The organism is Prochlorococcus sp. MIT 0701 (genome assembly GCF_000760295.1).
Lineage (GTDB): Bacteria > Cyanobacteriota > Cyanobacteriia > PCC-6307 > Cyanobiaceae > Prochlorococcus.
The window spans coordinates 1-197,637 of record NZ_JNBA01000036.1 but is presented as its reverse complement, the minus strand read 5'-3'; the positions used below and the strand labels follow the sequence as shown (position 1 = coordinate 197,637).

Sequence of the window (197,637 nt, the reverse complement as noted above, 5' to 3'; positions counted from 1 at the left end):
CGCCACCGCCATATCCACCGCCGCCACCGCCACCGCCGTCGCCATATCCACCGCCGCCGCGACGAGGTGCACTGCCACGCGGCTCTGCCTTATTAATCCTCAAAGGGCGACCCATCATTTCGGCACCTTGAAGAGCTTCGATCGCCGCAGGCTCAGCGGCCTCATCAGCCATCTCAACAAAAGCAAAGCCCCTTTTGCGTCCTGTGTCGCGTTCCAAGGGCAAGGCACAATTTGCAACCTCACCAAAAGGTGCAAACAATTCAATAACGTCTTCCTGCTCAGCGCGGAAGGGAAGATTGCCGACGAAAATACTCACTTTCCTTGTGGACCGTAAAAAAAAGAAGTGGACCAATTGGGCCAGGTTTAGCCATTAGTTCATGATTCGGAAATGAATCAATCCACCTTTGACGCTATCAGCGTAGACCCGCCGAGGCATTTCGATCATGACAGTCCGGAACCAAGGCGGCTACGCCAGTGACGCAGTTGCTCCTCAACTCGATCAAAACCAGTGCCGCCTTCACTAATCCGCACAGCCACAACCCGCTTTGGAGCCAATGCTTCATGCAAATCCTCAGCAATAGCGGAGTGAAATTCCTGCCATTGCTCGAGGCTTAGATCACACAGCAAAATCCCTTCCTCTAAACAACGCTTCACAACCGCACCCACCAGTTGGTAGGCCTCCCGAAAGGGCACTCCTTTAGCAACCAGGTAGTCAGCCACATCAGTGGCATTGGAAAAATCGGATTCAACGGCAGCTGCCAAGCGTTCCGAACAAAACTCCAGCCCTTGCTCCATCAAAATCGACATGGCTTCCACACAATCTTTAGTGGTGCGAACGGCGTCAAATAGAGCTTCCTTATCCTCCTGAAAGTCCTTGTTGTAAGCCAATGGCAATCCCTTAATCATGGTCAGGAGACCCTGAAGGTGACCAAACACACGACCACATTTGCCTCGTACCAATTCAGGCACATCAGGATTCTTCTTCTGAGGCATCAAGCTGCTGCCAGTGGCACAACGATCGCTGAGACGCACAAATGCAAATTCCTCAGACGCCCAGAAAATCACCTCCTCCGCCAGGCGACTGAGATGGACCATGACCAACGAAGCCGCCGCTGTGTACTCAACAGCAAAATCGCGATCACTTACCGCATCCAGACTATTCGCATAAATACACTCAAAACCAAGTGCTGCTGCTGTATTTTGGCGATCAATAGGCACTGATGTTCCTGCAAGGGCAGCCGAGCCAAGCGGCGAAATATTGACTCGTCCGCGAACATCTTTAAGCCGATCTCTATCCCTTTGGATCATCTCGACATAAGCCAAAAGGTGATGGGCCAAGCAAAGCGGCTGGGCACGCTGTAAGTGGGTGTAGCCGGGAATCAAAGTTTGACGATGGGATTCTGCCTGTGCCAAAAGAGCATGCTGAAACCGCTCCAGTTCACAATCCAAATCATCCAAGCGACGCCGTAACCACAAGCGCAGATCCGTGCCTACCTGATCATTGCGACTTCGGCCGGTATGAAGTTTCTTACCGACAGGGCCCAATAAAGCGATCAGGCGCCGTTCCACAGCGAAATGAATATCTTCATCAACAATTCCTGGCTGAAACTCTCCTGCCGCTGCCTCTGAGCGGATTTTCTCAAGACCGCCCTCAAGCTGAGTCGCCTCTTCAAGACTGATCACTCCACATTCGCCAAGCATGCGTGCATGAGCGATAGACCCATCCAAATCTTCTTGGAGCAGAGTGATGTCAAAGCTGATGGAAGCATTGAACCGCTCAATAACCGGATGCAATCCCTCTTCAAACCTATTGCTCCAGCCTTCTGCAGAACCACCGGTTACTCCACCTGCCATCCCTTCATGAGCAGCGAGTCAACAGCTTGTCAGGCCAGGGACACAGAAGGCAGCGTTACCTCCTCTGGCACTTTCAAAACCACCATTGAGGCATCATCTTCCAGTTGATGATCCACACCGACAAACCGATCCAAACGGGCAAATAACTGATCAAGAATCCCCTGTGCGCCTAAGCCACTTCGACAAGATCCCTCCATTGTGCGAATCAACCGAGCTTCATCAAAACGATCTCCGGTGATACCAGGAGCTTCGGTAACACCGTCTGTGTAGTAAATAATCACGTCACCAGGCTTGAGCAAAATTTCACCACAGCTGTAATCCGCCTCTGGCTGAAGTCCAATCAACAAACCAGGCACATCAAGCCGACTCACACTGCGTTGCTCAGCTCGCCAGATCAGCGGAGGATTATGAGCAGCATTGGCATAGCGAAGACGACGCGTGCGCGGATCGTAATCAGAATAAAAAAGAGTCACAAACCTATGGGACTGAGCCAAGTCCTCTTGAGCTAGCTGATTGAGATCATGGAGAATCCGATTAGGCGGCAGGCCACTCAACACCTCTGCACGCAACATGCCCCTGAGCATGGTCATTAATAAACCAGCAGGTACACCCTTACCCATCACATCGCCCATCACAAGACCCCAACGACCTCGTTCCCTACGTCGACCGATCAGTTCTGGACGGGTAGGGATGAAATCGTAATAATCGCCGCCGACCTGAAAGGCGGGACGACAACGAGCCGCAAGCTCGACACCTTCAATCACAGGACAACGATCCGGCAAGAGCTGAGCCTGAATCTCTGCCCCGATACTCAGTTGACGGTCCACCCGCTCGTGAAGACGGGCCTCCTGAAGCATCAAATCGTTCTCAATAGCGACCCCAGTAAGGTCAGCCACCAACTGCACATGGCGACGGTGAACATCACTCCAAATCAGAGCTGCTTGAGGATCAAAAACATAAAGCCTGCCTCGCTGCTGCCCGCGAGCAACTAATGAGGTGGCAAACATCCCGGCCCTAGCCAAATGGCGCTGAACCAACCGATCCATAGCAAGAACCTGTGCCTCATCAGTACCGAAACCCGTGGCAAAGCCTGCTTCAAATGAAGCCAACTGCCTCACTAATTCCTGACTCTGATCAAATGGAACTGCCTGAAGCTGCTCCCTCCACAAACGACCATCAGCCTGAAAAGGCACGAGCAATGCTCCTTGTACGCCCACCAGGCGGGAGGCCACCACAGGAACCAATTCGAGAAAACGATGCAGATTGGTGAAACTGCGCAGGGCAAAACCCAACGAAACCAACAAGTCCTGATTTCGGCGCTGCTCCCTCGACAAGCTATCAAGCAATTGCCGCAACGACGAAGAGGCTGACACCTGCTGAGAGGCGCTACGAAAAGAAGGAGTCGGATGTCGCCGTGGCGGCTTACTGCTCACGGCAACGGCACAGCAGGGTTAGAAAGTTAGCAAGATCAACTGCTGCAGGCCGCTGCCAGAACATCAATAGTTAGCCAAGAGTGCCTCAACAAATTCAAAACTATTGAACGGTCGTAAATCACGGATCCCCTCACCAGCGCCGATGAAACGAATCGGCAACCTCGCTTCTGAAGCCACCGCCAAGGCCACGCCACCACGAGATGTGCCATCCAACTTGGTAATCACTACCCCTGTAAGAGCTGCCGCCTGGGCAAAAGCCATGGCTTGTCGCAATCCGTTCTGACCTTGACTGGCATCAAGTATCAAAAGAGATTCAACCCTGGCTTCAGGTGCTAAACGATCAATAATTCGTCGAACCTTCTGTAGCTCCTCCATCAAATTGTGCTTTGTCTGCAAACGACCAGCTGTGTCAACAAGCACAAGGTCCGTTGATTTAGATCGGGCCGCACCAATAGCATCAAACACAACAGCAGCAGGATCAGCATTGGCAGTGGAATTGGCTATGACCGGTACACCACTGCGAGCACCCCACACCTTTACCTGTTCAACAGCAGCGGCCCGGAAGGTGTCAGCAGCAGCAATCAAAGCGGTATAACCACTGCGTACTGCCAAGTTTGCCAACTTGCCAAGAGTGGTGGTCTTGCCAACACCATTGACTCCCACGAATAACCAGATATTGAGACGACCCCGTTCTGGCGCCAGAAGATCAATGCCAGTGTCCTGAATCGGAGCCTCCAAAAGATTGCAAAGTTGTTGTTTAAGAAAGCGAAGTCCTTCAGCAGGATCCACAACTTCTTCGTTCATTCGACGACGAAGCGCATCGAGAACTTGATCCGTAGCTTCAACTCCCGCATCAGCTCTCAAAAGTAATGTTTCAAGGTCATCAAGCACCTCAGGGGTAAGGGGATCATCTCCCAGGTTTTCCAAAAGGCCTTTGACAAGACCTTGACGGGTCTTTTCAAGACCACGCCTGAGTCGACCCAACCAATCAATCTCTTCTAAAGAAATCTTTTCCGGCTTGCGCCCCTGTGCTGCAAGCACTTCTGCAGACCACGCAAAGGTTTCGTCAAACTCACCAAGCATGGGTTCAGGCGACGTTTCCGAAAACTGAGATTGCTGAGCTATTTGAGGCGACACCTCCTCAACCCTTGCTTCAAGCTCTTGTTGACGCACCTGCCTCTGGAGCGCAGCTTGCTCCAACAAAGAACCACCAACCTCAGGACCTGAAGACTGAGCACTAAATTCAGGTTGAACATTCGCAGCAACGACTGTTTCGCTAGCAGAGTCAATCTCAACTGAAGCCTGAGATGTTTTCTGCTGCGCCTGCTGTGCTTTTAAGCGGGCGTAAGCACTGCGAGCCCACTCCAAAGAGGATTCCTCCTGGTTCATTGGAGAAGATTCCTCTTGATTATTAGACGAATCTGAACTGACCTCCTCAGAGCCTTCTGCCTTCTCCTCTAAAACTTTCTCAGTAGAAACATCGTCACTGGCTTGACGATTAAACCAGTCGTAAACCATTAGGCCAACGTCACAGTGGAGGCATCATGCAACCGTCTCAAAACACCATTAATCATGCGACGACCTTGATCATCGCTGTAACGATGGGCCAATTCAACAGCTTCATTACAAGCCACAGCAGATGGAGTCTGAAGAGAAGTCAAGTCCACCACGGCCAACCTCAAGATATCCCGATCAATACGAGGCAAACGACTCAAGCGCCAGCCCTCCATAACAGCATCAATACTTGCATCAATGCTGTTGCGTTGTTCTATCACCAACCTCACACGCTCTAGAGCCCCAAGCCGAATCTGCTCCTGGTTTCCTAACGCCAGCAAACGGGGGATTTCTAAGCTTGTTGAAACACCATTAATGACCTGTTCTGCACCAATAAGACAAGCCTGTAAATGCTCACGAACCTTACTCGTAGAGCTCACATCACGATCTTGAAACTCACTATCGAGTAAATGCTGTTGAGCATTCTCAAGCTCAACAGCACAAGTATCAAGACCCTCTCTCCAATGCTGACTCAAGGTATCAAAAGCCTTCTGAAGAAGACCCTCCAAAGATATTGTTTTCAACCTAGAACTTTCACGTTCGGGAATCTGACCAAGCACCAAAAGAGCCAATTCTCGAGCAAGTGATCTGGACTGCATGATCGACACAAGAACGGGAGGAGACGAACTCAAACCTGGGTCGTAGTCGTAGAAGACGGGGCAGTATTAGAACGCAATTGAGTCATCAAGCTTGAGAAACTACGATTCATAGGAGGCTCTTGTTCATCAGGGTTCACAATTCCTGCTGAAATAATTGTGCGGAAAGCATCCTCCACAGAAATATTTAAATTGCGAACCGAGGACTCCGGCACCAAGGTATACCAACCTGTGGTGGGATTGGGGGCCGTGGGAATAAACACACTAAGCAATGGCTGATCAATCTCAGCTTGTAGTGAGGGACCTACCAAACCGGTCACAAACCCAACACTAAACAAGCCCTCACGGGGATATTCCACCAACACCACTCGACGAAAACGCTTCGAATTATCTCTTAGGAAAGTTTCCAAAAGCTGCTTAAGGGTCTTATAAACCGAACCAGCAAGAGGTATCCGAGAAAGAGTTCCCTCCCCAAACTCAAGCAGCCAACGTCCAACAATATTGCGAGCCATCAAGCCAATCAAAAGGATGCCAAGCAACGGCACCGTAAGGCCCAGGCTCAAATTAATCAGATCCTGAAGAAGTGGATTAAGGGTGATAAACGGATTGACCTGTTTGGGGATCGACGTAACAAATGCCAGTACAAATCTGCTGACAGTGGTAGCCAGCCAGATCGTTGTCGCCAAAGGTATGACTACCAACAACCCTGCAATGAGATCGTTCTTGAGATCCTGCTGAAGCCTTGAGGTCAGCGGAAGATCTGTTGTGGGATTGGACTGCACCAAGGAAAGTCTGAGGCCAAAAGCGGACTTGATTGAACCAACCTAACCAGATGTCTGACTTCTGCCGAGTTTTTAAAGCACGGCTGTGAGCGCCAGCAACACAAATGACACTGCAAGCACAACAGCACTAAGGGTGCCACCAAAACGACGCTGATTCACTGCAAGATTGCGCTGCCGCTCCATTTGCTGGATCTGCTGATCCATCTGAGTCAATTGACCAGCGACGAAGTCATTGGCTGCCTTTTGCTGATCTGCATCGGTTGCAGTAGCAGGCAACTGACCAGCTTGTGCAAGCTGGTCACCAAGGACCTTGAGAGCTTCAGGGTTCTGGGCCTGTCTACGGGCTTCCTCAAGCTGATCTCGCCTTTGCTTCAAAGTTTGATTTGCCTGTCCAGCGAGGGCCTGATTACCGGAGATCGCCATTGGAATCACTGCGATCATGGCAATAGCAAACAGACTAGAAAAAGCACAAATCAACCAGCGAATCGGCAGTTTTGCTTCGCCTGGATGATCCAGCCTGGAACTGATCAACATCAGCAACAGACCTATAAATCCCATCGGCGAAAGCGTAACCAAACGCTGAACCATCACTTGCTGAAACTCCGCCGAAGCCCAATCGCTTGCACCAAGCAAGACAACCATCTGCAACAGCAGCAAAATCACTAGGGTGAGTCCGAGCCAGCGCATCAAAGGAGTTAAACGACCGGCTGAACTTGATCCCAACTCAGAAGCAGGCAAGGCACGATGCCAAAAGGTAATCAAGTGTACGGTTGATGGTTGTGAAAATCAGCGCCAACCAAGATCAACTCAGCCATGAGCTCAAAGAGCAAGCAAAAAAACAAGGTTTTGATCCTGTAGGAATTGCCAGGTTCCCTGGTAGTGACCGTATCCAACTTCGCTCCGCTGCTCTACAACGCTGGCTAAAAGCAGGTCATCAGGCCGACATGGCATGGATGGCCTCATCGAAAAGGCAACAGGCGGACCAACTACTCGAAGGGATGACAAGCCTGCTGGCGGTAGGTCTTAACTACTTCGTAAATGTACAAAGACCTCCAGGCAAATTATTAGTTGCTCGCTATGCCTGGGGACGGGACTATCACCGAGTGATCAACCAAAGGCTCCGAAGAGTAGGTCGCTGGCTTGAAGAACAACGACCTAACTGCCGCTGGAAAATCTGCGTAGATACCGCTCCATTACTCGACAAAGCCTGGGCAGAAGAGGCCGGTCTCGGTTGGATCGGCAAGCACAGCAACCTGATCAATACCCAGCGAGGTTCATGGATGGTGCTGGGTCATCTTCTTTGCACCGAACCACTCACGCCGGACCAACCCGCCAAGTCCCTGTGCGGCAAATGCCAATCCTGTCTGGAGATATGTCCCACCGAAGCCATCACCGAACCCTTTGTGATCGATTCACGTCGATGCCTGGCCTACCACACAATCGAAAACCGCAACCCTGACTTACCAGAAAACATTGTGAGGTCCTTGGGGGATTGGGTCGCCGGATGTGACATCTGTCAAGACGTCTGCCCATGGAATCAACAATCTCTTCCCGATAGCAAGGATCCTGATGTACAGCCTCGTGATTGGTTGCTCAAGCTGACGCGCAATCAGGCCCTCTCATGGAGCGATACAACTTGGAGTGAACAGTTACGCGGATCTGCTCTGAAAAGAATCAAACCATGGATGTGGCGTCGAAATGCAGCCTCAACGCAAACCAACAAACCTCCTACGCTGCAAAAGAACTAAATCCATGGAATGAAACTGAACCAGCTGCGATATAAACCGCTTAACGGCTGGCTCACAGGAGCTGTTCTAGGTCTCATCACCACAATTGTGGCAACACCTTCTACTCATGCCCTCATTCCCTACGTCTACGAGCCAAGTCCTCTTGAATTAAAAGGAGCCAGCCTCGGCATTGGACGCACAGCCGCCCAATTGCTGCAACTGGGTCAACCCAAAGAAGCCGCTCTCTTGGCAGCACTTGCTGTCCGACTACAACCAGAAGATGAACGTCTCTGGTCAATTTTTGCAGAAGCCCAACTACGCAGCGACCAACTTGATGCTGCAAGCCATTCTCTAGCGCGAGCAAAACAACTCAACCCCAAGAAAGCAGGCCTTTGGTTCGCTGAAGCTTCCCTTGCCCTGCGAGATAACAGACCTGCAGACGCCGTGAGCCTCCTAATCCAAGGTCTAGAACTTGAACCAGACAATGCTGGTGCTTACTTTGATCTAGGCAACGCAAGAGTGATGCAAGCCAATCTTCAGATCGCTCTCGAGGCTTTTGAAAAGGCCTCCGGCTTGCAGCCAACATTCTGGGAAGCCGTTAACAACCAAGGAATCGTGTTGTTTGAAATGGGCAAAACCAAAGCTGCCATCAACCGCTGGCGGCGTGTACTACAAATCAAACGCAATGCTGAACCAATGCTTGCCCTTGCGGCTGCATTGAATCAAATCAACCCTGGCAGCACAGAAGCACTCGCACTTGCCAACAAAGCCCTTGCAGAAAATCCAAATTACGTCTTACCAAGACACCAGAAAGAGCAACTCTGGGGAGAACGCCTTCGCCAAGCGACCAGTCATTTACTGACAAACCCAAATCTACGCTCAGCCGTGGAACGAGCTGAAGCCAACGCTGATACAAACCAATAGGCACTGATCAACAGTGCTGGTATCCGCTAAGTAGATCTGTAGGCTGAGCGCTTTAAGCCCTCTAATCCCAAATCTGGATGGCCGAGGAGCGCCTTCAACCAATCGCGCTGCATCAAGAGATGCAACGCTCCTATCTCGAATACGCGATGAGCGTAATCGTAGGAAGAGCATTGCCCGATGCCCGGGATGGCCTCAAGCCAGTTCAGCGGCGCATCCTATTTGCAATGCACGAGCTAGGCCTGACGCCAGATCGTCCCTATAGAAAATGCGCCCGTGTTGTTGGAGATGTCCTGGGGAAATATCACCCTCATGGCGATCAAGCCGTTTACGACGCACTCGTTCGACTAGTTCAGAACTTTTCAAGCCGTTTCCCAGTGTTAGATGGACACGGCAACTTCGGCTCCGTTGATGACGATCCGCCTGCCGCCATGCGTTACACAGAAACGCGTCTGGCTTCAATCGCCCATATGGCGTTGTTGGATGAAATCGGCGAGGAAACAGTTGATTTTACTGCGAATTTTGATGGCTCCCAACAGGAACCCTCAGTACTGCCAGCCCAACTTCCCTTCCTACTACTGAATGGTTGTTCAGGCATCGCCGTGGGTATGGCTACCAGCATTCCACCCCACAACCTTGGCGAAGTGGTCGATGGATTGATTGCCCTGATACGCAAGCCCGATCTCAGTGACGACAAATTACTTGGTCTAATTCCTGGCCCAGACTTTCCAACTGGTGGAGAGATCCTGCTGGGCACTGGCATCCATGAGACCTACCTCAAAGGACGCGGCAGCATCCCAATGCGTGGCGTGGCCCATGTCGAAGAAATACAACCTGGAAAAGGTCGGCACCGCCGAAGTGCTGTTGTCGTCACTGAATTGCCCTATCAACTCAGCAAAGCTGGCTGGATCGAAAAACTGGCAGATCTCGTTAACAATGGAAAAATCGGCGGCATTGCCGATATTCGCGACGAAAGCGACCGAGAAGGAATGAGGATAGTGGTGGAACTGCGCCGCGATGCCAACCCAGAGAATGTTCTCGGCGATCTGCATCGGCGCACATCCCTACAAAGCAATTTCGGTGCAATTCTTCTGGCTCTTGTTAACGGCCAGCCCCAACAACTTTCACTGCGAAAATTGCTACAAACCTTTCTCGAGTACCGGGAACTCACAGTTATCCGACGAACCAATCATGCCCTAGGAAAAACAAAAGCTCGCCTGGAAGTGGTGGAAGGTTTAATCACAGCATTGAACGCACTACAAGCTGTCATTGCAATGATCCAAGAGGCTGCCGATGCTGCTGCTGCAAAAGCCCGTCTGATGGTCCAATTAGATCTAAATGAAAAGCAAGCCGACGCTGTTCTGGCAATGCCACTACGACGACTTACGAGTCTGGAACAAAGCAGTTTGAGGCAAGAAGCCAAAGAACTACAAGGCAAGCAAGAACAACTTCAATTCCTTCTCGAAAATCGAGAAAGCATGCTGGAAGTACTCATTCAAGAGCTTCGACAGCTCAAAAAACGCTTTAACAATCCCCGCCGAACTCGCCTTGTAGAGGGTGGCGATGATCTGGTCGCTGAACGAGCGGCAAACCAAAGACCGAATGCGGAAGTTCAACGACAACAAGCACTATCCGCCCTGCCAGGTGATGGACGAATACTCATCCAACAAGACAGCCAGGTCAAGGTAATGAGCCCACAAATACTCGGTCGACTTCACCTCAACGAAGCCTGCAAACTCGGCGATGGACCTTCGCCAGCCAGATTGATCTTGCCTATTGAACCAGCCCCACGTCTACTTGCGGTCACAAACAATGGTCGAGTAGCTCTAGTCCGCTGGGAATTTGCAGGGCAACAACCCGGGTCGCTGGAACGCTTCCTACCAGGAGGATTAGAAAAAGAAACATTGATCAACCTATTCCCCTTGCGCGTAGATCAAAACCTAAGTCTAGGCCTACTGAGCAGTGATGGACGCTTCAAGCGATTACCCTTAGAAGAAGTGATGGAACTTTCTGGAAGAGCAGCAAGCATTGTTAAATTAAAAGATGGTGTTGTATTAAAATCAGCATTCATTTGCAAAGCAAATGATGATGTCATTTTAGCAAGTAACATAGGAAGAGTAATCAGAATTAATGTCAATAACGACAGCATGCCATTGATGGGAAAATTAGCTCAGGGGCCTATGACAATGCGACTATTGCCAGAAGAAATAGTCGTTGGAGCAGTTTCTTGTCCACCGAACTGTGAAAGCACCGTATTACTTGCCACACGTCTAGGTAAATTCGCCAAACTATTGGTCTCATCGATAAGACTTTGCCAGAGAGGAGATTTAGGCGATATTGGGTTAACAATAAAAGATTCAAGCCGGGACATAGATCGAGTTATTGACATCTGTAATGGCAATAGTTTGGTCGGCATAGTAAGTAGCCAAGGTCGCCATGGCCGTATCGAAGCTGGACAAATGGAACTGACCATACCGATGAAACCGAGTCTAAACATCGTGGAATTAAAAGACAACGAAGAAATTCAAAAGCTCGTGCCACTAATCACGACTAATAACATTATAGATTAAATATTTAACATTTAAAGACTTGACAATCACCTTTATCAAGACGATTGCGTGCGTTCTATCCAATCGAGATATTCAGGAGTAACTGTCCCTGTAATATATTCTCCTGTAAAACAAGAAAGCTCAAGTTCAGAAACACCTGAACCTTCAACAATTGCTGCTTCTAGATCAGCAACCTCTTGATAGACCATGTGATCAGTTGAAAGTTCAGAAGAAATTTCAGGAATAGTGCGATTAAAAGCAATCAACTCATGCCGATTTGGCATATTTATGCCATAAACATGTGAATATCGCACTGGTGGTGCTGCAGAAGTAAACGTTACTTTATTCGCACCAGCAACACGAGCCATTTGTACTATTTCCTTCGAAGTCGTACCACGTACAATTGAATCATCAACAATTAAAACATTCTTACCTTTAAATTCTGTACCCATAGCATTTAACTTTTGTCTAACAGATTTCTTACGTTGGGCTTGTCCAGGCATGATAAAAGTACGGCCTACATAACGATTTTTAAAAAAGCCCTCACGATATTCAATCCCAAGCTGTCTAGCCACTTGCATAGCAGCAGGCCGTGAAGAGTCAGGAATTGGCATAACAACATCTATATCGCCAGATGGCGTGTACTTTGCAATAGTTTCTGCAAGTCGATCCCCCATCCTTAATCGAGCCTCGTAAACCGAGATTCCACTCATCACGGAATCAGGGCGAGCAAGATAAACATACTCAAATGAACATGGCACAAGACGCGGATTCTTCGCACACTGACGTGAATAAAGCTCGCCATTTTGAGTAATAAAAATCGCCTCTCCAGGATCAACATCCCTAACAATCTCATAATCACCATTCTCTAATACCAATGACTCACTAGCAACAATCCACTCATCAGCACCTTCTAAAGACTGACGTTTACCAAGTACCAATGGCCTAATCCCAAACGGATCACGAAATGCAAGAAGACCGTGCCCTGCAATCAAAGCAATGGATGTATAAGAACCTTCTACTCGTTGATGTACAGACGTTACAGCATCAAATACCTGATCTGGAGTAAGATCACTGCCATGAATTTTCAATTGCAATTCAGTAGCAAGAACATTAAGCAACATCTCAGTATCACTCTTTGAATTTGTATGGCGACGATCAATCTTGAACAAGTCGCGATCAAGTTCTCGAGTATTGGTAAGGTTACCGTTATGAATAAGAATGATTCCGTAAGGAGCATTGACATAAAAAGGTTGTGCTTCTTCTTCCCGCTCAGCTGCACCCTTTGTTGCATATCTAACATGACCAAGCCCAATATTACCGATTAAGGAACGCATATCACGTGTGCGATAGGCCTCCCGCACTTGCCCCCTTGCCTTATGCAAGTGAAAAACACTGCCATCCATGGTGGCTATGCCCGTAGAATCCTGACCCCGGTGCTGTAGAAGCAGCAAGCTGTCATAAATCTGCTGATTGACCAGCGCAGTAGAAACAATGCCAACAATGCCGCACATGTGAAGCTCAACTCCTCAAATGCATAAGCCAAGGAAGACATTTTGCACCAAAGCTCAACTCAGACGCTTGAAGAGAGATCCAAGCCCATACGGCGAGGGATTGCCTGCTCAAAGCACTCCCTCAGCTGATTCAAAGGAAGCTGAACCAAGCGATTGCCAGCCTGAGTGATCAGCAACTCCTCATCAGCCGTAACAACCCCAAGGTACTGAGCAAACACTGAGCCAGGGGATGCGGTGTTGGCCTGATTTAAAACCTTTTGCCAGGCAACAGCCTGCGTCGACGAAACACTCACCAAGATGCGTGAACCACCTTCAGCAAATAACAACCGATCCAGTCGAGCATCGCTGGATGGTAACTCAAGATGTGCACCAAAGTTTGCAGCGATACAGCACTCAGCAACTGCAACTGCAAGACCTCCATCACTTAGATCATGAGCAGAGCGAACAAATCCATTGGTAATAGAATTGCGTAGAAAAGATTGAACTAAGCACTCAAGTTTCAGATCAATCTCCGGAGGCCTACCAGTAACTACACCATGGATACATTCAAGATAACTACTACCCGCAAGGCTAACGCGAGGATCAACCGCAACTGTTGTATCAATAGGCACGCCTAAAAGCCAAATCAAATCACCAGGCTCAAGCCAAGCCTGACCACACACATTTGCAAGATCATGAACTAAACCAACCATTCCAACAACTGGTGTTGGGTGAATAGGTTGTATTTCTCCATCAGCTAACCGAGTCTCATTATATAGAGAAACATTTCCTCCAGTTACTGGTGTTGACAAGGTCTTGCAAGCCTTAGAAAGACCACGACAAGCTAAAGCCAATTGCCAATACCCAGTAGGCGTTTCCGGAGAAGGGAAATTGAGATTATCCGTGACAGCCAAAGGCTCCGCACCAACACAACTAAGATTTCGGGCCGCTTCTGCGACAGCGGCCATAGCACCACGTTCTGGATCAAGAAAAACCCATCGATTAGGACAATCAACAACTGCCGCAACTCCCCGGTTCACCTCATCTACAGAGCCTTTCCCTTGCTGTGGACGTAATCTCACGACAGCAGCATCAGAAACTCCAGGAGCTGAAACTGTATTGGCTTGAACCTGATGATCATATTGACGAAAAACCCAACGTTTTGAAGCAATCGTTGGATCATCAAGTAACTTTAAAAGAATTTCATCCCATGAAAGATTACTACCAAAATGAGAATGTGAATTTAAATTGATACCTTTTAAACCAACAACTGGTAATAGATCCTCCTGCCAATCCCATTTGGCCTGAATCTCTAGCGGAGGATCACTAACTAATTCATGTCGATCAATTGGAGTATCATCAGCCAAAGCATTAGCAGGCACCTCAGCAACAACTTCGCCTTTGTGCAAAACACGAACCACCTTCTCTTCAAGAACGCATCCAACAATTGCTGCTTGCAACCCCCAACGGATAAATCTCTCCATCAAAGATTGCTCTTGTCCAGGCTTAACCACAAAAAGCATTCTCTCTTGAGATTCCGAAAGTAAAAACTCATATGGAGTCATCCCAACCTCACGAGCAGGAACTCGATCAAGATCGAGTTCAATACCAAGACCACCCTTAGCAGCCATCTCCGAACAGCTGCAGGTAAGACCAGCGGCACCCATGTCCTGAGCAGCAACAACATCGCCACTCTTAAAAGCTTCAAGACAAGCTTCAATTAAACCTTTTTCCAAAAATGGATCACCAACCTGAACCGCAGGACGATCATCCAGAGAAGCTTTTGTAAGCTCTGCACTAGCAAAACTGGCACCACCCATACCATCACGACCAGTTGTACTACCGACATAAACCACCGGATAACCAACACCATGAGCCCCAGAACAGACAATTTCGTCTGTTTCCATCAACCCAAGAGCCATTGCATTAACTAACGGATTGCCGGAATAACTGGAATCAAACGCCACCTCACCACCAACGGTAGGAACTCCCACGCAATTGCCGTAATGAGCAATACCTTCAACGACCCCCTCCATAAGACCAACATTACGTTCATCTTCAAGAGGTCCAAAACGCAAAGCATTAAGGAGCGCAATAGGCCTTGCACCCATAGTAAAAATATCTCTCAAAATTCCACCAACACCTGTAGCAGCTCCTTGAAAAGGTTCCAATGCAGAAGGATGATTGTGGCTTTCGATTTTGAAAGCCAAGCTCTGCCCATCTCCTAAATCCACGACACCAGCATTTTCTCCAGGACCAACCAAAATCCGATGACCACTTGTAGGAAAGCTGCTGAGCAAAGGTCTTGAATTGCGATAACAACAGTGTTCAGACCACATCACACCAAACATGCCTAGCTCAACTCGGTTAGGTGCACGTTGGAGACGACGACAAATCTCGTCGTAATCATGTGGTTTGAGGCCTTCATGACGTAAAGCTGCCGCCACGTCATAGTCAACTCTCAAATCGGGGCCCTGACACACGAGATCTAACTCATCTCTTCCCAGTTTTGCTTATAAAGCTCAAACCCAAGGATCATCCTGACCATCGCCTCTACCGTCCGAACTGCGGCGGCTGCGGCGGAACTCTTCAGTTGATTGGGAAAAATTATCAGTCTGTTGATCATCCCAACCTTCTAAGGGATCGATTTCACCCATATCAGAAGACTTCCAAGAACGCTGAACTGGTTCTTCCCAGGGAGGATCCTCCAACCAGCCTTCCAAACGATCACTGGCCCGGTCACCCATCTTGTGAAGTTGATCGCGCCAATGACGGGAACGATTCATTAAACCCTGACGAACACTGGAATGAACCAAGGGAAGATCATCTAAACCACGCAACGCAGTAGAAACCATTCCTGGTTGCTGATCGACAATGCGATCAGTTGTTAATCGCCATCGACTGCTCCCTGGAAGCCGAGGATCACTGCGAGAGACCAAATAATGAAGAATTTTCCCTGTTGTGGGAATAAAAACAAAATCAGCCACCAAACCGAGGCGTTGCCCATCGCGATCCAACAAATCAGCCTCTAACAAAGTGGGAAGACGCTCAAGCGTGATCTGATCAGAAACAGCCGGTTGCCCTTTAACAAAAACCTCTTGCTCATTAATCCCACGAGACTGATCCAAACGCCAAACATCCCTCGACACTCGAAGTGCTGATGGACGACTAACCCAACCAAGTAAACGATGAGCAGGAGGATGCATCCAAGGCATTACACCAATCCCGTGATCTAACCCCTGATCACAACGTACACGATGATGCAATAGATCACTCAATAAAATCTGATCAGGAAGATTCAAAGTTCAAGAACGAATTTGTACTGGCATCACCAAATACGTAAAGCCAATATCATCATCCTTTGGCGAAATAATTGCGGGTGTGGTTGGAGCATTACAGCGCAGTACAATACGATCACTATCCATCACCTTCAAACCATCTAGTACATAACGAACATTAAAAGCAATCTGAACAGCTTCCCCAGTAAATTCAGCCGAAAGCGATTCAGAACCACTGCCTACATCCTGAGCATCAGCACTAATTTGTAGTAGTTCAGAAGTACTGTCACCACTAACCTTTACAACATTATTATGTTGATCAGCTAACACAGCTATCCGTTCCAAAGCTGAAATAAAAGCACGCCGATCAACATCGAAGCTACGAGCAAAGCCATCAGGAATTAACTGACGATAATTAGGATAGGTACCGTCTAATGTTCGACTAGTTACAACTTGATCAGCAGCTAAAAATACCACCTGACCTTTATCACAAAACAAACTCACTTGATCATCACCACGCCATCCAGCGATCAAGCGCTCTACTTCCCGCAGAGAGCGAGAAGGAAGCGTTACCGCAAAATTCTCACCTTCATCATCCATGTCAGATGAGAACGTAGTCTCAACAGATAAGGCATCTGCCAAGCTTAAAACTGCAAGGCGATGACCATCAGTTGCCGCTGCTTCCATCGCTTTACCATCAAAATGCAGATGAACTCCTGTTAGTAACTGTTTGGCTTCATCTGAACTGCTAGCAAAAAGAGTTCCTCGAAGAGCTTTCAAAAGAGCCTTCGCATTAACCTTGACAGCCTTACCACTTTCAACAAGAGGTAATTCAGGAAAATCATCAGCAGACATCCCACGCATCTGATAACTCCCGCTTAAACTTTTGAGCTCAACCTGTTCACCAGCCTCATCAGTGGCCAAAGTGATAGGCGAATCATTTGAAAGCCTTGAAACAATTTCCCCTAATAGGCGCGCAGGCAAAGTAATCGCGCCACTGGATTCCACCGAGGCAGTCAATGCCGTTTGAATACCAAGGCTCAGGTCAAAACCCGTGAGGCTGAGACGATCAGTGCCCGCATCAGCTGTGAGAAGCACGTTAGCTAGCACCGGATGAGTGGGTCGTGAGGCCACGGCTCTGCTAACGAGCTGTAGTGCTGTATTGAGTTCAGCCTGGGAACAAACCAGTTTCATTGAATCAATGTCACGACTAGAACGAGAACGCTGAAGAGGTCTCCCACAATTTCACAAGCCAGCAAGAAGTGCAATGACAGATCATTCTCATTCACAACCCCCCGGCTTTATTGATTAAATTATTAAAAGAAATTAAAAGAACCGTAGTAGTAGGGCTTGAGGAAATCGTGGAAAATTGTACAAATCCTTTACGGCGACTGGACTCTAATGGTTAGAGACTTGTGGAAAGGATAGTTGGGCATGTGGAGGAATGCCTTTCTTTCCACATTTTAATTAATTGGGGAAAATGCTCAGCTTTTCAAATGGTTGGGTTTTGGGGCCTTTTCCCCAATTTAAATAATGACTTGAGCATGATTTCCACAGTCAGATTATAGATGGTCCATTCGAGCTGCTAGTGGTCGTTTGATCCTTAAAAACCCATGACACGAGCCACAGTGGTTAGATCTGGATTTAGGTCTGCATGAAATGTTGCATCGTTGTTATTGATTGCACAATCTGGATCTTTTAAACCGTTGCCAGTAAGGACACATACAACAGTTGCCCCTGAAGGGACTTCAGAAGCACGTTTTAATAATCCTGCTACAGAAGCAGCACTTGCAGGTTCACAGAAAATGCCTTCCTCGCGACCAAGCAATTTGTAAGCTTCTAGAATTTTTTCATCTGAAACATCAAGAAAGCCTCCATTGCTGCTTGATTTTGCGGCAATGGCTTTTTCTTTGTTGACTGGGTTCCCTATTCTAATTGCCGTTGCAATTGTATTTGGATTGTTTACGGTCTTATTGAAAACTAATGGAGCAGAACCACTTGCTTGGAATCCCATCATTTGTGGTAGAAGTTGACATTTTCCGGCTTGTTTGTACTCTTGAAAACCCATCCAATAAGCAGTGATGTTGCCTGCATTACCCATTGGGATGCAAAGCCATTCCGGCGCTTCTCCGAGAGCATCAACAATTTCAAAGGCTGCAGTTTTTTGACCTTGAAGCCTGTAGGGGTTGACGGAATTCACCAGAGTTACTGGGTATTTCAAGGCCATTTCTTGAACGATGTCGAGAGCACGATCAAAATTGCCTCGAATTGCCAGCACCTCGGCGCCATAAACTAAAGCTTGAGCTAACTTTCCTTGCGCTACATAACCGTCTGGAATTAATACAAAAGCACGCATACCAGCGCGTCTTGCATATGCAGCAGCAGCAGCAGATGTGTTGCCTGTACTTGCACATATGACTCCTTCACAATTAGCTTCTTTGGCCTTGCTGATCGCCATAGTCATGCCTCGGTCCTTAAAGGACCCTGTGGGGTTGAGGCCGTCGTATTTCACGTAGACCTTGACTCCTCTGCCAATTTGTTCAGCTATGGAGTTGACAGGGATCAATGGCGTGGCTCCTTCTTTGAGCGTCACGACAGGTGTGGTATCGCTTACGGGTAACCAGGATCTATACGCTTCTATTAGCCCAGGCCAATCCTGCATCACAGGGGCTGTGGCGATAGCTTGAGGGAGGTTCTGGTTGAGGGACACCTACAGAGAGCAGTGGTGAGAAGGAATCTAAGCCTTAAGGCTTAGATTCCTTGAGGCCGTCTAGTGGGGAATCGGAAAAGAATTTCACCAGACCAGCGATTGACTCAGCTTTTTTCATGACTCCAAACAGAGCCGGTAGGTTTACTGTCATTGTTTGGCTGGGATAGGCTTTTAGAAAGTGGATGGCATTAAGGCCACCCTTCCCTAATTGCATGCCATTGATCACTCCAGCTCTGAATGCTGGAACGCTTACTGAAGGGCTTGGCACGTTTAGAGGGTAGATGATTTTCGATATGCGGTTGATGATTACGTTGCCAATGCGGGTGGTCATCAATCGACTGGTAAGCCCTATAGGAAGTTCTACCTTTTTATTTAGGAGCTTGGAAACAGTTTCAGGGTTTTGTCGGCTGAATTTCAGGGCATCTCTTAAAAGTCCTCTGGCTTTTCCTGTTTTTGCTAGATATTCCAAGTCTGATACTGAGATTGAGCGACGGAAGGCACCACTCACTAAGGCGACTTCTTTGGCTGCTTCTGCTTTCGGCATCGTTGAAAACAGACTTAATCCCAAACCTAGGCAGAGAGCTATCAGAGATCGGTAAGAATGTTTTTTGGATTGATTCATTAGTGAACCTTTTAGTCACAGAATTTAGGGTGAAACTCCTGCTGCTACCTTGACAAGACGGACAACACCACGTTCGGCGAGACCCTGCGCAACTTTTATACCCATTTTGTGGGTGTCAGGTTCGCGGATTAGTCTTGGTAAGCGGCTTAGGACTAGTTCAGGAGTGAAGCCGGGCAGGTTTTGCAAGATAGCGATTAGTTGCCGAATTGGTTTTAAATCAAGCAGTGCGTCATCGTCAGAATTTTCAGACTCCGAACCAATGGCTATTAGTTGAGGTTGCAAGGATTGCGGTAGGTTACGGCCCAGACGTTGAAATGCTTGCCAGCCAAAGGCGTCAAGGCGGTTGATTAGTGCTTCAACAAGTTGTTCTCTCAAGAGACCACCGTTGACTGAGAAGAGGAAGTCGATGACTTGATCGATTAAGCTTTCCAGGTCGAGCTGGGCTTGGCTTGCTGCACTTGCTACAAGGTTTTCTAGTCGAGTCCAGCGGAAGATTTCTCCGTCGAATAGCATTTCTTTGAGGCTTTGGCGTAATTGAGGGTCGGGATCTTCCATGAGTCGCCGAGCGAAGTAAGGATAGGCGGCACCAAGAATTTTGAATTCTGAATCTACACTTAATGCGATGCCTTCAAGGGTTATTAGTGAACGAATAATTAATGCGTAGTATGGAGGTACCTTGAAAGGGAACTTGTACATTACGCCAGAGAGGTCATCAGTTACGCTTTTGAAATCCAGGCGACTTACACCCATCTCCAGAGCTTGGCTGAAGACACTTTCAAAAGCAGGTACGATTGGTTGGAGATTAACATCTTCTGCTAGAAAACCGAGTTTTACAAAGTCACGTGAAAGGTTGTTGAAATTACGGTTTACCAGATGTACCACTGCTTCGATTAATCCTGTACGTGATTCTCGGCTCACCTCGCTCATCATTCCGAAATCGAGGTAGCAAAGCCGTCCATCGGCCATCGCTAGAAGGTTGCCTGGATGTGGATCAGCGTGGAAAAAACCGTGTTCCAGCAACTGTTGCAAGCTGCAGTTAACTCCGACTTCAACCATATTATTGGGATCGATTCCTAGTTCTCTTACTGCCTTTAGATTAGTGAGTTTTACTCCATCAATCCATTCCATTGTAAGTACTCGACGGCTAGTCGCTTGTCGATAGATCATTGGTACAGCTATGCGTTGATTGTGGCTGTGAAGCGTGCGGAAACGCTCTGCATTGGCAGCTTCATTGAGATAATCCATCTCTTCAAATACTCTTCGGCCTAGCTCATCAATCAGCGCCACAAGATCACTACGTATCAATCTCACATTGCTGTTTAGCCATGCGGCAATGTTCCGTACGATGTAGAGATCAAGGGTGATTTGTTCACGAAGTCCTGGTCGTTGTACCTTGACGGCCACCTGTTGACCTCCTTTGAGTACGCCTCGGTGGACCTGTCCTAGAGAGGCGGCAGAGATGGGCTCTTTGTCGAGTTGTTCGTAGATCTCTTCGATTGGTGCTTCAAGGTCTTCTTCTATGCAGGCCATAGCCATGACACTGTCGAAGCCTGGCAATTGGTCTTGGAGTTGTGAAAGTTCTTCCAGTAGAACTGGTGGTACCAGGTCTGGTCGACTGGAAAGAGCTTGTCCGGCCTTAATGAAAGCAGGGCCAAGTTCTACCAAGAGTTCCGCGAATTCTCGTGCTCGGCAACGAGCACGATTTGCATCGTTCAGTAAGCCAAAAACTTTGTCCCCTGCTAAGCCAATCAGAAACAGACCAATTGGTAGAAGTGTTTGCCATAGTCGACGCAAAAGGCGTTGTGGATGACCGGCATAAATTCTGGTAATTGCAGCAGGGTCGTATTCAAGTAGGCCTGCTGCCTCGATGAAATCCCCGAGTTCTGTCTCCATCCTGAGGGGGGTCTTGATCATCCCCCCCTTCTAAACGACTTTGATAGCCGCTAGCGTCGGTCGACACCCGGGGTCGACCGTGTTAATTGGTCTTCGACTTCAAAACATTGCTTTGATCGACAGCCTGGAGCTGAGCTTTGATCAAGGTTTTACGGTTCTTACGGGTGAAACAGGAGCGGGAAAATCGATCCTGTTTGAGGCATTGGATGCTCTTTTGGGAGGAGCGCAAGGAACTGCGGGAGTTCGCTTACTTAGTTTTGGTGAGGAGCGTGGTCAGATTGAGGCAAGTTTCGCGCTTAATCCAGCTGTAGAACATTGGCTTAAGGATCAGGAGTTTGATTCAGAAGATGCGGAACTGGTCCTTTCTAGGGAGTGGCGTCGTCAGGACAATCGAGTTAGCAGTCGTTTTCGACTCAATGGGGTGACGGTCAATCGGCAGCAGATACTCACTTTGCGTCCGTTGTTGATTGATCTCACTGTGCAGGGTCAGGCTCAGCAATTGGCGAGACCTGGTCAGCAGCGTCGTTGGTTGGATTGTTTTGGTGGTGTTGTTTTGGAACGTTCTCTTTTGCAAGTGAAGCAAAGCTGGTCTGATTGGCAACAGAACTCTTTAAGGCTTGAGCAGGCTCAAGCCAATTGGCAGCAGTTGCAACGGCAAAGACAGGAGGAGGAAATGCAGCTTGAGGAACTGGAGCTTGCTCAGTTAGACGATTGCTGCGAAGACAAGACTCTTCAGCGGGAGCAGGATCGACTTGTTCATGGCGTGAGGTTGCAGGAGGGCTTAGGTGTATTGATCGGTCGGTTGAAACTGGGCGCTGATCAAGTGCCGTCTGTTCTGGATCATTTGGCTGCCTGTGTTCATCAACTTCAGGCAATGTCTTTGCTGGACTCTTCTTTGGTTACTCAGCTGGATCAGTGTCTGGATTTTGAGGCCGGTTTGCAGGATTTGATTCATCAGCTTGAGCATTACGGTGCTGTTTTGGAGAGTGATCCGGAACGTCTTGATCAGTTGCAGGAACGGCTCGCGTTTTTGAAGCGTTTGGAGAGACGCTTTGGTTTGGATTTGCCTCAGATGCTGGTTCGTCGGGATGAATTGAGGAATCATTTGGCACTCGGTGGGGCAGAAGCTGCTTTAGAGCAGTTGAAGAAAGAGGAGGAAAATGCCCGGAATTGTAGGGATCGAGCCAATCAGTCTCTAACAGTTGTTAGGGAGAAAGCGGCGCGCCAATTAGAGCAGAAGTTGATGACATATTTGCGTCCGATGGGTCTGGCCAATGTGCGTTTTAAGGTTCAGCTCAACTCCGCTGTGCCTAGTGAACATGGTGCGGATGCTGTTCAATTTCTTTTTTCCGCTAATCCTGGCCAGCCTTTAGCTCCTCTTGCTGAAGTGGCGTCGGGTGGTGAGATGTCTCGTTTTTTGCTTGCCCTTAAAACAACCCTCTGTGCAGTGGATGGACTGAGCACCTTGCTGTTTGATGAGATTGATGCAGGAGTAAGTGGCCGGTTGAGTGGCGAGATTGCCAGTCTTCTTAAGGATCTAGCTCTTCATCGACAAGTCTTTTGTGTTACTCATCAACCATTGGTGGCGGCAGCTGCAGACCATCATTTCCGTGTTAGCAAGTTAGTTGAGCAGGGCTTGACACGATCGCGAGTGTCCCAACTGAGGGACACTCAGTCTCGAATGCAGGAATTGGCGGATTTGGCTGGCGGGGATTTGGCTGAGGCGCGGGCCTATGCGGCCAGCTTGCTGGACCAACAAGTGGCCTAATTGACAGCTGGTTTTCGTAGACTCTTTTGCTATTGATTTATGCCTCATGGGGCGAGATGCCGATGCCGTCAAGGTCAAGGATCATCGTTTGAGTAGGCAGGTGAATCTGAGTGGAGGCTCATTGGAGGATGTGATTCGCGTGCGAGGTGCGCGTCAGCACAACCTCAAGAACGTTGATATCACCCTTCCACGCAACAAGCTGGTGGTTTTAACCGGAGTAAGTGGAAGCGGAAAGAGCTCTTTAGCGTTCGACACGATTTTTGCTGAGGGTCAGCGTCGATACGTCGAGAGTCTTTCCGCTTATGCCCGTCAGTTTTTGGGTCAGGTTGATAAGCCTGATGTCGATGCTATTGAGGGGTTGTCACCGGCGATTTCCATTGACCAGAAGTCGACGAGTCACAATCCTCGTTCAACCGTTGGAACGGTCACGGAAATTCAGGATTATTTGCGCTTGCTATTCGGACGTGCTGGAGAACCTCACTGCCCGCAATGTGATCGGCTAATCCGGCCTCAGACCATCGATGAGATGGTGGATCAGATCCTAATTTTGCCTGAAGGAACGCGTTACCAATTGTTGGCACCGTTGGTTCGTGGAAAGAAGGGTACTCACGCCAAATTGTTGAGTGGTCTTGCTGCTGAGGGATTTGCGAGGGTTCGGATTGATGCAGAGGTTAGGGAGCTTGCCGACAACATTGAATTGGACAAGAACCATCTGCACAGTATTGAGGTGGTGGTTGATCGTCTGGTGGCTCGGGAAGGGATTCAGGAACGACTGACTGATTCATTGCGTACCGCTTTGATGCGCGGTGATGGCCTTGCTTTGGTGGAGGTTGTACCTAAAGCGGATCAAGCTCTTCCAGATGGTGTGGAGCGTGAGCGGCTCTATTCCGAGAATTTTGCATGTCCAGTACATGGGGCGGTGATTGAGGAACTTTCTCCCAGGCTATTTTCGTTTAATAGCCCTTATGGTGCTTGTTCTGATTGTCATGGCATCGGCCATCTTCGTAAGTTCACTTTAGAACGGGTTGTTCCTGATCCTTCCCTGCCTGTTTATGCCGCTGTCGCGCCTTGGAGTGATAAGGACAACAGCTATTACTTCTCATTGCTTTATTCAGTTGGTGAGGCCTTTGATTTTGAAATTAAAACGCCATGGAAGAACTTAACGGCAGATCAGCAACATGTTTTGCTTTATGGAAGTTCTGAGCCGATCCAGATTCAGGCTGATAGCCGCTATAGCAAGAGTACAGGTTATATGAGACCTTTTGAGGGCATTTTGCCCATCTTGGAAAGACAATTGTGTGATGCAAGTGGCGAGGCTGTTAGACAGAAACTTGAGAAGTTTCTTGAGTTGGTCCCTTGTGGAAGTTGTGGTGGGAAGAGATTGCGTGCAGAAGCGCTGGCGGTGAAGGTTGGTCCTTATCGGATTACTGAGCTCACTTCTATCAGCGTGGCGCTGACTCTTGAGCGCATCGAAAAGCTGATGGGCGTTGGAGCAGCCAATGGATCTGAGCCTTTGCTTAATTCACGTCAGATCCAGATCGGTGATTTGGTCTTGCGTGAGATTCGTATGCGTCTTCGCTTTCTTCTCGATGTTGGGCTCGAATATCTCAGTTTGGATCGACCCGCGATGACCTTATCTGGCGGTGAGGCTCAGAGGATTCGTTTGGCGACACAGATCGGCGCTGGTCTTACGGGCGTGCTTTATGTGCTTGATGAACCAAGCATTGGTTTGCATCAGCGGGACAATGATCGTTTGTTAGCCACGCTCAGACGTTTAAGGGATCTGGGTAACACTTTAATAGTGGTAGAACACGATGAGGACACAATTCGTGCCGCTGACCATCTTGTCGATATTGGTCCAGGGGCAGGGGTGCATGGGGGTCATATTGTTGTTGAGGGATCTTTGGATCATCTGTTGATGGCTGAAGAATCTTTGACAGGTGCATATCTCAGTGGCCGCCGCTCTATTCCTACGCCTAAAGAGAGGAGAGAAGGAAGCAGTCGCAGGCTTCGTTTAATTGATTGTGATCGCAATAATCTTAAAAACCTCACCGTAGATTTTCCTTTAGGGCGCCTCGTTGCGGTGACAGGAGTCAGTGGTAGTGGTAAGAGCACTTTGGTGAATGAGTTGCTTCATCCTGCCTTAGATCACAGTTTGGGTTTGAAGGTGCCTTTCCCTCAAGGCTTGGGCGAGTTGCGAGGTGTCAATGCGATCGACAAGGTGATCGTGATCGACCAGTCGCCAATCGGCCGTACTCCGCGTTCTAATCCAGCCACCTACACCGGTGCGTTTGATCCGATTCGTCAGGTATTTGCTGCTTCCATTGAGGCAAAGGCTCGTGGTTATCAGGTGGGTCAGTTTAGTTTCAATGTGAAAGGTGGTCGCTGTGAGGCTTGTCGTGGTCAAGGGGTGAATGTGATTGAAATGAACTTTTTGCCAGATGTTTATGTTCAGTGCGATGTCTGCAAAGGTGCTCGATTTAATCGGGAGACCTTACAGGTCACTTACAAGGGACACACCATTGCAGATGTTTTGCAAATGACGGTTGAGCAGGCTGCTGAGGTTTTTTCTGCTATTCCCCAGGCGGCTGATCGATTGCGTACGTTGGTTGATGTGGGACTTGGGTATGTGAAGTTAGGTCAGCCTGCGCCCACGCTTTCAGGTGGTGAAGCTCAACGTGTGAAGCTTGCTACCGAGCTCTCAAAGCGCGCTACTGGCAAAACCCTTTATTTGATTGATGAACCAACCACTGGCCTCAGTTTTTACGACGTGCATAAGTTGATGGACGTCATGCAGCGTCTTGTTGATAAAGGCAATTCAATTATCGTGATAGAACACAACTTGGATGTAATTCGTTGTTCTGATTGGATTATTGATCTTGGCCCTGAAGGAGGAGATTGTGGTGGCGATCTTCTGGTCACGGGGACTCCAGAAGAGGTTGCATCCCATCCCACTAGCCACACTGGGCATTATCTCAAGAAGGTGTTAGCGAAGCATCCTCCTGAGACTGTGTCCGTTGCAGCTTGATGATGTTTTTTCGTTCCCGTCTTTGGCTGGTTGCAATCAGTTTTGGAGCAGGGCTTGGACTTGTTCCAAGCCCTGCTGCTGCACTTGAACGCTTGGTGTTTGATCTGCCTGTGTTGGAAAGTCAGATTGATTTTGAGCTTGGCGCTGCTCAGAGCGCAGGCGATCTAATTGATGCCAATCCCGATTTTGTGGAGTTGGATCGGGCCACAGATGGTGCTTTTGTGCGACTTCTCAATCAGGTTTTTAACGCTCCTCTGCCGGCGCAGATCGAGAAGGTGGTTGAGAAGTCTGTCGGGCAGCCTCTTTTGGAGCAGGCTCTGATCGCCGTATCCAAGTTGGTTCAAGTTGAGGGGCTGCCCCAAGACACAAGTGGAAGGATGTTGCTTGAGGCGCTTTCGCGTGCTTCCAAGAGTGGACAGCCAACTGTGCTTGGTTTGTTGCGACAAATCCCTGGTCAAGCTGCATCCATCAACTTGTCGAAATTGGCCAACTATGTTTCACGGCTTCAACGTAATCAGCTAGAAGCAAATCTGCTTGTGGAGAAAGAGGCTTCTGTTCAGATTCAAGCTGGATTACGCATGCCGCTCACCGGGTTGTGGTTAAGTCAGCAAGTTGATTTTCAGGCTTCCCATCGCTCGAAACCGATACGGGTGGTGGTGATACAACCGAAGTCTCGCTCAAATGGTCGCTTGGTGGTCATTTCACATGGGCTTTGGGAGTCTCCGAGAGATCTTCAGGGTTGGGCTGAATATCTTTCTGCTAACGGTTATACGGTGTTGCTCCCGGAGCATCAGGGCAGTGATGCTGATCAGCAGAAGGCGATGTTGGCGGGGGATCAACCTCCGCCGGGACCTCAAGAGTTGCGTCTTCGTGCGATGGATGTGACTGCGATGCTTTCTGCTGTTGAGTCAGGTGGTTTGTTGTCAAGACTTTCCCTCAATACAGATGAGGTCGCTGTTGTTGGTCATTCATGGGGGGCGACTACGGCGATTCAATTGGCTGGGGCACGCTCAACGGATGTGAAGCTCTCTGCTCGTTGTCATAACCAGGATGACCCTGAGCGCAATATCAGCTGGATACTGCAGTGCAGTTGGCTTTCCAAAATCAATGAGTCTTCTGTTGAAGACTCACGGGTCAAGGCAGTTGTGGCGGTGAGTCCGCCGTTACGTCTTCTATTTGATCCAAGTAGAACTTCAGATTTGACGGCCAAGGTTTTGTTGGTTAGCGGCACTCGTGATTGGGTCGTGCCTCCCGTGCCTGAGGCTCTGATGCCCATGCGTGATAGTGGTGCTTTGGAGTTTGGCCATCGCTTGGTGCTTGCCCAAGATGGTGGTCACTTCAACTTGATGGCACCTGCAAATCAGCTTCGGCCGGCCACTTTGGCGCCCCTCATTCTTGCTTGGATTAATGAACAGCTTGCAAATCCTGGTGTTGTCACCTTCAGTGGCGGCGGTTGGGGTGATGCCATGCATCCTTTAGTTGATGTGACTGATGCGGCTCTGAATCTGTATCGATGAGGTTTTTTGGCCAGGCTTGTTGCGAGCAAGAGGCATCATTATTCAGTCTTTGAGGTTTGTACTTCTCAACGATTCGGCCTAGGATTTGTGGTGTTTAAAAGAGAAAACACATAGAGGGAATATATTGTTGTCGTTTCTAGTGGGCTTGGAGGCTTGGTTCTCATCCTTTCTTTAGGCTTATGAGGATGGAAGTTCATTGATTATTTCTTGATGGCCATCCGCATATGGATTGGTTCGTTGATCGCCTTGGAGGCATCAGATGGGTTTGCGATTGCTTCATCTGCATCTTCATGGACTGTTTCGATCTCACGACTTGGAATTGGGTCGCGATGCTGATACAGGAGGCCAGGCTCTTTATGTGCTCGAGCTTGTCAGGGGCCTGGCTGCGCGTTCGGAAATTGAGCAGGTGGAGGTGGTTACCCGCTTAATTCATGATCGTCGGGTTTCTACTGACTATGCCAATCCCATTGAGGATATTGCTCCTGGGGCGAAGATCATCAGGCTGCCTTTTGGACCAAGACGATATTTGCGCAAGGAGTTGTTTTGGCCCTATTTGGATGATTTAGCGGATCAGATCGTTCACCATCTTCAGCAGCAAGAACATCTTCCTGACTGGATTCATGCCCATTACGCCGATGCAGGCTATGTGGGAGCCCTTGTGAGTCGCAGGCTAGGTGTTCCTTTGGTGTTTACAGGTCATTCCTTGGGGAGGGAAAAGTTGCGGCGACTGTTGGGAGTTGGTGGAGACCATGAACAGATCGAGCAAACCTATGCCATTGGTCAACGCATTGATGCTGAAGAGTTGACTCTTGCTCATTGCAGTTTGGTGATTACGAGTACTCGCCAGGAAATTGATCATCAATACGCTCGCTATGGGCGTTTTGTTCCGGAGCAAGCGGAGGTGGTGCCTCCCGGCGTTGATTCCATTCGCTTCCATCCAGTTCAATCTTCTGGTGAAACGGATGTTGTTGATGGCTTGCTCGCGCCTTTTTTGAGGAAACCTTCTTTACCTCCTCTTTTGGCCATTTCCAGAGCTGTGCGACGTAAGAATATTCCTTTTTTGGTGGAGGCTTACGGCCGCTCTCCTGTGTTGCGTCAACGGCATAATCTTGTGCTTGTGCTCGGCTGTCGGGATGATCCTCGTCAGTTGGAGAAGCAACAGCGGGAGGTGTTCCAGCAGGTTTTTGATCTGGTGGATCGTTACGACCTATATGGCCGGGTGGCTTATCCCAAACAGCACCGTCGTGATCAGATCCCAGCGATTTACCGATGGGCAGCCTTGCATCGCGGTTTGTTTGTGAATCCAGCGCTGACTGAGCCTTTTGGGCTCACTTTGCTCGAGGCAGCGGCCTGTGGTTTGCCGATGGTGGCGACTGATGACGGTGGTCCACGCGACATCCTTGCTCGTTGTGAAAACGGCTTGTTGGTTGACGTTACTGATCTGGAGGCACTTCAGGATGTAATGGAGCAGGCTGGTTCAGACGCAGATCAGTGGCGTCTTTGGAGTGATAACGGGATTGAGGCGGTCAGTCGGCATTTCAGTTGGGATGCTCATGTTTGCCATTACTTGGCATTGATGAAGCAACGACTTGAATTGTCTAAGCCACGAATCTGGGCCATCGATAAAGAGTGTCTGGACAGTCCACTGGGGGAGAGTTTGTTGTTGCTTGATCTTGATAGTTCTCTCGAAGAACCCGATGCAGAGGGTTTAGCTTCGCTGCGGCAGGGATTGGAATCCATTGGCTCTGGCGATGCCCATGGTCTGGGAGTATTGACGGGTCGTTCTGTGCAGGCTGCAAAGAAGCGTTATGCAGAGCTGCATCTTCCTTCACCCCGGGTTTGGATTAGTCGCGCGGGGACTGAAATCCATTACGGATTGGAGGATCAGGCGGATCGCTTTTGGCAGGCCCATATCGACATTGATTGGCAGCGACAGGCAGTGGTGTCTGCTCTCGCTGATCTCAAGGACCATTTGACCCTTCAGGACGATCAGGAGCAGGGTCCTCACAAGGTGAGTTATCTATTGAAAGAGCATGGCGAGGCGATTTTGCCACTCGTACGTCAGCGTTTAAGGCAAAGGGGCCAGGCGGCACGTCCTCATTTGCGTTGTCATTGGTTTTTGGATGTGGTGCCTTTGCGGGCCTCCCGTAGCGAAGCCATTCGCTATCTCGCTCTTCGTTGGGGGCTGCCTCTTGAGCAGATTTTGGTTGTCGCTAGTCAACAAGGCGATGCTGAATTGGTGAGGGGATTGACTGCTTCAGTGGTCCTTGCAGAGCATGATCCTTGTCTGGAGGGTTTGCGACATCAGCAACGAGTATTTTTTGCTTCCAGCCCGCATTTGTTTGGACTTTTAGATGGCTTAAATCACTATCGGTTTTTCTTAAAGTCTTAACTGACATCCTCCTTTCCCTGTATTACCTGGATGGATGCGGCGGCTCGATCAGCTTTAGAGCGAACTGCCTCCAGAGACTTGCCTTTGGCTAAAGCAACCCCCATGCGACGTCTTGGTCGAGCATTGGGTTTGCCGAACAGCAAGATCTGGGTGTCAATTTCTGAGAGGGCTTTTCCCACGCCTTTGTAGGCAATGGATGAGAGATTGTCTTTTGCCAGGATCACTCTGCTTGCTGCTGCCTCTGCGTTTTGAATCGTAGGAATAGGTAAGTTCAGGATTGCGCGCAGGTGCAGTTCGAATTCACTAAGGTTTTGGCTGATTAGGGTGACAAGTCCGGTGTCATGAGGCCTTGGTGATAGTTCAGAGAAAATCACTTCATTGCCACATAGAAAGAACTCCACCCCGAACAATCCCACACCACCAAGATTTTCGGTAATAGTCAGAGCCATTGATTGGGCTTGCTTGAGTTGTTCAGTAGAGAGTTCTGCTGGTTGCCAGCTGCATTGATAATCTCCTCCGATTTGTTCATGCCCGATTGGTTCGCAGAAGAGGGTGGAGCCATCCTCTTGGCGAATTGTGAGCAAGGTAATTTCTAGATCAAAGTGAAGGAATTCTTCCACGATGACTCGCGGTGAGTTACCCCGGGACCCTTCCATAGCGGCTTGCCAGGCTTGCCGAAGTCCTTCAGGATTGCTAACCACACTTTGGCCTTTGCCGGAGGAGCTCATGACTGGTTTGACCACCACTGGCCAGCCGAGGGGTTCAGCTGCATGCTTGAGTTCTTCGGCACTGCCGGCATAAGCAAATCTTGGGGTACGTAGAGCTAATTCTTCGCTGGCGAGATCTCTGATTCGATCGCGATTCATTGTTACGGCTGTGGCTCGGGCCGTAGGGATCACTGTGATTCCTTCGTTTTCAAGCTCTGCCAGTGCATTGACTGCCAATGCTTCGATCTCTGGAATCACTACATCCGGTTGGTGATGCCTGATGACGGCTGTGAGGGCTTCTGAATTGTTCATGTCCAGAACCTCTGCTTGGTCTGCTACTTGCATGGCCGGGGCCCCGGCGTATCGATCACAGGCGATGACATGGCAGCCCAACCGTTGAGCGGCGATTGTTATTTCTTTGCCGAGTTCTCCGCTGCCAAGTAACAGCAAGGTTTTTGGTAAGACAGTCATCATGAAGGTGTTGATGATGAGTTGATCTTCGCGCTCGGCTGGTTAGGGGAATTGCCTTAAAAGCGGTATTTGAGATGCCTTTACACTTTGAGATCAGGGATCAGCGTGAGCTGTCGAAAGGCTGGTTCTTCGCTGATGAACCCCCAGGCTTCGAATACACCGGGATCAGGATGAGTGATGCGTTGTTTTTGCATGTTCTGTTCCAGCCGAAAGCCTTCTCGGGCCATGCGGCGCATCAAACTTGCAGCCTCTTCAAAACGGGAAGCCATGGCTTCAAGGCTTGCGCAGTCGCTTGTGAGACCAGCCTCTTTCCAGGTGAAGTAACTCATTTTCTTAATACACCAGATTGATGGTGATGACGACTGGGTGTTTGAAGCTTTGAGGTTCGGTAGACCACATTTGGTATTGGGTTGGTATGGATTTTTCTCGTTGGCAGTTTTGCTGTGTTAGCAGGGCAACCATTATCTGCGGAGAAACCGTACAGACTGAGAGAGGCTGTTCTCAATAAGTACGGCATAATTGAGAATCGCTGGCTTTTGGCCCCATTGGCTTTGTTTGCGCCAGCAAAACGCGCACTTTGCTTGATAAGACTTGGATTTTAGTGAGTTAAGGATGCTGCTCCGTGAGGTGCTGCCTTCGGGGGTGTGTGCTTGATAAGCCTCAAAGGAAGCAAGGCCAATGTGTAAACAAGGAAAGGGATGTAGAACTTTGGATCCTCACGCGTGTGTCCAACGTAGGTGAGCAGAAAGACGGTCCAAAGCCAGTGGCTGCCAATCAAATGAAGTCTCTTCCAATTTTTCATACCCATCCATTGCTGGGCTCGATCAGTGGAAGTCAAGGCCATCAGGAAAATAAACACATAACCAATGCCACCGAAAATCCACTTTCCCATCGGCTGATCTTCGAGAAAAGGCTCTGGGAAGTTTAAAGAGATCAACACAATCAGGATGAGGTGAATGAAGTGTGAGGCTGCAAAGCTCAGTCCGATGTAGCGTCTGTTGTGAAGAGTCCAGGTCGTTAAAGGTGTTTTCCAGAGGGAATAGACACTCGAAGCGGTAAAGGCAATGGAGAAGAGAAATAGAGAGCTTCTACCGGTGTAATCAATGCCTGCCGTGATCGTTTCGGCACTCCATCCGCTCAAAACGAAAAAGATGGCAAGCATCAGAAGGATAATGCCAGCGACCCAAGCAGTGATACTCCAGCCCTGTAGTTTCATGACCTTCATTTCGGTATTGATATTCTGGAACTGATACGAGTTGCTGGCAAGAAGTGAGTTTAAAAGTGCATCTTTATTTCTTATAGAAGTAACTCATGGCAGCACTTATGTAGTGGGGCGTAATAGCAGACCCAGCAGCACTAAGCCTCCAGTGATCAACCAAAATCTTCGTACCACCATTTGCTCGTCGGCACCTCCGATTTCATAGTGGTGGTGAAGCGGGGCCATGCGGAACACGCGTCGTCCAACTCCGTCAGGTCCTTTGGTGGCTTTGAACACCCATACCTGAATAATCACAGAAAGGGATTCAGCCAAGAACACACCACCCATGATCAATAGCGGCCAGAGGCTGTTGGAGAGGATTGCGACTCCACTCAAGGCGGCCCCCATTGCTAGTGAGCCTGTGTCGCCCATGAACACTTGGGCTGGGTTGCGGTTGTGCATCAGGAAACCGAGCCAGGCGCCTGCCATTGCCATGCAGAAGCCAGCCATTACAGGATTGCCATCATTGCCTCTGAGCATCAGTTGTACGGCTAGTCCAGTGAAGACAAGCGCCCCGCAGCCACTGGCTAGCCCATCGAGTCCGTCGGTGAGATTGGTGGCGTTGCTTTCCGCTAGGAACACAAACAGTGCTAGTGGCCAGATCATTAATCCCATCTCGATGGACATGCCAAGGGGCAGGGCGATGCTGGAGTCGATCCAGTGTTGCCAGCCCGCCCAAGCGAGAAAGATCAGACCGGCTGCGGCTTGAAGTAGAAGTTTTCCCCGAGGGGTAAGACCAGTGTTGGTTCCGCGCGTGAGACTGCGCCAGTCGTCGAAGCCACCGATCACCATGTAAGCCAGGGTGATGCCTGCCAGAGCTAGCAGCTGCTCACTGCTTTCGCCATTCACACTGACGAAACTCCCGATGATGAGCCCCACTGGCACGACTAGCAGCCCACCCATGGTTGGTGTGCCAGATTTGCGCTGATGAGTCTGTGGTCCGTCTTCTCGAATCACTTGCCCCATTTTTAGGGCCCTTAACTTTGGGATGCCCCAGCTTGCGATCAGCACTGAAATCAGTGTTGAAAGCATCAACGGCAAGCTGAGCAGACTGTTGGCTATTAAGCGGTCCGATGTGAAGCTTGCAGCAAAGATAACGATCCCCAGCAAGCTTGCGGACGTTGCCCCTTTAGTCCACCACCTTTGGGTATCCGTATCAGCCAAGGGCTTCGGAGAATTGCTCACGTCAGGGCTTGATTGGCGGTGCGTAATGAAGTGAGCAGGCTTCTTCGGTTTGAGAAAATGGCTATTCTTCCCAGTTTTCTTCTGTTTGCTCGTCGTCGGCTTTGTAATCTTCTTTTTCTCCCATCAAGGCCGAAAGCTCCTCTTCCTCTACTGTGCTGACCTCTGGTGAGGTGGATTCTTCATCGGCGACTAGCCTTCCACTTGCTTCGAGCCAACTCAACAGATCTGGCTCTTCGCGTAGTGGCAAAACTGGGGCAGGTTCTGTTCTTCTATAGCGCGTAAGAGCAGGATTGATGCCGTCGAGTGCGCTCAGGTCAATCTTATTGAGGGCGCTCATTTGTGAAGAGACAGACCAATCCGACAACATAGTTCATTGACTTCCTTTACTCAGGTGTTTTTTTCTTCCAAGCTGATTTTGATGGCTCTTGCCTGGGGCTTAGCGCTACTACTCAGCCTTGGCTTGCGGTTTTGGGGTCTGTTACATCCTGAGCCTTTTTTGATTCGGCCCCTCCTGGTGGCGTTTTTGCTCTTTGCTCCTGCGGTTGGCCTCGGTATTTGGGTCATGCGGGTGGGATTTCTTACGGCTGATTCCGGGTCTTTGGTCAACGGGAAGGGAGAATCTTTGAATTGTGATTCGGAGTCCAGTTGATGGGGCGTGCGAAGAAGGTGGTGCTTGCTTATTCCGGTGGTGTTGACACCAGCGTTTGCATCCCATACCTCAAGCATGAATGGGGGGTAGACGAGGTGATCACCTTCGCTGCCGATTTAGGTCAGGGCGATGAGCTTGACCCCATCCGCCTTAAGGCTCTTGATGCTGGTGCTAGTCAGTCTCTGGTGGGAGATTTGATTGAGCCTTTTGTTGAAGAGTTTGCTTTGCCGGCGATTCGTGCCAATGCTCTTTACGAAGGCCGTTATCCACTGTCTACGGCTTTGGCGCGCCCCCTGATTGCTCGTCGGTTGGTAGAGGTTGCCAGGGAGGTGGGGGCCGATGCGGTGGCTCATGGCTGTACCGGTAAAGGCAACGATCAGGTGCGTTTTGATTTGGCCATTGCAGCACTAGCACCTGATCTCAAGGTGCTAACTCCCGCTCGGGAATGGAGCATGAGCAGAGAGGAGGCGATCGCCTATGGCGAACGCTGTGGGATTCCTGCCCCCGTGAGTAAGAAATCGCCTTATTCGATTGATCTGAATCTGTTGGGTCGGAGTATTGAAGCGGGTCCTCTTGAAGATCCGATGGTGGCTCCGCCCGAGGAGGTCTTTGCCATGACCTCCTCGATTGACGCTGCACCCTCTCAGGCTCAGGACATGGAGATCAGTTTTGAAGCTGGTAATCCCGTGGCTATTGATGGGGTGCGACTTGATTCGGTGGGTTTGATCAAGGAGGCGAATCGTCTTGCTGGACGGCATGGTTTCGGTCGCCTTGACATCATTGAGAATCGGGTGGTTGGTATCAAGAGTCGGGAGATTTATGAAACTCCAGGGTTACTTTTATTGATTCGTGCTCATCAGGAATTGGAGAGTTTGACACTTGCTGCGGATGTGTTGCGCATGAAGCGTCAATTGGAGATGCAATGGGCTGATCTGGTCTATCAGGGTCTTTGGTTTTCGCCTTTGAAGGATGCTCTGGATGGATTCATGGATCGCACTCAGATTTATGTGAATGGCTTGGTGCGGATTCGTCTTCATAAAGGCAATGCCATGGTGATTGGCCGGAGCTCTGACACCAACAGCTTGTATATATCTGAGATGGCTACCTATGGCAGCGAGGACAACTTTGACCACAGGGCTGCTGAAGGATTTATCTACATCTGGGGACTTCCAAGTCGCCTTTGGGCAGCAGCTCGGCGAGGCTAAGTTGTGATCTTTTGATTAGTCTGCTTGTGGAGATTGTCCTCTGCCTCCAAGCCATCTTGTGCGAAGCAGGGAAGGCACTCTTAATGGGTGAGGCTCCTCCAGCATGATTGACTCAGTTTGAATAGCAGTGTTTTGAGTATGTGTTAGTAGGCGATAGCGCTCTAGTAGGGGGATTAGTCGTTGTTGAAATTTTCGTTCGAAAATATCAGGGAGTTCTTTTAGTAGTGCTTCGTATTCCTGGACTTGATCCTTAAGGTCTTGGATTTGACTTTTAAGTAGATCTTGTTGGTCATAAGGATTTTCTTTGCAGTTAGATCTGATCTCAGCCTTGGTTAGCAGCAACTTGGCTGTTGATTGCCTCCATTGTTGGATGGCATCACGTCTGGTTATTTTTTTATTTTCTTGTTGTGTTTCCTGTTTCTTCCAAATTGGAAGAGGGGTCTGATGGTCCTGATGGGCAGCGCGCATGGCAGAAAGCTAACGCCAAGCAGCTTTTTCAACAATGGTGTTGATCAGGCTTCTACGGCTGCGGCTTCCTGCTCTTGTACTGGCTCAGGCTCACTCCCGGGGACGATTCTGGGAGCGGGTAGAGGACCTTCCTGCTTCACAGTTAGGTAGCGAATCACGTCTTCACTGATGCGCATGGCTTTTTCCAGCACGGCCACTTGTTGTCCATTGCCGTTGTGGCTTAGCTGCACATAGATGCCTTCCTTGTGATTTGAGATTGGATAGGCCAGGCGTCGCTTGCCACGCATTTGATTGTCGAGGACCTCTGCCCCAGCTTCAGTCACCAACTCGCGGTACTTGGTGACATGGGTTTCTACTTCCTCTTCCGGGATGTCCGGCCGGAGGATGTACATGGTTTCGTAATAAGGTTGTTGACTCATGAGGTGTTCCGACAGGGACTTAAAGGCTCACGGCAGTGAGCGACGGAGCGACCAGCCTATCCCTTTGGGGTCAGTGTTTTAGTAGAGCTGCATGCGAACGGCTTGGCTGATACCTGGCAGGTCTGGTTCACGTCCTCTTAAGCATTCGATTAGCGCGAAAATCACGATGGCAAGCATTGCCACCAGCACAGTGCTGGTTAGCGTGCGCAGCATGAAAGCACCACTAAGAGGTTGTAGAAGGATTTGGAAGGCATAGCCCAGCAGCACGACAACAATGTCTACTAGTAGTGCTTGCAGTGTGTTGAAGCGAAGAAAATAGGGAACTTTAGGGTTCCTTACAACGGCAAGAAATAGCAAGAAAAATATGAGCAGGCTTCCGAACGGGATCCCTTGTTCCAGCATCATTAAGGGTAGGGCTGGAAGTGCAAGCAATTCAAGCAATGGAAATTGCATAAATAAACTTCGCCCAAATGGAATGGTGTCGCTCCAAGGGAGCATGTAAATCAGCACTCCCAGCAACCGTTGCCAGATAGGGATCAGCATGGGGGTCAGATCACTGCTATGACGCTAAACCGTGAGCCAGCCCAGAGCAGCTTTTCTCATCTCTTCGACAGGCACCTGATTGTTGCCGCTCCAGAGCCTTAGAGAGGCAGCGCCTTGTTGAATAAGCATTTCGAGGCCATCTATGCAATGGCAGCCATGTTCAGTTCCTAAGGTCAGCCAGGCGGTTGGTTTTGGTGTGTAAATCAGGTCATAGAGAGTTGTCTTTGGGCTTAGGTTTTGCCAAATTTTCTTTCCCAGCGGCATTGGCGCTCTAGGAGTTGATGTTTCCGAACGGTTTTGGGACATGCCTACTGGTGTGGTGTTGACCACCAGATCGGCTTTGGTTAGCTGTTCAACCAGAGCATGGTCATCTTGGAGAATTCCTTGCAAGAGCACTTGGTAATCAGATTCGGAGCTGGCTGGGTTGGGCTTGAGATCATCGAGAAATCTCTTCAGCGCATCAGATCGGCGGCCAACCACCATGATTTGAGCCAATTTTAAATCTTGCAGACCTGCAACGACTGCTCGGGCGCTACCACCGCAACCGAGCACGACTGCACGACGCCCATGCCACTCGCACTTGCTTTCTTGAAGGGGTGCAATGAAACCGGCCACGTCTGTGTTGGTGCCTGTCCAGCCGCCGTCGGCATGAGGGATCAGAGTGTTGACGGCTTTAAGTCGTTTTGCTAATGGGCTGAGCTCTCGACAGGCTTTGGCCACGTCTTGTTTGTGGGGGATGGTGATGTTCAGTCCAAGGCAGTTGATCGAACGCAGAGCGCAGAGCACATTGGCGAGATCGTTGGTTTCGCAGGGCATGGCCATGTAGCACCAGTCGAGATTCATTGCAGCGAGGGCTGCGTTTTGCATCACCGGTGAGAGGGAATGGTGCACTGGTTGGCCGAGCAGGCCTATTAGGGAGGTTGTGCCGCTAATCATTCCCATTGCTTGATCGGTTCTGTGCCCAGCCTGCCGGGCGAGCTGTTCGGGAACCACACCTCGCCTCTAAGTGGCCTCACTGCCGAGGATGCACCTGTTCAAGACAGAGATCTTTAGGAGGTCGGCACGAATGGGAAAGGTTGTTGGCATTGACCTTGGAACCACGAACAGTTGTGTCGCCGTAATGGAGGGTGGCAAGCCCGTCGTGATTGCTAACGCTGAAGGGTTTAGAACAACTCCCTCCGTGGTCGCATATACCAAAAATCAGGATCAGTTGGTTGGCCAGATCGCCAAGCGCCAAGCGGTGATGAACACTGATAACACCTTTTATTCAGCGAAGCGCTTCGTTGGTCGTCGCGTTGATGAGGTGAACGAAGAGTCGAAGGAAGTGAGCTATGAGGTTGAGAAGTCTGGCTCTAATGTGAGGTTGAAATGCCCCGTTCTCGATAAGCAGTTTTCCCCTGAGGAAGTGAGTGCTCAGGTGTTGCGCAAGTTAGCTGAGGACGCTGGTAAGTATCTCGGTGAGAACGTAACCCAGGCCGTGATCACGGTGCCTGCGTATTTCAATGACTCACAAAGACAGGCCACCAAGGATGCCGGCAAAATAGCTGGCTTGGAGGTGCTGCGCATCATTAACGAGCCAACCGCGGCTGCGTTGGCGTATGGCCTCGACAAGAAGAGCAATGAGCGCATTCTGGTGTTTGACCTGGGTGGTGGAACCTTTGATGTGTCTGTGCTTGAGGTAGGTGATGGTGTTTTTGAGGTTCTATCTACCTCTGGTGACACTCATCTAGGCGGAGATGATTTCGATAAAGTGATTGTTGATCATCTTGCTGCAACTTTTAAGGCTAATGAAGGTATTGATCTGCGTCAGGATAAGCAGGCTCTTCAGCGCCTAACTGAGGCGGCAGAGAAAGCCAAGATCGAGCTTTCCAGTGCTACGCAAAGTGAGATCAACCTGCCATTTATTACTGCTACTTCTGAGGGGCCTAAGCATCTCGATCTAACTCTGACACGTGCCAAATTTGAGGAATTGGCTTCAAAGCTGATTGATCGTTGTCGCGTACCTGTGGAGCAGGCTCTTAAGGACGCCAAACTCTCTTCTGGCGAACTTGACGAAATCGTGATGGTGGGCGGTTCCAGCCGCATGCCTGCAGTTCAGGAACTTGTGAAGAGGGTTACGGGTAAAGATCCCAATCAGACTGTCAATCCTGATGAGGTTGTTGCAGTAGGGGCTGCCATACAGGGCGGGGTATTGGCTGGTGAAGTTAAGGACATCTTGCTGCTTGACGTCACCCCTCTCTCCTTGGGTGTGGAGACTCTTGGTGGCGTGATGACCAAGATGATTACGCGTAATACGACTGTTCCTACGAAGAAGTCGGAAACGTATTCCACGGCGGTTGATGGTCAAACCAATGTGGAGATTCACGTTCTTCAGGGTGAACGTGAGATGGCTTCTGATAATAAGAGCTTGGGAACATTCCGTCTTGATGGAATTCCTCCTGCCCCTCGTGGTGTTCCTCAGATTGAGGTGACCTTTGATATTGATGCTAACGGCATTCTTAGTGTTAATGCCAAGGATAAGGGTAGCGGTAAGGAGCAAAGCATTTCGATTACTGGTGCTTCAACCCTCTCTGAAAATGAGGTGGAGAAGATGGTTAAGGATGCTGAGACCAATGCCTCAGCTGATAAAGAAAAGCGTGAGCGCATTGACATTAAGAACCAGGCTGAGACTCTTGTTTATCAGGCGGAAAAGCAGCTCGGAGAGTTGGCTGACAAGGTAGATGCTGATTCAAAGGCAAAGGTGGAAGATAAGCGCGTCAAGCTTAAGGCTGCCATTGAGAAAGATGACTTTGATACGATGAAGTCACTATTGGAGGAACTGCAGCAGGAGCTTTATACCTTAGGGGCTTCTGTTTATCAGCAGGCTGGTGCTGCTGCCGCAGAAGCCGGCGCTGATGCTGGCGCGGCTGGTGCTGATGCTGGTGATTCCAGTAGTGGTGATGATGTGATTGACGCAGAATTTACTGAGTCGAAGTGATGTGATAGTTGGCTTGTTGATGTCATAAAGCATGCAAATCATGCTTTATGACATCAACAAGTTTTGGTTAATATTGGCCTTGTTTTTGATATATGGTTAGCTTATATAGCATCAATGCTTTTATCCTTTCATTGGCTAAGAATGGATCAAGAAACGAAGGATTGTTTGGATTTTATTGATCAGCGATTAAACTTGATTAGGGTTGACTTGAATGAGTGTATGTCTTATTTAAAGACGCCTGCCCCTGTTTAAAATAGTGACATCTCTTTTAGGTTTATGCTTGACTAGCATTGGTAATTAGCGGCAGCTGCTACATCACCATGGGCTGGCATGACAAAATATTCTCTGGAAAGACTGAAGATCCAATATTTATAAAATAGGTCAAATGACTTCTCTCCTTGAGAAAGAATTATATTGATTAGATGATCAAGTTTGAGGGCTGATTTTTTCCATGCATGAGTTGACTTGAGAGGTAAGATTCTGGTGGAGGTTGGTGGTGTGCTGTCCAATGATCTTTTGTTTGATTGTTTTGGAGTAGTCAACTCAATCAATATTGAGCCACATTATTACAACAATTTAGCCGATGGACATGCCTATTCTGATCAATATGAATCTGATGATAGGAAGAGCCACCTTCTGCAATGCTGAATACATTGCTACTTCGCTATTAGTTAGCGATAGGATCGATCGAATCAATCTTTTTAATGCTTGCTTGGAGTATCTCAATGATTTGACGGTAGCACTTGAGCCTTGCTACTAGCGTTTGAAGAGTTGAGGAACTCTTTATTGATATTCTCCCCTAGCCACTTATATTTTTTGCAAAGTAACCCTTGTGTGATCCTGCTACATTCTAAATTTCTTGAAAAACTTCTAGGGTTTTACTCCTTGCTTAAAAGGATCAAAGCAGAACACTTATTAAAGGAGGAATTGTTGTTTCTAAGGAGATTCAGTAGTTTTTAGTAAATGTTAATTTTAATCGAATTCCTAATCATTTGATTTACGAAGACTACGAGCAGAATCTGCCCAAAATATCATTTCTAGCCTTGGAATTATACGGTTAATAGAGCTGCAATCTTTCAATGTATTATACCCATTAAGTTGCGGAAATACGAAGCCCAAATCCTTTGATTAGCAATCTTAAGATGAGTGGATTTAGGACTCATTGATTGAAACTATAAGTTTTTATGTGTGGGCATTCATCGGCCACGTTTAGGGTAAATCAAAGCCTTTATGCCCTTCCCTTTCAGTGATCTTGACGTTTCAATCTAAATTTATCGAAGCAAGGACTTGCTGGCAATGACTGCTGCATATGAATTTCTAATGAACTTTTCCGACTTGTTGATGCGGATTCCACTGTCTTCTGGCAGGGATCTGTGTTATATCTTGAATGATAGGAAATTCTATTTGCCCCAAATTTATGGAAACCCTTGGAACCATTTTCGCTTTTCTGCTGGCCGTAGTTCCAGTTGGTCTGTTATTACACTTTTATGCCAGGCACCGAGATAAAGAGATAACTCTGAATTGAAATTTCTTGCTTTAATTCTTCAGCATCATGTAGTTTCACCATCTATAAAGCGGGTGCCTCTGACGCATTGAGTAGGTTTAAAAAGCGTTTTAGGCACTTCGTCAATTTAGATGGACACTGGCTTCTCGAGGAATTCAGAGAATTAAAGTACGCGTCAACAGGCTCATAGAGAGCTGTTTTACGTAGCTAACTCGTGTTCTTTGGACCCCTTGTTCTTAGATGAATGAAAATTGATCAAGAGTCAAGTCAAGATCTTGTTTCATTAGTGAGTTGCTCTTTTACCCATGCAGCGCTGGCCGGGGCGAGCAAGACCCCATTTCTGTAATGGCCTGTAGCCACGATTAGTCCGGGCTCAAGTTTTTCTAAAAGAGGTGCTGGACGTTCGACTGGTCTAGCGCGCAATCCATGCCATTGGTCTTTCACAGTCGCGCTGTCTAACCAATCCGGGGCATCTCCCTCGAGATGTTTCATGGCCTTTAGGTAGCTCGATAGTGGTTGCACTCCTGGCTCGAGAGTGGCACCTATCCAGATCTGATTGGGTCCGTGAGGGATCAGGTTGATGCCATGGCTCACGAGTACGGCAGGCCAGCCTGTCCAATTGTGCTGATCTGAGATCAGCTCTAGATCTAGTACTTGTCCAAGCACAGGGGTCATGGGAAGACTGTGGCCTAGTGGTTCCAGCAGGGCTTCGCTGCTAAGTGCTGCACAGATCACGACAGCGTCTTGGTTCAAATTCGTTCCTCCTGCAAGTTGAAGGCGCCACTGTTTTTGTTCGACAGATGAACTTCGTTCCAGCGAGACGACGGGCTCTTGGATCTGTTGTACGCCTTCGTCTTGTAGGGCGGCCCGTAGGCATTTTTGTAGGGCGATTGGGTCTACATAACCGTCTTGATGAGAGATCAGGCCCCCATGTTGTGTGTTTGGCCATGATCGGCCCATGCAGGGATTCGAGTTTGGTGAGATCAGCTCAAGGCCGAGATGATGCCGTTGTTCTGTGAGTTGCTTCATCAGGGTGGCTTCTGTTTCGCTACTCGCAAGTTGAATCAGAGGTGTGTTTAGCTCGAGTGGATTCTCTTTACTGCTCAGTTCTGCAATCCACTCTGGCCAGAGGGCCATGCTGTGTTGTCGGAGTCGCCAGGCTCGTCCACTGCTACGCCTGAAAACATGCCCCATGAGTACCCCTAGCGAAGCAGTTGTTCCCGGGAGGGTCCCTGATCTGTTAATCGGTTGACCCAGTTTTGGATCAATCAGCATCACTTGGTGGCCATGCTTGGCTAAATACCAGGCGGTGCCAGCGCCAACAGCACCGGCGCCAATGATTGCAACGGTGTAAGCAGTCATTCTTGATATTGACGAGCGATGCATCTCACTTTGAGGTGTTCTTGGTGCTGACGTTCGTCAAGACAGAATGAGTTTTTGCAATCAGGTTGCGTGAGTTCCCCTATTGGTGCTGTATGGAATTCTTACGGTTGCAAGCTTCGTGTGATCCTGCAGCTCATCTGTCCAGATCGGCCTGCTTTGGTGAGTGAGTTGTCGGGATGGGTGGCTGTTAATGGAGGCAATATTCTTCATGCTGATCACCATACGGATGTTGGGGCTGGACTGTTTCTGAGCAGGATCGAATTTGGGATTGAGGGCTTCGGATTGCCTCGAGAGGCGATAGCACCGGCTATGAATGCCCTGGCAGGTCGCCTCGGGGGTCAGGCGCAAGTGCATTTTTCGGATGAGATTCCTCGGGTGGCGATCTTCGCCAGCAAGCAGAGTCACTGTCTGTTGGATCTGCTTTGGCGCACTCGCAGTGGTGAGTTGCCGATGCAGGTGCCGCTCGTGATTGCAAACCACTCTGAATTGGAGCCCTTATGCAGGGAGTTTGGTGTTTGTTTTGAGTGTGTTCCTATGACGCCTGTCAGCAAGCCTGAGGCGGAGCAAACCATGCTGGATTTGTTGACTGAGCATCGGATTGAGCTAGTTGTGTTGGCCAAGTACATGCAGGTCCTTAGTGGTGCTTTTCTAGAGCGTTTTCCCACCGTGATTAATATTCATCATTCCTTCCTGCCGGCTTTTAAGGGGGCACAGCCCTATCACAGGGCCTGGGATCGTGGGGTGAAGCTGATTGGGGCTACCGCCCATTACGTCACTGAGGATCTGGATGATGGACCGATTATTGAGCAGACCATCGAGCATGTAAATCATCGTGATGAGGTGGAGGATTTGATCCGTAAAGGACGTGATACAGAACGTCTCGCTTTGGCAAGGGCTTTGAGATTGCATCTTTGTCGCCAGGTGATGGTCTATCGCGGTAGGACCGCTGTTTTTGCATGACGGTGTTGGCTTGGATGGCTCGATGTCGCCCTGCTGCTGCGACCTCAATTGGTTGGTTTGTTTTCCAGTTGGGGCTTTTTTTGTTGCCTTCCAGTGCATTGTTGGCAGGCCTGTTGCTGCTTACGGCCCTGGTGCTTGGTAGTTGTCAGCGACAGCAACCGTTTTGGCGCGATCCCTGGAATTGGCCTTTGCTGATTGCCGCACTGTTGATGGTGGTTGGTTGCGTTCAGGCCTTTTCGGGTGGACGTGCTTGGGTTGGTCTGGGGAATTGGTTGCCTTTCTTTTGGGCTTTTTGGGGTTTTCAGCCTTATTTAGTTAGTGATGAAGCCCGACGACGTTGTGCCCTTTGGCTTGTCGCTGGCACTTTGCCTGTGGTGATTACTGGTCTCGGGCAGCTCTGGTGGGGATGGCAGGGACCATGGCAATTGTTCGGTGGCTTAATCGTCTGGTTCATGGCTCCAGGCGGGGAGCCTACTGGCCGATTATCTGGTCTGTTTGATTACGCAAATATTGCTGGAGCCTGGTTGGCGTTGGTTTGGCCATTTTGTTTGGCAGCTCTGCTTCAGCCTGCCCTCAGTCGTTTTCAACGCAGTGTGGCTTTGGGGGTAGCTATTGCTGTTGTGGCTGCATTGGTTCTCACCGATTCACGTAATGCTTGGGGAGGGTTGATGTTGGCGATTCCCTTCGTTTTTGGGCCCGCGAGATGGCCCTGGTTGTTGCCGTTGATGGTGTTAGCGCTGTTGCCAGTGACCCTTGCAGTATTACCAGGCAGTCCTTCAGGTTTGCAGCAGTGGGCACGCACGGTTGTGCCTGAGGGTATTTGGGCGCGTCTTAATGACATGCGCTATATCCAGGATCGTGAGTTGATGTCAACTCGCATGAGTCAGTGGCGCGTGGCGCTGCAGCTCATTGAGACTCGTCCCTGGCTGGGTTGGGGGGCGGCTGCTTTTTCAGTGCTCTATCCGTTGCGGACTGGTCAGTGGCATGGCCATGCCCATAACCTTCCTCTTGAACTTGCTGTGAGCCACGGGCTACCCGTGGCTCTGCTAGTGGTGGGAACTGTTTTAGCCCTCTTGATCACAGTCTTGCGTCGTGGTGTGTTGACTGGTGGAGTATTGATAAGCCGTGGTTTGAGTAGCACGGTTTTTGACCGTGCTTGGTGGACGGCAAGTTTGATCCTGGTGGTGATGCACGCTACTGATATGCCTTTCTTTGACAGTCGGCTCAACATTGCCGGCTGGATTCTTTTGGCTGGATTGCGTTGCATCATTCTTCCCCAGCAGGCACTCCAACATGCTCGTTCAGGGCTTGATGATGATGTTGGATGAGTTGCTTTTGGTTGAGGGGCCCTTCTAGATGGGTCCAGGGAAGTGTTCGTGATAGATCCCATGTTTCATGCACCACTTCTTCCCAGGCGGGTGGGCGGGGCAGGGGCATGGCTTGTTCAGTGGTTGCATTGAGATCCCCTTCCCGTGCTGCTCTGTAGGCCTTTCTCCAGCTGCCCAGTTTGTTGTGTGAGCCCCGGACAGATGCAATCACCGGGGCGAGGCGACGGTCACTGCGTGACAGAAGAGCCTGGATCGTGCTCCATCCGAAGCTTTCCGGTCGCACCTCAATGCCTTTTGGTTTCAGTTGTTTTGCTAGTTGTTTGAGTCGTTTTTCCGCTTTGCGGTTGATCCCGTGCCATTGAAAGGGAGTATGAGCTTTAGGGACAAAGGTGCTGACTCCCAGAGTGAGGCGTAAGCCTGGGGTTGTTTTTTTGAGGTTCAGTAACAGATTGCTCGTGTCGTCTATATCGGAGTCTTCTTCGGTAGGTAGTCCAACCATGCCGTAGAGCTTTAGGCCACTGAGGCCGCCTTCAAACGCATATTTGGCAGCCGCAAAAATTTCTTCTTGAGCAAGCTTTTTATTGATCATTGCGCGAATGCGCTCGCTGCCGCTTTCGATGGCAATTGTGAGTGATTTACTGCCGCGGCGGTTCAGGATCCTGGTCAATTCTGAGTTCACTGTGGCTGCCCGTACGGAGCTAACGCTGAGGCGGATGTCGTTGAAGCGATCTTTGTCTAACCATTGCAGTAGCTCACCAAATTGAGGGTGTTGGGTAACAGAGGCGCCGAGTAGTCCAAGTCTCTTAGTGGCGGTGAGTCCTTTCTCAATGGCAGGGATGAGTCCATCGTCTAAGGATGGACTGCGGAAGGGCAGTGTGAGATAGCTGGCAAGACAGAATCGGCAAAGTTCTGGGCAGCTGCGCACCACCTCAACCATATGGATGTTTGGCCAGGCAGCATCTGGCGTGATCACTTTGGAATGAGTGAGGGTGTTGCCGCGCCAGGTTTGCTTCGCGATTGAGGGGGGTAAGCCAGATTCGATCGGCTTTACTGTCAGCAGGGTGTCGTCAGCGTCGTAGATCGGTTCATAGAACCTTGGTACATAGACACCTGGAATCTTTGCCAGAGCTCGCAGGCGATCAGTTCGTGGCAACTGTTGCACTTGTTGGAGCGTATCGATGAAGGCTGGTAAAAGTTCTTCCCCGTCTCCCAACAACACCACATCGAAAAATGGCGCTAGGGGTTCGGGGTTAGCTGTGAGTACAGGTCCACCACCAAAAACAATCGGGTTGTTTTCTCCGCGTTGATGGCTCCATAGCGGTATGCGTTGTTGCTCAAGTAGATCCAGTAGTACCGGACCATCCAGTTCCCAGCTCAGGGAGAGTCCGAACAGGTCGCATGTGCGATGGGGGATGTCCCCTTGATCGGTGAATAAGCGCCTTACATCGATGTCCTCACGTTTAGCGAGGGCGGCCCAGATCACTTGATATCCCAGACTGGTAATTCCTACGCTGTAGCTGCTGGGGAAGGCCAGCACGGCTCGCAGCGCTCCGGGGTTGGGAATGGCTGGAGTGAATAGGAGGGTTTCCTTGTTCAGGACGGCAACCTTGGCAGCATATGTTCATCCTCAAGAGGCTATTGGCATCGGGTGCGAAATCCCTGATGCACTTCAATAAATCAATGATTCAGGAATCAGCTATTCATCATTGGGTTAACTGAGCTTGTTTGATTATATGTTTTGATCTGCCAGCTGTCTTTAGTAAATTCCTTGCCTCACTTTATATTGATGGAGTAACAATTTAGATAACTACCTGCCTCTGAGGCGTCTAGCCGATTGTGATATTTAAGGGCATTATGGATTGGCTTGCTGGCTTCAGTGGCAAATATTTATGAGCCTTATTATGCAGGGTTTTGCAGATTATGAGAATTTAAATAGCATGAGCCGCCTTTATTCTTGCCCTAAAATTTTCCCTAGTGGATGGATTTAGGCTGTCTGCAAATTATCCAGTTTATTTAGATATTGCAAGCAGTAGATTGCTTCTTTTGATTGGTTACTCTTTGTATTCCATTGTGATTTGTCTTTCATAGATTGAGTGTTCATTAAAGAGGCGAGCGACGAGAAAGCTTGATAGGCATGCCACTAGAATTGGTTTGAGGATTAGCAAATCTTTTGTTAGTGCGAAGGCTAAAAACATGGCTGTGATAGGTGTGCGTGAGCAGCTGGCTACGAACGCTCCCATGCCTGCAAAAATGAAGGTACTGGGTGCGTGGCCAGTGAGCATTTCTGCCCAGTCTCCACAGGCCAGGCCGATTGCTCCTCCTAGGGTCAGCATCGGCACAAATAAGCCTCCTGGTGCTCCTGAGGCAGCTGCTAGCCCGGTAGTGAAAAACAGCACGACGAACGTGCTGAGTGCCATGAGGGGACCAGCTTCTCCTCCACCGACGAGATCTTGGAGGTTATCCAAATTCCCAAAGCTCTCAGGAAGAGCTGCATAAACCCCTCCGAGTACACCACCACTTAGCACCATCTTTAAAACGAGTCGATTGCCGAACCAGGTTTTACCTTTGCGTTGCATCGCTAGGACGTAGCGACAGTAAAACTCCGCTAAGACTCCCGTAACCAAACCAAGGGCGATTAGGTAGCCCAGGTCGATTGGTAGAAAGTGCACTAGAGGTGTGTATTCACGTTCCAGTTGAAAGCCCACGCCTTTGCTAAGACTTCCAGCTGATGGACTTAGCCCTAGAAATCCGAACACATCTGCCCAAGTATCAGCCCAGAAGGTGGTGACAACCACCAGCAGCAAGACTGCAGGTTTTGCAGAATGAAGTAGCTCTTCAATGACGTAAACAAAGCCTCCAATTGGCGCACTGAAAATAGCGGCTAGACCTGCCCCCCCACCAGCAGCGACAATGACTCGGCGAAAGGCGATTGGTGCCTTTAACCATTGAGCAAATTTCCAAGCGACAGAGCCTCCCATTTGCACTGCTGGTCCTTCTGGACCAAGTGGAAAACCACTGCCGATGGCTATAACTCCTGCGACTAGCTTGACCAGCCCAACCCTCAATCCCATTGGTACGGATCGATGGCGTAAAAATGCAATGATGTGGCTTACCCCTGAACCGCTCGCAGAGGGGGCTAGACCGGAAACAAGCAACCCAGAAATCAAGCCTCCTGTGGCACCAAGGGCTGGTAGAACGATCCAGGATGGAAGAAGCTCAAGAAGTTGGAATCGCCACTTGGCCAGGCTATAGATACCAGCTTTGAAAAGTACTCCTGTGAGGGCAGCTCCAAGGCCCGTAAGCATCAGAGCCAGCACAACCACAAACCAGCGCTGTTCTAAGAGTTTGCGGATGCTGGGATTGGACTGCATCAGATTTTGTTGCTGGTTTAGATCATTCGGCATGGGCATTGGTGGCTGAAAACTCTGCAAGAACTTCTGCTTGTATGTCGTTACTTACCACGCGCCCTTGATCTGCAAAGCCATCAATTTGGTTGAAATTTAGATAGCGATAAAGCTCTGTTGAGAGGGGATTAATTTTTTCTGTAGCGATCGAAAGGTATTCTTTTGGTGTAGGGATTCTGCCTAGTAAGGCACATACTGCTGCTAACTCAGCGCTGCCTAAATAGACCTGGGCTCCTTTGCCTAGTCGATTATTGAAGTTTCGAGTGCTAGTCGAGAAAACGGTTGTGTTGTCTTCCACGCGTGCTTGATTGCCCATACATAATGAACAACCAGGCATTTCCATGCGGCTCCCTGCAGCTTCGAAGATGCTGTAATACCCCTCTTCTTGAAGCATGGCTTCATCCATTCTTGTTGGTGGGCAAACCCATAGGCGAGCTTTGCTTTTACCAGACCCTTCAAGAATTTTTGCGGCAGCTCTGTAGTGGCCGATGTTGGTCATACAGGAGCCTATAAAGACTTCCTGCACTGGATTGTTTGCAACCTCACTGAGCAGCTTGACGTTGTCGGGATCGTTGGGACAGGCCAGTACGGGTTCTTTGAGTTCGTCGAGGTTGATATTGATGATTTCGGCATACTCTGCGTTTTCATCAGCGCTAATTAATTCTGGCTTTGCCAGCCAAGCTTCCATGGCTTTGATGCGCCTTGCCAGGGTGCGAGCATCCTGATAACCGCGGGCAATCATGTTTTTTAGCAATGCAATATTGCTGCGAAGATATTCAGCAACCGTTGATTCAGAGAGTTTGATCGTGCAGCCAGCGCAGGAACGTTCAGCAGTGGCATCGGTTAGTTCAAAGGCTTGCTCCAGCTTCAGATCAGGTAATCCTTCGATTTCCATGATTTTGCCGTTAAAGACATTGAGTTTGTTGGCTTTTTCTACGCTGAGTAGACCTTCTTGAATCGCGACCAAGGGGATGGCATTGACGACGTCACGCAGTGTGATGCCGCTCTGCAGTGAGCCGCTGAAACGAACGAGTACAGATTCCGGCATGTCTAGGGGCATGGCACCGATGGCTGCAGCAAAAGCCACCACGCCAGAACCTCCGGGGAAAGAAATGCCTAAGGGGAAACGAGTGTGGCTATCGCCGCCTGTTCCCACTGTGTCTGGCAGAAGCATGCGGTTCAGCCAGCTGTGGATGATCCCATCGCCTGGATGAAGTGCTATCCCACCACGTTGGGAGAAGAAATCGGGAAGTTCTTTCTGGGTTTGTAGATCTACAGGCTTCGGGTAGGCAGCGGTGTGGCAGAAGCTTTGCATCACTAGATCTGCTGCAAATCCCAGGCAGGCGAGCTCCTTCATTTCGTCCCGGGTCATTGGTCCAGTTGTGTCTTGGCTGCCTACAGTTGTCATCAGCGGTTCGCAACTTGTCCCAGGTCGTATTCCTTCGAGACCACATGCAAGACCAACGATTTTTTGGGCCTGGGTATACCCCTTGCCCGTTTCAGGAGTATCTCCAGGGCGTACGAATAGATCGGATGTTGACAGTCCAAATTGAGAACGCACTTTGTCGGTCAGTGCTCTGCCGATCAGTAGGGAGATACGCCCACCCGCGCGCACTTCGTCGCTGATGGTGATGGGTTTGAGCTTGAAGTGAGCCACGATTTCGCCTGCTTTAGCTTCGCCGAAGGCCCGTTCGATGGTGCCGGCATGTGGACGGATGGTGATTACATCGCCGCTTTGGAGCTCGCTGACATCACATTCAATTGGCAGGGCGCCGGAGTCTTCCGCTGTGTTGAAGAAAATGGGAGCGATTTTGCCGCCAAGGATGACGCCGCCGGATCGCTTGTTAGGTACATAAGGGATATCGGCTCCTATGTGCCAAAGCACCGAATTGATTGCTGATTTGCGAGAACTGCCCGTACCCACCACATCGCCCACGTAGGCAATGGGATGGCCTTTTGCCTTCAGACTGACGATCTTGGCAAGGGCATTGGGATCCCGTGTTTCCAGCATGGCCAGAGCATGCAGGGGGATGTCTGGTCGTGTGGTGGCATGGGTGGCTGGAGATAGATCGTCGGTATTGGTTTCACCATCAACTTTGAAGACGGTGACTGTGATCTCTTTGGCTAAGACTGGTTTGGAGGTGAACCATTCAGCGGCGGCCCAGCTTTCTACAACTTGTTTGGCAAAGCGATTGGTTTCAGCTAGCTCGATGACGTCATGGACAGCGTCGTAGACGAGCAGGATGCGACTCAGGCCTGTAGCGGCGCATTCAGCTAGCTCGTGGTCATTGTGTTGAAGCAGCTCAATCAGAGCTGCAACGTTGTACCCCCCAATCATCGTGCTTAGCAGTTTTGTGGCTTCTAAGGGAGTAATGAGTGGGCTCTTGTTGTTTCCCTGGGCAATAGCACTCAGCCAGGTGGCTTTCACGTAGGCCGCTTCATCGACTCCTGGAGGGATGCGTTCACGCAGTAGGTACAGAAGTTCAGAGGATTCTCCTGCTGGGGGATTCTGCAAAAGCAAGGTGAGCGCTTGGGTTTGCTCGGCAGTGAGGGGCAGGGGAGGGATGCCCTGGGCTTCACGTTCGGCGGCGATCTGGCGATAAGCACTCAGCATGCGTGTGCTTCCTCTGTAGTGGTGATGTTCTTTCTATTGTTCTTTGCCGTCGAGCTCTCCTGGAAGGGGATCGATATTGAAATGCAATTACCTGATGCTGCCACCTTGTTGGTTTCCTAGCCTGGGTTGTCATGAATTCTGGCGAAATGACCACCACCTCCGACTTGCATGTGGTGGATACCCGGCCTTTGGTGTCGCCCCTCTTGCTTCATCAGGAGCTGCCCCTGGATGTAGAGGCTCTTAAAACCGTTGCAGCCACTAGAAGGCGCATTCAGGCAATCCTGCGTGGTGAGGATCACCGCTTGCTGGTGATTGTTGGTCCCTGCTCAGTTCATGACATTGCATCTGCAAGGGACTATGCCCGTCAGTTGGAGCCGTTGCGACAGCGATATGCCGCCCAGTTGGAGGTGGTCTTACGGGTCTATTTCGAAAAACCTCGCACCACCGTTGGTTGGAAAGGTCTCATCAATGATCCCCATCTCGATGGTTCCTATGACATCAACACTGGTTTGCGGCGTGCTCGGTCGTTGTTGCTGGACCTTGCTCGCGAGGGTATGCCGACAGCCACTGAATTGCTCGATCCGGTTGTTCCTCAATACATCGCTGATTTGATCAGTTGGACGGCAATTGGAGCCAGAACTACTGAGAGTCAGACCCATCGGGAGATGGCTTCTGGATTGTCAATGCCCGTCGGGTACAAAAACGGTACCGATGGCAGTGCCAAGATTGCTATCCATGCGATGCAGGCAGCGTCTATGCCGCATCATTTTCTAGGGATTAATCGGCAGGGTCAGGCTTCGATTGTTCATACCACTGGAAATCCTGATGGCCATCTCGTGTTACGGGGAGGGAATGGCTGTACCAATTACCATCTCGAAGCGGTGGAAGGGGTTGCAAAAGAATTAGTTAAGGCTGGCTTGGCTGATCGGTTGATGGTGGATTGCAGCCATGACAATTCGAATAAAGATTTTCGGCGACAGTCAGAGGTGCTTCAGGCTGTTGCTACTCAGGTACGCCAAGGATCAACCCACCTCATGGGAGTGATGTTGGAAAGTCATCTTGTCGAGGGCAATCAGAAGTTGCCTGAAGACCTTTCCACTCTTGTATATGGTCAAAGCATTACGGATGCTTGTATCGATATAGAGACAACGGCAACTCTGCTTGAGGATTTGGCCGCTGCAGTGGCTTCAGTGACGTTGGCACCAATAACTTGAAGAGTCTTTAGATCGCTGTCATCCATGACCAGGCGACTGCAACTCCCATTGGCACAGTGAGGTTGTCGATACCCCAGCGACTTAGTTGCTCGAGTCCAACGGCAAGGCCTGTGACGGCGAATATGCGTAGGGGATGGAAGTTAGCGTCAATGAGCAGGTTTAGAGTGAACAGAATGCTTAGGGTTATCACAGCCATGGTCAGAGTGCCGGCGACTGATTTGCGTTGACCCCATATCAACCAATTGGGTGAGCGTACTTTGCGACCGATGAGGCCAGCTAGCCCATCGCCGAACGCCATCACAAGCACTCCGGAGCAGACCGCTGCAGCATTTTCTGGCCAGAAGAAAATCAGCAATAGGGTGATTGTTAGAGCGTATGCCACTGTGCCGTAGCTGTGTCGATTGACGTCTTCAATGGCTGGCAGTAAGCGCCAGCGGTGGTTGATGAGGATCAGAATGGTAATGAGGATTGCCATTGGAATCGCCCAATCCGATGGGATCCCGAGCCACCAGGCCAAAGGGATGACTGGGCCAGTACCGATGTGAACGATCTTGCGACTTAGTTCTCGTTGGTTAGGCCAGCGGACCCTGCAAACCACTGCAGCTGAAAGCACAAAAGCTATCCAGCATGCAATGGCAACCAGAGAGTTGATATACCCCAAGACTTAACTCATGCTGCTTGTTGATGGTTGGTCATCATCCGTAGCTTGAGAATGGCTTTGGCCTCCAACTGTCGTACGCGTTCTCGTGAGACGCTGATTTGCCGTCCGATTTCAGCGAGGGTCAGTGGTTCTTCACCATCTAGACCGAAGCGCAATCGCAGGATTTTCTGTTCACGTTCATTGAGCTGAGATAGCCAGCCTCCTAGGTGTTCCTTTTGGATGCTGCGATCGAGGCCTTCCATTGGTTCGGCCCCATTGGGGTCGGGTATCAGTTCACCTAGGGTGCTGCGGTCTTCTTCTCCGCGGGCATGGGCATCGAGGGATGCGCAAGGAGCGCTTTGAGCGATGAGATCTTCAAGGTCTTGGGGTTGAATGCCCATGGCATGGGCTAACTCCAATCGATTGGGTTGACGGCCGAAACGATGGGAAAGCTCTCTTGAGATGCGTCGCATCTTGGAGAGTTTTTCGCTGATGTGAATGGGAAGACGTATGGTGCGGGCGCTGTTGTCGATGGCCCTGGTCATCCCTTGACGAATCCACCAATAGGCGTAGGTGGAGAACTTATAACCCATGGCTGGATCGAACTTGTCGACAGCACGTTCGAGACCAATGGCTCCTTCTTGCACTAGGTCAAGGAGTTCAAGGCCCTGATTCTGATACTTTTTGGCAACGCTAACTACGAGCCGGAGGTTGGCTGACATCATGCGGTCACGGGCTCGTTTGCCCATGCGAATTTTGTGGCGTTGTCGTGGAGTGTGGTCTTGCTCTGGTAACTCCAGCAATTCCTTCATCGCTTGCACATGGTGGGCTAGCTCAATTTCCTCAGCTGCGGTCAGCAAAGGGACGCGTCCGATGCTGCTCAGGTAGAACCCGATCGCATCAGTACCCAAACGACCACCTTGGCGATTTTGGTTACGGGATGCCTGCCCGTTACGGCCAGCTCGATTCGCTTTTTCTGAACGTTGGTTAGATGTAGACGGTAATACAACTTCTGACGAAGGCGTGAGTGAAGCACCCTTCGCAGATTCCAGAGGGATCCCCATCACCCTGGCCTCCTAAATTAGATTTGCGCGGAATTTAGCACTCACAGAGCTTGGAAACTTGGTTGAAGCAAAAAGTTTTTGTTAGTCAATGCGAATGATCAGGTGATTGGTCGCTTCTAAGTAAAAAAACTGCTTTGCATGCTGATTATTCCTTTTTAGGTAGCAAAGAGCACTTTCTCAAAGTTATGGTCTCGTGAGGCACAGAGTTTCACCCTGCAGGGATGCCTTGTTGCCAAAGGTTGATCAGCTGTTGCTGTGCACGATGTTCTTCACTATTGGGATTGGGTTGGCGCTGTAAAAAGCTGCCATCGCTCTGCATATCCCAGGCTTCGCGGTTGTCGTTTAGGTAGAGGTTCAGCAGTCGCTCTAGGTTTTCCTTTTGCTCTGGTTCTTCAATTGGAGTAACGGCTTCCACGCGTCTGTCTAAGTTTCGAGGCATCAAGTCTGCGCTGCCGATATAAACCTCTGGGTTGTTGTCATTGGCAAACCAGAAGATACGGGAGTGTTCCAGGAACCGGCCGATGATGCTGATCACGCTGATGTTTTCGCTGAACCCTTTTCGCCCTGGGTAGAGACAGCACATACCGCGGATGATCAGTTCAATGCGAACTCCAACTTGGGAAGCTTCGTAGAGCAGGTTAATGATGGCTGGATCCACCAGAGCATTCATCTTGGCGCGGATGTGTCCGCCTCGACCTTCGCGGGCGTGTTCGATTTCGCGGAGGATCAGTGATTCCATCCCCTTGCGTAGGGTGACAGGCGCCACCAGCAGTCGACGGAAGCTTTGTTGCTTTGAAAAGCCAGTGAGATAATTGAATAGCTCAACTAGATCTTGGCTGAGTTCCGGTCGTGCAGAGAGCAGACCAAGGTCGGTGTAGACACGTGATGTCTTCGAGTTGTAGTTACCTGTGCCGATGTGTACGTAGCTGCGTAGGCGCTCTTTTTCTTTGCGAACGACCAAGATGGTTTTTGTGTGGGTTTTCAGTCCTAAAACGCCATAGACAACGTGAACGCCCGATCGCTCTAGATGACGGGCCCATTGAATATTGTTGCCTTCATCGAAGCGTGCCTTGAGTTCAACCAGAGCCATGACCTGTTTACCATGTTCCGCTGCACGGATCAGGGCCGCAATGATTGGGGAATCCTTAGATGTTCGATAGAGCGTGATCTTGATTCCCATGACTAGGGGATCGTCTGCTGCTTGATTGATGAATTCCTCTACAGAGGTCGCGAACAGTTCGTATGGGTGGTGAAGGAGAATGTCTTTGCGGCGAATCACCGAGAAGATGCTTTTGAATTCTTCTTCTTTGATTGATTCGTCTTCAAGCATTCTGCGCTGGCTGCGGGAGAGAACTTTGGAGGTCAGGCCAATGTGGGGTTGGTCTTTGAGTTGTTCCAGGGGCAAACGCATGAGACCGAATAGATCATCGAGGCCTAGTAGTCCCTCGATGCGATAAAGGTCGTTTTCTTCAACAGCCATACCTTCAATCAGCATCTCAACGACTCTCTGGGGCATTTCGTTTGTTACTTCGAGTCTCACCACTTCTCCGCCCATCCGCCGCTTGTGAAGGCCCTGTTCCATGGCGCTCATGAGATCGTCGGCTTCTAGGTCCCTGAGTTCAAGGTCCGCATCGCGGGTGACTCGGAAGAAGTAGTGCTCTTCAATCTTCATCCCGGGGAAGAGCAATTTGAGGTTGAAGGCCACCACTTGCTCCAATGGAACTGCTGTGTGAACCGGTTTGGGATTGATGCCACTTAGATCAGGAGGTATCTCTACAAAACGAGGCATCGTTTTTTGTGGAACCTTGACCCGGGCGAATTGTTGTTGGCCTGTTTCCGGATCGAGGATCAGGGTCGCAATGTTGAGGCTGAGATTGCTAACGAAAGGGAAGGGATGGGCTGGATCCACGGCTAGTGGTGTCAGCACCGGAAAAATGGCTGTCTGGAAATAATTGTCAACCCAGAGGCGTTCTTGTTGATTGAGTTGCTCATAGTCGAGTAGGTGAACACCTTGCTCGACTAGCTCGTTTTTGAGGTGTTTACGGTAGTGATCTTGTTGTTGCTCGATGAGAGGAACAAGGTGATCTCGGATCGTGAGGAGCTGCTGAAGAGGGGTTAGACCGTCTGCGCTGGTTTTGGTAATGCCGGCTTCCACTTGCGCTTTGAGGGAGGCCACGCGAACCATGAAGAATTCGTCGAGGTTGTTGCTGAAGATGGCACTGAACTTGGCTTGTTCCAGCAGCGGGGTGCGTCTATCCAGTGCCTGAGCAAGGACCCTTTCGTTGAAGGCGATCCAGCTGAGCTCTCGGTTGATGTAGTGCTCCGAAGCTACCGCTGGATTACTCATTGAATGCCAGTTTGTTCATCTACTATCCAGGCAAAGTAGCAATCATGATTGTTTGATTGTTGTGTTACTGCTGCTTCCAGGCAGGCCTCCTGCAACAAGGGCTATCACTCCCGCTAGTACGAGGCTGGCCAGCCAGAAGGGACTGCGAGTGCCTATTTGGTCGTAGGCGAATCCTGCGGCCGCTGCCCCAAGGAAGGTACCTAGACTTTGTAGGCCTTGAAGGCTACCGAGCACTGCCCCTTGGCCAGAGTTGCCGAGGCGTCTGGAGACAAGCGCTCTCAAGCATGGCACGACTAGACCTGTGCCAAGGGCTAGTACCGATACGGCAGTGAATACAACAGAAATCGAATTCTGCTGAGTGGCCATGGGCAATAGCAGACAGCCTGCAATGACGAAGCCAATGCCAGCAATGGTGAGCCGCCATTCGCCGAAGGATTTGACCAGTGGACCGATTAGCAGCCCTTGAACCACCATTGCGATCACGCCTACAACTGCAAAGGTCAGGCCTGCCAAACCGACTGTCCATGAAAAGGCTTGCTTCAGGTAAAGCACCAGCACAGCTGTGAAACCGTTGAATGCCATGAAGAACAGGAAGAAGGCGAAACAAAGGCGGCTTACTAGTGGATTGGCAAAGATCTGTGCTAGCTGGGTGATCGGGTTGAGTTTTCTTTTGCTTGGTAGGGAATTGCGAGCTGCTGGCGGGTGTGTTTCGGGAAGGATATAGATCACAAGGAGCAGGTTCGCGACTGCGAAGGCTGTGGCGGCTATCCCGGGCAGAGCGATATTGATCTCTGCTAAGCGGCCACCGAGATAAGGGCCCAAGATGAACCCGAGGCCGAATGCAACGCCAATAAGGCCGAATGCCTTTGCTCGGCTCTCAGGTGTTGAGATGTCGGCAAGCACTGCTGTGGCGCTACTTGCTGTGCCACCGCTAACGCCATCGATGATTCTTGCTGAGAAGAGCAGGATCAGGGGAACAATGCCGATCCAAGCGGCTGGAAGTATGTTCCAATCAATCCATACTGTGATAGCGAATAAGCCAAGGCCTACTACTGAGCCAGCAACGCAAGCGGTTAAAATTGGTTTGCGGCCAAAGCGATCACTGAGAGCGCCAATTAGGGGAGCCACGACGAATTGAGCCAATGCATAAGTACCTCCAAGTAGCCCCAGGATTGTGCCGCTGTCTGTGAAGCGTCCTGGGAGGTATGGAAGTAATGGCAGTAAGAGGGTTTCACCTAGGCGATCGTTCAACAGAGTGACAAAGGCACAGAGAAAGATGGGAATCTGTGGTCGGCGCAATTGGGAATGAGTCAGGATGAATGTCACGATCCCATAGAGACTTGACGCCATTGATCTAAATGGCAGGCTCTTGTGACTTGTCGCCGCTTAAGACCCCTTACACAAACTGATCATTTTGTTGTCAGGGAGATTTATGCCGATGCGATTGAATCTCAAGGGGGAGGCTTGTATTCCCCTGTTCAGATCAGTGCTTGGGCAGCCTTGGCCTGGTTACCAGGAGTTTTGGATAGGCCATTGATCGAAGGACGAGGTTGGTTGAGTCTTGAGAACGACGAGGTTGAGGCTTTCGCTCTTCGTTATCCTTCTGATCGTTTGGCGTTGCTTTATTGCCGGGGCCGGTCTGCTCGTTGTGGCCATGCCACTGCGTTGCTTGAACAGGTGGAAGCTGAAGCCTTGCAGGAAGGACAGCCAATCTTGGTGACGGAAGCCAGTTTGTGTAGTCACCCTTTGCTGTTGAAGTGGGGCTGGATTGAAATGGCTAAGGAAGTGATTCAGATCGGAGGTGTGAGTTTCGATCGTTATCGCATGGCGAAAAACCTACAGGCTCGCTTCAAATGATGGTTTCTCTCCAAGCAATGAGCTGCTCAAGCGTGGTTTGGGCTAAGCCTGATTGCAGGCACTTTTCAGCATGAGCGATACCTTCATCGAGGTTGTCGGCCAGGCCCGCTAACCATAGGTAGGTACCAGCATTCCAGAGGAGGGGCTGGCTTAATGGTCCGCGATTGTGCAGAGCTTCCATTGCCTGCTCGCTCCACTCCGTAAGGTTGCTCCACTGAACGTCTTGGCTAAAGCAGCCATGGTTACGGGGGTGGAGGATGAGTCGTTCTGGCTTGCCGTTTTGAACTCGGGATGTGATGCAAGTTCGACTGATGGGAAGGTCTGTGCTTCCTTCGAGCCCTTTCACAGTCACGAGATTTGTTTCACCTGCTAGCTCAAGGGCTTTCCAGGCCCGGTCTTCGGTGGGTGGATGCACGAAGCCACTGACGAGCAAATGCTTTCCTTGATGTGCTGTCCAAAGCAGCTCCAAACTGGCCACAGGCGGTCGCTTGCCGATTTCGTCGCGATAACTGATCAAGCTTTCGGCCAGAGGGAAGTGATCTGGCTGGTAGATCAGTGCCAGACCATGTTGTTGAAAGCCAGCTTCTAGGTTTGCTATTGCTAGGCCTTGGAGTTGTAGCCCTAAGGCTTTGAATAATTCTTCTGTGGTGACGCCATATTTGATTGGCATACGCCGCCCCCCTTGCAAGACGACGGGTTGACCAGCGTTGAGTAGGACCAGTGCTGTGAGCGGATAAATCGGGGCTGTTCGCTTGCGGCCGTCGAATGGCATCCCAAAGCAAATGGGTCGTTTCTGGCCATTGGCTGATTTCAGTTTGGGCCCAAGGACTCTGTAGGTATCGAGCATGCCGGCGAGTTCCTGGGGCTCGGGTCGACGAATGCGATGGGCGATGAGGAAGGCGCCGATTTGAGCAGGGCTGGCTTGGGCTGTAAGGATGAGATGCAAAGCATCAGCCGATTCTTCACGGCTCATGCCACGACTGGTTTCTACACCACTTCCCACCTTGCCGAGGTGGGCTTTGAAGCGTTCACGGCCGGACAATTCGGGGCATGTGGTCACGATTGATTGCCGGAACTCATTGGATCTTTCTGTAGTCATGTAGCTGCGTGGAGTAACGATTAAGACATCCTTGTGACATGTCTGCTTGGCACAGGCCTAATTGGCTCAGTTGGGCTTTAGGAGTCACTTCAACGATAAAGCGAGGCTGTTTGCATTTCAGCGTAGTTATGTTTTTTAAGTGCAAGGTTCGAATCTCTAAAGTTTTTTGCGCTAGGTTATTGATCAACATTGAGACTAGTTTTATGCCATATTTTTATTTGATTGCGGGGTTTTGATTGCAAGGGTTCGGAATGCATCTTGCATAGAAGATTCATCTAAGAGTAAGAGTGCTTTTTGTGGCACCGTAGTTCTGCTTTTTAGTAGTTGATTGGTGTCAAGGAAGTGAATCATTGCATGCGATTGCTTTTGCTTGGATTGAAGTTTTCCTTTATTGCCATCATCCTCTTTTTGATTAAACAACCCATATTGGCGTATCCGTTGGCTATGGATTCAGGATCATGATCTGTATTGCTGAGCAAGTTGTTTTTTGGCTAGGTCTCGATGGAGATCAGTCGGCAGACTTTGGCTGAGCTTGAACAGGTTTGATTGACTGCTGGATGTGCCGATGCAGCCCAGGGCTAGTAATGCTGCTCGTGTTGTAGCTTCGGAACCTTTTCTTGCCACTTCGGCAATGCGGTTGCTGATGTCGACACCATCGCGTCGTTGCAGAATTCGAATGGTGCTTAACACCACCGGATCGCGGATGTCGTTGAGGATGTCGTCAAGGAGGTTCAGCAGCTCGTCATCGCTGAGTTGGTATGCCTTGAAGTTCAACAACTCCAGACCAGCCATGCGCATTGCTAGGGAAGGTTCTCTGAAAACCCTTTTTATAAGCAAAGTTGGCACTATTGCTCCCCAGCAGGCCATTGCTTGTAGCACCCCGAGCTCCAGTTCTTGTCCATTACCAAGTTGTTGGATGAGCCAGTCTCGAGCCTCAGGTTGATGGCAGAGGCCAGCTGCATGGATGAGTTCTGACTGCTTACCATGTTGCTTAAGCAGGGTTTTTAATATTCCCCAGCCATCATCACCAAGTAAGCCCAGTCTTTCGGCTAAGGCTTTACGTAGATCAGCAGAAAGGCTGGGACAGTAAACATTCCCCAGCCAGTCTGGTTCTAGAGGAGCCTTACCTACTTTATTGAGACGTTCCCAGAGAACGGCTTCATCGAAGCTCATGAATGTTCTAGATCAGCGTGCGCCTAGTTCGGCGGCGAGTTCACGTTCTAGCTTCTCATCGTGAACCGTAGGCAGTACGTTGCTCATTTGGGTGCGATGGGTGCTGTAGAAGAGCATGCCGATAAACACCATGCCGCCAATGATGTTGCCGAGGGTGACTGGAATGAAGTTCCAAACGATTACCTGACCAAAAGAAACGCCTGAACCAAGCATGGGTCCGGCGGTGTGCAGGAACATGTTCACCACGATGTGCTCCATTCCCATGGTTTGGAATGCTGTGATCGGTAGCCAGCAGGCCAGGATCTTGCCTGGAACGCTCTTGCTTACCAAGGCCATCGTGACCCCAAGACAAACCAGCCAGTTGGCAATCATGCCGCGTAGGAACGCGAGGAAGAAACCAGTGCTGCCTAGGTCTTGATATTTGGCCACGACATTGGCCTTATTGAGTGCCATGATCTTGGCGGCAATCACGGCCCAACCTTTGCCCCCATCGGCTGCCGCAAGTGGCTCAACGGTGCCTGCGCTGGTCAGGCTTGTGGCGAGTAATAGAGCCACCAATGCACAGCCGATGAAATTGCCAATCCAAACCCATATCCAGTTGCGGAAGGTTGCTTGCCATGTGCTTTTCCCAGCCCAGGTTGCCATTGGCAATAAGGCGAAGTTGCCTGTGACTAGCTCCATGCCGAAGAGCACGATGCTGGCAAATCCAAAGGGGAAGAGAACGGAGCCTAGAAATGGCATTCCAGACTGGACTCCTACGGTGATGGCTAAGCAGGTGGCTAGGCCAAGAATCGCTCCTGAATAGAAACCACGTACCAGCAGATTTTTAATACTGACACTGGATTTTTTTCCGCCGGCAGTAATCATGCCGTCGACGAGTTCATTGGGCAGGACGTAGTCCATTTGGGATGTGTTCACATCCATGGCATTTCTCGATGGGGTGGGGTGTTGAAGGAAGGAATTGAGGGTTTCAGCCGCTGATTCGGTTCATCAGGCGTGAGAAGACATCTCGGCCACCTTCTTTTTGATTGATTGCAGGCTTGTCGTGACCGCTGTTGCTTAACCAGTTGACAAAGCGAGAGAAAAGATCACGTGCTTGGGAAGTCGATTGCATGGTGGGGCTTGATAGATGATTGATCTAAGAACGGTGGTTTAGCGATCGCAGCTCAAGGGGATGGGCTGCTGTTTTCGCCTAAATTGCTGAACCAGTTCATGAAGTTGGAGAAAGGGTCGCTGTTTTGCTTCGGTTGGCTACGAGGTTGAGCACCGAAGCGTTCGATTAGCAGTTCCCGCAGCACGCTTTTCAATTCGCTGTTGGGAATGCCTTTACGGTGCAGTTCCCCTACTCGGGCATTGGGGCCTTGGTTACCGCCAAGGCTGAGGTCATAGGCCTCAACCATGCCTTTGCCTCCTTCGGGTGCACGGGCTTTGGTTCCTGTGAGGCCGATTGCACCCATGTAGGCCTGGCCACAGCTATTGGGGCATCCAGTCCAGTGGACTTTGAGTTCCTCTGGGAGCTCGAGTTCCTCGTCTAATTCACGAGCCATCTTGATGGCCTGATCTTTGGTGTTGGTGAGGGCGAAGCTGCAGTAGGTGTTGCCGGTGCAGGAGACAGTGCCGGCGGCAAAGGAACCGGGCTCGAGTGAAAAACGCTGTAGTAGTGGATCAGCCTGGAAGCTGTTTAGGTTGTCGCTGGCTAGACCCACCAGAATCACATTCTGGTCTTCGGTTAGACGAATCTCGCCATTGCCATAGTGAAGGCTGGCACTAGCCAGATCTTGGAGATCTTCGGCGGTTAGCCGGCCTACCGGGATATGTAGCCCGGCGTAGTAAAGCCCTTCTTGTTTCTGAGGGTTGATTCCATAATGGGAGCGTGGTTTGTCGTCGAACACCGAGCCTGGATCGGGGGTAAGAGGCCCAAAGTTTTCCTCGACCATGGTGCGGAAGGCTTTGAGGCCCACGCTGTCGAGATACATGCGGAACCGGCCCTTGGGGCGATTGTTGCGCTCACCGTTATCTCGCCATAGCGTTACAATAGTGCCGGTGAGCCGACAGATTTCATTGGGCTTGACCCAGGCATTAAGAGGCAGTGCATAGTCGTTCATCTGCGAGGAGAGGATTCCTCCGAGCCAGACCCCGAAACCCATCACCCCATCGCGTTTGACTGGGTGGAAGATAATGTCGTTGTGTAGAAGAAAGTTATCGCGGGCCCCTGCAACTGCCGTATTCCATTTGCGGGGCAGGTTGGAGAATTCATGGTTGCCTTCCCCGTTATTGGTGAGGAAATCTTGTAGTTCAGTTGTGTATGGGCGAGTATCAACAATTTCAAGAGGATCAATGCCAGCTAGTGGATTTCCTGTGACATTGCGAGGGTTATCAAAACCTGATTGGATTGTGTTGAGACCTGCCTCTTCAAGACGTCTGAGGATTTCGGGAAGATCGCTCAGTAGAACACCACGAAGCTGTAGGTTTTGGCGTGTTGTGATGTCGCAACTGCCGTCTTCTCCGTAGCGGCCCACGATTGAGGCGACCACTCTCATCTGGTGGCTGCTGAGGATGCCATTGGGCACCCTGAGCCGGAGCATGAACTTGCCAGGGGTTTTGGGGCGCCAGAACATCCCATACCATTTTAGGCGTAGCTCCAGATCAGTTTTATCCACCTGTTCCCAACCAATCTGAGCAAAGGTTTCTAGTTCAGAACCAACCTTTAATCCATCCTTGATAGCCTTATTTTGTTCAATTTTATTTAGTTTCTTGTTTTGAAGAAATGGCTTTATATGAGAAATTGTGGTCATGATTCTGTGTTGAAAATAAAATTGGGAAAATTGATCATGGTTTTAACTTGCATTGCCAAATTCGCTATTTTTGTCATTGAGATCATCTCGTTGTCGAGCAAAGGTCTGCTGCGAATAAACTTATTAAGCCTTGCCGAAGAGGGTATTGGCGGTATCGGATTGCACAAAATCGAGCATTTGTCTGAAATCAAAAATTTGGTGTCTTTGAATACATTCTGGGCTCAGCATCTTTTGGCTGAGTTAGGGCTGTTGAGGAGTCAGGCCACGCTGCGAATAAACTTATTAAGCATTAACGAAGAGGGTATTGGCGGTATCAGATTGAACAAAACTGAGCATTTGTGTGAAATTCAAAATTTGGTGTTTATGGATACATCTAGGTGCACAAGTTTCCTTCTTTATGGTTGCTGTGTATAAATTTAAGTGATTTCAGTATTGGCGGCCTATCTCTCCCAACCAGCGGATTGTGCCTTGTTGGAGCATTCTCCACACACGGTTCATGGCAGCTAAATCCCTTTCGAAGTCGCTGTTGAAGCGTCTCGTATGGCTCGAGCCATGCCTGGTCTGATGATCATTGGTGCTGGGCAGCGATCGTGACTGCGTTTGATAGCGACGGGATGCCATGGCTGCAGTCGACTTTGGAAGACTGATAGGACTACATCAGTTCGTGGTGCCCTAGATCCGTGGTCGTTGTTACGGAAGCGTGAGCAGGATGCCTTCAAGCTCGCCTTGTGTTTGCTTGTGCATGGTCATGTTGGTGGTGTGGTTTTCGTTTTCATCCTTTCCTTAGCCCTATTAGCTGCAGCAATGTCGCTTTACACCTTTCAGGTAGAGGCCTGACCGCTACTCATAGCTGTGCGCTGGGTTCAGATTCTCTTTGTTTGCTCCCTTTGTTGTTGTTGCTTGGATCTCATGTTTGCCAGGATGTCTCCTTGATGCGTCAGCGCTTTCAACAGCAGGGTGTCAGCACTAGGTTGGTGCCTTGCTTGGGCGTTGGGCCATCTTGCCTAGGTGCCAAACCGGATGACGAAGACGTTGCGCGAGGCTGGGGGGATGACATCTCTGCTTGAGACTGAGATGGTTCGATTGGGTTTGGTCAATCTATTGGCGTCATTGCCATGATCTCTGCGAAATCTGGCACTGTTTATTTGGTGGGTGCAGGCCCTGGTGATCCGGATCTGCTCACCCTGAAGGCTCATCGTCTGCTACTTCATTGTGGTGCTTTGGTTCACGATGCGTTGGTGCCCAATCAAGTACTCGAGTTGGTGCCCGAGTCTTGTGAACGTCACTTTGTCGGCAAACGTCGAGATCGTCATTGGGTAGCTCAGTCCACGACGAATGAGTTGCTTGTGGAATTAGCTCAGCGCCATGCCTGTGTGGTACGTCTCAAAGGAGGCGATCCTTTTCTGTTTGGACGCGGCGGTGAGGAAGCAGCTTATTTGCAGAGGCATGGGGTGTCGGTGGAGGTGGTCCCTGGGGTTACTGCTGGGATTGCTGCGCCGGCCTATGTGGGTATTCCTCTAACCCATCGTTGTGGTGGTAGTTCGGTTACCTTTGTGACAGGTCACGAGAAGATCGACAAACAACGTGCTGCTGTGAATTGGAAGGGTCTTGCTCGCGCAAGTGACAGCCTTGTGATTTATATGGGTTTGCATAACCTTTCTTATATCGTTGAAGAGTTGATTGCCGGTGGACTGGATCCAACTACGTCTGCAGCAATTATTCAACAGGGCACTGTTGTAGGTCAGCGCCACCTCAAAGCTCCATTGGAAGAGTTGGCTCAAAGGGTACAGAGCGAAGGGTTTGCAGCACCGTCGATCGTAGTTGTGGGTGCAGTAGTCGATGAACAGGTGCCAGAGTGTGCTCCTCAGCCGGCTGATGTTGTGATGCCGATCAAGTCTTGATCGATTGAATGGCAACCTAAAAGTAGATGTTGAATTCAGCGCTTAAAGTAGGAGATACCGCTGGGCCATTGGTAGTTCTTCTGCGGGGTCGCAGGTGAGCAATTCGCCGTCGGCGAACACCTCGTAAGTTTGTGGATCTACCTCTACTTTGGGTAGTGAATTGTTGTTGTGCATTTCTGCTTTGCCGATATTGCGTGTGTTCAGCACGGGAATGCAGGCACGTTGCAGCCCCAGCTTGTTTGGAAGATCTGTTTCGATAGCCGCTTGGCTGAGGAAGGTAAGGCAGCTGGGAGCGAGGGCTTTGCCGAATGCTGCAAACATTGGTCGGCCATGGACTGGACCAGGCGTTGGAATAGAGGCATTAGCATCGCCCATTTGCGCCCAGATGATTGACCCGCCCTTGATTACAAGTTCTGGTCGAATGCCGAAGAAGCCTGGCTTCCAGAGAACCAAGTCTGCCAGTTTACCTACCTCCACGGAGCCAACATGGTTGTCAATACCGTGGGCAATGGCGGGGTTGATGGTTACCTTGGCGATGTAGCGCTTAATTCGGTTGTTGTCGTTACGAGTGCCACGGGGATTGGCGGCATCTTCTGGCAGAGGGCCTCTCTGCACTTTCATCTTGTGAGCTGTCTGGAATGTTCTGGTAATGACCTCCCCGACTCGTCCCATCGCTTGGGAATCACTTGCAATGATGCTGAAGGCACCGAGGTCGTGGAGAATATCTTCGGCAGCAATCGTTTCGCGACGGATGCGTGATTCGGCAAAGGCCACATCTTCAGGAATCGCTGGATCTAGGTGGTGGCAAACCATCAGCATGTCGAGATGCTCTTCCAGGGTGTTGCGGGTGTAAGGCCGGGTTGGATTTGTGGAGCTGGGCAGCACGTTGCTTTCACCACAGATACGGATGATGTCCGGTGCGTGGCCGCCCCCAGCCCCTTCGGTATGGAAGGTATGGATGGTGCGTCCGCCGATGGCTCGGACTGTGTCTTCTACAAAACCTGCTTCGTTGAGCGTGTCTGTGTGGATACAGACCTGGACATCGAAGCGATCGGCTACCGAAAGACAGCAGTCAATAGCTGCTGGTGTGGTGCCCCAGTCTTCGTGGAGTTTGAGGCCGCAAGCTCCGGCTAGCACTTGCTCCTCCAGGGCTTCAGTCGTACTGGCATTGCCTTTGCCAAAGAAGCCAAGATTCACCGGTAACCCTTCGGCTGCTTGCAGCATGCGGCTGATGTGAAAGGAGCCAGGTGTGCAGGTGGTGGCGTTGGTGCCTGTTGCCGGACCTGTGCCACCACCGAGCATGGTGGTAACGCCGCTGGCCAGGGCAGTCTCGACTTGCTGTGGGCAGATGAAATGGATGTGGCTATCGATGGCGCCGGCGGTCAAGATGTGCCCTTCTCCAGCAATGGCTTCGGTGCCCGGGCCGATCACAATGTCAATCCCGTCAGTGATGTCGGGATTGCCAGCCTTGCCGATGGCCACGATCCGTCCGTCTCGCAGGCCGATATCTGCTTTGACGATCCCCCACCAGTCGAGGATCAGGGCATTGGTGATTACGGTGTCAACAGCACCATTGGCGCGTGATTGCTGGGATTGCCCCATGCCGTCGCGGATCACTTTGCCTCCACCGAATTTGACTTCTTCGCCGTAGGTGGTGAAATCGCGTTCCACCTCCAGGATCAACTCGGTATCTGCCAGGCGTATGCGGTCGCCTGTGGTGGGGCCGTAGGTTTCGGCGTAGGCCTGGCGATCCATCCGGTAGGCCATAGCAATGCAGCGAAAGGGAGGAGGTGTAGAAGCAGTTCAGTCGAGTGGTCCGTTGATCAGACCGTTGAAACCGAAAACCTTGCGGTGACCAGCAAGGGCAACCAGGCGGACGTCACGCTCGTCGCCTGGTTCGAAGCGGATTGCTGTTCCAGCAGGGATGTCCAATCGGTGCCCCCGGGCAGCATCACGATCGAAGTGCAGAGCTGTATTGGTCTCGAAAAAGTGAAAGTGGGAGCCAACTTGAATCGGTCGATCGCCACTATTGGCCACTCGCAGGGTGAGGGTTGGCCTGTTGCTGTTGAGTTCAAGCGTGCCCTGTTCAGGAATCAGTTCACCGGGGATTAACGGAGGCATGGGGATTTTTTAGCGGATGGGGTCGTGGAGGGTGACCAATTTGGTGCCGTCTGTAAAGACAGCTTCAATTTGCACCTCCGGGATCAGTTCGGGGACACCGTCCATCACCTGATCACGACGCAGCCAGGTGCTGCCTTCCGCCATCAGCTCCGCGACGGATTGACCGTCACGAGCGCCTTCGATGACAAGGAAGCTGAGCCAGGCCACGGCTTCGGGGTGGTTGAGCCGCAGGCCGCGCTTGAGGCGTCGTTCTGCAAGCAGGGCAGCGGTGACGATCAGGAGTTTGTCTTTTTCCTGGGGGCTGAGGTGCATGGAAGCCAGGATTTCATTTCAGTGTGGCGAGGCAACAGGCGGCTGATGGTTCTTTGTGAACCTTTCTTGTGAGAACGTTCCCTCCTCTTGCAGGGGCCATTCTCGTGGGGGTTGAGGAATGCTTAGCCGCCGCAGCTGGCGAGTGCGGGCCCAGAGGCGGGTAAACCATTGGCGTGCGGCTTGGCTTGATGGCCCTATATATCGGGCCACTAAGCCTTGATCGAGACCACCACAAGCCATCGAACCTTCTAGGTTTGCTCGGTCTGTTCGACAGTTCCTCAGAAGTGTCTCCATCACTTCGGCAGTCAGGGGATCCGGTGCGGCCCAAACAAAAGATCCGAACACGGGTTGTGTCCCCATGCCGTGCAAACTCTGCAGCACTTCACTGTTGAGCTCGAGTTGATCGACTAGTTCCCATTGACGACCAATCGGGGTTTGTCGGCAGATCTCCAGGCTGGACCTCCAGCAGCCTTCGTTAAGTGTTTCTCCTGCAGCTGTGCGACCTAGGCGCACCACTTCGGCGGAGAGAAAACTGGCTTTTGGCTGCAGTTCGACTTGCATCCGTTGCTTGTAGAGGCCTCCTTGAAAAACCACGAGCTCTTGGGGTAACCATTCCAGGTCAGCATTGGTGGCTAGTTCGAAGTGACACTCTTGACTTGCCCAGCGGCCTTTGGGGTGTTGTTTTGAGCGGCCTACGGAGCCATAGACCTTCTGGGCAGCCACACTCGTGACCAGGCCGCGGCTGTCTGCTCCAGCTTTGATATTCACACTGAGTTGATCTCCTCCGACCAGACCCCCTGCGGTGTGAAGTAAGGGCAGTTGGCAGCGGCCGTCATCATCAGGCTTGGCACGTTGCAGCTTTAATGGAGCCGTGCATTGGCTTTGATGCACGGTGAGCTGGGATTGAAGGTCGTCCGCCGCACTTTTGCTGATGAGTTGCAGGGAACATTTGCCGTGCCAGGGTCTGTCGCCAGTCATCGGAGCACGCTGTGATTGGAGCAGGGGTTAACTCTTTAGCAACTCTCACTCATGGAGCAGTTGCCGTTTAGCAGCCTTATGGTGATGAGCTTGGTCGATTTTCGTTCCCTCGACACTGTTCCGGTGCTCACCCGCAGGCTTGATGCTGTTGGGGTTGAGGCTTGCATGGAGTTGCCTCTCACCGCTGAAGAACGCACCCGTTTGCGGGGGCTGCGATGCACGGCTTGTGGTCAGTCCGTCTTATTGCAATTGCCGCGGCAGGGCCCATTGCAGCCTGGAGAAAGTTTGGCTGCGGCGGAAGGTCCTGTTTTGGTGAGGGTGGCCGCTGCTGCTGAAAAACTGTTGGTGGTTAGGGCTCCTTCAGAACTGGCTCTGCTTGAGGCGGCTTATCACTTGGGTAATCGTCACGTGGCACTAGAGCTACGTACTCAGCAGTTGCGCTTGCTAGATGATCCTGTCTTAGCCGATTTGCTACGGGTGCGTGGCTTGGCTCTGGAGTCTCTGATGGAGCCTTTTTATCCGGAGCCTGGGGCCTATCAAGGCGTCCATAGCGATGATCACAAGCCCATTCATGGGCACCAACAACGTCATCAGTGATGAGCAGTCTCGCTTTGCTTCAGCTTGTTAGCCCGGCTTTGCCGGTGGGTGCGTTCAGTTATTCGGAGGGTTTGGAACTGCTGGTGCAGCGTGAGCAGCTTCAGGATCGAGCAACTTTGGCAAGTTGGTTGGAGGCGGAGCTCAGTCGCGGGCAGGTCATGATCGAAGCTGCTGCTTTGCGTCCGCTGCGTCATTCCCTCAGCCAATGGAAGGTGAGTGCTGAGCAGGGCAAAGTTGACCATGGCACTGCTGTGCGGGATTGGGCTCAATGGTTGATTGCACTGCGAGATGCGGCTGAAGTAAGAGCGCAGCAGCAGCAGATGGGTCGATCTCTTTTGCAGTTATTAGCTGACCTGGGTCATCCTCTCCCTGATGGAGGAGTGGATTTTGGTTGGCCAGTGGCGTGGGCTTGGGCTGGTTTGTCTTGGGACATAACGCCTCTGGAGGTTGTGCAGGGTTACCTGTTTGGTTGGGTGGCTAATCAGCTCAGTGCGGCCGTGCGTCTTGTTCCGCTGGGGCCAACTGAGGCACAACGGTTGCAGCGTCAGCTTCAGCCGCTGATTGAAATGCAGGCCATTAGCTTGCTTGATGTGGATCCACAGCAGCTTTGGTGCGGAGGAGTGGGTTCTGCTATTGCACAGCTCTCCCATGCTGAGCTTTATTCCCGATTATTCCGGAGCTGATGAGTAGCAAACTGCGCTTAGGTGTGGCTGGCCCGGTGGGTTCGGGTAAGACAGCACTAGTGGAGGCAATTTGTCGCCGTCTACGAGATCAGTTGCAATTGGCAGTTGTCACCAATGACATCTATACCCAGGAAGATGCAGAGTTCTTGACGCGTGTTGGAGCTCTCGAGCCAGAGCGTATTCGCGGCGTGGAAACAGGCGGTTGTCCTCATACTGCTATTCGTGAGGATTGTTCGATTAATCGCGCGGCCGTAGAAGATCTGGAGCGGAATTTTCCAGATCTTGATGTTGTTCTTGTTGAGAGTGGTGGCGATAATCTTGCCGCCAGCTTCAGTCCAGAATTGGTGGACCTTTGCATCTATGTGATTGATGTGGCGGCTGGCGACAAGATCCCTCGTAAGGGTGGTCCGGGGATCACACGCTCGGATTTATTGGTGATCAACAAGATTGATCTCGCTGATCATGTCGGGGCCGATTTGGAAGTGATGAAGCGCGATGCGACGCGCATGCGGGGAGAGCGTCCTTGGTGTTTCACCAACTTGCACAGCGGCGACGGCCTTGAGAGTGTGCTGCAATTTTTGTTGCAACAGCTACCAAATCGCCCTGAGTAATGATCAGCGCAAAGGGCTTTGTATCATTGACTACAGAAGCATGCCTGGCTGATCTTTACGTTCCCCAAGCCGCCCGAATAGGCGTGCTCCATATTCTGCCTATCTACGGTTTCAATGAACGTTTCATTCTCAAAGCGCCTTGTGGCTGGCTTCGCCGCAACCGCCGTTGGTGTCAGCATTACGGCTTGCGGTGGTGGTAGTGATAAAACCGCTAATACCGATTTCGACGACACGGTCACGGTTGGTATCCTCCATTCCTTAAGTGGCACCATGGCCATCTCGGAGTCCACCCTTGTGGACACAGAGAAAATGGCGATTGAAGAGATCAACGCTGCCGGTGGTGTTGAAGTTGATGGCAAGAAATACAAGATCGACTACATCGTTGAAGATGGCGCTTCTGATTGGCCAACCTTCGCTGAGAAGTCCAAGAAGTTGATCGATCAGGATAGTGTTCCTGTTGTCTTTGGTGGTTGGACTTCCGCAAGCCGTAAGGCGATGCTGCCGGTTTACGAATCGAAGAATGCATTCCTGTATTACCCGATTCAGTACGAAGGCCAGGAGTGTTCCAATAACATCTTCTACACAGGTGCGACTCCGAATCAGCAGTCGGAGCCTGCAACCAAGTTCATGTTCGAGAAGTCGCCTGCTGCTGGCAAGCCCTTCTTCCTTGTAGGTTCTGATTACGTTTTCCCTCGCACCTCCAATACCATCACTAAGGAGCAGGTCAAAGCTCTGGGTGGGAAAGTTGTCGGAGAGGATTATTTGCCCCTCGGCAACACTGAAGTGGCGCCGATCATTGCCAAGATCAAGAAGGCATTACCTGACGGTGGTGTGATCATCAACACCCTCAATGGTGACCAGAACGTCGCTTTCTTTAAGCAGATTCAGGATGCCGGACTGACTCCTGAAAATGGCTACTACGTGATGAGCTATTCCATCGCGGAAGAAGAGATCAGCACGATCGGGCCTGAGTTCCTTGAGGGACACTATGGGGCTTGGAATTACATGATGTCGATTGATACACCTGCATCCAAGAAATTCGCTAAGGATTTCAAGGCTAAGTATGGCGATGATCGTCAGGTAGCTGACCCGCAGGAGTCGGCTTACAACATGGTGTATCTGTGGAAAGCTGCGGTCGAGAAGGCCAATAGCTTTGATGACGACAAGGTACGTGAAGCTTTGATCGGAATTGAGTTTGATGCGCCTCAGGGCCCTGTGAAAGTGATGCCAAACCATCACCTGTCCCAGACCGTACGTATCGGCAAGATCACCAAAGATGGTCAGTTCGAGATTCTCGAAGAGACAAATGGCCCTGTGGCTCCACAGGCTTGGAATCAGTTCGAGCCAAGTTCCAAGGGCTATGCTTGCGATTGGACTGATGCCAACAAAGGCGAGAAGTACAAGCTTTGATTACCTTGTCAAGGCGTTTTTCCGCTTTGGCATTGTTTGGGAGGAGTCCGGAAACGGGCTCCTCCTTTCGTCGTTTTTCCGGTCTCTGATCTTCGCCCGTGCAACTGCTTCTTGAAAGTCTTTTCAATGGTGTGGCCATCGGCTCGGTGCTGCTGGTTGCTGCCCTCGGACTGGCGATAGTCTTCGGCCTGATGGGGGTAATTAACCTCGCCCATGGCGAGTTGATCATGCTCGGGGCCTACACCACTTATGTGGTACAGCTGATCTTCAAGCTGCCTGCTTTGCAGCCTGTCTACAACGCTTACGTGTTGGTGGCGATTCCTCTGGCCTTCATCGTTAGTGGTGTGGTTGGTATCTTGCTAGAGCGCACCGTGATTCGTCGTCTCTACGGCAACCCGTTGGAGACATTGTTGGCGACATGGGGCGTCAGCCTGATTCTGCAGCAGTTTGTGCGCAGTGTTCCATTGGCTTATGCGGCTGGCTTGGTGCTGGCGTTAGTGCTTGGCTTTAGTCTGCCGATCATTCTTCCTGACAAGCTTTTGGAGGGGCCGCGGGCCCGCCTGGTGCGTGCTGGAAGCTGGCTTGTGTCGGCTCTGGCTGGGGTGTTACTGGCGGGTGGCTTGGCCTCTCAGATCAGTCGTATCGCTCGTGCGACCTCTCGCAATGTCGATGTCACGGCACCTAAGTGGATGCGTGGGGGGATTGAACTGTCGGGCATGACCTTCCCTGTTCCACGCTTGGTGATCATTGTGATCACGATCCTCGCTGTACTCGGTATCACCTGGTTCTTGAATCGCAGTGTGTGGGGGATGCGCATCAGGGCAGTGACTCAGAATCGTTCCATGAGTGATTGCCTTGGTATCTCAACCGATACCGTGGATGTGCTTACCTTTGGTATCGGCTCCGGTTTGGCTGGCATCGCGGGGGTAGCGGTGTCTCTGTTGGGATCCGTGGGACCCAACGTCGGCACTTCTTATATCGTTGGTTGCTTCATGGTGGTGGTGCTTGGCGGCGTGGGAAATCTGTTCGGCACCGTGTTGGCCTCCTTTGCTATTGGGGTGCTAACAGACCTGATCGGTGCTGGCCGTTTGCTCAGTATCTGGCCTTCGATGCCTGCGCCTTTGGCGAGCGTGGTTGATTTTTTTGCTACCACGAGCATGGCCCAGGTGATGGTGTTTGCGCTGATTGTGGTGTTCCTTCAGTTCCGTCCTGCTGGTCTGTTTCCCCAGAGGGGACGCATGGTGGAGGCTTAAATCAATGTTGAAAGCGTTTCAACAACGCCGTTGGCCCCTGGTGATTGTCTGGGTCTTGATCATTGCTGCGATTGTGGCGGCGCCTGCAGTTGTGTCGGGATTTGGGCTCAACCTGCTCGGTCGTTTTCTCTCTCTCTCGATCGTGGCCCTCGGCATCGATTTGATTTGGGGTTTTACAGGCTTATTGAGCCTGGGCCAGGGCATCTTCTTTGCGCTCGGTGGTTACGCAGCCGCAATGTACCTGCAGCTCAACAGTTCGAGCGATGAACCCAACGGGATTCCAGAGTTCTTCGGCCTTTATGGGGTCGATCAACTGCCTGGATTTTGGCAGCCGTTTCATTCGCCTTGGTTCACGCTGATTGCTATCTGGCTGATCCCTGCACTGCTTGCCGCGCTGTTAGGCAACTTGGTGTTCCGTAACCGGATCAAGGGAGTTTATTTTTCGATTCTTACCCAGGCTGCCTTGCTGGTTTTCTTTAATTTCTTCAACGGACAGCAGAAACTGATCAATGGCACCAACGGTCTTAAGACCGATGTCACAGAGCTCTTTGGCCAGCAGGTGGGCTCTGCATTGATGCAGCGAGGCTTCTTCTGGTTAACGGCCGTGATGGTGATCCTGGCCTGGTTGGCTGTGCGCTGGGTGGTGCGTGGCCGTTTTGGTGAAGTGTTGATCGCCATTCGCGATGATGAGCCGCGGTTGCGTTTTGCTGGTTACAACCCCACCTTGTTTAAAACCATCGTGTTTGCGATGGCTGGTGGCTTGGCCGGCATCGGCGGTGCTCTTTACACCGTGCAGTCCGGCATCGTCTCGCCGCAATACATGACTGTTCCCTTCTCAATCGACATGGTGATTTGGGTGGCAGTTGGCGGACGCGGAACTTTGATTGGTGCCATTCTTGGAGCCCTAGTCATTAATTTGGCGAGGAGCCAAATCAGCACGTTTTGGCCCGAAGGCTGGCTATTTATCCTGGGAGGCTTGTTTATTCTCGTCGTTACGGCACTACCAGAAGGTGTTGTGGGCTGGTGGCAGGCTGGTGGGCCACGAAACCTGCTTACACGCTTGGGTGTCGCGCGCAGGATCGGTACCTATCCACGATTGGAAATGGATGGCAAGGAGGAGGTGCAGTCATGACAACTGCTTTGCTTGAGCTGCGTCAAATCAGTGTCAGCTTTGATGGCTTTATGGCACTGCGTGATCTCAATCTCAGCCTGCAGCCAGGAGAATTGCGTGCCGTGATTGGTCCCAACGGTGCAGGCAAGACCACCTTCCTTGACGTGATCACTGGCAAGCTTCGACCAACGGCAGGTGATGTTTTGTTTAAGGGCCGATCTCTTTTAAACAAGCCGGAACACAGGATTGCGCGGCTTGGGATCGGCAGGAAGTTTCAGAGCCCGAGAGTCTTCGAAAACCTCACTGTTGAGGAAAACCTCGCCTTGGCGGTCAGTCATCCAAAGCGTCCTTGGCCACTCTTAAGCGCAGGTCTTAGTGCTGTTGAGCGCGATCGCATTGCCCATTTGATGGGTATCGTTTCTTTGCAGCAGCGTGCGCATCAAGTTGCTGGATCGTTGTCTCATGGGCAGAAGCAGTGGTTGGAGATCGCCATGCTTGTGGGTCAGTCTCCTGACCTGTTATTGGTTGATGAACCAGTTGCTGGTTTGACGGATGAGGAAACTGATCTGACCGCGGATCTGCTTAAGTCTCTCGTTGGTGATCACACTGTTTTGGTGATTGACCATGACATGGAGTTCATCCGGCGCCTGGAGAGTCAGGTTTCTGTTCTTCATCAGGGCCACGTTCTGTGCGAAGGCTCGATGGATCAGATTCAGTCTGATCCACGCGTTATTGAGGTTTATCTAGGTCGCAATGAGGAGGCTGCTTGATGCAGAGATTTCTACCTATGCAGTTCATGATTTTGTTAAGCTGATGACCTTACTCGAGATTCGCGGCTTAAACACCTACTATGGAGAGAGTCATATCCTTAGGGATGTCGACCTCACCGTGAAAGCTGGTGAGATGGTCTGCTTGATCGGCCGCAACGGTGTAGGTAAGACCACGTTGTTGAAATCGTTAATCGGTCTGTTGCGTCCTCGTAGTGGAGAGATTCTGTTTAACGGTGAAGGTTTGGATCGCCATCCTCCGCATCAGCGGGCTCGTGCGGGCATTGGTTATGTGCCTCAGGGGCGAGAAATTATTCCTCATCTGACGGTGGAGGAGAACCTGATGCTGGGGATGGAGGCATTGCCCGGCGGCTTGGCTCGTAACCACAGCATTGACAAGCTTGTCTATGAGTTGTTCCCGATTCTGCAGGAGTTTTTGCCGCGTAAGGGCGGAGATCTCAGCGGTGGGCAACAGCAGCAGCTTGCGATTGCTCGGGCTCTGCTTGGTAAGCCGAAATTGCTCCTGCTAGATGAACCGACGGAGGGTATTCAGCCCAATATCGTTCAAGACATTGAACGAGCTGTTCGACGCATTATTGCCGAGACAGGGATTGGCGTTCTTTTGGTAGAGCAGCATCTGCACTTTGTTCGTCAAGCTGATCGTTACTACGCCATGCAACGAGGTGGCATTGTGGCCAGTGGCCCGACCAGCGACCTTAGTCAGGCAGTGGTGGATCAATTCCTAAGTGTATGAGTGTGTATGGAGATGTTTAGGGGTGGGGCATTAATCAATTTGATTGGGAGAAGTGTCAGTGTTGTTGGCTTTTAAGAGGGAGTACCAAAGGCCTTCAGGATCCGACCATGCTTTGAGCAGATGATCATTGAGCTTCACGATGGGTTGGCAGCTGAGGCTATTAATCAGTAGCCATTGATCATCTTTTTCTGGTGTGGCTTCTAGTTGAGTTTCTTGCAGCCATCCATGTTCGAGGCCCTGTTGCCGCATTACACCTGGTAGACAGCCACTGGCAAGACGAGGTGTGAGCCAATGATTGTTTCGTCGCACGATGAGGTTGGCGGTACTGCCACAACAAAGTTCACCGCTTGTGCTTAGCAGTATGGCCTCATCGCGATTCGCTTTCTGTGCTTCATGGCGGGCCTGTATCGCTTGACCGTAGGCGAAGGTTTTGCAATGACTCAAGCGACTATTGGTGTTTCGACGCTCATGGCAACTGATGATCGTCGTAAGTGGAGTAAAGCAGGGCTGCACTGCATTCAGCTCTAGCCAGAAGCGATGGGTTGTTGATTTCGGGTTGTCCTGGGGCAGGCTGATGCCTCGGCTTGAACTATCGCCACGGCTCCAGTTGAGGCGCAGGGCCCCATTGCCATTGTCCAAGTTGCATTGTTTCAGGCCCTCTTTGATCAGAGGTGTCAACCATTGCGCTGTAGGCGGGGGGGCCATCCCTAGCAGGCATGCGCTGCTCTGCCAGCGGTTGAGATGAGCATTGAGGAGTTGTGGATGTCCATCAAGGATCAGAATTGTCTCAAAGATGCCATCGGCAAGCTGTAGGCCTCGATCTCTTAGAGGAAGAGCGAGCTCCGCAGTGCTACCCCAGCTGCCATCGATCCAGGCAATCTGGTTTTTCATTGCAGTGCCTCCAGTAGTGGCAGCAGTTTCCAGTTCAGCTCCTCAGCTTCGCAATAGGGGTCGGAACCGGCCACGATGCCACAACCGGCATGAGCGCGGAGTGTCGATCCCTTGAGCATCAGCGAGCGAATCAGAATGCTGCTATCGAGCCTGTTATCCCAGTCGAGTCGTAATAACGACCCGCAATAAGGACCTCTGGCCGTTGGTTCTAGTTCTGATAATCGTTGACATGCACGCAGTTTGGGTGCGCCACTGATCGAGCCACCTGGCCAGCAAGCTTGCAGAAGGTCGACCCATGTTTGCTCTGGGCGCAGCTGCCCCTGCACCACTGAGGTGAGGTGATGCACCTGTGGGTAACTCTCGAGACCCACCAGCTGGGGCACTGTGATGGATCCCGGTTGGCATACTCTGCCCAAATCGTTGCGCATCAGATCGACGATCATCACGTTTTCGGCTCGATCTTTGTTACTGCAAACCAGATCGGCGGCTAGATCTGCATCTTGCTCGGCTTGATGGTGCCGCGGCCGGGTTCCTTTGATCGGACGTGTCTCCACTTCTCCTGTAGGCAGCACATGTAGGAATCGTTCCGGAGAAGCTGAGATCACAGCTTCTCCAGCGGCTTTGCCTGAAGCAATGACAAGGCCAGCGAAGGGTGCTGGGCAATGGCGACGAAGTTTTTGGAAGATCTCTAGGGCAGCGTTGTTTTCAGTTAATTCTGTTGTGCAACAGGTGCTGAGATTGGCCTGGAAAAGATCGCCATGACCAATCCAATCCTGGATTTGTTCAACATTGTTGGCATAGTTTGTTTTGCTCGTGTGCCATTGCCAGGCATCGACGGAAATTCTGTGACGATTGGCCTTGATTGGCAATTGTGATTCGACGTCAGCAGGCTTTTCCTTGCTTGAGAAGGCTTCTAGCCAGCTCATCCATGCTTGGAGTCGATTTGAATCGCAGCCTTCAATCCACAATTGCTGATTTTGCAGATCAAATCGCAGCACTGGATCATGCTGTGCCATCCAGAGCGTGGCCATGGAATCTGCTTTCCACGGATTTTTTGGTTCTATCCAGGCGCCGGCTTCGTAACTCAACCAGCCGCTCCAGTGGCCTGGTTCAAGATGCCGCAGAGCTTCAAATGGGTTGGTTGCATCCGGACTGCCAGGCAGGCCATGGCAACAGACTTGATTGATGGGATCGGCAGCAAGGGTTACCCAGCGACCTAGTGCACTGCCGTCTCCATCCAGCCACACCAGCCCTGCTTCTCCCCAGGTTTTTGCCAGCTGTTCAGCGATGAATGTTGGCTCCTGCCAGCTGCATCGCTTTCGTTGCGGTTGGTTCACAGTTGCTGCTGACTGCAGAGATCGCTGCGTCCGGCTTTGCTTAATGCTGCATCGCGGATGCGGCAGCTGTCGCATATGCCGCAGGCATGATCGCCTCCGCTATAGCAACTCCAAGTTTGTTCGATTGGTACACCCAGCCGCAGGGCTTCTTGCACGATCTCTACTTTGTTCCAGTGCATGAGGGGAGCCCAGAGCTTGATACCATCTCCCTCCCGGCCAGCCTTACTCGCGAGATCGGCGAGTGTTTGGAAGGCTGCTAGATAGTCCGGCCGGCAATCGGGGTAACCCGAGTAGTCCATAGCGTTGACTCCCAATACCAAGCGATCGGCTTTTCGGGCTTCTCCAAGGCTCAGTCCGATAGCAATGAAAACTGTGTTGCGTCCAGGTACGTAGGTGCTGGGTATGACGTCTTTGATGACCCCGCCACTGGGCACTGTTTGCTTGAGATCGGTAAGCGATGAGCCTCCCCAACTTCCTAGGTTGACATTGATTACATTGTGTTCAGTGAGACCCATGTGGGCTGCTAGCGCTTCAGCGGCTTGCAGTTCTTTGCGATGTCGTTGCCCGTAATCGAAGGAAAGTCCGATCACTTTTTGCCCAGCCTCTATGGCCAGGGCTGCGGCAGTAGCCGAATCCAGACCTCCAGAGAGCAGGGCAATCGTTGTGGAGTCGCTCATGCTGGCCATTCTGTTGTGCACGTTGACGTGGTGGTATTCATTCAGGCCAGGCCTTTGTTTTGGCTTTTAGCCTTACTAGCGACGACAGGAGCAGCACCGGTAGGGGCCATCCCACGCCTTGATTTGACTGCTTATCCCTTGCCTGTGCAAGATCAGCAACGTTGGCTGATTCAGCTGCCTGGATTGCTGCCTCGCACTTCTGACCCTGCAGTGTCTTCAAATCCTGCCGATTGGCGAGTTCAATTGATTGTCGGTTAAAACGTTCAGCTCGATTGCAATCAGCAATTTTTAGTTGGTCATCGATTGAGGATGATGAGGCTCAATGGGATGACCAGGAAAGAACCGTTTTTAATTCCGCCGCATATTTCAGTTTGCCTGTAACAACAGATATCAGCGCGATTATGAGCTAAAGAATCTTTAGCCAAGCTTCTCTTAATGTCAGAAGAACAACTCAAAGCCTTTTGGGAAGCAGTCCAGGCTGATACTTCTCTGCAGGAAAAGCTAAGGGCTACAACAGACGCTGATTCAATCGCCAGTATTGCCAAAGAGGCAGGTTTTGAGATTACTGCTGATGAGGTAAAAGAAGCTCAGGGCGAGCTGTCAGAAGAACAGCTTAAGGGGGTTGCTGGGGGGTGGTGGACGACCCCAGACCCCTCGACGTGTGAAGCGTCGGCGGTGGGGTGCGGCGGGGTGCGAGGACGGAGCTCCATCTGCGGTATGGATGCGTCCGGGTTGCCGGGCGTGCCATCTGCTGCGGGCGTGCCATCTGTGAACCAGCCACCCGACATATTCCGGAGAAATAGCGATAAAAAAAACGACAGACGAATCGACAATTGAACAGAACGTTGTCGACCACTCCCCAAACCTACATACTCAAAGCCCCTGCAATCGCGGGGGCTTTTTATTTCTTCAACCACCTCACTATTGGCTTGAACCATCGATACCTGGCACGATTGTCTTTCGAAAAGTTGCCTTGATGCCTTGTTTGGCATGCACTAATCGGAAATAGTTTTTCGTATTCACAACAAATCTACCCTTAACTTAATCTGCTCTAAAGCTATTTATATTCCCTAACTTAATCACCATAGCTTGAGGCTTTGATCACCATCTCTAATTCCATTTGTTTTTCTAAATCTCACCGCAACCTGATGCCAACCCTCAGGGATTTGATTGAGACGAACATCCCAATCCCATGGCAATCGTTGTTGGCCTGGTGACACCCTCTTTTTCTTACTTCTAGTTCTTGCACTGCTCACCAGCCGTTTGAGCATGCGACTACCCCAATGGCACTTAGGAGCGCCTTTGCCCTTATGGCGATAGTGCTTACAGAAATGCTCATAGCGCTTGGCGCATCCATCGAGTGTTGTCGATAGCTTTAAAAAGGCTGGGTGCCATTCACTGATGCCATCTGCTTTCAACCTGCTGTAGTGGCCAAAGTTGCTATAGGGATCAAAGAATCCTTTCCTTACACCTGCTGCTTTGGGATTGGCATGGATAGTCCTCAAGGTATTCAGCATTCGCCGGTGATCTTTGGGGTGGATTGGCGTTGAGAAATACCTTGCCTCCCAGAAGTGCCCGCAACGTCCACTCAACCTGTTCAGTGCCATGGCTGAATACCAAGCAAACCAGTGCATCAGCCTGGGTAGCTCCTTGGCATCGGCTGGTTTAAGCAGCAAGTGAAGGTGGTTAGCCATTAGGCAGAGCCCATAAACCTTCACGGCAAACTTCTGCTGGGCCTTTTTAAGTACCGCCAACAACACATCACGCCTAAGGGCTTTGGCAATTAAGAACTGCCGGCTATTGCAGCGCAGCGTGATATGAAAGGCATGCCCCTGTGGCAAGCAGCGAGGTGTTCTCGACATCTGTTCTGTTCACTGTTGCTTGTAATGCACCATTTCAAAAGAAACTTCAGCGTCTGCGCTATTAACAGCTTTCTTGTTTGATTTCGGCTGGTCGGCCCAAGATGAATTCACCCACGGGAATGTGCGCGAAGCGATCGAGACCTGTCGCCTGGGCGAAGGTCTCTGAGTTGCCGCTACCAAGCCCGCAGGGGGCCAAGCCGAGAGCGGTGGCTATCAGATAGAGCTGTTGATAAATCACGCCAACATGCTTGAGGATTAGGGCATAGGGCATTCCTTCGTATTTCCATGAAACCCTGCCGTAACGCGCAGCCAGGGTGATCAGAACATCTGGTTCCTGCGTCAGAGCTGCCCCTTGACAGGCTTCGAGTAGAAGTTGCTTGCAAGCCTCACTTAATGCACTTAGGCGCAGCAGCTGATGATCCTGAGGGTCGTAGCGATATAGACCGGCCTCAAGGCCACTGCAGCGACGCACCGTGAGATACAGATCGATTTCATGTAGCCCACCACCACCCGCTACCGGACGTGAGCAGGCCTCATAGGCCTGCTCTGATTCGATATTGCTTGTCATACGTCGACGAACTCGTGCCGTATACCAAAGCATTCGACTTATTTGATCCACGTTCAGCGGAGTATCCGCATAACTGCGGATCGATTGTCGCTGTTCCACCACTTCAAAGAAGCTTGGATCCAACCCGTCTTTTCCCGGCCGTGACAGCACAACAGCCGGAAGGCTCCCAGCTGCCAGTAGCAGTGGCGGAGACATGCAGACACCCGCACCCCGGAAGCTGGCTCCTACGACCTGGCGATGCCAGCCGAGCCGAGAACGGTGATGCAAGGCCAAGTCCTCATAGCTCCAGCGGTGTCGCTCCGCTTCTTGATCCACATCCACTCCACCTTCCGCATCACAGACACCGACCAGCCCAGCGGTCCGCAGCAGCTTGAGCAGATCCTGCCACTGGTCGCGGAGATCGTCCGGCAGCTGTTCCCGCAGTTGCTCCGTCGAACATGGAACTGCCAAGGCAGGCAACAGAGACGATAGGCGCGCATCTACAAGCTGTACCCGTCCAGCTGCGAACGGAACCTCCAGCTGGAGAACTCCTTGTTCGGGGCGGATACAGATAAACCTTGAGAAACGAATCTTGAAGGGCTCCTTCAATGGAGTGCGGCGTTGCAGTTGACGACCCATCGGCTCCAGCACCAGCGCTGCTCCTTTAGCGCCCATCAGCACGAGCGTGAGCAATCCATGCTGCTCCAATTGCATCAACTGCAGAAAGAGAGTCAATTGCACTGGCGCGCCGCCACCCTGCGCAGCTGCCGTAAACAGATCCTTAGCGCTGCCTCCAGACGATGCAAGCCTGCCGAGCATCCGTTTGAGGGCTTCATCCGCATGCTTGCAACGCACTACCCGGCCATCGCAGCCAACGAGCAGCTGATCGCCGTTCTGCTCTTGCAGCGTCACGCCCGGCCGTAGCTTGTAGTGAATAGCCATGTCAGAAGAAGATCGGAATCGGGTTAAGTTCGTCTTCTTGTAGGGGCTGTTCAAGCCAGCCCATCTGCACAGGCACATCAAACAGACGACCGGCAGCGTGCCGCGCCCAGAAATGCCGTAAGCCAGGCACCACCACCTTCACCACTGGAATTCCAATCAGCGGTCGGGTCTGATTCAACACCAGCATCTCGAGTCCTTGGGCCTCAACACAGCCACGGCAATAATCGATGTCTTGCAGCAGATCACCGCTGTGCCGCTGGGGGAAATCCTCCAGGCGTCGCAATGGCCGCATTTCATCCGGTTTTAGATAGGGCTGGTTCTCAAGCGTGGCTGTCTTCAGCCACGTCAAGGTCTCTGTATCGTCAATGCCTTGATCATCTTTGCCCAAATCAGCATTGGCGATGCCGAGCATTTGATTCATCTCTGCTAGAGCACGTTGCACCGCAATGCGGGGATCAAGATGGCAGCCCAGGCCAAATACAATTCGTTCAGCTTCTCCATGCGTCAGCCTGGATAGAGCCACGATGCAGGGAATGCCGAGATCGGCGGTTATGTCTAGGGCCCATAGCTCGCGGCCGAGAACGGCGTAATCGTTGATCAGGCGGTTAATCCAGATGTCCTGGCAGGAGGCCAGGTCAACCCCGGGATGCCTCAGGAGGTTGTACCACCAAATCGCAGTGGAATCGCGTTCCACGAGCTCTAGAAAACCCTGCAATACGGCCTCCTCCAGCGTGTTGCCGGAAGCATTGCCGTTGGAGCAACCCATGGCGATGAATGCGGGCTTGCTGGGGGAGTCGAGCGCTTCCTCTCTGGGGCTCGGGCCCATGTAAAGCAGCTGTGTCGGCAGGTAACGACGACAGCAGTGCGACAACGACCAGATCGGCGTCCACTCGATTTCCAGCTCTGGATCGAGTGGCTCGCAGACGCGATTAAACCTGCTGCCGCTGGCATTTAACGCCTCACGCTCGTTGTATTGGTGTGCGCTGAATCTCATCACGGCATTCGGGTGGATGGCCGCATCGCCATGCCGCTCCTGCATAGTGCGCAGACTGCCGCGTTCCACCAGTTCCTCGCCATGACGCTCGCCGCTGAACCGCTCTAGGGCTTCACATAACGCGCTGGCACGGGCTTGCACATCCGAGGCACCTTTACCGGCGCTGCAGCTGCGCAGATTGCGGCGCAGATCATCCAAGCTCTCTATTCCCTGGGCACTGTTCTGTCCAGCGATGTAGACGTGAACACTGCTCAGTTCGTTTTCTACCTGCCGCACTTCGCTGACGACACCGGTGATGGGACTGATGAATCGCTCGAAGCGTTGCAGGGTTTCTTCAGGTGCAATGTGACGGTGACCGCCGTCTTGATCAAAAGCCACCGGACACGATTCCAGCGTCACAGGCCGAAAGATCGGTTCCGCTGGACTACCGCACACCGGACAGTGAGGATCCACGAGCAGTTCGTGACGGATGCTGCCGTAATCAGCGCAGTCGAAACTAATTAGATGGCCATCGCAGACCGGGGTTGCATTCGCCAGAACTCTTTTTACTTCAAGCGCCGCAAGCTGCGCCAGCATCCGAGTTGACGCTTCGCTGGCAGCTCTAGGGATGAGCGCTGATAGAGGGGCTTCCCGCTGTGATGCCACGAAGCGTTCCACAGGCCTTTGACGACGTAACCAGCGGGCAAGGCATGCATGACAACCAGGTTGATCACCACTGAATAAAGGTCCAAGCCACAACTGGCGACCGCGTGGTCGCAGTAGCAGCCAACGCCGGCCTTGTTGTCGAAAGCGTTGATTGAGTTCGACCACTTCCTCATTGAGGTAGTCATCACACATCACGAGCGCCAGCGAGCTCTCTTCTCCACCTTCAGCAAGTGCGATGCCGTTGGATCGCAGAGCTTCCAGCACGGGTGTGGAATCCACCGCCCCGACGGCAATCACCTCCACCCGAGCTGCCTCAACAAGACGGCAGGCCTGCTCAGGATCTACCTCAAGCTCAGCCCAGAACGAGGCCTCTGCAGGGCTGAGACGACTGACGGCTTCACATAGATAGCCACGCGCCTGCAGGGTGATCAAAGCGAAATAAACCTGGGCTTTTTTGTAGTCAGCCGAAAGCAGCTCAACGATCGCATCAGTTGAATGGCTGCCATCGAGCAGCGGAATCAACTGTTCATAGAGGTTGCCGTAGAGGGCATGGGCTCCGTTCTCTCGCAACAGCAGAACGCCTTCCCCTGACAGCAGGAGGGGGTCGAAATGCGGCTTTAATTGAGGCGCTCGTAGGGAGCTCAACTGATGTGATGCGTAGGCTTCAGTACAAGCTAGAGGTGCTTCTTATCAGCGTCATTGGGGTTTACATGCATGCGCAAAGTCGGGAGGCCCAGTGCATCAGATGAGTTCATGATCAACTATCAATTTGCTCTTTAGGTCATTCCTGATCCAGATATCAGTGCGCAAAGTTGGCTCAAATTCGCTAACTCCATCACACATTAACGGTAGCAAATAAGAATCATTTAACGTATTCAAAGTTGGCGATTCACTTCTTACTGCGAAGCATTGACTCTATTCCCTTCAATTAATCATAAAAGCTAAATTGAGAAAAAGTCTCCAAACATAAAAAGCAAAGCTTCGCTACAAGCTATTGCTATGGCATTCAGCTTTCTTCAATGATTTATTGCCAAGGCTGCTGGCGATTAAGTTTGGAACTTTGGCTAATCAGTAAGCGATTATTTTATCGAACCCCTAACCATTTGTGCGTCTGAACGCTTAGTCGCCACTGACAATGAGCCTTCACGAAGTTGATGGCTACTTGTTGCGCTTCAGGGTTGTTCCAGCTTGGTTGGAGCAGCAGCAGCAGCTCATCGCCTTGGTCATCAGCTGATATGTCTTCAGGGCTATTTGGCAGCTTCCGTGCTTTGAGAGCTGCTGCTGCCATCGCCTCGGCGAAGTGGATATCTTCTTGGTTATTGATCACCACTTTCAACTCGTGGCAGTGGGCCAGAAGTTCTGGATGAGGCGGTGCATGACGCTTTGGAGAGAGGGTGATCCAGTTCGGTTTGCCGCTGAGTGGATTCACACCGCTGGTTTCTAGATGGATCGCTAAGGCTTTGTTGTTTTCGCCTGCTGTGGCTTTTCGCAGCGCTGCACAGAGTGGATCGATGTTGTGATGTAGTGGCTCACCCCCGGTCAACACCACAAAGGCCGCGCCATTTTTTGCGGCTGTTGCTGTTTCCTCTGCTAGTTGTTCAAGCGCGATTTCCGGATGGTTCCTCGAGTTCCAAGAGTGCTTGGTGTCGCACCATGAACAGCCGACATCACAGCCGGCGAGCCTGATGAAGAAAGCACTGCGGCCAGCATGGGCACCTTCCCCTTGAATGGAATGGAAGCTTTCCACTACCGGGAGGGTGGAGTGCATTAATGGCGGTTGGTCAGCTCCTGGCCTATAGGCTGAGCCTTGCTACGTAGGGCTTCGTCAGGTGAGGCTGGTAGCCGTAGTTGAGCGGCCTCGATTAATCCCCGGAAGAGGGGATGGGGTTTTCCGGGTCGGGAGAGAAATTCTGGGTGGTATTGGCAGGCTGTGAAGAAGGGATGACCTTTCAGCTCGATCAGCTCCACGAGTCGACCATCAGGTGAGTTACCGCTGATGGTGTAGCCGGATTCAATAAATAGGTTGCGGTAGGAGTTGTTGAATTCATAGCGATGGCGGTGGCGTTCGTAGACGACCTCTTCGCCATAAAGCTTCTGCGCCAACGTGTCTGGTGCGATGCGGCATGGATAGACCCCAAGCCTCATTGTGCCGCCTAGATCGACTACGTCTTGTTGCTCTGGCAGGAGGTGGATAACAGGATGGCTGGTGTCGGGTTCCAGCTCGGCACTACTGGCTCCAGTGAGTCCTGCCTGGTTGCGTGCCCACTCGATCACAGCGCATTGCATGCCAAGACAAAGCCCTAGGAATGGCACTCGTTGTTCTCTCGCCCAGCGAATGGCTGCAATCTTGCCATCGACGCCACGGTTACCGAAGCCTCCAGGTACTACAACAGCATCCATACCTTTGAGCAGCTTGTCTGCCCCTTCTGCTTCGATTTGTTCCGAGCAGACCCAATGAAGATCGAGGGAGGCATCTTGGGTTAGGCAGGCATGGCGCAGGGCCTCCACTACTGAAAGGTAGGCGTCGTTGAGTTGCACATATTTGCCGACTAGGGCCACCTTCACAGCGGGGCCTGGGTTGCGCAGCTTATGAACCAGCTGAACCCAGCTTTTCATGTCACTGTCATGGTCAGTCAGGTTGAGTACATCCAGCATTTCTAGACAGAGGCCCTCTTCCTCTAGTGAGATGGGGACGGCATAAATGCTGTCGGCATCAAGGGCAGGGATGACAGCCCGGTTTGCTACCCCGCAGAAGCCCCCGATCTTGCTCTTTAGGTCTTCATTGATTGGGCGGTCGCTGCGGCAAACCAGCACATCTGGTTGTATGCCGATTGCGCGCAGTTCCTTAACGGAGTGCTGTGTGGGCTTGGTTTTGAGTTCACCGGATGTGCCGATGAACGGTAGTAGGGTTACATGGATGTAGGCGAGGTCGTTGCGCCCTACGTCACCACGGAATTCACGGATTGCTTCGAGGAAGGGTAGAGATTCGATGTCTCCGACAGTGCCGCCGATTTCTGTGATCACTACATCTGCGCCACTATTGGCTGCTACTCGGTGGATTCGTTCGCGAATCTCGCCAGTGATGTGGGGGATCACTTGCACAGTGCCGCCGTTGTAGTCGCCGCGGCGTTCCTTATTGATGACTGCTTGATAGATCGAGCCAGTGGTTACGCTATTTAGGCGTGACATGGCTGTATCGGTAAAGCGCTCGTAGTGCCCAAGATCCAAGTCGGTTTCGGCGCCGTCTTCGGTGACGAACACTTCGCCATGTTGAAATGGACTCATGGTGCCTGGGTCCACATTTAGGTAGGGATCCAGCTTCAGAATCGAGACGCTGTAGCCGCGTGACTTGAGTAGGCGACCAAGGCTAGCGGCCACAATTCCCTTGCCGATGCTTGATACGACTCCACCGGTAACAAAGACGAACTTGGCCATGAATTTCAGGGTGATCCTTTAAGTTAGCTCGGCTTTTTCATGCTTCCAGCAGGCTGCGCAGCATCCAGGCAGTTTTCTCGTGAATCTGAAGCCGCTGGGTTAATAGATCGGCGGTGGGCTGGTCATTGGCGGCTTCAGCCAGCTTGAATATTTCCCGAGCGGTGCGTGCTACCTCTTCATGACCATCCACTAGCTCGCGCACCATGTCGAGGGCGGCGGGATGTTGCTCGGCTTCCTTGATCGAAGCGAGCTGTCCGAGGGTATTGCCGCCGAAGGGTGCCAGAAAACCAAGGGCACGAATGCGTTCAGCGATCACATCGAGGGCATTCCAGAGCTCGGTGTATTGATCCATAAACATCAGGTGGAGTGTGTTGAACATCGGGCCGGTTACGTTCCAGTGGAATCCGTGGGTTTTGCCGTAGAGCACATAGGTATCGGCGAGAACCCGTCCAAGGCCGTCAGAGATTGCCTGTCGTTTGTCAGCTGGGATACCGATTTCAATGAAGGAGGCTGGAGGCATTGAATGTCAGTGGGTTGGTGAAGTGCTAATCAGGAATCGAGATTTTGAATGTAGTCACGTACCTTGCAGCGACGTTGCGGTTGACGCAATTTCAAGAGGGCATGGGTTTCAATCTGACGCACTCGTTCTCGCGATAGATGCATTGCCTCGCCAATTTGCGTCAGGGTTTGAGGAGTGTCGTCTTCCAGTCCAAAACGTCGTCTGATGACAGTCGCTTCGCGGTTGCTTAGTTCATCCAGCAAGATTTCAAGGTCGTTGTGCAATTGATCGCGGGTGAGGTTCTCCTCTGGGGTCGCGTTGCTGTCTTCCAGCAGATCGCCTAGTTGGCTGTCTTGTTCTTGGCCTACTCGAGTTTCGAGGGAGATCGAACGTGGGACCCTCATGAGGGTTAGGCGCACTGTTTCTTCACTAAGGCTTAGTGCCTTGGCGAGATCGGCAATCGAAGCTAATCGTCCTTGGTTGCTAGCAATCTCCTGTTGAACCCGTTTGATGCGGTTTAGTTTTTCGGTGATGTGCATCGGCAGTCGGATCGTCCGACTTTGAGTGGCAACGGCCCTGGTGATGCCCTGACGGATCCACCAGTAGGCGTAGGTGCTGAAGCGGAAACCTCTGGCGGGGTCGAACTTCTCCACTGCGCGTTCCAAACCGAGGGTGCCTTCTTGCACCAGATCCAGCAGCTCTATGCCCCGTTGTTGATATTTCTTGGCTACGGCCACCACAAGTCGAAGGTTGGCCTGGATCATCTGATTCTTGGCGCGTCGACCAGCTCGCAAAGTTCGCTTTATTTCCAAGTGGTCAAGACCAGTCAGGGTTCCCCAGGTCTTGTAACCAGTCTCGATTTTGTCTTGCAGCTCGGCCACGGTGAGCCCAGCAGCCACAGCCCATTCTTGTTTGGTGGGCCAGTGGCAGGAATGGTTTGCTTCTCGTTGCTGTAGCTCCTCCAGTCTGTGTAATTCTTTGATCGCTTCTTGGTTGGAGGCCAGCTTTCTTTCCTGTTTGAGCAGGGCTTCCCTGCGTTGTACAAGTCGCGCCAGGGTCACTTCCTCTTCATTGGTCAGTAGCTCTACGCGTCCAATGTCCTGCAAGTAGAGACGCACAGGATCTGTGCTGCCGCTTATACGGACTCGGGAAGTCTTGGTTTGTTGGGGGCTGCTCTTCAAGGGTTGCCCGCGAAGATATGCCTTCAGGGTTAATGAAGAAGCCCCGAGCTGTCTGGAATGCGCTGAATCTATTCGGGATCGACCCAGGTACTTTCTACATGTAGTTCCTCCAGTTGATGGTTGGAGACACCTGCGGGGGCTTGTGTCATAAGGCACCGTGCTTGTTGGGTTTTTGGGAAGGCAATCGTGTCGCGGATCGAGTCTTCCCCTGTTAGCAACATGACGATTCGGTCCATCCCGAATGCCAAGCCGCCATGAGGTGGGGCGCCCATCTCGAGGGCGTCGATGAGGAAACCGAATTGTTGATTTGCTTCTTCTAGGGGCAGACCAATGGTTTGCAGGACTTGTCGTTGTAGTTCGGCATTGTGGATACGCAGTGATCCGCCGCCAAGCTCCAGGCCATTCAAGACAAGGTCATAGGCCTGAGCACGGGCTTGAGGGAGGCGCTCCATCCATACGTCGGGATCGTCGCCTAGATCGTCTCTGTTTGGTGCACAGAAGGGGTGATGGAGAGCCTCAAGGCGGTTTTCTTCTGCGTTCAACTCGAACATCGGGAAGTCCACGACCCAGAGGAACTTCCATAGATTGTTGTCTTGGTCTTTGGGGATCAGGCCCAGCTCGCGGCCCAGGAATTGCCGCACCCGGTCAAGGGCTTTGTTAACGGTGGCTGTATCGCCAGCACCGAACAAGATCAGGTCACCCGCTTTGGCTCCAGTCTGTTTCAGCAGGGCTGTCTTTTGTTTGCTGTTGAGGTTGTCTTTGATCGCACCGATGCTGTCGATCTCATCTGAATCGCGTACACGGATGAAAGCCAGGCCACCGGCCCCAGCTTTTTGGGCTTCGTTGAAAATGTCTCCGCCGGGTTTGATGCGCACGTTGCTGATCAGGTCGTTCCCGTTTGGCACAGTGATGCACTTGACGGAGCCTCCAGCGGCTATGGCGCCGGAGAAGACTTTGAAGCCCATGTCTTTGAGGATGTCGCTGACATCATTGAGCTCCATTCCATAGCGGGTATCTGGTCGGTCGGTGCCGTATCGGTCCATGGCCTCATTCCAGGTCAATCTTGGGAAGGGAAGTGGTAGGTCGATGCCCTTCACTGCTTTCCAGATGGTGGCGATCAGTCGTTCATTGAGATCGAGTATTTGCTCTTGATCCATGAAGCTCACCTCCATGTCCAGTTGGGTGAATTCCGGCTGCCTGTCGGCGCGGAGGTCTTCGTCGCGGAAGCAGCGAGCTACTTGGTAATAGCGCTCTAACCCGCCCACCATGAGTAATTGTTTGAACAGCTGGGGGGATTGAGGCAGAGCAAACCACTCACCACCACACACCCTGGAAGGCACCAGGTAGTCGCGGGCTCCTTCGGGAGTGGAGCGTGTGAGAACAGGTGTTTCCACTTCGATGAATCCTTCGTCTTCCAAAAAACGACGAGCCGTTTTAATGGTTGTGTGGCGTAGCTGGAGATTGCGGCTCATTCGCTCCCGGCGCAGATCCAGGTGGCGATGACGCAGGCGGAGCTCTTCTTTGACGGGTTCTTCGTCGTGGATCGAGACCGTAAAGGGCAGGTTGCCTGTGACGGGGTTGAGTACCTCGAGACCATCGGCTAGTACCTCAATCTCGCCGGTGCTGAGTTTGCTGTTGATTGCATCGGCCGGCCTGGGTCTTACCAGACCAGTGATCTGCAAGACGGTTTCATTACGCAGGCTCTCAGCGCTTGCGAATAGCTCAGCACCTTGATCGGGATCCACGGTGATTTGTATGGTTCCACTGCGGTCTCGCAGATCGATGAAGATCACTCCGCCATGGTCACGACAGCGATCAACCCAGCCACACAGTTGAACGTTGGAGGCGATGTGCTTACTGCGCAGTTCGCCGCAACCGTTGCTGCGCATGGGGAAGGCTTCAGGATGAAAAGCGAGTTTCCCACAGGGGCTTGTTGCTGCTTATTAGAGCGACCGGTTTTGGCGATGGCCTTCAGCTAAGGGAAGGACGGCGATAAAAGGGGCGCTTCACCACTGTTGCCGGATGGTTCTTGCCGCGGATCTCTACTTCCACTTCGTTGCCGATGCGGGCTAGAGCTGTGGGTAGATAGCCCAGGGCTATCGCTTCTCCCAGGCTGGGCGACCAGGTGCCGCTTGTGATTTCGCCCACTTTGTTGTTGTTGTGAAGCAGTGGGTATCCATGACGGGCTATCGCTCGTCCAGACAGCTTTAGGCCGACCAAACGGCGAATGGGGCCTTGCTCTGCTTGTTGCTCAAGAGCAGTTCGACCCAGGAATGGAGCAGGCATTTCCAGGTGTACCAACCAGCCGAGACCAGCCTCGAAGGGTGTTGTATTGATGTCCATGTCCTGTCCATAGAGGTGCATTGCTGCCTCTAGACGCAGGGTGTCACGGGAACCGAGTCCGCATGGGATGACTCCTTCGGCGAGCAATTGGAGCCAGAGGGCGCGGCCGGCTTCTGCCTCCAGGAGCAGTTCAAAGCCGTCTTCGCCGGTGTAGCCAGTTCGTGCAACGAAGACTGAAGAGGGATCTTTCGCTCCCAGGTTGTAGAACTGGACTTGGCGATGGCCGAAGCGGGGAAGGTTCGCTAGTGATTCGCCACTTAAGCGTTCCAACACCTTGGTCGCTTGGGGTCCTTGTAGTGCCAGTAAGACGCCATTTTTCTTGGCATCCGAGAGTGCGATGCCTGCGGGCTGCAAATGTTGCTTTAACCAGATGGTGTCGGTTTCGCTGCAGGCAGCATTAATCACAATCAGCAGGCTTTGGCTGTCTTGCTTATTGGTGCCAAGGTCGTAAACGACTAGGTCATCGAGAATTCCGCCTGTTTCGTTGAGCAGCACCGTGTAGCAAGCCTCACCTGGCCCGATGCGATGGAGGTCGGTTGGTACTAGTGCCTGCAGGGTGTCTTTGGGGTTGGTTCCTTCGAGACGCAGCACTCCCATATGAGAGATATCGAACATTCCCACCTGCTGACGCACTGCCTGATGTTCTTGGAGTAGGCCAGAGAACTGCAGTGGCATCTCCCAGCCGGCAAAGGGCACCATCCGGCCACCGGCCTCTCGGCAGAGGTCATGGAGGGGTGTGTGTTGCAGATTCACGGGGTGGACGTTGCAGTGCCGAAATCCTATGGAGGGTGCTATCGGGTTTGCAGAAGCGGAAGGAAAGTCGCAGATTTGACGATTTCAGTCGTCCAATCAGTCAACAGTCCTTACCCTGAGCGTCATTCGGGGATTGAAAAATGTCCACGACAGCCAGCTGCAAAACCTGTGAACACTGTGGTACCAGTCAGTTGGCGGCTGCAGGCTGGTGTCGTCTTAGGCAAATCAGCGTGCATCCTGAGTTGGCTCACGTTGCGCTGTGTCATCACTGGACAGAACAAGCCCCATCGCTGCCATTGTTGAAGGAGAAAGCGACTGAAACTCAGATGGACAGGCAGCTTGAGCTTGGTCGTACTTTGGTTGGTTGTCTTAGCGAGGATTTTTAATCAGGGGATACAGGAGCTGTTTTCAGACTTGGATGCTTTGCGAGCTGCTTTGAGTGTTCGACGATCCTGTTCGAAATCTTGCTGAAGCAATGCAGTCATGCTGCTCACTTTTGCCCATTTGTTGCACACAGGCTGAGCAGCATGAGCAGGCTGCGGGTCACCTTGGCGCCAAGCACACTACTCATCCCTGAAGGATCAAGTTGGGGGGCGAGTTCCACCACGTCTGCGCCGACAAGCTGATGGTGTCGTAGTACATCCACGACGGCGGCAAAATCGCGCCATAGAAAGCCGCCTGGTTCAGGTGTACCCGTTCCCGGCAGTACGCATGGGTCGAACCAATCCAAATCCACGGTGAGATAGAGAGGTTTGCCTTGATGGGATGCAAGGGCATTAGCTAGCTCAGTCGCTGCTTGGCCAGTGTTGTGGTTCACCAGCCGTTGCTGATCGTGTAGTTCCTGAAATTCTGCGCGTGTGCCACTGCGGATTGCTAATTGCAAAAGTTGCCCGCTGGGGAGTACTTCTAGGCAACGGCGCATGGCACAGGCATGGCTGTGTCGTGCACCTAGATACTCTTGGCGGAGGTCTGCATGGGCATCCAGTTGCAACAGCACGAGATCTGAATGCAATTCAGTGATTGCAGCCACTGCGCCGGAGCTGATTGAGTGCTCGCCCCCTAGCATCAGGGGCCTGAGACCCATCTGCAGCACGTTTTGGGTGGCTTTTTTGACTGCTTCTACAACGGGCTTAGGGTCGCCGCAGGGAATGTCAAGGGCGCCAAGATCGGTGAAGGCAAGATCTTCTAGATCTATATCAAGCTGCGGGCAGTAGGTCTCTAGGCCGTTGCTGACGTCGCGGATGGCTGCCGGACCGAAGCGGCTGCCTGGACGGAATGAAGAGGTGCCGTCGTAAGGCACGCCAAAAAGTCCCACGTTGCAACCGCTAGGGTCGCGACGGGCAGCCATGAAGATGGCACCTTCGCTGTCGAATCTTGTTGCAGTGGTGGTTGTGTTTTGGGCCATCAAGTCAGCTCCCGTTCAATGAAAGCTGGTATCGCTTGAAAGGCACCCTGTTGCCAGCGTGGGCTCCAGATTTCACAGCCTGAGGAGATGGCGGCCGCTCTTGCTGGGAGTGGGTTGCGATAACGAGGACCATCGACGGCGGCGAAGGTCCAGCTCCACCAGCCGCTTGGATACATCGGCACCCAGCCGTAAAGGGGGTCGGCATGGCCGAAAATTTGACGGATCAGGCGAACAGTGTCGATGTGAACCTGACGGAACGCTTCTGGTGACTCGCTTTGAGTAGCAAAAACTCCTCCGGGTCGCAGGATGCGTCGACACTGCTTGAAAAAGGTCTTGTTGAAGAGGCCTTCAGCGGGCCCGGTCGGGTCTGATCCGTCCACAAGGATCACGTCGTACGAGGAGTCAGTTGCATTGGCGACCCAGGCAATGCCGTCTTCCAGGTTGAGCTGTAAGCGGGCATCGCTCCAAGCATGGCCTCCAATGCTGGGCAGATGCTTTTGGCTCAGTTCCACGACGCGGCCATCAATTTCCACCATGTCGAGGTGTTTGACGTCTTGGTAGCGCAGGCACTCCCTTGCTGTGCCGCCATCGCCGCCCCCAATTACCAATACCCGTTCAAGTTGGGCAGCGCTACACAGAGCTGGGTGGACCAAGGATTCGTGATAGTGGCGTTCCTGGTGTTCTGCGGTCATCCAGCAGCCGTCGAGCAACAGCCCTTTCCCGTAGCGGCTGCTGTCGATCACCGTGATGCGTTGGTAAGGGCTTTTTTCATCAACCAGTACACGGCCTTGAAGGCCATAGCGAACACCCTGGTGGTGTTCATCGATCCAGCCGCTTGCTGTTGTTGAAGGGCTGTCCATGGCAAGGAGGCCTAAAACTGTCTTCCAGCTAAGTCCCCCGTAGGGCTTTGATGCCAGCGTGGGTCCATGGTGCAAGACCTTCTGATTACGAATCGCTTGTTGATTCCCGCTGCTGAACTGCAGTGGCGGTTTTCAAGGGCTTCTGGGCCTGGAGGGCAGGGTGTGAATACAACTGATTCACGCGTGGAGTTGCTTTTTGACGTAGAGCAGTCGTTGGTGCTTGGAGAGTTTCGCCGTCAGAGATTGCAACAGCAGTTGGGAACTCGTTTGGTGGATGGTTGCTTACGAGTGGTGGTATCTGAGCAGCGATCTCAGTGGCAGAACCGGCAGCTCGCCATGATGCGACTGGCGGAGTTGTTGCGGCAAGGACTGAAACCCCCATCACCAACACGCCGAGCGACCCGACCTGGCCGGGGTGCAGTGAAGCGTCGGCTTGATGCAAAGAAATTGCGTGGACAGCAAAAAAGAAATCGACGAAAAATCTCTGCGAGCGAAGATTAACTATTGGTGGAGGAACGTTCCTTTTTGCAAGTGCAAAGGTATCATTTTTATGGCTATAGGCGGCTGGTGATCAGGGATTGTCAATCGTAGAAATTTGCTGGGTGGCTCACTTCTAGGCATCAATTCTATGTCACTATAAAAAGCTTTTTATAGTGGAAGCAAGGCGAGCTTAAATTCAGGAAATTGAACTTCTTTCGCTCACTGATAAGCGCATCAAATTTTTTCTTGACTATCACGTTAAAACGCTTATTGATCCTTCCTCGCCTGTCAAGCAATACTTGACAGATGATCTTGAATGGTTTCAAAAACGGGGCAGCCTTTTGTTCTTGACGTGCTGATCATTTGCCTAGAGCTTCGAGAGAAGGTTGCGAGATGCTTTGAAGCGATCCACTCTGGGCTACAGTATTTTATGATGATGCTGTCGTTATTGGTGTGAGGTCAGTTTTTCGAAAGAAAATAATTGGGCTTGCTAAACTGACCTCAATTGTTTTTGTAGCACACATATATGATCTGCTTCGAAGATGATTTAAGGATTAAGGCTTATGCAATGGGGACTATAGAAAGCTGAACTTTTTTGCGAGTCTTGGGGCAAAGTAGAGAAATCGGCCGTTAGAGATACTCTCGTGAAAAATCTAATTGTTTGAGGAAGATCCAAGGTCAGAGTGAAGACTTGTTGATGGCATTTCGTTTCATGTGCCTCCTTTTGCTATATATTTATAGAATGGATGTTGGCCTGGGAGGTTTCTCTATTTAAACACAATCTATAGTTAGTTTATCGGATCCATCGATCAACAGAGTTGCTTGCTGATGATCATTCAATGGTTGCTGAGCAGCGCTCGAAGTGGTAGAGCAAGTGTTGCAGTGCCAAACCCAGTATGTCACTTAAAAGTGCTGCTGTGGAAGCTAGTGAGCTGATCTTAATTAGCTCATTGACTTCTTAGTGCATATTTAGAACTGGAAAATTCTTCATCAATGGTTTTGACTCTCTATGGGCTGCCGGAGTTACCTTTCCATTCAGGGTTCTCTTTCACAGTAGAGCTTTAATGTGTTGATCTGCAATGATCGGATATTGGACTTTCTTGTGGTTGTGGGCTTTGAAGCCATGCAATGGCAAGTAGATTGAATGCCGCAATGGGATTCTTTTGCGTTCATATATTCGCTCTCTAGGATGATTTATATTGAGGAAGAGGTGTGACTTTTCAATTCCGATTACTAAAAGTGGATTATTGATCCTTCGCTTTGTCCTGGCTTTGATTGCGACGATTTCGGAATGCTCTTTCGCCTGTCCATAATGCGATGGCAATTAATACTGCTGTAATCGTTAGGGGAAAATCAGTAATAGATACAGCGAAAATAGGATGAATCATGGGTGGTTTTGGTTTAAGAAGATAGCTTGAGTTTTGAAGTTGTGCATTTAGAAGATTTAACTTATTGGGTTAAGGATTTCATGTGAGTTGATTCGATATCTTTTTGGCTTTAGACTCTTCACGAATGGCTGCTTTTGCAGTTTGCCAGAGTTGCTCAAGTTCAGCTAGTGATTGGCCGCTCAGTTTGCCTTCGAGAGCAGCTTCAACGCGAGAAAAGCGTTCAAGGAAGCGTTCGTTTGTACCTGCAAGGCCCTCTTCCGGGCTGAGGCCGCGCCAGCGAGCAACATTCACAAGAGTGAACAGCACATCGCCAAGTTCTGTTTGTGCATGGGCTTGGTCTTCATGTTCTACGGCCTCTTTGAGTTCCTCTAGCTCTTCGTCTACTTTTTCCCAGACTCCATTGATGGTGTTCCACTCGAAGCCAACGTTCGCGACCTTTTTTGAGATTGCCATCGCTCCAGCCAGAGCTGGCTGGCCTCTGATCTTGCTACGTAAACGATCACTGAGTGGACTGTTCGAGGCTGCGCTGGGCTGCTCGCTCGCTTTGATCGATTCCCAGCTCTGGCGCACTGCTTCGCTGTCGTTTGCTACTGCATTTGCGAAAACGTGTGGGTGTCGGCGAATCAGCTTTGCGCTGATGCCTCGGGCGATGTCTTCGAGATTGAAGCGTCCTTCTTCGTTAGCGATCTGAGCATGTAGCACGACCTGCAGCAGAAGATCCCCTAGTTCTTCGCTGAGGTGGTTGTCATCACTGTTGCGGATGGCGTCGGCCACTTCGTGGGCTTCCTCCAACATGCATGGAATCAAGGAGGCATGGGTCTGCTCCAGATCCCAGGGGCATCCTCCCTTGGGATCCCTGAGCTGGGCCACGATGTTGACCAGCTCCGCGATGGCTTCTGTTGGAGCCAGATGTTGTTCGGCGTCCATGCCTTTGATTTGTATTGGCCTACCTTCTCATCGATGACGCCAGCGATGCCATTCGGCGGGGAGGGGATCGCCATCGAGAATGAGGTGTAGCCAAACACTGGCTTCCAGCCCTAGCAGCAGTGACAGGATTGGTTGAGGATGAAGCCGCAGCTGCTCATTCAATGCTTTGGCAAGGCTCAGCGGTGCAGGACAACCCAGAGGCTGCAAGAGCATCAGTAGTAGGCCAGTCCAACTCATCAGGTAGGCCACTCTTAGACCGGTACCGATGAGTGGGCCGTGGGAGAAGAGGGAGCGATGGGGAATCAGTTTGCGGTAGGGCCACCAAAGCCCTTGCAAGAGCCCCCAGCGCTTCAATGGTTTTGAGTCAGTGTCGAGGTCTGGTGAAAGCCACAGTCCGCCGACCACAAAGGCGAGCCCACCAATCAGCCCACTGGGCAAGCCCATCACAAAGCTCAGGCCGATGCCAAATGGAAGGCTCCAGAAGTAGGTGGCTTTGTCGTGGTCCTCGCCAGAGGCCATGTCTCTTCTATTGTGATCCAGTCCACCTTGACCTCTTGAGGCACAATTGTCTCTAGGGGCGATTAGCTCAGCGGTAGAGCGCCTGCCTTACAAGCAGGATGTCGCTGGTTCGATCCCAGCATCGCCCATTCATTGGCTGTAAAGACGTTTTGGTTTGCCTAAAACTCAAAAAAAGCTGTTCACTCAATTTAATCAGCTTTAAATGCGATTGCTAACTGATTGGATTGCATTGCGTCAAGATATACGCCTAGGAAAATGTCTTGTTGCCTTTTTAATCATGCATGAAATTGAATCTGACTTTTGAGGCCAAGAGTTAAGCTTTTTTGAGTCAAAATCTGTTGACAAGTATACTTCCAACCGGTTAATCAGTTTGCGGCTTTTAGAAAGAATATTGCTTGGCCCTGAGTGGCATTTAGGACGATATAGCAATGGTACAATCTTTCCTAATCCAGTTCAAGAGGAGTTACTGGTAGGTCACCCATTGTTCAATTTAGTAGCAACGCAAATATTGCCCCAATCGAACCATTCTCTTAGATGAATCTGCTTCTATTGTTTAGAATGCTCTCTTTGCTCTGCCGATTTAGGTAGGGCTTCTTGATGATCGTCATCAATCCAGTATGTGGTGGGCTTCTCGTCTCAAGTCCCTTAAGGCTCATGAAGGCTGACACGCGTTATCAAGTCAGGCTTCCCAGTCCCAGTCCTGAAAGGGCCAACTGCAGAGCTTGATTTCTTGAGAATGAAGAATTTCGCTAGGGATGCAATAGTGATACATGGCTAACGCTTCGAGATGGAAAATGGTCCGCGCCTAGGCATTACCCCAACGGCCGCAGCTGAGCTGGGTCGACAGGCTGCTTTTGCCGGCACCCCTGGCTTGATGCACCTCGATTTGACTGAGGACACCTGCGGTGAGGGTTGGCTACACGTTCGTCTAAGGCCTGGTCCATGCAGCGGTGTGCCGGTTTCCCGGGCCGATGGCGTAACGCTCTATGCCCCTGTCGACCAGTTCGACTTGCTCTCTGGCCTCATCCTTAATTATTACGGAGATCTTAGTGGCGGAGGTTTCCTAATAAGTGCACCTCATGGAGCCGAAAGCTGTGCCTGTGGTGGAGGCTTTCGTCTTGTCGCAAAAGATGAGTAGTTGCCTTTTCTTTGGATATCCTATGCTTCATTTTGAAAGTTATATCAACCCAATACAGCAAAATAATGAGCTCATAGAACCCATCTACTGCGGGAGTATTTTTCAGAAATGAATTTTTTTAATGGCTTTGATGTGTGAAAGGTTGAGAACTTAGATCGTGAGATTGCCGGTTTGGTAGTGCTTTTGCAGAGGAAGTTTGAACTAGAGCGGATTGACAGCAGCCGACTCCCCTTTGCCAAGACATTTGCAGAATGATGATCGCTGTCATGCTCAGGGTGTTGATGTCGATTGCAGCAGCTGGCGACTACAGCTGATCCACGCTTAAGTGCTCAGCCGGCATCTTTTTTGGTAATCCCTGCATCTTGGACGGAATCAACTTGATCCTTGATACAGGCACTCATAGTGTTCTGTTTGGGCCCAATGGGGCTGATTCAGTCGACCTTGCTTCAGGATCAGCAAAGACTCCATTCTGCTTTTGTCTTGATGGCTGGTTTGCCTGTTCATTACTGTCGCGCGCAAGTGGCCTTGATGCCATAAAGAGGAACGATCGATAGGAGCTTCCCCATTCGCGTTGACAGCTTGTTGCTCTAGGTCAGTTGCCTGGTGAATGGCTTGGATGGTGTGAGCATGCGGATGCCTTGCAACGTATGGGTGTGGATGAAGTATCTGAATGTTGTCTTGAAAAGAGCTCTGCTGGGCAGCAGCAAAGTGCCATGTTTGTACGCGCAATAGTGTTCAGCAGGCGATAGTGTTTTTTCTGGCTGCAGCTCATGAGTTAATTGCTTGATGCTGGCTTAACTCTTCTCGTGAGCAGTGATAACTGTGATGAGGCTTTGAATGCTGATGACCTTGTGGTCGTGCTTGTCTGCGTTGTGCTTGCAGATGGGATTGCATTTAAGGCTGGGCAAACTCTCGGAACATGTTGAAGGCTGGGCAATCATTGTTGGAGTTAGGGGTCTGGAGTCTGCTGTTCAGGGCAGTTTTTGACCTTTTTGGCAGCTCTCACACAGACCAAAGAACTCCAGTGTGTGGAAGATCAGCTGAAAATCATGACTTTGTTCTTTAGGGATGTTGAGGTTGTGCAAAGGGCAATGCTCGATCGGCAGCGTTTGGCCGCAGTCCACGCATGTCAGGTGATGGAGGTCCCTTTCCACAGGCGCATAGAGGGCTTCACCGGTAGGTAGGTGTCGGCATCTCACCAGTCCTCGTTGTTGAAGCTGGCGCAAGTTTCTGTATACGGTCGCAAGTCCCATGGCATAGGGGCTGTCCTGTAAGGCGCGATGAAGCTGCTGACCGCTCATTTCATCGCAACAGCCACGCAGTTCTTTCAAAAGTTGCTTCTGCCGCAGTGTGGGTTGGCTCTGATCGACAGGCATGGACGCGCTCGTTCATTTGCTCTTTTAGCTCAGAGGAGATGGCAAGAGGATTGCTTTTGAGAAATTTTTTGCATGAATGATTGTAGAAAATCAACGAGTAAAACCATTGAGCCAAGGCAATTTCATCCAATAAAGCAGATTTTTACGCAGACCTCAAGAGAATCTAGAGTCTTAGATTGATAAATTATTTTTCTCATTTTGAAATGATATTTACCAGAACCTTGGTTTGCAATTAAGCATTGGCCAATGATTCACTGATGGGTGAATAATTACAATGATTCGTAATCAATGGCTGAGTTTGGCATTCTTTTACTGAACAATTAAGCCAATCCTGCAAAACACCGAAGGTTTTTGCTCCAAGCGGAAGAAAGTCTAGCGATCCTTATGTAGATCGATAATCAAGCCAGTAGCCTTCAAGGCCTTGAGGTGAAAGTAAACGCACGATTGTTCGAAACTCTAACTGATTAATGAGATCACATAATCCTTTTCAGATGAGGGAACTTCCTCTATTATTTGTATATCATTAGGGTCTGCAAGGGCCTTGATTGGAGTTCTGGTCATTGCTGCAGTAGCACTTCACACGAGAATCAAGCTGAAGAATATTCACCCAGCTCTTGTATTCAAAAGGGTAATTGCCCTACTCTGACATTCAACGCGAGTCAGTCACTGCCATATGGTTATAAGTGGTTTGCAAGGTCGCTTTGGGAACTCATGTCAATAAATGATTAGTAGCGATCAAGTGTCACAAGTTTTCAAGCTGATCAATTCAACGTCGTGAAAAACCCTGCAAAAGATTTCTATTGGTGCAGAATCAGCCACATGCACAGTTGAGCTAGATGGATAGGCTCGCTACAGCCTGGGCGATATTTCAGGGCCTTCTACTTGAAGCGATTCCCTTCCTGTTGCTGGGTGTCACTATTGCTGGTTTGGCCCGTTGGCTTGTACCCCAGGGGGCCTGGATCGGACGTCTCCCCAGGCATCCACTGCTAGCGCCGATCACGGGTGCCTTAATGGGCTTTGCCCTGCCTGCTTGTGAATGCGGCAATGTGCCTGTCGCCCGCCGATTACTGGCCAGCGGTGCTCCTTTGGGCACAGCCTTCGGCTTTCTTTTTGCAGCGCCAGTCCTGAATCCGATTGTTCTCGCCAGCACCTGGGCCGCTTTCCCTGATCAGTCTTGGTTGCTGATTGCTAGACCACTCGGAGCTTTTCTAATCGCTCTGTTACTCAGTGCTCTTTTGGTGCAGCTACCAGAAGCGCAACTGATTGAATCGTCCCTACTGGCAGAACGGCGTCTTAGCCAGCCCTTGAGCAGTATCGGCCTATTAGAAAGAGGCGGTGGGCTGATCGGAGGCGCGATACCCGATCCACAACCAAGGAGGATTGAGCGACCTCAACTCAGTGAGGTGCTGGAACAAAGCAGCAGGGAATTTCTTGACCTGCTTGCTCTGCTCGTGCTCGGTTGTGTGATCGCCGCCCTTGTGCAGACCTGGCTGCCACGCAGTTGGCTATTGGCGGTAGGCAGCGCGCCGACACTCTCGATTTTGGCGTTGATGCTGCTGGCGATCGTGGTCTCGGTGTGCTCAAGCGTGGATGCCTTTCTGGCCCTTGGCTTCGCTGCCCAGGTGACACCCGGAGCCCTGCTGGCGTTCCTATTACTGGGTCCAGTTGTGGATCTGAAACTTGCAGGTCTGTTCACGGTGTTGCTCAGGCCAAAAGCGATTGGCATTACCGCAATCGTGGCCTGTCTAGGCGTGCTGCTAATCGGTCAGTGGGTCAATTTATGGCAACTTTGAACAGGAGAAAACGATGATCCGTGCCCTCCTTCTGGTGCTGTGGGGATGGATGGTGGTCTGGAGTGTTCATTCTGGCCGCCTCGACCTCCTTCTCGCCGGTGGCTTCCACAAACTTGTGAGTGCTTCAGGAGTGGCGCTGCTGATTGCAGGGGTGATGGTGGGGATGAAAAGCCGCAAGCGGCAAGAATCAGTCTCATGGCCCTGGCTGGCCAGTGCTGGGATGGCAGTACTTGTGTTGCTAGTGCCCCCGCATCCTTCCTTCAGCGACCTGGCGGCCTCGCGCCCGCAAGGACTACCTGAACCGCCGGATTTGGCTTTCGTGCTGCCGCCTCAACAGCGCACGCTTACGGAATGGGTAAGGCTATTGCGCAGCCAGCCCGACCCTGATCTGGTGGATGGCAATCCTTTAAACATCAGTGGATTTGTGCTCAAGAGAGGCGATGAGCCAGCCCAGATCGCACGCCTTACGGTGCGCTGCTGTCTGGCGGATGCCACCCCTGCAGGTCTACCGGTGTCCTGGCCAGTGGACGCTAAGCCCAAGGTCAATCAGTGGCTCAAGATCGAAGGGCATATGAAGGTGGAAACACGTCAGGGCCAAAGAGTCGCCGTTGTGGTTCCCGAGACAATTACTCCGATTCAAAGGCCGGAACGACCTCTGGAACCATGAAGCAAAAGATGTGGGTGCTGCTAACAAGCTTCGCGGCTCTGGTGCTGGTGCAACAGCAACTGCTGCTGCGCCGTCCCCCTCGATTGGTGTCACGCACACCGCAGCCTCTCCAGTCAGGTAGTGCTGCCCTTGACCTTCGCTTCAGTCGGCCGATGCAACTGGGGAGCGTGGCGGCGGATAGTCAATTGCAACCGGACCTACCTCACCGTTGGCAGGGGGAGAACAATCTGCTTCGTCTGTTGATTGATGCCAAACAGAGCATCAAGACCTCAATTCAGCTGACGGTTGCTGGACAGGATCATCGAGCCCAGGCTCTACCCCCCCAGCACTGGTGGTGGGATCCGAGACCCTGGCTGTTAGTGAATCGCCATGTGGATGGCGGAGACCAACTGCAAGTCCAGAGACGCGATGGGCGTTGGATACCCCTTAGCCCCACGCTGAATCAGATCAAAAGCGTTGTTCCCCTTGGCAATGGCAAGGGAGCAGCCTTGATCGAAACGGATAAGGACTGGAAGCAGCGACTTTTTTTGCTGCCTTTGTTGCCACGCAATATCACGGCTCATCGCGATCAGCTCGCCTATCCAAAGGCAGGCAAATTGATGCCATTAGTGCCAGGGCAATATCTTTTTGCTGATCTCAGCAGCAATCTGAACGGTGATCTGCTTGCGCAAACAGGAGGATTCTCTCCAGGAAGTGGACGCACTGAACTCATCAAAGCGGATGGTGAGAGAAGAACCCTTGAGATCAATGCCTCCGGTCCGATCCAGCTGCTGCCGGCCGGTGGTGGAGCGGTTGTGCCCACCTTCAACGGGCTGACACTGCGTCCACTGATTGAAAACTACAAGACCCCCCAAATCCTCCCCGGGGCAAGGGATCTCGGAGATTTCTGCCAGGCTACGGGAAGGGCAGTGCTCATTCGCCATTGGCCTGACTATCGTCGTTCGATCGAGTTGGTGATTCCAGGATTGCCCCCTAAGCAGCTCTGGCTTGGCGAAGAGTCAGTGCTGGCCTTGAGCTGTGATAACAGGGGCGAACGTGTTTGGGCGGTTCTTGGTCGCAGGCAGGATCGCCGCATGCAACATGAGCTTGTTCTACTGGATGGCGGCGGCGTTGTACTAAGCCGCCGCCAACTAGCACCATGGCTTTTTAAGCCAGGTTCAATGCTGCAGTTTGACCCTGTTGGCGAACAGTTGTTGATGACAGTCACCAAGCCAGGATTGGATGCAGGCCGAGCGGCTCTGATTGATGCCACCACGCTTGAGTGGCTCGAGGTCTTTCCAATACGAATTAAGGAGGCACTTTGGTTGTCTGCAGGCTGATCTATCGCTGTTTGCTTAGAAGCTGAATGTGACGCCGGTGCCGACATGGTGCTGCCAGCCTTCACCCCAGCCTGAGCCTCCTTCTGAACTGTAGGTGGGCTGCCAGTGGGCGAACAGAACAGTGTTGTTGCCGACAGGGTATGCAACTGCCAGTTCGCCTGCGAAATCGGTGCGCTGTTCTAGTCCGGAGTAGCTGCCCGGTACGTAGAAGCGTGGTCCAGCGTTGAGGCTGATGTTCAACAGGTCGACATTGAAACCGACTCCAAGACGGGGATCGGTGTAGTTGCCCATCCATGTGCCATCTGATTCCCATCCCTGTCGATGGTCGATAGAGAGATAAACGCCATCGATCAGATCTTCGAGGCGATCGCCGAGAGCAAAATTGACATCTCCATCACCCAATGCCCAAACCACCTTCGCGCCTAGTTCATTCTTCAGACCCTTAATGTCTTCGCCTTGATCCTTGGTGACGTAGTAGGGATTCCAGGAGACCGACAGGCTCAGGTGATCGTTAGGGGCATAGCGCGCCTGTAGGAAACCGCGGACATCGCTGCGCTTGTAGTCGGTGTCATGGGAGCCATGGCTGGCATGGCCGTCATCGTCGTCATGTTCATCGTCGGCATGGTCGTCGTCGTCATGGCTATCCGTCTCCTCCTCATGGTCGTCATCATGCTCATCGGCATGGTCATTGTCGTCATGGTTATCCGTCTCCTCGTCATGGTCGTCATGCTCATCGCCATGATCGTCGTCGTCATGCTCGTCATGGTCGTCATGCTCATCGCCATGATCGTCGTCGTCATGCTCGTCATGCTCGTCGCCATGATCGTCGTCATGGCTATCCGTCCCCTCGGCATGCTCATCCACATGAACCTTGCCGTAAAAGTGTTCCGCTTCACCCCACACCAGGGCTGGACCAATGGCGGCCTCAATAGCGAAGCTACCGCCATTTCCAAGACCCCACTCCATCTCCAGGCCAAGCAAACCATCGATGGCGTAGTGCTCAGGGCTGCCATCGAGGTTGGTCATGAATCCTCCATGGCCTTCGATGCTGAGAACAGGGGATGCACGAAACTCTCCTGCCTCTAGCGCTTCTTCGCCACTGCCACCATGGTTATGGTTGCCACCAGCAACGCTGGGACGGCAGAGGGTGGCATCAAGCGTTACTGGAGCAAGCAGGAGCGCTAGAAACAAAAACTGGGGTCGATTGAAGAGACAACGAGGCATTTGATTGTGTAGGAATTAATTGAAAGGGCTTTAACAAAGGTGAAATTGATTGTTCAACGAATTGCGGACCAACGCCCAATGAGTTTATCGGCAGCGACCTGATCACACTGACCTCCTTGGCCTTTGACCACAGTGCAAATGTTCAGCGTTGCCGTGCCAACTGTGGAGCGATTTGGAGCGAGGCCATCTGCGAAAAGAGGTGAGCTATAAACGGGCAGTCCAGTGCTGCGGCTGATGCGACGCAGGGTCTTGCTGACAGGCAGAGATTCAGGAAATAGGGTTTGGGCGCCGGACCCTTGCACTTCAGTTGTGATCGTTCTAAGGCTAGAGGGGCGCAGAACGCCTCCGGTGGTGAAGGAATCGAGCATGGTGATTTGTCTCAGCCCATAGCGATTCGTGAGGTGGCTATAAGCCTTGTGTTCACTCACGAGAACGCGCTGATTCTCAGGAATCGTGGCGAACTGCTTGCCGCCCCAATCACCAACGGCATTGAGGACGGTAATAGCTTCTGCTGCCCGGGCAGCCAATGCAGACCGTTGCGATGCAGGTAGGACTGGAGCGAGACGATCAGCAACAACCACAACCATCGCGGCTGAGTTGGCGGGATCGTGCCAGACGTGGGGATCCGAGTCATTGTGGTTATGAGCGCCATGCTCCGCATGGTCGTCATCGTGGCTTGCGTGGCTCGCAGTGGGCATGGCCTCCTCCGCCACGGCAATCACCTTGGCTGAGCCGCTGATTTTGTTTGCACTCGGGGTGAGCTTGAAGCCGTTATGCAACACCAGACTCGCGTTGCTCAGAGCCTGTCGGTCGCTGGGTTTGAGCCTGTAGTTGTGGGGATCGCTACCAGGTTGAATCAGGCAAACCACCTTGACGTCTGTGGCTACAAGGGTGCGAGTGAGATCACAGAGCACACCATCAATGGCGACCACGGTTGGTTGACTGGCCTGTGCTGGAGTCTGAGTAGCAGAGACAGTGGAGAGAACAACCAGAGCCGTTAAGACAGATGCAGGGGTCCGAAGCATTGAAATGAAAACAGTCTAGAATGAGAATGATTCCCATTTTTATGACCAGGCGGGGTTTTGTGAGCGCTCTTGTTTCAGTTCCAAGACAGGACCAAGGTCTTCATCAGTTGGGTGTTGGCATTGCATCGGCGATCCCGAGCCTCAGCGTGCGAGGGGTCTCCTACGACTACGACAATTGCTCTGCCATTAAGAGCGTTGATCTCGATCTTCACCCTGGGACGCTCACAGCCCTTGTCGGCCCTAATGGTGCTGGTAAATCCACCCTGCTTCATCTTATTCAGGGTCGCCTTAGGGCGAATCAGGGCACGATTGAAAGCAACGGCAGTATTGCTTTGATGCCACAACGGGCGTCGATCGACTGGTCGTTTCCGATCACGGTGACGCAGATGGTGGATTTGGGAAGACTGCGTACGCGCAATCGAGGGCAGAAGCTTTCTGCTCAGCAGCTACTCAATCAGGTTGGGCTGAATGGGCTAGGTGCTCGACGGCTGGACCGGCTTTCAGGAGGCCAGCAGCAGCGGGTGCTGCTGGCACGGGCACTGATGCAGCAGACCAGCATCTTGCTGCTCGATGAACCTTGCAGCGCCATCGACCCGCCGACGCGGGAACACCTACTCACAGTGATGCGCCAGCAAGCAGAATCGGGACAAACCCTACTCGTTAGTAGCCATGATTGGGGCAGTGCCCTCGATAGCTATGACCGAGTGGTGGTGCTCGACGGCACGGTCCTTGCCTGCGGCACACCTGACGAAGTTCGCCAGAAACTCACCGACATGACTTGCATGATGGGCAGTCACTGCTGTGGATGACTTTGGCATCTGGTGGCTAACGCCACTGATCCTGGCTCTGATGGTTGGGTTGATCTGCCCGACGACTGGTGCTCTGCTGATTACCCAGCGCCGCATCCTGTTAGCCAATCTGATGGCGCATTCGGTCTTGCCTGGCTTGGTGCTTGCGCTGGCATTCGAGCTGGATCCCATCATCGGTGGTTTGCTGAGCGGTCTGCTGGGTGCGTTGCTGGCGGAACAGCTCAACCATCGCTTCAAAGGCCGGGAGGAGGGCGCAATGAACACCGTGCTGGCCGGTTTCACTGCCTTCGGGGTGTTGCTGGTGCCCCTGCTGCAGGCGCGAATCGATCTGGAAGCTCTTCTTTTTGGAGACATGCTTGCTGGCAACGGTAGCGATGTAATCCGGACGTTGATCGCCGCCGCTGCTTTGTTGCTTCTTCTTCTCAGTCGCTATCAGGATCTTGTGTTTCTCGGTGTGGATCCGGAGGGAGCGATCGCGGCGCGACGACCGGTCATGCAGATCCGTTTCATCACGATTCTGATCACCGCTCTGGTGGTGATCAGCGCAATTACTGCCGTTGGTGTTGTGCTTGTGATTGCCCTGCTTTGCGCTCCTGTGCTGGTGAATCTTGATCGCAGCGAGAGTCTGCGCGTCTTGATGCTGCGCTCTGCTGGGACTGGTGTGCTGCTGAGCAGTGGCGGATTAATGCTGGCGATTTTGCTGGATCTGCCGCCTGGGCCTTTGATTGGGGTGCTTTGTCTGGTGTTGTTGCCTTTTTGGCGTCGTTGAGCAAGGTTCAGATTGACATCGCTACTGACGGCAAAAGTTGTTCTGAGCTGCCATCCCCTAGCCAATCGGGATGCTCCTTTTTAGATGTGCACTACCCAGCGGCTAGCCAGTGCCAATACCAAGAATGCTCCGCTAGCTGTTAGCCAGGGTTGCCGCTGGCGGCTGATGAGACGACGAAGCAACACCACACAACCAAGCCAACCAAACGCAATTGCCAAGCTCTGGCAGAAGCCAATCACGTTGGGATCGGCGCTCCATTGAGGCCAACCAATCGGCAACACAGTCCCGGCCTCTGCCAAGCCAATCGGTAGATGACGGGCCAAGAGCACGCTCCATAACAGGGGCAAGGCGGTGTACAGCCAGCGACGCTCTACCCACAGACCTGCAGCCGTTGGCAGGCTTAGCGCTAGGGCAGCAAACACCAGTCGCATTAAAAGGGGCCCCTCCTGGAGAGACTCTGGAGCCAGGGGCAACCAGCCCAGTAGTCGTTGCCAATGATGCAGGGTGATTCCACCGGCCAACACCAAGATCAATCCCTTCTCGCCTTTTGGACCATGCATGCTGCGTTGCAGATCTGCGGCGGGAGGCCGCAGTCGCAATTGCACCGAGTGGTGCGGGCAGGCTTGGGCGCAGGTCAGACAAAGTACACAGTTGCGGTTGTCGCTGAGATGGGCTGGATGGGTGCCCAGGGGGCAACCTTCGCTAGCCATACCTTCGCCTTCAGCAGGACCCCCTTTGAAACAGGCGTAGGACGTGCAACTCCCTGAGCAAGTGCCCGATTGCGCACGTAATTCGAGGATCGAAAGCTTTGCGAATAGGCCATTCATGCCGCCAACTGGGCAGAGATAGCGACACCAGAATCGCTTTTCGAAGACCAGTGAACAAAGCACAGCCCCTGAGGTAATCAGTAGCAAGAGGCAACTGCTGAGTCGGGCGGTGTCTTCAAGGTTCCAGACCTCTTCCCAGATCAGGATCGCTGCGAACCCTGTCGCCAAAACAGGTGCGCCCCAACTGTCGTGATCGCCATGGGGCCAGAGCCTTGGTTGCAACCAACCGGCAGGTAAACCCAAGGTTGAGATCAATTTTGCGAGAGCCTTTTTGCTGTTCTGAGCAATTTCGCCCCAGACCATGAATGGACAGACTGCACACCAAAGTCGCCCGACCAGCGGGTAAGTCAGCAGGATCAGAGGCCACCACCAGGCCCAGAAAAATTTGAGCATGCTGTTGTGTGCCCTGTCTTGTGGGCCAAGCCATAGCCACAGATTCACGAGCACGAAGACCCAGCTCACCAGCCCAAAAAGCAAGCCGTTCCAGAGTTGGGGTGAGCGCATCAACTGACGTAGTTGAGGCTTCCAGCGCCAGATTTCAAAGCGCAGGTTGGGCTCCCGGCTGTTCACCCAGAACACGTCTTCCGGCAAAGCTGCGGGTAGGGCCATGGTGATTGCACCGCTCTCTTGCTCAGCCGCGGCCTGGCTGCGGGCCTGTTGCAAGGCCCGTTCCACCACGCTGTCCAATTCGCGGATGTTGTTCGGGAAATCGTGGCTTTGCAGTCGCCTGACAATTGCTTCGGGTAACTCGGGAGGGCGACTCCAGCCCAGACTGGGGCTGCGCTGGCGCAGGCTGTAACGGAGCCAATCGCCCAGATCGGATCGGCGCACTCGTAAGGGTGGCACTCTGATCTGAGTTGCTACCCCCTCTAGCTCTTTGAGGCTTGATTCGGCAGTAAACAAGATCCGCCCCGAGAAGGCAGGGTGGCCTTCAGTCGCAAGGGCAATCAGACGTGCTTGCAGTTGAGGCTCTGCAAGATCAATGCAGTCGATCAGAAGGTTGCCATCCCCTAGGCAATCGAGCAGAGACAGTTCATGAGAGCCTTCTCTGCCAAAAAGTTCAACGCCTTGGCCTCGTATGTTGCTGGCATCGAAGCTCATCAAAAGAAGGCGTCGATCGGCAGAGCCGAAATGCACGAGTCTGGCGATGTTGTCTTTTTCTAAGCCTGGTTCACCACTGATTAAGACTGGCTTGCGCTCTGGATCATTGGCTGCTTGGCGAATGGATTCACGTAACTTGCAGGCATAACGGCTGCCTCCAACTACGCCGCGGCGTGGGCGACCGATTAGGTAGGGAGCCATCCGCAGCATGCATTGATGGCTGGGGGTGGTGGACTCCATACCGATCAAAGACGACGGACATCCAATTCATCCAAGCTGACAGAAAGCCATTGCGGCTCAAGCTCATCTTGATCAATTAATTCATGGAGCTAAGCGCTCGATGCGCCAGGTTTGCGCATGGTTGCTGTCTTTTTGGGGCCGGTAGCGAAATCGATCGTTTAGCCGGTTCTCGCGTCCCTGCCAGAATTCGAATTCAATCGGAGCCACCCGAAAGCCACCCCAGAACTCAGGTAGGGGTACTTCACCATTGGCGAAGCGACGTTGAATTTCTTGCCATTTCATTTCCAGGATCTGGCGCGAGCTGATCACTTGGCTTTGCTGCGATACCCAGACCCCAAGACGACTCCCGAAGGGCCTTGAGCTGAAATAGGCCTGAGATTCAGCTGTGCTGATGCGCTCAGCAGGGCCCATGATCGCAACTTGCCGCTCAAGGCCATACCAGGGAAATAGCAGGCTCACATTCGGATGCGCAGAAATCTCTTGGGCTTTTCGGCTGCCGTAATTCGTGAAGAACACAAATCCGCGCTTGTCAAAGGCTTTGAGTAGCACTGTGCGGCTGCTGGGGCGCTTGCCATCAAAGGTGCTGAGCACCATGGCGGTGGATTCTTGCAGGTCAGCGGCGATGGCTTGCTGAAGCCAGCGACGGAATTGCTCCACTGGATCGGCATCTAGGTCGACACTGCGCAGGCTGGCTCTTTGGTAATTCCTCCTAAGAGCTGCAATGTCTTGATCAGGGGAGGGTGCACCCATGGGAGCGATGGGGTTAAGAGGATCCTTAGCCAATGCCGCTTGGGCCCGCCGCTTTATGTTCTATCTGTTTAGCAGGGTGTATTACTGCTGAGGCCTAATCCTTCCAGCAGCGGTTTAGCAATATCTGAATTTGCCGCACTGATAAAGATCAGCATCAGCGCCTTGTAATGGGCTCATCAATGGTTTGGTGTTGAGTTTTAAGGTTTCACCCCCTCGGGGAGCAGGGCTCCCTCTAGACGGGCTCCCTCCAGCATGGCTCCTTCTAGCTTGCTGTTTCTCAGATCGCATCCACGTAGGTCCGCTTCGCGTAGATCGGCCTCGCAGAAGGATGTGCCGTATAGGCAGCAGCCAAGCAGGTTGGCTCCGTGCAGATTGGCTCTCTGCAGAAGGGCATAACTAAGGTCTGCGTTGTTGAAATCTGCTTTGCCTAGGTCAGTGAGTTGATCGAGTCCTGACCGGAAATCTGCCTCCACTAGCCGGGCTGTATGCCATGTGCTGCTGGCAGCAATCACGCCTCTGAGGCAGCAGCGATGCATGACGGCATCGCTGAAGTTTGCTTGCTGCATGCGGGATCCGGAGAGATCGGCTTCGTGCCAAAACGATTGCTCAGCGTTGAGCCCGGAAAGATCTGCCCCCCATAGCAAGGCTTCTTGAAAGCAGCAGCCCTGTACGTTGGCATTGCTCAGTTGGGCATGACCGAAGCGGGCTTCCTTGAAACAGCTGCCGGCCAGTTCACAGCCTGAGAGATCGAGATCAAGACCATCCACCTGGCTGAGCTGAAGCCCTGGAAAAAAACGTTTGCCATCAGCAAGGGCTTGTCGTAATTGGTCGAGGTTTTGTGGTCCCAGGGAAGGGGTTCCCTCCATCAGATGATGGAGGAGAGCTCGTCGAGCTGTTGGCGGCGGGCGGTCATGATCAGTTTTTGGGCCTGGCTAATCAGTTTGAACACAGCCTTGTCCATCACCTCGTAGTACACGAGGGAGCCTTCGGGGCGGCGATGAACCACGCCAGCGATGGTCAGCAGCTTCAGGTGTTTGGATACCAGGGCCTGGCTTAGGTCAGTTTTTTCAACAACGGCCGTTACGTTTAGAGGCCCGCTCCTGAGTGCCTCGAGGACTGCTAGGCGGTTGGGCTCTGAGAACACTTTGAAGTATTCGGCGAGGAGCTCCATGCCATTGACTTGTACAAAACAGAATAAACTTAGCGTGACAAGTTGGGATTTGATGAGACATATTAATATCATGTCGTTATATTGGTCTTAGCTGAGACTGTGTGCTCCCGTGGTTTGTGGCTTGGATCTACGGCGCATTTGTCGATTGCCTAAGCCAAAGTTCGATTCTCAAAGCAAAGGCCTTATAATCACTTCCCAGTTAGAGCAAGGTGATGACGGCCACTACTGCGACTGCTCCTGCCATGAGAGGACAAGGGAGGAATGAGCTTCCCCCACACCTTGATGACAACCTCTTAACACCACGTTTTTACACAACAGAATTCGATAAGGCGGCCAAAACCGATCTTGACATCGCCAGAAAAGATTTTGAGGCAATGTTTAAAGAGATGGAAGCAGACTATAATCTTAAACATTTTGATCGCAAGGCTTCTCTAGAGCGCCTTGCTGAACTTTCGCCTGGGGATAAAGCCGTTTACGAGAGCTACCTTGTTCGCTCTGTTGTCTCTGAATTCTCTGGATTTTTACTCTTTAAGGAGATCTCAAATAGATTCAAGAAGGCAGGTCGGCAGGAATTAGGGCAGTTTTTTACATTTTTGGCAAGAGACGAAGCTCGTCATGCAGGTTTTCTTGGTAGAGCGTTGAAAGCAGAGGGGATCAATGTTGATTTGCCAAACTTAGGGAACAAAAGAGCTCCTACATTTTTCCCCCTTAGCTGGGTGCTCTATTCTTTATATCTTTCAGAGAAGATTGGATATTGGCGCTATATCCTGATTAACCGTCACTTGAATGATAATCCACAGAAGGTATGTGCGCCTTTATTTGACTTTTTTGAGCCATGGTGTCAGGACGAAAATCGTCATGGTGATTGCATCAATCTGATGATGCGTTGCTGGCCAGGAATGACCAAAGGTTTCAGAGGCAAGCTGCTTAGCCGTTTTTTCCTTTGGAGTGTTTTTCTTACTCACACACTCACTGTTTGTGAGCGGGGTGATTTTTACGAGCTTTTGGGTATCGACCCTGTCCTTTTTGATGAGGAGGTGATTGTGCAAACCAATCACACATCACGCAATGCATTCCCTTGGGTTTATAACTTCGATGATGGTAAATTCCTGGAGATGCGTATGCAGATTTTGCAGGCATTCCGCAATTGGAGGGAAAGTTCTGGATTGGCTAAGCCGGTAGCTCTAAGTAAGTTTGTGGCATTGATTCTTAGACAGTTTGCCTTGCCAATGCAGCAAACGAATGCAGTTCGCTACGGATAAACCCTCCAGACTGAAGAGACTTTCGCAAATCCCTGAGAGTTTTTTTCTGAAAATAGTACTCAATATATTCCTCTGGGCTAATTAGTTATAAGTTTTTTGATGATGCTTATATATCAAAAGGGCTGCCTGCCTTTGACTTAACTTGCCCTAAATATTTACCGAACTGCATTTCGTAGACCTCATCCTCATCCTGAGTCTCAACTTCTAGATCTCCAGTTGCTCTTGCCACGCAGAGCAGCCCATATCCTTTGTCGCGCATTTCTTTTGAAAGGCCAATGCCAGCCGTTTGATCCATTTCGCCGGATAAAATTCTTACGGCGCATGTTGTGCAACAGCCATTTCTGCATGAAAAAGGCAGCTCCTCTCCACGTGACTCGAAAGAGCGCAAAATATATTCGCCATCTGGCACATCAAAAGTAATTGTGCGGCCTGCTTGGCGGTGGTGGATTGTGATCTTGTGAAGGGATGTCATATGAGTAGCAAGAATGTGAAAGTGTTTTTTCAATGTAGTAAGGATAGGTATTTTTTAATGCTTTGCTAGCAGATTGGTTTGTTGTGTCGACTTGCCGCTTGTTTGTCGCCCGCATAAACTACCAGTCGACCCATTTCTTAACTACTTAGATTCCTATTTGTGGGCGCTGGTGGTAATGAGCTTGCATGTTCATGTAATTGATCAACATCTAGTTGAATGGTGCAACTCTCACCACCGAAGCGCATTTTTAGCCAATTGATTGCTGTTAGTTCGTTGGCAACCACTGCTTCAACACCTTTGCCAGGAAGATTAAACTTTTGAACCAGTTCGGGAGAAAGATACCAAAAAGCTACATCCTCTCCATTGCGCTTCCGGCGTTCGCGAATTGTTTCTCGTAATTGCCCATTGGCGGTGAGTTGGCCGGTAGGTGCCAACAGTACATAGAGAGCTTGGGTCTCTGACATGGTGAAAAGTGCTTAGAGAAATCCTTTAAATCAATCTTATACGCCAAGTTGTTTTGTCTTCGCAGGAAGGAGCTGAGCCTTGAGTGGCAGTGGCAGGGCGTTTCTTTGATTGTTTGACGGGTTTTCGTCTCTGCCTTCTCCAGTTTGGTTGTTTGCTCTACTTGGCTGATTTTTCAAGAAGATTGCAGTGATATTGCGATTGAACGGAATCTAAAGGCATCAATCACATTGTTTTCAGTTTGTTAGTCGATTGCATTAGCGCTACTCGCTAAGAGCAGCACTGCCAAGGCGATCTCTTCAGGCGGCCTCCTCTGCGTGTCCGAAATATTCAGGATTGGCGCAGTTTGTTGTTGGGCCATTGTTCCCTTTCGCAAGAGTCGTCTTAGTTGTTGCCTCAGCGTGGGTGATTTTGGGCGGGTTGACCAATGGCTGGAGTGGAGATCGCTCTGAGTTTTATGGATGAGCTGTGATCACTGAGGGAACACCTCTCAACGATCCTTGCTATTGATTGCGAGCAGGCCGTTTGATCAGCCCTGTTTTGGCCTGATTAGTTGTTGGACACTATTCCTAGAGCTCAAGTTTCCAGATCTGGTCTTTGAAAAGCTTCGCCTGAGTTATCCGCTTTGCTTTCAAGCTCGTGCTTCAAGTGTGTTCAGCCAGCTGATGCTGCCATGCCTGAATGGTTCTGATCGAACATGTTTACCTTGCCAGTTTCGCTGAATTAACTTTGCCCATCTGATCATCAGCTCCATGGAGGTGCCACCAAGTGCCATGTCTGCTTGGGAGATCTGGCATCCAGTGGAAACATGCCTCATCGATCAATGAAGAAGATCTAACGAATGCTGCCTAGGCAGCTCATGAGCAGCTCAGGGGATCAGCGAGCAAGTTCAGTCTTCTGGGAAAAGCAGATTGGCGAGTTCTTCTGCATCAACGTCATAGACGCGCGCCAGGCTGGTTTCAATGGCGCTGGTCACGTCTCCTGGAAGGAAGCGCATCGCATTGAGCGCATCTTCAGAGATGTCATCAGTGAGCAGCTGATCCTCAGATTCGAGCTTCTCATCATTGATCACGGCCAATACCCACGTGATGTAGGCATCCACCAAATTCGAAAATTCGAGTTCGGGATCGTTCAGATCCAGGGTCATGGGCCCTGCCGGATTAGACACCTCATCAGTCTGCCTGCTGGAGGAGAGGATGTCTGCCATGGATGAGTCCCAAGCAAGTCTGTTTCAGGGCAAATTGGTTGATTTTGCTTTGGCTGAGCTGGTGCGGCAGCACCGGGATAGCTTTCAGCCGCTCTGGACTGTGGATAGTTGGGCCAAGTTGCTGATCTGGATGGCCCTGAACTGTGGGTTGTCGGGAGAGCGCGAGAGTCTTGAGTTATTTGCCGAAGCTCTGGGGCCGAGGTTGACGGGTCGCTTGCGCGGGTTGTTTTACGAACGAACCTTGGAGGAGCTCGAATTGCAGCTTATGGCTGATCCAGCTGAGCCCCAGGTACTGGTGATGCCCATAGCACCTGGGGCCGTAGTGACACCCCAGCAGGCTTCCAGGGCATTGGATCAGGTGGGGTTGCTGGAAAGGGTTGAGTCCGATCGCAGTCGCTGGCAAAGGCTTGATGCGCTGGTTGCTATTCCTTGGAAAGTTGCTCAGTGATGCGGGTGATGGTTTCGAGCCGTAATGGATGCGCCGCGGCCTTTTGCGAGCATGGTTCGAATGCCGTCCACTTCCACCGTGACTGAGCTGAGCACCGCAGACCCAGCCTTTGTTCAGGTCGTTGATGCCCTTGCTAAGACCTACGACCCAGCTGGTACGGAGAGTCGCTGGCAATGCGCATGGGAGGAGAGTGGTGCTTTTCACCCTGACCCACAGGCTGCAGGCGAGCCGTTTTCGGTAGTGATCCCCCCTCCGAACGTGACTGGCAGTTTGCATATGGGGCATGCCTTCAATACGGCTCTGATCGACACAATCGTGCGTTTTCAGCGCTTGCAAGGAAAAAATGTGCTCTGTCTGCCTGGGACCGATCACGCATCGATTGCTGTGCAGACAATTCTTGAAAAGCAGCTCAAGGCTGAAGCGATCAGTCGTTATGACTTAGGGCGGGATGCCTTTCTTGAACGGGCCTGGGCCTGGAAGGAGGAAAGCGGTGGGCGGATTGTTGATCAGCTTCGCCGCTTGGGTTACTCGGTTGACTGGCAGCGTCAGCGCTTCACTTTGGATGAAGGCCTCAGTGCGGCTGTCCGTGAAGCGTTTGTTCGCTTGCATGAGCAGGGATTGATTTATCGAGGTGAGTACCTCGTGAATTGGTGCCCGGCTTCCGGATCGGCGGTTAGCGACTTGGAGGTTGAGATGAAGGAAGTCGATGGTCATCTGTGGCACTTGCGCTATCCCCTAACGGGTGGCCCGGCCGCTGATGGCACCACTCATCTTGAAGTGGCCACAACTCGCCCTGAAACCATGCTTGGCGATGTGGCTGTTGCGGTGAATCCTGCCGACGTTCGTTATCGCCATTTGGTGGGTCAAACCCTCACATTGCCCCTACTGGGGCGAGAGATTCCCGTGATTGCTGATGATCATGTGGATCAGGATTTCGGGACTGGTTGCGTCAAGGTGACACCCGCCCATGACCCCAACGATTTTGCGATTGGACAGCGGCACGACTTGCCTCAGATCACGGTGATGAACAAAAACGGAAGCATGAATTGTCATGCCGGTCGTTTTGAGGGGCTTGATCGCTTTGAGGCTCGCAAGGCAGTTGTGGCGGCCTTGCAGGAGGAGGGCCTATTGGTGAAAGTGGAGCCCCATCGCCATAGCGTTCCTTATTCCGATCGGGGCAAGGTGCCGGTGGAGCCTTTGCTTTCCACTCAGTGGTTCGTGCGTATGGAACCTCTAGCGGCCCGTTGCCATGAGTGTCTGGACCATGGAGCACCCCGCTTCGTACCCAATCGTTGGCAAAAGGTCTATCGCGATTGGCTCACTGACATTCGTGATTGGTGCATCAGCCGGCAGCTGTGGTGGGGCCATCGCATTCCTGCTTGGTTTGTTGTCAGTGAGACTGACGATCAGTTGACCGATGCCACTCCTTATCTGGTGGCTCGCTCGGAGGAGGAGGCATGGCAGCAGGCTCGTGATCAGTTTGGAGAGGCTGTGGTCATCCAGCAGGATGAGGATGTTCTTGATACCTGGTTCTCCAGTGGTCTTTGGCCCTTCTCCACCATGGGCTGGCCTGATCAAGAGAGTGCAGACCTCGAATGTTGGTATCCCACCAGCACTTTGGTCACAGGTTTCGACATCATCTTTTTCTGGGTGGCGAGGATGACGATGATGGCTGGTGCCTTCACCGGTCGCATGCCGTTCGCGGACGTCTATATCCATGGCTTGGTGCGGGATGAGCAGAATCGCAAGATGAGCAAAAGTGCCGGCAATGGTATTGATCCGTTGTTGCTAATCGAGCGTTATGGCACCGATGCTCTGCGCTTTGCCCTGGTGCGTGAAGTTGCCGGAGCTGGTCAAGACATCCGCTTGGATTACGACCGCAAAAGTGACACCTCCGCGACGGTGGAGGCGGCCCGGAACTTCGCTAATAAGCTCTGGAATGCCACTCGTTTTGCCCTGATGAATCTGGGTGGAGAAACGCCGGCGTCGCTGGGTGAGCCTGATCCCGCGAGCTTGCAGCTCGCGGATCGTTGGATTCTTTCTCGCCTAGCTCGCATGAATCGCGATGTTGCTGCGCGCTACGACAGTTATCGCCTTGGTGAGGCGGCTAAATGCCTTTATGAGTTCGCTTGGAACGATATTTGCGACTGGTATTTAGAGCTGAGTAAACGACGGCTGCATCCGGGTGAAGATCCCAGTGATGAAGTTCTGGCGGATCAGTGCACAGCTCGTCAGGTGTTGGCCAAGGTGCTTGGTGATCTATTGGTGATGCTTCACCCATTAATGCCTCATTTGAGCGAGGAACTTTGGCATGGGTTAACAGGTGCGCCGAAAGATACTTTTCTGGCTTTGCAAAGCTGGCCAGCAAGCAACAAATCATCTCTTGATGACGATCTTGAGCTGTCGTTTACGGAGTTGATTGAGGCCATCCGGGTGGTGCGTAACTTGCGTGCAGTTGCTGGTCTGAAGCCAGCTCAGACGGTGCCGGTTCAATTCATTACAGGCCGCCGTGAGCTGGCCGCTTTGTTGGAGCAGGCGACTGCAGATATCACAGCTCTCACGCGTGCTGAGAGCGTGGTGGTGGTGTCCAGTGCTGATCTGAAGCAGCGCTGCTTGGCCGGCGTTAGTGGAGAGTTGCAAGTGCTGCTGCCCATCGATGGATTGGTGGATCTGGATGCTCTTAAGGGTCGCCTGGAGAAGGATTTAGCTAAGGCAGAGAAAGAGATTGCTGGTCTGGCGGGTCGCTTGGCCAATCCGAATTTCGCAATCAAAGCTCCGCCGAACGTAGTTGAGGAATGCCAAGCCAACCTTGCTGAGGCTGAGGCTCAGGCTGAGCTTGCGCGTCAGCGGTTGTCCGATTTGGGTTGATGTGGTGATTGAGGTAGAGCAGCTCAGTAAGACCTATCAAGTCGCGGATAAGACTCCTGGTTTTGTTGGCACGCTCAACCATTTTTTTCGCCGCAAGACTCATGATGTTCAAGCGGTTAGTCATGTGAGCTTCACCATCGAGCCAGGCGAGATGGTGGGCTTCCTTGGTGCCAACGGTGCGGGTAAAACCACCACCTTGAAAATGCTTTGCGGCTTAATACATCCCAGCGCGGGGATGGTGCATGTCGCTGGCTATGTGCCTCAGCGACGTCAGGCTGCTTTTCTCAAGCAGATCACTTTGGTGATGGGTCAGAAGCAGCAGCTCATCTGGGACTTGCCGCCACTCGATTCGCTCTCGGTCAATGCTGCGGTCTATGGCATTGGAGAGAAGGAGGCCCGATATCGCATTAATGAGTTGGCGGAGATGTTGGAGATCGGTGAAGAGCTCACCCGCCCGGTTCGCAAGTTGTCCCTTGGACAACGCATGAAGGCTGAGTTATTAGCGGCCCTATTGCATCGTCCCTCTGTGCTTTTTCTTGATGAACCGACCCTGGGCTTGGATGTGAATGCTCAGGCCAGGGTGCGTCGTTTCCTGGCCGAGTACAACCGTCAAACGGGCGCAACGGTGTTGCTGACAAGTCACTACATGGCCGACATCACTGCTTTGTGTTCGAGGGTGTTGTTGATTGATCAAGGAGAGCTCATTCACGATGGTGGTCTTGATGAATTAGCTGCGAGCCTCTCTCCTTTCCGTCAGGTGCGTCTTGAGCTCAATAGGTCAGCTTCCCCGGAAGACTTCGTCGGTTATGGCGAGTTGGAAGCACTGGATGATCGCGCTGTGCGTCTTCTGGTTTCACGTAGTGAGCTCACTGTTGTTGTGGCACGTCTGCTGGCCAATTTTGATGTTTTGGATCTTGAAGTTAATGATCCACCGATCGATGAATTGATCGGCAGCCTCTTTCGTAAGGGGAGGGTGGTATGAAGATTGCTGGCTTGTCTTGGCCGGTGGTTAGGGCCTTGTTGGCTTCTCAGCACGCCAACATGGTTCAGTATCGCGCTGAGATTGCCCTTTGGGCTCTCTCGGGTGTCTTGCCTTTCATCATGTTGAGCCTTTGGAGTCAAAGTGACGCTGGAGCGTCATTTGGCTTCAAGGGGGTGGGCTTGGCCCGTTATTACCTCAGTGCCTTCATGGTGCGTCAGTTTTCAGTGGTTTGGGTGGTTTTTGCCTTTGAGGAAGATGCCTTGCTCGGGCGTTTATCTCCCTTTTTGCTCCAGCCTCTGCATCCACTTTGGCGTTATGTGGCTGCTCATGTGGCTGAACGAGTTACTCGGTTCCCTTTCTCTATTGGGATCGCAGCCATTTTTTTCCTGCTTTATCCAACGTCTTTTTGGTTACCGTCGCTTAGCCAGTTTTTGTTGGCTTGTCTGGCCATCTTGTTGGCTTTTAGTATCAATTTTTTGCTACAGAGTTTGATTGCGGCACTTTGCTTTTGGAGTGAGAAGGCTAGTGCTTTAGAGCGGTTGCTGCTAATTCCATATCTCTATTTCTCTGGTTGGTTGGTCCCTCTTGCTGCGTTCCCAGATGCGGCGCGAACGGCTAGTTTCTGGACCCCTTTTCCCTATCTGATTGATTTTCCAGCACGAGTGCTGGCGGGTTTGCCTGTTGATTTTGTGGCTGGTTTTGCGGCTCAGTTGTTTTGGGTAGCGTTATTGCTGCCTTTGGTGTTGATGGCTTGGCGCGCTGGTGTGCGTCGCTATACAGCGATGGGGGCTTGAGATGGGGCGCTACTTGCTCAGTTTGCAACGTTTTTGGGCTACGGCCTTGGCTGGGCAGTTGGAGTATCAGGCCAACATGCTGATTGATTTGTTGGCCATGGTTGGCAGTTTGGCTGGCAGCATCTTTGTGCTGTCTTTGTTTTTTGGGCAGGGGCGAGAACTTGGCGGTTGGAGCTGGGAAGCTGCTCTTGTAGTTCAGGGCATCTACACCTTTTTGGATGGCGTTTCAAGCACCTGGCTGCGCCCAAATCTCAGTGCGATTGTCACCCACGTGCGTGAGGGAACTTTGGATTTTGTGCTGTTGAAGCCGATCGACAGCCAGTTCTGGGTATCGCTACGAATCATGGCGCCGGCGGGCCTTCCGGAAATGGGGTTGGGGTTGGTTTTGATCGTTTGGGCTGCATCCCGGGCAGGCGCATCTTTCAGCCTTGGCACATTATTGGTGGCTGTTTTGATGCTTTGTGTAGGCGGTGTGATTCTCTATGCCCTGTGGTTTGTGATTGCTGCTACGAGCATCTGGTTCGTGAAGACCTGGAATGCCACTGAAGTGCTACGGGCCGTGCTGGCTTCCGGTCGGTTCCCAGTGAGTGCCTATCCACCGACTCTGCGCTTGGTGTTCACTTTGGTGTTACCGGTTGCTTTTTTGACCACGGTTCCAGCAGAGGTCATCCTTGGTCGTGCGGCCATGCAGATGTTGGTTTTGGGATTGTTCTTGGCTGTGATTTTTTTTGTGGGAAGCCGGGCTTTTTGGCTGTTCGCTTTGCGCTATTACACATCAGCTTCGAGTTGATGTGTGTTGCTGGTGTGCATTGGTTTGAGGTCTGGATTTAGGTGTCGCTGCCGACACCATGGTGTACTCGGAAAAGGTTGGTGGGGTCGTAACCCCGTTTGATGCTCAGAAGCTGTTCGTAGTTCGGGCCCCAGAACTCCTGTTTTCAGTTTGGTTCGAAGAAATTACCTTCGTTCACGTAGGAGCTGGTGCCAGGTGTGGCTGTGCGAATTAGGGCCATGGCACGATTCACATCCTGTTGTTGCTTGTAGTTTTGCCCAAGCAAGTGTGGCTCTGATTAGACGTGAGACGAGGCATCGGCGAAGCTCGTTGATGGCTGCTGTTGTGTTTGTAGCTTTCGCTTGTCGCCAAAGTGCTGGTAGGCCTATGGCGGAGAGAGTGGCCAATCAGGCTTGCTGCAGAAGTTTGTGCGGACGCATCGCCAACTCTGCATGAATCTTGAGTATGAGATGTATTGGTGTTGCATGCAGATTGCTTGTGTTGATGGATCCGGGGACTTGGTTGGAGTCTTGGCTGCCTTTCTTGCAGACACCTATTGGTGCAGTTCTGTTTGTGCCTCTCTATGCACTTTGGGTCACCTTGTTGCTGCCAGGCGTATGGGCCTCGATGCTTGCAGGTGCGCTTTTTGGAACTGGGTTAGGCAGTTTGCTGGTGTTTGTCGGTGCCTGCTTGGGTGCAGAGGCATCCTTTCTGCTTGGACGTTATTGGCTAAGGAATTGGGCTCGACGTCGCTTGGCAGTTGTGCCAAAACTGCAGGCTGTTGAGAAGGCCGTGAGTCGTGAAGGTCTCAAGTTGGTGCTCTTAACCCGCCTGTCTCCGGCGTTCCCTTTTAGTTTGCTCAACCTGGCATATGGCCTCAGTGAGGTGAGCCTGCGGGATTATTCGATCGGTTTGATCGGCATTCTTCCTGGCACTGTTTTGTTTTGTGGTTTTGGTGCCCTGGCTGGAGATGTGGCGCGATTTGGGGATGTTCTTTCTGGCCAGGCTGACCCTGCTACCTGGACTCTTAGGATTGTTGGGGTGTTGGCCACGGTTGTGGTGGTATGGCTGGTAGGCCTTGCAGCCAAGCGAGCTCTTCAGGATTCCGAGCCATCCAGTTGATCTGCTTGAAAAAGACGAAATTGATTCCACAAGTCGAGGTGGCCGGGTTTGAATAACTTGCATTGATGCTCGGTAACTGGATTTCCTGAGAGCCTGAATTTTATATTTAGCCAATCTTGAATTTTGGCCATATTCTTTCTCCTGAAAGCAGTATTGTTCTATTTGTAGAGTGCCTCAGCTTCTGATGGCTTATTATTGAGATCTTATTACTTATTCGCCTTATGACAAAGTTTATACTTTTTAAAGCAGGAGTAATTAATAATTCCCTTGAATTAATTGTTCAAGCTTGCTGCGTGAATAGTACAAGTCTCAATTGAAACCATTCTCATTTGCGTCATAGCCATCAGCCGAGATAACTTGAATGAGTTTGGCTTGACTATGGTTGTGCTGACTTGCTGGTAAGTATTCGTTACTGCAGAAGCTAGAGTTTTCCAAAGCAACTTGAGTGCGATTAGTTTGGTGATGAATCGCGGCTAGAGATTGGCGATGCTGAATGCTGATAAGACAGCCTGCCTGGGATTATAGGATGTTTAATGCCCCATCTCTATCGGCTGTTGCTAAGACAGCCTGTCTTAGCTTCTGCATAAATGGCTCATTTTTATAAGCTGATGATTCAATTTCCCATTGCTTTAACCCTTGCGATGAACTTTGTTCAATTGCGATATTCATAACCCTGTTCCAAATCTCAACTTGAACCTTAATTTGAGGATCAACATGAAAGGTGTGATCGACTAATTCATACACTTTGGCAGCTTCATTTTTGCCCTTGACACGAATTGCGTCGAGGAGCTTAAAGCAAAATTTGTTTAGCGTTCCTTCCTTTGAGAGTTGCGTCAGTACGCTATTGCTGACAATGACTTCAGAACCAAAGTTTTTATTAACCCCTTCAATCCTACTCGCATAATTAACGCTATCTCCTACAACCGTAAAGTTAAAACGATTGATGGAGCCAACATTGCCTACAATAGCATTGCCGTAATGAATGCCTATACGGGTATCAAAATGAATTCTGATACCTTTAGCTTTCCATTGATTGGCAAGCTTTTTAGAGGCTGCGCTTATAGCAAGTGCGGCATTGCAAGCGCATTGACAAGGGTGTGCAAGCTCAACTGGAGCACCCCATAGGACCATTAATGAGTCTCCTATATATTTATCAATTGTACCTGATTCAACTTTTACGCATTTTGTTAGCTCGTTAAAGTAATCGTTGAGATGCTTTAAAAGCTCCTTCGCAGGCAAGGTCTCAGAATATTTTGTGAAATCAGCGACATCTGTAAACATAATTGCAATTTCTTGATTGCTACCGCCAAGTACAGCCCTGCGGTTTGTATTGAGTAAATTGCGTACTACTTCGGTTGGTAGATATCTTGTAAATGAATCCATGGCCCTGGATAGCTTGGCAATGGAGTCTGTAACCTGATTAATCTCTAGAATCCAATTTTTTGATGATGGTTCATCAGATTCGTCAGATAGATCTAGATTGCTAAGGTTATTGATTTTTTCAATAACCACACGTAATGGCTTGGTCAACTGACTGCAGGCTAAATAACTTACAATGCTAATGATAAGTAGAATAGTGACTTGAAGAGTAAGAAGCCTTTTTAAAATTTTGTTTAATGGGTTAAATACTGTTTGCTCATCAATGATTCCAATTGCTGAGAACCCAAGTGATGTTTTTTTAGATATGGCATAGAAGTTATTATCATTAAGACTTAGCTTTTTAAATTTGTCGGGAGAATACTGGCCAAGAATTTTTTCTGTAATACGCCCCCATGTTGAGTTAATGAGCTTTCTGGGCGGTAGCAGTGTGATGTGATCAAAGCTTTTAGCTGTAGCGGTAGGGAAAATCAGATTTCCTTTTTGAGTGACTATATAAAAGATCTGGCCAGAGTAATCACCTCTATGCATTTCCAAATGATTGGCGGCTTTTAGTTGACTTGATGCTTTCTTAGACACGAAATTATTTTTATTGTCCATGTTGAACTCAGTGAAACCTGAGATTCCACTGTCAGCTGCCATTTTTGAGAGTGGAAGGCAAAATCTAAGTACACCAATAGGCCTTACTTTATTAACCTCTAACTCTATCGATGGTTTTGGCAATATTGGTTGATGGGCAGCCAAGCAACCTTCAATGCGAGTACCGAATCTTATGAAATCAACGCCAAGGTTAAATTGCCCTTCCAAGGCATTTAAATATCCATCTTTTTGATTTAGTCGCAGTTCAATAATCTTTCTATTATGTATATTCATCTCTTCGACGTTGCTTGACAGTAATAGTTTTCCTGATTCGTCAAATAGTCGCCAAACTCGATTTGGACTAAGTTTGAAGTATGGCTTCAAAGCAATACTGATTATTTCAGGATCTAGCGATCTGATAGAGGGATTTTCACTCAAGGCATGCATTGTATTTCTGATATTTTTTTCCCAACGCTCTATACTATTAACATAGATATTTATATGATCATTATATCTTTGGTAGGTCTGATCAAGAAGCCTCTCAGAAGCAGTGCGATACAGAAGTGTATTGCCTATAGAAAAAGAAATGGCAATAACTGAGATGATTTGAGCTGTAATCGTAAATTGCAGGCCTCGAGTAAATTCGAATTTCCTTTTGGCCAGTGAATAAATCTTTTTTGTAACAGATAACTCTCCTCTTGCGGAGGATTTTTTGTTATTTTTGGGGTTAATTCTTTGCTTACATGCCGATTGACTTTGATTGCTAGAGTCTGGATCAACATTTTGGGGATCCATAGAGGGTTGAAGCTAAAGGCTTTGTTTTTGCAAGAGGTTGACTAAGGAGTCGCTAACTTACTTGGTTAAGGATATCCTCGATCCTAAAAATTACTTGGTCGACGGCTACCTCAACACCAACCGTACTCAGAGCAACAGCCTCAATCGCTTCACTCCATACACGCTTTTCAATGACTTCACTATAGGCCTTATTTTTAACAGCATAGGGTTGCCTGAAAAACTCCACAGTTTTTTTTGCTGCCATAATGTGGTAATCTTTTGCGTCGTTCCAGAATTGGCTTTCTATAGCAGACTTAAAGACTGGCAAATAGCGCCCTTGTGAGCCTTCTATGAGTTTATCGAAACTAGAATCTTGAAGCATAGAATTAACAACTGTTTTCGCCTGTTGAGACCTTTCATTATTGAAGATTACAAGCTGCCTTACCTCTAAAACAGATTTAAGTGGCTTACCGTCCAGTCCATTGGGCCAAGTTACAGACCCCATTCGCTTGTAATAAGTAGTTTCGTCCAATGCTTGTGAACCTGGTATTGATAAAGTGGGATTTGCTGTCATAAGAGTATTGTAATTTAGAAATCGAATATTGTTGTCAGCATCTGTCCATTGAGTTGCATCGGGAGGTACATATTTTTCTGTATAGAGACTTGTGTAATCTGTGAGTGCCTTTATGGCTCGTTCCCTTTGGGTTTTTTGATTTAGTACAAGCCTCCCCAATTCATCTACTATAGTTACTCCATAAGCTTCTAGGAATAAGTTGAATATATTGCCAGTATCAGATGTGTTGGCTGACATTGGCAAACCGATGCCATAGGTTTGATTAAAACCTGCTTCTTTAGCCAGCCTTTGGTTTTGCTTCCAGAAATCCCAGAACCCATACCAGTCGGTTGGAATTGCAGGTGACTTAGAAAGATGATTGATGGCAGCGAGCAAGTCTTTCCAATAGTGAATATAAACCCCGTTGAATGATACTGGAACCGCAATAATTGCTTCGTTCAAGCCATCGCTATCTTTGTAGGTAACGTTATTAATCACTCCATCAACAAATTTACTCTCTAAAGGTAAAATGATATCGTCAATAGCAAGCAGTTTATTGCTTTTAGCAAGGTTAGGCACAAGGCTCTTTAGCGAACCTCCACCATAATAAATGTCTGGAATGAATCCATCCCCTAGAATTTGATTATGCGTTTCGCTTAGAGCTTGCCTATTGTCATTCATTATAAAGGTGATGTTTGCCTTCACCCCAGTTCTTTTTTCTGCCTGCTGGAATATCAGTTCTACAACATCTCTTTCTTCGGGATAAAAGGGCTTCTCCCACCATACCTCAAGTGGTTTTTTGTCTTTCGAGCTCAACGTAAAAATATGCCTGTCAAACTGTCCACAAGAAGCTAGTGAAACACCTGCTAGAATCTTTAGTAGGAAATTACGCCTTTTCATTCTGATTAACTTTTTTCATATTATCCAAAGGGCAGTGGTTACTCTTTTTTAAAATTTTAATGCACTTCCCGCATGAGCTTTTAAAGCCCATATATTTCGCAAAATATTGACACCTGGGAGCTTTGATTTGACTTGGTTGCCAGCCTGACTACTTTTGTTCTTTAGGCTTCTGCAATCAATGTGATTATTGCTGACAGCTCTTCATTTCCGGCTTTGATGCGATCAAATTTTGCTCTAAAGGATTTGCAACGTGAATCCAGTTTTAAATTGAGGAGGTAAAATTAGTATCCACACCTGTTAAATCGAGTAGCCAAGGCAAAACACATTTTGGCTAAAAATGAATGCTTATGATAAGTGCTCAGCCATAATTTAGCCTTGCCAATGAGGTCTTGTCTTTTTAAATATCCTCTTCTACTTGCTTGTTTATCTTCTCAGGCTGACTGTTTGAATTTAGCCTTTGCATTGTTATAATGGACCTATACTGATCAGGTCAATATTACACATTAACTTATAGACCAAGCTGTACAATAATGAGCTAGGGTTCAATCGCTAACCTTCCTTTGTAGTTGTCACTAGCTCTGGTAGTGGTTGGGTTTGTGTTGTGTTCACTGGTTGGCTCAGATGGGATTGTTCAGCTAGGGACGTACGGCTGGTGGCTGCTCTTTGTCAGTGCTTGTTATAGCGTCGTTGGCTTCTATGGTCTGACGGGTGAGCGGTGTGTTTGATTTGCGCTTCAGGGTTCCGAACTATCCAGTTGATCTGGGTTCTTGAGCCGCCAATCTCTTAGGGCAGCAATGAAAACGAACCAGCTCAGCCGGAGGCGTGCAAGCACCCCAGTGCGTTGAGCCAGATCTGCATATTTGGCACGTCCGCAGGCTGTTTTGATCCAGGACTTGATGTTTGCTTGGGTCATGCTCTTATGCAGTGATTAAAAAGCCTAGGGATGGAGAACTTCAGCTGGCCAAAAGTTTGAGCAGATCCTCCTCGTTAAGTAGCTTGACTCCAAGTTTCTCGGCCTTGTTCAGTTTGCTGCCTGCTTCAGCACCAACCACCACATAACTGGTGTTTTTGCTGACAGAGCTACTGACTTTGCCACCGGCGGCTTCGATCAGGGCTTGGGCTTCGCTGCGGCTCAGGGTTGGCAGAGTGCCAGTCAAGACAAAGGTTTGGCCCTGCAGGCTGACCGTTCTTTGGTTTTGATCTGTGTCGTGGGCGAGCTCGTCTTCATTTGCTTCCAGGGAGATGCCTAGCTGTTCCAACTTGGCCAGAAGCTGTTGATTGGCGGGGGTGGCAAACCATTGTTGTAGTGACTGCGCAATTTCGTTGCCGACTCCGAACACTGACGTGATTTGTTCGGGTGCCTTGCAGGCGGCGTTGGCCAGTGTGGCGGCGCTGGGGAACTTTTTAGCTAGGGCTTTAGCGTTGACCTCGCCGACGTGGTGGATGCCCAGGCCGTAGAGCTGCTTATGCCAGGGCTTGCTTTTGGAGGCTTTAAGGGCGGTTATCAGGTTTTCTGTTGATTTACTGCCCATGCGATCCATGCTTGCCAGAAGGCTTGCCTCTAGGGCATAGAGGTCAGCAATTGATTGCACTAGGCCGCGGTTTACCAGCTGTTCGATCAGCTTGCTGCCGAGGCCATCCACATCCAGAGCTCCTTTACTGACCCAGTGACGTAATGTTCCGCGCAGGATCGCTGGGCAGCTGTTGTTGACACAGCGTGTTGCTGCTTCGCCTTCTTCCCGCACTAGTTCTGACCGGCATTCCGGACAGATATGAGGCAGTTTTAGTGTCTGTGCTCCTGCAGGTCGTAGTTCTCTCAACACACCTATCACTTCCGGGATGATTTCGCCGGCCTTGCGCACCACGATGGTGTCGCCGCTATGGAGATCGAGCTCGCTGACCCGATTGGCGTTGTGCAGTGTGGCGCGGCTCACACTTGTACCTGCTAGTGGTATCGCTTCGAATTCAGCCACAGGTGTGACGGCGCCTGTGCGTCCCACCTGGCAGGTCAGCCTTAGTAATTTGCTTGGGGCTTCTTCAGCGGCGTATTTGAGTGCAATCGCCCAACGTGGGGCCTTTTGAGTAAAACCTGCGGTTTCTTGTAGTTGTAAGTCGTTGAGCTTTACGACTACTCCGTCGGTGGCGTATGGAAGTTGATGGCGATCGTCATCCCAGAGCTTGAAGAAGTTTTCTACCGTAGTTAAATCCGTAAGCAACGTGGTGTTTGGATTCACTTTGAAGCCGATGGCCTGGAGCCATTGCAATGCTGCCCATTGGTTCATGGGTCTGGCTGGATCATGAGCTTTCGCTTGCCAGTTGCCTGGTAGATGCAGGGTGTAGGCAAAGAAGTCCAGCTGACGTGAGGCCACCACCTTGGGATCCAGTTGCCGCAACGTGCCGGCACAGGCATTGCGGGGGTTGGCAAAGGCTACGTCGCCCCGTTCTCCTCGGGCAGTGTTGATGTCTGCAAAGGTGCTATTCGGGATAAACGCTTCTCCTCGCACTTCCAGCCAGGCTGGCGGATGCACGAGTTGTAATCGCAGCGGAATGGAGGCAATGGTGCGGACGTTGGCCGTGATCTCCTCTCCATTAGCGCCATCACCGCGGGTGGCTGCGCGTATGAGTACGCCGTGTTCGTAGCTGAGGGCTAGCGCGTTGCCATCGATCTTCAGTTCGCCCACCATCGACAGATCAGGTTGAGGCGTTTTAGGCTTGGTCTGATAACCAAGCAGCTTGACGAGTCGGACGTACCAGCCCGTTAGTTCGTCAAGATTGAAAGCATTGTCGAGGCTGAGTAATGGGATGCGATGCTCAACACTTGCAAAGCCTTGAGCAGGGGCTCCACCAATCCTTTGGGTGGGGCTGTCTGGGGTGAGTAGCGATGAATCTTTGGCTTCTAGGTCCAGTAGCTCGCGATAGAGGCGGTCGTAGACGGCATCCTCCATCGTTGGTGTATCAAGCACGTAGTAGGAGTGGGCGGCTTGATTGAGTAGTTGGCGTAGTTCGGCTGCCCGCTCTGGGGGTGTTCTCGACGTCGGGGTCACCGCAGCTGTCTTAAGAACGATCGGTCATGAATTGAGGGGCACAATGCGATCGACTCGCCATGCATCGTCAATCTTGCTGAATGTGAAATCCATTTTTAATTCATCTTTGCCATCAGATTTGAGTTTGATTGTGAGGATGACCTGGCCTTCTTGGAGCCTAGGCCGACCGGATTTGAGGTTGCGGTAGCGGTTGAGTTTCAGACCGGCCAGGAATTGGATGAATTGTTGTCTGTTGACGTGCTGCCGATAGGTCTTGGTGGTGAGTAGGTAGGCAGCATCAATCCGACCTGCTGCCACCTGAGTGAAGAACTGCTTGACCAAGGGGTTGATGCCTCTTGCACTGAAGACCAGCCTGACGGCTGTGATGGTCCAGTAGAGCAGTAGGGCTCCAGCGCCAGCTAGTAGGGCTTTGGTCCCAATGTCCCGTGCCAGGGCTAGATCCATCGTCTTGATGCAATTGACAAGAGAGTCTGACTGACCGACTTCAGAAATATGGTTCTTCAGCGATTGTGTGAAGTGGGCAGACTGTCAAAGCTTGATTTAAGGGCCTACCCCACGCGCATTAATGCCCCTGGTGCCTCTGCTGCCGCTTTTTCATCGCTTCAATAGGGAATACTTCAATGGCGCACTGGCGATTGGATCCCAGCCCCTTCTGTCTGTGCGGTGGAGTGATGGTCGATTGCGCAAGACAGCAGGTTTTTATCGTCGTGGCTTAAGGGTTGACGGCCGCAATGGCTGCGAGATTGTTCTTTCCCGTCCTTTGCTGGAGCTTCTGCCTCAGACCGCCACTGAAAGCACTCTTTGCCACGAAATGATCCATGCCTGGATTGATCTTGTACTGCAGGTAAAGGAGAGTCATGGCCCCAACTTTCATGCCCGGATGGCCGCCATTAACGCTGCCCAGAACCAGTTTCAGGTGAGTGTGCGCCATCAGTTTCCCGTGCCTAAAACGCCGCCGCGGTGGTGGGCGGTTTGCCCTCGCTGTGGGCTTCGTTCTCCTTATCAGCGGCGTGTTCATCGCGCTGCTTGTCGGCAATGTTGCGACCGTCACTATGGGGGTAGCTGGCATGCCAGCTGTGTGTTCGTCTATGAACCTGCGTCACCGGAGACCTGAGTGGACATGTTTTTCTGGGTGCTTCAGGTCAGTGGGGTCTCGATTGCCCTAATCGGTTGGCAACGGGAGCAGTGGTTGCAGCGGCGGCGCCGGTAACGTCGATGCATGGATACACGTCGTCAACGTCGCCAAAGGTCCAGGGATCCGTTGGATCGTCGTTTGGATCAGTGGCTTGAGACAGGTCGTCAGTTGGTTGATGGTGTGGCCGGCACCCGCCCAGGACAGCGTGGATCTGGTCGTACAGACCGTCGTTCCGCTGCGAACTTGGGAACGGTTGGTCGCTGGGTTGGTGACAAGCTTGAATGGTTGTTGGAAGAGGATGAGGACGATGGTTGGCTGGAGCCTTGGCAGTCCGAGCCTCAGTCCACTGAAATGCGAGTGAAGCGACCACTGGAAGCGATCTCTCGCCGTGTTCCCCCATTGATTCAACCTGCGTCTTCTCGCAGTGAGGTTGTGCCTAATGAGGATGACTGGCCCGATGAGTCCACCTTCCAGGTTGATCGTTGGCAGCGTCGCCCATCAGAGCGGATTAATCCTGAGGCCGCTTCAAACCGAAGCGCATCAGAATCATTGAAGCGACCGCTTGAGCGGCGACCTTTGCCGCGTTCCAGTCGTCGACGCGATTGAGCGTGCGCGCTTCAATCAGGCTGCAGCGCGGAAATATGCCTGATGTGTTTTGAGCGCTACGCGAAAAGGGCAGCCTCGCTGGGCGAGTTGATCATTGACGTCACCTACCAGCTCTTCAGGCAGATCTTCAGCCATTTGCTCTGCTGTTGCATTGATGGAGGGAGATCCCTCTTCAAGGGCCTCAAGCAGTTGGGCCCATTGCTCCACCTGAAGTGTTCGGTTGATTGGTTGGTAGCCGCTTTTCTCAAGCAAGCCTTTGCAGATTTTGGCGTTCCAGAGAGCTGTGCGTGGAGGGGTTTGTGGACCGTGCTTATGGGCTGCACCAGTCTCAAGGGCTCCTGGAGTTGGTCGTCCATGTCGATCGCGCAAGCCCTGTAGTTGTAGAGCTCGGCCGCAATTGATCGCTGAGATGCCGTAGATGCGTCCCAGATCAGTGAGGCTCAGCCAGCTTGGAGAGGGTGCCATGGAGAGGGGAACCGCTTTAATAATCTTCCCGAAAGCACAAGAGTTGGCAAGTTGTCAAGTTAAAAATCGACAAATCCAGAGCTCTGGTCATGAACAGAGTTGAAGCTCTTGTCGTGGAGTGGGTCCGAGCCATTTCTCTAGCTCAGGGCTGAAAACTTCTCGGATCACTGTTAGTTCACGCTCTTGGCGAAAGAAGCGATAATGCCGGCTCCAAAATGGCCCTGTTTGGCCGAATGCGGATTCGAGCCAATCGGCAGCGACCAGCCCCAGTCCGTCGACTTCACGAAACAGTTCGGAGCGGCCTTTTGTGAGACTGTCCCAGATGGGTTGATTGCGATTGTGGAGATGCTTTTCGGCTTCAGCGTAATTCCACCAGCTTTCCGCCCAGGCCAGGGTATGGGAGTCGCAGATCAACCACACCTGGCGCCTTAGTAAAGGTGGTTTGAGTTCGCGAACTTCCTGCGGGGCTGTTGCATCAGGATTGGGTTCCGGTTGCATGGCAATGAGGTTGACTTGCACTTCATGGCCTGTGAGCAGTCTCAGGTGGCGGGTTGGGCTGCCATCCCCAAGCAGCATCAATCGCCAGGGTCCGGGCAGTTGCCAGGGGCCTTCACCAGAGAGCACTGCCTTGCTAGGGGCGTCCCAGACCCGTGCTGGCGAGATCAGTCCTGAGGGTGTTTGGTTCAGAAGGCGCCTCCAATGTTGAGCTGACGTTGCTGGCCTTGACTTTTGATGACGGCACCATTGGCGTTGACAGAGTCCAAGCGCCAGTTGCTGCTACCGATGTTCTCTCCGGGTGTTGCGGAGGTGGAGGTTTGCTTCAGCTGAAAGATTGCTGAGCTGCTGCCTTTAGGGCCATGCACGACACCTACCAGGACGGGTACTTCGCTTGCATTGTCCTGAAAGTGACTTGAGTTGCTGGAGAACGTTTCTTCGCGGATGGGAACGATGACAGGCTCCAAGCTTTGGACCCAATCAGGATCAAGCGGAGGTTGGGGAAGGCCTGCCAGCTCAGCGTTTGTGTTTTGGGCGCTAATGCTTGAGCTGTTGCTGGGTCCTTCGGTGGTCGTTCGAGATGCGGCGGGTAACTTTCTGAGCCGCTCCATGACTAGCAAATTTCGTTCTCGGTCAAGCTGGGCTTGGGAGGCCTGCCAGTTGTGAGCTAGCCAGACACTGCTGATTAGCCCCGTAGTGGCAAGACCAGTAAGAGTAAGAGTTTGCCACTGAGGTAGCTTCGCCTTTAGTGATTCGTGGACATGCAGCCTGGCAGGGGTCAGATGTTTGTCTTGCTCGTGGAAGACGCGGTCCATTACCTGTTCAGCTCGTAGGTTCCAGTAGGCCCGCGAGGTGGTGAGCTGAGAGGGCACCGTTGGTTTTCAATGACATCCAACCTTATCGATCGTGACCAGAGGCGGCGAGGGTTCGACGCTTCTGCAGTTCCAGCCAGACCAATAGGGCGGTGAGATCTGCCTTGCTAACACCGGGAATCTGGCTGGCCTGAGCGAAATTGAGTGGCCCTACAGCGGTTAGTTTTTCGCGGGCTTCCTTAGAGAGGGTGCTGATGTTGGCGTAGTCGAGATTTGCAGGCAGGCTTCTTTTGCTCTGCCGCTTCAATTGATCAATTTGTTGTTGCTGTCGTTGTAGGTATCCGCTGTACTTGATATCGATCTCGGCTCCTTCTCGTACACCTAGGGCAAGCTCTGGATCGACTAGGCCATGCTCGATCAGATCAGCACTATGCACGCCAGGACGTCGGAGCAGATCGGCCAGAGTTATGGATCCTTTGATTTTTGCGCCTGTTTGGGCCTCGAGGGCCGGTGCGGCTGGATGGCTGGCTTTGATTCGCTGCTTTTCGAGTCGTTGTTTTTCATTCTCTAGAGCGGTTTGTTTGCTTTGAAACAGCTGCCAACGGCGTGCATCAATCAGGCCCAACTGATAGCCCAGAGGCGTGAGGCGTCGGTCTGCGTTGTCGCCCCGCAAAATCAGGCGGTATTCGCTTCTACTTGTCAGAACCCGGTAAGGCTCGTGTAGGTCCTTCGTCACGAGGTCATCGATCATCGTGCCGATGTAGCTCTCTTCGCGTGGGAAATAAATGGCTGGCTCGCCTTTGATTTGTCTTGCTGCATTGAGGCCTGCGACCAGCCCTTGGGCGGCGGCTTCTTCATAGCCGGTTGTGCCATTCAGTTGCCCAGCAGTGAACAGCCCTTTGACGCGTTTGGTTTCCAATGAAGGACTGAGCTGTGTGGCGGGAAGGTAGTCGTAATCGACTGCATAGGCGGGTCGCAGCATTACGCATTGTTCAAGCCCTGGCAGGGTGCGTAGCAAGTCGAGTTGCAACCGCTCAGGTAGCCCTGTTGAGAATCCCTGCACATAGATCTCTGGAGTGTCGCGACCTTCCGGTTCGAGAAAAATCTGGTGAGAGTCTTTGTCAGCAAAACGGACGATCTTGTCTTCGATTGATGGGCAGTAACGCGGCCCTTTGCTGTCGAGAAAGCCTCCATAGATAGGCGTTAGTTCGAGGTTCTCTTTGATCAGCTGATGGGTTGATGCGGTGGTGCGGGTGATGTGGCAGCTCATCTGTTCACCGCTGACCCAGGCGGTTGGGTCGAAGGAGAAGAAGCGATCAGCGGCATCGCTGGGTTGCTCTTCCAGTTGATCGAGAGCAATGCTGCGTCGATCGACTCTGGCCGGAGTGCCTGTCTTGAGGCGATTGGTTTGGAAGCCAAGTGACTCGAGGGCTTCGGTGAGCCCCTCTGCGGCTTGCTCGCCGGCACGACCTGCCGGCATGGATTGATTGCCAACCCAGATCTGACCACCAAGGAACGTGCCGGTGGTTAGCACGACAGCTTTGGCTCGATACACACTGCCGAAATAGGTTCGAACGCCTGTGATCTGGGCCGCTTGTCCTTGAGCCGGCTCCCAGTGCTCCCCTCCACCTGATGGATCACCTTTGACTTCGAGACCAGTCACCATCGCTTCTCTTAGAGAGAGGTTGGCTGTTTGTTGCAGCAACTGCAGCATCTGGCGCGCATAGAGACGTTTGTCTGTCTGAGCACGAAGCGCCCAGACGGCAGGGCCGCGGCTGGCATTGAGCACACGTTTTTGCAGCGCTGTCGCATCGGCCAGGCGCCCGATGACACCCCCAAGGGCATCCACTTCATGCACGAGTTGACTCTTGGCTGGACCTCCCACTGCGGGGTTGCACGGTTGCCAGGCAATCCGATCGAGGTTGAGGGTGAATAAAGCTGTGGAGAGGCCTAAGCGCGCTGCAGTGATCGCGGCTTCACAACCGGCGTGCCCACCGCCGACGACGATGACGTCGAAGTGTTCGGTAGGGGGAGTACTGAAGGGCATATGGGGCCCGTGAAGTTCTAGAGAACAGTGGAAATCATCAATGTATTGCTGCTTTAGGCCGCCAGGTTGCGGAACCGTGTGAATTGTGGCTCGAACAGCAGTTTTACTGTGCCGACAGGGCCGTTGCGGTGCTTGGTCACGATGACTTCGGTGATGCCGCGGTCGGGGGTTTCTGGGTTGTAGTACTCGTCGCGGTAGATCATCAGCACCAGGTCGGCGTCCTGTTCGATTGAGCCTGACTCGCGCAGGTCGCTGAGCATTGGGCGTTTGTTGGTGCGGGATTCCACCCCACGGCTGAGCTGTGATAAGGCAATCACAGGTACGTTTAGTTCCCTGGCCATGCCCTTAAGGCCACGGGTAATCCGGGAGAGTTCCTGGACACGGTTGTCAGGCGTGGAGCCCTCCATTAGCTGTAGGTAGTCGATCACGATGAGCCCTAGCTCTTTGCCTTGTTCGGCCATCAGTCGCCTGGAGAGAGAACGCATCTCCAGAACGCCTGAATTGGGTTTGTCATCGATGTAGATCGGTAGCTGACCAAGGGTGTTGATGCCCTGGCCCAAAAGAGGCCACTCCTCCTGCCGTAAACGGCCTGTTCTCAGTCGACTGCTCTCAATGCCAACCTCCATTGAGAGCAGTCGATAGGTGAGTTGCTCCTTGCTCATCTCCAGGCTGAACACGCACACAGGCAGGTTGTGGAGTTGGGCTACGTTTTTGGTCAGATTGAGCACCATTGAGGTTTTGCCCATGGCGGGGCGGCCAGCCACAATGATTAGGTCACTGCGCTGCAGCCCCTGGGTCATGGCATCCAGGTCGTAGAAGTTCACTGGGATGCCTGCGACGGACGTGCCCAGTGAGCGGCTTTCGATCTCGTTGAAGGTGCTGGTAAGGATTTCTGCTGTGGGGGTGAGCCCTTTGGATGGTTTTTCCTGGCTAATCGCAAAAATTGTTTGTTCTGCTTTGTCGAGAACCTGTTCCATCGGCAGGCCCTGGTCAAAGCCGAGTTGAATCACTTCGTTTCCTGAGCGAATCAACTGTCGCCGCAGGAATTTGTCCATGACCAAACGGGCCACTTGCTCGATGGATGCAGTGGAGGCGACGCGCTCTACAAGCTCGATTAGACGGTTGCTGCCACCTACCTTCTCCAGGGATCCTGTGTCGGCCAACCAGGCGCTCATTGCTGTGAGGTCGGTGGGCTTGCCCTGGCTGTGAAGCATCAGGGCTGTGCGGAAGATCTCTCGATGGGCGTTGAGATAAAAAGCCTCAGGTTGGAGCACATCGACCACTCTGCCGATGGCATCAGGATCGAGGAGGATCCCTCCTAGAACAGCTTCCTCTGCCTCCAGATTTTGAGGAGGCACGGAGTCTGGCAGGGCTTCAAATCTCGGTTCTCGAGATGTGGCAGAGGCTTTCCTTAAGGGACGGGACCCCTCTGCGGCGGTATCGCCGTTGTTTGGTAGGGGGGCGCTCACCATGGATGAGGAGCTGACGTTATAAGGAGACCCACTTTGGCTTGTTTGGCAAGCCTTGCCAGCAATCAGTAGCTGACGACTTCGAGGTTGATTTCGGCGTTGACTTCATTGTGCAGTTTCACTTGCACCTTGTAGCTACCGGTCCGGTGAATTTCCGGAACGATGATATTGCGGCGGTCGATCTCCTTCTTTGTGGCTGTTTCGATTACTTCAGCGACATCACCATTGGTGACTGTGCCAAACAAGACATCGTCTTCGCCGGTTTGCTTTTTAACGGTGAAACGTCCGATTGTGACCAGAGCGGTTTGGAAGTCCAGGGCTTCCTGCTTGATTGCCGCCTGTTGTTCGGCCTGCTTGGCACGTCGGTGACCGACCTGTTTCATCACGGCTGGGGTCACAGGGACAGCCTTGCCGAAGGGGAGAAGGAAGTTGCGGGCATAACCAGGAGCAACCTCTACCAGGTCGCCGTCCTTGCCGAGGCTGAGGACGTCTTCGTTCAGGACGACTTGTACGCGCTTGGCCATGGCGATAAGAAGACGGACGACGACTGTTGAGCGATCGACAACCTTACGATGTGATCGGTAGCCGGATCTTGCGAGCCAAGCCTAGGGCTCGCATCAGGCGGATGTGCTGCCAGGTGAGGTCGATCTGACCGCGCTGGAGTCCATGAATGGCGGAGTGCGGGAAGGCGTGGTGGTTGTTGTGCCAACCTTCGCCGAAGGTAAGAGCTGCTACCCAAGGGTTGTTGCGGGAGTTATCACCGCTGTCGAAGGCCACAGTCCCCCAGCAGTGAGTGGCGGAATTGACCAGCCAGGTGATGTGATAAACGATCGTTAGGCGCAAGGGGATACCCCACAGCACGAGGGCCCAACCACCAGCTCCACTGACGCTGCCGATCCAGAAGAGCAGACCGGCTAGCGGGAGCTGCAACAGTAGAAAGTACTTGTTAAGCCAGCGGTAATAGGGATCCGCGGCCAGGTCAACAGTGAGGCGTGGCACTACCTGCATGGCTGGAATGGGTTCGAACATCCAGCCCATGTGGCTCCACCAGAAGCCCTTATGACTGTTGTGGTGGTCGGGGTCAGTATCGGAAAACTTGTGGTGGTGACGATGGAGTCCTACCCAGTCGAGTGGACCGTGTTGGCAGCTCAAGGTTCCGCAGGTGGCAAAGAAGCGCTCCAGCCAGTGGGGTACGCGGAACGAGCGGTGTGAGAGCAGACGGTGGTAGCCGATCGTCACCCCGAGGCAGGCCGTGACCCAGTAGAGGACGAGAAGGGTTGTGATCGCTTGCCAGCTCCAGAAACGGGGTAGCAGGGCCAGGATGGATAGGGCATGAATGCCGATCATGAATCCGATCGTTCCCCAGCGTCTTGATTCTTTGGGTGGGCAAATGGCCTTGCTTGTGTAGGGGCGCTGAAGTTTTGAGGAAAGGCTTGAGGCCTTATGCGAAGGTGCAGGTCTGCTTATTGTTGAAGGCGTTGCTATCACTCTGGAGGCCATGAGCGATCTGTCGAATGTGCCTAAACTATACACGATACGGATCCTTATCCAGTGACCAAGCCTGATGTTGAATCTGATTCGGCGACCAGGGGCTATCGCGAGCGCTTGGATGATGGGCGCCGGGCCATGGCTCATCTCATTCATGTCTGGCATGAGCGCAATGGTTGGTCACATAAGGTCTTGCCGGCTCTGGCTGAATGCCTGGATCTTGGCCGGGTGCACAATTCTCAGATCTCTAATCTGCGCAACGGCAAACTCGCTTCACCAGGCCCCGAAGTGTTTCTGGCATTGGGTCAAGCCAACGCCATCCTTCATGCCGGTCTAGAGCCGATTCGTGATCGCTTGGTTGAGGGTCATCCCGACTTACTCAAGGTGCTTTCGGAAAGTTCTCTTCCTCTGGAAGGAGAAGATGGTGAGCCACTCGGAGCTGGCGCTCTGTTTGAGATTTTTGTGGGTCTTGCTGCCTTGCCTTCGGGCTTTGATTGGCGAATTGAAGAAGATGAGGCCGCAGCTCTTAGTGCTGCTTTGGCTGATTGTCTATGCAATGGAAAATCTTGGCGTCATTGCCGGGACAAGGTGATGGAGGCTTATCCAGTCACTAAGGCGCATCGAAGGGAACGTTTTGCGGAGGTGATGGCTGGTTTGAGGGATTACAACGCTGAGGAGCTCGATGGTGAATTGCTTGATCTGCACGCAACTCAGGTGGCCTTGGGTGGAGTTAATAGACAGGGAGCAGAGGGGTTCCTGGATGATCTAAGGGCCCGCTCAGAGTTGTTGGTTGATCAGGAAGCCCCGGAAACGTAGCGGGCTTGCTGGACTCGACGAGCCAGGCCAAGACGACGCAACGCCTTCACGTGCTGCCAGGTGATGTCGAATTCAAACCAGCGCAGGCCATGACGGGCGCTGGAGGGATAAGCATGGTGGTTGTTGTGCCAACCCTCGCCGAAGGACAGCACCGCCACCCACCAGCAGTTGCGAGAGAGGTCTGGGCTGTCGAAGTTGCGGTAGCCAAATGCATGGGTCGCCGAGTTCACAAACCAGGTCACGTGGTACACAACCACCAGTCGCAGGGGGATGGCCCAGAGCACTAGGCCAAGTCCTCCACCGTGCACCTGGGCGACTTCCCCGTACCAGTAGAGACCAAGACCGAGAGGGATCTGTAGCAGCAGGAACCAGCGATCAAGCCATCGGAAGAAAGGGTCGGCTAGCAGATCTCCTGCAAAGCGGTCCATGTGATCCAGCGCCGGAATCTCATGCAGCATCCATTCACTGTGGGCCCACCACAGGCCACGGCCAGCGTCGTGGTGGTCATTGGTTTGGTCTGAGTAGCGGTGATGGTGGCGATGCAGAGCCACCCATTCGATGGGGCCACTCTGGCAGGCAAGCGTGGCCATGATTACCAGAATTCTCTCCAGCCAAACGGGTACGACAAAGCTGCGGTGAGCAACAAGTCGATGCAATCCCAAGGTCACCCCGAGCACCGTGGTCCAATAAAGAACGGCAAAAGCGACCAACCCTTGCCAGCTCCAAAAGCGTGGTAGCAGCGCGAAGGTTGCTGCTACATGCATGGCCAGCATGAAACTGGTGGTGCCCCATTTGAGTCGACGTTGTTTGGCTGGCAGCGGCTCACGATGAGCCTTTACAGCAGCCCACAAGCGTTGCTGGCGGTTTGTGGCTGAAGAAACCGGAAGAGGGGAAACCAAGAGGTACTCCTTTGGATGGGTCGGCCGCTTGGCTTGTAAGGCGAGTGGAGCGGGGAGGGCCGAGACATGTTCAAATCTAAAGGAACTATGGAACCGTTTCCAGGGGCCTTGCTCAGCTGTGCATGTTCTTGATGCGTGCTGAGCTATGGCAGTTTTGCCAATGATTTGCGCTGACTGGGTTCGGTGAATTGTGATTTTGTCAATGTTGCTCTCTAGTTCTTAACTCTCGATTTCGTTTGACGTTCAACGAGGATTCAGCATGGGGATGATTGATTCTGACCCCGGATTGTTGTGAAGACATTCCCCGCAGCTGGCTTTGATGAAGTGCTGGTGCAGGCGTGGGCCAGGCGGCACGTCGGTTCTGTCTCTCAGCGCCTTGAGGGGATCGCATGCGAGCGGACGGCTGCCGTAGCGGTTCGCCTTGAGAAGGTTTTGGAGGCTTTCAGCAGCGAACGAGTCGCCACGCAACACTTTGCTTCCATCACTGGTTATGGCCATGGAGATCAGGCCCGGGAGGTGGTTGACCGTGTATTTGCAAGGGTGCTTGGTGCTGAGAAAGCAGCTGTTCGACTCCAGTTTGTGAGTGGTACCCATGCAATTGCGACTGCGTTGTTTGGCGTTCTTCGACCTGGTGACCGACTCTTGTCAGTGACCGGAGAGCCTTACGACACACTTGAAGAAGTGATTGGTCTGCGTGGATCCGGCCAGGGATCCTTAACCGAATTAGGGATCTTTTATGACCAGCTGCCCCTCACTGCCGAGGGGTGTGTGGATATCCCTGCCTTGGAACGAGCCTTGGAGGTGCCAACAAGGATGGTGTTGATTCAGCGCAGCTGTGGCTACAGCTCGCGGTCATCTCTTTCGATCAAAGCTATTGGTGAGTTGTGTCATCGCATCCATAACTCTCAGCCTGGGTGTGTCTGTTTTGTCGACAATTGCTATGGCGAGCTTGTTGAGGATTTGGAGCCCCCAGCAGTTGGTGCTGATCTGATTGCGGGCTCTTTGATCAAAAATCTCGGTGGCACGATTGCTCCAACTGGTGGCTATGTCGCCGGTCGGGCTGATTTGGTGGAGCAGGCTTGCTGCCGGCTCACTGCCCCAGGGATCGGTAGTCAGGGAGGCACTGGCTTTGATCTTTATCGGTTGGTGTTGCAGGGGCTGTTCTTAGCTCCACAAATGGTGGCAGAGGCATTGATCGGAGCTGATTTGGTCGCGGGTGTGTTCGACACTTTGGGCTTTGCAGTGAAGCCCTCTATGGGGGCCTTTCGTAGCGATTTAATTCAGGCGGTACAGCTTGGAGACCCTGAGGTTTTGAAAGTTGTTTGCAGGGCCTTTCAGGCATGTTCACCTGTTGGCGCCTATCTCGATCCTGTGCCGGCAGCGATGCCTGGCTATGCAAGCGATTTGGTGATGGCAGGAGGAACATTTATCGACGGCAGCACCAGTGAGTTTTCTGCAGATGCTCCCTTGCGCCCCCCTTACAACCTCTATGTGCAGGGAGGTACCCATCGCACTCATGTGGAATTGGCACTGATCCGAGCTTTGGTGGCTTTGGTTCGCGCCGGTTTGCTGGATGTACCCCAGACTGGGTGAGCTTTGCCTCGCCAGGCTCGATGGCTTTCCAATTCCCCGACCAATTTCGGTTTGCCGATACCCATGAATACGCCAGCTTGGATGGTGAATTGGTGCGGGTAGGCATCAGTGCCTTTGCTGTTGATCAGTTGGGTGACATTGTGTTTGTGGATTTGCCGGAGGTGGGCGATCTCCTTGATCGCGGCACCACTTTCGGTTCCGTTGAGTCGGTGAAAGCTGTCGAGGATTTGCATGCTCCGATCAGCGGTGAGCTGGTGCGGATTAATGAGTCGGTGCTTTCCAACCCGGATGAACTCCAAAATGATCCTCATGGTGAGGGGTGGCTGCTCTTGGTTCGCCCGGCGGACCCAGCTCAATTGCAGGATCTGATGGACGCAGCCACCTATGCCAACAAGGTGGCTGTCGAATCAATCAACTAAGCACCCTATGAAGTGCGATGGTTCTGGTCCAAATTTTCTAAACTTGTTTCCATCTTGTTGATGAATGTCCCTTGACCCTGCTTGAACAGCGTGCAGTTGAGGCTTCAAGCATTCAGCCGTCACCTTTTCTGGTGAGGCACATTGGGCCCAGCTTTGAAGACCAGCAGCACATGCTGCAGGAGCTTGGGCATTGTGATCTTCAGAGTTTTGTTGCCGCTGTAGTTCCTCCAGACATTCTCGAGACAACGGCACCTAGTCGTTCCCTTCCTGAGGGCTGTGGTGAAGTTCAGGCTATGGAGGAACTGCGTCTCATCGCGGCTGCGAATCGGGTGAGGCGTTCTTTAATTGGGCTTGGCTACTACGGCACAGCAACGCCTGCATTGATTCAGCGTCAGGTGCTTGAAAATCCTGCTTGGTATACCGCTTACACCCCTTATCAGGCTGAGATTTCTCAAGGACGGCTTGAGGCTCTGTTCAACTTTCAGACGCTGATCAGTGAACTCACGGGGTTGCCGATCGCCAATGCTTCCTTGCTTGATGAGGGCACGGCAGCTGCTGAGGCAATGAGCCTCAGCTTTGCGATTTGCAAGCGCCCTCATGCACATCGTTTTCTCGTGGATGCAGAGGTTCTTCCCCAGACTCTTGCTGTGTTGAGAACTCGGGCTGAACCTCTGGGCATTCAGCTCGAGGTAGCCGAGCCGATGACCTTTCAGTTTGATGCTGATGTCTTTGGTGTTTTGCTTCAGTTGCCTGGATGTAGCGGCAGGCTCTGGAATCCCACGACCTCCATTCAGGCTGCTCATGAGGTTGGGGCGCTGGCAACTGTTGCCATTGATCCTCTTGCACAGACTTTGATTGCTCCAGTAGCTGAATTTGGAGCTGATATTGCTGTTGGCAGTGTTCAACGGTTTGGGGTGCCAATGGCCTTTGGGGGCCCACACGCCGCCTTTTTTGCCACCCTTGAGATCTTCAAGCGCCAGGTCCCCGGACGTTTAGTCGGCCAGTCTGTGGATGCGGAGGGTCAACCGGCTTTGCGATTGGCGTTGCAGACCCGGGAGCAACACATCCGCCGAGACAAGGCCACCAGCAATATCTGCACTGCGCAGGTCTTACTGGCTGTGATGGCGTCGTTCTATGCAGTGCACCATGGACCCGATGGGCTCGCTGCAATCGCTAGACGAGTCCTGCTTTTACGGGCTCAACTGGAGAGGGGATTGCAGCAGTTGGGCTATCCAGTCCAGTCGATAGCTCGTTTTGACACTGTTGAGGTGATCTGTCGCGAAGCTCCGGCTGTTCATCAGGCAGCCGCTTTGGCGGGATTCAACCTGCGGGTGCTGCCTTTGGGTGTTGCTCCAGAGGCAGCTCATGGATTTGGGATTAGTTTTGATGAGCTCAGCACCGATCAGGAGCTGAAGTCGATCCTCCAGATTTTGGCTGAGGCTGCAGGTCAGCCTGTGCCAGTTCTCGAAGACCCTGGCAACCCTCACTTTGAGGAGCTTGTTGGCTTGCCGTTGCGCCAGCGACCTTGGTTGCAGCAGCAGGTGTTTCATCGTTATCGCAGCGAAACCGAGTTGCTTCGCTACCTCCAGCGACTGGTGGGCCGCGATCTTTCATTGGTTCACGGGATGATCCCCCTGGGCAGCTGCACCATGAAGCTCAATGCTGCAGCTGAACTGATCCCCATTAGTTGGAGGGAGTTTGCGGCGCTGCATCCTTTTGCTCCTCAGGAGCAGTGTCATGGGTATCAGAGATTGGTTCAGGACCTGGAACATTGGTTTGCAGAAATTACTGGCTTTGCCGGGGTGTCTTTGCAGCCGAATGCCGGCTCTCAGGGGGAATTAGCTGGCTTGTTGGTGATTCGCGCTTGGCATCATTCCCGCGGAGAGCAGCAGAGAGATGTTTGTCTGATTCCCACCAGTGCCCATGGCACCAATCCAGCCACGTGCGTGATGGCCGGTTTGCGGGTGGTGCCTGTGGCTTGTGATGCAGAGGGGAATGTGGATCTCAACGATTTGGCTGGCAAGGCAGAGGCCCATGCTCCTCAGCTGGCAGCCCTGATGGTCACCTATCCCTCAACCCATGGTGTCTTTGAACCGCAGATTCGTGAAATCTGTGAGCTCGTTCATGGTCACGGTGGCCAGGTGTATCTGGACGGCGCCAATCTCAATGCGCAGATCGGTTTTTGTCGTCCTGGGACTTATGGCGCTGATGTTTGTCATATCAATCTGCACAAGACATTTTGTATCCCCCATGGCGGTGGTGGACCAGGGGTTGGTCCTATCGCGGTGTCGGCTCATTTGATGCCCTTCCTTCCAGGTCATCCCCTAGCTGTCTGCGGCGGTGAGCAGGGAATCGGCGCAATTTCGGCTGCGCCATGGGGAAGTGCAGGCATCCTGCCGATCAGCTGGATGTACCTGCGCATGATGGGTGCGGAGGGATTGCGGCAGGCCAGTGCTGTTGCACTGTTATCTGCTAATTACCTAGCCCATCGGTTGCATCCGCATTTCCCGGTGCTGTTTCGGGGTCAAGCAGGGTTGGTTGCCCATGAATGCATCCTCGATCTGCGACCCCTTAAGCGAAGTGCAGGCTTGGAGGTGGATGACATTGCAAAGCGGTTGATGGACTACGGTTTTCATGCCCCAACCGTGAGCTGGCCGGTTGCAGGGACTGTGATGGTGGAACCCACTGAGAGCGAGAGCTTGGAGGAGCTCAACCGCTTCTGCGACGCCATGATTGCCATACGACAAGAAACGGCAGCGATTGAGTCAGGCCAGATGGATCCTCAGAACAACCCGCTGCGACGGGCACCTCACACCTTGGCGGCCGTAACAGCAGAGGTTTGGGATCGTCCATACTCCCGCACCGACGCTGCTTTCCCATTGGCTGAGCAGCGCCAAAGCAAGTTTTGGCCTGCGGTTTCGCGAATTGATAATGCCTATGGCGATCGCAATTTGCTGTGTAGTTGCCCATCGGTTGAGGAGCTTGCTGATAACGCTGTTCTTAAACCTCCCCTGGTCTGAACAGATTAAAGGCAGTAACTTTTCACTGAAAACCGAATTTTTGGTTTTTAATTCAGCACATGTGGCAGTGTTTTGACCATACTGTCCCGCATCTGCACCATCGCTGGGGGGACAGCATGGATAGGGACACTTCATTGAACCAATCAGATCAGTCCTCTAGGGGGGCTGGCTTAAGTCTTCCTACCCTTCCAGACGGATTGGAATCAGCTCTTCTGCAGGGACATACCTTGGCGGTGGATGGTACCAATGTGGTGCGTGTCCCTTTTGGTGTCCGTCAGCCACGCCGTCAACGACCTGAGCGTCCAGAACGATGGGCAACATTGGTGCTGCCATTTCAATCTCAAGGAAACCCCACACCTCCTCCTCATGCTGCCTAATTGATCAGGCAGCATCAACCAGCTTTGTTTGCTGAGAGAGACGCCAATCCAGCATCGACTTGACATCTGTCAAGGAACAGATTGGGGTACGGAACGGCAACAAAAGCATTGGACTGCGTTCAGGTCTAACCAACCATGTTTGGTTGCTTTGTGGCAGGAGCAGAAAACCGCGGTATCGAACAGCAGCGTTTTGGCCAGGCTGAGATCCCATCGCGCCGAGGGCTGTATGCAATGACTTGCGCATTTCAAACCACAACATCTAGCGTGCCAATCTTTTTTTAGATTATCTTTATGATTGCGATTGTGTCTGGCTTTTGTTGCTTCTAGATAGGGCAAGGCTTCTTGCAGGTCAGGCTTTTGCTCTCATTCTTAAGTTAGCAAAACCAGATTTTTTTGCGTTTAAAGCTGTAGAGAGTTTCTTTTATAAGAATCCATATCTAGTGTTCACTAGATTTAGTTTGTTTCGCAGTTCTAGGCCTTCGAACGGTCGTCGAGAAGATCCTTATCGAGGCTGTTGCAACAAAGGTGATTGGTTCGGATGGGATCAAAGCTTGAGAGGTTGCATCTGCATCAGCAGGTGCACTAAGTCTCGAATGGATTCGTCTTTGGCGGGTTTGGCGTGGTTACTCATCAGCTGCCGTCCAAGCACCTGAGCGCCGAGGTGGCTGAGTTGACTGCGCAGGCTCATCGACATGCCCATGCCGCCCCCGCCGGAAAAGCTTGCCATTGCGATTGGCCTGCCGTTGAACAAACTGCGGAAGTCATCTCCTTGCACGGAGAGCCAGGCAACGGCACTTGTGAACACAGGTGGAATCGAGCCGTTGTATTCAGGCGCGCAGATCACCCAGTGTGTGGCCTCCATCAGCTGTTGATGGAGTGGTGCTACACCGTCTGGCATTCCAGCTTCCTTTGCCACAGGTGTGAACAGTGGCAGGCCCAAGCTTGTGAGATCGAGAATCTTGGCTCTGTGGCCCTGATCTTCAGCTTGAGCGGCGATGCGACGGGCTAGTTTTAAATTTTCGCCATTGCTAGCGGCGATGACAAGCAGATCGGGGGGGGGTGATAACGCCATAAACCTGGTCTAACTGAAGAGATGCTGCTCTCACGCAACAAATTTGTACACGCTTTTGCAGCACCTCAGCCAATCTCAGGCCGCTTCTTTGAGTTCGGCTTCTCGGTAAGGCACGAAGTTGGCTTTTCGGGTGCCGCATATGGGGCAGACCCAATCTTCAGGGATTGCTTCAAATGCGGTTCCTGCGGAGATGCCTGACTCGGGATCACCGATGGCTGGGTCATAGATCATCGAGCACACTTTGCAGATCCATTGACCAGCTACGGGTTGATCCGCTTCGCTTACGACGCCCTTGCCTTCCAGTGCTTTGAGGGCAAGGCCGTAACGCTCAGCATGATGTTGCTCGATTGGCACTAAAAAGCCGAAGTTGCTGGCTGCACGACGAAAAAGGTTCGCGTGTTGCTGAGACTCTTCGATCTGTTCGTTGAATTCTGCTTCTGCAGTGCTGTCTCTGTCCTGGCGGGCCTGAGTAGCGAACTCTGGGTACATGGTGGTGTACTCATAGGTTTCACCTTCAATGGCCAGCTCGAGGCAGCGGGTGAGCATCTTCTGCTTGTCAGCATCGTTGAGTGCGGCAGGATCTTCGATTAATAGCTCAGGATGGAGCAAGCGGAAGTGAGCGAAGGCGTGTTCGGTTTCCTGGGCCGCAGTGTCGCGGAAAAGCTTTGCTAATTCATTGTTGCCAAGTTTTTTGGCAACGTCGGCAAAGAAGAGGTATTTACGGTTGGCCATGCTCTCGCCGCCAAAGGCCGCTTCAAGATTGGCGTTGGTGGTGAGATTCATGAATGGAGGGATGCGCAATAATTGGCAGCCTAACTCACAGTCGGTATGAGTTAGGAGGAGCGTATGGGGCCTGTCTGCGCGAGTTTCTCGCAAGGCTGCTTCTTCAGTAGTTCGCCCCGCTGCGGCGCTGATGCACAGCCGTCGTGCCTTCTCGCTCCAGTAGGGCACCATGGCTGATCTCGGCATATAGCAGCCAGTGGTCTCCACATTCCATGCGTTGCTGTACGCATCCTTCAAGCCATGCCAGAGCATTTTTAAGCAGCGGTTGACCTGCGGGACTGGCGTCAAGGTCTAGCCCTGCGAACCGGTCTGAACCAGCTGGAAATGGTTGCAGGAAATGTTTCATCAGGTCGTGTTGCCTTCCTGCTGCCAACACATTGAGAGCGAAGTGGTCGCCCCGATGCAGCAACGCTTCAACGGCTCGGTCTTTGGCGACGGCCACGCTCAGCCCTGGCGGTGAAAAGCTGGCTTGGCTGACCCAGCTTGCGACCATTGCGCCGCTAAGCGCTGTATTCCCCTCACCTTTGCGAGCCGTCAATATGCATAGGGAGCCCACCACCCGACCAAGGGCAAGCACGGCTGGATCGCTACGACTTGCACTCATGCCACTGCTGGCTCGTGGTTGCTGGCGTTGTTGTTGCTTGAGAAGGTCTCGGCCAAAGAGTGTGCCTGTCTCTTCCAGGGTTTTCACCATGGCAGCATCGGGACTGAACTTCACTTTGATTGGCTCGAAACCAAAGGAGAAACCACCATCACGTAGTTTCTTTTCGAGAAGTTCCAATGCCTCTCCACTCCAGCCATAGCTGCCGAATATGCCTACCTTTTTGTTGCGGTCACCTTCGGCTAGCAAGGTTCCTAGGGCCGATACGATTGGTGTTGGTGCATGCCCTCCAAGGGTTGGCGATCCAATTAGGTAGGCATCGGCTTGTTGGATTGCATTCACCAATTCATTCGCAGGTGTGAATTCGCAGTTGAGGCTTTCTACTTGAATACCAGTACTGGAGACTCCTTTTGCGAGTGCGTCAGCAATCGCCGCTGTGTTGCCATAGGCGCTGGCGAAAAGAAGAACGACTTTTAAAGGGGCTTGTTGTTGGCTTTCACCCCAGCGGCGGTAGTCATTCAGCAGGCTTCGCCAGCTCGTTTCTATGGCTGGCCCATGGCATGGGGCGATCGTGCGGATGTCTAGTTCTTCAAGCCGCTCTACTAGGGCATCCACCTGGCTGGCCATTGGAGCCATGAGGCAGTCATAGAAATGCCGACGCTCCTCTTCCGTGCTGATGCGATTGGCTTCTGCCCATTCGCTTGTGCAGAGGTGGGCGGCGAATAGTTTGTCGCTCATCAACAAGCCAAGGCTTTCCTCGAAGGCCAGTAGACCGCCTGGCCAGCGAGCGGTTGGCGCTGGTAGCAACCACAATGCGTGTTCGTTGCTTAGGGAGAGCTTCTGTTCTTGTCGAACAATCTCAATGGATGGAAGAGACGGAAGGGATGACTCTCCCTCTTCCTTGTTGTTGGGTGTTGCTGGTTTGCGTTGTTCCCAAAGCTCTCTGAGCAATTTGGCGCCGGGATTGGAGCTGATTAACTCCAGCTGGGGGTAGGTGTTGGCCAGCTTTTTTAGTAGTGCGACTCGGTTGGGGTTGATGTGACCAACGACCACCTTCAACGTTGTGGTCCCTGAAGGGAGGGCCTTGGCGAGTGCCGGCATGAAAACCTCGGCATAGGCGTCGCCAGGGGGGTGTACCAGGACAGCCGATTGAGGTTGCCCATGTGAGTCATCACCGGCAGAGAAAAGAAAGCTATTGGCAGTACTGCCTCGCTCCAGGGCATATTCCAGCTCAAAGCGCAGACGTTGTGGACTAAGGCCGCGCAAGCTGATCAGGCCCTTTTCGATTGGGAGTGTGATCACCGTTCGCTGCGCAGCAGCAGCAGGCTTGTGGATGGAGGACATCGACATCAGTAGTGGTTTCCTACTTTGCGGTGATGCACAGCTGTTTTGGCTTCAGCATCCGCCACATTGCCTTGTTCTACTAGGGCGTAGATGATCCAGTGATCGGGGGTTTCTAGTCGCTGTTTGACGAGGCAATCCAAGAAGGCCAGCGCATCCACGAGTACGGGACCTCCTTTAGCAACGTTGTTGAGTACATTCACTCCTTCGAAACGATCGGCTCCGGGCGGGAAGCGTTTGAGGAATTGTCTTAGTAAGGGTTGATAGTTGTCTTCTCTTAATACGTTGATCACGAAGCGATCCCCTACTTGCATCAGGGTTTCTATGGCTCTGTCTTTGGCTACTGCGACTGTTAGCCCTGGCGGTGTGAAACTTGCTTGACTCACCCAACTTGCGATCATGGCGCCACGTCGTTGGCTGGACTCTTCATCTTGGCTGGCTGTGACGACATAAAGGCCACCACTCAGGGTACCCATGGCCTTGTCAAGTTCAGTATCTAGGCTTTTCATTGCCGCAATATTTTGTTTTTGGTTGAGTAGTTGTCCAAGGTCGGTACCAGCTTCTTCGAAGCGTTGGTAGAGATTGCCATCAGGAGCTTGCCGCACCCTTAGAGGTTCGAAAGCTTCTTTTTGCCCAAGGCTACGCAGCTGCGCTGCTACTGCATCAATTGGCTCATCATTGCCGCCATAGGCATCGTAAACGGCAACCCATTGCTTTTGATTCAAAGCTGCCAATAGGGTGCCAATTGAACTCTGCAGTTCTGCATCTGGTTGGGATGGCCAGGTTGGTACTACTACTGCTTTTGCTTCACCAATTAATGCGCTCAGTTCTTGGGCATCAGTGGCTCGTAGATCGACTAGTTGTACCTCTCCTTTGGCTTTGCCGATGCCGTGGGCAATGGCTTGGCTGAGCCGGTCGCAAAAGCCGTAATAACTGAGATAACAGATGGCTGCATAGCTTTCTCCCTTGCTTCGTTGGCTGCTCCAGTCGCGATAGTCGTCGACCCAAAGCTTGAGATGATGGCGGAGTAGCGGGCCGTGGCCAACAGCAATTGTGGTGATCTCTGGTAGCTGATCCATGCGCTTCAAAGCCTGGACAACGCTGCGCGCATTGGGTCCCATCAGGCAGTCGTAATAGAAGCGGAAGTCTGGGGCCAGTGCGGAGGGATCTTGGTCGAAGAGTTCATCTGAGCAATAGTGCAGACCAAATGCGTCACAGGTGTAAAGAATCCCTGTGGCGTGGTCGAAAGAGAAGATTGTGTCTGGCCAGTGCAGGTTGGGCGCACTCAGAAATTCGAAGCGGTGAGCAATACCGCTGGTTGGGTTAGTGCCTAGATCCAGTTCTTCGCCGCTTTTGACTTCTCGCGACCGGAAGGGGCGATGCACCTGATCTTGTAGGAACTTGATGGCGACTTTCGAAGCAACGATTTCGATCTCGGGATTGAGATCGATGATCTGGCCCACTAGACCGGAGTGGTCGGGCTCGGTGTGGCTGATGATGAGATAGTCGATCGCTTTTGGATCGATTTGCTCCTTAAGCATCGGTAGCCAGGTGTCCTCAAACTTGAGGTGGTTGGTATCGATCAGTGCTGTCTGGGCACCTCTCACCAGGAAGCTGTTGTAGGTGGTGCCGTTACGGAGGCCGAACTCGATATCAAAGCGGCTGCGGTCCCAATCGAGGGCACGGATTGTGGTGGTGTCGCTAGCGATAGCTGCGCATTGGAGTGACAACCTTGGAGCAGTGCTGGTCGTTGTCATCGTGGTGTCTTTGCTCGCAACGTTCATGGACCCTTTACACCAATGCCAAAACTCTACGGAGGGTGTTCTGAGAACTGTGCTGTCGTTCAGGAGGCGGCAAGGTTGGGCAGCCAATCCACCAGGGGTGGGGCTGCAATGATCAGCACCAAGACAGCGATTTGCAGGCCCACGAAGGGCAGTGCACCCTTATAGATTTCTTGTGTGGTAATGGTTTTAGGGGCTACTCCGCGTAGATAAAAGAGTGCGAAGCCGAAAGGTGGGGTGAGGAAGGAGGTTTGCAAGTTGGCGCCAATGACCACCCCTAGCCAGATCAAGGCCTCGGGTCCAAGGATTTGGCGAGCTGCTGGTAGTAAGAGCGGAACGGCAATAAAGGCGATTTCAAAGAAGTCGATGAAAAAGCCGAGGCCGAAAATTGTGAGCATGCTCACGGCCATAAAACCAACCTTGCCGCCGGGTAGGTTCAGCAAAAGATCGGCAATGAGTTGATCGCCGCCTACTCCGCGAAAGACAAGGCTAAAAGCGGTTGAGCCCAGTAAAATCGCCATCACCATGGCAGTGGTTCGTAGGGTTTCATCGCATACTTTTGAGAGGCTGCTGCGGCTGAACCCTCCATTGAGCGCCGCTAGGACCATGGCGCCAGTGGCACCAAGAACGCCAGCTTCGGTGGGTGTTGCGATCCCAAAGAAGATGCTGCCTAGCACCAATAGGATCAGACCAAGGGGCGGGATGATCACGCGCAGCAGTTGGCCAGGTTGCATGGGGATCAGTTCTGCTGGATTCAGTTGGGGGGCGAGATGAGGTTTTAGGTAGCTGATCACGAGCACATAAGTGGCAAATGCACCAGCCATGAGCACCCCTGGGATCACTGAGCCGAGGAACAGATCTCCTACTGAGACACCCAACTGGTCGCCGAGAACCACCAAGACAATGCTGGGTGGGATGATCTGGCCAAGGGTGCCTGAGGCAGCAATAACCCCCGTGGCGAGCGAGCGGTCGTAGCCCGCTCTCAGCATGGCCGGTAGGGAGATCAGCCCCATGGTGGTGACTGTGGCTGCTACGACTCCGGTCGTGGCAGCGAGGAGCGAGCCCACTAGCACGACGGCTAGGGCCAGGCCACCGCGTAGCTGGCCGAGTAGACGTCCCATGCTCTCGAGTAGTCGCTCTGCAATACCTGATGTCTCGAGCATGGCGCCCATGAACACAAATGCGGGAATGGCCAACAAGGTGAAGTTGGCCATGATCCCCAGGATTCGCTGCGGCAGAGCGGTAACGAACAGTGGATCGATTTCACCAAGAGCCATGCCCAGCAACGCGAAGATCACGGCAATGCCACCGAGGCAGAAGGCCACTGGATAGCCGCTCAATAGGGCGAAAACCAGGGCTATAAACATCCCAGGCCCAAGTGTTGTGGAGGGATCGAAACTGATCACATGGTCGAGTAGTTCAATCTCAATCAAGGGGATCTCCGCCCTGTTCACCTTCAGGGTTGAATGGCCTAAATGTTGGGGCTTTTAGCTTTGCCCAGGCTCGAATGGCTTCGGCGATGCCTTGTAGGGCCAAGAGTAGGAAGCCCAATGGGATGAGGGATTTAACCCAGTAGCGCGGCAGGCCATTGGGGTCGGGTGAGGCTTCGCCGATGCTCCACGACTGCAGGGCGGGTTCGAGAGAGATCAGCATCACTCCCAGGGCAAATGGCAACAGGAAGACCAGGGTGCCAAGCAGCTCCATACGTGCTTGGCGCTTTGCTCCCCAGCGGCTTTGAAGCACATCAACCCGCACATGCCCATGGCGTTGGAGGGTCCAGCCCAGTCCCAGCAGGAACACCAGATCAAAGAGGTACCACTGCCCTTCGATGAGACCGTTGGAGCTGAGATTGTGGCCGATGGACACACCCAGATAGCGCCCCACAACGTTCCAGAGCCCTAATCCCAGCATAATTAACACCGACCAGCGAGCAACGACTGCAAAGGCCTTGTTTAAGGCGTCAAGGCGTTCTGCTAGGTCTAGCCAGCGCCTCATCAACTTCCTTTCAGTTGGTCGTAACTGAAGCGAGCGAATGAGAACTCATTGACGTTGTTCCAGGCGTAAACCTCTTTGCGGAAGCCTTGCCATTGCTGAAGAAGGTTGCGGAAGCTGGCATCTTTCGCGGCGGTATCGCTATAGAGCTGGAAGGCTGCTTCCTGGGCAGCTTTAAGGATGCTTTGGTCATAGGGAACCAGTTCGGTGTTGCCCTTTAAAAGTCTTTGCAGAGCAGCCCCATTGAGGGTGTCGTATCGGCTGAGCATGGTGAGGTTGGCTTCGTAACAGGCGGTGCTGAACATCGCTTGATACTCGCTCGGCAGCTTGCTCCAGGCTTGTTGGTTGACCAGAGCTGTAAGGGTGGGGCCCGGTTCCCACCAGCCTGGGTAGTAGTAAAAGCGCGCGGCCTTGGCTAGGCCCAGCTTTTCGTCATCGTATGGACCGGTCCATTCAGCTGCATCGATTGCGCCACGCTCGAGGGCCAGGTAGATCTCTCCGCCCGGCAAAACCTGCACGTTGACGCCAAGGCTGGCCAGTACCTTGCCACCTAGACCAGGAATGCGCATTTTGAGTCCCTGAAGGGAACTCAGACCTTCGAGTTTGCGCTTGAACCATCCGCCCATTTGTGCTCCGGTGTTTCCGGCGGGAAAGCTGATCACTCCGAAATCGGCATAGAGGTTGTTAATGGCTTCGTTGCCACCTGCTTCGTAGAGCCAAGCGTTCTGTTGTTGTGCGCTAAGGCCAAACGGTACGGAAGTGCCGAAGGCAAAGCTGGGATTTTTGCCGATGTAGTAGTAGCTGGCGGTATGACCGCATTCGACGGAGCCCGCCTGAACCGCATCAAGGACTTCTAGGCCTGGTACGAGCTCACCGGCGGCATAGGGCTTGATTTGGAAGTTGCCGCCGCTTAGTTCATTCACCCGTTGGCTGATTGTTTCGGCCCCGCCGTAAATCGTGTCTAGTGAGGGGGGCCAGCTGGTGGCCATGCGCCAGCGCACCTTCGGCTGGCTGCTCTTACTGCCGCTTTCTTCCTCTCTACGGATTGTGCAGGCACTGAGAATGCCTGCGCCGACGGCTGCTGAGACAGCCGTAGCGCCAGACCCGAGTAGTTTTCGACGTTGCATACAGTTCTCTGGGTCGCTGCGATTTTACGGCGCATCTACAAGTTCAGGGCAACGATGTCAGTTGAATAATTAAGGTTGGGGCTGCTTTTTGGGTTAGGGCTGTTCCTAAAGAGCACGCCTCCACAACATTGAGGCGTGTTTAAAGGGTCTTGTTCGCATCACACGTCGTTCGTCAGCTGAACCGTGGTCGCAATGTGATTCTTGGTTTTTGGCGACGGTGATCTCTCGAATTGCAACGCGCCAGGCCGCTTTTATCTGTTCGCGCGCTCGCCCTTAGGACAAGTGGAAGTGATGGCTCAAGATCCCATAGCAAAATGTTTTGAGCAGTTCATGGTCCAAAACTTTGACAGCAGGATCAGAGACTTTTCGTTGTTGTTTGACAGCTAAGTGTTTTCGGCTCTATTGAGCCCTTGACTTAAGCAATGACCACCAGGGTCAGGTCAGTAATTTTTATATTGATGGCGGCTTTGCCTAAGCTCAACTGTTCAAGTCTAACTGTATAAGTTATTTTTGTTTGTATAATTTTAGTTGTGGCGATAAGTGGGATGTATCGAGTTGCTTTTTCAGGAGCTTAAATAGATCAAAGGAAGATTGGCTGATGGCCAGCATTCTTGGATTCTCAAGGTAGAAAATGTTCAAGGCTTAAGTGATTGCCATAAAGCTAATCTGTTTATTTTGTCTGAACTTAATGTATCAGAAAATAGTCCATGCGTATTGCCTGATGATTCCCTTGATTTATTGCAGGAACTTGGTTTCAAGGCAGCGTCAAGCTTTGATTGTTAATGGGGTGTGCACTCATAACCACCACCAGCTGCCGATCAAAGCAGCTTGGCCGATGCGAAGGCCTTCTTGATTCCAGAGTGTCCAAATGCGTGCATTATTGATTAGAAACCTTCGCCCTTCATTGTTCATACGGATCCCTTGATAGCCCTTGATTGCATCCTTTTGCAGCGCTCTGCCTAAGGCATTGGCTCGTGCATCTTGTTCGCTGGTTGGTGCTGTCAAGCGGGAAGGCATGCCGACCATCTCTTCCCAGCGCCGACCCCACAGCTGAAGCGCAGCAGCATTGGCATAGCTGAGATTGGGATCGTGCCCGTCACTATGGGCCAGTACAGGCTGTGTTGCGGCAAACAGTTCCTGACCGGCAAGACGTTGTGAAGGCTGGTGTCGCTCACATGCCAGAAGTGGGCGATTGAAAGCGTGTTGGTGAGAGATTAAAAGCAGGTTCACCAGCTCCTGCTTTTCAGAAGATAGCCAGGGGGGTTCAACCACCGGTCGCCATCGCCTGAAGCATGGCTTGCTGGGATAGGGCTTGCCCCTGCTCCCTGAGATGATTCAGGAAAGTCTGACGGGCTTTTGGGAAGCGGGGTTCTTCGGCTAGGGGTAGATCTCCTGCTGCATCGAGCCCTGTGTCGCCTTCCATGGCTGGAGTAATGACGACCAGATCGGCATCGAGGTTGGAGTCGTATCGCCACCATAAGCTCGGGTCCACAACGGCCGGATGGGGTGGTACAGGCAGGTCGTCGCTGCTGGTTGGCTCAGCAGGAATCTCATTCTTTTCGGCAGTTGTTTCAGCTAGTTTTGCTAGTGCATCACGCCGTTGTTCGGCTAGATCTGCAAGCAATTTGCTGCGGGTGCGACCGCGTAGCTGAAACAGCACAAAGGGGTCTTCACTGAAGCGATCCCCCATCAGGAAATAGATGGCACTGATGTGTTTGCATGGATTGGCTTTATCTGGGCAGCTGCATTCACTGCGGACTTCCTGCAGCTTGAAGGGAAATAGACGTCGCCCACTGGCTGCAAATGCACGCTCGATGTCAGCCGGCATGATCCCTGCCAGCAACTGGGCAGACCAGCGCGCTTTCTGGGTAAGGGCTTCAAGTACATACTTCCAGTCTTCGTCGTTGAGGACATCGAGCCAGAGCTTCACCTTGTAGGGGTCTTCGCCGGTGCCCTGGACGCGGGCATGTACTCGGCGACCCTCGAAGCGTATTGAGGTGACATTGCCTTCTCTGGCGTAGGTCCAGGCACGCTCAAGTCGCTTTTTGAAGCGGTAGGAATTAATCAATTCCATCCATTGCTCCACCCACCAAGGCTGTTGCCCTAGCCCTTCTTCCCCTAGGGCGGTTGTGATGCTGGTGTTGTTGGTGCTGCTTGTCATGACGTCATCTTTGAATCAGCTGTCTTCTAGGGCCACTAGTTCGCGCAATTGACTGACGCCTAAGCCACCCAACCAGTCTTCTCCAGAGCCAATGATGTCTTCGGCAAGTCGAGATTTTTCGCGAATCATGCGATCAATTTTCTCTTCAACTGAGCCGCTGGTGATGAATTTGTGCACCATTACCCGATTGGTTTGCCCGATCCTGTAAGCGCGATCAGTGGCCTGGTTTTCTACGGCAGGATTCCACCAGCGATCGACATGAAACACATGGCTGGCTCGCGTGAGGTTTAGGCCTAGGCCACCGGCTTTGAGTGACAGCAGGAATAGTTGGGGTCCACGTGGATCCTCCTGGAAGCGATCAACCATGGCCTGACGTTCAGTTTTGCTTGTGCTGCCGTGAAGGAAGGGAACTTCAAAGCGCCAGCGTTGTTGCAGGTAGTCCTTAAGCAGATGACCCCATTCTGCGAATTGGGTGAACAACAGGGCGCGATCTCCTGCCTCGATCACTTCCTCAAGAATTTCTTCCAAACGAAGCAGTTTGGCGGAGCGGTCCATGAAGCCTTTTTCAACGGTTTTCTCTTTGAGGGCTAGGGCGGGATGGTTGCAGATTTGCTTCAGTCGGGTGAGCAGTCCGAGCACCTTGCCATGACGTTGACCCCTGGGTGCGCGGGCAATGGCCTCCAGTGTTTCATCGACTGTGTTGCGATAGAGCGCTGCCTGTTCTTTGCTCAGGCCTACCCATTCGCTCAGCTCTACCTTTTCGGGTAGGTCGGAGATGATGGCCTTGTCGGTTTTTAGTCGTCGCAGGATGAAGGGACCAACACGTCCCTTGAGGTCTCGCAGGGAAGACATGTCGCCGTAGCGCTCAATCGGCAGCCGGTAGCGCTGGCGGAAGAAGTCTTCTTCACCGAGAACCCTTGGGTTGAGGAAGTCCATCAGTGCCCAAAGTTCACTGACTCGGTTTTCTACGGGTGTGCCGGTAAGAGCAATCCTGAAGCGATTGTTTTTGTCTGGGCGGCCCATATCGCGTGCTGCTTGGCTCTGTTTGGCGTTGGGGTTCTTAATGGCTTGGGCTTCATCGATGACTACTCCTTGCCAGTCGACCGTTTCCAGTAGTTCACTATCGCGCTGAAGTAGCCCGTAACTGGTGAGAACGAGGTCTAAGCCTTTGAGTGCTTTCTTTAAGGCGGCGGGGGTAGAGGGCCGACGCGGCCCATAGTGTTCGCGGACGTTTAACTCTGGTGTGAAGGCCAATGCCTCTCGCTTCCAGTTGGTGAGTACGGACGTGGGAGCGATAAGCAATACCGGCCGTTTGAGTTCCTGCTCGGCCTTGAGGTGTTGGAGGAATGCCAGTAGCTGGATCGTTTTGCCCAGGCCCATGTCGTCGGCCAGGCATGCCCCTTGATCGAAGCGATGCAGGAAGGCCAGCCAACCCAGCCCCCTTTCCTGATAAGGCCTTAGCTGACCGCAGAAGCCTTCGGGAGCAGGTAGGGGGTCAGGAGCTTTTTGCTGGTGGTATTGCTCCAACACCGCCTGTAGTCGTGGACCGGCCTCAAAGCGGTGCACGGGCAGTCTCATCAGCGTGTCGCCGTCGCTTGCGGTAAGGCGCAAGGCATCGTCGAGGCTGATGCCTGGATTGACGCTGCAGAAGTGTTCCGCATGCTTGAGATCGTTGGGGCGTAATTCGATCCAGGCGCCCTTGTGGTTGACAAGCGGGCTGCGCTTGCTTGCTAGTCGCTCCAGTTCGCGAAGCGTCAGGGTGACGCCACCGATCATTAGCTCCCAACTCCAGTCGAGGGTTTCGCCCAAAGTGAATCCTCTAGATCTCTCCGATAGCTCCGCCTTGATCGCTAGGCCTAGGCGACTGGCCAGCCCTCCCGAGAGGCTGGCAGGTAATTCCACGCCAACGCCAACATCACGCAGTTGTGCCGCTGCAGTGCGCACCAGTACAAAGGCTTCGGCAGGGGTGAGCTGCATTGCTTCTGGTGTGGCGCTGTCGAGGCCTCGCTCGATTGGTGCAAACACCGTGAGGGCTCGTCCCATGCCTTCCAGTAGCACCTCGCCTGGATGTTCCACACGGATTTCGCCTAGTTGCAGGACCTTGGGACCAGCTGCCCAGGCTGCTGCGGCCGGTACTTTGATGGTGGGATCAGCCTCAGCCTGTAAGGCGAAGCGCAGCTCCCAGAGGTCTTCCCCTTCGCCGGGAGTGAAGAGTTCTAAGCAGGCCCTGGCTGGTGCGACGTTGCCAGCGACGCCTTCTCGCCAATGGTTGCTTGCTGTAGCTAGACGTTCTGCTTCCTCATCGGGGAGGTTGATCACGCCGCTGTCCGACCCGAGTGCTTCCTGCCAGGCTGTGAGCAATGGGTCTAGTCCTTGCTCACTCGCTTCAAACCCGGTGCGCAGTTGGGCATCCAAGAGTTCTTCCAGCAGGCTGGCTACGCGAAGGCGACCGCTGCGGGGTCGGCATGAAGCCACAGGGTTAGCGGCTCGCATCGCCTCTGGTCTTAGGCGGGTCATTCGGTTGCTACGCCTTCCGGTGGGCTCCCGCCAGGGGAGGGCGCAGGTGGCCACTAAGGGAAGCTGAGCGGCAAGGTCTTCGAGGCGGCGGCGATCATCTTCACGGTTGAGTAGCGGTGTCCAGCGTGCTCGGTGGGGATAGCCCTCTCCCTTGCTGAGTTCCACCTGGGGTAGCCAACGTCCGCGAGCAATCATGCTCAGGGCCCAGCGCTGTAGATGGCTCCACCAGCGCAGTTCATCGGCCAGATCAGGATGATCTCCTGAAAGAGGCAGTTTCGAGAGCCAGGCCGTTGCGGCAGCAGGTTCCACTGCCAGGCCTTGCACCTGCCAGGGCCACCATTCAGTCTGTTTAGGAATGGGTTCGCCTGCTTGTAAGGGCAGTCCTGTCCAACTTGTTTTGTGGTCGTTGGCTTCGTCGGATTCAGTCGATAAGTTCTTGGCTTTGCTTCGCGGTTTGAGTGTTCGGCTAGGCAGGGTCAGACAGGCTGTGGCGTCGATGATTTCATCGGGTAGTAGATCGCGCTCAATCAGCCAGGCACGTAGATCGTCTGGGCTAAGGGTGAAGGGGTGGAGTGCGGGAGTTGCTGCGGGTCCTGCTGGGGTAGCGACTCGCCAGGTATCTGCCCACACAAGGAGCGCAGGGCGACCGGAGCTGGTCGGAGTACGGATGGCTGGGAGCCAGGTGGCGTGCAGCAGGCTCATGGCCGCGACGCGAAAAGTATGTGTTGGGTTTCTTGGAGCAGGAGTGCACTGCCGATCAACGGCAACCATCCACGCAGGAGTTCCACAACCAATCATGCCAGGGCGCCGGTCCCCTAGCTATGGCTTGCTGCTTTAGGGGGGTGCGGCTTTGGATTAGGCAAGCGACAGCTGCAATAGAGCAAGCCCAATAATCCCTAGGAGCGCAAGTGCATTGCCAGTTTGAAGGGCAGGTTCAACAGGGCTGCACGCATGCCTGAAGTCGGCATTGGCCAAGCGAATGCAAATACATCTGGGTCCCAACCATTGGGTTGGTTGGGGTGGCGGCCAACGTCATATGGAGGTCCAAAGGCGATCATGGCTGGTGGATCCTTGTTCCACGTCCGAATTCTTCATGGCCGTTGCAAGATCGTTGCGTTCTGGTGAGTCGGGACCTCGCACTGGGGCAGAGATCCGCAGTGCTTTTCTGACATTTTTTGCTGAGCGTGCGCATCAGGTGATTCCTAGTGCTTCGTTGGTTCCTGAAGATCCCACGGTGCTATTAACCATCGCTGGAATGCTGCCGTTTAAGCCCGTTTTCATGGGACAGGCTGAACGCCCTGCGCCGCGGGCCACCAGTAGCCAGAAATGTATTCGCACGAATGACATCGAGAACGTGGGGCGCACAGCGCGGCATCACACGTTTTTTGAGATGCTTGGCAACTTTTCTTTTGGCGATTACTTCAAGCAACAAGCGATTGAGTGGGCCTGGGAGCTCACGACTGAGGTGTTTGGACTTGATCCGAAGAATTTGGTGGTGAGCGTATTTCGTGAGGACGATGAGGCTGAGGCCATCTGGCGCGATGTGGTGGGGGTGAACCCCAAGCGCATCATTCGTATGGATGAGGCTGATAATTTTTGGGCTTCAGGGCCAACTGGCCCCTGTGGGCCTTGTTCGGAGATCTATTACGACTTCAAGCCTGATCTGGGCAACGACGACATTGATCTGGAAGACGACGGTCGTTTTGTTGAGTTCTACAACCTGGTTTTTATGCAATACAACCGCGATGGGGAGGGCAATCTCACCCCACTCGCGAAGCGCAATATTGATACCGGCATGGGCTTGGAGCGGATGGCTCAGATTTTGCAGGACGTACCTAATAACTATGAAACTGACATTATTTACCCATTGATCGAGACGGCTGCTGGGCTGGCGGGTCTCGATTATCAAAAGCTTGATGACAAGGGGAAGACCAGCTTCAAGGTGATCGGCGATCACTGCCGCGCGATTACGCATCTGATCTGTGATGGGGTTACTGCTAGCAACCTTGGCCGCGGTTACATCATGCGGCGTTTGCTACGCAGAGTGGTTCGTCATGGGCGACTGGTCGGGATCGAGAAGCCTTTCCTGCAGGCAATGGGGGAAGCGGCGATTGCCTTAATGGTGGAGGCTTACCCCCAGCTTGAGGAGCGCCGAAAGCTGATTCTGGCGGAACTCAATCGCGAGGAGGCCCGCTTCTTGGAAACGTTGGAGCGTGGAGAGAAGTTGCTGGCTGATGTGTTGGTTGCTAAGCCCCAGATGATTTCAGGGGTCCAGGCCTTTGAGTTGTACGACACCTATGGCTTTCCTTTGGAACTTACCCAGGAGATTGCTGAAGAGCATGGCTTGACTGTGGACCTCCAAGGATTTGAGCAAGCGATGGATCAGCAACGTCAGCGGGCTAAGGCCGCTGCAGTGAGCATTGATCTCACGCTTCAGGGGGCTATCGAGCAAATGGCCGCTGAGTTGGAGGCCACTCGCTTCAAGGGTTATGAGGTCTTGGAGCAGCCCTGCTGTGTCTTGGCCTTAGTCGTGAATGGGGAGTCGGCCGAACGAGCCAGCGCTGGTGACAGTGTGCAGATTGTGCTCGATACCACGCCCTTCTACGGTGAAAGTGGCGGCCAGGTGGGTGATCACGGTGTGCTTTCGGGTGAAGGCTCCGGCGGCAATGGTGTGATCGTGGCTGTTGACGATGTGAGTCGTCATCGCAACGTATTTGTGCATTTTGGTCGTATTGAGCGCGGCACGTTAGCCCTGGGGGACTTGGTCAACGCTCAGGTGGATCGGGCCTGTCGTCGCCGTGCCCAGGCCAATCACACTGCAACTCACCTCTTGCAGGCGGCTCTCAAGCAGGTCGTTGATTCGGGGATCGGTCAGGCAGGTTCTCTGGTGGACTTCGATCGCTTGCGCTTCGACTTCCACTGTTCGCGAGCTGTTACGGCCAAGGAACTCGAGCAGATTGAGGTTTTGATTAACGGTTGGATCACGGAATCTCATGATCTGATTGTTGAGGAGATGGTGATCGAGGAGGCCAAGGCTGCCGGTGCTGTGGCGATGTTCGGTGAGAAGTACGCCGATGTGGTGCGCGTGGTGGATGTGCCAGGTGTGTCGATGGAACTGTGCGGCGGAACCCATGTGGCCAATACAGCTGAGATCGGCTTGTTCAAGATCGTTGCTGAGAGCAGTGTTGCTGCAGGAATTCGGCGGATTGAGGCGGTAGCCGGTCCGGCGGTGCTGGCTTATCTCAATGAGCGCGATGAGGTGGTGAAGCAGCTCGGTGATCGCTTTAAGGCGCAGCCCAGCGAAATCGTCGAACGGGTGACATCGCTGCAGGAGGAGCTAAAGAGCAGCCAAAAAGCATTGACTGCAGCACGAGCTGAATTAGCGGTCGCGAAGTCCGCGGCCTTGGCAACCCAGGCAGTAGCTGTTGGTGAGTACCAGTTGTTGGTGGCCCGTCTTGATGGTGTGGAGGGTGCGGGCTTACAAAACGCAGCTCAGGGTTTATTGGATCAATTGGGGGATGGTGCTGCTGTTGTGTTGGGAGGTTTGCCTGATCCGAGCGACGAAGGCAAGGTGATTTTGGTGGCAGCTTTTGGCAAAGCCGTGATCGCTCAAGGTCAGCAAGCGGGCAAGTTCATTGGCTCGATCGCTAAGCGTTGCGGCGGCGGCGGTGGCGGTCGCCCGAATCTGGCTCAGGCGGGCGGGCGCGATGGAGCGGCTTTGGATGGAGCATTAGAAGCGGCAAAGGTTGAGCTGAAGCAAGCCTTGGGCTGAGCTTTCATTGAAGGGTAAGGACGTGCCTAAATGCTTGATTATTGACGCATCAAGTAAAGTCTAATTTTTAAAGATTTTCCTTGTTTAAGTTAATAAGCAAGATGAGATGTGCTCTTGGGCTCGTGATTTTTAAGGATATGGTCGATGATTTGACAATGGACACCTGTCTTGTTGCTGAGGATTGCTCTGTGCTGATTTGGGAGAGGAAAGAATGCTTTTTAGAAAACATATTGCGATTAAAATCGTTTATCTTGGGAGTTGAAGGCTAGATGTGGAGATTGATTTGTTAAATGTCGGAGTGCCTCTGCGGAGTTATTTTGATACTTGGAATTTGATATAAGCAAAGTTTTATTTTCCTATTGACTGATTTCACAAGTCATTCATTTTTCTTGTCGAGCTTCTTGAGTTGTTGGGCAGTTTGCGAAATATAGTGGTTCAGACTTGTTAGTTCTGTGAGCATTTTGTCCAATAAGATATCATCCCCTTTGTATGCTGCATTAATGGAATCAAGTAGTAATGTGATCCCTTTGTTGGCATTGCAGGCCCGCTGACTAACCAGAGAAAGAAGCTCGATCAGCAGCTCTGAGTCATAGATCAGTGCTTTGAGTAGATCGTCACCGCAGACTTGGAGCAGTTCGGCTGGACCATCGACAACTCGTACGTCAGTGGAGTGGGTGCCACCACCAAATAGTCCCATTTCCCCCAAAATTGCTTCGGCTTCAACCACCGTCAATGTGTGCGGTGACTGACCTTGGTGTTGGATCTGAATCGCTACCTTTCCCCGAGTCAGCAGAAGCAGGTGTTTGGCTGGTGCGTCTTGCTTGAGGAGCAGCTCTCCTTGCTTGGCATGCACGGTTGTTGGCTGGAGTTCATTGGTGTGGATCGCAAGCAGTAACTTCAGTCGCTCGCGGACTCGCTGAAGTTGAGGTTCTTGTCCCCACATGGCTGCCGTGGATGGCTTTCATTATCTTGGTATGACTGGCAACAGCTTGCAGAGCCAATGCAAGCTGTCGCTTGATGGGGGGAAGCTTTTTTGCATTAAATAGTAATGTTGGTGACTGGGCATCTCTTCTCTAGATGATTGGCCTTTGATCAGCCATTTAAATCAAGGCTTAATTTATTTTCTCATCAATTTTGTGCATTAATATAGAATTATTTTTGGTTAAAATGATAGGAGATTTCAGGTTTGAGTTCATATTTTTGGCGGAACGATCAAACTCCAACCCATTGAAGAGGGTTGATGCGCTAATTATTCATAGATGCTTATTGATGGCAGAATTTATCGAATGTTGGTAATCGTGCGTGTATTAATTGTAGGCGTAAATGTAATGGTGCGTGTATTCGCAGCTTGACTGTTCTTATTGTCACTCGATGCACTGCTGGAGCTATTGTCTGAATTATTCGATGAGGCATCACCTGAGTCATTCCTAGAGGTAGTGCCTGAGTCATTCCTAGAGGTAGTGCCTGAGTCATTCCTAGAGGTAGTGCCTGAGTCATTCCTAGAGGTAGTGCCTGAGTCATTCCTAGAGCTATCTGTTGAAGTATTGCCGAATCATGACTAGAAGTATTCGTAGATTCATTATTTGAATCTTCATTCTCGTTGCTTTCGCTAGATTGATCCGTATTGGATTTCTTGTTTCGCCAAGACTCTTGCTGACCGTGGTGGAGTAGGTATTCGGGCGTTGGCGGATCAAACCATCAGCATCCTGGAATCCGTTGAGTAGTCCGTGTTGGTTTGTTCCCAATGCAGCGCTAAGTGCAGGCATGGCACGCAGAAGGATTAGGCCTCCTACAGCACCACGGCTTTCGAGCACTTGTGCTGCCAATACGACTTTGGGTTGGCAGCGCTTTAAGATGATGGTTAAGACCTGATCGTCGTAGTGCCATAGATACTTGGGCTATCGAAGAGCAGGTCAACACCAATAGCCTTCACTCCACAGGCAAAGTGACGATCCAAAACCGTGGCATAGATTTTTCGCGGCCAATGCCAATGCTGCAAACTACGTAAATCTCTTCTCTCACTAAGATCTGTATTGGATGCTTGTTGCAGGCTGAAGTCGTCAATGGTCACGATCGTGATGCCATCGGGAACCCGACGTGGGCCACGAAGCTCTTGGGCAGCATCGACAAATGCCAGTTCAAGAAGCTCTATTTGGCTGGGATAGAGTAAGCCAATACCGCCAATCACCACTCCAAGGCTTAAGACAACCGCTTGGCGCTTGATCCACTTGCCCTTTGTCGCCATCCATGCGCAAGACTGCAAATAACCATCGTGATGCCAGTCGTTCTGAACAGCCAGCTCTTGTTGCATTAGGCAGGAACAGCTTTGTTTGGAGATCGACAGTTGTGATCAGGAATAGTGCATGCTTAGTGTGTGAGTGAAGGTTGACTAATGTGCCAATAATTGATTCTTATTGAAGAGTGATTTAGGGGTTGCATTACTGTTCAATAACTAAAAATAATGAAACATGGCTGTTTTCAGTGTTGAGCAGTTGCAGGCTGTGCAATTTTTTTCGGCTTTAACAACGGATGATTGTGAGCAATTATTGGATCGCCATCTTGAGTCCAGTCATGCTGCTGAACAGGTTTTCGTGATGGAGCAAGACTGGGGTGAGTCGGTTTTTCTGTTGTGCTCAGGCATGGCCAAAGTCCGCAGTTATACGGCTGATGGCGATGAAGTTGTGATGTCAGTGTTGGGGGAGGGGGATCTGTTTGGTGAGATGGCTGTTCTTGATGCAGCACCCAGGTCTGCTGATGTTGTGGCCTTAACGCCAGTGAAACTTTTGAAGATGAGAGCGTCGCCTTTTGTGACTTTGCTGCGCAAGGAAGTGGGCTTTGCGATTGCCCTGGCTCAGCTTGAGGCATCTCGCTTGCGGGATCTCAATCAGCGTTTTGCAATCCAGACCAGTGATGCCACGACGCGCTTACTCAATGCATTGGCTTACTTGGCTCGCAAGAGTTCTTCTGCCGATGATCCCAAAGTGGCGATTCCATCCTTAGCTCAAAGGGAGTTGGGTCTCATGGCAGGTTTGTCCAGGGAGACTGCCTCCCGGACATTGAGCAAGCTGCGGAGTCGTGGAACACTGGAGGAGGTTGAAGGCTGTCTGCGTTTGGTGGATCTGCAGCCGCTGGTCAAACGAGGTCTGTTGCCGCTTGGCTCTTAGAGCTTTTGAGCACGGTTACGGGTTGAATTGATCAGCCAGAACAGTCTTAGACTTAGGAGACTTAGGAGTCTTAGGAGTCTTAGGAGTCTTAGGAAAGCTTTCAGAAAAACAAGTTGCTGATCTCCTGGGATGCGACTCTTCAGTGCTCAATGAGTTGCCGTGATCACAGTTGCTCATGCCTCCGATATAGGAATGATGGCAAGCCCTAGCCTTGAAGGTAGGTGGTCTGACGCAGGCTCGCTTCTAGATGGTCCATCAGCCGGCGCACATCGTTGATCTTTAGCTCACCTCGTTGAATCGCAAGTTCACTAGCCAAGCGCAGTCGCTCTAGCAGGAGCTCAGGGTTGTGCTCCATTGCTTCGAGCACCTCGGAATTGGTGTTGCCTCGCACAACGTGGTCTACCTGGTAGCCACCACCAGTTGTTAGCCGGATGTGCACTGCATTGGTACTGCCGAACAGGTTGTGCAGATTGCCCATCACTTCCTGGTAAGCACCGCCGAGAAACATACCAATCATGTAAGCCTCGTTTTGGCGTAGGTTGTGCAGCTCAAGCAGAGTTTTGGTTTGCCCATTCCCGATGAAGCGGTCCAGTTTGCCGTCGGAGTCGCATGTGAGGTCGGCGAAGTGACCTAGCTGAGTTGGTTCTTCATTCAATCGATGAATCGGCATGAGCGGGAAGAGTTGTTCGATGGCCCAGGTGTCTGGGGCTGAACGAAATATTGAAAGGTTGGCGTAGTAGGTGTCAGCGAGAACAGCTCTTAAACTTTGTAGGTCGTCGGGAATTGTTTGGTTGCAAGGCAATTGGCCCATAATTGCTTCGGCGCAAGCCCCTGTAAGTTGTTCTGCCAGAGCCCGCTCTGGCAGACTGATGTAACCCAAGCGGAAGGCAGCGAGGGCATCTTCTTTGAATTTGATCGCGTCGTTCCATGCTTCCTGTAGGCGCGATATTTCAGGCATAGCACCCTTTTGAGTTGCCATAACTCCTGCGAGCGTCTCCCTAAGGTTGTGAATGGTGAGGGGTTCCTCTCCTGTTTGCTTTGGTACAGCTCCTGGGATAGTTCCTGTACCCAGTACATCGAATACGAGTATTGAGAAATGACTAACGATTGCGCGTCCGCTTTCGCTCACAAGGATAGGCAAAGTGATGCCATGGGGTTCACAGCATTCGCGCACCGTTGCGACCACATCATTGGCGTAGTTTTGTAGGGAGTAGTTGGTCGATGCTGCGCTAGCGCTGCGGCTGCCGTCGTAGTCGACACCCAGACCACCCCCAACATCTAAATACCCCATGGGGGCTCCCAGCTTGGTCAGCTCTACGTAAATTTGCGCTGCCTCTTGAAGCGCGTCTTTGAGTACAGCGATGTCGTTGATTTGGCTGCCGATGTGGAAGTGCAGTAGGCGCAGATCGCTCAGTAGATCAGCTTGCCTTAAGGCTTCCACTGTGGATAGCAGATCCGGGATTGAGAGGCCGAACTTGGCTTTTTCGCCTACTGAGCTACTCCAGTGGCCCGTACTGCGTGTCGTTAGCTTTGCTCGTACACCGATGAAGGGGGCTGCGCCAAGTTCTTGGCTGGAGCGGATAATCCGCTCCACTTCATCGGGTTGTTCAATCACTACTACAGGTTGGCGACCAAGCCTGCGGGCCAGGATCGCGGTTTCGATGTAGCGCTGATCTTTGTAGCCGTTACAGATCAGGAGTGCCTCTGGGTCGTTGACGAGTGAAAGAGCAATCAGCAGCTCAGCCTTGCTGCCAGCCTCTAGGCCAAAGTGCCAGTGGCGACCACTTTCTACCAGTTGTTCTACGACGTGGCGCTGTTGGTTGCACTTCACCGGGAATACGCCTTGATATCGACCGGCGTATCCGTATTTGGTAATGGCTTCTTCGAAGGCGCTGTGCAGCCTCTCTAGCCGGTCTTCGAGGATGTCATCAAAGCGGATCAGCAGAGGCAAGTTGAGGTTGCGGCTTTTGAGCTCCTCTACCAGTTCCACCAGATCAAGGCAGCTGCCTTGATCGCCGCGTGGCTGCACCAATACGTGGCCGCGGGCATTGGTTGAGAAGTAGGGCTCCCCCCAGCGGTCGAGGCCATAGAGGGCTGCGCTATCGGCAACGGTCCATGACTTGTTGCCCTGGATGGGGTCGGCTGCCGACATAACGCACGCAGATGGATCGCTGAGGGAATGACAAGGAAATCTAGGTGTGCTTTGGCATTCGTATTGCTTAAGTATCAGAATCTCCTGCACTTCATGCTTTTGTTTTGGTGCTTTCTTTGGAATTCCCTTTTTTCAAAGCTGTGATTACTTGTGCCCATTATTAAAGACTGCTGTGAACGACTTGTTCATGCCCTCATCCCTTTTCGGTATTCAGGCTGATCTGTAGGCTTGTTGTTTAGAGTTCAAAAGCGATATTTCAGGTGTGCATAGAGGCCATCTCCTAGCAGCCACTCTTGCCAAATGCCTTGGTTATCTGCGCTTTCAAAAGAATTAACCCAGCCCAACTCCAGCATCCAGGATCCTTTGTAGTAGCGAGTCAGGATTCCACCTGATCCAATCGTGTCTTCAAAGACGATGTCGTTGAAATCTGTTCTAACCCCACCCATCCCAATGAAGGGGACGATCTGGAGTGCTTGATCATCTTTTCGCCAGGCAGTCATTATCAGCTCACTGACTCCAACCCAGCCGCTGTCGCCACTGATCAGACTGCCAGGCAACCCGCGTAGACCTACATCGCTGCCGATGCTGAATCCCATGTCGCTAGGAAGATGATTAAAGGCCCATTGACCGGCCCCTCGTAGCTTAAGCATCACGTTGGGGCTTAGGCTCCAGTGAAGGTTGGCTAGGCCACCGATGGCTCGAGCTTCGCCTGGATTAATTCCGAACCAGGCCAATTCCTTGAGCTGGCTCTCAGTGCTGAACCCAGCGATTCCTTGTAGTCCATAGATATTGCTGTTCCAAGCCAGGTCTTTGATGCTTCCGGAGAAGTTAATGCCGCCTCTTAGATAGCCGCTTCGTAGCCAGCCGTCTGGGCCGCCTCCGAGTACAAGAGGAATGCTGTCGCCAGCGAGGTAGCTGTCATTGCGGTTGCCGCTGATACCTGCAAAGGCACTCCAGAGTTGATTGGTTGAGCGGTACAAGGTGGTTTCCACCTGTCCCATGGCTTGCAACTGCCGGAAGCTGATCTCATGGGCGTCATCTGATGCTTCTACTAGCTGGCGGCGGCTGTGGCCGAATGATCCGATAAGTCGCCAGTTGTCTGATAACGGCCAGGTGTAACTGGTGGAGGTGATGGTGGCTCCGAGTTCTGGGTCGGAATCACTATTCATTTCGAAGTAGGCCAGAAAATTATCGTTGCGCTTTACGAGGTTGTTTTTCATCACCGTGGCAATACTGCGCCATTCGCCGGTGCCGATATTGCCGTCGTTGCGGATGCTTACTTCTCCCAGCCATGGGGTGGGGGCCGGGTCGACTGTGAGGCTCAATTTGGCTTGAGTGGCATCGCTGCCGAGGCGACCCAGATTTCCTGTGATCTGCCCCACCCCAGGCATGCTGCGCACATTTACCAAAGCTTTTTCGAGGCTGGGCAGATGAAGCACACTGCCGATCAGTGAATTCAGCCGCTTCTTGATCTCCTTTTGCAGGCCTAAGTCAGGGCTTTTGATGCGCAGCTCAGCGATTCGGCCCTCTACCACCTCCAGTGCTCCTGGACTTGGTGTTGCAAGAGTGAAGACCCGACTGTTCACATAGCCATCGCGCACCAGCCTGGCGGTGAGTTTGGCAGCACAGATGTTCAGGGTGTCTGCGACGGTTGGTCTGCCGCAGGAGCTGAGAATTTTTTGAAGTTGCTCAGTGCTGTAAGGGGTCGTGCCCTCGATAGGAGGTCGCCAGTTAGAGCTTGGGATATCCGCAGGTGCTACTAGCGATTCTTCAGGTTTGTTTTCAAGCGGCGGTTGTGGTTCTTTAAGTATTTGTGGCTGCCTGGGTTGGCTTGGTTGGGGCCCTGTTTCCAGGGGGGTATGTTCCGGCAGTCGTACTGGCCCGGGTTGCAGGGGTGGTGCTACAAGTTGAGCCAGAAGGAAAAATATGGTTTGAGTATTCCGAGGTATTGCAAATCATTATGGGGTTTTTTATTGATGAACCAAGTACCCGTTGCTTGGCGAATATTATTAATGTCATAGACCTTGGCGTATTGGTTTCTCGCTGGTGCTATTCGCTTCAGCATTGGCCAAGTGAGCCAGATCACAGCAAGTCTTGATACTGATCACTGTTGATCACGGCTTTCTTTTAGATGATATGTGTTTTGAGGGCAATAAAATTCCTGTGATGACATCTATCGCTAGACGGGTTTTGCTGACCTTGGCTCTAACGCTAGGTGTTTCGACGTGGCTTGGTTCTGTCGCGCGGGCTGATGTGCGTTCGGGTGGGCTGGGTACTCGTGTTAACGGGAACCTTGAAGGGGTCTGCAGGCGTGGGATCTGTCGCATTACTGGTGGCAGCGATGCGGGTAAGAATCGTTTCCACAGATTTAGTGCTTTCGATACTCGTGGTGCCATTAAGGGCGTGAATATCGATACCGGTGGGAAAAGTAATTTGATTGTGGGTGTGACCGCTTCTGCTGGCACCTATCTCGACAAGCTGCTGAGTTTGTCGTCACCAGCCAATCTCTTTTGGCTGTCACCTGGTGGCATTCATCTTGGCTCAGGGGTTGGCTTTGTGAATGTGCAGCAGCTCAAGCTAAGTACGGCCAATTCGCTGCGTTTTCATAACGGTGTTTTCGATGTGTTTGGTAGTAGCCCGCAGCAGCTGGCGGCTTTGGTGTCTGATCCCTTGTCAGGATCGCAGGGATTTGTAGATGATCCGGCGCGGCGTGCAGAGCTTGGCCTTATAGCTACCCCAAGGATTCTGCTCCAAGGAATTGATGTATCGATTGACCAAAGCCTCTTGGTAGATGCACCTGGTGGCAGTGTGAAGGTCGTTGGCAGCCGCCTTTCGGTGAGTTCTGCTGATGGTAGTGGTGGCAGTCTCACGCTGACCGGTGAGCAAGTGAAGGTGGATGGTGGCTCTCAGCTGTTGGCGACTGGTGCGACTGGCGGAGGATTGATTCAAGTGGGTGGCAGCTGGCAGAACAGTGATCCAACTGTTCGCCAGGCGTTGCATACAACGGTTGAACCTGGCGCGTTATTTGATGCTTCGGCTACTGATCAGGGTAATGGCGGAACGATTGTGGCTTGGAGTGATATCCATAACCCTAATGGCTTAACTAGCGTTGCAGGCAGTTTGGTTAGTCGTGGTGGAAGCCTTCATGGCAATGGAGGAAAAATTGAAACATCTGGTGCTTATCTTGATGTTGATCAAGTCGCAATTGATGTCGGGAGTGTAAATGGTGAGGCGGGTGAATGGCTCTTGGATCCATTTACATATACCATTGACAATTCGAGTCAAAATTCGATTCAAAATGCTTTGATTGCTGGCACTAATGTTGCAATTAGTACAAGTACAAAAGATACGACTTATGTTCCTGATTCAGATATCGCAACTGTGAATGCGCCTGATGGCGATATTAATATTAATATTAGTTTGGATTGGTCAGGTGGCTCTGGGACTCTGCAATTGAATGCTGATGACACAGTAAATATTGCAAATGGAGTCACAGTTACCACAGGCAGTGGGGGCTTGGATGTAACAACTGCCAAGCTAACGGGAGAAGGCAATGTTTCGGTTGCTTCAGGAGGCACATTTGCAGTTAATCAATCTGGAACTTCTACATATAGTGGTGTGATTTCTGGTGCTGGCGGACTACAAAAGAAGGGTGTTGGCAATCTGACGCTTACAGGTACCCAAACGTATACAGGCAATACTTCCATTGATTCGGGTATGTTGACAATGGGTGCGGCCTCAGGGCTTTCTAGTTCAACGGATTTGATAATTGATAGTGGAGCCACATTGAGTGCTTCGAATGATCTGACAATTCGCTCACTCAGTGGCAGTGGAACCTATAATATGTCTGGTACTACAACAGATTTAACAATCAATATCCCTTCAGGTGCTACTGAAACATTCTCGGGCGTTATTCAGGCAGATAATGCTACTTCTAGGCTTCTTAAGCAAGGGCCTGGTACACAGGTTCTTGCTGGCGCTAATACCTACGATGGGGAAACTTACGTTGATGCTGGCATCTTGAGAGTGTCGAATGCAGCGGGCCTTGGCACTGCCACACAGGAAACTCTTGTACGCGATGGTGCCACTCTTGAATTTGCTGGTGGTGCAACACTTGCTCAAGAGATGGAAGTAGGGGAACAGATTAAATTGAATTATAATCGTGGTCCTACAGATTCTGTGCTTAGGGCTTTTTCAGGTTACACGGAGATTACCGATACAGTTATGTTGGAGGGAGATTCAAAGATTGAGGCTAATGCCTCATCATTTTTGATTTTAGATCCCTCGAGCAGTGCCACTGCATATGCAGTGGCACCTGATGCAACTCTCTGCACATCAACCAATACTTGCAATCTTTCTGTTGGCGGAGCTGGCAATGTGCAAACAGAATCAGGCCACGGTATTGATCTTAATGATGGCACTGATTCTTTTACGCTCACTAAAGTTGAATCTGGCACGTTACTAATATCCGGAAAATCGGATATCACTCAGACGATAGATATACAGGAGGGTACATTCCAAGTCGCTCATAATGATGCCTTCGGTACATCTACTTCTATTAACCTTGGATCTAACACCACTGCCGCAACTCTGAAATTCAGTGTTAACGTGCCACGCGATTCTACTGCGGCTACTACTACGTTAACCTTGGGCGCCTCTGGAGGAACATTTGATGTAGATTCGGGACTTGAGGTTTACACTGACAGCACTAATATTCAAGGTGGAAGTGCTAGTAATGGTTTGACCAAGATCGGCCAGGGGACGTTGATTTTGGAGGGTGTTAATACATACTCTGGCCCTACAATAGTTACCGCTGGCACTTTGACAGTTAACTCTGCGGCTCCTACATCTGCGACTTGTTCTAGTGGTGCTAGCAGTAACCTCTGTTTAAGTAGTAGTAGTAGTAGTGGTGGTGGTGGCGATACATCTACCCCAACACCTGCTACAACTCAGACGACAACACCTACGACAACTCAGACTACAACACCTGCTACAACACCTGCTACAACACCTACTACAACTCAGACGACAACACCTACTACAACTCAGACTAGAGCGACTGCTACAACACCTACTTCAACATCTGCCCCAACTGCCAATACAGGAGATGCTACAGAAGAAAATGATGACTTCACTCAGGATTTGATTAATGATGAGGATGTGGCTGAGCTTATCGCTGTTGTGAATTCCACTCAGCCCCAACTAGTGACAAGCCTCGTTAGTTCAGTAGCTATTGAAACAGCAACTGTTAGCTCAGTAACAGTAATTGAAGGGGGAGAATCTACGGAAACCATGAGTGATTCTCCCAATGATGAATTTGATACGGGTGCTGTACAAGGGGCTCCTCAAGCCATAGCCGCTAATGGTTTGGAAGTGGATCTTTCGCTCAATAACTCTTTTGAGGTTGTCGATAATTCGACATATGGCTCAACTGGTGTAGCTGATGGGGCTTTGACTTCTTCTGTTAGTAGCAGTGGCGATATCCAGACAGAGGCCAGAGGTGTTGAATCAGGCGAAGCTACAGACTCCACTGCAAATGCAGACTTAGGTGAAGCTTCAGCTGCCGAGCCTGAATCAGGTGAGCTAGAAGGTGGAACCACTGATTCCGTTGCGTCATCGCCGACAGCAGCCTCGACACCTTCTTCTGTTACCAGGGTGACATCAGTTCAGGCGGCTGCCAATCTTGCCAAGGCTGATGAGGTAACCACGAGCCGTACTATTCGGGATCTCAACTTGCCTGATCTGGCGGACCGACCCACACCAACGACGGCTCAGCTCCAGGCAGGTATGCAGCAGGCTGTTCAACGCTTTGGTGAGCGCCGATGACATTCGCTAGGGCGAACGCCAGTTTTGTTGTTAAGTCCTCATTGCTTGGGTTGGTGGCTTCAGTAAGTGCTGCTGGCCAGGGCCATACATCGGCAGAGCTTCAAACCAATTTGATGCGCAAAGACCCTTGGCTGCTCGTAGCTGCTCAGACAGCTTTGCCTTCCCCAAAACCACCTCCTGGATTTAACCGGGTGGCCTACAACCCTGCGGTATTGCATGTGCGCTTCACCCAGGCCGCCGGAAAGACCACTTCTAAAAATACAGATGCTTTTCTCGATTTAACCCTGATACCGTCTAAGGGCGAGCTTGAGGGACGTCGCGTTGAACTCTCAACACGTGAGTTCGCCTCCCAGCTTAGGCAGCTCTATATCCAGCTCTCGCGGCAGGACTTTTTGGATGTGGCCAATCCAGAATCCCCAACGCGACGATTGCACCAATGGTTGATCGGCAGTATTACCCCGTTGCTTGAGAAACATCGCGTCAGCACCTTGCTGATTGCTGCTGATCGAGGCCTACAGGCGGTACCTTTTGCAGCACTTAGCGATGGGCAGCGCTACTTCGGTGACAGCTATGCCTTTGCGATGACACCATCGCTCGCACTTACCGATATAAACCTACCTGCTCAGAGTGGTTCGCGGTTCCTGGCCCTTGGTGCCTCTCAGTTTGATGGCTTGGCGTCACTTCCGCTTGTGCCACAGGAGCTCGAGAAGATCGCAGTATCCGATCCCGATCGTAAGGATCTTTTCCTCGATAAAGCTTTCACTCCATCAGCGTTGCTTGTGCAGGGCGGTGAATCCCGCTATGACCGCGTTCATGTAGCAACTCACGCGGAGTTCCGGCCGGGTGGACCGTCGGCATCTCAGCTTCACTCTGGTACCGGGCCCATCTCTATGGCGCAGTTATCGAAACTGCGTCAGCAGCGAAAAGGGGTGCCCCTTGATCTGGTTGTGTTTAGTGCTTGTCGTACTGCAATTGGCGATCCTGATTCTGAACTCGGATTCGCTGGGCTGGCGCTTCAGGCTGGTGCCCGTAGTGCTGTCGGTACCCTTTGGTATGTCGATGACGTAGTGACGTCTGCTTATTTCGTGCAGATGTATCGCTACCTCGAGCAAGATATGCCCAAAGCTGAGTCACTACAGCTCACGCGTCAGGCATTCCTCAGAGGGCTTGTAAGACTTGAGGGGGATCAGATCATCGGTGCTGATGGCATACCTCTGCTTATCGATCTCACCCCTACACAGCAACGCCGCGTAGCTAGGGGCATGCAGAATCCTTTCTTTTGGGCTGGGATTGAACTGTTGGGTTCGCCCTGGTGAAGCATGTCTGATGGGCACCATCATTCACTGCTTGCTCTATTTGTGTTGTTTGCTTTTGCTTCCTCTGCAGAGGTGTGATAGTAAGAGTGAAGGAGAGGCTGCAGGCTGGATGCAGCCTGCATTCAAGTAGGTCATTATGTCTTTAGTATCGTCTATGCGCTTATCACGGTCAGCTTTTCGATTGCGATTGTGGTCGCTACTGGCTGCCCTTGTCTTGGCTCCAGCCGTTGGTTTTGCTCAGGATGACCTTCGCAGTAGTTTCCCTGGTCGACGAGTGGGCGGGGGTACTAGAGGTGAATGTAGTGCACGCTTGCTGGTTCATCTGGTCCCCGAAAGCAGTGTCTATGCCCCGAATAGCACTTTGCAAATTGGCTTACTTGAGGGACCTACGGCAACTCCTAAACCGCTTGAACTGCAGTTTCGTCCTATGAGTGGCTCACGTAGTAATGAGACTTCTGGACTAAACCTAACGTCTAAAGATTTGCCGGCTTCCACGGCAGGGATAACTCTGATCAGATTTGAGGCCCTGCAGGTCCCAACTGTTTGGGAGTCTTCATACCGCTGCGGTGATGGTGATATCAATAGCACTGATCCCCTCCAGTTCGTGCAGACGGTATCTCCACCTGCCGTGAGTTTGTTGGTGAGAGATGTTCAACCTGCTGATGCCGGTATTCAGATAGCGATTGCGGAGATACGACGTTATTGCGGGGGGACTGTGCCAAGTGCTGAATTGGCCAAGGCTTTCGATCTTGGTGATCTGATCACTTCGAACTGGCCGGCCCAGTTGCCGGTGCGTTGTCCATCGTGAGTTCTGATACGAGTAGGGGTTCTTCCCTTCCTTTGACTTGAATCTCTCCCCACTCGTCCCAATGCAGAGAGTTGTTGAGCTCGTCTCCGAGTAGTTCTCTGGTGGTTGATGAAACCAACACGCGAAGAACTCCTACATGGCGATTTTTTTCGAAACTCTCAAGTCTTGATGCACAGTTCACGGTATCGCCGATGATCGCGTATTCGAGCCGCTCGCTGCTACCCATCGATCCTGCTAGGACGACACCCGAGTGAATGCCAATGCGCATACGGTTGGCTGGGGCACCCTCTTTTGCTAATTCTTCATTGAGCTTCACCAGCCCAGTTTGAATTTCGATTACCGCTTCAATGGCCGCGCGGGCGTCGGCTTTTGGGTCTTCACTGAGGGGGACTCCAAAGACTGCCAACAGCCCGTCACCGGTAAATTTGTTGATCATTCCTCCTCGAGTTGTAACGGCTGGAACGCAACTAGCCATGCCTCGGTTAAGCCAGTCCATCAGCTCAGCAGGTTGAAAATGCTCGGATACTGTTGTGAAGTTGGCTGTATCAGTGAACAGCACCGTGACTGGTAGTTGACGACCTTCGAAACGTCCGTCTTTGAGTAGTTGATCACGCTGTTGCCATAGTTGCTGGGCGACTGCTGGTGATGTGGCTTGGCCCAGTAGGCGTTGTATTTCTTGTTGGTGCTTTTGACTTGCGGCACCGCGACGAATCCATGCTGTTCCTGCCAAGACAGTTAGACCCGCAACAGGCATGACGGTGCCGATCCAGATGTAATTGATCAGCAGAAGCACCAGTCCAGCGCTCAATACAACGGCTGCAGTCACGACCACAATCACGCTACGCCGCAGCGTTGAGAAAGATTCGCCTAGCCATAGCCCTAATCCTGCGGTTGCCAGGATCAGCATCATGTTGCCCCAGCCGGGCATCAAGAAGCCTCTGACGAGAATGCCTTGCTGTCGGTCCAGTAAGGCGGCAACCCGCAAAGCATGGACTTCTATCCCTGGCATTTTGAGCTGAATTTCGCCTTCGCTGAAGCGGCTATGGGGAATCTCGAAAAGATCTTTCAGCGATGGTGCGGTGCTGCCGATCAGCACCATATGGTTTGCAATGGCAGCTTTGGGTACATCTCCATTGAGCAGAGCGGAAAGAGAGAAGGTGCGGAAACTGCCTGGTTCACGGAAGACAATCAGCCGTTGCATTCCATCTCTTGCAGCTTTCTGGTTGAAATAACCGCCAGCATGACTCCCGTGAAACAAGAAATTGCCATTGGGATTTGCTGTCAACCATGCATCAGTGATGGTCCCTGCTTCTAGTTGTTGACGCAGCTTTTTATCCTTTGTGCCGACTTCGACAATGCGCAAAGGGAAGGCGACTGTGGCTTCGTCTTGGCCGGCAACGTGAACAAGATCTCGCCTGATGACATTGTCATCATCCACGGAGACGTCGTTGTAACTATGTCTTTCAGGAGGCGTTCCTGGAACAGCTGGAATATTGCTGGCTACGTTGAAAATCGAGACCAGTCGAGGATTATTGCGAAAGCGCTCGCGTAGGCACTCCTGATTTGGACCCACGCCCTGATCGCGATAGATGTCGAAGCCAATGGCAACAGCTCCATTCTTGCTGAGTTGGTCGATTCCTTTGCAGAACAGGCCATCATCGATGGGGAATCCGTGGTTGCGGATGTCGTCTTCCCCGATGCCAATGATTGTGATTGGTTGTGTTTTGCCTGAGGCTGCAGGGCGCAACGTGGTGACGAGGTCGTAAAGCAGTAGATCAAGACCCTGGGATATTCCGAAACCTTTGAAAACAGCAAGTAAAGCTAGGCCGATCAGGTAGGGGGCTATTCGCCAAGCAATACCTCTAGCGGTGATGGATCTCCAGCCAGTTGCTTTGGTTGGCCGTGGCTGTTGTCGTTGGTGCCCGCTGCTTTTTGAGGCTTTTCCCACTAGCCATGCTCCTTTCTCTCAGCCTATGCAGCATCGACCTGGCTGGTTGACTTCACTATGAAACTAGGTATTTGACTGCTTGCAACCGGCTTGATTCGAGCAGTCCTAAGGATCTGTGATTTCCGGATTGGTTTTTTTCAGCCTGAGTTCCTTGCCTTCATGCTGCCTCTATGAAAGGCGATTATTGTGGCCAGCTACAGCTGTTAAATCCGTAATTATTGGTTGTGCCCTATGGACTAGAAACTGAGGATTTTCTGTTTCCCTTGACGAGATGGTCACTATTTAGTGGTGAGCCATATATAAACTAATATACTGTGCAAGAGTGTCAGCGAGTTATCTGTTAATCCCTGTCTATTGAAGGCCATAAATATGCCGTTTATGATCTTTCTGCTTTGTTCAAGTTGTGAAGCCTCAGTAGAAGTTCGAATCATCATCATTCGTGACGATCTCGAGCTTCTTGCCTGAATAGCAAGTGCGCTGAATGGAGCGGTCAATAAAAATTTGTTTTTCATTGACTTTGCAGATTTAAATTATTTGGAAAGTTGTTTAATTGCTTTTGAAGTAATCGCAATCTGAACGAACAAAAATGACAGCTTGCAAGGTGCTTGCTAGCAGTTTCGGCTATGCACCGACCTCTGCTAAAAGCTTTTCATTGGAATAGTTATGCTTCTTTGGTCTTCAATTTTGGAGTCTTTTGGTCCTAGAATCAGTTATTTACTGTCTTGGTGAAAGTGTAAATCCTTTATTGATCTAGTTTTTCGACACGTTTGACCCTCCGCGTATCACCTTGTAGAGCTTATGCATGGAGCGAATCAGCCTTCTTTGACTATGAAGTCTGCTGGAATGACTTTGCTGCTGATTGAGTGTCCCGATTTCCATTTGGCGGAGATGTACCAATCGGGCTAGCTTTTCAACCAATCCCTGGTCTTGATCGATCAGGGGTTGTAGGTCTCGGCGCTCCACTTCTAGTAGTACCGATTCTTCAAGTGCGCGAACTGTGGAGTTGCGAGGTTGTTTCGTGCACAGTGCCATTTCTCCGAAGATCTCATGCTGGCCAAGTTTGGAAAAGGTTATTGCTTGTCCTTGTGAATTTGTTTGCGACACCTCAACCGTGCCGGTGATCACCTGGTACAAGCAATCTCCGCTTTCACCCTGTCGGATAATCGTTTCCCCTTTTGCGAAACGTACGCAGCGTGTTGATGGGGCTAGGGCATCAAGTTGAGCTTGACTTAGATCTGTAAAAAGTGCATTGCTAGTGAGCCATTTGACCTTGCGTTGAGCGTCAGCGCACATTGGATCGTCTGCAGCCAAGGTCTGTGGTTTGGGGCTCCCTAAACGGACTCGGAATGGAATGCTTTGACCGATTCGCTCGAGGGCATACCAAATTTGTTCCATCAGTTCACCACGGATGCTCAACCGTTTGACGTCACTGATATCTCTATGCCAAACCTGGATGCCATAGCAGATGTAACTGTCTTCGAAGCTGGCTACCCATGCTTTTGGGGCTGGTTTGTTCAGTACAGAAGCGTGGCGATTGACTACATCCAGCAACAGGCTGAGAGCTTGTGATGGTGGGAAGCCGTAATCCAGGCCAACTTCAAAACAATTGCCATAGGGAGTGCCTAGGTGAACTCGACGGATCGTCGCTTGAGCAACCGTGTCGTTTGGGATAATCAGGGTGCACCCATCCATACCAGTGCGGAGATAGGTGTTCATTAGGGTCAGCATGATGACTTGACCGCAGTCCTCTCCTATTTGGATCCAATCCCCTTCTTTAAACGGTTGGTCTAATTGAAGGCTCAGCCCTCCGAAAATGTCTTTAAGTGGTTCTTGTGCTGCGAAGGCGACGACGCCTGTGAGCAAGGCAGATGTCGTGATCAAGCCAGCGAGGTTGACCCCTGCCTGTTGAAGGATGATTAATGTCAGGATGGCTGCCAGGATCAGTCCGCTCAGTTGGCGCAGAATTTTGGCGGGTGGATGCCACCAGCCCAGTGCCCCTGGAATCTCCAGGAGCAACCATCCCCCCAGGCTGAGTGTTGCGTAGAGCAGTGCCAGTTGTCCGATTGTGGTGAGGCTGGCCTGCTTGGAGATGATCTTTTCTAAGAACGGCAGCGCAGTCCCTACCCAGATCAGTAACGCCAGCACGGGCAGGCGAACCGGTGGTTTTGGCCAGCGTGAGCTAATCAGGTTGCGTTGATGGCTAACCGCTAGCAGCAGGGTGATCAAAATCGTGGTGATCAGGCGCAGGCCAAACGTCATCAGATTTGGGCGTTCGTATTAGGAGACTTGATTGCATTGGTTTGCCAGTCATGCCATGGAGTCAGCATGTTGAAGCAGCTTCAAGTGATTGAATTCTGATGGATTTGTCGTCTGCGAGGCCATCAATGCGCCCATTGTCTTGTTGTGCTTGGGCTTTGGTTGCGGTAACGGTCTAAGCCAATGGTGCTGACGCCTGTGTTCGTCAAGGGATCGATGGCATTACAGAGCTTTTGGTCGTCAATTGGCCAGCAAAGGTAATTGCTGCTCGATTCACTGATGGAGATCATTGTGATTGGATCCTCCTCGTTAGAGCGGGTCGGACCTGCCTCACTCACAAGGTCGTAGATGATTAGATCGAATGATTGGGCTAGATTGGTCTGCCAAAAAGTGGCAGTGCTTAATAGAATGATTGCGTAGGAAACAAGACGACCTCACCAGTGCATCATTTGGGCCCTTGTCAGTTTTCTGTTGATGGTGGTTGCCTGGGATTGCAGCAGCGTGGATAACTTTTAGGTCGGATGATTTAGCTATCCTTTCTGCGACAGGCTTTGCAGCGATATCACGAGCCCAATGATCTTCTGTGAATGTGGAGCGTGTGCCATTTCTAGTTGGATTTCTCTGTTGAAAGGCCTCGATAGAGAGCAGTGCAGTTGAGGTTTAGGGCATTGCTGCTTGTCTGATTCAGATCTAGGGCCATTGGTTGGCTTGCCAAGCGGTAACTCCAACACGGACGATGGCCGCAATAACGACTGATCAGCATGGCCATGGAACGCACCTTTGTTGCCATCAAGCCCGATGGCGTCCAGCGTGGTCTGGTGGGAGAAATTCTGGGTCGATTTGAGCGCAAGGGCTTCAAGCTCGTGGGGCTTAAACAGGTCACCCCCAGTCGTGATTTGGCTGGTGAGCATTACGGTGTGCACCGTGAGCGCCCTTTCTTTGCTGGGCTTGTTGATTTCATTACCTCCGGTCCGGTGATTGCAATGGTCTGGGAAGGTGATGGTGTGATTGCGAGCGCCCGCAAGTTGATCGGCGCCACCAAGCCTCTGGAGGCTGAGCCGGGGACCATCCGCGGGGATTTAGCTGTGAACATCGGTCGTAATGTGATCCACGGCTCCGATGGTCCAGACACCGCTCAGTTTGAGATCAACCTCTGGTTCTCTGCTGAAGAGCTCAACACATGGACTCCTTCAGATCAGGACTGGCGTATTGAAAGCTGAGGTTGCAAGATTTCGCGTGCCTGATTGGGGCAAAATGATTGTGCTGTTGATCAGGCTTTTGTGATGGTTTGGACTGACATCATGATCCTGAAGCCAGTGGGTCTCTTCACTGGCTTCAGTTTGATGGCCATGACGCTTTCGAGCTCGGTTCAAGCTGCAGAGACCGCAATGGTGCAGGAGATCCTCGATGGCAATCAGTTGTACATCGATTCTCAACAGGCGAAAGTGAATCAAAAGGCTACTGAGCCAGAGCAAGTCAGCACGGGCGATAGTCGCGGACAGCTTCTGTTCAATTCCGGAGCATCTGGTCGCCTTAATCGGTTTTCCAGGATGCAATTAGGTAGTAGTTGTTATCAACTGACCCAGGGGCAGATTTTGGTGTCCGGGAAGCAAGATGGCTGTACCCGTTCAGCCCGACTGAGTGTTCGAGGCACCAATTACGTTCTGCAGGTTTCGGACGATGGGGCTACTGAGGTTTCTGTGTTGGAGGGTGAGGTGGAATATCGTTCTGTGGAGCCTCAATCTCAAGCTGATCAATCTCCCAGGAGGGATCAAGCTCAGGATCAACAATCGTTTAGTGATGAGCCGGTCATCATTAGATCTGGAGAATCGCTTCGGGTGACCCCTGATGGCATGATCTCAGCATTGAGAAAGCTAACGGCTGGCGATTACAGCAGCATCTTTGCAGGCCCTTTGTTTGAGGGCTTCCAGACTGAGATCGCTGCTTTGCCTTCACTCCAATCTTATGTACGCTCTCAGTTCCCATCAGTGAGAATTCCTTCAATTCCTACGATCGTGCCTTCCTCTACCCCTCGGATCCCTGGTGGTGGCTTTTTTCGGTTTTGATTCAATGAGTCCTGGAAGATCTGAGTGATCTTCATACTGATTGGGTGAGCAAGGTGATCCCTAGGTCAGGCACCGATGCGCATTCTTAGAAATGCTCCAGTGCTTCTTGTGGCTGTTGTCCTGACGCTGGCTTCTGCCCTATTGGCATCTTGTTCGGCATCGCTTTGTCGACCTTGGTGGGCATTGGAACGCAATCTTGAGGGTCAGCTCGTCAGGATTCGTGGTCCTCGCCTGGCCTCGCCAGAGATCGTGCAGGTGGTGATCGACGATGCAACCCTCGCGGAGGGTCTCTGGTTTGAGCAGCAGGAGCAGATGCCAGCCTGGGCCGTGGGGATGGGAAGCCTGCCCTGGCCAAGAGCGCGCTACGGCGACCTTTTGGAGCCTTTGATGGCGGCTGGTGCTGATGTGGTGGTCTTGAATGTGGTCTTCGCTGGCGAGAGTGTCTTCGGGCCAGCAGACGACAAGGCTTTTATCGCAGCCCTCGAGCCGCATCAGCAGAACCTTGTACTGGCGGCAGAAATGGTTGAGGCAGAAGATCAACTCGGCGCCGGTGCAATTTCTCTCTTGCGTCCTGCTGCTGTGGACGCCGCTGAACTTGACAGACTCTCGCTGGGCTTGAGCAATCTCTTTCCCCCTGAGCATGGAGCTCGGTTTTTGCAACCAGAGTTTTATGCCACCACGTTGGAACAACCGCTCGGTCATCAGGCGTTGCATTCTTTGCCAGTTGCTGCATTGGAGCAGGCAGGTCGCTCGCTCGAGTTGGACCTTGATGGCCAGACTCTTAATTTCTATGGTCCTGAGCCAGAGCCCATCGGGATGGATGGATCCTGCTCAACCCTTGGTCACGGGTTTTTGCGACTGTCGGCAAAGAATGTGATCAATCCGCGGCAATGGGCGGTGCATCCCTGTCGTGAGCGGGTTGATGGGGCTGTCGTTTTGGTGGGTGTTGTTGTGTCTGGTGGTGGAAGTGCGTTAAGCGATCTGCCATCACCCTTCGGTGATCTTTCGGGAATGGAGTTGCTTGCTACCTCTACTGGCAATGCTTTGACAGGCGATGGACTGCGGGCCTGGCCCCAGTCACTTCCGCAGAGAGGCACTTTTGTTGGCCTTGTTGTTCTACTAACACTTTTACTGGCTTTTTATCGCACCGATTTGGGTTGGCGACTTGGTGTGCTTTTTGCATGCGCAGGTTTGTGGTTTGTCCTTGGCTATGCGCTGATGCAGCATCGTCATGTCTGGATTCCCGTTCTTACACCTCCTGTCGCATTGGTGGTTGGTGCTTTGCTCTATGGAGGTGAGGCTTATCGACGTATGTCGATCAAACGGCGCTTGACGCGGCGCTGGTTGGAACGTTGTGTGGACCCCTCCGTTGTAGGCCCCATGCTCAGCGACCCAAGTGATATGGAGACTTTGTTTGATGGTCAGCTCAAATCTGTCAGTGTGTTGTTCGCGGATCTTCAAGGGTTCACTGTTCTGACTAGACAGCGCAGCGAGCAGGGCCGAGTTCGTGCTCATCTTGAGCAGCTCAATCATTATCTCGATGAGATGCGTTCGGTGGTATGGGACCACCATGGATTCCTCGACAAGTTTATTGGCGATGCCGTGATGGCCGTGTTTGGTCTGCCCGATGGTCGTGGTGAATCTGCAGAAGCGCAATCCGCTATTTGTTGTGCTATGGCGATGCGTGAGAGGCTTGTTCATCTGAATCGTCTCTGGCAGGCGGAGGGAGTGGAGCCTCTGGTTAATGGTATTGGTATCGCTAGCGGCATCGTCTTGGCTGGTGGTATTGGTGGTCGCAAGCTTGGGGGACTTTCCGTGATCGGAGACACCGTCAACCTTGCTAGCCGTCTGGAGGGTTTGACCCGCAGCCTGGATCAATCCATTCTTTTCGATCAGTGCACCTCAGAATTGGCAGGAGAGGGTTTTGCTATCCGATCTTTGGGGATGCAAGAGCTAAAGGGGATTGGGCGCCTTGAGGTTTATAGCCTTTCTGAGAGAGGGTGATGGGTTGTGGTTGTTAAACCATTGATTAGGCCACTTCCGCCAAGAGCTTCTGGTAGGGAGAATTAGTGACGGTCGCCATGTCTTCATGGCGACCTTGTTGGACCACTTGACCACGCTCTAGGACCAAGATGAGGTCAGCATCACGGATTGTGCTGAGGCGGTGCGCCACGATGATTTGTGTGCAGCCACGGCGTCGGAAGGCCTCGTCCACTAATCGTTCTGTTTCGCTATCGAGTGCTGAGGTGGCTTCATCGAGGATCAGGATGCTGGGGTTTTGAACCAGGGCACGAGCAATGTCGAGCCGTTGTCGTTGACCGCCTGAAAGGTTGCGACCTCCTTCGCTAAGTACGGTTTCAAAGCCATCAGGCAGGCCGAGAACGGTGTCGAGAATTTGGGCATCTGCGCAGGCCTGCCTAAGGTCTTTGTCTGGAAGGCTGTTATTCCAGAGATTGAGGTTCTCACGAACATTGCATCCATAGAGTTGTACATCTTGTTGAACCATCGCAAGTGAACTGATGCTGATGGCTCGTGGTATTTCGTTTAGCGGAATACCGTCGTAGAGGATTTGTCCTGAGGAAGGTTGATAGAGACCTGCAAGCAGTTTGGCGATTGTGCTTTTCCCAGAGCCACTGCCTCCGACAAAAGCAATCCTTTGGCCGTGTTGGATAGATAGACGTAGTCCATTGATGAGAGGTGGTTTAAGTGGCATATAGCCGAAGTAGAGGTCTTGAATTTCGATGGCGCCTGATAGGCGTTCCCTGTCGCCATTCCAGTCCTGAATTTTTGGTGCGTCTATCAGTAATGGGTCTCGAGGTTGTTCAAGAACATCTTCCAGGCGGAGTACTTCAGCTTCCAAGTCGGGCAGGTTTTGCACGAAGCCAATCACGCTTTCGATTTTAGCTTTTAAGTTGCTGGCAATGGTTTGGGCTGCTAGGAGCATTCCTAGAGTGAGCTGACCTTGAATCACCAGGAAAAATCCAACCAACAAAATTGCCACCTCGTTAAAGGTAGTCATGACGCTGGGGATCACCCTGATCCGTGCGTTGAGAAGTTGGAGCTTTTGCACAGTGTTGAGTAGTCGGCTCTGGTAACCCGCGTAGCGTCTGAAGATGTCGTTTTCTACGGCTGCTGCTTTTACGGTGTCGATATCTTGCAGGGCACCTACCACGACTGCGCCAGCTTTGGCCCCATCTTTTTGGAGCTGTTGACTAGAGTCTTGTTGTACTCGAAGGTTGATGGCTACAACGAGGGCGTTGATGCCAGTAGTGACGCCTACTATCAGTCCTAGAATTGGGCTGTAGAGCAAAGTCAATATCAGATAAAACACCAGCAGAACAATGCCGGTGAGCATCGGGATCAGTTCTCCGCCGATGAATTCAGCAATTCGAGCATTACTAGAAACCCTGCTGGCTACATCTGATGCATAGCGTTGGGCGTAATAACGCTCTGGTAAGGCCAGAACCTGGTGTTCAAATTGTGCGGCAAAGCGTCGGGTTAGTCGCCTCTCCAGGGCGCGTGTTCCGATGAGCTGAAGATGCTGCAGCACCACTTGCAGGCTGATGGTGAGGGCCATTCCCCACAACATTGGCTTTAACCACGTTTGGATTTGATTGCCGATAATCTCATCCATATAGATCTGGGCAAAGATCGGCATCACCAGCTGGGGCAGGATCAGCAGGAGACCAGCTAGCAGAATGAATAGGGCTCCTTTGGGTTCAAGGCTTAAGCGCCGCCAAATCACTGGCCAGACTGATGGTGCCTTTCCGCCTTTTTGAAAGTTTGGGCCTGGCTCCAGCGTTAGGACGATGCCGGTGTAACTGGTATCGAACTCTTCGCGACTGACAGTTCGAGGACCGAGAGCTGGATCATTGAGGGCCACCCGATCACCAATGAAACCTTCGAGGATGAGGAAATGGTTGAATTCCCAAAACACGATGACTGGTGGCTGGATTTGTTCTAAAGCCAGCAATCCTTTTTTGAATCCTTTTGCTTTGAGCCCTAAGCTTTTCGCTGCAAGTAATAAATTGGCCGCATCACTGCCGTCGCGTGAGACGCCGCAAAGTTCGCGCAGTTGGGTCAGCGGTACATAACGGCCGTAGTACTGGAGGATGATGCTCAGGGAGGCTGCCCCACATTCCGTGTTTTCCAATTGCAGCAATGTTGGGGTACGTACCCACTGCTTGCTGAGACGAGCTTGGATGCGGATCCAGAGTTGACGGCAGAAAGACTGCAGGTTCATGTCTTGTCTCCCTCAGTAGATCCCACTGAGATTTCTCAATAGAGGGATCACATAGCTGATTGGCTGCCTTTGCTCTACAAGCACTCGCAGCGTTGTTGGTGTGCCTGCTGTGAGCTGTAGGTCCGGCCCTTTGCTGCCGCCCCAGTCATAGCCGCTTGGTGTTGTTGGGTCTTTAGTTAAGGACGTGGTGACTTCGATTAATGGACCTTCGTCTTTGCTCGTGATGGCTTTATATAGCGACTCTTTGTTGTAGAGGCGGTTGATGACGGCTTCTTTGCTGACTGGCAAACGACGCACGCTAAGGATTTCAGCTTCGATACCACCATGGCGTTGTGGGCTGGTTGTTGTTGGTGTTACGCGTACTGGTTGACCTATGCGCAGGCGTTTACCATCTTTGGCGGGGAAGAAGGCCAAGCTTTCAAGTGTATGGCTGTCTTTGTCTTGTTCCAGCTCAAATAGCGTGGCGCCTCGCTGCACCAATTGTCCTAATTGCACATGGCGGTCTGTGATGCAGCCTGCACGAGGCGCTTTCACGGCAGCGGTTTGTGCGATTTCTTTCTCTAAAGAAACAATCTCGCTGCGTTTTTGATTGATGACTTGTTCACGTTGAGCATCACTGTTTTCTAGGCTGAACAACAGTTCAGAGAATTGTTGTTCTTTTGTTTCCAACTCTTTAAGACTGACAGCTTCTTTATAAAACTTATAGCGTGTGAGAGTTTTCTTGGCTTCATTTTCTCTTTGAATCGCTATCAGACCTAATTTTTTATCATTGACGATCTGAAGTCTTAGCTCTTTTTCGGCTTTCTCTTTCGCTAGTTTTAATTTCACTGGTTCAATGACTGCAAGGGTTGTTTCTTGCTTGATGCAGTCACCCACATTGCTTTTTAGCTCTTGAACTCGTCCGTCAATTTCGCTTTGAACCAGTTGTAAGCTTTCTGATCTGATCAATATCCCTCGTCCTTCAATTCTTACCGGTAATCGGCCAAAGATCGACCACAGCACAATGCTGAGACTGAATCCCAACAGTGAGATTATTAAAAGCCAGTAGCTAGGCCTAAGTAATTCAATAGGTTGGTCTAGCTGTTCAGGACTCGCTAAGGCATCCAGCGCATTTTTGCGAAACAGGCTCATGAAACTTGCCTCTCCATTAAGCGGGCAAATAGCCCAGCTTCATTCATCAGACTTTCGAATGTGCCTTGTTGCTGCACTTGACCTTTCTCTAGCACAATGATGCGATCGGCGTGGCGAATTGTGCTCAGTCGATGGGCGATGACCAAACGTGTGATGCTTAGTGTTTCAAGACTGCGAATCACAATTCCCTGTGTGTGATTGTCGAGGGCGCTTGTGGCTTCATCAAAGATCAGAATTCGCGGTTGCCGCACCAAGGCTCGGGCGATGGCAATTCGTTGGCGTTGACCACCAGAGAGGGTCCCCCCTCCCTCAGAAACAATGGTTTGTAGTCCCATTGGCATTTCGCGGATGTCGTCTGCCAGGCCTGCCATCTCAGCAGCAGCCCAGGCCTCCTCTTGATTGATCAGGCATCCTCCGGCGATAGCCTCCATCAGACTGCCGCTGAATAAACTATTTCTTTGTAGCACTGTGCCAATTTGACGCCGCAAGCTGTCGATGCGTAAGCCATTAAGTGGCTGATCGTCATAACTGATTTCTCCGTTTTCAGGCGTGCCAAATCCCAGCAGCATGCGCACGATTGTTGATTTGCCTGATCCTGAAGGACCCACCAGAGCGATGAATTCCCCTGGGTTTGCTTTCAGGCTCACGTTATCTAGAATGAGTGGTAGATCTGGGGCATAGCGATAACTCACTCGGTCGAGTTTGATGGCTCCACGCAGCTCGGCTGGTTCTATCGCTGCATCGATGACTTCTGGTGTGGCTGTCAGGAAAGGCTTTGCTCGTTCATAGAGGACAGGCATATCGAAGGCTTCCACTGCAAGCCCAGCGAAGCTGGCCATGCCTCCCACAAATGTTCCGAAGGCTGAGAAAAACCCAAGTAACTGGCCAGCGTTGGGTGCATTGAGTGCAGGGGTCGTCGCGGCATCAGCGATCAGTTTTGTGATCACGATGTAAAGCAGCAGGTTGCCAAGGTTTGGCATCACACCCTGCAGGATTTCGGCGGTTGCTTCTTTGATATCCAGAGCATTTTCTAGAACCACGACGCGTTGGAACTGTTCTCCCCACCAGCGGGCGGCCGCAGCTTCAGCTCCTGCTAGACGCAGCTTGGAGACGGAGCTGATGAGCTCAAGATTGCGACTTTGGGCTTGTCCTTCGATCTCCTCCTGTTGGCGTTTCAGAGGGCGAGTTTGCAGACCGATCAATGCTGTGGGTAGAAGCACCATCATGGAGATTACTAGCGCCAGCAATGTCAACTTGACGCTGATCCTCAACATGAACAGCACATAAATACTGGTGAGCACTACCTTGACCAGGCCCCCTTCCAAGAGGTTTTGGATTTGACTGCGCAATTGCTCGATTGCATTAAAGCGGAGTTGAAGGTCGCCGATGTTGTATTTACGGAAGAAATCCGTCGGCAGGCTTAGTAAGTGTTTAATACTGGCCAGCTGGAACTTTGCTCCCCCTTTTTGTTGGGTGATTTGGAAAGATCGGCTTTGGATCCATTCCAATGCCACTCGTGTGATACCAGCAGCGATAAGAATTAGGCCTATTTGCAGCAATAGAAGAAGGTCTCTGTCCGGCAAAGCCGAGTTTGTAATCACGGTGTTGAACGTGGGGGTCAGCAAGCTCAGAAGAGTTGCCAAAAACATCACGCCTACTCCGATACGGAAGCCGCCGCTGAGTAGTCCAAGGCATGCCCCAGCTGCCAATCCGGTGAGCCCCATCCCGAAGATCCAGCGAGCAGCTCCGACGTCTCGGCCAATGGCAAGTAAGAAACCTAAGGTGATTCCCAAGAGCAGACCACTGATCACAAATCTGGAGAGATTGGTTGGTTCTCCATAGGCAAAACGCAAAAGCCCCAAGGTGGTTAGATCCTTGGTTTGGAATTTGGGGCTGATGGCCATCACCCTTGGATTTAGTTCTTCAAGTAGTTGGCTGGCTTGGGAGAGTGGTATCGGCTTTGTCATTCGCTCGGGAGCCCAGACGCGATAGCCGTTGGCAGTGGAATGAAGCACAACTGGGCTTGTAGGCGTCTGTTCGAGGAAGCCGATGAGGTCCCCGCAATCTTTTTCCAGCAGGTTGTCGTTGAGCAGCACCTCCCGTCCGATTAAACCTGCCGATTCCAGAATCAGCAGTAGCCGTGATCGAGGGTCAGGCGTGTTTTGAATTGGTGCCTTCGCTGATGTTGAGCCTTGCTGGGCCAGGGTCGCGACGCAGGCCAGAAGAGGATCTTGACGAACAGTGTCTTGTAGGGGCGGCGGTTGCTGGGTCTGGCTGGCTTGACCTGCTGCCTCAAGACTGCGGAATAGATGTTCTTCGCTCTGTTGGCTCAGGGGCTCATGACTGTGTTGTCTTAAGTGGTGTTGCTCCCAGGCTTGTTGATGGTGGGCTTCCAGAAGCTGTGCGATAGCAGCTTCGCTGGCGTTTGTTGTCTCAGGACGATGGCTAAGTTTCTCCCATAGCAATGCTTGCAGAATGTCCAGCCCTTCTTGTTGTTCTGGATCTGAGCTGTTCAGCGACGTCAACACACTGGTGGTGATGGCTTTGATGCGAAGGTGGCTTGTGCTATTGAGACCATCGACAGGTAAACCAGGCAGGATTGCGCCTTCTTTCAGGCTTAGCAGGCCAAGTCTTGAGCGAAGGGATCCTTCCTTAGAGCGTTGCTCAAGGATCAGTCTTATCTCTCCCTCAGTAACCCTCAAAGGATTAGAGGGCCATGGTTGCTCTTCACCGGGAAGCAGTTTCAAGACATCAGCCCTCCTTATCCTGAAACTGTCTGCACAGCCAGTCAAAACGCAACCCGGCTGAACTGATGGCCGAGAGTTGATCAAGCCCAAGCTGTTCGTTGTCGATGATTTCCTCGGCCATGCGGCTTGCTTCAGCAAATCCACGGCTGAGGAGTTGATCACGGCTGCGTTGGGAGAGCATGCGTGCGATGCCTTTGTAGAAACGCTTAGCCAGCCTTGGATTTGCGTTGAGAGTCATGCTGAGTTCCTGTTTGTCGAGCACCAGTAGCTCTAGGCCTGTGAGTGTGTCCACATTGGCGGTGGCTCCGGCTGCTTGAGGGTTGAGCATTGTGAGCTCACCGAGTAGTTCACCGCGTCGAGAGCTGCCTACCGATTGCCAGCTTCCGTTTTTAGTGATACTTATTCTGGCCTCTCCAGAGAGCAGCAGATAGAGACCAGGCACATTATCTCCCTCTTCAAGGAGAATATCTCCGGCCATAAGACGTTTGAATTTACCGGATCTGGCGATCCAGGCCACATCCTTTTCTTCGAGTTCTGCGAATAGCACCAGAACTTTGCGGAGGGGTTCCTGGTCAGTCGCGGCAATACGATGAACCCATGCGTTTTGGCCTTGCACTTGGAGGGCCAATTTTTCAGCGATGACGCGATAGAGGAGATGGCAAATGGAATCCTCGGATTGATTGATTGACTCCAGAGCCGCTCTAGGGATTTGGAGAAGACGACTTCCTGGACCAGCATCGACGCTTGCTACTGCTGGACGTTCTTCCAGCCAGCTCATCTCTCCCACCAGGTTGCCTGCTTTTAGGCTGGCGAGTGACAAGCTTCCGCCATCAGCTTGCTTGGTGCAAACCGTGATTGGTCCTGACTCCACTACAAACAAGCCGTCCGGAGTGCTGCCTTCTTCGATCAGACGACAGGAGGTTGTGATTTCCCTTACGACAGACACATCACGAATCCAGGCCAGTAGCTTGGAATCCGCCTTTTCAAAGATGTTAAAAGGCAAGACATTCCCAGTCACAATTTCATTGTGCATTTGATTGGACCTTGTTTTGCCTGAAGCTGAGATTCAGATACTTTGCTTAAACTTTTGAGAAAGCTCACAACTCTGTTTGGGGCAAGTCAATGCTGCAAGTAGAAGCCTGAGAGGTTTAGTAGACTTTCAGGGCAGATGGTTTTCATTAGCTTATTCAGATGGGATGAGGCTAATGATATCTTCCTTTGCGCTCAATAAACTTTGCTCTGGTTGCCTTGGGGCTCCCTTTGGCGGCACATTGTGCTGTTGTTAAGGGAAGTCAGCTGCCATTGTTCATGGGCAAGTTGATTGTTGAGGCAAGCAGGTTTTTGCTTGCTGATGGTTGGCGGTCTGAGCCTCGGCAGAAGTCTTGGGTTTTTGGAAAAGCAGTTTGATGTTGTGACTTTGCAGAGTCTGTCGTGATACCCAAGCATTAGGACGGCTTTCTGCCGCAATGGCTAGCGTGATGATTGGCAGCTTTCGGATGTTTTAATTCCATCGGATTCCGGTCAGTTTTCTGCAGGATTTTTTGGTGAGTTTTCATCCCATTCCTATGAGCAGCTTGGTCATTGTGCTGCAGATAAAATGTGGCTTCAGCTTTATAGTTTAGTCCTATAGCTTTGTAATATTAAGGGATTTACGCAAGGCGCCTGTTTGCTTTTTGCAATTTCGTAGAGAGGTCAGGAGAATGGCTTTGTATTGTTTGCACTAACCGTTGGCTTTGTTAATGCTTGGATAATTTGCCATCACTCAAGGTATCTGCATGATCCGTTGATATTATGATTTATTGCCTATACTTCTGATTGTGTTGAAAATGATGCCTCGCTAGAATGGAAGCATCATCCTGCAGCTTTATGGTGTTGATTGAATTGCGATTCTTCTCAGATTTCTGAAGTCAATTGGCGAAGAGTAATTATTGCCATGCCTTAATGACTGCATGGTTTAATTGTTATATTTCCGCCGTAAATCGATTCCACTGAAATGCTTCTAAAATCTGAATTTGTTCTGCGTTGATTCCCTTGCCGCTGATGCTTGCTTCGATTAATTCAGCTGTTATGGCGGCGAGCAGGACCCCATTGCGGTGATGTCCAGTTGCTAGCCAGAGGCCATCAACGGATGAGCGGCCCAGTATTGGACCTCCGTCAGGTGTGCAAGGTCGGAACCCCCACCAACGTTCCATCGGCGGCCATTGGCTTGCTTTTGGCAGGAGAGTGTCAATGCCAGCTTGAAGTTGTTGTTGGCCGAAAGGGGTGAGACCTTCCATGAAATCGGCCTCTGGCTCGCTGGTGGCTCCCACCACGAGTAGCCCATCTTCACGAGGTACGAGGTAAGTGCCCGGACCAAACATAATTCGCTTCAAGCTGTCCCGTGGCCCTTGGAGTGACAGCATTTGACCCTTCACGGGCACGATGGCTAGGGCTGGGAGCAGTTGGGCACTCCAGGCACCGCAACAAAGCACAGCCTTTTGACACGTAAGCGTGTGCATCTCCCCTTCAGCGTTGCGCATTCTCACCCCTCTGAACGTATGGCCGTCTTGCAGGATCTCCTCTACTTCTACGCCTTCTTGGAAGCGAACACCCAGGCTCACACAGGCTGTCTCCAGTGCCCGCATCAATCGTCGGCGATTGTCGATCTGGCCGTCTTGGTTGAAGAGTAAGCCGGCCTGCCAGCTGGGTCCAATGCCTGGTACTTCTCGTTCCAGGCCCGAACGATCGAGGCTTTCACCTAAGCAGGCGGTGGGATAGAGATCTCGCTGCGTCGCTGTGATGAAGGGCACCACAATTCCGCATTGGCGAAGACCGCAACAGAGGCCGCTGTCGGTTTCGATTTGGTTCACCCAGGATGGGATGAGATCCAGGCTTAATTGGCCTAGCCGTAGTTGCTCTCCGCTGAGCCCTTCAGCATGGGGTGCAAGCATGCCGGCCGCAACGAAGCCGGCGGCCTCATTGCGGCGTCTGCTGAGTACTTCTACTGAGCTGCCGCGCCGTGCCAATTTGTGGGCTAAAGCTAGGCCCATCAAGCCGCCTCCCAGGATCAGCACTGATTCAGTACGCATTGCTGCCATGGTCAACTGAATGAACAGTCCATATCAGTTCAGTGTTTCAGCCTGTTGACCCAACTTCGGGCATGTGAGGGAACCTTTCCATAGGATCAAGGACACATACCCAGTAATTGGAGATCGGCAATGACAGCTGCCACCAGCTCGGATAACGGCGCATGGGAAGCCGTGATCGGTCTGGAGACACACGTGCAGCTAGGCACCAATAGCAAGATCTTCACATGCGCTTCAACGACCTTTGGCGACGACCCCAACACCCACATTGACCCTGTTGTGTGTGGCCTGCCCGGCACGTTGCCGGTGCTTAATCAGATGGTGTTGGAGTACGCGGTCAAGGCGGCGATGGCACTCAACCTCAACATTGCCGAGCACAGCAAGTTTGATCGCAAACAGTATTTTTATCCCGATCTACCGAAGAACTATCAGATCTCTCAATTTGATGAGCCGATTGCAGAAGAGGGTTGGATTGAGGTGGAAGTTGCAGAGAAGGGGAAGGACACCTACATCAAGCGCATTGGTATCGAGCGTCTGCATATGGAGGAGGATGCCGGCAAGCTCGTTCATGCTGGTAGTGATCGGCTGGCTGGCTCCACCCACTCCCTGGTGGACTACAACCGGGCCGGCGTGGCGTTAGCCGAGATTGTCAGCAAGCCTGATTTGCGCACAGGGCGAGAGGCGGCTGAATACGCCTCGGAGATTCGTCGGATCATGCGTTATTTGGGAGTTTCTGATGGAAATATGCAGGAAGGCTCCTTGCGTTGCGACGTCAATATCTCCGTGCGCCAGGGGCCTGATGCTCCCTTTGGCACCAAGGTAGAGATCAAAAACATGAACTCGTTTTCGGCCATCCAGAAAGCTTGTGATCATGAGATTCAACGCCAGATCAAGGCTTATGAAGCCGGTGAAGCAGTGGTGCAGGAAACTCGCCTTTGGGATGAGAGCAAGCAACTCACCAAGAGCATGCGCTCGAAGGAAGGCAGTAGCGATTACCGCTATTTCCCGGATCCTGATCTAGGTCCGATTGAGGTGATTGCATCTGTACGTGAGGGTTGGCGTACTGAGTTGCCAGAGTTGCCGTCGGCGAAGCGTCATCGCTATGCCGAAGAGTTTGGTTTGTCGGTGTATGACGCCAGGGTGCTCACTGATGAGTATGCGATGGCGGAATACTTCGAGGCGGCCGTGGCGGCAGGTGCCGAGGCCAAGGGAGTGGCTAATTGGATCCAGGGCGATATTGCTGCTTACGTGAATGCCAATCGCCTTTCTTATTCCACGTTGCCATTGCGACCGGAGCAGTTGGCAGAGATGGTGCAACTGATCGACGGCGGCAAGATCAGCGGCAAGATCGCCAAGGAAATCTTGCCTGAGTTGCTGGAGAAGGGCGGCTCAGCGAAGGCGATTGTTGATCAGCGTGGCCTCGGCATGATTAGCGACCCTGCTGCGATCACAACGATCGTTGAAGAATTACTGGCAGCCCATCCTGACGAGGTGGAAGCGTTCCGCGGTGGCAAGACCAAGCTTCAAGGCTTCTTTGTTGGTCAGCTCATGAAAAAAACGGGTGGAAAGGCAGATCCCAAGCTTGCTAATCAGATCCTTAGCAAGAAGTTGAAGGGAGGTTGACTGCGACCGACGTTATCCCTGAGGCCTGGTGCGAGTGGTTTCACGCCGGTGCAGGGATTGGGGCTGGCTTGGCATAACCTGCAGGCGGATGGCAGACCCAACCCCTTCACATTTTATTAGGTGATGCTGGTGGAAGTCTGGAGCAAGTGGGTCATTGCCAAGTGTTTCCGGGTTCAGACGGGGCGTAACGGCTGAGCTGCTCAGCTAGCTGCTGCAGTGTGCCTCGGTTGTCGATAACGACATCTGCCAGAGGCCGTTTGCTTTCCAGTGGCCATTGAGTAGCGATCCGTTGTTCTGCTTCTTTGAGCGTTATCTCATCACGGGCCATCAGCCGTTGATATTGCTGGGTTGGAGTGCAATCCACCAACCACACTTCACTGCAGAGGCCTGTGAGCTCCGCTTCGAACAGCAGCGGCACCATCAGCACCACCACCGGTTCTGCTGAGAGATCCCTCAGAGCCACATCAAAGCGCTTTGCAACGATGGGATGAACGAGCTGCTCCAGCCAGCGGCGTTCGCGGGTATCGCTAAATACGATTCGCCCTAGGGCTGAGCGATCGAGGCTGGCTGGACTGCGTTGGCCTGCTTCCCCTACTGCGCTGCCATACCGTTCCAGCACAGCCTTGGTTGCTGCGCTACCAGGGGCAAGGGCCTCTCGGGCGTACACATCGGCATCCAGCACAGGCAGGGCGTGTTGCTCCGCGAGGTAGTGCCCAACGCTGCTCTTACCACTGGCGATGCCGCCTGTAAGACCGATGCGTCGTTGCGGCCCCTGCCAACGTGGGAGTGCTACCGGGCTTGGTGGCTCGGTGGTCATCGTGTAGGTGGAGGATGTGTTTAGTTTGTCTCCTAAGGCCGTGAGCTTTGAGCTTGCCTCCCTTTGGCGCCCCATCTCTGGTGGCCTAACGGCACCTTTCGGCTTTCAGGCGGCAGGCATCACAGCTGGATTGAAGGAATCTGGCAAGCCGGATCTTGCGTTACTTCTGGCTCCAGAAGGTGCTGTTTGCACAGGGACGTTCACGACTTCATTGGTGCGGGCTGCCTGCGTCGATCTTTGCGCGGAACGTTTGAGGGCTTGTGCTGGCAAGGCACGGTCCGTGTTGATCAATTCTGGTCAGGCCAATGCATGCACCGGTGACCGTGGCTTGCTCGACAGTGTTCGAGTCACGCAGGCTCTGGCCGACCGACTTGAGCTACCAGTTGAGCAGGTTTTGATTTGTTCAACCGGTGTGATTGGTGTACCTATCCCCATGGATATCTTGCTTGCAGGGTTGGATCCCCTTGTGGAAGCACTCAGCGATGAGGGTGGTGCTGAGGCGGCCTGCGCAATCCTGACGACCGATTTGGTTGAGAAGCAGTTTGCGCTCGAAGCTGAATTAGGTGGTCGACGTGTGCGAATTGGCGGCATGGCCAAGGGATCAGGGATGATCCATCCCGAGATGGCAACAATGTTGGGTTATCTCAGTTGTGATGCCGGTATTTCGGTAGATGTTTGGCAGGCGATGGTGAAGCGGGTTGTTGATCGCTCCTTTAATGCGATCACGGTTGATGGGGATACCAGTACGAATGATTCGTTGTTGGCCTTTGCAGCCGGTGAGCCTCTAGAGCTTCAATACCTGGAGGCATTAGAGGCTGGGCTTATGGCGGTGGCTCAGCACCTAGCCAAGGCCATCGCACGTGATGGTGAAGGTGCCACCTGTTTGCTCGAGGTGCAAGTGGATGGTACCCATCGCGATGTTGAGGCCCGCCGTATTGCACGCACTGTCTGCGGCTCTTCTTTAGTAAAAACGGCCGTCCATGGTCGTGACCCCAACTGGGGCCGAATCGTCGCGGCTGCAGGGCGTGCTGGTGTGTCTTTTGATCCTGCAGCAGTAGCCCTTTGGTTGGGTCCTCACCAGTTAATGGAATGTGGTGAACCCTTGCCTTTTGATCGGATCGTTGCATCTCGCTATATGCAAGAGCGGGTTGATGGGAGTTATTTAAGTGATGACACAGTGAGGATTCGTTTGGTTGTGGGTGATGGATCGGGCGATGGCATGGCTTGGGGCTGCGACCTTTCGGATCAATACGTGCGCATCAACGCCGATTACACTACGTAATGTAAAAAGCTAGTGCTAGCAGCAGACTGCAGCGATCACTTTCTTCTGTTAGCGCAATGTTAGCACTTGTAAAAGACGTAGTGCTCATTGGATCCTTTGGTCTGGTGGTCACGACTCAACGCACCTTGCTCGCCCTAACAGATCACGTCTCAAGGAAATAGACGTGCGTTGCAGAGGGGCTATGGGGACAATGAGGCCCGCTTCCGATCGTTAAATGGCGTGAAAGATTTGTTTGATTTTTCTCTCTGTCTCCTGCTGACTGCTAAATATAAAGAATAAACCTCAAACTTAATGTCAGAAGAGCAACTCAAAGCCTTCCTTGAAAAAGTCAAAGCAGACACCAGCCTTCAGGAGAAGCTCAAAGCTGCTGCTGATGTCGATGCAGTTCTTGCGATTGCGAAAGAGGCAGGTTTTAGTATTTCGGCTGACGATTTGAAGAACGCTCAACAAGAGCTTTCTGAAGAAGAGCTGGAAGGCGCGGCTGGTGGTCATCCGGGCGGGCTGTCTGATTCTCAACGGGGCTTGTGCTGTGTACTCTGGGCGGCACCTTTCACACAAATCGCGACGGGAAAACCGGGGGTGTGTGGTCCTCCAAATGGCAGGCCGTCGAGACGGTTACCTGGCCATCATAACTCTTCAGAAGATCTATTTTAGCAACTGCCGCCTTCAGCCTACACACTCAAAGCCCTTGCATTAGCAGGGGCTTTTTATTGCTTCAATCACCCCCAAAAGCCTACAAATCAGCCTCCAATACCTGGCACTAATTAATACTTAGCCCCGCCACGAGCGGGGTTTTTTCATGGCTGTGGTGTTTCGATTCCTTGCTGCAACTGGGATCTGAGCGGTTCACCAGAAGCTCACCAGAACCTCTTGGGGTCTACACCAGAGCTGTGTAGTGGAGATCACCAGAAAGGCTGAGATCTTGTAGGAGTCGAGGGAAAACAACCCAACACAACTCACACACTTATCACCTTTAAAACCATGACTACTTTCAACACTGACTACAACAACACTGAACT

At 51.8% G+C, this 197,637-nt stretch carries 170 protein-coding genes, 1 tRNA gene and 1 pseudogene; 63 read left to right on the top strand and 109 right to left on the bottom strand.

Annotated elements, in window-relative coordinates; genetic code table 11:
- From EV12_RS09915 to EV12_RS09885, 7 genes are all read right to left on the bottom strand, one after another.
- Window positions 1-316 (bottom strand): RNA-binding protein (locus tag EV12_RS09915; RefSeq protein WP_036914934.1); only part of this gene is annotated, 316 nt, incomplete at its 3' end.
- A 125-nt stretch (window positions 317-441) separates the two neighbouring features.
- Complete coding sequence (argH, locus tag EV12_RS09910) at window positions 442-1,854, bottom strand: argininosuccinate lyase (protein ID WP_036914933.1); 1,413 nt, start codon at window positions 1,852-1,854, stop codon at window positions 442-444.
- A gap of 29 nt (window positions 1,855-1,883) precedes the next feature.
- Window positions 1,884-3,287 carry a PP2C family protein-serine/threonine phosphatase gene (locus EV12_RS09905; RefSeq protein ID WP_036914932.1) on the bottom strand — a complete coding sequence of 468 codons (1,404 nt, stop codon included), beginning with the start codon at window positions 3,285-3,287 and terminating at the stop codon, window positions 1,884-1,886.
- Window positions 3,288-3,350: 63 nt separating this feature from the next.
- A complete protein-coding gene (gene ftsY / locus EV12_RS09900) occupies window positions 3,351-4,805 on the bottom strand; it encodes a signal recognition particle-docking protein FtsY (protein ID WP_036914930.1) in 1,455 nt (484 codons plus the stop codon).
- Complete coding sequence (nusB, locus tag EV12_RS09895; protein ID WP_036914929.1) at window positions 4,805-5,440, bottom strand: transcription antitermination factor NusB; 636 nt, start codon at window positions 5,438-5,440, stop codon at window positions 4,805-4,807. The genes ftsY and nusB overlap by 1 nt, the downstream gene beginning before the upstream one ends.
- A 29-nt stretch (window positions 5,441-5,469) precedes the next feature.
- Entirely contained in the window at window positions 5,470-6,222 is a 753-nt protein-coding gene (locus tag EV12_RS09890) for a DUF502 domain-containing protein (protein ID WP_036914928.1), read from the bottom strand.
- 69 nt (window positions 6,223-6,291) lie between these two features.
- Complete coding sequence (locus tag EV12_RS09885; RefSeq protein ID WP_081939928.1) at window positions 6,292-6,981, bottom strand: HpsJ family protein; 690 nt, start codon at window positions 6,979-6,981, stop codon at window positions 6,292-6,294.
- An 11-nt stretch (window positions 6,982-6,992) separates the two neighbouring features.
- Here EV12_RS09885 and queG point away from each other — a divergent pair, with 11 nt between their 5' ends.
- From queG to EV12_RS09870, 3 genes are all read left to right on the top strand, one after another.
- A complete protein-coding gene (queG, locus tag EV12_RS09880; RefSeq protein WP_036914926.1) occupies window positions 6,993-7,967 on the top strand; it encodes a tRNA epoxyqueuosine(34) reductase QueG in 975 nt (324 codons plus the stop codon).
- Window positions 7,968-7,976: 9 nt separating this feature from the next.
- Entirely contained in the window at window positions 7,977-8,870 is an 894-nt protein-coding gene (locus EV12_RS09875) for a tetratricopeptide repeat protein (protein WP_036914925.1), read from the top strand.
- Window positions 8,871-8,947: 77 nt separating this feature from the next.
- Window positions 8,948-11,437: a DNA gyrase/topoisomerase IV subunit A gene (locus EV12_RS09870; protein WP_036914924.1), complete on the top strand. Its 2,490-nt coding sequence runs from the start codon at window positions 8,948-8,950 to the stop codon at window positions 11,435-11,437.
- Window positions 11,438-11,472: 35 nt separating this feature from the next.
- On the opposite strand, the gene purF is transcribed toward EV12_RS09870, so the two are convergent.
- From purF to EV12_RS09835, 7 genes are all read right to left on the bottom strand, one after another.
- Complete coding sequence (gene purF, locus EV12_RS09865; RefSeq protein ID WP_036914923.1) at window positions 11,473-12,930, bottom strand: amidophosphoribosyltransferase; 1,458 nt, start codon at window positions 12,928-12,930, stop codon at window positions 11,473-11,475.
- Window positions 12,931-12,989: 59 nt separating this feature from the next.
- On the bottom strand, window positions 12,990-15,374 hold the full coding sequence (purL, locus tag EV12_RS09860) for a phosphoribosylformylglycinamidine synthase subunit PurL (protein WP_036914967.1): 2,385 nt from the start codon (window positions 15,372-15,374) through the stop codon (window positions 12,990-12,992).
- A gap of 57 nt (window positions 15,375-15,431) precedes the next feature.
- Window positions 15,432-16,211 (bottom strand): hypothetical protein, encoded by a 780-nt coding sequence (locus tag EV12_RS09855; protein ID WP_036914922.1) that lies wholly within the window; start codon window positions 16,209-16,211, stop codon window positions 15,432-15,434.
- 3 nt (window positions 16,212-16,214) lie between these two features.
- Window positions 16,215-17,381, bottom strand: a complete 1,167-nt coding sequence (gene dnaN, locus EV12_RS09850; protein ID WP_036914921.1) for a DNA polymerase III subunit beta — start codon at window positions 17,379-17,381, stop codon at window positions 16,215-16,217.
- Between the two features lie 409 nt (window positions 17,382-17,790).
- On the bottom strand, window positions 17,791-18,849 hold the full coding sequence (gene thrC / locus EV12_RS09845) for a threonine synthase (protein ID WP_052039579.1): 1,059 nt from the start codon (window positions 18,847-18,849) through the stop codon (window positions 17,791-17,793).
- An 82-nt stretch (window positions 18,850-18,931) separates the two neighbouring features.
- Window positions 18,932-19,519, bottom strand: coding sequence for an alpha/beta hydrolase (locus EV12_RS09840; protein WP_036914919.1), 588 nt, complete (start codon window positions 19,517-19,519; stop codon window positions 18,932-18,934).
- A 24-nt stretch (window positions 19,520-19,543) separates the two neighbouring features.
- On the bottom strand, window positions 19,544-21,433 hold the full coding sequence (locus tag EV12_RS09835) for an ABC1 kinase family protein (RefSeq protein WP_193742209.1): 1,890 nt from the start codon (window positions 21,431-21,433) through the stop codon (window positions 19,544-19,546).
- A 58-nt stretch (window positions 21,434-21,491) separates the two neighbouring features.
- On the opposite strand from EV12_RS09835, the gene recN reads away from it, so the two are divergent.
- From recN to EV12_RS09815, 4 genes are all read left to right on the top strand, one after another.
- Window positions 21,492-23,180: a DNA repair protein RecN gene (gene recN, locus EV12_RS09830; protein ID WP_036914918.1), complete on the top strand. Its 1,689-nt coding sequence runs from the start codon at window positions 21,492-21,494 to the stop codon at window positions 23,178-23,180.
- A 46-nt stretch (window positions 23,181-23,226) separates the two neighbouring features.
- Window positions 23,227-26,208, top strand: coding sequence for an excinuclease ABC subunit UvrA (gene uvrA / locus EV12_RS09825; protein WP_036914917.1), 2,982 nt, complete (start codon window positions 23,227-23,229; stop codon window positions 26,206-26,208).
- The gene (locus EV12_RS09820; protein WP_036914916.1) at window positions 26,208-27,725 is read left to right on the top strand and encodes an alpha/beta hydrolase family protein; all 1,518 of its coding nucleotides are present in this window, start codon (window positions 26,208-26,210) and stop codon (window positions 27,723-27,725) included. The genes uvrA and EV12_RS09820 overlap by 1 nt, the downstream gene beginning before the upstream one ends.
- A 259-nt stretch (window positions 27,726-27,984) precedes the next feature.
- On the top strand, window positions 27,985-30,117 hold the full coding sequence (locus tag EV12_RS09815; RefSeq protein WP_036914915.1) for an HAD family hydrolase: 2,133 nt from the start codon (window positions 27,985-27,987) through the stop codon (window positions 30,115-30,117).
- Here EV12_RS09815 and purT read toward each other — a convergent pair.
- From purT to EV12_RS09790, 5 genes are all read right to left on the bottom strand, one after another.
- Window positions 30,114-31,295 carry a formate-dependent phosphoribosylglycinamide formyltransferase gene (purT, locus tag EV12_RS09810; protein ID WP_036914965.1) on the bottom strand — a complete coding sequence of 394 codons (1,182 nt, stop codon included), beginning with the start codon at window positions 31,293-31,295 and terminating at the stop codon, window positions 30,114-30,116. The genes EV12_RS09815 and purT overlap by 4 nt on opposite strands.
- 80 nt (window positions 31,296-31,375) lie before the next feature.
- On the bottom strand, window positions 31,376-31,624 hold the full coding sequence (locus EV12_RS09805; RefSeq protein ID WP_036914913.1) for a hypothetical protein: 249 nt from the start codon (window positions 31,622-31,624) through the stop codon (window positions 31,376-31,378).
- A gap of 269 nt (window positions 31,625-31,893) precedes the next feature.
- Window positions 31,894-32,520: a ferric reductase-like transmembrane domain-containing protein gene (locus tag EV12_RS09800; protein ID WP_036914911.1), complete on the bottom strand. Its 627-nt coding sequence runs from the start codon at window positions 32,518-32,520 to the stop codon at window positions 31,894-31,896.
- Between the two features lie 96 nt (window positions 32,521-32,616).
- Window positions 32,617-33,738, bottom strand: coding sequence for a phospho-N-acetylmuramoyl-pentapeptide-transferase (gene mraY, locus EV12_RS09795; RefSeq protein WP_036914910.1), 1,122 nt, complete (start codon window positions 33,736-33,738; stop codon window positions 32,617-32,619).
- A 61-nt stretch (window positions 33,739-33,799) separates the two neighbouring features.
- Complete coding sequence (locus tag EV12_RS09790; protein WP_036914908.1) at window positions 33,800-34,075, bottom strand: DUF3134 domain-containing protein; 276 nt, start codon at window positions 34,073-34,075, stop codon at window positions 33,800-33,802.
- An 81-nt stretch (window positions 34,076-34,156) separates the two neighbouring features.
- On the opposite strand from EV12_RS09790, the gene EV12_RS09785 reads away from it, so the two are divergent.
- Entirely contained in the window at window positions 34,157-34,387 is a 231-nt protein-coding gene (locus tag EV12_RS09785; RefSeq protein WP_241466589.1) for a hypothetical protein, read from the top strand.
- Window positions 34,387-35,592, top strand: coding sequence for an argininosuccinate synthase (locus tag EV12_RS09780; RefSeq protein WP_036914906.1), 1,206 nt, complete (start codon window positions 34,387-34,389; stop codon window positions 35,590-35,592). The genes EV12_RS09785 and EV12_RS09780 overlap by 1 nt, the downstream gene beginning before the upstream one ends.
- Before the next feature lie 15 nt (window positions 35,593-35,607).
- Here the strand turns inward: EV12_RS09780 and EV12_RS09775 are convergent, their stop codons facing one another.
- The 4 genes from EV12_RS09775 to EV12_RS09760 all read right to left on the bottom strand — a co-directional run bounded on the left by EV12_RS09775 (window position 35,608) and on the right by EV12_RS09760 (window position 37,958).
- Window positions 35,608-36,060 (bottom strand): hypothetical protein, encoded by a 453-nt coding sequence (locus EV12_RS09775; RefSeq protein WP_036914905.1) that lies wholly within the window; start codon window positions 36,058-36,060, stop codon window positions 35,608-35,610.
- Window positions 36,061-36,104: 44 nt separating this feature from the next.
- The gene (gene rpsF, locus EV12_RS09770) at window positions 36,105-36,479 is read right to left on the bottom strand and encodes a 30S ribosomal protein S6 (protein ID WP_036914904.1); all 375 of its coding nucleotides are present in this window, start codon (window positions 36,477-36,479) and stop codon (window positions 36,105-36,107) included.
- A 78-nt stretch (window positions 36,480-36,557) separates the two neighbouring features.
- Window positions 36,558-37,022 (bottom strand): Tic20 family protein, encoded by a 465-nt coding sequence (locus EV12_RS09765; protein ID WP_036914903.1) that lies wholly within the window; start codon window positions 37,020-37,022, stop codon window positions 36,558-36,560.
- A gap of 24 nt (window positions 37,023-37,046) precedes the next feature.
- On the bottom strand, window positions 37,047-37,958 hold the full coding sequence (locus EV12_RS09760; protein WP_036914964.1) for a shikimate dehydrogenase: 912 nt from the start codon (window positions 37,956-37,958) through the stop codon (window positions 37,047-37,049).
- 130 nt (window positions 37,959-38,088) lie between these two features.
- Between EV12_RS09760 and dnaK the strand changes: the two genes are divergently transcribed.
- Entirely contained in the window at window positions 38,089-39,999 is a 1,911-nt protein-coding gene (dnaK, locus tag EV12_RS09755) for a molecular chaperone DnaK (protein WP_036914902.1), read from the top strand.
- A gap of 1,771 nt (window positions 40,000-41,770) precedes the next feature.
- Here dnaK and EV12_RS09745 read toward each other — a convergent pair.
- The gene (locus EV12_RS09745) at window positions 41,771-42,889 is read right to left on the bottom strand and encodes an NAD(P)/FAD-dependent oxidoreductase (RefSeq protein ID WP_036914899.1); all 1,119 of its coding nucleotides are present in this window, start codon (window positions 42,887-42,889) and stop codon (window positions 41,771-41,773) included.
- Window positions 42,890-42,955: 66 nt separating this feature from the next.
- Here EV12_RS09745 and purU point away from each other — a divergent pair, with 66 nt between their 5' ends.
- Both purU and EV12_RS09735 read left to right on the top strand, forming a co-directional pair.
- Window positions 42,956-43,846, top strand: coding sequence for a formyltetrahydrofolate deformylase (gene purU, locus EV12_RS09740; RefSeq protein WP_241466590.1), 891 nt, complete (start codon window positions 42,956-42,958; stop codon window positions 43,844-43,846).
- Window positions 43,843-45,174 (top strand): O-antigen ligase family protein, encoded by a 1,332-nt coding sequence (locus EV12_RS09735; RefSeq protein WP_052039570.1) that lies wholly within the window; start codon window positions 43,843-43,845, stop codon window positions 45,172-45,174. Before purU ends, EV12_RS09735 begins: the two co-directional genes overlap by 4 nt.
- On the opposite strand, the gene EV12_RS09730 is transcribed toward EV12_RS09735, so the two are convergent.
- From EV12_RS09730 to acnB, 3 genes are all read right to left on the bottom strand, one after another.
- Window positions 45,113-46,711: a B12-binding domain-containing radical SAM protein gene (locus EV12_RS09730; RefSeq protein WP_036914898.1), complete on the bottom strand. Its 1,599-nt coding sequence runs from the start codon at window positions 46,709-46,711 to the stop codon at window positions 45,113-45,115. The genes EV12_RS09735 and EV12_RS09730 overlap by 62 nt on opposite strands.
- Before the next feature lie 514 nt (window positions 46,712-47,225).
- Window positions 47,226-48,584 carry a ClC family H(+)/Cl(-) exchange transporter gene (locus EV12_RS09725; protein WP_036914897.1) on the bottom strand — a complete coding sequence of 453 codons (1,359 nt, stop codon included), beginning with the start codon at window positions 48,582-48,584 and terminating at the stop codon, window positions 47,226-47,228.
- A complete protein-coding gene (gene acnB, locus EV12_RS09720; RefSeq protein WP_036914895.1) occupies window positions 48,568-51,192 on the bottom strand; it encodes a bifunctional aconitate hydratase 2/2-methylisocitrate dehydratase in 2,625 nt (874 codons plus the stop codon). The genes EV12_RS09725 and acnB overlap by 17 nt, the downstream gene beginning before the upstream one ends.
- A gap of 146 nt (window positions 51,193-51,338) precedes the next feature.
- On the opposite strand from acnB, the gene EV12_RS09715 reads away from it, so the two are divergent.
- Window positions 51,339-52,406 carry a 3-deoxy-7-phosphoheptulonate synthase gene (locus EV12_RS09715; protein ID WP_036914961.1) on the top strand — a complete coding sequence of 356 codons (1,068 nt, stop codon included), beginning with the start codon at window positions 51,339-51,341 and terminating at the stop codon, window positions 52,404-52,406.
- A gap of 7 nt (window positions 52,407-52,413) precedes the next feature.
- On the opposite strand, the gene EV12_RS09710 is transcribed toward EV12_RS09715, so the two are convergent.
- From EV12_RS09710 to EV12_RS09695, 4 genes are all read right to left on the bottom strand, one after another.
- Window positions 52,414-53,067 carry a diacylglycerol/polyprenol kinase family protein gene (locus EV12_RS09710; RefSeq protein WP_036914894.1) on the bottom strand — a complete coding sequence of 218 codons (654 nt, stop codon included), beginning with the start codon at window positions 53,065-53,067 and terminating at the stop codon, window positions 52,414-52,416.
- Between the two features lie 8 nt (window positions 53,068-53,075).
- Window positions 53,076-54,110 (bottom strand): RpoD/SigA family RNA polymerase sigma factor, encoded by a 1,035-nt coding sequence (locus tag EV12_RS09705; RefSeq protein WP_036914893.1) that lies wholly within the window; start codon window positions 54,108-54,110, stop codon window positions 53,076-53,078.
- 208 nt (window positions 54,111-54,318) lie between these two features.
- Window positions 54,319-56,457 (bottom strand): polyphosphate kinase 1, encoded by a 2,139-nt coding sequence (gene ppk1, locus EV12_RS09700; protein ID WP_036914892.1) that lies wholly within the window; start codon window positions 56,455-56,457, stop codon window positions 54,319-54,321.
- Between the two features lie 42 nt (window positions 56,458-56,499).
- Window positions 56,500-57,807: a tetracycline resistance MFS efflux pump gene (locus EV12_RS09695; protein WP_036914891.1), complete on the bottom strand. Its 1,308-nt coding sequence runs from the start codon at window positions 57,805-57,807 to the stop codon at window positions 56,500-56,502.
- A gap of 21 nt (window positions 57,808-57,828) precedes the next feature.
- Here EV12_RS09695 and EV12_RS09690 point away from each other — a divergent pair, with 21 nt between their 5' ends.
- On the top strand, window positions 57,829-58,314 hold the full coding sequence (locus tag EV12_RS09690) for a GNAT family N-acetyltransferase (protein ID WP_036914890.1): 486 nt from the start codon (window positions 57,829-57,831) through the stop codon (window positions 58,312-58,314).
- Here the strand turns inward: EV12_RS09690 and EV12_RS09685 are convergent.
- The 6 genes from EV12_RS09685 to EV12_RS09660 all read right to left on the bottom strand — a co-directional run bounded on the left by EV12_RS09685 (window position 58,307) and on the right by EV12_RS09660 (window position 63,381).
- Window positions 58,307-59,413, bottom strand: coding sequence for an anthranilate phosphoribosyltransferase family protein (locus EV12_RS09685; RefSeq protein ID WP_052039571.1), 1,107 nt, complete (start codon window positions 59,411-59,413; stop codon window positions 58,307-58,309). The two genes, EV12_RS09690 and EV12_RS09685, sit on opposite strands and share 8 nt — an antisense overlap.
- 201 nt (window positions 59,414-59,614) lie before the next feature.
- Window positions 59,615-59,833: a hypothetical protein gene (locus EV12_RS14255; protein WP_036914889.1), complete on the bottom strand. Its 219-nt coding sequence runs from the start codon at window positions 59,831-59,833 to the stop codon at window positions 59,615-59,617.
- Between the two features lie 36 nt (window positions 59,834-59,869).
- A complete protein-coding gene (locus EV12_RS09675) occupies window positions 59,870-60,586 on the bottom strand; it encodes a hypothetical protein (protein ID WP_036914888.1) in 717 nt (238 codons plus the stop codon).
- A gap of 12 nt (window positions 60,587-60,598) precedes the next feature.
- Window positions 60,599-61,489: a formate/nitrite transporter family protein gene (locus tag EV12_RS09670; protein ID WP_011131604.1), complete on the bottom strand. Its 891-nt coding sequence runs from the start codon at window positions 61,487-61,489 to the stop codon at window positions 60,599-60,601.
- Window positions 61,490-61,556: 67 nt separating this feature from the next.
- A complete protein-coding gene (locus tag EV12_RS09665) occupies window positions 61,557-61,700 on the bottom strand; it encodes a hypothetical protein (protein ID WP_036914887.1) in 144 nt (47 codons plus the stop codon).
- A gap of 52 nt (window positions 61,701-61,752) precedes the next feature.
- On the bottom strand, window positions 61,753-63,381 hold the full coding sequence (locus tag EV12_RS09660; RefSeq protein WP_036914886.1) for a ferredoxin--nitrite reductase: 1,629 nt from the start codon (window positions 63,379-63,381) through the stop codon (window positions 61,753-61,755).
- Window positions 63,382-63,402: 21 nt separating this feature from the next.
- Here EV12_RS09660 and EV12_RS09655 point away from each other — a divergent pair, with 21 nt between their 5' ends.
- On the top strand, window positions 63,403-63,795 hold the full coding sequence (locus EV12_RS09655) for a hypothetical protein (protein ID WP_152562379.1): 393 nt from the start codon (window positions 63,403-63,405) through the stop codon (window positions 63,793-63,795).
- A 12-nt stretch (window positions 63,796-63,807) separates the two neighbouring features.
- Here the strand turns inward: EV12_RS09655 and EV12_RS13260 are convergent, their stop codons facing one another.
- Entirely contained in the window at window positions 63,808-64,002 is a 195-nt protein-coding gene (locus EV12_RS13260) for a hypothetical protein (RefSeq protein ID WP_072014306.1), read from the bottom strand.
- A 66-nt stretch (window positions 64,003-64,068) separates the two neighbouring features.
- Between EV12_RS13260 and EV12_RS14695 the strand changes: the two genes are divergently transcribed.
- The 3 genes from EV12_RS14695 to cobA all read left to right on the top strand — a co-directional run bounded on the left by EV12_RS14695 (window position 64,069) and on the right by cobA (window position 65,282).
- Window positions 64,069-64,218, top strand: coding sequence for a hypothetical protein (locus tag EV12_RS14695; RefSeq protein ID WP_241466591.1), 150 nt, complete (start codon window positions 64,069-64,071; stop codon window positions 64,216-64,218).
- A gap of 92 nt (window positions 64,219-64,310) precedes the next feature.
- Window positions 64,311-64,448, top strand: coding sequence for a hypothetical protein (locus EV12_RS14690; protein WP_241467007.1), 138 nt, complete (start codon window positions 64,311-64,313; stop codon window positions 64,446-64,448).
- Window positions 64,449-64,496: 48 nt separating this feature from the next.
- On the top strand, window positions 64,497-65,282 hold the full coding sequence (cobA, locus tag EV12_RS09645; protein ID WP_036914882.1) for a uroporphyrinogen-III C-methyltransferase: 786 nt from the start codon (window positions 64,497-64,499) through the stop codon (window positions 65,280-65,282).
- 42 nt (window positions 65,283-65,324) lie between these two features.
- On the opposite strand, the gene ureC is transcribed toward cobA, so the two are convergent.
- Genes ureC through EV12_RS09625 form a run of 4 tightly spaced genes read right to left on the bottom strand, consistent with a single transcriptional unit; the run spans window position 65,325 to window position 68,693 of the window.
- Window positions 65,325-67,049 carry an urease subunit alpha gene (gene ureC / locus EV12_RS09640; protein WP_036914880.1) on the bottom strand — a complete coding sequence of 575 codons (1,725 nt, stop codon included), beginning with the start codon at window positions 67,047-67,049 and terminating at the stop codon, window positions 65,325-65,327.
- A 36-nt stretch (window positions 67,050-67,085) separates the two neighbouring features.
- Window positions 67,086-67,403: an urease subunit beta gene (locus tag EV12_RS09635; protein ID WP_036914879.1), complete on the bottom strand. Its 318-nt coding sequence runs from the start codon at window positions 67,401-67,403 to the stop codon at window positions 67,086-67,088.
- Between the two features lie 9 nt (window positions 67,404-67,412).
- Window positions 67,413-67,715 (bottom strand): urease subunit gamma, encoded by a 303-nt coding sequence (locus EV12_RS09630; RefSeq protein WP_011827547.1) that lies wholly within the window; start codon window positions 67,713-67,715, stop codon window positions 67,413-67,415.
- An 18-nt stretch (window positions 67,716-67,733) separates the two neighbouring features.
- Complete coding sequence (locus tag EV12_RS09625; protein ID WP_036914878.1) at window positions 67,734-68,693, bottom strand: urease accessory protein UreD; 960 nt, start codon at window positions 68,691-68,693, stop codon at window positions 67,734-67,736.
- 84 nt (window positions 68,694-68,777) lie between these two features.
- Here EV12_RS09625 and ureE point away from each other — a divergent pair, with 84 nt between their 5' ends.
- The 8 genes from ureE (at window position 68,778) to urtE (ending at window position 75,879) form a co-directional block, all read left to right on the top strand.
- The gene (gene ureE, locus EV12_RS09620) at window positions 68,778-69,290 is read left to right on the top strand and encodes an urease accessory protein UreE (protein WP_241467006.1); all 513 of its coding nucleotides are present in this window, start codon (window positions 68,778-68,780) and stop codon (window positions 69,288-69,290) included.
- Complete coding sequence (locus EV12_RS09615) at window positions 69,290-69,973, top strand: urease accessory protein UreF (protein WP_036914876.1); 684 nt, start codon at window positions 69,290-69,292, stop codon at window positions 69,971-69,973. The genes ureE and EV12_RS09615 overlap by 1 nt, the downstream gene beginning before the upstream one ends.
- The gene (gene ureG / locus EV12_RS09610; RefSeq protein ID WP_011827543.1) at window positions 69,973-70,584 is read left to right on the top strand and encodes an urease accessory protein UreG; all 612 of its coding nucleotides are present in this window, start codon (window positions 69,973-69,975) and stop codon (window positions 70,582-70,584) included. Before EV12_RS09615 ends, ureG begins: the two co-directional genes overlap by 1 nt.
- A gap of 114 nt (window positions 70,585-70,698) precedes the next feature.
- On the top strand, window positions 70,699-71,994 hold the full coding sequence (gene urtA / locus EV12_RS09605) for an urea ABC transporter substrate-binding protein (RefSeq protein ID WP_036914875.1): 1,296 nt from the start codon (window positions 70,699-70,701) through the stop codon (window positions 71,992-71,994).
- A gap of 98 nt (window positions 71,995-72,092) precedes the next feature.
- The gene (locus EV12_RS09600) at window positions 72,093-73,247 is read left to right on the top strand and encodes an ABC transporter permease subunit (RefSeq protein WP_036914874.1); all 1,155 of its coding nucleotides are present in this window, start codon (window positions 72,093-72,095) and stop codon (window positions 73,245-73,247) included.
- Window positions 73,248-73,251: 4 nt separating this feature from the next.
- Entirely contained in the window at window positions 73,252-74,379 is a 1,128-nt protein-coding gene (gene urtC, locus EV12_RS09595; protein ID WP_036914873.1) for an urea ABC transporter permease subunit UrtC, read from the top strand.
- A complete protein-coding gene (gene urtD, locus EV12_RS09590; RefSeq protein WP_036914872.1) occupies window positions 74,376-75,128 on the top strand; it encodes an urea ABC transporter ATP-binding protein UrtD in 753 nt (250 codons plus the stop codon). The genes urtC and urtD overlap by 4 nt, the downstream gene beginning before the upstream one ends.
- Window positions 75,129-75,171: 43 nt before the next feature.
- Window positions 75,172-75,879: an urea ABC transporter ATP-binding subunit UrtE gene (gene urtE / locus EV12_RS09585; protein WP_036914959.1), complete on the top strand. Its 708-nt coding sequence runs from the start codon at window positions 75,172-75,174 to the stop codon at window positions 75,877-75,879.
- Between the two features lie 30 nt (window positions 75,880-75,909).
- Here urtE and EV12_RS09580 read toward each other — a convergent pair whose 3' ends face one another.
- Genes EV12_RS09580 through queC form a run of 3 tightly spaced genes read right to left on the bottom strand, consistent with a single transcriptional unit; the run spans window position 75,910 to window position 78,784 of the window.
- A complete protein-coding gene (locus tag EV12_RS09580; RefSeq protein ID WP_036914871.1) occupies window positions 75,910-76,770 on the bottom strand; it encodes an aminotransferase class IV in 861 nt (286 codons plus the stop codon).
- Window positions 76,767-78,107 carry an anthranilate synthase component I family protein gene (locus tag EV12_RS09575; RefSeq protein WP_036914870.1) on the bottom strand — a complete coding sequence of 447 codons (1,341 nt, stop codon included), beginning with the start codon at window positions 78,105-78,107 and terminating at the stop codon, window positions 76,767-76,769. Before EV12_RS09575 ends, EV12_RS09580 begins: the two co-directional genes overlap by 4 nt.
- A complete protein-coding gene (queC, locus tag EV12_RS09570) occupies window positions 78,104-78,784 on the bottom strand; it encodes a 7-cyano-7-deazaguanine synthase QueC (RefSeq protein WP_036914958.1) in 681 nt (226 codons plus the stop codon). The genes EV12_RS09575 and queC overlap by 4 nt, the downstream gene beginning before the upstream one ends.
- A gap of 15 nt (window positions 78,785-78,799) precedes the next feature.
- On the opposite strand from queC, the gene EV12_RS13740 reads away from it, so the two are divergent.
- Together EV12_RS13740 and EV12_RS14910 are read left to right on the top strand one after the other, a co-directional pair.
- Complete coding sequence (locus EV12_RS13740) at window positions 78,800-79,042, top strand: hypothetical protein (protein ID WP_052039572.1); 243 nt, start codon at window positions 78,800-78,802, stop codon at window positions 79,040-79,042.
- A 177-nt stretch (window positions 79,043-79,219) separates the two neighbouring features.
- On the top strand, window positions 79,220-79,621 hold the full coding sequence (locus EV12_RS14910; protein ID WP_072014304.1) for a Nif11-like leader peptide family natural product precursor: 402 nt from the start codon (window positions 79,220-79,222) through the stop codon (window positions 79,619-79,621).
- A 242-nt stretch (window positions 79,622-79,863) separates the two neighbouring features.
- On the opposite strand, the gene EV12_RS09555 is transcribed toward EV12_RS14910, so the two are convergent.
- From EV12_RS09555 to gcvT, 9 genes are all read right to left on the bottom strand, one after another.
- Complete coding sequence (locus tag EV12_RS09555) at window positions 79,864-80,646, bottom strand: transposase (protein WP_036914869.1); 783 nt, start codon at window positions 80,644-80,646, stop codon at window positions 79,864-79,866.
- 61 nt (window positions 80,647-80,707) lie between these two features.
- Window positions 80,708-82,135 carry a SagB/ThcOx family dehydrogenase gene (locus tag EV12_RS09550; RefSeq protein ID WP_052039573.1) on the bottom strand — a complete coding sequence of 476 codons (1,428 nt, stop codon included), beginning with the start codon at window positions 82,133-82,135 and terminating at the stop codon, window positions 80,708-80,710.
- Between the two features lies 1 nt (window position 82,136).
- Window positions 82,137-84,419 (bottom strand): TOMM precursor leader peptide-binding protein, encoded by a 2,283-nt coding sequence (locus EV12_RS09545; protein WP_036914868.1) that lies wholly within the window; start codon window positions 84,417-84,419, stop codon window positions 82,137-82,139.
- A 439-nt stretch (window positions 84,420-84,858) separates the two neighbouring features.
- Window positions 84,859-85,542 carry a 7-carboxy-7-deazaguanine synthase QueE gene (locus EV12_RS09540; RefSeq protein ID WP_036914867.1) on the bottom strand — a complete coding sequence of 228 codons (684 nt, stop codon included), beginning with the start codon at window positions 85,540-85,542 and terminating at the stop codon, window positions 84,859-84,861.
- Window positions 85,542-87,209, bottom strand: a complete 1,668-nt coding sequence (locus tag EV12_RS09535) for a CTP synthase (RefSeq protein WP_036914865.1) — start codon at window positions 87,207-87,209, stop codon at window positions 85,542-85,544. Before EV12_RS09535 ends, EV12_RS09540 begins: the two co-directional genes overlap by 1 nt.
- Before the next feature lie 37 nt (window positions 87,210-87,246).
- On the bottom strand, window positions 87,247-87,729 hold the full coding sequence (locus EV12_RS09530; RefSeq protein WP_036914864.1) for a Dps family protein: 483 nt from the start codon (window positions 87,727-87,729) through the stop codon (window positions 87,247-87,249).
- A 29-nt stretch (window positions 87,730-87,758) separates the two neighbouring features.
- Window positions 87,759-88,889 carry an RNA polymerase sigma factor, RpoD/SigA family gene (locus tag EV12_RS09525; protein ID WP_036914863.1) on the bottom strand — a complete coding sequence of 377 codons (1,131 nt, stop codon included), beginning with the start codon at window positions 88,887-88,889 and terminating at the stop codon, window positions 87,759-87,761.
- Between the two features lie 68 nt (window positions 88,890-88,957).
- Entirely contained in the window at window positions 88,958-90,778 is a 1,821-nt protein-coding gene (aspS, locus tag EV12_RS09520; RefSeq protein ID WP_036914862.1) for an aspartate--tRNA ligase, read from the bottom strand.
- Between the two features lie 82 nt (window positions 90,779-90,860).
- Complete coding sequence (gcvT, locus tag EV12_RS09515) at window positions 90,861-91,985, bottom strand: glycine cleavage system aminomethyltransferase GcvT (RefSeq protein WP_036914861.1); 1,125 nt, start codon at window positions 91,983-91,985, stop codon at window positions 90,861-90,863.
- 140 nt (window positions 91,986-92,125) lie between these two features.
- Here gcvT and EV12_RS09510 point away from each other — a divergent pair, with 140 nt between their 5' ends.
- Window positions 92,126-92,371 (top strand): hypothetical protein, encoded by a 246-nt coding sequence (locus EV12_RS09510; protein ID WP_036914860.1) that lies wholly within the window; start codon window positions 92,126-92,128, stop codon window positions 92,369-92,371.
- Window positions 92,372-92,475: 104 nt separating this feature from the next.
- Here EV12_RS09510 and speB read toward each other — a convergent pair whose 3' ends face one another.
- Window positions 92,476-93,390, bottom strand: a complete 915-nt coding sequence (speB, locus tag EV12_RS09505; protein WP_036914859.1) for an agmatinase — start codon at window positions 93,388-93,390, stop codon at window positions 92,476-92,478.
- Window positions 93,390-94,250: a polyamine aminopropyltransferase gene (gene speE / locus EV12_RS09500; RefSeq protein ID WP_036914954.1), complete on the bottom strand. Its 861-nt coding sequence runs from the start codon at window positions 94,248-94,250 to the stop codon at window positions 93,390-93,392. Before speE ends, speB begins: the two co-directional genes overlap by 1 nt.
- Before the next feature lie 66 nt (window positions 94,251-94,316).
- On the opposite strand from speE, the gene arfB reads away from it, so the two are divergent.
- The gene (gene arfB / locus EV12_RS09495) at window positions 94,317-94,751 is read left to right on the top strand and encodes an alternative ribosome rescue aminoacyl-tRNA hydrolase ArfB (RefSeq protein WP_036914858.1); all 435 of its coding nucleotides are present in this window, start codon (window positions 94,317-94,319) and stop codon (window positions 94,749-94,751) included.
- Window positions 94,752-96,196: 1,445 nt separating this feature from the next.
- On the opposite strand, the gene mazG is transcribed toward arfB, so the two are convergent.
- Entirely contained in the window at window positions 96,197-97,045 is an 849-nt protein-coding gene (mazG, locus tag EV12_RS09485; protein WP_036914856.1) for a nucleoside triphosphate pyrophosphohydrolase, read from the bottom strand.
- 27 nt (window positions 97,046-97,072) lie between these two features.
- Window positions 97,073-97,564 (bottom strand): metal-binding protein, encoded by a 492-nt coding sequence (locus EV12_RS09480; RefSeq protein ID WP_036914855.1) that lies wholly within the window; start codon window positions 97,562-97,564, stop codon window positions 97,073-97,075.
- A 56-nt stretch (window positions 97,565-97,620) separates the two neighbouring features.
- Here EV12_RS09480 and EV12_RS09475 point away from each other — a divergent pair.
- Window positions 97,621-97,692: transfer RNA gene (locus EV12_RS09475), tRNA-Val, on the top strand.
- Between the two features lie 659 nt (window positions 97,693-98,351).
- Window positions 98,352-98,702, top strand: coding sequence for an AIR synthase (locus tag EV12_RS09470; protein ID WP_036914854.1), 351 nt, complete (start codon window positions 98,352-98,354; stop codon window positions 98,700-98,702).
- A 971-nt stretch (window positions 98,703-99,673) separates the two neighbouring features.
- On the opposite strand, the gene EV12_RS09460 is transcribed toward EV12_RS09470, so the two are convergent.
- On the bottom strand, window positions 99,674-100,078 hold the full coding sequence (locus EV12_RS09460) for a Fur family transcriptional regulator (RefSeq protein ID WP_036914852.1): 405 nt from the start codon (window positions 100,076-100,078) through the stop codon (window positions 99,674-99,676).
- 836 nt (window positions 100,079-100,914) lie between these two features.
- Between EV12_RS09460 and EV12_RS09455 the strand changes: the two genes are divergently transcribed.
- The 3 genes from EV12_RS09455 to EV12_RS09445 are packed head-to-tail and all read left to right on the top strand — an operon-like array spanning window position 100,915 to window position 103,857.
- Complete coding sequence (locus EV12_RS09455) at window positions 100,915-101,871, top strand: permease (protein ID WP_036914850.1); 957 nt, start codon at window positions 100,915-100,917, stop codon at window positions 101,869-101,871.
- A gap of 13 nt (window positions 101,872-101,884) precedes the next feature.
- Window positions 101,885-102,538 (top strand): TIGR03943 family putative permease subunit, encoded by a 654-nt coding sequence (locus tag EV12_RS09450; RefSeq protein ID WP_036914849.1) that lies wholly within the window; start codon window positions 101,885-101,887, stop codon window positions 102,536-102,538.
- The gene (locus EV12_RS09445) at window positions 102,535-103,857 is read left to right on the top strand and encodes a hypothetical protein (RefSeq protein ID WP_036914847.1); all 1,323 of its coding nucleotides are present in this window, start codon (window positions 102,535-102,537) and stop codon (window positions 103,855-103,857) included. Before EV12_RS09450 ends, EV12_RS09445 begins: the two co-directional genes overlap by 4 nt.
- Before the next feature lie 15 nt (window positions 103,858-103,872).
- Here the strand turns inward: EV12_RS09445 and EV12_RS09440 are convergent, their stop codons facing one another.
- Window positions 103,873-105,081 (bottom strand): hypothetical protein, encoded by a 1,209-nt coding sequence (locus EV12_RS09440; RefSeq protein ID WP_036914845.1) that lies wholly within the window; start codon window positions 105,079-105,081, stop codon window positions 103,873-103,875.
- A gap of 53 nt (window positions 105,082-105,134) precedes the next feature.
- Window positions 105,135-106,106 carry a metal ABC transporter substrate-binding protein gene (locus tag EV12_RS09435; RefSeq protein ID WP_036914843.1) on the bottom strand — a complete coding sequence of 324 codons (972 nt, stop codon included), beginning with the start codon at window positions 106,104-106,106 and terminating at the stop codon, window positions 105,135-105,137.
- Between the two features lie 131 nt (window positions 106,107-106,237).
- Here EV12_RS09435 and EV12_RS09430 point away from each other — a divergent pair, with 131 nt between their 5' ends.
- Both EV12_RS09430 and EV12_RS09425 read left to right on the top strand, forming a co-directional pair.
- Window positions 106,238-106,915, top strand: a complete 678-nt coding sequence (locus EV12_RS09430; RefSeq protein WP_036914952.1) for a metal ABC transporter ATP-binding protein — start codon at window positions 106,238-106,240, stop codon at window positions 106,913-106,915.
- Window positions 106,908-107,684, top strand: a complete 777-nt coding sequence (locus tag EV12_RS09425) for a metal ABC transporter permease (protein ID WP_036914841.1) — start codon at window positions 106,908-106,910, stop codon at window positions 107,682-107,684. The genes EV12_RS09430 and EV12_RS09425 overlap by 8 nt, the downstream gene beginning before the upstream one ends.
- Window positions 107,685-107,764: 80 nt before the next feature.
- Here the strand turns inward: EV12_RS09425 and EV12_RS09420 are convergent, their stop codons facing one another.
- From EV12_RS09420 to EV12_RS09405, 4 genes are all read right to left on the bottom strand, one after another.
- The gene (locus EV12_RS09420) at window positions 107,765-109,852 is read right to left on the bottom strand and encodes a 4Fe-4S binding protein (protein ID WP_036914839.1); all 2,088 of its coding nucleotides are present in this window, start codon (window positions 109,850-109,852) and stop codon (window positions 107,765-107,767) included.
- Window positions 109,853-109,933: 81 nt separating this feature from the next.
- Entirely contained in the window at window positions 109,934-110,602 is a 669-nt protein-coding gene (gene pdxH, locus EV12_RS09415; RefSeq protein ID WP_036914837.1) for a pyridoxamine 5'-phosphate oxidase, read from the bottom strand.
- A gap of 197 nt (window positions 110,603-110,799) precedes the next feature.
- Window positions 110,800-111,468: a pentapeptide repeat-containing protein gene (locus EV12_RS09410; protein WP_036914835.1), complete on the bottom strand. Its 669-nt coding sequence runs from the start codon at window positions 111,466-111,468 to the stop codon at window positions 110,800-110,802.
- Window positions 111,468-111,773, bottom strand: a complete 306-nt coding sequence (locus EV12_RS09405) for an ArsR/SmtB family transcription factor (RefSeq protein ID WP_011131561.1) — start codon at window positions 111,771-111,773, stop codon at window positions 111,468-111,470. Before EV12_RS09405 ends, EV12_RS09410 begins: the two co-directional genes overlap by 1 nt.
- A gap of 212 nt (window positions 111,774-111,985) precedes the next feature.
- Here EV12_RS09405 and acsF point away from each other — a divergent pair, with 212 nt between their 5' ends.
- Window positions 111,986-113,035 (top strand): magnesium-protoporphyrin IX monomethyl ester (oxidative) cyclase, encoded by a 1,050-nt coding sequence (acsF, locus tag EV12_RS09400; RefSeq protein ID WP_036914833.1) that lies wholly within the window; start codon window positions 111,986-111,988, stop codon window positions 113,033-113,035.
- A gap of 106 nt (window positions 113,036-113,141) precedes the next feature.
- Here the strand turns inward: acsF and EV12_RS09395 are convergent, their stop codons facing one another.
- From EV12_RS09395 to EV12_RS09380, 3 genes are all read right to left on the bottom strand, one after another.
- Complete coding sequence (locus tag EV12_RS09395; protein WP_036914831.1) at window positions 113,142-113,507, bottom strand: 2Fe-2S iron-sulfur cluster-binding protein; 366 nt, start codon at window positions 113,505-113,507, stop codon at window positions 113,142-113,144.
- Window positions 113,508-113,644: 137 nt separating this feature from the next.
- Window positions 113,645-113,971, bottom strand: coding sequence for a hypothetical protein (locus tag EV12_RS09390; RefSeq protein ID WP_036914829.1), 327 nt, complete (start codon window positions 113,969-113,971; stop codon window positions 113,645-113,647).
- Window positions 113,972-114,858: 887 nt separating this feature from the next.
- Complete coding sequence (locus EV12_RS09380) at window positions 114,859-115,116, bottom strand: hypothetical protein (RefSeq protein ID WP_036914951.1); 258 nt, start codon at window positions 115,114-115,116, stop codon at window positions 114,859-114,861.
- 58 nt (window positions 115,117-115,174) lie between these two features.
- On the opposite strand from EV12_RS09380, the gene EV12_RS09375 reads away from it, so the two are divergent.
- From EV12_RS09375 to EV12_RS09355, 5 genes are read left to right on the top strand one after another with little or no spacing between them, the layout of a single operon-like run.
- Entirely contained in the window at window positions 115,175-115,624 is a 450-nt protein-coding gene (locus EV12_RS09375) for a hypothetical protein (protein WP_036914825.1), read from the top strand.
- A gap of 60 nt (window positions 115,625-115,684) precedes the next feature.
- Complete coding sequence (locus EV12_RS09370) at window positions 115,685-118,492, top strand: valine--tRNA ligase (RefSeq protein ID WP_152562380.1); 2,808 nt, start codon at window positions 115,685-115,687, stop codon at window positions 118,490-118,492.
- Window positions 118,493-118,496: 4 nt separating this feature from the next.
- The gene (locus EV12_RS09365) at window positions 118,497-119,474 is read left to right on the top strand and encodes an ABC transporter ATP-binding protein (RefSeq protein ID WP_036914950.1); all 978 of its coding nucleotides are present in this window, start codon (window positions 118,497-118,499) and stop codon (window positions 119,472-119,474) included.
- A complete protein-coding gene (locus EV12_RS09360; protein WP_036914823.1) occupies window positions 119,471-120,268 on the top strand; it encodes an ABC transporter permease in 798 nt (265 codons plus the stop codon). The genes EV12_RS09365 and EV12_RS09360 overlap by 4 nt, the downstream gene beginning before the upstream one ends.
- A 1-nt stretch (window position 120,269) precedes the next feature.
- Window positions 120,270-121,058, top strand: coding sequence for an ABC transporter permease (locus EV12_RS09355; RefSeq protein WP_036914822.1), 789 nt, complete (start codon window positions 120,270-120,272; stop codon window positions 121,056-121,058).
- Between the two features lie 37 nt (window positions 121,059-121,095).
- Here the strand turns inward: EV12_RS09355 and EV12_RS14955 are convergent.
- A pseudogene (locus EV12_RS14955) lies at window positions 121,096-121,188 on the bottom strand (BBE domain-containing protein); the annotation flags it as partial.
- Window positions 121,189-121,541: 353 nt separating this feature from the next.
- Between EV12_RS14955 and EV12_RS09350 the strand changes: the two are divergent.
- Window positions 121,542-122,159, top strand: coding sequence for a TVP38/TMEM64 family protein (locus EV12_RS09350; protein ID WP_152562382.1), 618 nt, complete (start codon window positions 121,542-121,544; stop codon window positions 122,157-122,159).
- A gap of 519 nt (window positions 122,160-122,678) precedes the next feature.
- On the opposite strand, the gene EV12_RS09345 is transcribed toward EV12_RS09350, so the two are convergent.
- The 5 genes from EV12_RS09345 to EV12_RS09325 all read right to left on the bottom strand — a co-directional run bounded on the left by EV12_RS09345 (window position 122,679) and on the right by EV12_RS09325 (window position 129,830).
- Window positions 122,679-124,910: an adenylate/guanylate cyclase domain-containing protein gene (locus tag EV12_RS09345; protein WP_036914820.1), complete on the bottom strand. Its 2,232-nt coding sequence runs from the start codon at window positions 124,908-124,910 to the stop codon at window positions 122,679-122,681.
- Window positions 124,911-124,962: 52 nt separating this feature from the next.
- The gene (locus EV12_RS09340) at window positions 124,963-126,258 is read right to left on the bottom strand and encodes an ABC transporter substrate-binding protein (RefSeq protein ID WP_193742206.1); all 1,296 of its coding nucleotides are present in this window, start codon (window positions 126,256-126,258) and stop codon (window positions 124,963-124,965) included.
- A gap of 817 nt (window positions 126,259-127,075) precedes the next feature.
- Window positions 127,076-127,255: a hypothetical protein gene (locus tag EV12_RS09335; RefSeq protein WP_036914816.1), complete on the bottom strand. Its 180-nt coding sequence runs from the start codon at window positions 127,253-127,255 to the stop codon at window positions 127,076-127,078.
- A gap of 40 nt (window positions 127,256-127,295) precedes the next feature.
- Window positions 127,296-129,386: an NAD-dependent DNA ligase LigA gene (gene ligA, locus EV12_RS09330; RefSeq protein ID WP_036914814.1), complete on the bottom strand. Its 2,091-nt coding sequence runs from the start codon at window positions 129,384-129,386 to the stop codon at window positions 127,296-127,298.
- A 24-nt stretch (window positions 129,387-129,410) separates the two neighbouring features.
- The gene (locus EV12_RS09325) at window positions 129,411-129,830 is read right to left on the bottom strand and encodes a hypothetical protein (RefSeq protein WP_036914813.1); all 420 of its coding nucleotides are present in this window, start codon (window positions 129,828-129,830) and stop codon (window positions 129,411-129,413) included.
- Between the two features lie 121 nt (window positions 129,831-129,951).
- Between EV12_RS09325 and EV12_RS09320 the strand changes: the two genes are divergently transcribed.
- Together EV12_RS09320 and EV12_RS09315 are read left to right on the top strand one after the other, a co-directional pair.
- A complete protein-coding gene (locus tag EV12_RS09320) occupies window positions 129,952-130,500 on the top strand; it encodes a SprT family zinc-dependent metalloprotease (RefSeq protein WP_036914812.1) in 549 nt (182 codons plus the stop codon).
- 105 nt (window positions 130,501-130,605) lie between these two features.
- Window positions 130,606-131,127 (top strand): hypothetical protein, encoded by a 522-nt coding sequence (locus EV12_RS09315; RefSeq protein WP_036914811.1) that lies wholly within the window; start codon window positions 130,606-130,608, stop codon window positions 131,125-131,127.
- A 15-nt stretch (window positions 131,128-131,142) separates the two neighbouring features.
- Here EV12_RS09315 and EV12_RS09310 read toward each other — a convergent pair whose 3' ends face one another.
- The 7 genes from EV12_RS09310 to EV12_RS09280 all read right to left on the bottom strand — a co-directional run bounded on the left by EV12_RS09310 (window position 131,143) and on the right by EV12_RS09280 (window position 137,915).
- The gene (locus EV12_RS09310; protein WP_036914810.1) at window positions 131,143-131,592 is read right to left on the bottom strand and encodes a hypothetical protein; all 450 of its coding nucleotides are present in this window, start codon (window positions 131,590-131,592) and stop codon (window positions 131,143-131,145) included.
- Window positions 131,593-131,679: 87 nt separating this feature from the next.
- Window positions 131,680-132,258, bottom strand: a complete 579-nt coding sequence (locus EV12_RS09305) for a chorismate lyase (RefSeq protein WP_193742210.1) — start codon at window positions 132,256-132,258, stop codon at window positions 131,680-131,682.
- Between the two features lie 17 nt (window positions 132,259-132,275).
- Window positions 132,276-132,959 carry a pilus assembly protein PilZ gene (locus EV12_RS09300; RefSeq protein WP_036914808.1) on the bottom strand — a complete coding sequence of 228 codons (684 nt, stop codon included), beginning with the start codon at window positions 132,957-132,959 and terminating at the stop codon, window positions 132,276-132,278.
- Between the two features lie 25 nt (window positions 132,960-132,984).
- Entirely contained in the window at window positions 132,985-134,946 is a 1,962-nt protein-coding gene (mnmG, locus tag EV12_RS09295) for a tRNA uridine-5-carboxymethylaminomethyl(34) synthesis enzyme MnmG (protein ID WP_036914807.1), read from the bottom strand.
- A 53-nt stretch (window positions 134,947-134,999) separates the two neighbouring features.
- The gene (gene dnaB, locus EV12_RS09290) at window positions 135,000-136,418 is read right to left on the bottom strand and encodes a replicative DNA helicase (RefSeq protein WP_036914806.1); all 1,419 of its coding nucleotides are present in this window, start codon (window positions 136,416-136,418) and stop codon (window positions 135,000-135,002) included.
- A 62-nt stretch (window positions 136,419-136,480) separates the two neighbouring features.
- On the bottom strand, window positions 136,481-136,939 hold the full coding sequence (rplI, locus tag EV12_RS09285) for a 50S ribosomal protein L9 (RefSeq protein ID WP_036914805.1): 459 nt from the start codon (window positions 136,937-136,939) through the stop codon (window positions 136,481-136,483).
- Between the two features lie 43 nt (window positions 136,940-136,982).
- Window positions 136,983-137,915, bottom strand: a complete 933-nt coding sequence (locus EV12_RS09280; RefSeq protein ID WP_036914804.1) for an acyl-CoA desaturase — start codon at window positions 137,913-137,915, stop codon at window positions 136,983-136,985.
- 51 nt (window positions 137,916-137,966) lie between these two features.
- On the opposite strand from EV12_RS09280, the gene EV12_RS09275 reads away from it, so the two are divergent.
- Window positions 137,967-138,719: a hypothetical protein gene (locus EV12_RS09275; RefSeq protein ID WP_036914802.1), complete on the top strand. Its 753-nt coding sequence runs from the start codon at window positions 137,967-137,969 to the stop codon at window positions 138,717-138,719.
- On the opposite strand, the gene EV12_RS09270 is transcribed toward EV12_RS09275, so the two are convergent.
- Window positions 138,698-139,618, bottom strand: coding sequence for an acyl-CoA desaturase (locus EV12_RS09270; RefSeq protein WP_036914800.1), 921 nt, complete (start codon window positions 139,616-139,618; stop codon window positions 138,698-138,700). The genes EV12_RS09275 and EV12_RS09270 overlap by 22 nt on opposite strands.
- Before the next feature lie 291 nt (window positions 139,619-139,909).
- Between EV12_RS09270 and EV12_RS09265 the strand changes: the two genes are divergently transcribed.
- The 4 genes from EV12_RS09265 to EV12_RS09250 all read left to right on the top strand — a co-directional run bounded on the left by EV12_RS09265 (window position 139,910) and on the right by EV12_RS09250 (window position 145,027).
- Window positions 139,910-141,211 (top strand): methionine gamma-lyase family protein, encoded by a 1,302-nt coding sequence (locus EV12_RS09265; protein ID WP_036914798.1) that lies wholly within the window; start codon window positions 139,910-139,912, stop codon window positions 141,209-141,211.
- A 20-nt stretch (window positions 141,212-141,231) separates the two neighbouring features.
- Entirely contained in the window at window positions 141,232-141,630 is a 399-nt protein-coding gene (gene gcvH, locus EV12_RS09260) for a glycine cleavage system protein GcvH (protein WP_036914947.1), read from the top strand.
- 71 nt (window positions 141,631-141,701) lie between these two features.
- Entirely contained in the window at window positions 141,702-144,650 is a 2,949-nt protein-coding gene (gene gcvP, locus EV12_RS09255; protein WP_036914796.1) for an aminomethyl-transferring glycine dehydrogenase, read from the top strand.
- A gap of 116 nt (window positions 144,651-144,766) precedes the next feature.
- A complete protein-coding gene (locus tag EV12_RS09250) occupies window positions 144,767-145,027 on the top strand; it encodes a hypothetical protein (RefSeq protein WP_052039574.1) in 261 nt (86 codons plus the stop codon).
- 4 nt (window positions 145,028-145,031) lie between these two features.
- Here the strand turns inward: EV12_RS09250 and EV12_RS09245 are convergent, their stop codons facing one another.
- From EV12_RS09245 to EV12_RS14240, 12 genes are all read right to left on the bottom strand, one after another.
- The gene (locus EV12_RS09245) at window positions 145,032-145,238 is read right to left on the bottom strand and encodes a hypothetical protein (protein WP_036914945.1); all 207 of its coding nucleotides are present in this window, start codon (window positions 145,236-145,238) and stop codon (window positions 145,032-145,034) included.
- Between the two features lie 333 nt (window positions 145,239-145,571).
- Window positions 145,572-146,099 carry an NADPH-dependent FMN reductase gene (locus tag EV12_RS09240; protein ID WP_036914794.1) on the bottom strand — a complete coding sequence of 176 codons (528 nt, stop codon included), beginning with the start codon at window positions 146,097-146,099 and terminating at the stop codon, window positions 145,572-145,574.
- Between the two features lie 75 nt (window positions 146,100-146,174).
- Window positions 146,175-146,882, bottom strand: a complete 708-nt coding sequence (locus EV12_RS09235; RefSeq protein WP_036914792.1) for a rubrerythrin family protein — start codon at window positions 146,880-146,882, stop codon at window positions 146,175-146,177.
- A gap of 103 nt (window positions 146,883-146,985) precedes the next feature.
- A complete protein-coding gene (locus tag EV12_RS09230) occupies window positions 146,986-148,833 on the bottom strand; it encodes a diflavin flavoprotein (RefSeq protein WP_036914790.1) in 1,848 nt (615 codons plus the stop codon).
- Window positions 148,833-150,608, bottom strand: a complete 1,776-nt coding sequence (locus EV12_RS09225; RefSeq protein ID WP_193742205.1) for a diflavin flavoprotein — start codon at window positions 150,606-150,608, stop codon at window positions 148,833-148,835. The genes EV12_RS09230 and EV12_RS09225 overlap by 1 nt, the downstream gene beginning before the upstream one ends.
- A 59-nt stretch (window positions 150,609-150,667) precedes the next feature.
- Window positions 150,668-152,038, bottom strand: coding sequence for a TRAP transporter large permease (locus tag EV12_RS09220; RefSeq protein WP_036914788.1), 1,371 nt, complete (start codon window positions 152,036-152,038; stop codon window positions 150,668-150,670).
- Entirely contained in the window at window positions 152,031-152,600 is a 570-nt protein-coding gene (locus EV12_RS09215) for a TRAP transporter small permease subunit (protein WP_036914786.1), read from the bottom strand. Before EV12_RS09215 ends, EV12_RS09220 begins: the two co-directional genes overlap by 8 nt.
- A complete protein-coding gene (locus EV12_RS09210) occupies window positions 152,600-153,724 on the bottom strand; it encodes a TRAP transporter substrate-binding protein (RefSeq protein ID WP_036914784.1) in 1,125 nt (374 codons plus the stop codon). The genes EV12_RS09215 and EV12_RS09210 overlap by 1 nt, the downstream gene beginning before the upstream one ends.
- 795 nt (window positions 153,725-154,519) lie before the next feature.
- A complete protein-coding gene (locus tag EV12_RS09195) occupies window positions 154,520-154,996 on the bottom strand; it encodes an MEKHLA domain-containing protein (protein ID WP_036914780.1) in 477 nt (158 codons plus the stop codon).
- Window positions 154,989-155,885: an SWIM zinc finger family protein gene (locus tag EV12_RS09190; protein ID WP_036914778.1), complete on the bottom strand. Its 897-nt coding sequence runs from the start codon at window positions 155,883-155,885 to the stop codon at window positions 154,989-154,991. The genes EV12_RS09195 and EV12_RS09190 overlap by 8 nt, the downstream gene beginning before the upstream one ends.
- A 15-nt stretch (window positions 155,886-155,900) precedes the next feature.
- Window positions 155,901-159,104 carry a DEAD/DEAH box helicase gene (locus EV12_RS09185; RefSeq protein ID WP_036914943.1) on the bottom strand — a complete coding sequence of 1,068 codons (3,204 nt, stop codon included), beginning with the start codon at window positions 159,102-159,104 and terminating at the stop codon, window positions 155,901-155,903.
- 194 nt (window positions 159,105-159,298) lie between these two features.
- A complete protein-coding gene (locus tag EV12_RS14240; RefSeq protein WP_193742204.1) occupies window positions 159,299-159,460 on the bottom strand; it encodes a hypothetical protein in 162 nt (53 codons plus the stop codon).
- A gap of 35 nt (window positions 159,461-159,495) precedes the next feature.
- On the opposite strand from EV12_RS14240, the gene alaS reads away from it, so the two are divergent.
- Complete coding sequence (gene alaS / locus EV12_RS09180; protein ID WP_036914777.1) at window positions 159,496-162,174, top strand: alanine--tRNA ligase; 2,679 nt, start codon at window positions 159,496-159,498, stop codon at window positions 162,172-162,174.
- Between the two features lie 376 nt (window positions 162,175-162,550).
- Here alaS and EV12_RS09170 read toward each other — a convergent pair whose 3' ends face one another.
- From EV12_RS09170 to EV12_RS14675, 3 genes are all read right to left on the bottom strand, one after another.
- Window positions 162,551-163,117 (bottom strand): cyclic nucleotide-binding domain-containing protein, encoded by a 567-nt coding sequence (locus EV12_RS09170; protein WP_036914774.1) that lies wholly within the window; start codon window positions 163,115-163,117, stop codon window positions 162,551-162,553.
- Between the two features lie 586 nt (window positions 163,118-163,703).
- Window positions 163,704-164,000: a hypothetical protein gene (locus tag EV12_RS14680; RefSeq protein WP_036914772.1), complete on the bottom strand. Its 297-nt coding sequence runs from the start codon at window positions 163,998-164,000 to the stop codon at window positions 163,704-163,706.
- Window positions 164,001-164,035: 35 nt separating this feature from the next.
- On the bottom strand, window positions 164,036-164,485 hold the full coding sequence (locus EV12_RS14675; protein WP_036914770.1) for a CHASE2 domain-containing protein: 450 nt from the start codon (window positions 164,483-164,485) through the stop codon (window positions 164,036-164,038).
- 157 nt (window positions 164,486-164,642) lie between these two features.
- Here EV12_RS14675 and EV12_RS09155 point away from each other — a divergent pair, with 157 nt between their 5' ends.
- Window positions 164,643-165,338 carry a Crp/Fnr family transcriptional regulator gene (locus EV12_RS09155; RefSeq protein WP_036914769.1) on the top strand — a complete coding sequence of 232 codons (696 nt, stop codon included), beginning with the start codon at window positions 164,643-164,645 and terminating at the stop codon, window positions 165,336-165,338.
- 205 nt (window positions 165,339-165,543) lie between these two features.
- Here EV12_RS09155 and speA read toward each other — a convergent pair whose 3' ends face one another.
- Complete coding sequence (gene speA / locus EV12_RS09150) at window positions 165,544-167,490, bottom strand: biosynthetic arginine decarboxylase (RefSeq protein ID WP_036914768.1); 1,947 nt, start codon at window positions 167,488-167,490, stop codon at window positions 165,544-165,546.
- Between the two features lie 242 nt (window positions 167,491-167,732).
- Window positions 167,733-169,091: a ShlB/FhaC/HecB family hemolysin secretion/activation protein gene (locus EV12_RS09145; protein WP_241466592.1), complete on the bottom strand. Its 1,359-nt coding sequence runs from the start codon at window positions 169,089-169,091 to the stop codon at window positions 167,733-167,735.
- A 230-nt stretch (window positions 169,092-169,321) separates the two neighbouring features.
- Between EV12_RS09145 and EV12_RS13735 the strand changes: the two genes are divergently transcribed.
- The 4 genes from EV12_RS13735 to EV12_RS09130 all read left to right on the top strand — a co-directional run bounded on the left by EV12_RS13735 (window position 169,322) and on the right by EV12_RS09130 (window position 175,440).
- Window positions 169,322-169,588, top strand: coding sequence for a hypothetical protein (locus EV12_RS13735; RefSeq protein WP_152563018.1), 267 nt, complete (start codon window positions 169,322-169,324; stop codon window positions 169,586-169,588).
- 101 nt (window positions 169,589-169,689) lie between these two features.
- On the top strand, window positions 169,690-173,316 hold the full coding sequence (locus EV12_RS09140) for a beta strand repeat-containing protein (RefSeq protein ID WP_193742203.1): 3,627 nt from the start codon (window positions 169,690-169,692) through the stop codon (window positions 173,314-173,316).
- Window positions 173,313-174,632, top strand: coding sequence for a CHAT domain-containing protein (locus EV12_RS09135; RefSeq protein WP_052039575.1), 1,320 nt, complete (start codon window positions 173,313-173,315; stop codon window positions 174,630-174,632). The genes EV12_RS09140 and EV12_RS09135 overlap by 4 nt, the downstream gene beginning before the upstream one ends.
- A 181-nt stretch (window positions 174,633-174,813) precedes the next feature.
- On the top strand, window positions 174,814-175,440 hold the full coding sequence (locus EV12_RS09130) for a hypothetical protein (RefSeq protein ID WP_152562384.1): 627 nt from the start codon (window positions 174,814-174,816) through the stop codon (window positions 175,438-175,440).
- Here EV12_RS09130 and EV12_RS09125 read toward each other — a convergent pair.
- From EV12_RS09125 to EV12_RS14235, 4 genes are all read right to left on the bottom strand, one after another.
- Complete coding sequence (locus EV12_RS09125) at window positions 175,394-177,388, bottom strand: CHASE2 domain-containing protein (protein ID WP_241466593.1); 1,995 nt, start codon at window positions 177,386-177,388, stop codon at window positions 175,394-175,396. The two genes, EV12_RS09130 and EV12_RS09125, sit on opposite strands and share 47 nt — an antisense overlap.
- A gap of 750 nt (window positions 177,389-178,138) precedes the next feature.
- Window positions 178,139-179,647: a mechanosensitive ion channel family protein gene (locus EV12_RS09120; RefSeq protein ID WP_052039576.1), complete on the bottom strand. Its 1,509-nt coding sequence runs from the start codon at window positions 179,645-179,647 to the stop codon at window positions 178,139-178,141.
- Window positions 179,648-179,769: 122 nt separating this feature from the next.
- Window positions 179,770-180,054: a CHASE2 domain-containing protein gene (locus EV12_RS09115; RefSeq protein WP_255327655.1), complete on the bottom strand. Its 285-nt coding sequence runs from the start codon at window positions 180,052-180,054 to the stop codon at window positions 179,770-179,772.
- A 197-nt stretch (window positions 180,055-180,251) separates the two neighbouring features.
- The gene (locus tag EV12_RS14235; protein ID WP_193742202.1) at window positions 180,252-180,413 is read right to left on the bottom strand and encodes a hypothetical protein; all 162 of its coding nucleotides are present in this window, start codon (window positions 180,411-180,413) and stop codon (window positions 180,252-180,254) included.
- Between EV12_RS14235 and ndk the strand changes: the two genes are divergently transcribed.
- From ndk to EV12_RS09100, 3 genes are all read left to right on the top strand, one after another.
- Window positions 180,406-180,864 (top strand): nucleoside-diphosphate kinase, encoded by a 459-nt coding sequence (gene ndk / locus EV12_RS09110; protein WP_036914763.1) that lies wholly within the window; start codon window positions 180,406-180,408, stop codon window positions 180,862-180,864. The genes EV12_RS14235 and ndk overlap by 8 nt on opposite strands.
- A gap of 63 nt (window positions 180,865-180,927) precedes the next feature.
- Window positions 180,928-181,710 (top strand): FecR domain-containing protein, encoded by a 783-nt coding sequence (locus EV12_RS09105; RefSeq protein ID WP_036914939.1) that lies wholly within the window; start codon window positions 180,928-180,930, stop codon window positions 181,708-181,710.
- Between the two features lie 75 nt (window positions 181,711-181,785).
- Window positions 181,786-183,714 (top strand): adenylate/guanylate cyclase domain-containing protein, encoded by a 1,929-nt coding sequence (locus tag EV12_RS09100; RefSeq protein ID WP_036914762.1) that lies wholly within the window; start codon window positions 181,786-181,788, stop codon window positions 183,712-183,714.
- Window positions 183,715-183,739: 25 nt separating this feature from the next.
- Here the strand turns inward: EV12_RS09100 and EV12_RS09095 are convergent, their stop codons facing one another.
- From EV12_RS09095 to EV12_RS09070, 5 genes are all read right to left on the bottom strand, one after another.
- Complete coding sequence (locus tag EV12_RS09095) at window positions 183,740-185,953, bottom strand: NHLP family bacteriocin export ABC transporter peptidase/permease/ATPase subunit (protein ID WP_036914758.1); 2,214 nt, start codon at window positions 185,951-185,953, stop codon at window positions 183,740-183,742.
- Window positions 185,954-185,965: 12 nt separating this feature from the next.
- Complete coding sequence (locus tag EV12_RS09090) at window positions 185,966-187,084, bottom strand: HlyD family efflux transporter periplasmic adaptor subunit (RefSeq protein ID WP_036914757.1); 1,119 nt, start codon at window positions 187,082-187,084, stop codon at window positions 185,966-185,968.
- Window positions 187,081-189,831: an ATP-binding cassette domain-containing protein gene (locus tag EV12_RS09085; protein WP_241466594.1), complete on the bottom strand. Its 2,751-nt coding sequence runs from the start codon at window positions 189,829-189,831 to the stop codon at window positions 187,081-187,083. The genes EV12_RS09090 and EV12_RS09085 overlap by 4 nt, the downstream gene beginning before the upstream one ends.
- Window positions 189,832-189,835: 4 nt before the next feature.
- Complete coding sequence (locus EV12_RS09080; protein ID WP_206537833.1) at window positions 189,836-190,834, bottom strand: cyclic nucleotide-binding domain-containing protein; 999 nt, start codon at window positions 190,832-190,834, stop codon at window positions 189,836-189,838.
- A gap of 958 nt (window positions 190,835-191,792) precedes the next feature.
- Window positions 191,793-192,908 carry an FAD-dependent oxidoreductase gene (locus EV12_RS09070; RefSeq protein ID WP_036914751.1) on the bottom strand — a complete coding sequence of 372 codons (1,116 nt, stop codon included), beginning with the start codon at window positions 192,906-192,908 and terminating at the stop codon, window positions 191,793-191,795.
- Window positions 192,909-193,028: 120 nt separating this feature from the next.
- Here EV12_RS09070 and gatB point away from each other — a divergent pair, with 120 nt between their 5' ends.
- Complete coding sequence (gatB, locus tag EV12_RS09065) at window positions 193,029-194,519, top strand: Asp-tRNA(Asn)/Glu-tRNA(Gln) amidotransferase subunit GatB (protein WP_036914749.1); 1,491 nt, start codon at window positions 193,029-193,031, stop codon at window positions 194,517-194,519.
- A 151-nt stretch (window positions 194,520-194,670) separates the two neighbouring features.
- On the opposite strand, the gene coaE is transcribed toward gatB, so the two are convergent.
- On the bottom strand, window positions 194,671-195,336 hold the full coding sequence (coaE, locus tag EV12_RS09060) for a dephospho-CoA kinase (RefSeq protein ID WP_036914747.1): 666 nt from the start codon (window positions 195,334-195,336) through the stop codon (window positions 194,671-194,673).
- Between the two features lie 7 nt (window positions 195,337-195,343).
- Here coaE and argJ point away from each other — a divergent pair, with 7 nt between their 5' ends.
- The gene (gene argJ, locus EV12_RS09055) at window positions 195,344-196,618 is read left to right on the top strand and encodes a bifunctional glutamate N-acetyltransferase/amino-acid acetyltransferase ArgJ (RefSeq protein ID WP_052039577.1); all 1,275 of its coding nucleotides are present in this window, start codon (window positions 195,344-195,346) and stop codon (window positions 196,616-196,618) included.
- A 291-nt stretch (window positions 196,619-196,909) separates the two neighbouring features.
- Entirely contained in the window at window positions 196,910-197,272 is a 363-nt protein-coding gene (locus tag EV12_RS14670; protein WP_241466595.1) for a Nif11-like leader peptide family natural product precursor, read from the top strand.
- The last annotated feature ends 365 nt before the right edge of the window (window positions 197,273-197,637 follow it).

What these genes read in the sequence shown, in the direction of transcription:
- argH (WP_036914933.1), bottom strand. Translation starts at nt 1,854, where the DNA reads ATGGCAGGTGGAGTAACCGGTGGTTCTGCAGAAGGCTGGAGCAATAGG.
- ftsY (WP_036914930.1), bottom strand. Translation starts at nt 4,805, where the DNA reads ATGGTTTACGACTGGTTTAATCGTCAAGCCAGTGACGATGTTTCTACT.
- nusB (WP_036914929.1), bottom strand. Translation starts at nt 5,440, where the DNA reads ATGCAGTCCAGATCACTTGCTCGAGAATTGGCTCTTTTGGTGCTTGGT.
- queG (WP_036914926.1), top strand. Translation starts at nt 6,993, where the DNA reads ATGGTTGTGAAAATCAGCGCCAACCAAGATCAACTCAGCCATGAGCTC.
- EV12_RS09875 (WP_036914925.1), top strand. Translation starts at nt 7,977, where the DNA reads ATGAAACTGAACCAGCTGCGATATAAACCGCTTAACGGCTGGCTCACA.
- EV12_RS09870 (WP_036914924.1), top strand. Translation starts at nt 8,948, where the DNA reads ATGGCCGAGGAGCGCCTTCAACCAATCGCGCTGCATCAAGAGATGCAA.
- purF (WP_036914923.1), bottom strand. Translation starts at nt 12,930, where the DNA reads ATGTGCGGCATTGTTGGCATTGTTTCTACTGCGCTGGTCAATCAGCAG.
- dnaN (WP_036914921.1), bottom strand. Translation starts at nt 17,381, where the DNA reads ATGAAACTGGTTTGTTCCCAGGCTGAACTCAATACAGCACTACAGCTC.
- thrC (WP_052039579.1), bottom strand. Translation starts at nt 18,849, where the DNA reads ATGCAGGATTGGCCTGGGCTAATAGAAGCGTATAGATCCTGGTTACCC.
- EV12_RS09840 (WP_036914919.1), bottom strand. Translation starts at nt 19,519, where the DNA reads ATGAATCAATCCAAAAAACATTCTTACCGATCTCTGATAGCTCTCTGC.
- EV12_RS09835 (WP_193742209.1), bottom strand. Translation starts at nt 21,433, where the DNA reads ATGATCAAGACCCCCCTCAGGATGGAGACAGAACTCGGGGATTTCATC.
- uvrA (WP_036914917.1), top strand. Translation starts at nt 23,227, where the DNA reads ATGGGGCGAGATGCCGATGCCGTCAAGGTCAAGGATCATCGTTTGAGT.
- EV12_RS09820 (WP_036914916.1), top strand. Translation starts at nt 26,208, where the DNA reads ATGATGTTTTTTCGTTCCCGTCTTTGGCTGGTTGCAATCAGTTTTGGA.
- EV12_RS09815 (WP_036914915.1), top strand. Translation starts at nt 27,985, where the DNA reads ATGGGTTTGCGATTGCTTCATCTGCATCTTCATGGACTGTTTCGATCT.
- purT (WP_036914965.1), bottom strand. Translation starts at nt 31,295, where the DNA reads ATGACTGTCTTACCAAAAACCTTGCTGTTACTTGGCAGCGGAGAACTC.
- EV12_RS09805 (WP_036914913.1), bottom strand. Translation starts at nt 31,624, where the DNA reads ATGAGTTACTTCACCTGGAAAGAGGCTGGTCTCACAAGCGACTGCGCA.
- EV12_RS09800 (WP_036914911.1), bottom strand. Translation starts at nt 32,520, where the DNA reads ATGAAGGTCATGAAACTACAGGGCTGGAGTATCACTGCTTGGGTCGCT.
- EV12_RS09790 (WP_036914908.1), bottom strand. Translation starts at nt 34,075, where the DNA reads ATGAGCGCCCTCAATAAGATTGACCTGAGCGCACTCGACGGCATCAAT.
- EV12_RS09785 (WP_241466589.1), top strand. Translation starts at nt 34,157, where the DNA reads ATGGCTCTTGCCTGGGGCTTAGCGCTACTACTCAGCCTTGGCTTGCGG.
- EV12_RS09780 (WP_036914906.1), top strand. Translation starts at nt 34,387, where the DNA reads ATGGGGCGTGCGAAGAAGGTGGTGCTTGCTTATTCCGGTGGTGTTGAC.
- EV12_RS09775 (WP_036914905.1), bottom strand. Translation starts at nt 36,060, where the DNA reads ATGCGCGCTGCCCATCAGGACCATCAGACCCCTCTTCCAATTTGGAAG.
- rpsF (WP_036914904.1), bottom strand. Translation starts at nt 36,479, where the DNA reads ATGAGTCAACAACCTTATTACGAAACCATGTACATCCTCCGGCCGGAC.
- EV12_RS09765 (WP_036914903.1), bottom strand. Translation starts at nt 37,022, where the DNA reads ATGCTGATCCCTATCTGGCAACGGTTGCTGGGAGTGCTGATTTACATG.
- EV12_RS09760 (WP_036914964.1), bottom strand. Translation starts at nt 37,958, where the DNA reads ATGATTAGCGGCACAACCTCCCTAATAGGCCTGCTCGGCCAACCAGTG.
- dnaK (WP_036914902.1), top strand. Translation starts at nt 38,089, where the DNA reads ATGGGAAAGGTTGTTGGCATTGACCTTGGAACCACGAACAGTTGTGTC.
- EV12_RS09745 (WP_036914899.1), bottom strand. Translation starts at nt 42,889, where the DNA reads ATGCATCGCTCGTCAATATCAAGAATGACTGCTTACACCGTTGCAATC.
- EV12_RS09735 (WP_052039570.1), top strand. Translation starts at nt 43,843, where the DNA reads ATGACGGTGTTGGCTTGGATGGCTCGATGTCGCCCTGCTGCTGCGACC.
- EV12_RS09725 (WP_036914897.1), bottom strand. Translation starts at nt 48,584, where the DNA reads ATGCCCATGCCGAATGATCTAAACCAGCAACAAAATCTGATGCAGTCC.
- acnB (WP_036914895.1), bottom strand. Translation starts at nt 51,192, where the DNA reads ATGCTGAGTGCTTATCGCCAGATCGCCGCCGAACGTGAAGCCCAGGGC.
- EV12_RS09715 (WP_036914961.1), top strand. Translation starts at nt 51,339, where the DNA reads ATGACCACCACCTCCGACTTGCATGTGGTGGATACCCGGCCTTTGGTG.
- EV12_RS09705 (WP_036914893.1), bottom strand. Translation starts at nt 54,110, where the DNA reads ATGGGGATCCCTCTGGAATCTGCGAAGGGTGCTTCACTCACGCCTTCG.
- ppk1 (WP_036914892.1), bottom strand. Translation starts at nt 56,457, where the DNA reads ATGAGTAATCCAGCGGTAGCTTCGGAGCACTACATCAACCGAGAGCTC.
- EV12_RS09695 (WP_036914891.1), bottom strand. Translation starts at nt 57,807, where the DNA reads ATGGCGTCAAGTCTCTATGGGATCGTGACATTCATCCTGACTCATTCC.
- EV12_RS09685 (WP_052039571.1), bottom strand. Translation starts at nt 59,413, where the DNA reads ATGACTACAGAAAGATCCAATGAGTTCCGGCAATCAATCGTGACCACA.
- EV12_RS09675 (WP_036914888.1), bottom strand. Translation starts at nt 60,586, where the DNA reads ATGAGCTTCGATGAAGCCGTTCTCTGGGAACGTCTCAATAAAGTAGGT.
- EV12_RS09670 (WP_011131604.1), bottom strand. Translation starts at nt 61,489, where the DNA reads ATGGACTACGTCCTGCCCAATGAACTCGTCGACGGCATGATTACTGCC.
- EV12_RS09665 (WP_036914887.1), bottom strand. Translation starts at nt 61,700, where the DNA reads ATGCAATCGACTTCCCAAGCACGTGATCTTTTCTCTCGCTTTGTCAAC.
- EV12_RS09660 (WP_036914886.1), bottom strand. Translation starts at nt 63,381, where the DNA reads ATGACCACAATTTCTCATATAAAGCCATTTCTTCAAAACAAGAAACTA.
- EV12_RS13260 (WP_072014306.1), bottom strand. Translation starts at nt 64,002, where the DNA reads ATGGCATCCCGTCGCTATCAAACGCAGTCACGATCGCTGCCCAGCACC.
- cobA (WP_036914882.1), top strand. Translation starts at nt 64,497, where the DNA reads ATGATCTCTGCGAAATCTGGCACTGTTTATTTGGTGGGTGCAGGCCCT.
- ureC (WP_036914880.1), bottom strand. Translation starts at nt 67,049, where the DNA reads ATGGCCTACCGGATGGATCGCCAGGCCTACGCCGAAACCTACGGCCCC.
- EV12_RS09635 (WP_036914879.1), bottom strand. Translation starts at nt 67,403, where the DNA reads ATGCCTCCGTTAATCCCCGGTGAACTGATTCCTGAACAGGGCACGCTT.
- EV12_RS09630 (WP_011827547.1), bottom strand. Translation starts at nt 67,715, where the DNA reads ATGCACCTCAGCCCCCAGGAAAAAGACAAACTCCTGATCGTCACCGCT.
- EV12_RS09625 (WP_036914878.1), bottom strand. Translation starts at nt 68,693, where the DNA reads ATGACTGGCGACAGACCCTGGCACGGCAAATGTTCCCTGCAACTCATC.
- ureE (WP_241467006.1), top strand. Translation starts at nt 68,778, where the DNA reads ATGAGCTTGGTCGATTTTCGTTCCCTCGACACTGTTCCGGTGCTCACC.
- EV12_RS09615 (WP_036914876.1), top strand. Translation starts at nt 69,290, where the DNA reads ATGAGCAGTCTCGCTTTGCTTCAGCTTGTTAGCCCGGCTTTGCCGGTG.
- ureG (WP_011827543.1), top strand. Translation starts at nt 69,973, where the DNA reads ATGAGTAGCAAACTGCGCTTAGGTGTGGCTGGCCCGGTGGGTTCGGGT.
- urtA (WP_036914875.1), top strand. Translation starts at nt 70,699, where the DNA reads ATGAACGTTTCATTCTCAAAGCGCCTTGTGGCTGGCTTCGCCGCAACC.
- urtC (WP_036914873.1), top strand. Translation starts at nt 73,252, where the DNA reads ATGTTGAAAGCGTTTCAACAACGCCGTTGGCCCCTGGTGATTGTCTGG.
- urtD (WP_036914872.1), top strand. Translation starts at nt 74,376, where the DNA reads ATGACAACTGCTTTGCTTGAGCTGCGTCAAATCAGTGTCAGCTTTGAT.
- urtE (WP_036914959.1), top strand. Translation starts at nt 75,172, where the DNA reads ATGACCTTACTCGAGATTCGCGGCTTAAACACCTACTATGGAGAGAGT.
- EV12_RS09580 (WP_036914871.1), bottom strand. Translation starts at nt 76,770, where the DNA reads ATGAAAAACCAGATTGCCTGGATCGATGGCAGCTGGGGTAGCACTGCG.
- queC (WP_036914958.1), bottom strand. Translation starts at nt 78,784, where the DNA reads ATGAGCGACTCCACAACGATTGCCCTGCTCTCTGGAGGTCTGGATTCG.
- EV12_RS14910 (WP_072014304.1), top strand. Translation starts at nt 79,220, where the DNA reads ATGTCAGAAGAACAACTCAAAGCCTTTTGGGAAGCAGTCCAGGCTGAT.
- EV12_RS09555 (WP_036914869.1), bottom strand. Translation starts at nt 80,646, where the DNA reads ATGTCGAGAACACCTCGCTGCTTGCCACAGGGGCATGCCTTTCATATC.
- EV12_RS09550 (WP_052039573.1), bottom strand. Translation starts at nt 82,135, where the DNA reads ATGGCTATTCACTACAAGCTACGGCCGGGCGTGACGCTGCAAGAGCAG.
- EV12_RS09540 (WP_036914867.1), bottom strand. Translation starts at nt 85,542, where the DNA reads ATGCACTCCACCCTCCCGGTAGTGGAAAGCTTCCATTCCATTCAAGGG.
- EV12_RS09535 (WP_036914865.1), bottom strand. Translation starts at nt 87,209, where the DNA reads ATGGCCAAGTTCGTCTTTGTTACCGGTGGAGTCGTATCAAGCATCGGC.
- EV12_RS09530 (WP_036914864.1), bottom strand. Translation starts at nt 87,729, where the DNA reads ATGCCTCCAGCCTCCTTCATTGAAATCGGTATCCCAGCTGACAAACGA.
- aspS (WP_036914862.1), bottom strand. Translation starts at nt 90,778, where the DNA reads ATGCGCAGCAACGGTTGCGGCGAACTGCGCAGTAAGCACATCGCCTCC.
- EV12_RS09510 (WP_036914860.1), top strand. Translation starts at nt 92,126, where the DNA reads ATGTCCACGACAGCCAGCTGCAAAACCTGTGAACACTGTGGTACCAGT.
- speB (WP_036914859.1), bottom strand. Translation starts at nt 93,390, where the DNA reads ATGGCCCAAAACACAACCACCACTGCAACAAGATTCGACAGCGAAGGT.
- speE (WP_036914954.1), bottom strand. Translation starts at nt 94,250, where the DNA reads ATGGACAGCCCTTCAACAACAGCAAGCGGCTGGATCGATGAACACCAC.
- arfB (WP_036914858.1), top strand. Translation starts at nt 94,317, where the DNA reads ATGGTGCAAGACCTTCTGATTACGAATCGCTTGTTGATTCCCGCTGCT.
- mazG (WP_036914856.1), bottom strand. Translation starts at nt 97,045, where the DNA reads ATGGACGCCGAACAACATCTGGCTCCAACAGAAGCCATCGCGGAGCTG.
- EV12_RS09480 (WP_036914855.1), bottom strand. Translation starts at nt 97,564, where the DNA reads ATGGCCTCTGGCGAGGACCACGACAAAGCCACCTACTTCTGGAGCCTT.
- EV12_RS09470 (WP_036914854.1), top strand. Translation starts at nt 98,352, where the DNA reads ATGGAAAATGGTCCGCGCCTAGGCATTACCCCAACGGCCGCAGCTGAG.
- EV12_RS09460 (WP_036914852.1), bottom strand. Translation starts at nt 100,078, where the DNA reads ATGCCTGTCGATCAGAGCCAACCCACACTGCGGCAGAAGCAACTTTTG.
- EV12_RS09455 (WP_036914850.1), top strand. Translation starts at nt 100,915, where the DNA reads ATGGATAGGCTCGCTACAGCCTGGGCGATATTTCAGGGCCTTCTACTT.
- EV12_RS09450 (WP_036914849.1), top strand. Translation starts at nt 101,885, where the DNA reads ATGATCCGTGCCCTCCTTCTGGTGCTGTGGGGATGGATGGTGGTCTGG.
- EV12_RS09445 (WP_036914847.1), top strand. Translation starts at nt 102,535, where the DNA reads ATGAAGCAAAAGATGTGGGTGCTGCTAACAAGCTTCGCGGCTCTGGTG.
- EV12_RS09440 (WP_036914845.1), bottom strand. Translation starts at nt 105,081, where the DNA reads ATGCCTCGTTGTCTCTTCAATCGACCCCAGTTTTTGTTTCTAGCGCTC.
- EV12_RS09435 (WP_036914843.1), bottom strand. Translation starts at nt 106,106, where the DNA reads ATGCTTCGGACCCCTGCATCTGTCTTAACGGCTCTGGTTGTTCTCTCC.
- EV12_RS09420 (WP_036914839.1), bottom strand. Translation starts at nt 109,852, where the DNA reads ATGGAGTCCACCACCCCCAGCCATCAATGCATGCTGCGGATGGCTCCC.
- pdxH (WP_036914837.1), bottom strand. Translation starts at nt 110,602, where the DNA reads ATGGGTGCACCCTCCCCTGATCAAGACATTGCAGCTCTTAGGAGGAAT.
- EV12_RS09410 (WP_036914835.1), bottom strand. Translation starts at nt 111,468, where the DNA reads ATGGAGGGAACCCCTTCCCTGGGACCACAAAACCTCGACCAATTACGA.
- EV12_RS09405 (WP_011131561.1), bottom strand. Translation starts at nt 111,773, where the DNA reads ATGGAGCTCCTCGCCGAATACTTCAAAGTGTTCTCAGAGCCCAACCGC.
- acsF (WP_036914833.1), top strand. Translation starts at nt 111,986, where the DNA reads ATGACGGCCACTACTGCGACTGCTCCTGCCATGAGAGGACAAGGGAGG.
- EV12_RS09395 (WP_036914831.1), bottom strand. Translation starts at nt 113,507, where the DNA reads ATGACATCCCTTCACAAGATCACAATCCACCACCGCCAAGCAGGCCGC.
- EV12_RS09390 (WP_036914829.1), bottom strand. Translation starts at nt 113,971, where the DNA reads ATGTCAGAGACCCAAGCTCTCTATGTACTGTTGGCACCTACCGGCCAA.
- EV12_RS09380 (WP_036914951.1), bottom strand. Translation starts at nt 115,116, where the DNA reads ATGACCCTGGATCTGAACGATCCCGAACTCGAATTTTCGAATTTGGTG.
- EV12_RS09375 (WP_036914825.1), top strand. Translation starts at nt 115,175, where the DNA reads ATGGATGAGTCCCAAGCAAGTCTGTTTCAGGGCAAATTGGTTGATTTT.
- EV12_RS09370 (WP_152562380.1), top strand. Translation starts at nt 115,685, where the DNA reads ATGCCGTCCACTTCCACCGTGACTGAGCTGAGCACCGCAGACCCAGCC.
- EV12_RS09360 (WP_036914823.1), top strand. Translation starts at nt 119,471, where the DNA reads ATGAAGATTGCTGGCTTGTCTTGGCCGGTGGTTAGGGCCTTGTTGGCT.
- EV12_RS09355 (WP_036914822.1), top strand. Translation starts at nt 120,270, where the DNA reads ATGGGGCGCTACTTGCTCAGTTTGCAACGTTTTTGGGCTACGGCCTTG.
- EV12_RS09350 (WP_152562382.1), top strand. Translation starts at nt 121,542, where the DNA reads ATGGATCCGGGGACTTGGTTGGAGTCTTGGCTGCCTTTCTTGCAGACA.
- EV12_RS09345 (WP_036914820.1), bottom strand. Translation starts at nt 124,910, where the DNA reads ATGGATCCCCAAAATGTTGATCCAGACTCTAGCAATCAAAGTCAATCG.
- EV12_RS09335 (WP_036914816.1), bottom strand. Translation starts at nt 127,255, where the DNA reads ATGACCCAAGCAAACATCAAGTCCTGGATCAAAACAGCCTGCGGACGT.
- EV12_RS09325 (WP_036914813.1), bottom strand. Translation starts at nt 129,830, where the DNA reads ATGGATCTAGCCCTGGCACGGGACATTGGGACCAAAGCCCTACTAGCT.
- EV12_RS09320 (WP_036914812.1), top strand. Translation starts at nt 129,952, where the DNA reads ATGCCCCTGGTGCCTCTGCTGCCGCTTTTTCATCGCTTCAATAGGGAA.
- EV12_RS09315 (WP_036914811.1), top strand. Translation starts at nt 130,606, where the DNA reads ATGGATACACGTCGTCAACGTCGCCAAAGGTCCAGGGATCCGTTGGAT.
- EV12_RS09310 (WP_036914810.1), bottom strand. Translation starts at nt 131,592, where the DNA reads ATGGCACCCTCTCCAAGCTGGCTGAGCCTCACTGATCTGGGACGCATC.
- mnmG (WP_036914807.1), bottom strand. Translation starts at nt 134,946, where the DNA reads ATGCCCTTCAGTACTCCCCCTACCGAACACTTCGACGTCATCGTCGTC.
- dnaB (WP_036914806.1), bottom strand. Translation starts at nt 136,418, where the DNA reads ATGGTGAGCGCCCCCCTACCAAACAACGGCGATACCGCCGCAGAGGGG.
- rplI (WP_036914805.1), bottom strand. Translation starts at nt 136,939, where the DNA reads ATGGCCAAGCGCGTACAAGTCGTCCTGAACGAAGACGTCCTCAGCCTC.
- EV12_RS09280 (WP_036914804.1), bottom strand. Translation starts at nt 137,915, where the DNA reads ATGGCCTCCAGAGTGATAGCAACGCCTTCAACAATAAGCAGACCTGCA.
- gcvH (WP_036914947.1), top strand. Translation starts at nt 141,232, where the DNA reads ATGGCTTTCCAATTCCCCGACCAATTTCGGTTTGCCGATACCCATGAA.
- EV12_RS09250 (WP_052039574.1), top strand. Translation starts at nt 144,767, where the DNA reads ATGGATAGGGACACTTCATTGAACCAATCAGATCAGTCCTCTAGGGGG.
- EV12_RS09245 (WP_036914945.1), bottom strand. Translation starts at nt 145,238, where the DNA reads ATGGGATCTCAGCCTGGCCAAAACGCTGCTGTTCGATACCGCGGTTTT.
- EV12_RS09240 (WP_036914794.1), bottom strand. Translation starts at nt 146,099, where the DNA reads ATGGCGTTATCACCCCCCCCCGATCTGCTTGTCATCGCCGCTAGCAAT.
- EV12_RS09235 (WP_036914792.1), bottom strand. Translation starts at nt 146,882, where the DNA reads ATGAATCTCACCACCAACGCCAATCTTGAAGCGGCCTTTGGCGGCGAG.
- EV12_RS09230 (WP_036914790.1), bottom strand. Translation starts at nt 148,833, where the DNA reads ATGTCGATGTCCTCCATCCACAAGCCTGCTGCTGCTGCGCAGCGAACG.
- EV12_RS09225 (WP_193742205.1), bottom strand. Translation starts at nt 150,608, where the DNA reads ATGAACGTTGCGAGCAAAGACACCACGATGACAACGACCAGCACTGCT.
- EV12_RS09215 (WP_036914786.1), bottom strand. Translation starts at nt 152,600, where the DNA reads ATGAGGCGCTGGCTAGACCTAGCAGAACGCCTTGACGCCTTAAACAAG.
- EV12_RS09210 (WP_036914784.1), bottom strand. Translation starts at nt 153,724, where the DNA reads ATGCAACGTCGAAAACTACTCGGGTCTGGCGCTACGGCTGTCTCAGCA.
- EV12_RS09190 (WP_036914778.1), bottom strand. Translation starts at nt 155,885, where the DNA reads ATGACAAGCAGCACCAACAACACCAGCATCACAACCGCCCTAGGGGAA.
- EV12_RS09185 (WP_036914943.1), bottom strand. Translation starts at nt 159,104, where the DNA reads ATGAGCCTGCTGCACGCCACCTGGCTCCCAGCCATCCGTACTCCGACC.
- EV12_RS14240 (WP_193742204.1), bottom strand. Translation starts at nt 159,460, where the DNA reads ATGATCGCCTTTGGACCTCCATATGACGTTGGCCGCCACCCCAACCAA.
- alaS (WP_036914777.1), top strand. Translation starts at nt 159,496, where the DNA reads ATGGCCGTTGCAAGATCGTTGCGTTCTGGTGAGTCGGGACCTCGCACT.
- EV12_RS09170 (WP_036914774.1), bottom strand. Translation starts at nt 163,117, where the DNA reads ATGTGGGGACAAGAACCTCAACTTCAGCGAGTCCGCGAGCGACTGAAG.
- EV12_RS14675 (WP_036914770.1), bottom strand. Translation starts at nt 164,485, where the DNA reads ATGCAACAAGAGCTGGCTGTTCAGAACGACTGGCATCACGATGGTTAT.
- EV12_RS09155 (WP_036914769.1), top strand. Translation starts at nt 164,643, where the DNA reads ATGGCTGTTTTCAGTGTTGAGCAGTTGCAGGCTGTGCAATTTTTTTCG.
- speA (WP_036914768.1), bottom strand. Translation starts at nt 167,490, where the DNA reads ATGTCGGCAGCCGACCCCATCCAGGGCAACAAGTCATGGACCGTTGCC.
- EV12_RS09135 (WP_052039575.1), top strand. Translation starts at nt 173,313, where the DNA reads ATGACATTCGCTAGGGCGAACGCCAGTTTTGTTGTTAAGTCCTCATTG.
- EV12_RS09120 (WP_052039576.1), bottom strand. Translation starts at nt 179,647, where the DNA reads ATGACGTTTGGCCTGCGCCTGATCACCACGATTTTGATCACCCTGCTG.
- ndk (WP_036914763.1), top strand. Translation starts at nt 180,406, where the DNA reads ATGGCCATGGAACGCACCTTTGTTGCCATCAAGCCCGATGGCGTCCAG.
- EV12_RS14235 (WP_193742202.1), bottom strand. Translation starts at nt 180,413, where the DNA reads ATGGCCATGCTGATCAGTCGTTATTGCGGCCATCGTCCGTGTTGGAGT.
- EV12_RS09105 (WP_036914939.1), top strand. Translation starts at nt 180,928, where the DNA reads ATGGTTTGGACTGACATCATGATCCTGAAGCCAGTGGGTCTCTTCACT.
- EV12_RS09100 (WP_036914762.1), top strand. Translation starts at nt 181,786, where the DNA reads ATGCGCATTCTTAGAAATGCTCCAGTGCTTCTTGTGGCTGTTGTCCTG.
- EV12_RS09095 (WP_036914758.1), bottom strand. Translation starts at nt 185,953, where the DNA reads ATGAACCTGCAGTCTTTCTGCCGTCAACTCTGGATCCGCATCCAAGCT.
- EV12_RS09090 (WP_036914757.1), bottom strand. Translation starts at nt 187,084, where the DNA reads ATGAGCCTGTTTCGCAAAAATGCGCTGGATGCCTTAGCGAGTCCTGAA.
- EV12_RS09070 (WP_036914751.1), bottom strand. Translation starts at nt 192,908, where the DNA reads ATGGCAGCAATGCGTACTGAATCAGTGCTGATCCTGGGAGGCGGCTTG.
- gatB (WP_036914749.1), top strand. Translation starts at nt 193,029, where the DNA reads ATGACAGCTGCCACCAGCTCGGATAACGGCGCATGGGAAGCCGTGATC.
- coaE (WP_036914747.1), bottom strand. Translation starts at nt 195,336, where the DNA reads ATGACCACCGAGCCACCAAGCCCGGTAGCACTCCCACGTTGGCAGGGG.
- EV12_RS14670 (WP_241466595.1), top strand. Translation starts at nt 196,910, where the DNA reads ATGTCAGAAGAGCAACTCAAAGCCTTCCTTGAAAAAGTCAAAGCAGAC.